The organism is Kitasatospora sp. NPDC002040, assembly GCF_040296785.1.
In the GTDB taxonomy this organism is placed as follows: Bacteria; Actinomycetota; Actinomycetes; order Streptomycetales; family Streptomycetaceae; genus Kitasatospora.
This window is the reverse complement of the sequence record NZ_JBEOXV010000012.1, coordinates 1-207,257: the sequence shown is the minus strand read 5'-3', so window position 1 is coordinate 207,257 and position 207,257 is coordinate 1. Positions and strand designations below refer to the sequence as shown.

Below are 207,257 nucleotides of genomic sequence, written 5' to 3'. Positions count from 1 at the left end.
GCCTCTCCCCCGAGGCGGTGTCCGGCACTGCCCCCGCGGCCGCCGCGCTGGTGCTGCTCTACCCGGCGGCCCTGCTGCTGCACAGCCTGGCCACCTCCCGCCGGGGCTTCGGCCTTGCTGTGACGGACCGTCAGCCGAGGAGCGCGAGCGCCTCGTTGAAGGTCGCCGACGGGCGCATCACCGCAGCGGCCTTGGCCGGGTCGGGCTGGTAGTAGCCGCCGATGTCGGCCGGGGAGCCCTGGACCGCGATCAGCTCGGCCACGATGGTCTGCTCCTGCTCGGCCAGCGTCTTGGCCAGGCCCGCGAAGGCGGCGGCCAGCTCGGCGTCGACGGTCTGCTGCGCCAGCTCCTGGGCCCAGTACAGGGCCAGGAAGAAGTGGCTGCCGCGGTTGTCGATGCCACCGAGGCGGCGGCTCGGCGACTTGTCCTCGTTGAGGAAGGTGCCGGTGGCCCGGTCCAGGGTGTCGGCGAGGACCTGGGCCCGCGCGTTGCCCGTGGTGGTGGCGAGGTGCTCGAAGCTGGCGGCCAGCGCGAAGAACTCGCCCAGGCTGTCCCAGCGCAGGTAGTTCTCCTTGACCAGCTGCTGGACGTGCTTCGGGGCGGAGCCGCCGGCGCCGGTCTCGAACAGGCCGCCGCCGTTCATCAGCGGGACGACCGAGAGCATCTTGGCGCTGGTGCCCAGCTCCAGGATCGGGAACAGGTCGGTCAGGTAGTCGCGCAGCACGTTGCCGGTCACCGAGATGGTGTCCTCGCCGCGGCGGATCCGCTCCAGCGAGAAGGCGGTGGCCTCGACCGGGGAGAGGATCTCGATCTGCAGTCCCTCGGTGTCGTGCTCCGGGAGGTACGCCTTGACCTTCTCGATCAGCACGGCGTCGTGCGAGCGCTCGGCGTCCAGCCAGAACACGGCCGGGTTGCCGGTGGCGCGGGCGCGGGTGACGGCCAGCTTGACCCAGTCCTGGATCGGCAGGTCCTTGGTCTGGCAGGCGCGGAAGATGTCGCCGGCCTGGACGATCTGCTCCAGCACGGTCTCGCCGTCGGCGGCGACCAGGCGGACGGTGCCGGCGGCGGCGATCTCGAAGGTCTTGTCGTGGCTGCCGTACTCCTCGGCGGCCTGGGCCATCAGGCCGACGTTCGGCACCGAGCCCATGGTGGCCGGGTCGAACGCGCCGTGGGCGCGGCAGTCGTCGATGACGACCTGGTACACACCGGCGTAGCTGCTGTCCGGCAGCACGGCCAGGGTGTCGGCCTCGGCGCCGTCCGGGCCCCACATGTGGCCGGAGGTGCGGATCATGGCCGGCATCGAGGCGTCGACGATCACGTCGCTCGGCACGTGCAGGTTGGTGATGCCCTTGTCCGAGTCGACCATCGCCAGGGCCGGGCCCTCGGCGAGCTCGGCGTCGAAGGACGCCTTGATCGCGTCGCCCTCGGGCAGCGCGGCCAGGCCGTTGAGGACCACGCCGAGGCCGTCGTTCGGGCTGAGGCCGGCGGCGGCCAGGGTCTCGCCGTAGGCCGCGAAGGTCTTCGGGAAGAAGGCGCGGACGACGTGGCCGAAGACGATCGGGTCGGAGACCTTCATCATGGTGGCCTTGAGGTGCACCGAGAACAGCACGCCCTCGGCCTTGGCCCGGGCCACCTGGGCGGCCAGGAACTCGCGCAGGGCGGCGACCCGCAGCACGGAGGCGTCGACGACCTCGCCGGCCTGCACCGGGACCGACTCGCGGAGCACGGTGGTGGTGCCGTCGGTGGCCTGGAACTCGATCCGCAGCGCGCCGGCCTCGGCGATCACGGCCGACTTCTCGGTGGAGCGGAAGTCGTTCACGCCCATGGTGGCGACGTTGGTCTTGGAGTCGGCCGACCAGGCACCCATGCGGTGCGGGTGGGTCTTGGCGTAGTTCTTGACCGAGGCGGGGGCGCGGCGGTCGGAGTTGCCCTCGCGCAGGACCGGGTTGACGGCGCTGCCCTTGATCTTGTCGTACCGGGCGCGGACGTCGCGGTCCTCGTCGGTCTTCGGGTCGTCCGGGTAGTCCGGCAGCGCGTAGCCCTGCGCCTGGAGCTCGGCCACGGCAGCCTTCAGCTGCGGGATCGAGGCCGAGACGTTCGGCAGCTTGATGATGTTGGCCTCGGGGGTCTTCGCCAGCTCACCGAGCTCGGCCAGCGCGTTCTCGATCCGCTGGCCCTCCGCAAGACGCTCGGGGAAGCTCGCGATGATGCGGCCGGCCAGGGAGATGTCACGGATCTCCACCTGGACGCCCGCAGTCGAGGCGTACGCCTTGACGACCGGCAGGAGCGAGTACGTCGCCAGGGCCGGGGCCTCGTCAGTGTGCGTGTAGATGATGGTCGAGTCAGTCACCGGTGCTCCGCTCCATGTTTACTAACGTCTTGATATCAAGATATCTCGTTCCCGGCAGTCCTCGACACCACCCCCCGCCCTGAACCGTCAGGTCGCCGGAAGAGCCCGCAGCGCGTCGTACGCCGTCTGGACGAAGCGCCCGCGCAGGGTCGGCCCGGTGTTGGTGAGGGCGGCCAGGGCGGTGCCCCGTCCGGGGTCGAAGCCGAGGAAGGCGGTGCAGCCCCGGGTGGCGCCGGAGTGGAAGTACAGCGAGCGGCGGTGCTGCCAGAGCAGCGGCAGCCGGACGGCGGTCAGGGCGGCGGCCAGCGGCCCGGCCGGGGCGAGGTGGGCGTCCAGGTAGCGGGCCAGGTCCAGGCCGGTGGAGCGGAGGGCGCCGGCGCCGGGCAGGCCGGGGATCCGCCAGGGCGGCAGCGGCCGGCCCCGGCGGTGGCCGACCGCCCGGCCCGGCGCCTCGACGGTGCAGCCGGTGCCGGTCAGCCCCAGCGGCCGGCACACCCGGCGGTCCAGCAGCTCGGCGTACGGCATCCCGCCGCGCTCGGCCAGCGCCCGGCCGAGCAGCGCCGCGCCGTAGTTGGAGTACCTGACCCGGCCCGGCCGTCCGGCCCTGGCGGGGGCGGCCAGCAGCCGGGCGTCGGTGAAGTCGGCGTACGGGTTGCGGTACCAGCGGGGGAGGGCGGAGCGCAGCAGCCCGGGCGGGAGCCGGGGCAGGCCGGAGGTGTGGGTGGCCAGCTGGTGCAGGGTGCAGTCGAACGGGACCGGCAGGTGGGCCGAGACCGGGTCGTCCAGCCCGACCTCGCCGGTGCCGGCCAGCTCGGCCAGCAGCAGCGCGGTGAAGGTCTTGGTGACCGAGCCGAGCTCGTAGCCGGTCGCCCCGGTCACCGCCGGGCCGCCCGCGAACTCCGTTCCCCGGCAGTGCAGTTCGGTCCGGCCGCAGGCCACCGTCACCAGCGTGAGCGCGGTCGCGCCGGGGACGGTGGCCAGCAGTGCGGTCGCGGTCGCGGCCGCGCTCACGCGAGCGCCGGTTCGGCCCCGAGCGCGCGGGCCAGCGTCACCGTCCCGGCGATCACCGCGACCACGGCCGTGTGCTCGTGGTCCCGGAACGCCTGCGCCGGGTCCGGGTCGACCGGCTCGGCGTCCCGGGGGGTGAGCCCGTCGGGGTGCTGGGCGGCGGCCAGCCGCTCCCACGGGTCGAGGCCGCAGACCGGGGCGCCGGTGCAGGAGTCGACGATCAGCAGCTCGCCGACCAGGTCCCACTGCCCGATCTCCAGCCAGATGTCGGCCCAGACCGGCAGCCAGTCGGTCAGGTACGTGCGCAGCGGCCCGGGCAGGCCCTCGGGGCGGGCGCCCCAGTCGGTGAGGTGGAAGACGGTGTGGGTGAGGGCGTAGCCGGTGGACCAGTCGATCGACCAGGGCTCGGGGGCGGCGCCGAGCCAGGTGCCGGCGGTCAGCGCGGCCCAGTCCGGCCGGTGGTCGAGGCCCACCACCCGGCGGGCGTTGGCGACCGCGAGCCGCCGGTTGGGGACCATCTCGGCGGCGTGGGTGGCGCGCAGCCGGGTGAGCGAGTCGAGCAGCTCGTCCAGCGGCCGGTGCCGGTAGCCGGCCCGGGCGAAGTGCGCGTACATCTCCAGCGGGTCGGTCAGGTTGGGGTGGCGCAACTGCCGTTCGTAGAGCAGGTTCCCGCTCTGCAGCTGGTGCCAGCAGAACTCGATCAGCTCGCCCGCCGCGGCCAGGTCGTGGGCGCCCGCGACCCCGTCCCGCAGGATCAGCGAGGCGGCCAGGGCGGCCTCGCCGAGCGGCTTGTAGGCGGTGTCGGGGTCGGAGAGGTCGACGGTGGCGTCCGGCGGCAGGGTGCCGTGGCCGTTGCGGTGGGCCCGGTGCAGCCAGTGCAGGGCCTGGGAGGAGAGCCGCTGCGCGATGCCGAGCAGGCGGGGGTCGGTGGTCATCGCTGATGCTCCGTCAGCAGGGCCTGGGTGATGGCGAGATCGAGGGCGGTGCGGTTGGAGCCGTCGCCGACCAGGTGCAACCGGTCGAGCAGCGGCGGGAGTTCGAGCGGGGTGGGGGTGCCGAGCCAGGCCAGCCAGCGGGTCAGCCGCAGCGCGGTGCGGTGGTCCCGGCGGAGCATGGCGCGGACGGTGCCCCGGGCCAGGGCGAGCGGTTCGCGGCGGGCCGCGCGGTGCACCGGGCCGTCGAGTCCGGGCAGGGCGAGCGGGGCGAGCCGGGCCATCCGGACCGACCAGCGCTGCCAGTGCGAGGAGTCCGGGACGTGCTCCGGCTGGTGGACGGCGACCCCGGCCAGGAAACCCGACACGTGGTCCAGCCAGGCGACCGCCAGTGCGTCCTGGTCGGTGCCGTCGGGGGTCGGGGTCTCCGGCGGGAAGGCCCGCAGGGCCGCGCCGAGGGCGGTCGTGGTGGCGGTCTCCAGCGGTGCGCCGGAGAGGAGTTGGGCCGCGAACAGGTCGGGGCCGAGCACCCGCAGGGCGGCGAGCTCGGGCGTGCTGGCGGGGGCGGCTGGCGCGACCGCGCCCCCGGCGCCGGTGAGGGCGTCGAGGGCGCGTCCCGCCATCCGCTCGACTGCGGCGGCGTACACGTCGCGCAGTGCGGTGTCGGTGACCGGCATGGGAGGTGGGCTCTCCTGGGGTGGAGCGTGGTCGGGGCGGGACGGGGCCCGGCACTCCGCGCGGGGGGACGGGCGGGAGTGCCGGGCGGCAGGTCAGCGGCGGTCCTTCGGGCCCTTGGGGGAGAGCAGCAGGAGCAGCAGCAGGAACCCGGCGGCCTCCGGCTGATGGACCGGCGCCGCGCTGACCGGCGCCTCGCCCTCGGTCAGCAGTGCGGTGAGGGCGAAGCGTTCGGCCACCGTGGTCAGCGGCCTTGCGGGGGCGTTGATCTGAGTGGGCATCAGATACCTCCTTGGCTCAGGCGCGGCGTCGGCGTTGACGCCGCACGGCCAAAACTACGAGCACGAATCGATCCCGTGGTCGAGGGCACGCCGTACGGGGTGTCAGATCGCCCGCGACGCGCCGGTGCACGGGTGATTACCACCGAGTACGGTCTGCACATGACCACTGCTCTCATCACCGGCGCCACCGCCGGCATCGGCGCCGCCTTCGCCCGCCGCCTCGCCGCGGACGGCCGCAGCCTCGTCCTGGTCGCCCGCGACGCCGAGCGGCTGGCGGCCACGGCGGCCGAGTTGACGAAGAAGTACGGGATCGAGGCCGAGGTGCTCCCGGCCGACCTGGCCACCGAGGCGGGCATCACCGCCCTCGAGGCGCGGCTGCGGGACGGCGACCGGCCGGTCGACATCCTGATCAACAACGCCGGCTTCGGCAACAAGGGCGCCTTCCTGACCGTCCCGCTGGAGCAGGAGCTGGACATGCTGAAGGTGCATGTCGAGGCGATCCTGCGGACCACCACGGCCGCGCTGCCCGGCATGCGGGAGCGCGGCTTCGGCGCGATCGTGAACGTCGCCTCGGTGGCGGCCTTCCTGCCGCGCGGCACGTACGGCGCCAGCAAGGCCTGGGTGGTCAGCTTCACCCAGGGGGTGGCCCGCGACCTCGGCGGCACCGGGGTGCGGCTGATGGCGCTGGCGCCCGGCTTCACCCGGACCGAGTTCCACCAGCGGGCCGGGATGGGCACCTCCAACGTGCCCGCCTGGGGCTGGCTGTCGGCGGAGCGGGTGGTGGACGAGGCGCTGCGCGACCTGGCCCGGGGCCGCTCGCTCTCGATTCCCGGCAAGCGCTACAAGGCGGCCGTCGCGATCGCCCGGCTGCTGCCTTCGGGCAAGCTGGGTGGTGTCTCCGCCAAGGCGGCGCGGACGTACGAGTAGTCCACCGAGTGGTCCACCGGTTTCGGACCTCGGCTCATTATTAGCCCGTCTAACTATGAGCTATGCTCGGTACGCGGGCGGGGGACTCCTGCCCGCGTGCCGACCGAACGGGGAGGTCGCCTGTGCGCGACGAGATCAAATGGACACCGCCGGCCCGGGCCGAGGGCGAACCCCGCCCACCGGCCCAGTGGCGCCGCATCCTGGCCCTGTTCCGGCCCTACCGGGGACGCCTCGCCGTGGTCGGCCTGCTGGTCGCGGCCTCCGCCGTGGTCGGGGTGGCCACCCCGTTCCTGCTCCGCGCCGTGCTGGACACCGCGATCCCGCAGGGCCGGACCGGCCTGCTCAGCCTGCTCGCGCTCGGCATGATCCTGGCCGCCGTGGTCAGCAGCATCTTCGGGGTCCTGCAGACCCTGATCTCCACCACGGTCGGCCAGCGGGTCATGCACGACCTGCGCACCTCGGTCTACCGCCACCTGCAGCGGATGTCGCTGGCCTTCTTCACCCGGACCCGCACCGGCGAGGTGCAGTCCAGGATCGCCAACGACATCGGCGGCATGCAGTCCACCGTCACCTCCACCGCCACCTCGCTGGTCTCCAACCTGACCGGCGTGGTCGCCACCGTGGTCGCCATGGTCGCGCTGGACTGGCGGCTGACCGTGGTCTCGCTGCTGCTGCTCCCGGTCTTCGTCTGGATCAGCCGCCGGGTCGGCAACGAGCGCAAGAAGATCACCACCGAACGGCAGAAGCAGCTCGCCGCGATGAGCTCCGCCGTCCAGGAGTCGCTGTCCGTCAGCGGCATCCTGCTCGGCCGCACGATGGGCCGCTCCGGCTCGCTCTCGCACGACTTCGACCTCCAGTCCGACCGGCTGGCCGACCTCGAGGTGCGCTCCAGCATGGCCGGGCGGTGGCGGATGGCCACCATCGGGATCGTGATGGCCGCGATGCCCGCGATCATCTACTGGGCCGCCGGGCTGGCCATGGCGGGCGGCGCGCCGATCGTCTCGATCGGCACCCTGGTCGCCTTCGTCTCGCTCCAGCAGGGCCTGTTCCGGCCCACCGTCAGCCTGCTCTCCACCGGCGTCCAGGTGCAGACCTCGCTCGCCCTGTTCCAGCGCATCTTCGAGTACCTCGACCTGCCGGTCGAGATCGCCGAACCGGCCGCGCCGGTCCGCCCGGGGACGATCCGGGGCGACGTCACGTTCGAGCAGGTCGAGTTCCGCTACACCCCCGACCAGGAGCGCCCCACCCTCACCGGGATCGACCTCAAGGTCCCGGCCGGCGGCTCGCTCGCCGTGGTCGGCGAGACCGGCTCCGGCAAGACCACGCTCAGCTACCTGGTGCCCCGGCTCTACGACGTCACCGGCGGCCGGGTCGCCATCGACGGCACCGACGTCCGCGAACTCGGCTTCGACACCCTGGCCGACGCGATCGGCGTGGTCTCGCAGGAGACCTACCTGTTCCACGCCTCGGTCGCCGACAACCTGCGCTTCGCCAAGCCCGACGCCAGTGACGCCGACCTGGTCGAGGCGGCCCGGGCGGCCCAGATCCACGAGCTGATCGCGGACCTGCCCGAGGGCTACGACACCGTGGTGGGCGAACGCGGCTACCGGTTCTCCGGCGGCGAGAAGCAGCGGCTGGCGATCGCCAGGACCATCCTGCGCAATCCGCCGGTCCTGATCCTGGACGAGGCCACCAGCGCACTCGACAACCAGACCGAACGCGCGGTCCAGCAGGCCATCGACGCGCTGTCGGCCGGCCGCACCACGATCACCATCGCGCACCGGCTCTCCACCGTGCAGCGGGCCGACCAGATCGCCGTGCTGGACGCGGGGGAGATCGCCGAGCTGGGCACCCACGAGGAGCTGCTGGCCCGGAACGGGCGGTACGCGGCGCTGCTGCGCCGTGAGCTCCCGTCAGCGGCCGGGGATCAGGCCGCCAGCGGGCGCTCGTTGTAGACCTCGGCCAGCTCCTGGCCGGAGAGCTGGTGGATCGCCGCCATCACCTGGTCGGTGACCTCGCGCCGGGCCCGGGCCGAACGGGCCTGACCGTGCAGGTGGTCGAAGTGCAGCGGCTCGCCGAACCGGACCGTCACCTTGCGCAGCCGGGGGATCCGCTTGCCGACCGGCAGGATGTCGGCCGGCCCCTCCAGCGCCACCGGCACCACGGGCACGCCCGCGGTCAGCGCCAGCCAGCCCACCCCGGTCTTGCCCCGGTACAGCCGCCCGTCCAGCGAGCGGGTGCCCTCCGGGTAGATGCCGAACGCCTTGCCGTCGCGCAGGATCTCCAGCGCCGAGTCGAGCGAGGCCTGCACGGCCTTGATCTCGCCGCGCTCCACCGGGACGGCGTTGATGGCCTGGAAGAACGCCTTGGAGAGCGCGCCCTTGAGGCCGGTGCCGGTGAAGTACTCGGCCTTGGCGAGGAAGAACACCTGGCGCGGCGCGGTCAGCGGGATCACCACGCTGTCGATGAACGACAGGTGATTGCTCGCCAGGATCACCCCGCCACCACGCGGCACGTTCTCCAGCCCCTCGATGACGGGGCGGTAGAGCGCCTTCGCCACGGGCTTGAGCACGAGCTTGGTGATGAGGTTGATCATCTACGTCTCCCTGGCCGCCACTACCCCCGCGCCGGTGACACCGGGGCGAGGCCAGACCGCAGGTTACGTCATCACCCCCGTCCGCCGTCCACCACTCCGCTCAGCGGGCGGCTGCGATTCTCGTCACGCCCGTTCGCCTGCGGTGCGTTGACGGCGAGTCGGTTGACGGCGGGTCGGCTGCCGTCCGGGCCCGGCTCAGTCGACCGGGAAGATCCGCCGTACCACCCGCTCCGCCGCCCCGCCGTCGTCCCAGGGGCAGAACCGGGCCCGGAACGCCGCCCGGGCCGCGGGAGCCGGGTCGCCGGCCAGCAGGGCCTCGGTCAGGGCGCCCGGCTCGGTGGCGACGGCGCCCGGGGGGAAGGCCATCAGGTCGAAGTAGACGCCGCGGACCCGGCGGTACTGCTCCCAGTCGGGGGCGTGGATGACGATCGGGCGGTCCAGCACGGCGTAGTCGAACATCATCGAGGAGTAGTCCGTGACCAGGACGTCCGCCGCCAGGTAGAGGTCCTCGACCACCGGGTGGGCGGAGACGTCGAGCACCTCCGCCGCGTGCGGACCCGTCGTCAGGTCGCCCGCCCCGCCGTGGTGGAGGTAGTGGGTGCGGACCAGCAGGGTGTACCCGGGGCCGAGCTTCTCGGCCAGCTCGCGCAGGTCGAGCACGGGGACGTACCCGCCCTGCCCCTCCCGGTGGGTCGGGGCGTAGAGCACGGTGCGCCGGTCGGCGGCGATCCCGAGCCGGCTGCGGACGTCGGCGGCCTCGGCGGGGGTGGCCAGGGCCAGCCGGTCGTTGCGCGGGTAGCCGGTCTCCAGCAGCTCGTAGTGGCCGGGGAAGGCGCGGGCGAAGTGCTCGCTGGTGTGCGGGTTGGGGGAGACCAGGTAGTCCCAGCGGTCGACCGCCTCCTGCAGCCGGTCGAAGTCCATGCCCTCGGCGGCGTCCGGATGGTCCCTCAGGTCCATGCCCATGGCCTTCACCGGCGTGCCGTGCTGGGTCTGCACGTGCACGGTGCCGGGCCGCTTGACCATGGTGTGCGGGAAGTTGACGTTGTTGACGAAGTACTTGGCGGTGGCCATCAGCCGCAGGTACGCCGGAGTGTTCACCAGCACGTACGGGACGCCCGGCGGCAGGGTGGCGGCCTGCGCCCGGGTCTCCACCACCCACACGCCGGTGACCGAGGGCGCCAGCTCGCGCGCCTTCTGGTAGATCGCCGCCGGGTTGCAGGCGTAGCCCCGGTGCCAGTACGCCGCGTACACCGCCAGGCGGTCGTCCAGCGGCAGCCGCCGGAAGGTGTTGTACGCGGTGAACCTGGCCCCGCTGCGCATCCCCTTGCGCAGCGCGGGGGCGACCGCCCCGGCCTGCTGCTTGAGGCTGCGCGGCAGCCGGCCGCCCCGGCGCAGTTCGCCGTACGCGATCCGGGCGCCGCGCGCGGCCAGCCGGTACTGGATGCCCTGCAGCCCGCCGGGGTAGCGGTAGCCGGCCGGTCGGTGGCGGGCGAAGTGGTCGGCGATCCGGGCGAAGAAGTCGGCCCGCAGCCCGGTCGGCACCAGGCCGGGGGTGTCGTAGACGGTGAGCGCCTGACGGACCGTCCGGTCGAAGACCAGGCGGCGCAGCGCCGGGCCCGGGTCGGTGCCCGGGCGGTCGAGCGCCGCGAAGATGGCGTCGTACTGGGCGAAGGCGTCGGCGTGCTTGGGGGAGGCCGTGGCGGTGATCGCGCCGGGGCGCCCGCGCCGGTAGTTGTAGCAGGAGCGGTCGAGGTAGCGCAGCCGGCCGGTCAGCAGGGCGGGGTAGGTGACGGAGATGTCCTCGTAGTACCCGCGTCCGAACGCGACGTCGAGGTCGAGCAGGAACCGCCGCCGGAAGACCTTGTTCCACACCGACATCACGGTCCGGAACAGCGCCGGGTGGTCGGCGGCGGTGCAGCCGGCCTCCAGCGGGGAGCCGCGCAGCAGGTGGCCCCAGGGGTTGGGCTCGGTGCTGCCGTCGGGGTAGACGTGGGTGAAGTCGGTGAGCAGGACGTCGACCGGGGTCTCGGCGGCCTGCTCCCGCCGGAGCTCGTCCAGCACCGCGGCGAGGGTGCCGTCGGGGAGCCAGTCGTCGCTGTCGACGAACCAGACGTACGTCCCGGTGGCCTCGGCCAGGCCGACCTCGCGGGCGCCGCCGAGGCCCTGGTTCTCGGTCAGGTGCAGTACCCGCAGCCGGGGGTCGCGGGTGGCGTGGTCGTCCAGGATCGCGCCGCAGCCGTCGGGGGAGAGGTCGTCGACGGCGATCAGCTCGACCGTGCCGTCCGCCGGTCCGGCGAGGGAGTCGAGGCAGCGCGGCAGGTAGCGCTCCACGCCGTGGACCGGCAGCACGATGCTGAGGAGGGGGCTCACGCTGGTTCACTCCGCTGGGGATGCCGGGGCGAGGGGCGGCCGCCCGGTTCTGGCGCCACTCTACTGGGCTGCGCCGATGGCCCGGAAAAGCCGAGGGCCCGGAAAAGGCGACCGCCGGTGCCGCGCCGTGCGAGCGCGAGCACCGGCAGTCCGGTGTGGCGGTCCGACCGACCCTCAGCGGTCGACCGCCGGTCCGTCCACCAGTAAGGAGCCGGGCCGCCGCAGCGTCGAGACGGCCGGACAGTGGCTCACCTGGTGTCGGAAGCAGTTGTCCCTTCACCTGTCGAACGTATTCGACGGCGCTGGGCCCGCCTTTCGGCGTTGATAGAGATATTGCTTGTAGGTTTCGCCCTCGTCAATCCCCCGCGTGTGTTCACTTCCTGAATTTTGCGGGCGCCCCGGCCCGCCGATGATCCCCGGGAGGGCGGTCCGGGGGAGATGCGCACTCGTGATCAAGGCCGACCGGATCTGGTGGAGCGTCAGTTCACTTGGCACGATACGGTGGCAGAACACCAGGACGGTTGCGCGAAGCCCGCCACTCACGGATAGTCTTCGCCTCACGGCCCTGGCGCCTCGTAGGGGTGGGAAAACTGATGGAACACATGCAAGTGCGGCCCCGGCCCCGAGTGCCGGCGATCCAGTGCGGCGTCGGCTCGACCGGCCGCCGGCTCGACCGCCATCTCTCGGTTCTCGGCGCGCCGGCCATCTCGGCGGTCGACACCGCCGAGGCGCTCGGCCTGATAAGGGAGCTGACGCCCCGCGGCGTGAGCACCCAGATCGCGCCGCGCCGGACGACGCGGGTGATGCTGCTGGCGCCGCTCAGGCGGCTGAAGCGGAGCCTGTTCGGCAGCCGGGGCTGACGCTCCGCCTCCGGGCGACCCGATGGACCTCGTGGTCCATCGGGTTTTCGGCGTACCCGGGGCCGGGTGCGAGGATGGGCGCATGGCGGACACCTCCTTCCACTCCCGCACCATCGACCTCACCACCGGCAGCGGGGAGGTGGCCCTGGACATCACCGACCGCTGCGCCGCCTTCCTGGACAGCGTGGCCCCCGGCCGGGACGGGCTGCTGAACGTCTTCGTCCCGCACGCCACCGCCGGGATCGCCGTGATCGAGACCGGCGCCGGCAGCGACGACGACCTGCTGGCCGTCCTGCGCGAGCTGCTCCCGGCCGACGGCCGCTGGCGGCACCGCCACGGCAGCCCGGGCCACGGGCGGGACCACGTCCTGCCCGGGCTGGTCGCCCCGCACGCCACCCTGCCCGTGATCGGGGGTCAACTCGCCCTCGGGGTCTGGCAGTCGGTGGTGCTGGTCGACACCAACGGCGACAACCCCCGGCGCACCGTCCGGCTGTCCTTCCTGGGCTGAGCAGGTGGGCGGGGATGCGTCCATATTCTGGCATGCCCTGGTCATACAGGGGGGGGAAGGTGATACTGCTGTGCTCCGACACGGACGGAGCGGTGAATGAGCGGCAGTTGGCGACTGGCCACCGGAGTGCCCGACCCACGCATAGCTGACGGAGTCCTGGGCTATCGGGGCTTCGATCTCGACCTCGGGCGCCCGCAGCGCCGGATCGAACTGCCGACCGGCGCGGTCACGCTGGTGGTCAACCTCGGCGGCACCCTGCGGATCACCCGGTGGGGCGCGGCGGGCGGCTGGCAGTCCGGCGCCTCGTTCGTCGCCGGGCAGCGCAGCGTGCCGGTGCTCGGCGAGCACGACGGGACGCTGCGGGGGATCGAGATCAACCTCGCGCCCTGGTTCTGCTACGCGGTGCTCGGTGTCCGGATGACGGAACTCCAGGACCGCCAGGTCGAGTTGGCCGATCTGCTCGGAACGGGCTGGAGCGCCTTCGAGGAGCGGCTGGCGCTGGCACCCGGCTGGCCGGACCGGTTCGCGCTGCTGGACCGCTGGCTGCTCGGCCGCCGGGCCGGCGGCCCGGCACCGGCGCCCCGGGTGCTGGGAGCCTGGCGGCGGCTCCGGGGCGCGGCCGGGGCCGTCCCGGTCACCGAGCTGGCGGCCGGGGTGGGCTGGAGCCAGCGCCACCTGGAGCTGCGGTTCGCCGAGCAGATCGGGCTGTCGCCGAAGGCGGCGGCGCGGGTGCTGCGGCTGGGCCGGGCGCTGCGGATGCTGACGGCGGGCGAGCCCGCCTGCCGGACCGCGCACTCCTGCGGCTACTACGACCAGGCCCACCTGAACCGGGACTTCCGGGCGCTGGTGGGCGGCTCGCCGGGCGAGTTCCTCGGCCACCGCCGGATGCCGGCCCGCTACCTGGACCGGCTGCCCGGCGCGGTGACCAGCGGGCTGCTGGCATAGCGGGTTCGTCCAAGACCGGACCGGGGCGGCCCACCGATGCTGGTGCCGCCCCGGTCGAGGGGCACTACCGAGAGGACCTCCATGCAGCTCCGGAAGAAGGCGGCGGCCGTGCTCGCCGCAGCCACCCTGTTCAGCGGCCTCGGCGTGCTGACGGCCTCGACGGCCAGCGCCGCCCAGCCGTGCGACCCGACGCAGTTCGTCAACAACTCTTCCGCGTACGGCAAGCTCAAGGGGACGTACAACCTGAAGTACTCGCCCGCCTCGGAGTGCGGCAATGTCGCCTCCGTCCCCTCGGGCAAGGGCTTCTACGTCTGGTGCTACGTCAAGAACTACTACGGCAACAAGTGGTTCTACGGCCGGGTCGAGGGCACCTCCACCTACGGCTGGCTCTCCGCCGACAACGTCGCCGTCGAGCGGGGCAGCCAGTACCCCTGCTGACCCTCACAGGGCCGGCCGGGCACACTCGGGGGTGCCCGGCCGGCCCCGTATGGTTGCGGGTATGAGTGACGAGACCCAGCAGTGCGAGCTGACCCCGAGCCTCGATGCGGTGGCGGCGCTCACGCCGGCGGTCGGGGACGGGCCCCGGGCGGACTGCGTGCTGTGCGGGGAGCCCACCGAGCTGCCCGCCGAGCAGGCCGGGGCGACGCTGTGCCCGGTCTGCGCCTGGCAGGAGGCGCAGCGGATCGCCTGCTCCGGCTGAGCCCCCGACGGGACGGTCAGTGGTGCTCGCGGTCGGCCAGCCGGAGGGTGGAGCCGTGGCGGCCCTTGTGCACCAGGAGTTGGGCCGGGACGCGTGAGCGCAGATCGGCGACGTGGCTGACGATGCCCACGGCGCGGTCGCGCTCCCGCAGGCCGTCCAGCACGTCGAGCACCTCCTCCAGCGCCTGCTCGTCCAGGCTGCCGAAGCCCTCGTCGATGAACAGGGTGTCCAGCGGCATGCCGCCCGACTCGTCGGTGACCACGTCGGCCAGGCCGAGGGCCAGCGCCAGTGAGGCGAAGAAGCTCTCGCCGCCGGAGAGGGTGGCGGTGTCGCGGTCCAGCCCCGTCCAGGCGTCCACCACCCGCAGGGCCAGGCCCGAGCGCCGGTTGCCGGAGGCGCGGCCGTCGCTGTGCACCAGGGTGTAGCGGCCGCCCGACATCCGGACCAGCCGGCCGCTGGCCGCGGCCGCGACCTGCTCCAGCCGGGCCGCCAGCACGTACGACTCCAGCCGCATCCGCAGCGCGTTCTCGCTGGAGCTGCCGGCGGCCAGCTCGGCCAGCCGCTTGATCCGCTCGTACTGCTCCAGCTCGGGGCCCAGCGCCACGGCCAGCTCGGCGAGTTGGCGGCCCAGCCGGGCCAGTGACCCGGCCCGCTGCCGGGCCGTGCTGTCGGCGGCGGAGGCCTCCCGGAGCCGGTCGGTGGCCCACCGGTACGCCTGCTGAACGGCCGTCAGGTCGACGGCGGGCCGCGCGGCGGCGTCGACCAGCTCGGGCGCGCCGAGGCGGCCCTCCACCGCCTCCCGCTCGGCCCGGGCGCCGTCCAGCCGGTGCTGCAGGGCCGCGCGGTCGGCGGCGGGCAGCAGCGCGGCCCCGGCCTCGGCCGGGGAGCCGAACCCGGCCGAGCGGCTGACCTCGGCCGACTCCCGCTCGGCGGCGGCCAGCCGGGCCGCGGCCTCGCCCCGGGCCCGGGTGGCGGCCACGGCGGCGGCCACCGCGTCGGCCAGCGCACCGAGTTCGGCGGCCCGGGCGGCGGCCGAGGGGGCGCCGCCGAGGACGGCCGCGATCCGGTCGGCCAGCTCCTGCTGCTGCGCGGTGAGCGCGGTGAGGCGGGTGGTCAGGACCGCGGTGCGCTGTGCGGCGTCCTGCTGGTGCGCCTGGCGGGCGGCCTGCTCGGCGGTCAACTGATCGATCTGTCGACCGAGTTGGCCGAGCGAGTCGGCGCTGCCCAGCGCCTCGCGGTGCTGCCGGTCGGCCTCGGCGAGTGCCGTCCGCAGCTCCGCCGCGGACCGGTCGCCGGCGGTGCCCGCCGCCCTGGCCTCGCCCACCCGGAGCTGGAGCAGGGCCTGCTCGGCGCCGTCCCGGCGGTGCTCGGCCCGGAGCTGGGCGGCGTGCGCCCGCTCCTCGTCCTCGGCCCGGACCAGGCCGCCGGCGGCGCGGGCGGGGGCCGGGTGCTCGGCCGATCCGCAGACCCGGCACGGGGTGCCGCGGCCGAGCTGGGCGGCCAGCTCGGCCGCCATCCCGGCCAGCCGCCGCTCGCGCAGGTCGAGGCCGAGCTCGCGGGCGTCGGCGGCGGCCGTCCGCAGCTCCGTCAACTCCCGCTCGGCGGTGGCGATCCGGCCCCGGAGGCCGTCCCGCTCCACGGCGGCGCCGAGGCGGTCGCGCAGCTCGGTGCGGCGGGCGTCGAGCTGCTCGACCCGGGTCTCGGCGGCGTGCGCCTCGGCCTGCCGCTCCTGCAGCGCCTTGAACCGGCCGTCGAAGTCGACCAGCCAGTCCGCCGCCTCGTCCGCCAACTCCTCGGCCCGGGCCAGCTCGTGGCCCACCTGCTCGCGCTCGCGGACGGCCTGGGCCAGCCGCCGCTCGTCCGCCCGCGCGGCGTCCAGCCGGCCGAGCTCGGCGCGCAGCCGGCGCTCCTGCTCGGCGAGCCGGTCGGCGTCGGTGTCGGTGTCGGCGCTGTCGGCAGGGGAGGCGTCGCCGGGCTCCGGCAGGGCCGCTCCGGCCAGGGCGGCCCGGGTGCGCCGCTCGGCCTGCTCGGCCGCCGCCAGGTCGGTGGCCGCGGCGGCGCGGTGGCGCAGCACCGGCTCGACGGTGGCGGCCTGCTGGGCGGTGGCCAGCCGGTCGCGGTCGCGGTGGTACTGCTCGGCCGTCCCGGCCAGCCGGGCGGCGTCCAGGACGGCGGCGCGGTGGCGGTCCTGCCGGTCCGCCAGCTCACCGGCCCGCTGGAGCGCCTGCTGGGCGGCGCCGTGGGCGGTCTCGGCCGCGGCCAGGGCGGCGGCCGCGACGGCGGCCCGCTCGGCCGCGTCGGTGCGCAGGATCGCCGCCCAGCCGAGGAACTCCTCGGCCCCGGCGCCCTCCGGCACCCAGTCGGCCAGCGGCTCGGCGGCCGCCCCGGCGGCCTCCTCGGCCCGGGTGGCGAGCGAGTGCAGCCGCTGCCGGCCGTCCTTGACCGCGCCCTCGTGCCGGAGCCGCTGCTCGGTCAGCCAGCGCTCCACCTGCTCGAACCGGCCGGTGTCGAAGAGCTGCCGGAGCAGCTTGGCCCGCTCGGTGGTGTCGGCCCGCAGGAAGCGCGCGAAGTCGCCCTGCGGCAGCAGCACCACCTGGCAGAACTGCTCCCGGCTCATCCCGACCAGCCGGTGGATCTGCTCGCCCGCCTCCTGGTGCGACTTGCTGAGGGCCCGCCAGCCGGGCTCGCCCGCGCCGGTGTCGTCGGCCCACTCGCTCAGCAGCGTCTCCGGCTTGGCGGTGGTGGTCCCGCTGCCGCGCAGCTTGGGCCGCTGCTGCTCGGGCCGGCGGACGATCCGCAGCCGCTGCCCGCCGAGGGTCAGCTCCAGCTCCACCTCGGTGAGCACGGCGGGCTCGGCGTGGTCGCTGCGCAGCGGGTTGCCCCTGCGGGCGCCGGGCACCTCGCCGTAGAGCGCGTAGCAGACCGCGTCCAGCACGCTGCTCTTGCCCGCGCCGGTGGCTCCCCGGAGCAGGAACAGCCCGGCCGAGGCCAGGTCGTCGAAGTCGACCCGCTCGGTCCCGGCGAACGGGCCGAAGGCGGTGACGGCCAGCTGATGGAGCCTCATCGGGGCAGCTCCGCCTTCCGGTCGGCCTGCTCGCGGACGGTCTCGAAGGCCTCCCGCAGCCAGGCCCGCTCGGCGTCGTCGGGCCCGGTGCCGGGGCGGACGTGCCGGACGAAGCCCTCGGCCACCTCCAGGTCCGTCCGGCCGCTGACCCGGGCGGCGTACGACTCGTGCCGGTCGCCGGGCACCGGATCGGGGTCGAAGAGCAGCTGCAGGGTGTGCGGGAAGCGCTTGCGGAGCCGCTCCATCGGGTCGGCCGGCCGGGCCGGGTCGGTCAGGGTGGCCTGCACCCAGGCGTCCTGGGCCTGCTCGTACCGCTCCGCGGTCAGCAGCTCGTCCAGCCGCCCGCGCAGGCAGGCCAGCGGGCGCGGGACCGGGCAGGGGATCCGCTCGGCCTCGACCGAGCCGTCGGCGGCCAGGTCGACCAGCCACATGGACTTCCGGTGCTTCTCCTCGGAGAAGGAGTAGGCCAGCGGGGAGCCGCTGTAGCGCAGGTGCGGGGCCAGGGTCTGGCTGCCGTGCAGGTGGCCGAGGGCGGCGTAGTGCACCCCGTCGAAGACGGCCGACGGCACGCTCGCCACCCCGCCGACGGTGATGTCCCGCTCGCTGTCGCTGATCTGGCCGCCGGTGACGAAGGCGTGCGCCAGCACCACCGCCCTGGTCCCCTCCGGACGGGTGGCCAGATCGGCCCTGACCCGGTCCATCGCGGCGCCGAGCACCTGCTCGTGGCCGCCCTTGGCCAGGCCGAACCGATCCCGGGTGAGGGCGGGCTCCAGGTACGGCAGCCCGTAGACCGCGACCGGCCCGTGCCGGTCGGCCAGCAGGACGGGGGCGGCGACGGCGCCCGGGTCCGTCCGCAGGTGGATGCCGGCCCGGCCGATCAGACCGGAGGCGACGCCGAGCCGGCGGGCCGAGTCGTGGTTGCCGCTGATGAAGACGGTGGGGACGCGGAGCTCGGCGAGGCGGTGCAGCACGTCGTCGAAGAGCTCGACCGCCTCCAGCCCGGGGAGCGCCCGGTCGTACACGTCACCGGCCACCAGGACGGCCTCGACGCCGTGCTCTTGGACCACGGCGACCAGGTGGTCCAGGAAGGCGCGCTGCGCCCCGATCAGGCTCTCCCGGTGGAACGACCGGCCCAGGTGCCAGTCCGAGGTGTGCAGCAGCCGCACGTACCCAACCCCCACACGCTCGTACCCACCAGGACCGCTCCCGAGTATCACAGCTCCCGCCGACAAACCCCGAAGACGGTTGCTCAGCGTGCTTGTCAGTGACGCTGTGTACGTTTCCCGGCATCGGGGGCCCGGTTCCGCCGGGCCGCCGGATTCCACCTCGGGAGGGTGCATGACCAGGAAGTACGGCAGGAAGCGTCGGGCCGGGTGCGGTGGCGGGGGCCGGGTGCGGCAGACGGTGGCGCTGGCGGTGGCCGCCGACGAGGCGGCGTACGCCCGGCTGCGCGGCTGCGGCCTGTTCGGCCCGGCGGACTACGGGGCGTACCTGCGCTGCACCGAGCGGCGGCTGCGGGCGCTGCACGGGCACGGGCTGGCGGTGCACCTGCGGGTGCTGGAGCCGGTGGACTTCGAGGACTTCTGCGCCGAGCACCTGCTCGACCCGGCCGATCCGGTCGCCGAGGTGGCCTACGCGGCCGACCCGGAGCTGGCCGGGGAGCCGTTCGCCTACACGGGGGAGCGGCTGGCGGAGGTGCTTCCGGCGCTGACGGAGGATCACCTGGCCCGGGTGCGGATCTCGATCGGCTGCGCCGCGCTGCTGGCGGCGGTGGCCCCCGAGCGGCGGCCGCAGGAGCGGGTCGCGGCGGTGCTGCAGTACGTCTCCGAGGTCTGCCTGGCGCTGGCGGCCGGGGCGGGGGACGGCGGGCACCGGCTGACGCTCCGTTCGCTCGGGCTGCTGGACGGGGAGGAGCTGGCGGCGGCGGCCGGGCTGCGGGTGGCGGCGGGCCGCCCGGTGGAGCTGGGGCGGGAGGCCGAGGCGTTCTGCGTCACCCTGGCGGCGGCCGTGGCCGGCTACGGCTCGGGGGAGCTGCTGCTGCACCGGGCGGACGGCGGGGTGCACGGCTGGGCGCTGGTCGACGGCTGGCTGCGGCCGATGTCCGGGCCGGAGACGCAGGCCGTGCTGGGTGCGGAGGCGGTGGGGCCGGCCGGCCCGGTCGGCCGGGCCGGCTTCCCGCTGCCGCCCCCGGAGGTGACGGAGCGCTGAACCCCGGGTGGCGCGCCATGCCCCGGGCGGCGGCCAGGGCTGTTCATCGACCGGATGTTCGGGGAAGATCAACACTCGGGGCGTGCTGTCGACGCCGGCACGCCCGCGCGCACCACCAGGAGCACACCACGCACCGCACGCCTACCGGCGCCCGAGACCGAAGGGGGACGCATGAGCCGGATCGAGTACAGCGCGGAGATCGCCGAGCTGCTCGGCCGGGTCCGGCGCCGTCCGACGGCGGGGTGGCCGTGGCGCCCGGGCGAGGAGGTGCCGGAGGGGCTGCCGGTCAAGCAGTCCTGGGGCTGGCTGTTCGTCCCGGACGGCCGGGTGCTGACCCTGGTCAACCCGAGGGACGGCGTGGTCAGCCTGCCCGGCGGCTCGCTGGAGCCGGAGGACGCCGGTGATCCGGGAGTCGCGCTGGCCCGGGAGGCGGCGGAGGAGGCGCAGGCCGTGATCGGCTCGGCGCACTACCTCGGCTACCTCTACGACCGGATCGGCTCGGCCAACGGCGGCCACGAGTGCGCCCGGGTCCGGATGGCCGCCCTCCTCCGCGCGGCCGGCCCGACCGCTCCCGACCCGGCCTCCGGCCGGCACTACCGCCGCCTGCTGGTGGCACCCGGCCTCGCGGTCGAGCTGCTCGGCTGGGGCGCCCCCGGGCTGCGGCAGGCCCGCGCCGCCGTGGATCTGGCGGTCCGTCGGCTCGGGGTGCCGTCCGCCGCCGAGGAGACGATCGAGGAGCTGCCGGCCGCCGGGCTGGCCTTCGGGTGACCGGCAGCTGACATCCCGTCGGGCTGACGGTGCCACACGGGCGAATCCTGGCAACAGTTTTGGCATGGCCACTATCCGCCGAAGCTACTCCCTGGTACACAAAATGTGACCCGCGTCACTCCAGTGGAGGTGCCCGTGCGCCCTGCCCGTGCCGTGTCCGTCGCCACGACGGCGATCCTGCTCACCCTGACCACCCTCTTCGTGGCCCCCGCGGCCAGTGCCGCCTCGGTCCGCTACGTCGCCCTCGGCGACTCCTACTCCGCCGGAGTGGGTGCGGGCAGCTACACCAGCGAGAGCGGCAACTGCAAGCGCAGCACCAACGCGTACCCGTACCTGTGGAAGAACGCCCACGCGCCCGCCGCGTTCGCGTTCACCGCCTGTTCGGGCGCGCGGACCGGTGACGTGCTGAACAACCAGCTCGGCCCGCTGGACGCCTCGACCACCCTGGTGAGCATCACCATCGGAGGCAATGACGCGGGCTTCGCCAGCACCATGCAGACCTGCGTGCTGAACAGCGAGAGCGCCTGCCTGACGGCGGTCAACAACGCCAAGGCGTACGCGACCGGCACGCTGCCCGGCAAGCTCGACCAGGTCTACTCGGCGATCCACGCCAAGGCCCCCAACGCCCATGTGGTGGTGCTGGGTTACCCGCGCCTCTACAAGGTCGGCGGGGACTGCGTGTTCGGGATCGGCGACACCAAGCGGGCCGCCATCAACAGCGCGGCGGACCTGCTGAACGACGTGACCGCCAAGCGGGTGGCGAACGCGGGCTTCACCTACCAGGACGTCAGAGGCCTGTTCAGCACCCACGAGATCTGCGGCACCGGCACCACCTGGCTGAACAGCACCGTGCTGCCGGTCGACGAGAGCTACCACCCCAAGGCCGCCGGCCAGTCGGGCGGCTACCTGCCCGCCTTCACCGCCGGGGTCTGACCGACCTGACGCCTGTGCCCTCTGTCCCACGCGGGCGGCAGAGGGCACAGGCATGCGGTCAGCCCACGTAGTTGCGCAGCCCGGCCACGGTCAGCCCGGCGGCGGTCGCGTCGGTCAGCGCCCGCTGGAGGTCGCCGGCCAGCGAGTCGGCGAAGTGGAAGATCACCACGTCGCCGGCCTGCAGCCCGCCCCGGTAGCTGTTGGACGCGCCCCAGCTGTAGTCCGCGGTGGCGGTCAGCACGGTGCGCAGCCCGCAGTTGGCCGCGGCCTGCAGGGTGTCGGCGTTGAAGGCGAAGTACGGCGGGCGGAACACCTTGGGCACGGTGCCGTACCGCTTGGTGACCGCGTCCCGGCCGTCGCAGATCTCGGCCTGCTGCTCGGCCGCCGACAGGGTGGTGAGGTCGCGGTGCGAGACCGTGTGCACCTCGACCGAGGAGCCGGGGACGGCGCTGACCCGCTTGAAGTAGTCCGGCTCGAAGCCCGAGGGCATCGGCAGCGGGAAGACCGTCACCGGCAGCTTGTTGGTCTCGATGAACTGAGCCGCGTCTCCCGTGCGCTGCCAGCCGTCGTCGATGGTGAAGAAGACCACCTTGTCGTTGGTGGGCATGTTCCAGGTCGCCCAGGCCGGGTCGACCGCGGGGCCGCTGAGCTCCACGTCGTCGGCGGAGAAGGCGCCCTGCTGGTACCAGCCGTGCAGGTAGAGCTTGACCGTGGAGTTGGTCGCGCCGGTGGTGAACCGGGTGGTGAGCTTCTGCCAGTTCCCCTGGGTGGACTGCACCCAGGACGGGGCCACGTCGTTGCCGGTGCCGGTGGCGCCGAGGAAGACGTAGTTGCCGCGGACCCAGGCCGAGTAGGTGTACGTGGTGTTCGGCCGGACCGCGAGGGTCTGGGTGCACTCGCCGTTGCTGCTGTCGCCGGCCGGGGTCACGGTCAGGGCCGAACCCCCGGTGCGGGCGGCGGTGTTGAGCACGGCCTCACCGGCGGCGCACTGCCAGCCGGGGATCGAGCCCCAGTCCGCCAGCGGGAGCGTGGGGATCTCGAAGCCGGGGTTGGTGGCCAGGTTGACGGCCGGGGCGGTCTCGGCGTGCGCGGCGGGTACCGCGGCGCCCAGGACCGTGAGCGCCGTGCCGGCCGCGCAGGCGGCGATACGGCGCAGAGTGGTGGACACGAGTGATCTCCTGTGGGGGAAGAACGCTGCACTCCCCTGAGGGCGGGGACGAATTCGGCGTGCTGCACAACACGCCGGGCCCCTGTTTTCCGGGCCGGGCCATACATTGGACTGGACCAGACGACCCGTCAAGGGTCTGTGTCAGTACGGTGATGGGCCGTCCACATTCCGGTTCAGCCGTAGAGCTCCTCGATGTCCTCGGCGTAGTGCTGGACGATCGCGGTGCGGCGGAGCTTCAGCGAGGGGGTCAGCAGTCCCTCATCCAGGCCGAACTCGCGCGGGAGCAGTCGGAAGGCGCGGATCGACTCGGCCCGGGAGACGGTGGTGTTGGCGGCCGCGATGCCGCGCTGGATCTCGGCGTGCAGGGCCTCGTCGGCCAGCGCGGTCCAGGGGTCGAGCTGGGCCCGGCCGTTGGCCTTCAGCCAGTGCGCCAGCGCCTGCGGGTCGAGGGTGATCAGGGCGGCGACGTAGGGGCGGTCGTCGCCGACCACCAGGCACTGGGAGACCAGCGGATGGGCCCGGACCCGCTCCTCCAGAACGCTCGGCGCCAGGTTCTTGCCGCTGCTGGTGACGATCAGTTCCTTCTTGCGGCCGGTGATGGTGAGGTAGCCGTCCCGGTCCAGCGAGCCCAGGTCGCCGGTGGCCAGCCAGCCCTCGTAGAAGAGGTTCTCCCGGTGGTTGAGGTAGCCGGCGAAGACCGAGGGGCCGCGCACCCAGACCTCGCCGTCCGCGCCGATCGCCACCTCGGCGCCGGGGACGGGCGGGCCGACCGTGCCGGCCTTGGCGCGGCCGGGCGGGTTGGCGGTGACGGCGGCCGAGGTCTCGGTCAGCCCGTAGCCCTCGTACACGGCCATGCCGACGCCGGTGAAGAAGAGGCCCAGCTCCCGGCCCAGCATCGAGCCGCCGCACATCACCGACCGGGCCCGGCCGCCCAGCACCGCCCGCAGCCGCTGGTACACCAGCCGGTCGTAGGCGGCGTGCCGCAGCCGCAGCGAGGCGCTCGGCCCGGGCCCGCGCCCGAACGCGCGCTGCTCCCGGGCGGCCGCCCACTCGATCGCCACCTCGGCGGCCTGGGCGAACAGCTCGCCCTTCCCGGCCTCCTCGGCCGCCTCCCGGGCGCGCTGGTGCACCTTCTCCAGGACGTACGGCACCAGTTGCAGGAAGGTGGGCCGGAACGAGGCCAGCGCGGGCAGCAGCGAGTCGGTGGTCAGCTCGCCGTGGTGGCCCAGCCGGATGCCGCCGCGGACCGCCGCGATCTGCACCATCCGCCCGTACACGTGCGCCAGCGGCAGCAGGACCAGGGTGGCGGGCTGGGCGCCGCCGGTGTCCCGGACGGCCTGCTCCCAGCCGGCCAGCAGGGCGTCGGCCTCGGCGGCCAGGTTGCCGTGGGTGAGCAGGCAGCCCTTGGGGCGTCCGGTGGTGCCCGAGGTGTAGATGACGGTGGCCACCGAGTCGGGGGTGACGCCGAGCCGCTGACGGTGCACCAGGGAGTCCGGGATGTGCCGGCCGTCCTCGGTCAGGGTGGTCACGCAGTCGCGGTCCAGCTGCCAGATCGAGGTCAGCCCGGTGAGCGCGTCGCAGACCGCGCCGACCGTCATGGCGTGGTCCTCGTGCTCCACCACGCAGGCCACCGCCTGGGTCTCGGCCAGGATCCAGCGCACCTGCTCGCCCGCCGAGGTCGGGTAGACCGGTACCGGGATGGCGCCGATCGACCAGAGCGCGTAGTCGAACAGGGTCCACTCGTAGCGGGTGCCCGACATCACCGCGACCCGGTCGCCGTACCGGACGCCGTGGCTCAGCAGCCCCTTGGCGAGGGCGAGCACCTGGTCCCGGAACCGACGCGCCGTCACGTCCTGCCAGCCGTCCGGCTGCCGGGTGGCCAACTGGACCAGCGAGGGGGAGCGTTCGGCGGTGTCGTAGACCGAGTCGGCGAGCCCGCCGACGGCCGGCTCGGGCGCGGCCGGGCCGCTGTACTGCCGCACCCGTGGCCTCCCCGCTCCGGTCCGGTCCCGTCTGCCCGAGCGGGTGCCTGCGAAGCTACCGGATCGTCGCTGCCCTGCCCAGGGGTGGTGCGCCGCCGGGGCGGATCGGCATGTGCCGCTCAAGAGTGCCGAATGGACAGAACTCCCTTTCCGGTGGATAGCGGGAGGATCGTGACCGCTTCCGTCTGACTGTGCATTCGACCCTTCGAACGAGTGGTCATGGAGTAGTAAGCTCACGCAATCTCGGGCAGCGACGTGTCCGAACGCACCCCTGTGTCCGTGCCCTTTCCCGCACCGAGGACTCCATGCGTCTGCGCAGCAGCTCGATCCGCGCGAAGATGATCGCGCTGCTCATGGTGCCCATCATCGCGCTCACCGGCCTCTGGGTGTACGCCACCCTGGTGACCACCGGCGACGTGTGGAACCAACTGGACGTCAGCACCGCCTACCGCGCCTTCGGCACCCCCACCGACCAGTTCGCCCGCGACCTGCAGAACGAGCGCCGGTCGGCCGCGCTGCGGCTGGCCGACCCGGACGACAAGATCCTGCTGGAGCAGTTCGTGCAGGCCAGTGCGGTGACCGACCGCTCGCTCCAACTGCTGCGCTACCAGGCGGACTCCTCGGACCTGGGCAAGCTGGACCCGATGCAGCGGCTCCGGTTCAAGGACGTGCTGACCGCCACCGACTCGCTGGTCGGGCTGCGTTCGATCGTGGACAAGCGCCTGCAGAGCTGGGAGGAGGTGATCGACGGCTACAGCCGGCTGGTGCTGCCGGTGTTCAGCTTCCGGTCCGCCTTCGTCAGCCAGCAGACCGGCCAACTCCCCCGCCAGGGCATGGTGCTGACCGAGCTGGTCCGGGCCCGCGAGTACCTCTCCCAGGAGGACGCCGCGGTCCGGTCGCTGCGGCTGACCATGGAGGTCGCCAAGCGCACCGGCGACAACAGCCTGCCGACCAGCGCGATGTTCCAGGTCGCACTGGAGGCGCTGCACAACCAGCAGGCGCTGTTCACCGTCTACGTGCCCGAGCTGGACCCGCAGGACCAGGCGGACTACCTGGCCGTGCGCGGCAGCGCCACCATGCAGAAGCTTGCCCAGTCGGAGGCGCTGATCCTCGGCGGCTTCGACGAGAACGGCCACCGCAACGCCATCCTGAACATCCAGCCGGCCGCCTGGAACGGTCCGTCCGACCAGGCGCTGACCGAGCTGAGCACGCTCAACACCCGGCTGGTCGCCGAGATCGGCGCCCGGGCCAAGTCCTACGCCGTCAACCAGCTGGTGCGCGGCGGCATCGCGGGCCTGGTCGGCCTGATCGCGGTGGTCGCCTCGGTGATGATCTCGTACCGGATCGGCCGCGGCCTGGCCCGCGAGCTGATCGGGCTGCGGAACGCGGCGCTGGACATCTCCACCACCCGGCTGCCCGCCGTGATGCTGCGGCTGCGCCGCGGCGAGGCGGTCGACATCAGGGCCGAGTCGCCCGAGCTGGAGTTCGGCCCGGCCGAGATCGGCGAGGTCGGCCGGGCCTTCAACCAGGTGCAGCGGGTGGCGGTCGAGGCGGCGGTCGAGCAGGCCGAGCTGCGCCGCGGCGTCTCCGCGGTCTTCGTCAACCTGGCCCGGCGCAGCCAGGTACTGCTGCACCGTCAGCTCACCCTGCTGGACACCATGGAGCGGCGCACCGAGGACCCGGCCGAGCTGGAGGACCTGTTCAAGCTCGACCACCTGACCACCCGCATGCGTCGGCACGCCGAGGGCCTGATCATCCTCTCCGGCGGTTCGCCGGGCCGGGCCTGGCGCAAGCCGGTCCGGATGGTCGACGTGGTCCGGGCCGCCGTCGGCGAGGTCGAGGACTACGCCCGGGTGATCGTCCGGCCGTTCCCCGGCACCGGTCTGCTCGGCAGCGCGGTCGCCGACGTCACCCACCTGATCGCCGAGCTGGTGGAGAACGCGGCGGTGTACTCGCCGCCGCAGGCCCAGGTCACGGTGCAGGGCGAGGTGGTCTCGCACGGCTTCTCGCTGGAGATCGACGACCGGGGCCTGGGGCTGAGCGAGCAGGCGCTGGCCGAGATCAACCAGCGCCTCGCGGTGGAGCAGGAGTTCGACCTGGCGGACACCGACCGGCTGGGCCTGTTCGTGGTCAGCCGGCTGGCCCGTCGGCACGGTATCCGGGTGCACCTGCGGCCCTCGCCGTACGGCGGCACGGCGGCGATCGTGCTGATCCCGCGCGAGCTGCTGGCCGAGGCCCCGGACCAGCCGGGCGACGCCCCGGCGCCCCGTCCGGCCGCCGAGCCCGCGCCCGGCCGTCCCGACCTGGTCGCCGTCCCGGCGCTGGTCGGGGACGGCGGGCACCGGCGCGGCGAGAGCGCGCCGGTGGACGGTGACCAGCCGGTCCGGGCGGGCGCGCGCCCGCCGGGCGGTCCGCGCCCCTCGGCCGCCGAACCCGCCCGTACGCCGGGCGGACTGCCCCGCCGCCGGGCCACCACCGGCGGCCCGACCCTGGTGCCCGCGGGCAGCACCGGCACCGGGCGGCACCGCCGGGAGGACAGCCCGGCGGAGGAGGGGCCGGTCCCGGCCCCGGCCATCGCCCCGGCCGGCGGCCTGTTGCCGCGCCGGGTCCGTCAGGCCAACCTGGCGCCGCAGTTGAAGAACACCGAGAGCGCGCCCGGTACGGAGCAGAGCAGCCGGGACCGCTCGCCGGAGGAGGCCAGGTCGGCCTTCTCCTCGTTCCAGCGCGGCTTCCAGCGCGGTCGCGGCGGCGACCACCGGCTCCAGCCCGCCTCGCTCACCGTGGTCCCGGAACAGCCCCCGGTGCCGCTACCGGTCCCGCCGGCCCCCCGGCGCCCGGCCGCCCTCCCGGCGGCACCCCGGCCCCAGGCCCTGGCGGCCGGACCGACCCGATCTGTGACACCTGCTCAGCCTGCACCAACGGAAGGAACCGAATCATGACCGCAACGGCACAGCCGTCAGGAGACCTCAACTGGCTGCTGGACGATCTGGTGGGACGGGTCGCGGCGCTGCGGCACGCGGTCATCCTCTCCAGTGACGGTCTGGCCACCGGTGCCTCCCGGGGTCTCGGCCGGGAGGACGCCGAGCACCTGGCGGCCGTCGCGGCGGGCTTCCACAGCCTGGCCAAGGGGGCCGGGCGGCACTTCCAGGTCGGCGGCGTCCGGCAGACCATGGTCGAGCTGGACGAGGCCTTCCTGTTCATCACCGCGGCGGGCGACGGCAGTTGCCTGGCGGTGCTGAGCGAGGCCGAGTCCGACGTCGGCCAGATCGCGTACGAGATGGCCCTGCTGGTCAAGCGGGTGGGCGAGCACCTGTCCGCCGACCCGCGCACCGAGTCCGTTCCGCCGGGGAGATGACCGACCGATGATCGTCGAGGACGCCGCACCGGAGCCGAGAGGCGCCGCCGAGCCACCGCAGTCGCCGGTTCCCGCCCGTCCGCCCGTCGAGGACCAGTGGTTCGACGACGACGCGGGGCCGATGGTGCGGCTGTTCTCGATGACCAGGGGGAGGACCAGGCCGGTCGAGGAGGGGATGTTCGACCTCATCTCGCTGGTCACCGCCGTCCACCGGGACGAGTCGGAGGAGCCCGACCTCGACCTGGAGCACCGTTCCATCCTCCGCCTCTGTCGCCACGAGCCGCTCAGCGTCGCCGAGTTGGGGTCGTTCACCGACCTTCCGGTGAGCGTGGTGCGGGTCCTGCTCGGCGACCTGCTGCATGCGGAACTGATAGCCGTCACCCGACCCGTCCCGCTCGCCCAACTACCGGACGAGCGCCTGCTGCGAGACGTGATCAATGGCCTTCGCGCACTCTGACGTCCAACCCGGCCAGGCCTCGCCCTGGAGCGCGGTGGCCCTCAAGATCCTCATCGCCGGCGGCTTCGGCGCGGGCAAGACCACCCTGGTGGGGGCGGTCAGCGAGATCCGGCCGCTGCGCACCGAGGAACAGCTCACCACGGCCGGCCAGGACGTGGACGACACCTCCGGGGTGGAGGCCAAGCGCACCACCACGGTGGCGATGGACTTCGGCCGGATCGACCTCCGCCCCGGCCTGTCGCTCTACCTCTTCGGCACCCCCGGACAGGACCGGTTCTGGTTCGCCTGGGACGAGTTGGCGCTCGGCGCGCTCGGCGCGGTGGTGCTCGCGGACACCCGGCGGCTGGCCGACTGCTTTCCCTCGGTGGACTTCTTCGAGCGCCGGGGCATCCCGTTCGTGGTCGCGGTGAACTGCTTCGAGGGCACCGAGGTGTACGCCCCCGGCGACGTCCGGGACGCGCTCGACCTGGACCCGGGGGTGCCGGTGCTGCTCTGCGACGCCCGCCGCCGGGAGGACGGCAAGGAGCTGCTGATCCGGCTGGCCGAACACGCGATGGAGCGGCGCGGTACCAGGATCTGAGACGCCATCTCACTCTGCGGACGGTTTTGGCCCCGTTGGCTTGCCGCCGGGGCCCCGGTCGTGGAACGCTCTTGCCAACAGTTCGTTCGCAGCGCCCGGGGGGAGGTACCAGAGCATGACCACGGCAGCAGTCCGTCCGACGGTCAAGTCGATGCCGGTGACACCGGATCTGACCATGCGTCGGTACATCGACCAGGCGCTCTGCTCCAGCGCCTGCTGTCGCTGACCCCGGGTCCGCATCCCACGCCTGCTCCGGTGGTGTCAGCTCCCGGTTCTTTCCGCTCGGCCACTTTCTTTCGCCGCGCAAGGAACCTCCACCCGTTCCAGCAGCCGTGCCCCGGCCCGCCCGGCGCGTCCCGGCCCACCGCCTGACCACCCCTCAGGACCGGTGCTCCGCCCAGGTCGACGCGCAGACGACACCCACCATCCGTCACGCGCGAAAGAGCGGCATCATGTCTTCCTCCTCCACCGCCACCCTGCCCGTCCCCTCCGCCACCCCGCACCTGCGGGCCGTCCGCGCCGTCGGCTCGCCCGCCGACCGCTGGCACCCCGCCACCGCGCCGCAGCACTCGGCCCAGGCGCTGTTCGGCGCCCTGCCCGAGGGCGCCACGGTGGTCGCCGCACTGCCCCAGTCCGCCATCCCGCAGGGCCTGTTGGCGCAGTACGGGGCCCAGCTCGGCGCGGCCGGCAGCCCGCTGGTCGGCTACCTGGTGCTGGTGCCCGCCGCGCAGGCACCGGCCGCCGCTCCGGTCCCGGTCCCGGCCCCGGCTGCCGTCCCGGCCCGTCCGGCCGCCCGTCCGGCCGGGCGCGGCATCAGCGTCGACACCGAGCGCCGCAGCGCCCACGTGGACGGCAGGCCGCTCGACCTCACCTACCTGGAGTTCGAGCTGCTCGCCCACCTCACCGAGCACCCGCAGCGCGTCCACACCCGGGACCACCTGGTCTCCGCCGTCTGGGGCTACGGCCACGTCGGCGACGGCCGCACGGTCGACGTCCACGTCGCCCGGCTCCGCCGCAAGCTCGGCGCGGGCTACCGCGACAGCATCGTCACGGTCCGCCGGGTCGGCTACAAGTACACCCCGGCGAACTGACCTGAGCCATGGCGCAGCCAGGGGCCCGGGGAACTGCGAGGACGTCCGGCGTGCGGGTCACCGGGCAGAGTGCCCTGCCTTGCCCGCACGTTGAACGATCCTCGGGCCGGCGCCGCCGTTCCCCGGGCCCCTGACCGCTGGTGGTTACCGGCTCAAGCGGTCGATCTCGGCGAGCTCCTCGGCCGTGAGCGGCCCCGCGGCCAGGGCGTCGAGGTTCTGGTCGAGCTGGGCCACGCTGCTCGCGCCGATGATGACCGAGACGATCCGGTCGTCCCGGAGCACCCAGCTGAGTGCCAGCTGGGCCAGGCTCTGGCCGCGCCGCTCGGCGACCTTGGCCAGCGACCGCAGCTGCTCCAGCTTGGCCCCGGTCAGCGCCTCCTCCTTGAGGAAGTGCCCGACCGACATCCGCGAGCCGACCGGGACGTCGCCGGAGAGGTAGCGGTCGGTCAGCAGGCCCTGGGCCAGCGGCGAGTACGCGATCAGGCTGGTCTGGGTCTCGCCGACCGCGTCCAGCACGGCGTCCTCGACGCCCCGGTCCAGGATCGAGTAGCGCGACTGGTTCAGCAGCACCGGCGTCCCCAGCTCGCGCAGGATCGCCACCGCCTCGCGGTGCTGCTCCGCCGGGTAGTTGGAGATCGCCGCGTACAGCGCCCGGCCCGACCGCACGGCGGTGTCGAGCGCCCCCATGGTCTCCTCCAGCGGAGTGGTGGGGTCGTAGCGGTGCGAGTAGAAGACGTCGACGTAGTCGAGGCCCATCCGGCCGAGCGACTGGTCCAGGCTGGCCAGCAGGTACTTCCGGCTGCCGCCGTCGCCGTACGGGCCCGGCCACATGTCGTAGCCGGCCTTGGAGGCGATGAACAGCTCGTCCCGGTACGGGCGGAAGTCCTGCGCGTACAGGGTGCCGAAGTTCTTCTCGGCGCTGCCGTACGGCGGGCCGTAGTTGTTGGCCAGGTCGAAGTGGGTGACGCCCCGGTCGAAGGCCCGGCGCAGCACGGCGCGCTGCACCTCCAGCGGCTGGGTGTCACCGAAGTTGTGCCACAGGCCGAGCGAGATCGCGGGCAGCAGCACTCCGCTGCGGCCGGCCCGGCGGTAGGTCATCGAGGAGTAGCGGTCATCGGCAGCGCGGTACGTCATCATGCAGGCATCCTGCCAGTTCCGCCCGCCCGACCGGGACCATCGGCCCTGCCGGGTTCCCGAGCCGCGCCGTACGCTGGCGTACGACCCAGGGAGAGGAGCCCCGATGTCCGACCTGGTCGATCTGGCCGACCGGGCCGACCTGGAACTGCTGCTGCGCCGGTTCTACGGCGCGGCGTTCGCCGATCCGGTGATCGGGCCGTACTTCGCCGGGACGGACCTGGAGCGGCACCTGCCGCACATCGCGGACTTCTGGGAGCGGGCGCTGCTGCGGAGTGCCGAGTACCGGCGCGACCTGTTCGCCCCCCATGCCGCGCTGAACGGGCAACAGCCGCTCACCGCCCTGCACTTCGGCCGCTGGCTGCAGCTCTGGAACGCCACCGTGGACGGCCTGTACAGCGGCCCGCTGGCCGACCGGGCCAAGGCGCAGGGGGAGCGGATCTCGATCGCTCTGCTCCGCCGGCTGTCGGACGGTGGGACCGGCGGCGGGACCAGCGGTGGGACCGGCGGGTTCGTGCCGCTCTCGGCGGTGCTGCTGCGCAGCCGATGACCCTTGCCGTGCTCCGGGCGCCCGGCATAGGCTCGCCGGAGATCAGTGGTACGCGGCCGAGTCGAGGGGAGCGGGTTGTGTCCGACCGTTCCGTCCTCCGCCGTTGTTGTCGCCTTCGCGGCACCGTGCGCTGACGCGCCCTCCACCTCTCTCCCGGTGCCGTCCCCCTCCGTACGGGCGACAGCTGCTGCCCGGGGACGGGTGCGGCCGCCGCCGTTCGCAAGGAGACCGCCATGCGGTTCATCGTCTCGTCCCTGGTGTCCAACGGCCCCGATCCGGTGACCGGCCGTCAGTACGCCCCGCAGCAGAAGCTCGAGAACGTGATCGACCAGGCCGTCACCGCCGAGCGGCTCGGCTTCGACGGCTACGGCGTGGGGGAGCGGCACGGCGAGCCGTTCCTCTCGCCCGCCCCGCCGGTGCTGCTGAGCGCGATCGCGGCCCGGACCTCGACCATCCGGCTGTTCACCACCGTCACGGTGCTCAGCGTCCTCGACCCGGTCCGGGTGGCCGAGGACTACGCCCTGCTGGACCAGCTCTCCGGCGGCCGGGTGGAGCTGATCATCGGCAAGGGCAACGACCCCCGGCACTTCGGCCTGTTCGGCCTGACGGAGGACCAGCAGTGGGACTACCTGGAGGAGAACTACGGTCTGCTGCACCGGCTCTGGCGTGAGGAGAAGGTCAGCTGGCACGGCCGCTTCCGGGCCCCGCTCGCCGAGGTGACCACCTACCCCCGGCCGCTCCAGCAGCCGATCCCGGTCTGGCACGGCAGCGCGACCAGCCGCCGGTCCACCGACCTGGCCGCCCGGTACGGCGACCCGCTGTTCTCCGCCAACAGCTTCCACCCGCTCCCCAAGTACGCCGCCCTGGTCGACCACTACCGCGAGCGCTGGGAGCACTACGGCCACGACCCGGCCCAGGCCAGGGTCGGCACCGGCTTCGGCGGACTGTTCATCGCCCCGCGCTCGCAGGACGCGGTCGAGGGCTTCCGGCCGTACTGGAACGCGCTGTTCGACTCGGCGGCGGGCCGGCACAACAACTCCCCCTTCACCTCGCTGGAGGACGCCCTCGACCGCGGCTCGGCCCTGGTCGGCAGCCCGCAGCAGGTGATCGACAAGATCCACCGCTACCACGAGGCCTTCGGCAATGAGGTGGCCAACATCGGCGTCGACTCCCTCACCGAGTCGCTCCAGCACGAACAGCTCGAACTCTTCGCCACCGAGGTCGCCCCGGCCGTCCGCGCCGGGCTCGGCTGAGCCGCCCGGCGGTGCCCCGGCCCCGCACCGCGATCCGTCCGCATCTTGACCGTCCGCACCGTGACCATCCCTACGGTGAACCGGCCGGGCCGCGGCCCGGCGCCGCACTTGGAGTCCCCTTGGAGCGGGGCCGGGCCGATCGCATAGGCTCGGTGACCAGGAACGTGGTCGGGGGAGGGCTGGTGCAGGGAGTGGGCACGGTCCGGATCAAGGTGCTCGGAGCGCTGGCGGCCGAGGTGGACGGAGTCCGGGTCGGGCTCGGCGGGCCGAGGCAGCGCGGGGTGCTCGGACAGCTGCTGGTGGCCGGCGGCGCCGTGGTGGCCGCGGACCGGTTGGTCGACGGCCTGTGGGGCGGCCGCCCACCGGCCAAGGCGGCGGCCTCGCTGCAGGCGTACATCTCCAACCTGCGGCGGGTGCTGGAGCCCGCGCGCGGACCCCGCGAGCCGGCCCGGGTGCTGGTGAGCGAGGCGCCCGGGTACGCGCTGCGGCTGCCGGAGCCGGGGGCGCTGGACGCCCGGGACTTCGAACGGCTGGTGGCCCGAGCCAGGGAGCTGCGCCGGCCGGGGCCGGTCCGGGAGGCGCTGGAGCTCTGGGACGGCGAGGCGTACGCGGAGTTCGCCGAGCAGCCCTGGGCGCTCCGGGAGGTGGCCAGGCTGAACGAACTGAGGCTGAGCGCACGGGAGTTGTCGATCGCGCTGACGGTCGAGCAGGGCGACTGCGGCACCGCCGTGCCGGCGGCGGTGGCGCTCACCGAGGAGCACCCGTTCCGGGAGGAGGGGTGGCGGCTGCTGGCGCTGGCGCTCTGGACCGGGAACCGGCAGGCCGAGGCGCTGGACGCGCTGCGCCGGGCCCGCACCCTGCTGGCGGCCGACCTCGGGCTCGATGTCGGCCCCGCGCTGGCTGAGTTGGAGTCGGCGATCCTCAACCAGCGGACCGAACTCATCGCCGCCGCCAGGCCGCCGGCCCCGCCGCAGGAGCTGTTCGTCGGCCGGGTGGACGAGCTGCGGACGGTGCGGGAGGCGGCGGCCGAGGCGGTCGGCGGCGCGCGCTCGGTGGTGTTGGTCAGCGGGGAGGCCGGAGCCGGGAAGAGCACGCTGCTGCAGCAGCTGCGGGCCGAACTCACCGCCGCCGGCTGGCTGGTGGCCGCAGGCCGGTGTCCGGAGAGCGAGGGCGCACCGCCCGCCTGGGCCTGGACCGAGGCGCTCCGCGAGCTGGCCGGCCAGGTCGGCCCCGGGCCCGCCGAGGCCGAGGTGCTGGCCCCGCTGCTGGAGGCGGAGGAGTACGCCGCGCGCTGGGGCAACGACGCGCTGGCGGGCCGGTTCCGGCTGCACCGCGCGGTGGCCGACTGGCTCCGCCGGGCCGCCGCCGACCGGCCGGTGGCCGTGGTGCTGGACGACCTGCACGCCGCCGACCAGGAGACCCGGGCCCTGCTCGCCGAGCTGGCCACCGGCCCGGCCGTCCCCGGGCTGCTGCTGATCGTGGCCCACCGCCCCGGCGAGGGTGAACTCACGGAGACCCTGGCCCAGTTGGCCCGGCTGTCGCCCCGGCGGCTGCCGCTGCCCGGCCTGGACGAGGCGGAGGCCGGCCGGCTGATCGCGGCCGTCTGCCCGACCGCGGTGGACCGGGCGACCGTCGCCGCCCTGGCCGAACGGACCGGCGGCAACCCGTTCTACCTCCGCGAGAGCGCCCGGCTGCTGGCCGGCGAGGGCGCCCTGGTCGCGGTCACCGAAGTCCCGCAGGGGGTCGGCGACGTGCTGCGCCGCCGCTTCGACGGGCTGCCGGCCGACACCGTGGAGGTGCTCAGGCTGGCCGCCGTGGTCGGCCGGGAGGCCGAGGTCGACCTGCTGCTGGCGGCCACCGACCGGACCGAGGACCAGCTGCTCGCCGCACTGGAGACGGCACTGGCCGGCGGGCTGCTCACCGAGCCGGGCCCCGGGGTGGTCCGGTTCACCCACGCACTGGTCCGGGACACCCTGTACGCGGACCTCAGCGGCCTGCGCCGGGCCCGGCTGCACGGCCGGGTCGGGGCCGCGCTCGCCGAGCTGAGGCCGGGTCAGCTCTCGGCCCTGGCCCACCACTTCACCCGGGCCGCGTCCGCCGCCACCGCCCGGCTCGCGGTGGAGCACTGCGTCCGGGCCGCCGAGGCGGCCGAGCGGCGCTACGCGCACGAGACCTGTGCGGCGCTGCTCCGGCAGGCCCTGGCCAATCTGGAGCTGGTGCCGCCGGGCCGGGACGACCGCCCGGCCCGCCGGATCGAGCTGCTCGGCGCCCTGCTCCGGGCCCAGGTCCGCGCCGGTGCGATCACGGCGGCGCTGGAGACCCGGCGCACCGCGGTCGAGCTGGCCCGGGAGACCGGCCGGACCGACCTGGCGATCGCGGCCTGGACCTCCTGGACCGAGCCCACCCCCTGGGTCGCGCACGCCTACGGCTCGATCGACCAGGGCGCGGTGGACACCCTGACCGGCCTGCTCGCGCTGCCGGACCTGGCGCCCGCCACCCGCTGCAACCTGCTGGACGCGCTCACCTACGAGTTCGACTGCTCCGGCCGCCCGGAGGGCTGGGACGCGGCCGCCGAGGCGGTGGCGATCGCCCGCGCGGAGGGCGATCCGGTGCTGCTCGCCCACGCGCTGGCGGCCCGGGCCCGGGTGCACGACTACGAGCTGGAGACCGAGCTGCGCGGCGAGATCGCGGTGGAGCTGGCCGCGCTGGCCACCGAGCACGACCTGCCGGCCTATCGCTGGCAGGCCGAGCACCTGTTCTGCACCGCCGCCGCCGCCCGGGGCGACCTGGTGGCGCTGCGCGAGCACATCGCCACCGGGCTGCGGATCGCCGAGGCGTACCACCTGCCGGAGCTGGTCGACGTCGGCCGCTGCCAGCTCGGCATGCTGGCCCTGATCGAGGACCGGCCGGCCGAGGCGGAGGCGCACTACCGGCAGGCGATCGACGGGCTGGTCGCCCGGGAGTCGCTGCACGCGGCCGGCTTCACCGCGCTGTACCGGATCACGGTGGCGCTCCGGAACGGCACCCTGGCCGAGCAGCTGCCCATGATCGAGCAGGCCGGCGCGGTGTACGGGGCGATCGTCGAGGACGTCCGCGCCCTGGCCCTGGTCGAGCTCGGCCGCCCGGCCGAGGCCAGGGCGGTCCGGGTCACCAGGCGGTTCGTTCCGTCGGACTACTACCGGTCGTTCTTCCTCACCGTCCGGGCGATGGTGGTGCTGGCGCTGGACGAACGGGCCGAGGCGGAGGACGTGTTCACCGAGCTGCTGCCGCTGCGGCACATGATCGCCGGGGTGGCCAGCACCTCGATCGCGCTGCGCCCGGTCGCCCTCACCCTCGGCGACCTGGCCCGCTACCTCGGCCACCCGAGCGCCGCCGGGCACTACGAGTTCGCCGCCGCGCTGGCCCGCGGGTGGAACGCGCCGCACTGGGAGGCCGAGGCGCTGGCGGCCCTCGCCCTGATCCGCTGACCCCGATCCGCTGACCCGCCGTCACCGCCACGGCTGCCACGAGGTGTTCACACGCCGTTGACACCGGGCGCCGGGCCGGGGCCGATCAGTCGAAGCTGCGCACCCGCCGCCGGTCCGGCGGGAGCAGTAGGACCTCCAGCGCCTCGGCACAGGCCCGGGCGTGGGCCAGGAACCAGGGCAGCCGGGCGTCGGTGAGCACGTCCGGGGTGGAGCGGACGGCCAGGGCGGAGTGGGCGTGGCCGGTCGCGTCCAGCACCGGGATGCCCAGGGTCCGTACACCGTAGGCGGATTCACCGTCGTTGAGGGCGTAGCCCGCGGCCCGGACCCGGTCGAGCTCGGCGGCCAGTACGGCCGGGTCGACGATGGTGCGGTCGGTCCGGGCGTCCAGCGGCGGCAGCGCGGTGAGGTCGTCCTCGCCGGGGCGGGCCCAGGCCAGCAGGACCTTGCCGAGCGCGGTGGAGTGCAGCGGCCGGCGCAGGCCCAGGCCGGTGCTGGGCTGGACGGAGCCGCCGACCAGGATCACCGCGTGGCCGCCGCTGCGGATGGCCAGGTCGGCGGTGGCGGCGGTGGTCGCCGACAGGGCCGCCAACTCGGGTGCGGCGCGGTGCAGTCCGCGCTGGTGCAGGGAGAGCTGGCCCAGCTCCGCGACCGAGGGGCCGAGGCGGTAGCGGGCGGTGCCCCGGTCCTGTTCCAGGAATCCGGCGGCGACCAGGGTGCGGGCCAGCCGGTGCGAGGTGGAGACGGACAGCTCCATCCGGCGGGCCAGGTCGGAGGCGCTGAGGTCACCCGCGTTGTCGCGGAAGCAGTGCAGCAGTCCGAGGGCCCGGGTGACTGCCTGGGCCCCGGCGGGGGCGTCCGTCGTCGTCATGTCCCCAGCATGCGAACGGTGCCACAGTCTGGCAAGTGTGACCGGAACATGAACCCGGGTTACGCCGTCCGACAGGTCCGTCAACAGGTGGGTCCCACCATGTGGAAAGCCTTGCTTCTTCCGGTCGGGCCGTGGAAACCTCCTGTCACCAGGCCACCGGGACCGGAAGGAGCAGCACGATGACGACCCCTCGACCGCTGCGCCCGTCCGCCGCCCGCTGTTGTCGCTGACCTGCCCGACCCCGTTCCGCCTCCTGCCTTGCCGCGTGGTGAAAGCCCCCGTGCGTCAGGGCGTCACCCCCCTTCCTGGGAGTCCCGCCATGGACCAACTCTGGTTCACCCGCTGCCCGGTGCCCACCGCCACCGGGATCGCCGCCGACCGAGGCCTGCTGGCCGAGGAGTTCGCCCCCGACGGCATCACCGTCCGCTCGCTGCAGGACGTGTCCGCCGCCGTGGCCGCCGACCACCACTACACCCACGCCCTGGAGGGACTGTTCCGCGAGGGCGGCAACGTGCCCGCGCTGTGGGCCCGTTCACGGGGTGAGGAGACCAGGGTGGTCGCGCTGACCTGGATCGAGGAGCGGCAGTCGATCCTGGTCCGGGCCGACAGCGGGGTGCGCGACCCGGCCGGGCTGCGCGGGCTGCGGCTGGCGGTCCCGGTGCACGCGATCGGGATCGACTTCTGGCGGGCGATGGCGCTCAGCGGGTTCGCCGGAGCCCTGGCGCAGGCCGGACTCACCCTGGCCGACGCCGAGTTGACCGAGGTGGCCGGTTCGCCGCAGGGCCAGTGGGAGGGCGAGCTGGCCGCCCTGCGGGACGGCCGGGTGGACGCGGTCTACGTCAAGGGCGCACTCGCGGTCGAGGCCGCCGCCCGCTACGGCGCGGTGGTGGCGGTCGACCTGGACGCCCTCCCGGACCGCCGGGCCCGGGTCAACAACGGCACCCCGCGTCCGATCACCGTCCACCAGCGGCTGCTCGACCGGCGTCCCGACCTGGTGGCGCGGTTCCTCGCGGTGCTGGTCGAGGCCGCCGACTGGGCCCGCGACCGGCCCGCCGAGCTGGCCCGCATCCTGAGCGCCGAGACCGGCGCCGGGGCGGACGGCGTGGCGGGCGCCTACCGGCAGGACACCGGGCACTCGCTCCAACTCGACCTCTCCGACGAACGGCTGGACCTGCTGGCGCAGCAGGAGCGCTTCCTCTCCACCCAGGGCTTCCTGCCCGAACGGGTCGACGTCCGGTCCTGGGCCGACCCCGCACCGCTGGAGCAGGCCCGCACCCTGCTCGCCTCCCGCCGCCGCACCGGCGTCTGACACCTCCGCAGAAAGCGACACACCATGAACCCCCGTTGGCTCCCGTCCGCCGCACTCCTGACCGCCGCCCTGCTGGGCCTCGCCGCCTGCGGCTCCTCGGCCGGTGACGGCGGCGCGGCCGCCGGCGACCGGGCCGGGCAGATCGAGGTCCGGATCCCCGAGGACGGCAACTCCGGCCTGCTGGCGCTGGCCAAGAAGGACGGCTCGCTCGCCAAGGCCCTGGCCAAGGTCAACGCCAAGGTGGCCTGGACCGGCACTGCAGGGCCCTTCGCCCCCGCCGCCCAGCAACTCGACGCCGACGCACTGGACTTCGCCCAGGGCTCGATCACCTCCGCCACCGCCGCGCTGGCCCAGTCGCCGGGCTTCAAGCTGTTCGCCGCGGTCGCCCCCGACCAGCTGGGCGAGGGCATCCTGGTGAAGAACGACTCCCCGATCAAGACCGTCCAGGACCTGGTCGGCAAGAAGATCGCGGTCTGGCACGGCGGCACCAGCGAGTACCTGCTGCTCAAGGCGCTCAAGCAGAACGACATCCCGGTCGACCGGGTCGAGCGGGTCTACCTCCAGCCCAACCAGATCGCCCCGGTCTTCAACTCCGGCCAGGTCGACGCCTGGTCCACCTGGGGCACCTACGCCGTCCCCCAACTCGCGGACCGCAACGCGCACTTCCTGGTCACCGGCGGCCAGGTCGGCTCGGACAACCACGCCGTCTGGACGGTGCGCACCAAGTTCGCCGACGCGCACCCCGCCGTGGTCAAGGCGCTGTACGACTACCTGCACGAGGCCGGACTCAAGCAGCAGCAGGACCCGGCGGCGTACCTGAACGTGAAGACCACGGCGGGCCCGGAGGCGGTCAGCCCCGCACAGCAGGCGATCCAGATCCCGATCGACAAGGCGAAGGGCACCGCCCAGCCGATCACCGAGGCCGATCTGACCCGGTTCCACTCGGTCGCGCAGTTCTTCGCCGACCAGGGCATCACCAAGGGCTTCTTCGACGTCAAGCCGTACCTGATCGACGTCAACACCCTCCCGGGGAGCGCCGGATGACCACCACCCACCTGGTCGCCCCGCGGCCCCGGACGGCCCGCAGGCGCAGGCCCGGGCTCGCCCTCGGCCTGCGCACCCTGGGCCCGCTCGTGGTGCTGCTGGCCTGGTACACCGCCTCCGCGACCGGCCTGCTGACCACCGACCTGCTGGCCTCGCCCGGCGCGGTGCTGCAGGCACTCGGCGAGCTGTGGAGCAGCGGCCAGCTCGCCGACGCGCTCTCGGTCTCGCTGACCAGGGCCGGTTCGGGGCTGCTGATCGGCGCGGGCATCGGGCTCGCGCTCGGCGTGCTGACCGGCTTCTCCCGGCTCGGCGAGGAACTGCTCGACTCCTCGGTGCAGTTGCTGCGCACCATCCCGTTCCTGTCGCTGGTGCCGCTGTTCATGGTGTGGTTCGGCATCGGCGAGACCGCCCGGGTGGTGCTGATCGCGGTGGCCACCAGCTTCCCGATGTACGTCTCCACCGCCGGCGGGGTGCGCAACACCGACCGCAAGCTGGTGGAGGCGATGCGCAGCTTCGGGATGGGCCGGGCCGCGCTGGTGCGCGAGGTGGTCCTGCCCGGCGCGCTGCCGTCGCTGCTCTCCGGCCTGCGGCTGTCGATGACGCTCAGCGTGATCGCGCTGATCGCCGCCGAGGAGATCAACTCCACCGCCGGGATCGGCTATCTGATGTCCACCGCGCAGGAGTACTCCCGCACCGACATCCTGACCGTCTGCATCCTGGTCTACGCCCTGATCGGGCTGCTCGCGGACGGTGTGGTCCGCCTGCTGGAACGACTGCTCATGCCATGGCGCACCCAGGGAGCCCAGCGATGACCGTCACCCCCGACACCGCCGTGCACCTGCGCGGCCTGCGCCGCACCTTCGGCGACCGCCACGTGCTGGACGGCCTGGACCTGGAGATCGCCCGGGGCGAGTTCCTGGCCCTGCTGGGTGCCAGCGGCACCGGCAAGACCACCCTGCTGCGCATCCTCGGTGCGCTCGACCACCACGACGCCGGGACGGTGCTGGTCCCCGAGGCCCGTACCGTCGTCTTCCAGGAGCCGCGCCTGGTGCCCTCCAAGAAGGTGCTGGCCAATGTGACGGTGGGTCTGCCGCGCGGCGCGGCGAGCCGGGAGACCGGTCTGCGGGCGCTGACCGAGGTGGGCCTGGAGCGGCACGCCGACGCCTGGCCCGCCACCCTGTCCGGCGGCGAGGCGCAGCGGGTCGCGCTGGCCCGGGCGCTGGTCCGGGAGCCCGAACTGCTGCTGCTGGACGAGCCGTTCGCCGCCCTGGACGCGCTGACCCGGCTGCGGATGCAGGACCTGGTCGGCGAGCTGTGCCGGGCCCACCGACCGGCCGTACTGCTGGTCACCCACGACGTCGAGGAGGCCGTCCGGCTGGCCGACCGGGTCGCGGTGCTGCGCGACGGCAAGCTGGTCACCGACCAGCGGATCCCCATCGACCACCCCCGCGACCCCGCCGACCCGGCCTTCGCCGACCTCAGGCGCCGCCTGCTCGCCGACCTCGGCGTGCACACCCCGATTCCCGCTGGAGCGAACTGAATGACTGTCAACATCGGTGTGCACAACGCCAACCCCTCGCTGTACCACCTCTCCCGGCTCGGCCTGCTGGAGGCCGCCCTGGCCCCGCTCGGCGAGACCGTGGCCTGGCACCAGGTCGGCGGCCTCGACACCGCCGGGGCCCTCGCGGACGGCACCATCGACTTCGGCGGCACCGGCTCCACCCCGCCGCTCTCGGCCCAGGCCGCCGGGCACGACCTGGTCTACGCCGCCGTCTCGGCACCGCGGCCGGGCCACGGCGCGCTGCTGGTCGCCGCCGACAGCCCGATCCGGACCGTCGCCGACCTCGGCGGCCGGACCGTCGCGCTGGCGATCGGCTCCTGGCAGACCCACTTCACCGCCAAGGCGCTGGCCGGGGCCGGGCTCTCGTACGGCACCGACATCACCGCGCTGCGCTCGGACGGGGGTTCCTACGAGCAGCTGCTCGCGGGCCGGATCGACGCCTGGGTGGCGCAGGGCGCCGAGCTGGCCGCCGCCCGCCGCTCCGGTACGGTCCGCGTCCTGGCCGAGGCCGGCGAGGTGATCACCGACCGGTCCGTCTTCTTCACCCGCCGGGACTTCGCGCTCGCCCACCCCGGGCTGGTCGAGGCCATCGTGGCCGCGCTCGGCCAGGCGGACGCCTGGGCCGCCGCGCACCTGGACGAGGCGGCCGCGATCGCCGCCGCGGACCAGGGCGGCACCGAGGCCGACTGGCGGCAGGCGCTCGAAGCCCTGCCCTGGAAGCTGGAGCCGGTCTCCGCCGCCTTCCTGGCCGAACAGCAGGAGGCCGCCGACATCCTGGCCGCGGCCGGCTTCCTGCCCACCCCGATCACCGTCGCCGACGCCGTCCTCGGAGCCCGCTGATGCCCACCCCCGAGATCCTCTGGTACGTCATCCCGCGCGAGGGCGCCTTCCCCTGGGAGCCCGAGGGCCGCCGGGGCGTCGACCTGGCCTACCTCCAGCAGCTCGGCGTCGCCGCCGACCGGCTCGGCTACGACGGCGCGCTGTTCGCCACCGACCTGTACGACGTCTGGCCGCTGGCGAGCGCGCTGGCCGCCGTCACCCGGCCGAGCTTCAAACCGCTGCTCGCCGTGCACCCCGGGCTGATCTCGCCGACCCTGCTGGCCAAGATGGCGCTCAGCTTCAGCCAGCTGTTCGGCCCGGACCGGCTGCGGTTCAACGTGGTGAACGGCTCCACCGAGCAGCTGCGCCAGTCCGGCCTGCACCTGGAGCACGACGAGCGCTACGAACTCAGCGCCGAGTACTGGTCGATCGTCAAGCGCCTGACGGCCGGTGAGGTCTTCGACCACAAGGGCCGGTTCTACGACCTGCCGGGCGCGGGCAGCTCGCTGCGCGAGCTGGCACCGGTCCAGGGCGGGGCGCACACCCCGCTGTGGTTCGGCGGCTCCTCGGCACCGGGGATCGAGATGGCGGCCGAGCACGTCGACGTCTACCTGACCTGGGGCGAGCCGCCGCACCTGCTGGAGCAGAAGCTCCGGCAGGTCCGCGAGCGGGCCGCCCACCACGGGCGGACGCTGCGGCTCGGGCTGCGGCTGCACCTGATCGTCCGCGACACCGAGGAGCAGGCCTGGGCGGCCGCCGACCGGCTGCTCGACGTCACCAGCGAGGCCACGTACACCCGGATGCTGGGGGACGGCGCCGAGGACGGGGTCGGCTGGCAGCGGCAGTTCCGCCAGCACGGCGGCCGGGTGCCGGCCCGGGCCCGGGAGCTGGAGACCCATCCCAACCTGTGGCCCGGCATGAGCCTGTTCCGCCCCGGCCCCGGCACGGCCGTGGTCGGCAGCACCCGGCAGGTGGTGCAGCGGCTCCGGGAGTACCAGGACCTGGGCGTGGACACCTTCATCCTGTCCGGCAACCCGCTGCTGGAGGAGGCCTACCGGGTGGCCGAGACGGTGCTGCCGGCCCTGCGCTGACGGCCCGCCACCAGGGAGCCGGGGCGGCCGCCGTCCGGCGGCCGCCCACCCGGGGCTGCGATTCGGGGGCCGGGGCGAAGACGAAGGCAGCTGACCCGGCTGCGCACGGGTGACGTCCGCCGAGGCAGACCCCGCAGCACCCCGACGCCCCGCCGCCGGAGGCTCTGGGCCGTTGCCGTTCGGCGGCCTTGGATCGCTGCTGCCGGGGGCGGTGGCCGGCGCCAAGTGGGTTCCAAGTGCGGGTGTGCAGGCTGGGGGAGTCTCAACGGAAACCGCCGGAAGGCTCCCGCATGTCCTCGTTCCTCGGCCGCCTGGGTGGCGCCGCCGCCGCCAGACCGTGGCGGACCCTGCTCGCCTGGCTCCTGATCCTGGTCGCCGCCTTCGGCCTGGCCGCCGCCCTCGGCGGCGAGCCGCGCGACAACTACCGGGTCCCCGGTACCCGTTCGACCGCCGGCGGGGACCTGCTGGCGGAGCGCTTCCCGGAGATGTCCGGGGCGGGCGCCCGGGTCGTCGTGCACGACCGGGAGGGCGACCGGCTGCCGGAGCCGGTGCTGGCCGAGCTGCGGCAGCGGCTGACCGCCCTGCCGAAGGTCGGCTCGGTCGGCGAGCCGGTGCTCTCCGAGCGGGGCGACACCGCCCTGCTCCAGGTCTCCTACCGGGCGCTGATCACCGAGTTCAAGGGCTCCGAGGGCCTGGACGCGCTGCGCGGGGCCGGGCGGCCGACCGAGGCGGCCGGGCTCCAGGTGGAGTTCGGCGGCCAGCTGCCGGAGAACTTCTCCGCCCCGGACGGCACCGCCGAGCTGGTCGGCGTGGTGGCCGCGCTGGTGATCCTGGTGATCGCCCTGGGCACCCTGGTCTCGGCCGGGCTGCCGCTGCTGGTGGCGCTGGCCGGGCTCGGCCTCGGCACCGCGCTGACCACCCTGCTGGCGGCCGTCACCGACATCAGCGCGACCGCCCCGACGGTGGCCACCATGGTCGGCCTGGGGGTGGGCATCGACTACGCGCTGCTGCTGGTGAGCCGTCATGTCGAGGGCCTGCGGAAGGGGCTGACGAAGGAGCAGGCCGCCGCCGAGGCGACCGCGACCGCCGGGTCCTCCGTGGTGGTCGCGGGGGCCACGGTGCTGGTCTCGCTGCTCGGGCTGCGGCTGGCCGGGCTGTCCACCTACGCCTCGTTCGGCTACGCGACCTTCGCCGTGGTCGGCGCGGTGATGCTGGCCTCGCTGACCCTGGTCCCGGCGCTCTGCTCGCTGGCCGGGCCGCGCCTGCTGCGCCGCTCCGAGCGGTCCGACCCGACCAGGAAGGCCGCCACCGGGCCGACCCGGACGGAGCGCTGGGCCGAGCTGATCGGCCGCCGTCCGCTGGCCGCCGGGCTGGCCTCGCTGGTGGTGCTGCTCGCGCTGGCCGCGCCGATGCTCGGGATGCGGACCTGGCCGCAGGACGCGGGCAGCCAGGCGGCGGACAACACCACCCGCAAGGCGTACGACCTGGTGGCCGACGCGTACGGCCCGGGGGCGAACGGTCCGCTGGTGATCGCGATCGACCTGCGCACCCTGCCGGCCGCCGAACTCCCGGCCCTGGAAGCCCGGCTGAAGGCCGACCCGGGGATCGCGGCGGTCGCGCCCGCGGTGCAGAACCGGGCCGGTGACGCGGCGGTGGTCTCGGTCCGGCCGAGCACCGGGCCGCAGGACGAGCGGACCACCGAGCTGCTGGACCGGCTGCGCGGCGGCCTGCTGCCGGCCGGCGCGGAGGCGACCGGGGTGGTCGCGGTGTTCGCGGACATCTCGGCCCGGCTGAGCGAACGGCTCTGGATCGTGGTCCCGTTCGTGGTGGCGCTCTCGCTGATCCTGCTCACCCTGCTGTTCCGGGCGCCGGTGCTGGCGGTCAAGGCGGCGGCGATGAACCTGCTCTCGGTGGCGGCCGCGTACGGGGTGACCACGGCGGTGTTCCAGACCGACACGGGCGCCCACCTGCTCGGCCTGCCGCACGCCGTCCCGGTCTCCAGCTGGGTGCCGATCCTGATGTTCACCGTGCTGTTCGGGCTGTCGATGGACTACGAGGTCTTCCTGCTGGCCCGGGTCCGGGAGGACTGGCTGGCCACCGGGGACGCCAGGGGCAGCGTGGTGCGCGGCCTGTCGGCGACCGGACGGGTGATCAGCAGCGCGGCGGCCATCATGGTCGCGGTCTTCATCGGCTTCGCACTGGACCCGGACATCACGGTGAAGATGATGGGCGTCGGGATGGCGGCCGCCGTCCTGGTGGACGCCACCGTGGTCCGGCTGCTGCTGGTCCCGGCCACCATGACGCTGCTCGGCCGGGCCAACTGGTGGCTGCCGGCCTGGCTGGACCGGCTGCTCCCGGAGCTGCGGATCGAGGCGGAGGAGAGTGTTCCGGCCAAGGAGCTGGTCCCGGCCTGACCCCCGGCGGACGGACCCGAACGGTCCATCGAAGAAGTGACCACAGCGGAGTGTCAAAAAGGACATAAGCCTATATATGCGATGTAATCGCAGGCATGATCCGCTCCTGGCGACCTGCCGATCCCACGCCTGAGCCACCGTCAGCCGGACGGTGGCTCAGGTGAGCCTGCTGCGGGAGAACGCCGTCCTGGCCCTGTTCGCCTGCCTGGCGCTCGGCTACCTGGTCGGCAAGCTCAAGGTCGGTCCGATCCAGCTCGGCGGGATCTGCGGGACGCTGATCGTCTCGATGCTGATCGGCGCCCAGCACGTCTCGGTCAACAGCGACGTGAAGAACGTGGCGTTCGCGCTCTTCATCTTCTCGCTCGGCTACATGGCCGGGCCGCAGTTCTTCGCCAACATGAACGCCAAGGGCCTGCGTTTCGGCGTGCTCTCGGTGCTGGAAGCCGCCGTGGTGATCCTGCTCGCGATCGGCTTCGCGGTCGGCTTCGACCTGGACGTCGGCACCGCCGCCGGCATCCTGGCCGGAGCCGCCACCGAGTCCGCCGTGGTCGGCACCGCACAGGAGGCGATCAGCCAGCTCGGCGGCATCACCGACGACCAGTCCCAGCAGCTCCAGGCGCACGTCGCCACCGCGTACTCGGTCTGCTACCTGTTCGGCCTGGTCAGCATCGTCATGCTGACCAGCCAGATCTTTCCGCTGCTGCTGCGGATCAAGCTCCCCGAGGCCTCCCGCGCGGTCTGGGAGAAGATGCGCGGCGGCGAGGGCGGCATCGGCGCGGACGAGCAGGCGGCGCTGCCCGCGCTGGTCGGCCGCACCTACCTGGTCTCGCAGGGCGAGGGCAGCCGGGTCGGCACGCTGGAGGCCGAGTCGCGCCGACTGGTCTCGATCGAGGGCGTCAAGCGCGGCGACCAGGTGCTCACGGTCGAGCCCGGGCTCCAACTGCGGCGCGGCGACCGGGTGCTGGTGGTCGGGCGGCGCGAGGCCGTGATGGACACCGGCCACGACCTGGGCCCGGAGACCTCCGGCGTGCCGGGGCTGGACAGCCCGCTCGCGGTCCGCGAGGTGGTGGTGACCCGCAAGGACGTCAGCGGGCGGACCGTCGCCGCGCTCCGGGCCGCCGAACCGGAGGCGGTCGGCGGGGTCTACCTGACCGACATCCAGCGGGTCGACCACCACCTGCCCGCCGTCGGCGAGACCGAGCTGCACCGGGGCGACACGCTGACCGTGGTCGGCGCCAGGGCCAAGGTGGAACGTTTCGCCGCCCGGGTCGGCGCGACGGTCCGTCAGGACACCGCCGACTACATCTACCTGAGCCTGGGCATCTGCGCGGGCGTGCTGCTGGGCATGGTCACGGTCCACGCCGGCGAGGTGAACCTCTCCCTCGGCACCGGCGGCGGCTGCCTGATCGCCGGCCTGGTGTTCGGCTGGCTGCGGGCCCAGCGCCCCACCTTCGGCGCCTACCCGCCGGTCGCGGCGCAGACCGCGAAGGACCTCGGCCTGTCCATCTTCATCGCCGTCACCGGCATGGCGGCCGGGCCGGACGCCGGGCCGCTGCTGAAGCAGTACCCGGTGCTGCTCCCGGCGGCCGGGGTCCTGATGGTGGTGATCCCCGCCTTCCTGTCGCTGTTCGTCGGCCGGAAGCTGCTGAAGATCGAGCCGCCGATCCTGATCGGTGCGATCGCCGGCCAGCAGTGCTCCACCCCCGCCATCACCGCCGTGAGCAATGTCGCCCAGAGCAGCGTGCCGATGCTCGGCTACACGATCACGTACACCATCTCCAACTTCCTGCTCCCGCTCACCGGCCCCGTGCTGGTCGGCATCATCGGCCTCTGACCCCCGCTAAGGACCACGATGGACTGGATCACTGATCACGTCTTCAAGCCGTATCCGGAACTACTGATCTTCCTGACCATCGCGATCGGCTTCCTGGTCGGGAAGATCCGCTACAAGGCCATCGGGCTGGGCGCCGTGACGGGCTGTCTGATCGCCGGGCTGTTCACCGGGTGGGTCACCGACGTGAGCGTCAACGGGACGGTGAAGTCGGTCTTCTTCATCATGTTCCTGTTCGCCCTCGGCTACAAGGTCGGCCCGCAGTTCTTCCGCGGCCTGAAGAAGGACGGCCTGCCGCAGGTCGCCGTGGCCGTGGTGGTCTGCGTCACCGGCCTGCTGGTCTGCTGGGCCTTCGCCGAGATGCTCGGCTACGGCCCGGGTCTGGGCGCCGGCCTGCTGGGCGGCGCGCTCACCCAGTCCGCCGTCATCGGTGTCGCGCAGGACGCGATCGGCAACATCCAGGGCCTGACCGCCGACCAGATCACCGCCGAGCAGAACCTGGTGCCGATCGGGTACGCGGTCACCTACCCGCTGGGCACTATCCTGTGCGCGGTGCTGCTGGCCAACATCGCGCCCCGGCTGCTGAAGAGCAACCTGGAGGCGGACTCCAAGGCGCTGGCGATCGAGCTGGACGCCCCGGAGTCCAACCCGGACCTGGCCGAGGGCTACTACGAGGTGGTGCTGCGCGCCTTCACCGTCGCGGGCAACGGCCTGGTCGGCCGGACCATCGACGACATCGAGTCGCAACAGCAGGAGCAGGGCCGCCGGATCTACATCACCCGGGTCCGCCGGGGCGGCGAGATCCTGGACCACACCCAGCAGACCGTGATCCAGCAGGACGACGTGATCGCGGTCAGCGCGCTCCGGCACGACCTGGTGGAGTTCGACCCGGCCCGGCAGATCGGCCCGGAGTCGGACGACGCGGGCCTGCTCAGCTACCAGACCGAGAACCTGCACGTGGTGGTCTCCAACAAGGAGCACCTGGGCAAGACCGTCGCCCAGATCCGCCGCGAGCCGTTCATGGTCGGCGTCTTCGTCGACAAGATCTACCGCTCCGGCGCCGAGTTCCCCTACCGGCTCTCCACCGAGCTCGAGCGCGGCGACACCCTGGTGCTGACCGGCCCCAAGCGGCTGGTCGACCCGGCCACCTCGGCGCTCGGCAAGTCGGTGCCGACCAGCTTCGCCACCGACATGATCTGGGTCGGCCTGGGCATCTTCCTCGGCGGCTGCATCGGCATCCCGGCGCTGACCGCGGGCGGGGTGCCGATCTCGCTCTCCACCTCCGGCGGCGCGCTGATCATGGGCCTGATCTTCGGCTGGATCCGCGGCCGGTACCCCACCTACGGCAACGTGCCGCCCGGCGCCCAGTGGTTCATGGACACCTTCGGCCTGTGCGCCTTCGTCGGCATCGTCGGCATCAACGCCGGTCCGAGCTTCAGCAGCGGTCTCTCCCAAGCCGGTTGGGGCCTGCTGGTGTGGGGCGCGGTGGCCACCGTGATCCCGCTGATCGTGGGTCTGCTGGTGGGGCACTTCATCTTCAAGATCCGGACGCCGATCCTGATGGGCGTGGTGGCGGGTTCGCAGACCACCACGGCCGCGATCGGTGCCATCAACGAAGAGGCCAAGAGCCAGATCCCGACGCTCGGCTACACCATCCCGTACGCGGCAGGCAACGTCCTGCTGACCATCTGGGGCGCCATCATCGTCGCCCTGCTCGGCTAGGAGAGAGACCCTCATGAGCAAGCCTTCCATCAGCCGCGACGAGATCCGCCGACTGGCCCAGCTGAGCCCGTTCGAACTCAAGGGCCGCTTCATCGAGTTGGCCGAGGCGTACCAGGCCGACCAGCCCGGGCAGAAGGGCAAGTCGAACGCGCACATGCTGAACGCCGGGCGCGGCAACCCGAACTGGATCGCCACCGGTCCGCGCGAGGCGTTCCTGGCGCTCGGCCACTTCTCGCTCTCCGAGAGCCGCCGGGTGTGGACCGCCGACAACCTGGGCGGCATGCCGGAGAAGCAGGGCATCGCCGAGCGCTACGACAAGTTCACCCGCTCGCACCCCGAGCTGCCCGGCATCGAGCTGCTGACCGCCTCGATCGAACTGGCCGTGCAGCGGTTCGGCTTCGACCGGGACGCCTGGATCCACGAGCTGGCCGACTCCACCATCGGCGACAACTACCCGGTGCCGGACCGGATGCTGACGCACGGTGAGCAGGTGGTCCGGGGCTACCTGCGCGAGGAGCTGATGGACGACCGGGCGCCGGCCGACCAGCTCGACCTGTTCGCCACCGAGGGCGGCACCGCCGCGATGTGCTACATCTTCGACTCGCTGATGAAGAACGGCATCCTGAAGAAGGGCGACAAGATCGCCCTGATGGTGCCGGTGTTCACCCCGTACATCGAGATCGCCGAGCTGGACACCTTCGACTTCGACGTGGTCAAGGTCGAGGCGTCCAACTTCGCCGAGACCGGCGTGCGCGGCTGGCGCTACCCGACCGAGGAGGTGGCCAAGCTGGAGGACCCGGCGGTCAAGCTGGTCTGCCTGGTCAACCCCTCCAACCCGCCGTCGCTGGCGCTCTCCCAGCGGGTCGCCGACCAGATCAAGCAGATCGTGGCGACCAAGAACCCGAACCTGCTGATCGTCACCGACGACGTGTACGGCACCTTCGTCAACGGCTTCCGCACCATCGCCGCCGACCTGCCGCGCAACACCCTGCTGGTGTACTCCTACTCCAAGCACTACGGCTGCACCGGCCACCGGCTGGGCGTGATCGGCCTGCACAAGGACAACGTGCTGGACGAGATGCTGGCGAAGCTGCCGGCCGAGGAGAAGGCGCGGCTGAACAAGCGGTACGGCACCCTGACCCTGGAGCCGGAGAAGATCCGCTTCATCGACCGGCTGGTGGCCGACTCCCGGCAGGTGGCGCTCAACCACACCGCCGGGCTGAGCCTGCCGCAGCAGGTGCAGATGTCGCTGTTCTCGCTGTTCGCGCTGCTGCCCGAGGGCAAGGCGTACAAGGCCAAGGTGCAGGAGATCGTGCACCAGCGGCTGGCCCTGCTGCTGGAGGGCTCCGAGATGAAGATCGCCGACGACCCGCAACGGGCCGGGTACTACATCGAGTTGGACCTGCTGGCGGAGGCCGAGCGGACCGCCGGGCCGGAGTTCGCGGCCTACCTGGAGAAGACCTACGAGGCGACCGAGCCGCTGTTCCGGCTGGCCGAGCAGACCGGTGTGGTGCTGCTGAACGGCGGCGGCTTCGACGGCCCCGAGTGGTCGGTCCGGGTCTCGCTGGCCAACCTGGACGACCTCGACTACCTGAAGATCGGCCACCACCTGCGGCAGATCTTCCTCGACTACCGCACCGAGTGGGAGCAGTCGAAGGCCTGACCGCGCACCGGGAGGGGCCCCTGCGGGGGCCCCTTTCGGCTGTCCCGAGGCGCATGCTGGAGGGAGGCGTCGACGCTTCGGAGGCGATCATGGACATTCGATCCCCCGCAGGTGTGGTGGTCGGGGTGGACGGCTCGCCCCATGCCGCGGTGGCCGCCGACTGGGCCGCCCAGGAGGCCGAACGGCGCGGGTGCGGGCTGCACCTGGTGTACGCCGTCAACACCGGGACGGTGACCCTCTCGCCCCGGGCCGGTGCCGCCGTGACCGATCTGATCCTGAAGAACGCACAGGCCGTCCTGGACGAGGCGCTGGCCCTGGTCGGGGCCGCGCACCCGGCCCTGAGCCCGACCGGTGACGTGGTGCCGCGCGACGCGGCGGCCGCCGTCCTGACCGCCGCCGAGCACGCCGAGCTGGCGGTGGTCGGCACCCGGGGGCACGGCGGTTTCGCCTCGCTGCTGCTGGGCTCGGTCAGCCTGCGGGTCTGCGCGCACGCCACCGGCCCGGTGGTGGTGGTCCGGGTCCCGCCGGAGCAGGGCAGGCACGTGCTGGTGGCGATCCGGGAGGAGCGGGACGCACCGGCGCTGCGCTTCGGCGCGCGGCAGGCGCTCCGCGCCGGGCTGCCGCTGCGGGCGCTGCACACCTGGTCACCGGTGGTCGCGGACGTGACCCGGGCCGCGCCGATGCTGGACGAGCTGGGGGAGGAGGCCAAGCTGCACGAGCAGCTGCTGAGCCGCACCGTCGCCCCGGTCCGGGAGGAGTTCCCGGAGCTTTCGATCGACGCCGTGGACTACAGCGGCCCGACCGCCGCCACCCTGGTCGACGCCTCCAAGGAGGCGGCCCTGCTGGTGATGGCCCGGCACGAACCGGCCCCGCACCTCGGGCTGCGGCTGGGCACCGCGGTGCACGCGGTGCTGCACCACGCGCACTGCCCGGTGGCGGTGGTCCCGCTCTGACGTTCCTGTGACGGCCCGGGCCTGACGGCCGCTCAGCGCCAGAGGTGCAGACCCGCCGTCAGTTCCCGGATGCACCGGGCGCCGAGGTCGGCGATCAGCTCCGGCGCGTCCTCGGTCGCGGCCCAGGTCTCCAGCGCCACCCGCATCGCGGTGTTGGCGGCGGCCGCGGCGAGCCGCAGCTCCAGCGGGTCGGCGGCCGGCCCGGCCAGGGTGCCGATCACCGGGGCGAGGGCGAGTTCGGACTCGTGGTGGACCCGGTGCCAGACCGCGAGCAGGTCGGGTTCGGCGGGGGTGAGCCGGAGCAGCCCGCGGACCCACTCGAAGGTGGCGGCCGGGTACTCGTCCGAGGGGGTCAGGGCGATCCGGGCGGAGTGCTCCAGCGCCTCGGGGACGGAGAGCTCGGGCGGGCTGAGCGCCAGCTCGGTGACCCAGTGCCTGACCCCGCCGGAGAGCAGCGGCCCGACGGCGTCCTCCTTGGTGCGGAAGTACCGGTAGAAGGTGCGCAGCGAGAGCCCGGCCGAGCGGGCGATGGCCTCGGCGGTGCAGCCGGCCGCCCCGTGTTCGGCGAACAGCCGGGCGGCGGCGAGCGCGATCTCCTGCTGGGTGGCGGCCTTGCGGCGCTCGGTGAGGGAGGGGCGTTGGTCGGGCACGGGGCGAGTCTAGTGCCGGACAGGCACGGGATGCGCGAGTGGCACAACGTGCCATCTCGGCGTACCGTGCAGGACGAACCATCGGATCGTCCAGCAGGAGAGCACCATGAACCGCTTCGAGGGCCGCCGCGTACTGATCACCGGCGCGGGCTCCGGCATCGGCCAGGCCACCGTCCGCCGCATCCTGGCCGAGGGCGGCCGGGTCGTCGGCGCCGACGTGGCCGGGACCGGGCTGGCCGCCACCCGGGAGCTGGCCGCCGCCGACGGCACCGACGGGCGGCTGACCACGCTCACCGTCGACATCGGCGACGAGGCCTCGGCGGTGGCCGGCACGGCCGCCGCGATCGAGGCCCTCGGCGGCCTCGACGCCCTGGTCAACGCGGCCGGCATCCTGCGCTCGGAGCACACCGACCGCACCGGCCTGGAGCTGTGGAACACCGTCCTGCGGGTCAACCTGACGGGCACGTTCCTGATGACCCGTGAGGCGCTGCCCGCCCTGCTCGCCACCGGGCGCGGCGTGGTGGTCAACTTCAGCTCCACCTCGGCGGCCTTCGCCCACCCGTACATGGCGGCGTACGCGGCCAGCAAGGGCGGGGTGCAGTCCTTCACCCACACCCTGGCCGCCGAGTACGCCAAGCAGGGCCTGCGCGCGGTCTCGGTCGCGCCCGGCTCGATCAGCAGCGGGATGACCGACGCCTCCGGCAGCAGCGGTCAGAACCGCGGTCCGGGCATCCCGGCCGACGCCGACATGTCGCTGTTCGCCAAGCTCAGCCCGGCCCTGCAGTCCGGCAACGGGTACGGCTTCGCCGGCCCCGAGGCGGTGGCCTCGGTGGTGGCGATGCTGGCCTCGGACGACGGTGCCTTCGTCACCGGCACCGAGATCCGGATCGACGGCGGCACCCACGCCTGACCCGACACGCCGGGCCGGAGCGGCGCAGCGCCGGGCCGCCGCTTCGCCGTCATGATGATCGCAACGGTCGGACGAGGTGAAGGCGGTGGCCCGTGCGGGACCGGGTGCTGAACGTGCTGCGACTCGGTTTCGGCCTGCTGGCCGCCGTCGCGCTGGGGGTCCAGGCGCACCGGACCGTGCTGCTGGATCTGTCGATGGCCAACTTCTTCAGCTACTTCACCAACCTGAGCAACATGGCCGCGGTGGTGGTGCTGCTGGTCGGTGGCACCCTCGGACTGCTCGGCCGGGGCCGGGTGCCGGACCTGGTGCGGGGCGGGGTGGTGCTCTACATGACCATCACCGGTCTGGTCTACGCGGTCGCGCTGTCCGGCTACGACCTCGGCCCGCTGCTGCCCTGGGTGAACACCGTGGTGCACCGGCTGCTGCCGCTGGTGCTGCTGGCCGACTGGCTGGCCGACCCGCCGCGGCGCCCGATCAGCCGTCAGCGGGCGCTGTCCTGGCTGCTGTTCCCGCTGCTCTACCTGTCGTACACGCTGATCCGGGGTGCGGTGGTGGACTGGTACCCGTACCCCTTCCTCGATCCGCGGCACCCCGACGGGTACGGCCGGGTGGGGGTGGCCTGCCTGCTGGTCACGCTGGCGTTCGCGGGGGTCGGCGCGGCCCTGGTGTGGGCGGGCAACCGGCTCGGCGCGTCCCGGGGCACGGCCGGGAGTTGACGCTCCGTCGGCCCCGTTGATCCGGACATATCGGGCAAATGGTTGATACGCTCCCGAGGTGGCCGATGAACCGGAGGACGGACCGCCGGGCCCCGTGCGCGAGCCGTCCGTGGCGGACGCCGTCCTGCCGATGGCCGTGCTGGTCCTGCTGGTCGCCGGCGCGCTCGCGCTGTTCGGCCTGGACGCGCTGGACGGACCGATCCAGGTCGCGCTGATCCTGTGCGCGATGGTCGCGGCCCTGGTCGCGCTGAAGAACGGCCACCGCTGGGAGGAGATCCAGCGGGCCGGGCAGGGCGCCCTCTCCTCGATCACCAGCGCGATGTTCATCCTGCTCGCGGTCGGCGCGCTGATCGGCGTCTGGAACCTCTCCGGCACCATCCCCACCCTGGTCTACTACGGCATCCAGATCCTCTCGCCGAGCTGGTACTACGCGGCCACCGCGCTGATCTGCGGCCTGATCGCGCTCAGCATCGGCAGCTCCTGGACCACGGCCGGCACCATCGGCGTCGGCCTGGTCGGCGTCGCCGGGATGCTCGGGGTCTCCACCAGCATCACGGCCGGCGCGGTGATCTGCGGCGCCTACCTGGGGGACAAGCTCTCGCCGCTGTCGGAGACCACGGTGCTCACCGCGCAGCTGGTCAAGGTCGACCTGCACCAGCACATCAGGCGTCAGGCCTGGACCTCGGTACCGGCGTTCGGGCTCGCCTTCCTGGTCCTGCTGGTGCTCGGCCTGGTCCAGGGCCCCGAGGTGCAGAACCCGGTCGGCGAGGCGACCGAGCTGAGCGCCCTGAACGGGATCTACCGGATCACCCCGCTGAACCTGCTGCCGCTGGTGCTGCTCGCGGTGCTCTCGGTCCGCAAGGTGCCGGCCTCGCTGGCACTGGCGTTCTCCGCGCTGTTCGCCGGCCTGCTCGGCGCCTTCCTGCAGCCCTCGGTGGTGGCCGATTTCGTGCCGGGCGAGGGGAACCCGGTGCTGGAGTCGGTCAAGGCGGTCTGGTCGGCGATGGCCAACGGCTTCTCGATCGACACCGGCATCGGCGAGATCGACCGGCTGCTCTCCCGGGGCGGCATGGACAGCATGCTGGCCACCCTCTGGCTGATCATCGGTGCGGTCACCTTCGGCGCCCTGCTGGAGGAGTTCGGCCTGATCGCCCGGCTGGTGGACCCGCTGATCCGCTCGGCCGGCAGCACCGGCCGGCTCTTCCTCACCGTCTTCCTCTGCGGCTTCGGCCTGAACGTGGTCGCGGGCGACCAGTACATCGCGCTGGTGCTGCCCTCCCGGGTGTTCCGGCTGGAGTTCGAGCGGCGCGGCCTGGCCCCGACCAACCTGTCCCGGCTGGCCGCCGACAGCGGCACCGTCACCTCGCCACTGGTGCCGTGGAACTCCTGCGGCGCCTTCATGGGCGCCGTGCTCGGCGTGCCGACCCTGTCCTACCTGCCGTACTGCGTCTTCAACTACGCCAGCCCGGCCCTGAGTGTGCTGTACGGCATCACCGGCTTCAAGGTCGAACGGACCGAGGCCGCCCCCGATTCGGAGCAGCGGTAGAGAGTGAGGCAGCGATGAGCAGCGCCGAGACCGGCAGCGCCCCGGCGGAGCCCGCCGGGGGCGGGCCCTCGACGGCCGCGAAGCTGTCCCTGCTCACCCTGACCATGATGGTGGTCGGGTCGATGGTCGGCGCCGGGGTGTTCTCGCTGCCGCGCCGGTTCGCCCAGGAGACCGGCGTCGCCGGGGCGCTGATCGCCTGGGGGATCGCCGGGACGGGCATGCTGATGCTCGCCTTCGTGTTCCAGACCCTGGCCGTCCGCAAGCCCGACCTGGACGCCGGTGTCTACGCCTACGCCAAGGCGGGCTTCGGCGAGTACCTCGGTTTCTTCTCCGCCTTCGGCTACTGGGCCAGCGCCTGCGTCGGCAACGTGACGTACTGGGTGCTGATCATGTCGACCATCGGCGCGATCGCCCCGGCGCTCGGCGACGGCGACACGGTGCTCGCGGTGGTGCTGTCCTCGTTCGGCCTGTGGGGCTTCTTCTTCCTGATCCGACGGGGCGTCAAGGAGGCGGCGGCGATCAACCGGATCGTCACCATCGCCAAGATCGTGCCGATCCTGGTCTTCGTCCTGATCGCGCTGTTCTACTTCAAGGCCTCGGTGTTCGCCGACAACTTCGCCGGCGCCGACTACGCGGGCTCGCTGTTCCAGCAGGTCAAGGGCACCATGCTGGCCACCGTCTTCGTCTTCCTCGGGGTCGAGGGGGCGAGCGTCTACTCCCGCCACGCCAAGCGGCGCGAGGACGTCGGCCGGGCCACCGTGCTCGGCTTCCTGAGCGTCTTCTCGGTCTTCGCCTCGGTCACCATCGTCTCCTACGGCCTGCTGCCGATGGGGGAGATCGCCGAGCTGCGGCAGCCCTCGATGGCCGGGGTGCTGGAGGCCGCGGTCGGCACCTGGGGCAAGGTCTTCGTCAGCGTCGGGCTGATCGTCTCGGTGCTCGGGGCGTACCTGGCCTGGTCGCTGATGGCGGCCGAGGTGCTCTTCGTGGCCGCCAAGGACCAGGACATGCCGCGCTTCCTGGGCCGGGTCAGCGCCGCCGACGTGCCGGTGCCCGCGATGGTGATGACCACCGTGCTGTCGCAGGTGGTGCTGGTGGTCACGTACTTCTCCGACGACGCGTTCAACTTCGCGCTCGACCTGACCAGTGCGCTGACGCTGATCCCGTTCCTGCTGGCGGCGGGCTACGCGCTGAAGATCTCGGTGGTTCGGGACCCGCTGACGGGGCGTCGGGAGGGCCGCGGCACCGAGCTGCTGGTCGCCTCGCTGGCCACCGTCTACACCGCGTTCCTGCTCTACGCGGCGGGGCTGAAGTTCGTGCTGGTCTCCTTCATCATCTACGCCCCGGCCACCGTGCTGTTCGTGATGGCCCGGCGGGAGCAGGGCCGCAAGCTCTTCTCGCCCGCCGAGCTCGTCATCCTCGCCGTCTCGATCGCCGGTGCGGTCCTCGGCGTGATCGCCCTGGCCGTCGGCTGGATCAGCCTCTGACGGTCCGCCACCTCGCGGCCCCACCGAAGAAAGGCACCCCATGACCAACAACGACCAGGCGGTCAGGCCCGCCAACGGCGTCCACTCCGAGGTGGGCCGGCTGCGCAAGGTGCTGGTCTGCGCGCCCGGGCTGGCGCACCGCAGGCTCACCCCGTCCAACGCCGACGACCTGCTCTTCGACGACGTGATGTGGGTGGAGAACGCCCAGCGCGACCACGCCGACTTCGTCAACAAGCTCACCCAGCGCGGGGTCGAGGTGGTCGAGCTGCACGAGCTGCTGGCCGAGACGATGGCCCGGCCCGGGGCCAGGGACTGGCTGCTCGACCGCAAGATCATCGCGAACGAGGTCGGCATCGGCCTGCTGGAGGGCACCCGCGGCTTCCTGGAGACGCTGGCCCCGCGCCAGCTGGCCGAGTTCCTGATCGGCGGACTGGCCACCTCCGACCTGCCGGAGGACTTCCGCTCCGGCTACGTCGCGCTGGCCCGCGAGTCCACCGGCGTGCGCGAGTACCTGATGCCGCCGCTGCCCAACACGCTCTACACCAGGGACACCACCTGCTGGCTGTACGGCGGCGTCACGCTCAACCCGCTGTACTGGCCGGCCCGGCACGACGAGACGCTGCTGATGAAGGCGGTCTACGAGTTCCACCCCGACTACGCCGGCTCCAAGGTCTGGTGGGGCGACCCCGAGGTGGACTGGCGGCAGGCCACCTTCGAGGGCGGCGACATCATGCCGGTCGGCAACGGCGTGGTGCTGATGGGCATGAGCGAGCGCACCTCCCGACAGGCCATCACCCAGGTCGCGGCCGAGCTGTTCCGGCACGGCGCGGCCGAGCAGGTGGTGGTGGCGGGGATGCCCAAGCTGCGCTCGGCGATGCACCTGGACACCGTCTTCACCTTCGCCGACCGGGACATCGTCACCCTGTACCCGACCATCATGGACGCGGTGCACACCTTCACCCTGCGACCCGGCGACAAGGCCCCGGGGGTGGAGATCGTCGACGAGGCGCCCCGGAGCTTCGTCGAGGTGGTGGCCCGGGCGCTCGGTCTGCCGAAGCTGCGGGTGATCGAGACCGGCGGCGACGTGTACGCCTCCGAGCGCCAGCAGTGGGACAGCGGCAACAACGCCGTCGCGCTGGAGCCGGGCGTGGTCTTCACCTACGACCGCAACACCCAGACCAACACCCTGCTGCGCAAGGCCGGGGTCGAGGTCATCACCATCGTCGGTGCCGAACTCGGCCGCGGCCGCGGCGGCGGGCACTGCATGACCTGCCCGATCATCCGTGACGCGGTCGACTTCTGACGCCGGGCCGGCGCCCGCGCGGGTGGTGCGCCGGCTGCCGTCCTGGGGCGCCCTGGCCGGCGCCGCGCTCTGCTACGTGCTGTCCTTCACCCCGTCCCTGATCCCCCGGGCCTGGTGGCTGCAGGCCGCCGCCGGTGCGATCACCGCCGCGTTCGGCTACGGGATCGGTGCGTTCCTGCAGTGGCTGCTGCGCCGGTGCGGGGTCTCGGTGACGGCCCGGGTCCGGCAGTGGGCCTGGTCGGCGCTGGCCGTGCTGGGTCCGCTGGCGATCGTCTTCGTGACCGCCTGGAGCGTGCGCTGGCAGGGCGATCTGCGCCGGGCGGTCGGGCTGGACCCGCGGATCAGCTGGTGGCAGTGGGCCCTGGTGCTGCCGGCGGCCCTGCTGCTGACCGCGCTGCTGGTGCTGGTCGCCCGGCTGGTCCGGCTGGGCACCCGGGCGATCGCCCGGCAGCTCGGCCGGGTGGTCCCGGCCCGGACGGCGGCCGTCGGAGCGGTCGTGCTGGCCGCCGTCCTGGTGGTCGGGCTGGTGCAGGGCTTCCTGCTGCGCGGTCTGCTCGACGCGGCGGAGAGCGCCGCCGCCCTGACCGACCGCTCCACCTCGCCCGGGATCGTCCGGCCCGCGCTGCCCACCCTGTCCGGCAGCCCGGCCTCGCTGGAGAGCTGGGACAGCCTCGGTGCCAAGGGCCGGGACTTCATCGGCCGGGCCACCACCGCCGGGCAGGTCGCCGCCTTCTCCGGTCGGCCCGCCAAGGACCCGGTCCGGGTCTACGTCGGCCTGCGCTCCGCCGACACACTGGCCCAGCGGGCCCAACTGGCGGTGGCCGAGCTGGACCGCACCGGCGGCTTCGCCCGCAAGGTGCTGGTGGTGATCAGCACCACCGGCAGCGGCTGGGTGAACGAGCAGGTCGCCACCCCGCCGGAGTACCTGTACGACGGCGACAGCGCCCTGGTGGCGATGCAGTACTCCTACCTGCCGAGCTGGATCTCCTTCCTGACCGAGGGCGAGGCCGCGGACGCGGGCGCCGCGCTGATCGACGCCGTGCACGCCCACTGGGCCACCCTCCCGGCCGACCGCAGGCCGAAGCTGCTGGTGGCGGGGGAGAGCCTGGGCTCGTACGCCACCGAGCGGGCCTACCCGAGCGGGGTCGGCGGGCTGGCCGGCGGCACCGACGGCGCGCTGCTGGTCGGGCCGACGCCGGACAACCCGATCCGGCACGACGTCACCGACGGCCGCGACCCGGGCAGCCCGGTCTGGCGGCCGGTCTACCAGGACGGGCGGACGGTCCGGTTCGCCCAGACCCCGGCCGACCTCGACCTGCCCGGCGGGGCCTGGACCCAGCCGCGGATCGCCTACCTGCAGAACGGCAGCGACCCGGTCACCTGGTGGGAGCCCGCGCTGCTCTGGCGTCGGCCGGAGTGGCTGGAGCAGCCCAGGGCCGCCGACGTCTCACCGACCATGCGCTGGTACCCGCTGGTCACGTTCTGGCAGGTCAGCTGCGACCTGGCGGCGGCCAACGACGTCCCGGCCGGGCACGGCCACCGGTTCGGCACCCTGCCGGTGCAGGCCTGGGCCAGGATCGCGCCGCCGCCGGGCTGGACCGACGCGGACAGCGAGCGGTTGGCCGCCCGGCTCCGGGACGGCGGATGAACTCCCTTGGCAGTGCGCCCGATTGACCGTCACTCGGACGGCGCACCCCTGGTCGCCCCGGCACCCGACCCTGCGAAACATGAGGTGCGGACGGTCCATCGGCGACGCAGGAGGCAGCAGTGACGAAAGCAGCACGCGGGTACGGGCGGAACGGGGTGCGCGGGGCCGCCGCGCTGGTGGCGGCCGGCACGGCGGCCGCGCTGCTGGGAGCCTGCGGCAGCGATTCGTCCAGCAGTACGCCCTCGGCCGGCCCCAGCCTGTCGGTGGCGCCCAACCCGTCCTCGTTCTCGGGCTCGCCGCCCTCGGCCTTCGCCTCCGCCGCCGCCTCGATCTCGGCCGCGGCCTCCTCCGCCTCGGCCGCCGCAGCCTCGTTCGAGGCCTCGGTGTCGGCCTACGCGGCGGAGCACCAGGAGCGGGCGGCAGCCGCCCTCAAGGGGGTCGAGGGCAGCGGCAACGCGGTCTCCGACGTGACCCTGACCGGCGTCCCGCTGGCCACCTCGGGCGGCATCCAGGCCGCCGTGGTCAACATCGTGAACAGCACCCGGGCGCCCGCCTCGTACGCCGTCCAGGTGGACTGGCGGGACGCCTCCGGCCAGGCCGTGGTGAGCACGGTGGTGGGCGCCGAGAACGTGGCGGCCGGGCAGCCCGCCAGCCCGGTCTCGTTCAGCCGCCGGCCCACCTCGGACCAGCTGACGCCGGTGGTGGTCAAGGCGCAGCGGTACTGAGGGCCTCCGGCCCGGGCCGCCCGGCGATCAGCACCGCGACGTCGTCGGCCGCGCCGGAGCCGTACTCGCGCAGGTCGGCGGCGAGCAGCTCCAGCAGCCGGGCCGAGCCGCTCCCGGTCCAGCCGCGCACCCGGTCGGCCAGCGGGTAGAACGAGCCGGCCCGGTCCCGGGCCTCGCTCACCCCGTCGGTGAAGATCACCAGCCGGTCGCCGGGCCCGAACGGGACGGTGTCGACCGGGTGGTGGTCGTTCAGCAGCGCCCTCAGGTTCAGCGGCAGCGCATCGGTGGAGGGCTCGACCGTGACCACCTCCCGGCCGCGCAGCAGCAGCGGTGCCGGGTGGCCGCAGTTGAGCACCCCGGCGGTCCGGCCGTCGGGCGGGATCTCCACCAGCACGGCGGTGGCGAACCGCTCGGCGGCGTCCGAACTGGGCACCTGCTCGCTGTAGCGCACCATGCCGGTCTCCAGCCGGTCGACCAGTGCCGCCAGGTCGGGTGCCTCGTACGCGGCCTCGCGGAAGGTGCCCAGCAGCACCGAGGCGACCTCGACGGCCGGCAGCCCCTTGCCCTGCACGTCGCCGACGATCAGCCGGACCCCGAACGGGGTGCGCAGCGCCTCGTAGAAGTCGCCGCCGATCCTGGCCTGGGCCGCCGCCCCGTCGTACAGCAGGTTCAGCTCCACCCCGCCCAGCGCGGGCGGCAGCGGGCGGAGCAGGACGCTCTGGGCCACGTCTGCCACCGCCCGGAGCTCGGCCAGGTCGCGCTCCCGGCTCTGCCGGACGTGGCTCGCGTAGCAGGCGGCCGCCGTGACGGTGACGATCACCAGCAGGGCGGTGCCCGTCGCCGTGACGAAATCCGCGTCCCGGTCCAAGGAGAGCACGACCTCGGTGGCCATCGTGAGCGCCCCGATCCCGGCAATTCCCCGGACGCTCCAGGTGGCGGCGGCCAGCGCGGGTGCGGCGGCGAGGAACCGGTCGTACCGCTGCTGCCCGGGCGTCAGCACGTCGAACATCGCTGCCAGCGCGATCAGCACCAGCGGCGCCCAGTGGGCGAGCGACCAGAGGTAACCGACCCGCCGCAGCTCAGGGAGTCTCCGCATGGCCCCAGGCTATCGACAGGTGACCGAAACACCCCGGTTTGTCCACGCCGGGCGCTCCATCTCGTGCGACGGTGGGCGGACGTGCCACTGCCCTGACGGAACCTCGGTCCGGTACGACCGGACCCCGGCCCGCAGCGCTCGGAGGACCAAGGAGAAGAGGACGATGGAACCCGACGACCTGACAGCCGAGGCCCTGCGCGAACTGCGGGCACCGCGCTCCTACCCCGCGGCGTCGCTCACCCTGCCCACCCACCGCAGGGAGCCCGACAACGCGCAGGACCCGGTCCGGCTGCGCAACGTGCTGGCCGAGGCCGAGCGCCGGATCGACGCCGACCCCGACATCGCCCGGCAGGCCAGGATCGACCTGAAGGCCCGGCTGGCGAAGGCCGTGTCCGAGGTCGACCTGCGGCACGCCGAGGAAGGGCTGGTGCTGTTCGCGACCACCGCCGAGCACCAGATCTGGACCCTGCCCCGCGAGGTACCCGAACGAGTGGTGCTGAGCGACACCTTCCTGACCCGCAACCTGGTCGCGGCCAAGGCCCAGTTCCGGCCCTACTGGGTGCTGGTGGTCGCCGGCGACCGGGCCACCCTGTGGAGCGGCATCGGCGAGGCCCTCACCGAGCACCGGGCCGACGGCTTCCCGGCCGAGCCCGAGGCGCTCGAGTGGGACGTCCAGCGCGAGGAGCGGGTCGGCGACCAGCCCAGCACCTTCCGGGACGAGGAGACCAGGCGCTTCCTGCGGGCGGTCGACACCTCGCTCGGCGAGCTGCTCGGCACCGACTCCCGCCCGCTCTTCCTGGTCGGCCTGCCGCAGGCCGTGGCCCTGCTGGAGGAGGTCGGCTCGGCCACCAAGGGGGCGGTCGGCAAGGCGCTCAACGGCGGGCTGGTGAACGGGCCCGACCGGGTGCTGCGGGAGGAGCTGCGCCCGGCCCGGGCCGCGTACGCCGAGCAGGAGGGCCGCCGGGTGGCGGGCCTGCTGGACGAGGCGCGCGGCCGGAAGACCTTCGCGGCCGGGCTCGACGAGGTCTGGGAGGCCGTCCGCGAGGGCCGGGTCAGCCTGGTCGCGGTCGAGGAGCACTACCAGCAGACCGTCCGGCTGACCGAGGGCCACCTGGCCGCGGTGGGCGCCGAGGCGGTGGCGGAACCGGGCAGCTGGGAGCGCGGCGTCCGCGAGGACATCGTCGACGAGCTGGTCGAGGCGGCGCTGGACCAGGGCGCCGAGGTGGTCTTCCTGCCGGACGAGGCGCTGGCCGACCACGACCGGATCGCCGCGGTGCTGCGCTACTGACCGCCGCCGGGGCCCCGGTCGCGTACGACGCGGCCGGGGCCCCGGCGTACCCCGGGACGTGCATACTGGACCACCGGCCGGTGCGGGCGTCCCGGCTGCTCCGAACCTACGGGGAGTCACGGGACATGGGGCTGACCAGCCACAAGCTACTGATCCTGGCCGCCGCCGCGGCGCTGCTGCTGCTGGTCGGCACGGTCAGGTACTGGTCCCGGTTCGCCCGGCCGACCTGGCAGGCGGTGCTCGGCCGGATCGGGGTGCTGCTCGCCACCCAGTTGGCGGTGCTCTGCACACTCGGCCTGCTGGCCAACAACTACTTCGCCTTCTACAGCAGTTGGGGCGACCTGCTGGGCACCGGGGAGAACGGCGCGGTGACCGTCACCGGGCAGCCCCCGGCCACGGGTGCGACGCCGAGCGCCAGTGCGAGCCCGGAGCCGCGGGTGGTGCCGGTGCAGCGGCTCGGCCGGGCCGAGGTGGACAGCGGCAGCCGGGGCCACGAGCCCAAGCGGGTCGGCGAGATCGAGGAGGTCCGGATCCCCGGCCCGTCCACCGGCCTGAGCACCGACGGCTACGTCTACCTGCCGCCGCAGTACTTCCAGCCCGAGCACGCGGAGCGCCGGTTCCCCGCGGTGATCGTGCTGACCGGCTTCCCCGGGGACGCCAAGAACCTGATCACCCGGCTCAACTACCCGGGTGCGGCGCTGGAGTTGATGAACAGCGGCCGGATGCAGCCGACCGTCCTGGTGCTGATGCGCCCCTCGCCCGCGCTGCCCGCCGACAGCGAGTGCGAGGACATCCCGGGCGGGGTGCGGTCCGAGACGTACTTCACCCGGGACGTCCCCCGGGTGCTCGGCGCCTCGTACCGGATCTCGACCGGTGCCCGGGCCTGGGGCATGGCGGGCAACTCGACCGGCGGGTACTGCGCCCTCAAGCTGGCGATGCGTCACCCCGAGGTCTTCCCGGCCGCGGTCTCCATCTCCGGCTACTACCGGGCGGCCGAGGACGTCTCCACCGGCGACCTGTTCCAGGGCAGCGCGCAGCGCCGGAACGAGGCCGACCTGATGTGGCGGCTGGCCTCGCTGCCCCAGCCGCCGGTCGCGGTGATGCTGGCCGGCAGCCGGGAGGGCGACGGCGACTACCAGCGCGAGACCGACGCGTTCGAGGCCGCCGTCCGGGCGCCGATGACCGTGGCCACCGCGTCGGTGCCGACCGGCGGCCACAACTTCCAGACCTGGAGCAGGCTGCTGCCGCCCGCGCTGGAGTTCCTGTCCAGGAACCTGGCGCCCTGAGGGACGGTCAGCCCTCGGCCTTGAGCGTGCCGGTGTGCAGCTCGCCGACCCGGCCGCCCTCGCCCTCGTACGTCCAGAAGGCGCGCACGGTGAGGTTCGCCAGGTCCATCACGTGGCTGACGGTGATGCCGCTGTTCTCGGTCCAGCTGACGAAGTAGATCTCCGGGGCGACCTGGGCGACGTGCAGCCCGACGTCCTCCCACTGGCCGGCCGACTCGCCGAGGCCCTCCCAGCGCAGCCGGGTGCCGTCCGCCGAGTAGGAGTTGCGGAAGGCGGCGCCGTTGTCGACCTGGAACAGGTAGGTGCGGCCGGCGAAGCCTGGCAGGGGCGCGGTCATCTCGGGCTGGTCCTCGTCTGGGTGAAGCGGCAGATGGGTACGGCCGTGTCGGCCGTACCCATCCAACCTATCGGACCGCCGGTCCGTTCACCGGCTACTTCAGGTACGGGCCGTCCGTGCCGATCTTGCCCGGGGCGGCGTTGCTGCCGCCGAGGTCGAGCACGTAGACCCGGAGGTTGCCCTTGCCGGCGGCCGGGACGGAGAGGGTGCCGTTGGCGACCACCTTCACGTCGCCGGTGACCGCGTCCTTGTAGGTGCCGTTCGGGATCCCGGTGTACGTGGCCGCGTTGGTGACCGCGACCAGGGCGAAGCTGTCCACGCCGCCCTCGGTGTAGCGGCGCTTGAAGGCCATGTCGCCGCTGACGCCCTGGGTGGAGTACTGGCCCAGCTGGAGCGCCGGGATCGCGCGGCGGATCTGGTTCAGCCGCTGGAGCTGCTTGACCAGCGGCTGCTGGAGCGTGCCGGCCACCGCGCCGGAGGCGGAGCTGACGACCGAGAAGTCACTGGCCGTCACCTCTCCCGCCACCTTGTCGCCGTAGTACGCCCGGCCGGTGGTGGCGAGCGGGCAGGTCGGGCCGCAGTCGATCTGCTTTCCGGCCTGGAACTCGATCTCCGAGCCGTAGTAGAGGGTGGGGATGCCGCGGAAGGTCCACATCAGCGCCATGTTCTCGGCCCAGGCGTCGGTGCCCCCGGCGTAGCGGGTGCTGGACTTGTTCGGGCCGAAGTCGTGGCTGTCCACGTAGACCACGTTGTAGGTCGGGTCGTTGGTGGAGTCGTCGGAGTCCTTGCCGTTGTTGAACGCGTTGGAGGCGTCGCCGAAGTTCATGTGCATGCGCATGTCGATGATGTTCATGCCGCTGAACTGGCTCTTGTCCGGGGCGTGGTAGGCGTTCCCGTTCAGGAAGGCGTTGGTGGAGACGGGCTGGTTGCCGGTGCCCATGGTGTTCTCGTAGTTGAACTGGTCCAGCGCCGCCTGGACGTCGTCCGCGACGTACTCCCGGCGCTCCTTCCAGGTGAAGAACTGGGCGGAGTGGTTGACCGACCCCCGGTTCCACCTGTCGTTGACGAAGGCGCCGACCTCACCGAAGACGAAGAAGTTCGCGGCCTTCGCGGCGCCGAACTTCCGGCTGACCTCCTCGTAGATGGCGGGCAGGAAGCGGCGGTTCCAGGTGACCCGGGGGATGTGCACGGCGGTGTCGATCCGGAAGCCGTCCACCCCCATGTCGATGTACTTGTTGTACGCGCCGATCAGGTACTGCTGGACCACCGGGCTCTCGGTGTTGAAGTCGGCCAGGTCCTCGTGCAGCCAGCACGAACGGGAGTCCTCGCCCTCCCAGTTGCCGATCCAGCACTGGTGGTAGAGCGCCTTGGGGAACATCCCGGTGGTGGCGCCGGGCCACTGGCAGTTGTAGATGGTGTAGCCCTCGGGGCTCTTCGCCCCGGTCGGCTTGCCCCAGTTGAGGCAGGTGTTGCCGCTCGGCTCGGCGGTCGACCAGAGGTCGCCGTTGTAGTACGACTTGCCGGAGACCGGGTCGACGGTGAGGCCGTCGTACTCGAAGCCCGCGTTCGGGGCGTCGTAGTACCAGCTCCACTGGGTGTCCCGGACGCCGTACACGGTGGGCGTGAACAGGCCCTTGGCGCCCCAACGGGAGCTGTGGTTGTAGACCACGTCCTGGTAGATCTTGATGCCCTTGGCGTGCGCGGCGTTGATCAGGTCCTGGTACGAGGCGCCGGCCGACTCCAGCCGCGGGTCGACCTGGTAGAAGTCGTAGCCGTGGTAGCCGTGGAAGTCGTAGTCCGAGCGGTTGAGCACCACCGGGGTGATCCAGATCGCCGAGAAGCCGAGGCCCTTGACGTAGTCGAGCTTCTGCACCAGGCCCTTGAAGTCGCCCCGGAACATCGGGTCGTTGTTGGCCGCGTTGCCGGACTTCACGTCCTGGCTGCCGCCCCGGTTGTTGCTGCTGTCACCGTCGTTGAAGCGGGCGGTGAGCACGAAGTAGATCGGGTCCTTGCGCGGGTCGGTGCCGAGCGGGGTGCCGCCGGGGGCGGTCGGCTCGGCCGCTCCGGTGGTGGCGCAGGACGCGGCCGAGGCGGGCGAGAGGTTGCCCGCCGCGTCCTTGGCCACCACCGTCCAGCAGTACGAGGTGGTGGGCTCCAGGCCGCTCTGCGAGTACACCGTCGAGCCGGTGTCGACGACCGAACTGCCCTTGGTGCCACCGGTCCTGGTGATCCGGTAGCCGGTCACGCCGATGTTGTCGGTGGCCGGGCTCCAGGTCAGCACGGTGCCGGTGCCGGTGGCGTTGGCCAGTACGGCGGTGGGGGCGGTCGGGGCGGTGGTGTCCGGGACGACGGCGGCGCACGGGTCGGTGGCGCCGGCCGTCACCGTCCTGTCCTTGACGATGCTGTTGCCGCTGCCCAGCTGGTAGTTGACGCCGTTGTTGTTGTCCCAGACGCCGTTGCCGTTGTTGAAGGTCGCCTGCCAGGTGGTGGCGCTGCCGAGCGCGACGGCCTTCTTCACCCAGCCGGTGCAGGCGGCCGCCATGCCGGTCCCGGGGCTGGTGGTCCAGCTGCCGCCGGTGGGGGCCCAGTGCAGGTTGACGGTGGACCAGCCGACGGTGGTGGTCGCGTACCAGACCGTCGCCGAGCCGGTGCCGCTCGTGGGGGAGGGCGACGGGGACGGGGACGGGGTGGGCGTCGGGGTCGGGGTCGGGTCGGGGGTGACCGTGCCGCACGGGTCGCTGTGGGCCACCACGCCGTCCTTGACGGTGATCGCGCCGGTGCCCAGCTGGTAGTTGGCGCCGCCGTTGTTGTCCCAGATGCCGTTGCCGCTGTTGAAGGTCGCCTGCCAGCCGGGCGCGGTGCCGAGCGCGACGGTGAGCTTCACCCAGCCGGTGCAGGCGGCCGCCATCGCGGTGCCCGGGGCGGTGGTCCAGCTGCCGCCGGTCGGGGCCCAGTGCAGGTAGTACCCGGGCCAGTTGCGCCCGGTGGTGGAGTAGAAGACCGTGGCCGAGGTCGGGGTGGCGGTGGCGCACGGGTCGGTGCTGGTCACCTGGCCGCCGGAGACGGCGCTGACCCCGGTGCCCAGCTGGTAGTTGGCCCCGCCCTTGTTGTCCCAGGTGCCGGCGCCGTTGTTGAAGGTGGCGGCCAGCGTGGTGGCGCTGCCGAGGTCGACGGTCTTCCTGTACCAGCCGGTGCAGGCGGCCTCCATCGCGGTGCCGGGGGAGGTGGTCCAACTCCCGCCGGTGGGGGCCCAGTGCAGGTTGACGGCGGTCCAGCCGGCGGCCGGCCGGTAGTACACGGTGGCGGTGGAGGCGGCCTGCGCGGTGATCGCGGGCAGCAGGGTGGCGACCAGTCCGGCGACGACCGCCAGGACGGCGAGCAGCGGATTCCGGTGTCTGATCAGGCGGTGGCGTGCGGCTTTGCGGTCCACGGATGGACTCCTCGGGGCCTCGTGGGTGGGGGAGAGGCACCCGGCCGACAGCACAGGGCCTGGGGAGGGCACTGCGGCGCACGCCACCGATCGGGAGCTGACGAATCGTCTTGCGCAAGTTGCCGCAAGATGTTTCAGGAGCGTACCCGGCTGTAAATCGCACGTAAAGAGTCGACGTCAGGTCGGCGGGAACGACAGGGCCGCCCGCCCCCGGGGAGAGGGGGCGGGCGGCCGGGGGCTGTCGGTCAGCAGCCGAAGTTGACCTTGTAGAAGGTCGCGTAGTGGTCCGAGGTGTAGTAGTCCTCGTGGTAGACCTTGCCGGTGACGATCCGTCGGGCGCCACGGGTGGAGGACCCCGGGGTCTTGACGGTGTACTCGTGGTAGTAGCCGGTGGACTGGCCGGGGAGCACGCCCTCCCGGTTCTGGAAGACGATGCCGTCCTGGCTGTACGGGAACGGACCGCCCTGGTCGATCAGCCTGATGGTGTCCCGGCCCTGGCTCGGCAGGGCGGTGAGGCAGATGCTGCCGCTGACCTTGGCGGAGGCATCTGCGGCGAACACGACGGTGGGGGCCAGGGCGACCAGGCCGACGACGGCGACGGAAGCGGCGCGGGTCTTCAACGCGCGTAGAGTGAGTGCCATGGCAGCCAGTGTGAGGGCATGTCAGGTCCCTGCGGAAGTGCTGCGGAAACACTTCACTCGCGCGTAACTGCCATGGAACTCAGGGGACTTGTGGCGTACCGCTACTCCGTCGAAGTGGCGGATGTGTGTTCGTCACATGGGTGGGACGTGGCTCTGTTCCTACCGTGGCTCCATCCCCCACCCATGGAGCCACCATGCGACGACTGTTCGTCCTGCTGCTCACCATCGCCGCGCTCGCCCTCGGGCTCGGCCCGGCCGCCGCCGCGCCACCCGGGTACCTGAGCCTGGAGGCCTCGTTCGGCTCGCCCGGCAACGGCTGGGCCAAGGTCGAGCGCTACTACGACACCACCCCGGGCTTCCGGACCGAGCAGTACCCGGCCGACGGCCGGGGGGACCAGGACGGCGCCCGGGTGACCTGGTTCGGCGGCGTCAAGCGCCCCTCCTCGGCCCGCTTCCTGCTCTACTCCGCCGCCGGGTGGAACACCAACCCCGGGTCCGCCGTGCTGCTGGTGCACGGTGCCAACGACAACGCGGACCGGGCCTGGGCCAACCCGGGCGAGGGCACCAACTGCGGTGCCTCCGGCTGTCCTTCGACCGGGCTGGCGCAGCAGCTGGCCGCCGCCGGGCACCGGGTCTTCGCGGTCAACTTCGCCCACAAGCACGGCGACAACCTGATGCAGTCCCAGGTGGTCGGTGACGCCCTGGCCCTGATCCGGGACCGGCTCGGCGTGGCGCAGGCCGACCTGGTCGCCTGGAGCAAGGGCGAGGTGGCGGCCCGCAGTTACGTCTCCTCCGTCCGCCCGTCCTGGGGGCGGCCGTACGTCGGTGACGTCCGCCGCCTGGTCACGCTCGGCGGCCCCAACGGCGGTATGGACTACGTCTACGCCCACGGCTGGAGCTTCTCGCTGGCCACCTGGCCCGCCTGCGGCGGCACCGCCAACGCGCCCTCGCCGCACCTCTACCTGACCTGCTACGGCAGCTACACCGCGCAGCCCTGCCTCGGCGTGCTGCCCAGCGGCGGCTACGACTGCTACCCCGGGCAGCGCCAACTGCTGGCCCGCTGGGACGGGTTGTACGGCGTCGACCAGCTCACCCAGGACTGGTGGACCACCTACTACGGCGGCCAGGGCTACTACAGCTCCGGCCAGGGCATCCAGGCTGCGATCGACGCCGGCTCACTGATCGGGCCGCTCCAGCAGGCGGGCATCCCGGCGAGCATCCCCAGCTACCTGCTGGCCGGTGGCTCCGCCGACCTGCCCGGCCTGCTGAACGAGAACCGCGGCCCCAGCGACGGCCTGGTCTTCACCGCCAGCGCCCTCGACACCACCGGCATCGGCACCGTCGCCGGCACCAGGCTGCTCACCGGCCTGAACCACCTCGAACTCGGCTGGGCCCCGGCCGCAGCGGCCCAGATCCAGACCTGGCTGTCCTGAACACCCGGACGGGGCCAGAGGGTTGGTCCCTCCGGCCCCGGGCGGTGCAGGGTCAGGCGAAGGTGCTGGTGGCCCAGAGGGCGCCGCCGATGCCCTGGCCGCCGTCCTGGCGGTAGATCACCAGGTTCCCGTCGTCCTGGAGCCTGAGGTGGGCACCGTGGTTGCCGTAGGTGCCGCTGTTCCAGAGGGCGCCGCCGGTCTCCGGTCCGCCGTTGGCCGGGTAGAGCACCAGGTTCCCGTCGGTCTGCATCACCAGCCGGGTGCCGGGGTTGCCGCTGGTGTGGCTGGCCCAGAGGGCCGCGCCGTCGCTCCTGCGGTAGAGCACCAGGTTGCCGTCCTGCTGCAGCATCAGCAGGGTGCTCCCCTGCTCGGCCCACTGCCGGGGCCAGACCGTCCGTCCGGACGGGAAGGCCGGTCCGGTCCGGAGGGTGCCGGTGGACCAGAGCGCGCCGGCCGCCGGGCCGGGAGCGGAGTCCCCGCGGTAGAGCACGAGGTTGCCGTCGTCCTGGAGGGCGAGGTAGGCGCCGCTGTTGCCCGAGGTGTTGCCGGACCAGAGGGCGCCGCCGGTGGCCGGCCCGCCGCCGCTCCGGTAGACCACCAGGTTGCCGTCGGGCTGCATGACGGCGTACGCGCCGGGGTTGCCACCGGTACCGGAGGACCAGAGCACGCCGTTGGCGACCTTCCGGTGCGTCAGCGCCAGGTCGCCGTTGGCGAGCATGGTCAGCTTCAGGTCCTGGCCGAGCAGGGACTGACCGGCCGTCAGGGTGGCGCCGGGGGCGAGCAGCGGGCGGGTGGGTGCCACGACGCCGTCGATCCAGCTGCCGAGGTTGTCGGTGCGGACCTCGTAGGCGCCGTTGTCGGTGGTGGCAGGGGCGCCGAAGCAGCCCTTCTGGTGCGAGGTGCTGGAGATCGCGACCAGCTCGGGGACACCGCCGACGGTACGGAAGGCCGGGCCGCCCGCGTCGCCCTTGCAGACGGAGACGTAGCTCGGGGAGCTGCCGCTGATACCGATGCCGCCGGCGTCGACGCTCTGCACCGTGAAATCGCCGGCGCGCAGCTTGGTCGGCGCGGCAGTGCTCAGGGTGCTGCCGAAGCCCGCCACCGTGAGGATCTCGCCGGCCGCCGGGGCGGTGCTGCCGAGCTTGATCCGGTTGGCCCCGAAGACCGGGAACTCCAGCTTGGCCAGCACCAGGTCGCGGTCGGCGTGCGGGGCGAGCGTGGTGACCTTGAGGGTCCGTCCGGACGCGGTGTCGGCCAGGTCCACCCGGTTGACCGTCGCGGTGGTGGCGAGCCTCGGCGGGCCGGCGGCGGCGGGGGTGGTGCCGTCGGCGAAGCAGCTCCTCGCGGTCAGCAGCCAGAGCGGGTCGATCAGAACGCCGGAGCAGCTCAGACCCTGGTCGCCGATGGCGAGCTTGGCGGTGAAGGAGTACTCGTCGTCCATCGGGACGTCGCCGGTCACGGCGTTGGCCGGGCCGACCGCACCTCCGGTGAGGAGGCCGAGGGTGAGAGCCGTGACGAGTACTCCGGCGGACCTGCTGAACCACGGGCGCGGTGCGCGCATATGTCTGTGCCTTTCGCTGACGGGACGGAGAAGTCGGTCGAACTTCCGTTTATCGGGGCGGAGTTGATTGGTCGGCGAAAGATGGCAGCAGGCATTCGTGAATGCCGCTGCGAAACCCCCGCTGAGCGCCGAGCGTATGATAAGAACACCGGCCCGTCGAGTTGATTGGCCTGGGATGAACGGCAGTTGACCGGCCGTCGGATGCGGTGGAATGGCCCTTGGGTCACCGTTTGCCGGATTTCGGCAATTCGTGTGAGCAGGACCGGTAATTCCTCCTGTGCGACCGGGAGTGCCGTCCTGATTCCGCCCGTTTTCCGGGGATGTGAGAGAGGTCTCATTGTCGATGGTCGGACAATCTGCCTAGCCTGCATGGAGTTGTCCGCGCCGCTGCGGACGCCGTCGCCGGGACGCCGAGTCCTGTCCGCCCGTCGACGGTTACTCGACCACACCGAGTTCGGACAGGAGCGGGGGAACCAGGTCAGTCTGCGGTCACCCCTGCCCCGGCAGGGAACCGCTCGGGGTGAAGCCGCGCGCACGCGCGGCCGGGCAGTCCTCCGGCCCGAACCCGACAGCTCACCTCGTAGGCGTCGACGAGGACCCTGCCCATGCGTATTGCCCTGACCCCTGCGCGTCTCGGCGCGGCCGCCCTGGTGGCCGTACCGCTGATCGCCGCTGCTCCGCTGGCCGGCCAGGCCCAGGCCGCCACCTCCGTCACCCAGGACCGGCTCACGCCGGGCTCGATGGCCGCGAACACCGCGACCAAGGCCGGTCTGACCGTGCACTCCGGCAGCTGCTTCACCGCGAAGACGCTCGGTGTCGGCGTCCGCGACGCGGCCGGCCGCAACCTCGACTTCCCCGGCAACGCGAGCAACGTGCAGATCTGCCCGAGCGGCGTGAACTTCACCAGCGGGGCCCGCTCGCTGCCGGCCGGCACGTACACCCAGTTCGGCTTCTGGCAGGACCTGAACGGGAGTTGGCACAACCTGCCGTCGCAGCGGCTGACGGTCGGCGGCGCGGTCACCCCGACCCCGACGCCCACCCCCACGCCCACCCCGGTGCCGACCCCGACCCCCACGCCGACCCCCACCACCCCGGCCGGGACCTCACCGATCCCCGGCAAGGCGCTGACCTGGTCGGAGGAGTTCGACAACGGGATCGCCTGGGGCTCCAAGTGGGTCGGCGACCGCAGCAGCTCGTACCGCTACGGCACCCACAACCCGGACGACAACAAGCTCGACTGGATCAGCCAGAACGGCGTCAGCGTCTCGGGCGGGGTGGCGACCTTCACCGCCAAGCCCTCCAGCCACACCCTGGAGAACGGCAAGCAGGCCTGGGACACCGGGCTGCTCACCACCGAGTACTCCTCGGAAGGCTTCCAGGTGAAGACCGGCGACTACGCCGAGACCCGGGTCAAGCTGCCGGCCGGCTCCGGTGCCTGGCCGGCGCTGTGGACCTGGAAGAACGGCAACGGGGAGATCGACTCGTTCGAGTACCACCCCGACAACGCCGGTCTGCTGGAGCTGACCAACCACGTCAAGTCCGGCCTGAAGTACCACACCGACGCGAACGCCGTCGGCCACGACAAGTGGGTCACCATCGGCACCTACTACGGCGCCAACTCCGTCGACTGGTACGTGAACGGGACCAAGGTGTTCTCCGACGGCACCGGCGTCGGCAGCAACTGGTCGGCCTACCTGATCCTCAACCTGTCGGTGGGCGCCGGGCAGTACCACCCGGGCCCGTCCGGCTCGGCCCCGATCAGCTTCGCCTCGGACTACGTCCGGGTCTACCGCTGACTCACCCGACGGTCAGCGTGAACGGCGTGCTGTTGTTCGCGGTGTGGTGATCGTCGGTGCTCACCACCCTGACGTGCCCCTCGGCCCTGGTGCCGGGGGGCACGTCGGCGTTCACCCGGACCGGGACGAGCGCGGTCGCGCTCCCGAACGGGGGCAGCCCGGGGCCGAAGGTGCAGCTCACCACCCGGGCGCCCGCCGTCCGGCAGGTGGTCGGGAAGTACGGCCCCTCGGCGGTGAACCCGGCCGGCAGGTCGATCAGCACCGTGAACGGGGCGGTCGTCCGCAGCGGTCCGCCGTTGGCGACGAACCCGTGCACGGTGGTCAGCCCGCCGGGCGCGGCCGGGTCCGGGTCCAGCCGGACCACCTGGAGGTCCGAGCCGCCCGGTACCGCGACCGCCGGGCCGATGCCCAGGACCAGGGCCGCCGACGCGGCCAGTCCGAGGGTGATGACGCGTCCACGCATTGCGCTCTCCTGCTCACCGAACGTAGTGCTGCCGGTGCAGAATCTATCGGCGCGGCGCGGGTTCGTGCGGATGCGAGGGCGGACGCGGGGACGGTGTCCGGCTCAGGGAGCCAGGACCTGACCGAGTCGGGACGCGATCTGACGCATCACCGGGACCAGCGAGGAGTTGCCCGCCTGCGCCTCCAGGGCGCGGATCCGGGCCTCGGGGCCGGAGACCGAGAGCGCGGTCGGGGTCGGCGCGCCCGGGACGGCGACCGCGATGCAGCGGACGCCGATCTCCTGCTCCTGGTCGTCCACCACGTAGCCGCGCTCCCGGGCCTGGGCCAGCTGGGCGAACAGCTCACCCGGGTCGGTGACGGTGTAGGGGGTGTGCGACTGGAGCGGCTGGGTGCCGAGCACGCCGCGCGCCTCGGCCTCGTCGAGCTGCGCCAGCAGCGCCTTGCCGACGCCGGTGCAGTGCGGCTGCACCCGGCGGCCGACCTCGGTGAACATCCGCATCGAGCGGCGCGACTGCACCTGCCCGACGTAGACCACCTCGCCGCCCTCGAGCACGGCCAGGTTGGCGGTCTCGCCAGTGGCCTCCATCAGCTCGGCCAGGTACGGCCGGGCCCAGCTGCCGAGCAGTCGGCCCGCGGTCTCGCCGAGCCGGATCAGCCGGGGGCCCAGGGTGTAGCGACGGGCGGTGTCCTGGCGGACATAGCCCTGCTGCACGAGGGTACGAATCAGGCGGTGGATGGTCGGCATCGGCAGCCCGGAGGTGGCCGAGAGTTCGCTCAGGGTGGCGATGCCGCCCGAGTCGGCCAGGGCTTCCAGCAGTTGGAAGGCGCGCTCGACGGACTGCACGCCGCCGGTGGCCCGGTCGGCCCCTGTGGGTGCTGCGGCGGAGGTGCTGGCCACCGGCGTTCCCTTCACTGTCGGAGGAGGAGTAGAGTCCCAGCGATCTACCTCAACAAAGCGTTGAAATTCTGTATCGCGGAAACTAGTCTCCACCTTACAGAACCGAACCCGCCAGCAGACGGGTCGGTATCGAGGAAGTTCCCACCGGAATTTCCCTGTTGGCTCAACAGTCCAAGGAGTGTCCTGCCCATGGCCGCAGACCAGGGATCCGCCGGCGCCTCTCCCGCCGCTCCCGTCGTCACTGTCGCCGGTCCGCGCGTCCCCCGCGCCGAGGAGGTGCTCACCCCGGACGCGGTCGCCTTCGTGGTCGGCCTCCATCGCGCCTTCGAAGGCCGCCGGCAGGAGCTCCTGGCCCGACGACGGACCCGCCGCGAGGAGACCGCGGCCGCGGGCACCCTCGACTTCCTGCCCGAGACGGCCGCGATCCGGGCCGGCGACTGGAAGGTCGCCGAGGCGCCGCGCGCCCTGCAGGACCGCCGGGTCGAGATCACCGGGCCGACCGACCGCAAGATGGTCATCAACGCCCTCAACTCGGGCGCGAAGATCTGGCTCGCCGACTTCGAGGACGCCACCGCCCCCACCTGGGAGAACGTGGTCAGCGGTCAGATCAACCTGATCGACGCCTTCGAGGGCCGGATCGACTTCGCCACCGAGGCCGGCAAGTCGTACGCGCTCAAGCCCGCCGCCGAGCTGGCCACCGTGGTGGTCCGCCCCCGCGGCTGGCACCTGGACGAGGGCCACCTGCTGGTCGACGGTACCCCGGTCTCCGGCGGCCTGTTCGACTTCGGCCTGTACTTCTTCCACAACGCCGCCCGGCTGATCGCGCGCGGCGCCGAGGACCCGAACTCCGGCCCGTACTTCTACCTGCCGAAGACCGAGAGCCACCTGGAAGCCCGGCTCTGGAACGACGTCTTCACCCACGCGCAGGCCGCGCTCGGCATCCCGCACGGCACCATCCGCGCCACGGTGCTGATCGAGACCATCACCGCCGCGTTCGAGATGGACGAGATCCTCTACGAACTCCGGGACCACGCCGCCGGGTTGAACGCGGGCCGGTGGGACTACCTGTTCTCGATCGTGAAGAACTTCCGCGACGCCGGTGAGCACTACATCCTCCCGGACCGGAACACGGTCGGGATGACCTCGCCGTTCATGGCCGCGTACGCCCGCCTGCTGGTGCAGACCTGCCACAAGCGCGGCGCCCACGCGATCGGCGGCATGGCCGCCTTCATCCCGTCCCGCCGCGACCCCGAGGTCAACGCCGCCGCGCTGGAGAAGGTCAAGGCGGACAAGGAGCGCGAGGCCGGCAACGGCTTCGACGGCTCCTGGGTCGCCCACCCGGACCTCGTCCCGGTCGCCCGCGCCTGCTTCGACGCGGTGCTCGGCGACCGGCCGAACCAGAAGGACAACCCGGGCTCCAGCGAGACCGTGACGCCCGCCCAGCTGCTCGACATCGCGGGTGCAGGCGGCAGTTGCACCCAGGCCGGCCTGCACAACGCCGTCCAGGTCGGCGTCCGCTACATCGAGGCCTGGCTGCGCGGGCTCGGTGCGGTCGGCATCTTCAACATGATGGAGGACGCGGCCACCGCCGAGATCTCGCGCTCGCAGATCTGGCAGTGGATCCGCAACGACGTGGTGCTCGCCGACACCGGTGAGAAGGCCTCCGCCGAGCTGGTCCGCCGGCTCGTGGCCGAGGAGCTCGCCGCCCTGCGCACCGAGCTGGGCGACGAGGTCTACGCCGGTGGGCGCTGGACCGAGGCCGCCAAGCTGTTCGAACAGGTCTCGCTGGCCGAGGAGTTCGTCGACTTCCTCACCCTGCCCGCGCTCCCGCTGCTCGACTGACCCCAATCTATCCAGCCCCGACCGGCCTGCCGCCTGCCGCGCTGTAGAACTGGCGGCGCCGATTGCTACGAACCGTACGGCCACCCGCCGAGTGGGTGGCCGTACGCCTTTCCCGAGGAGTACCGATGGCACGCATCTTCTTCAACGGCCAGGCCATGGTGGGCGGTCCGTTCCACGCCTCGGTGGCCGAGGCCCTGATCGGGCCGGTCACCACCGCCCCCGGCTACCGCTTCTTCTCCATCGGCGACGTCTGCCCGGGCCTGCACCCCGACCCCGCCGTCGACACCGCCATCGAGGGCGAGCTCTACGACATCTCCCTGGAGCACCTGCGGGACGTCATCCTCCCCGGCGAGCCGCGCGAGCTGGAGCTCGGCGTGATCGAACTGGCCGACGGCTCGGCCTGCCTGTCGATGCTGCTGGCCCGGGGCGAGGCCGAGCGCGGAGTCCACCACGAGATCACCGGCTTCGGCGGCTGGCGCGCCTACCTCGCCACCCTGGGCCGGACCGCCTGACCCGTCAGGGCGTGAGGCGGTAGCCGAGGCCCCGGACGGTCTCGATCGCACAGCGGGCCCGGGCGGCCTGGAGCTTCCGGCGCAGTGCGCCGACGTAGACCTCGACGATGTTGAGGTCGCCCTGGAACGCGTGGTCCCAGACGGCGCCCAGGATCTCGGCCTTCGGGACGGCCTGGTCCGGCCGCCGGGCCAGGCACTCCAGGACGCCGAACTCCTTGGCCGTGAGCCGTAGTTGCGTACTGCCGACGGTGCAGCGCCGGGCGGCCGGATCGACCGTCAGATCCCCGACCGCGAGCGCGGCCGGCCGGCCGGTCGTGCCCCGGCGGATCAGCGCGCGCAGCCGGGCGGTCAGCACGACGTAGGAGAAGGGCTTGCTGAGGAAGTCGTCCGCTCCGCTGTCGAGCGCCTCGGCCTCGTCGTACTCGCCGTTCTTGGCCGTCAGCACCAGGACCGGCACGGGGTTGCCGTCCTGGCGGAGTTGGCGGCAGACCCGGAAGCCGTTCAGCCCCGGCAGCATCAGGTCCAGCACCACGGCCGCATGGCCGCCCGCCCGGGCCAGCTCCAGGCCGGCCAGGCCGTCGCCGGTCACGTCCACGGCATAGCCCTCGGCCCGCAGGCCCCGGCTGAGCGACCGTGCCAGCCGGGCCTCGTCCTCGACCAGAAGAAGTCGCATCGTGCCAGCCTAGACCGGGTGGGGCGGGGTGCGGCCGAAGCTGAACGGATCTTCAGGTCCGGCCGGGAGGACGGGCAGGCGGAGGACCAGCTCCGCCCCGTGTCCGGCGGCGGGTTCGACGGCGGCGGCCGTACCGTCCAGGCCGCGCGCGATGCCGCGCACCAGGGCCAGGCCGAGCCCGGCACCGCCGTGCTCCCGGTCCCGGGCCTCGTCGAGCCGGACGAACCGTTCGAAGATCCGCTCGCGGTCGGCCGCCGGTATGCCCGGGCCGTCGTCGGCCACCGTCAGTTCCGCCTGACCCGCCGTCACCCGCAGCGCGACCGTGACCTCGGCGGCGGCGAAGCGGCAGGCGTTGTCCAGCAGATTGCGGACGGCCCGGGCCAGCAGCAGCTCGTCACCCGCCACCACGGCGGATTCGAGCGCGAGCACCCGGACCTTCCGGGAGCCGGTCCAGGCCCGTTCGGCCGCCTGCTCGGACAGCAGGTCGTGCAGGTCGACCGGTTCGCCCGGGGCCTGCTGTTCGTCCGTCCGCGACAGCAGGAGCAGGTCGTCGGCCAGGGCCTGGAGCCGCTCGGTGTCGGCGAGCGCCTCCGCCACCACCTCCGGCCAGGGAATGTCGTCGGGGTGGGCGAGGGCCACCTCCAGCGAGGTGCGCAGGACCGCGATCGGGGTGCGGAGCTCGTGCGAGGCGTCGGCGACCAGCCTGCGCTGTTCGGCGATCGCCTGCTCCAGCCGCTCCAGTGTCTCGTTGGTGGTCACCGCCAGCCGGGTGATCCCGTCCCGGGCGGGCGGGACCGGCACGCGTTCGTGGAACGCCCCGCCGCCGATCCGGGCCATCCGCCGCCGGATCGCCTCCACCGGCCGCAGCGCCAGCCCGATCACCACCCAGGTCACCAGCCCGACGAACAGGGCGCCGCCGGGGACGACGTAGCGGCCGAGCACGGTGGTGAGGCGCGCGGCCGAGGCCCGGGCCTCGATGTCGTTGACCACCACGTACGTGGTGACCTGTTGCGGCGGCAGACCCTGACGGCCGGTCAGCCGCTCCAGGTCGGCGGAGCTCCAGAGCTGGCCCCTCCGTCGCAGGAAGGTGAGCGTACGGTCGGTCGGATTGGGGCCGACCGGGGTCGAGATGTCGTAGCCCACGCCGTCCGGGAGCCCGATCCGTACGGTCTCGGCGTCGCCGATGGAGCGGTGGTCGGAGTAGCGGTTGGGCATCGGGGGCAGGAAGACCAGCGGCGACTCGCCGATCCGGTCGTGCCGGGCCCAGCTGCCGTCCGCCAGCACCAGGGCGTAGGCCGACTGCTGGTAGTTCCCGATGATCGCACCGGCCCAGTCGTCACTGGTGATCGCGGCGTCCAGCAGGGTCGCCTCGCGCAGCGCTTTCGCCTCCGCGTTCGGCATCCACTGCTGGTACGCCGCCTCCCCGGCCCAGACCGCGGCCGGCCCGAACACCAGCACCGAGGCCAGTGCGGCGCAGACCGCCGCCCTGGCGCGTACCGAGGTCCGCCGCCATATCCGCATGGTGGACAGCATAGGCAGGGCGGCGGTTCGGCCGACGGCCGGTCAGGTCAGGTCACGGGCCCGGCGGTTGCTCCGGCGGCGGTGGCAGGGAGCGGAGCCGGTCGGTCTCCTGCTTGAGGTGGCGGGCGAGTTCGGACTGGCGGACGTAGCCGCGGTGGTGGTGGCCGCGGATCACCGGGCGTTCGCTGCCGGGCTGGCGCAGGGCGGTGGGCGGGTCGGCGAGCCAGGTGTCGGTGACGTTCGGATCGCGCAGGGCCTCGCCGCCGAACGGATCGGTGGTGCGGTGGAAGTTGGCCCAGGTGACGGTGGTTCCGCCCACGGGGAGCGGGGCGTGCAGGTAGGTCGGGAACCAGCGGCGGTAGAGCCGGGGGACCGGATTGCCGTAGGTGACGACGGACAGGCGCGGTATCGACGCCTCGGCGTGGGCGGCCAGTTGAGCGACCGTGGCGGTGACGATCACCGCGCCCTGGCTGTGCCCGAGCAGCACCACCGTCCCGCCCCGCTCGGTCAGGTGCCGTACCCGCTCGGTGAGTTGGGGCACCGCCTGCTCGGCGTAGCTGGGTGGGGCGTAGGGGTGGAAGGAACGCGGCCAGAAGGTGGCGATGTCCCAGACGATCGCGGTCAGCTTGCGGGTGTTCGGATCGGCCAGCGCATTGCGCACCACCAGCAGCAGGGCCAGCGGACCGAGCAGCAGGATCGCCCCGGCCACGGTCGCACTGGGGGCCGGGAGGCCGGCCCAGATCAGGTTGACGTCCGGCTTGGGCCCCTTGCTCCACGCCAGCACGTACGAGCAGCTGAACGCGATCGCGGCACCGGCCAGCAGCACCGCGGCCCCGGAGAGCCCGCCCTCCAGCCAGCGCAGCAGCAGCGTGCCGATCTGCTTGCGCCGCCGCACCGCGGCCAGCCAGATCCCGGTGTCGGTGGCAGGGCCGGCATCGGGCCCGGTCAGCTCCAACTCGGCGGCCCGGTCAGCGACCACGGCCCGCTCCTGCCAGCGCGCCAGCTCGGGGGCGAGGGTGTCCTCCCAGTCCCGCCGGTGCCAGAGCCAGACCGCGCCGAACCAGAACAGCAGCACCGCCATCCCGTCGATGCTGAACCGGGCCAGCGCCGCTGAGCCGGGCAGGATCTGAACCTGCGTCAGCACCGCCGCCGTGGCGTCCTTGGCGGGCGGGCTCAGCCAGTGCGCCGCCGACAGCGCCACCCCGGACCAGATCGCGAACAGCAGCCCGCTGCCGACCGTCACGGTGGAGAACGCGGGCGGCAGCCGGGGCAGACCGCGCCGGGCGGTGGAGCGCTTGGCCCACAGGGCGACGGCCAGCATCAGCACCCCGGCCGAGTACAGCACCGCCAGCAGCAGGTTGAAGGCGTCCAGCAGGTCCGGCATGCCGATCCCGATCCGGCTCAGCCCCGCCGCACCGGTGCGCCGCCCGCTCGGCTGGACGGCGCAGAGCACCCCGGCCAGCACCAGTACCGCCCCGGTGCCGCCGCAGAGCACCCGGCGGGCGGTCTTCCCGCCGGCCAGCACGGCCCGGAGCCGGTCCACCAGGGCGGCGCAGGCGAGCACCGACAGGCCTGCCAGCAGCAGGAGTTCGATGCAGGCCACCGCGACCGAGGCCCGGCCGCCGGTGGCCGCGGTGCGCAGCAGCACCAGGGCGAGCACGGTCCAGGCCCCGGCGGTGTGCAGGGCCCGGTCCTGGGTGGCGTAGCCGGCGCCGTCCTGCCAGAACGCGGCGTCGGTCAGCCGGGCCTTGGAGAGGTCGTACGCGGCGCGCTCGCCCTGGGCGGCCACCTCCCAGCGCCGGTTCGGGCTGGTGCCCAGGTGCAGCAGCAGCACGAACAGCGCCGGGACGAGCGCGGCCGCCGCGGCGGCCAGGTACGGGCGGTCCTGCATCCGCAGCGCGTGCCAGAACGGCTGCACCCGGCAGTTGGTGACGGCCAGGCACTGCCAGGCGGCCTGGTCGACGAAGACCTGGGTGAGGAAGAGCAGGTAGGTCGCGGTGACGCAGAACGCCATCACCCGCACCATGGCCTGCTGGAACCGGACCTGGCCCCGGTTGCCGAGCGCCATCCAGCCCGCCATGTTGGTGAACGCGAACGGCAGCAGCAGGAACCAGAGCGCGGTCGCCCACGAGCGCGAGGTCAGCCCGCCCCAGAAGTACGCCTCCCGGTGCCGCTGGGACAGCGGGTCGTCCCGGCCGCGCCAGATCCCGGCCAGCTTGCTCCCGGCCACCTGTCGCACCTCGGGGTCGTCCAGCACCTCGGCCGGCCCCGAGCTGCCCCAGCCGTGCACCACCAGCTCGGTGACGCCGTCCCGGGCCACGTCGATCGGGTAGTCGTAGTCGCCCGCATGGTCCTCGTCCGCCGCCACCGCACCGCCCCCTGACGCCCGCCGGTGGTCGAACTGTGAGTCAGGGGAGGGTAGTTGTCAACGCATTTGGCCATCGGGGCGAGGGCGCGCGGGAGCCGCCCGGTAGCGCCGGAGGCGCCCGGCCGTTACACGAATCCGCTGGTACCGATGGCCGGCCGAGACGCTCCCGAGGGGGCAGCACGATGTCCCGCTCCTACCGTGAGGGCCATTGAACGCGCCTGAAGCCCACCGGATCCAGCGAAAGAACGGCCACGATGTCAGTCACGCACCGAAACCTCCCCCGCAGGCTCGCCGCCGCGGGAGCCCTGCTGCTGAGCGCCGCCACCGTGGTGGCGCTGCCGAGCCCGGCCCTCGCCACCGGGAAGGACTCCGTCAGCACCCGCGCCGGTGCCACCACCGACCAGGAGCGCAGCCGGATCGACGGCTACTGGACCCCCGACCGGATGAGGCTGGCGGGTGCCGTGGTCCCCGAGATCACCCCGCTGCCCGAGGACGACAACACGCCGGACGACCCGCGACCGCTGCCGCCGAACACGCCGGACCCCGGGGACGTCTGGACCCACGGCGGAGCGGTGAACAGGAGCGTCGGCCGGCTCTTCTTCACCTTCGCGGACGGCTACGACGGCAGTTGCACGGCCACGGTCGTCACCGGTGAGAACCGCAGCACCGTGGTCACGGCCGCGCACTGCCTGCGGGGCGTCGGAGCCGCCACGGACCCCGACACCTGGCACCGCAACGTCTACTTCGTGCCCGGCTACCGGAACGGCACCAAGCCGCTCGGCGGCTTCAGCGTCAGGAGCATGGCCACCTCCTCCCGCTGGGACGCCGATCCGGACGGGACGGGTTCGGAGGGCATGGCCGTGGCCGGCTACGACACGGCCGTCATGGTGGTGAACCGGTCGGCCGACGGGCGCCGGATCGCGGAGCTGACCGGAAGTCAGCGGATCGCCTTCACCAAGCCGGTCGAGGGCGGGTTCGTCCACACCTTCGGGTACCCGAAGGACCGGCTCAACCTGGGCAACCCCAAGTACGCCGGGTCGCGGCTGATCCACTGCGCGGGCCCGGCCCGGCCCGGCGTCGCGGCACCCCTGTTGTGGGGCGAGCAGTGCGACATGGGCCACGGGGCCAGCGGCGGACCGCACTTGGCCGGGTTCGATCCCCGGACGGGCACCGGCACCGTGGTCGGCGTCACCACCGCCACCGACGAACTCGCGGGCGGCCCGGCCGGCACGCTCTACGCGACCCGGCTCGGTGACAGCGCCCACCGCCTCTACGACTGGGCCCGGACGCACGCGGCCTGAGCAGCCGGCGGCGCCGGTGGTGCAACGGGTGACAGCCCCGGACTCTCGCCGTGAGTCCGGGGCTGCTCTCCAGCCCCGAGGGGTGGAGTCCGGTTACCGCACCGTCCCGGGTGCGGACCGGAGTTGAGGGGGTGTCAGAGGCGGGCGGCCAGCTCCTTGGCGGCGCGGGCGCAGTCCTGGGCGATCTTGTCCTCGTTGACGGTGGTCAGGTTGCCCTTCTCCACCACCGGGTTGCCGTTGACCAGCAGCAGCGCCAGCGGCGGGAGGGCGCCGAGGGTGAGCGCGGCGATCGGGTCGGCGATCGAGGAGTGCATGATGCCGTCGATCTTCCAGAGCGCCAGGTCGGCGAGCTTGCCGACCTCGATCGAGCCGATCTCGTTCTGCCGGCCGAGCACCCGGGCGCCGCCCATGGTGCCCAGGCGGAGCGCGCTGCGGCCGGTCAGGGCGGTGGGGGAGCCGTGCAGACGGTTGATCAGCAGGGCGTTGCGCAGCTCGGTGCCCAGCTCGCCGGACTCGTTGGAGGCGGTGCCGTCCACGCCGAGGCCGACCGGTACGCCGGCCTTGAGCATGTCCGGGACCCGGGCGATGCCGGCCGCCAGGCGGGCGTTGGAGGACGGGCAGTGCGCGACACCGGTGCCGGTCTCGGCGAACTTGGCGATGTCGGAGTCGTTCATGTGGACGCAGTGCGCCATCCACACGTCCTCGCCGAGCCAGCCGGTTGACTCGAAGTAGTCGGTCGGGCCCATCCCGAACAGCTCCTTGCAGAACGCCTCTTCCTCGGCGGTCTCGGAACCGTGGGTGTGCAGCCGGACGCCCTTGCGGCGGGCCAGCAGGGCGGCCTCGCGCATGAGTTCGGTGGAGACCGAGAACGGCGAGCAGGGCGCGATGGCGATCTGCAGCATCGAGTCGAAGGAGGAGTCGTGGTACTTGTCCACGGCGGCCTCGGAGGCGATCAGGATGTCCTCGGTCTTCTCGACCGCGTGGTCCGGCGGCAGGCCGCCGTCCTTCTTGCTGCGGTCCATCGAGCCGCGCAGCGCGGTGAAGCGCATGCCCAGCTCCTGGACGGCCTCGATCTCGGCGCCGAGGATGTCGCCGCCGTCCTTCGGGAACACGTAGTGGTGGTCCGAGGCGGTGGTACAGCCGGACTTGAGCAGCGCGGCGGCGGAGCCCTGGGCGGCGGCGTGCACCAGGCGGTCGTCGATCCGGGCCCAGGTCGGGTAGAGCGCGACCAGCCAGTCGAACAGGATGTTGTCCTGGGCCAGGCCGCGGGTGATCCACTGGTAGAAGTGGTGGTGGGTGTTGACCAGGCCGGGGGTCACCAGGTGGCCCTCGCCGTTGATCCGGCGCACCACGTTGTCCAGCCACTGCGGGGCGGGGCCGTTGCCGACCGACTCGATCTTGTTGCCGAGGACCACGACGTGGCCGCGGGCGTACTCGGTGTCGTTGGCGTCGACCGTGGCGATGGCGACGTTCTCGATCACGATCCGCTGGTCGGGGCGCGGGGGCTGGACTGCCATGGTGGTTCTCCTATGGGGGGAGGGTGAGGGGCGCGCGGTGAGCGTTGCGCGCCCCTCACCGGTCAGGACGGCGTCGCCGTTGACACCGTCGCACCGGTGGAACCGCCGGATGAGGCTTGGCGGTTCGCACCGACGTGGTGGAAGAGCAGGTTGAGCAGGACGGCCAGCACGCAGCCGGCCGAGATGCCGGAGTGCATGAGCGTGCGGACGGCCTCGGGAAAGGCGTCGTAGAAGGTCGGGGCCGCGATCGGGATGATGCCGACCCCGAGCGAGACCGAGACCAGGATGGTGTTGGCGCTGGAGTTCATCCCCGCCTCGGCCAGGGTCCGGATGCCGCTCGCCGCGACCGTGCCGAAGAGCACGATCCCGGCGCCGCCCAGGACGGGCGAGGGCACCAGCGAGACCAGCGAGCCGAGCACCGGGAACAGCCCGAGCAGGATCAGGATGCCGCCTCCGGCCGCGACCACGAACCGGCTGCGGATGTTGGTCAGGGCCACCAGCCCGATGTTCTGGGCGAAGGCACTGGCCGCGAATCCGTTGAAGACCGGGCTGATCGCGGTGGCGAGCCCGTCCGCCCGCAGGCCGGCCGCGAGCGTCTTCTCGTCGGCCTCGCGGTCGACGATCCGACCCAGGGCCAGCATGTCGGCGGTGGACTCGGTCATCGACACGATCATCACGATGCAGATCGAGACGATCGCGGTGATCTCGAAGACCGGGGCCCCGAAGTGGAACGGGGAGGGCAGGGCGAAGACCGAGGCCTGCGAGACCGCCCCGAAGTCGGCCAGCCCGAGCGGGAAGGCCAGCGCGGTGCCGATGGCCAGCCCGATGAGCAGGGAGAGCTGCTGCCAGAAACCCCGGAGCAGTTTGTTGCAGAGCACCACCGCGGTGAGGGTGAACGCGGCGAGGCCGATGGCCTTCATGGAGCCGTAACCGGGGGCGGCGGGTGAACCGCCGCGCGCCCAGTTGACCGCGACCGGCAGCAGGGACACCCCGATGAGGGTGATCACGGTGCCCTGGACGACCGGCGGGAAGAATCGGATCAGCTTGCAGAAGTACGGTGCCGCGAGGAAGCACAGGGCCCCCGCGACGATCACTGCGCCGAAGATCACCGGCAGGGCCTGGTCGGGCCCGTGCTCCTTGGCGATCGCCAGCATCGGTGCGACTCCGGCGAACGAGACACCGTTCACGAACGGCAGCCGGGCGCCTATTCTCCAGATCCCCAGGGTCTGGAGCAGGGTGGCCAGTCCTGCGGTGAACAGGCTGGCCGAGATGAGCAGGGCGAGCTCGGTGGGGGACAGGCCCACACCGGCACCGACGATGAGCGGGGGCGCGACCACGCCCGCGTACATCGCGGCGACGTGCTGGAGTCCGGTGGTGAAGAGTTTCACCGGCGGCAGCAACTCGTCGACCGGGTGGACCGAGCGGCCTTCCGGTGTGTCGGGGAGGGTGGTTGACACACCATCAGGCCGTCTCGGCCCGTCCGGGATTGAACCGCCGTCTGTGGTTCGGTTAGAGCTGGTTGCCATGTCGAGCTCCTCTGGTGCTCGTGGCTCCCGGCGCGCCCGTGGCGCTGGAGCTGCCCCGGAGGCGGGACGGCGGTACGAGGGTCCTCCGGGCGATTTCTCCAGCTCCCCGGGCCGGCCGCCGTGAGGCGAGCACGATCTCCGGTAGGTGGGGGTGGAGAGACTGGTGGTGCGGGTGGTGCAGGCCGTCCGGCACGGCCCGGTTTGGCGAGACCGGTGGGTGCAGCGGTGCTGGACGGGGTCCATGGGGTGGGTCAGGCGACCGGGATGACCGGGACGACGCCCTCGCGGTGCACGGTGCCCTCGATCAGGCCGTACATCCGGTCGGCGGCGTAGTAGACCTCGTTCTCGTTCTTGAGACCGAAGGGCGACAGGTCGACCAGGAAGTGGTGCTTGTTGGGGAGTTCGAGCCGGACCTCGTCGACCTCGGCCCGGTTGTTGAGGACCCGGGTGCCCATCGAGTGCAGCGTCTGCTGCAGCGAGTAGGAGTAGGTCTCGGCGAACGCCTCCAGCATGTGGCGGCGGATGTGCTGGTACGAGCGGTTCCAGTTCGGCTGGGCCTCGCCCTCGGCACCGCTGAAGCCGTACTTCCACCGGGCCGTCACCTGGGTGGCCAGGATCCGGTCGTACGCCTCCTGGAGGGTGGTGTACTTGTCCTTGATGTAGCCCCAGAACTCCGAGTTGGTGGAGTTCAGGACGGTCAGTTCCTTGAGACCGGAGATGACCTGGACGGTGGTGCCGTCATAGGTGATCTCGCTGGTCCGGATCTCGCCGCCGTTGCGGGTGAAGGAGTGGCCGACCTCTTCGGACCCGATGAAGCGCGCGGAGCTGTCCGGCGTCTTGATCCGGTCCCAGGTGTACTCCTCGATCCGGATCCGGGCCCGGTGGATCGGCTCGTTGTTGTCGACGAAGTGCTTCGCCAGCGTGATGCCGAACGCCTCCGCCGACTCGATGCCGTACTCCTTGGCGAAGGCGTACACCGTGTTCTTGGTGGTGTCGGTGGGCAGGCAGTTGGCGTTCGAGCCGGTGAGGTGGACGTCGTCGAGGTCACCGGAGAGGGCGACCGAGACGTTCAGGTCCTTGATCTCGTGGCGGGTCGAGTCGCGGTAGACCCGGACGATGCGGTTCTCCGCCTTGCCGTACTGGTTCTGACCGAGCACGTGGGCCATGACATGGCTCCTAAGGGTTCCAGCGGTCTACTAGCTTCCGCGGTAGACCGAGTATCCGAACGGGTTGAGCAGCAACGGCACGTGGTAGTGGTGCTGCGCGGGTGCGACCGTGAAGACGATCGAGACCTCGGGGAAGAACGGCGGCTCCTCGGACTTGGCCGCGTAGTACGCGGCGGTGTCGAAGAGCAGCCGGACGACCGAGCCCGCCTCCACGGCCGGCAGGTCCTTGGCCCGGCCGTCGGAGTCCGTGGCGGAGGTGCCGAGCACCTGCCAGCCACCCTCGGTGTGCAGTGCGAGCTCGACCGGGACGCCCTCGGCCGGGCGGCCGAGGCTGGTGTCGAGCACGTGCGTGGAGATGCCAGTCATGGGTTGAATGACCTTACTGATGGCAGGAATTGACGGATCGACAGCGAATCAGGCGGCGTCGAACAGTCGGTTGATACGGATGTCGTTGATCTTGCGCAGCTCGCCCCGGACGATCGCGGCCTCGGTGGCGGCGTCGTTGGGGAAGCGCTCGCGGAGCGCGGCGAGCATGGTGCCGGCCGTGCGGCCGGTGGCGCAGATCAGGAACACGTGGCCGAACTTCGCCTCGTAGGCGGCGTTGGCCTCGTGCAGCTCGTCCAGGAGTGCGGAGTCGACTCCCTGGATGCCGGCCTGCTCACGCTCGGAGGTGGCGTCGCCCGTCTTGGGCTTGCCGATCCGGGCGTGGCCGGCCATCGCGTCGCCGAGGTCCTCGACCGACAGCTCCGCCATCGCCGCCTCGTTGGCGGCGAGCAGCTCGGCCGGGTCGGACCAGGGCCGGGTCTCCGCCACGGCGGCGGCCCAGCGGGGGCTGGAGCAGATCTCCAGCAGAGTCTCCGTCAGAGCGGCGGCGGGGATCGCCGACAGCGCATCGGGAGTGGTGGGAAGGCTGGTCACGGGTGGACCTCCTGAAGAGTGGTGCCACCCGCAAAAGCTAGATCCGCCACCTTCAGCCGTCAACACTTTGTTGAACTGTTGGTGGTTACGTTTTGAGACCGGGGCTCTGACCGGCCGTTTTGGTGTGCGATTCACCAATCGTGCCCGGTGGGGCGTGTCGGACAGACTGGGGCACATCGCTCGGCCGCACCAGTCAAAGGGTACGGATTCGGTCAGGTCAGCCGGTCTTCGTGCCGTCCTGCCGGTTCAGGTAGTTGTACACCGTGAACCGGCTGACGCCGAGGGCCGAGGCCACCGTCTCCACCCCGTGCCGGACGGTGAACGCGCCGCGCTCCTCCAGGAGGGCGACCACCCGCTGCTTCTCCCAGCGGTCCAGCTCGGCCAGTGGGCGGCCGTCGAACTGACGGGCCATCTCGGCCAGCAGCCGGTCCAGGGCGCTGCTCAGGTGGGGCAGCCGGACGGCGACCGCCGCCTGGCCGTCCCACTCCAGCACCACGTCCTCGGTGCGGGCCTCGTCGATCGGGACCTGGGTCGCGCCGACGGCTTCGAGCAGCGGCTTTATCGCCGCTGCGAGCGGGTGCTCCAGGGCGTCGCTCATGGGGTACCCACTCCTTCCGGGGTCTTGTCGTTGTCGAGCAGGGTGACCTGCAGGGAGATCTGGGTCGCACCCGCGTCCAGGCTCTCGCGCAGCAGCTCGGTCACCGCGGCGAGCACGTCGTCCCGGAGGCCCTCGGCCTCGGTCCCGAACGGCCCGACCGTGACGGCCAGGCCGGCTGCGTCGACCACCTGCCGGGCGGCCACCGCGTGGGCGGGGAACGTGTCCAGCTCGAACGGCTCCGTCGTGAACTCCACCTTCAATCGCACCTGCTCACTGTAGCGATCAGGTGTCCGGGCGGAAGGGGCCGGGCTGGGCGGATGGCTTCAACAAAATGTTGCGGCGGTCTTGACGGTCCCTCGGATCGCGAGGCATGCTTCCACCAAGCAGAATCCCTCTTCCGGATCGTGGAAGTTGGATCGGAAGAGTGAAAGGTGATTGACGTGACTGCCGCTTCCAAGCACAGCTACACGGTCAACCTGTCGATCCTGTTCGGTGAGCTTCCGCTCCTGGAGCGCCCCGCCGCCGCCGCGGCCGCCGGCTTCACCGCCGCCGAGCTGTGGTGGCCCTTCGGTGAGAACCACACCCCGTCGGAGGCCGAGCAGGACGCGCTCCGCAAGGCCTTCACCGACGCGGGCGTGCAGCTCACCGGCCTCAACTTCCTGGACGACCTGACCAAGGGCGCCCGCGGCACCCTCTCCGTACCGGCCGAGAGCGAGCGCTTCCGGGAGAACATCCCGGTCACCGTCGCGCTCGCCGAGTCGCTCGGCACCAAGGCGCTCAACGCGCTCTACGGCAACCGGGTGGAGGGCGTCCCCGCCGCCGAGCAGGACGAGCTCGCGCTGGAGAACCTCACCCTCGCCGCGCAGGCCGCCCACTCGATCGGCGCGATCCTGCTGATCGAGACCCTCAACAAGGCCGAGTCCCCGGACTACGCGCTGGTCACCGCCGAGGCCGCGATCGCGGTCGTCGACAAGGTGAACGCCGCCACCGGCCTGGGCAACGCGAAGTTCCTCTGCGACCTGTACCACCTGGCCCGCAACGGCGAGGACCTGGCGGCCGTGATCGCCGCCCACGCGGACAAGATCGGCCACGTGCAGATCGCCGACACCCCGGCCCGGAACGAGCCCGGCACCGGCGAGCTGGACTTCGAGGACCTCTTCGCCCGCCTCACCGCCGCCGGGTACACCGGCCGGATCGGCCTGGAGTACCGCCCGGCGAACGGCGTCAGCGCCGACAGCTTCGAGTGGCTCCCGCGCGAGCACCGCGCCAACTGAGCCCTCTCCTCCCCACCCTCCCAGCACGAAGGAATGCGACGCACATGAGCGCCTCCCGCAAGATCGCCTTCATCGGCCTCGGCATCATGGGCAGCCCGATGGCCGCCAACCTGGTCAAGGCCGGACACACCGTCACCGGCTTCAACCTCCAGCAGCCCGCCATCGACGCCCTGGTGGCGGCCGGCGGCAAGGGTGCGAACTCCATCGCCGACGCGGTGAAGGACGCCGAGATCGTCATCACCATGGTCCCGGCCGACCCGCAGGTCGAGCAGGTCATCCTCGGTGAGGGCGGTGTGCTGGAGAACGTGGCCGAGGGCACCCTCGTCATCGACATGTCGAGCATCACCCCGCAGACCTCGATCAAGGTCGAGGCCGCCGCCAAGCCCAAGGGCATCCGCACCCTGGACGCCCCGGTCTCCGGCGGCGAGGCCGGCGCGATCGAGGCCGTGCTCTCCATCATGGTCGGCGGCGACGCGGCCGACTTCGCCGAGGCGAAGCCGATCCTGGACGCGCTCGGCACCACGGTCATCCACGTCGGCCCGGCCGGCGCCGGCCAGACCGTGAAGGCCGCCAACCAGCTCATCGTGGCCGTCAACATCCAGGTCCTGGCCGAGGCCGTGGTCTTCCTGGAGAACGCGGGCGTGGACCTCCCCGCCGCGCTCGACGTGCTCGGCGGCGGTCTGGCCGGTTCGACCGTGCTGAACCGCAAGAAGGGCAACATGATCGACCGTCAGTTCGCCCCGGGCTTCCGGATCGACCTGCACCACAAGGACATGGGCATCGTCACCGACGCCGCCCGTGCCGTCGGTGCGGCCCTGCCGGTCGGCGCCGTGGTGGCCCAGCTGGTCGCCTCCGCCCGCGCCAACGGCGACGGTTCGCTGGACCACTCGGCCCTGCTGCGGGGCGTCGAGCGCCTCTCCGGCCGCGAGGTCAAGTAACTCCATAGCTCCTCCTGGTGGCGTGTACCTGTCCGGTCGTGCCCGCGCCACCAGGAGGTCATTCTCGGTCGGCGGCTGCGCTGGGGCTCATACCGTTCAGCCGCCGACCGTCCCAAACCGGTGACATCCGCACACCCTCCCGGGGGCACTTCGGTCGTGCTCGCGGACGTCACCCGGCCCCCTCCCTCGCCGAGGGGAGCCTCTCGTACGTCGGAAGCGGGACGAGAGGAACGGCGGGGAGGGGGCGCACCCCCACTTCTGGGCAGAAGCTTTGAACACCAGCGATACGGAAAGAGGCCCACGCATGCCCGCCACCCCCACTCAGGGTCATGTCGTCGTCGCCCCCGACAAGTTCAAGGGCACGCTGGAGGGCGCCGAGGTCGCCGCCCGGATCGCGGCCGGCATCCGCCGGGTCGCCCCGGACGTGGAGATCCGTGAGCTGCCGGTCGCCGACGGCGGCGAGGGCACCCTCGCCGCGGCGCTGGCCGCGGGCTTCAAGCGGGTCGCCGTGAAGGTGGCCGGCCCGACCGGCCTGCCGGTGGACGCCGCGCTCGCCGTGCGGGGCGACACCGCCGTGGTCGAGCTGGCGCAGTCCTCCGGACTGGCCCGGCTCCCCGGCGGTCGGACCGCCCCGCTGGCCGCGGGCTCGTACGGCGTGGGCCAGCTGATCGGCCGGGCCGTGGGCCTGGGCGCCAAGCGGATCGTGCTCGGCCTGGGCGGCAGCGCCTGCACCGACGGCGGTGCGGGCATGGTTCAGGCGCTCGGCGTCGGTCTGTACGACGCCGACGGTGCCGAGCTGGCGCCCGGCGGGGCCGCCCTGCGCAAGCTGGCCAGGATCGACCCGGGCTCGCTCGCCGACGCCCTCACCGGGGTCGAGATCGTGGTCGCCTGCGACGTGGACAACCCGCTGCTCGGGGTCCGCGGCGCGACCGCCGTCTACGGCCCGCAGAAGGGTGCGGACGTCGAGGACCTGCTGATTCTCGAAGAGGGCCTGACCCGTTGGGCGGACACCGTCCGCGACACCACGGGCCGGGACCTCCGGAACGCCCCCGGCGCCGGGGCCGCAGGCGGGGTGGGCTTCGCCGCCCTCGCACTGCTCGGCGCCACCATGCGGCCCGGCATCGAGCTCCTGCTCGAACTGCTGGGCTTCGACGAGGCCGTGCGTGGGGCACGACTCGTCGTTACCGGCGAGGGATGCCTGGACGCGCAGACGCTCCACGGCAAGGCCCCCGCCGGCGTCGCTGCGGCGGCCACCCGGGCGGGGGTTCGGGTGGCCGCCGTCGCCGGACGGCTGGAGCTCTCGGAGGACCAGTGGCGGGCGGCCGGGTTCGTGGCGGCGTACGCGCTGACCGACCTGGCGGAGCAGCCCGGCGACAGCATGACCAAGGCGGGCGAGCTGGCCGAGGTGGCCGGTGCGCAGCTCGCGGCGGACCTGCTCAAGCTCTAAGGCTCATCGTACTTTCCTACATTGACGTTTTGTTGAAGGCGGGCCTAGGCTCCGGTGCACGGAGCCCCAACTGCCCCGAACGCCTTCGGTTTACCCCCACTCGTACGCTCGGTTCGGAGGTTCCAGATGCTCATCGGTGAGACGCCCGCGACCACGGCGGTGATCCGTTCCCGCCGCGTGGTCCTGCCGGACGGCGAGCGTCCCGCCGACGTGCTGATCCGGGACGGCCGGATCGAGCAGATCGCCGAGCACGGCTCGCTGCTCGCCGGCGACCTGCACCTGACCGACCTCGGCGACACCGCGCTGCTGCCCGGCCTGGTCGACACCCACGTGCACGTGAACGAGCCCGGCCGGACCGAGTGGGAGGGCTTCGCCACCGCCACCCGGGCGGCCGCCGCCGGCGGGGTCACCACGATCATCGACATGCCGCTGAACTCCATCCCGCCCACCACCACGGTGGACGGCCTGGCGGCCAAGCGGAAGATCGCCGCGGACCAGGCCTGGGTCGACCTCGGCTTCTGGGGCGGCGCCATCCCCGGCAACGTCGCGGACCTCGAACCGCTGCACCGCGAGGGCGTGTTCGGCTTCAAGAGCTTCCTCGCCCCGTCCGGGGTGGACGAGTTCCCGCACGTCGAGCAGGCCGACCTGGAGCTGGCGCTGGCCGAGCAGGCTAGGATCGGCGCGCTGGCGATCATCCACGCCGAGGACCCGGCCGTGCTGGAGGCCGCTCCGCAGCAGCCGGGCGTGCACTACCGCGACTTCCTCGCCTCCCGCCCCGACGACGCCGAGGCGGCGGCGGTGGCCCGGCTGCTGGACACCGCGCGCCGGACCGGCGCCCGGGTGCACATCCTGCACGTCTCCTCGGCCGCCGTGCTGCCGCTGCTCCGGCAGGCCCGCGCGGACGGCGTCCGGGTGACCGCCGAGACCTGCCCGCACTACCTCACCCTGTCGGCGGAGGAGGTGCCGGACGGCGACACGGCGTTCAAGTGCTGCCCGCCGATCCGGGACGAGTCCAACCGCGACCTGCTCTGGGCCGCGCTCGCCGACGGCGAGTTCATCGCGGTGGTCTCGGACCACTCGCCCTCCACCCCGGACCTGAAGCTGCTGCAGAAGTACGGCGGCAGCGGTGACTTCGCGGCCGCCTGGGGCGGCATCGCCTCGCTCCAGATCGGCCTGCCGGCCATCTGGACCGAGGCCCGCAAGCGCGGCCACAGCCTCTCCGACGTGGTGCGCTGGATGAGCAGCGGCCCGGCCTCGCTGGTCGGCCTGACCGGCACCAAGGGCGCCATCGCGGTCGGGTACGACGCGGACCTGGTGGCCTTCGACCCGGACGGCGCGTTCGCGGTCCACGCCGAGCAGCTGCACCACCGCAACCCCGTCACGCCGTACGCCGGACGGACCCTGAGCGGAAACGTCCTGACCACCTGGCTGCGCGGCCGGGTGGTGGATGTCGACGCCGAGCCGTTCGGCCGCCAACTCGCCCGATCCTAGATGGCTCGAAACTAAGGAGACTCAGTTGAGTACCAGTCAGACCCCGAGCGCTCCGTTCACCGAGCTGGTCAACCTGGCCTCCCGCCTGCTGGGCGCCGGTGTGGTCGCCACCAACGAGGACACCTTCGCCGACGCGGAGAACCTGCTGGTCGCCAAGCCCGCCGAGTTCCGCCCGCACACGTTCGGCCACAAGGGCCAGATCATGGACGGCTGGGAGTCCAAGCGCCGTCGCGGCGTCTCGGCCGAGCAGCCGCACCCGACCAACGAGGACCACGACTGGGCGATCATCCGCCTGGGCGTGGCCGGTGTGATCCGCGGCGTGGTCGTCGACACCGCGTTCTTCACCGGCAACTACCCGGAGACCGGCTCGGTGCAGGGCGCCTCGGTCGCCGGGCACCCGTCGCCGGAGGAGCTGGACGCGGCCGAGTGGGTCGACCTGGTGCCGCGGACCGCGCTCCAGGGCAACACCGCGCACGAGTTCGAGGTCACCGACGGGACCCGCTTCACCCACGTCCGGCTGAACATCTGGCCCGACGGCGGCGTGGCCCGCCTGCGGGTGCACGGCGAGGTGCTGCCCGACCCGCGCGAGCTGGACGGCCTCTCCTTCGACCTGGCCGCCCAGGAGTTCGGCGGCGTGGCCGAGGCCGCCTCGGACCGCTACTTCTCCTCCCCGCACAACCTGAACGCTCCGGGCCGCGCCTCCGTCATGGGCGATGGCTGGGAGACCCGGCGTCGGCGCGACAAGGCCAACGACTGGGTACAGATCGCCCTGGCCGGGGGCGGCGAGGTCCTGGCCGCCGAGGTGGACACGTCCTACTTCGTCGCCAACGCCCCTGGCTGGGCCGACCTGGTCGGCTACGACGCCTCCAACGGCGGCAACCCGTCCGAGGACGCGGACGGCTGGTTCGAGCTCCTGCCCCGCACCCGGCTGCAGCCGGACACCCGGCACCGGTTCCGCCTCGCGGCCGGCCGGACCGCCACCCACGTACGGATCAACGTCTACCCGGACGGCGGCCTGGCCCGCCTGCGCCTGACCGGCCGGCTGACCGAGGCCGGCCGCGCCGCCCTGGCGCTGCGCTGGTTCAACGCCGTCCCGGCCACCGAGGCCGCCGCCGCCCTGACCGAGGCCGGCCTCACCCCGGCGGAGGCCACCGCGCTGACCGCCGCCCGCCCGCTCGCGGACGCCGCCGCGACCACCGCCGCGGTGGCTGCCCTGCAGCCGGCCGACGGCCCCGACGGCGAGCAGTCCTCCCGCCGCCGCTCGGCCATCTGGCGCCTGCTCGGCGTCTGACACCCTCCGCCCCGCGTACTACTGAAGGACCGTCATGTCGAAGATTCTGACCACCGAGTCCGGCGCGCCGATCGCCGACAACCAGAACTCCGCCTCGGCCGGCGAGTACGGCCCGCTGCTGATCCAGGACCAGCAGCTGCTGGAGAAGCTGGCCCGCTTCAACCGCGAGCGCATCCCGGAGCGCGTCGTGCACGCCCGCGGCTCGGGCGCCTACGGCTACTTCGAGGTCACCGACGAGGTCTCGCAGTACACCCACGCGGACTTCCTCGCCGAGGTCGGCAAGCGCACCGAGGTCTTCCTCCGGTTCTCCACCGTGGCGGGCAACCTGGGCTCCAGCGACGCGGTCCGCGACCCGCGCGGCTTCGCGCTGAAGTTCTACACCGCGCAGGGCAACTACGACCTGGTCGGCAACAACACCCCGGTGTTCTTCATCAAGGACCCGATCAAGTTCCCCGACTTCATCCACTCGCAGAAGCGCGACCCCTTCACGGGCGTGCAGGAAGCCGACAACGTCTGGGACTTCTGGTCCCACTCGCCGGCCTCCACCCACCAGATCACCTGGCTCTTCGGCGACCGCGGCATCCCGGCCTCGTACCGTCACATGAACGGCTACGGCAGCCACACGTACCAGTGGGTCAACTCCCAGGGCGAGGCCTTCTGGGTGAAGTACCACTTCAAGACCAACCAGGGCATCCGCTCGCTGGACGGCGACCAGTCGGCCGAGGTGCTCGGCGCCGACGCCGACAGCCACCAGCGCGACCTGCACCAGGCGATCGAGCGGGGCGTGTTCCCGTCCTGGACCCTGTACGTGCAGCTGATGCCGGTCGCCGAGGCGGCCGACTACCGCTTCAACCCGTTCGACCTGACCAAGGTGTGGCCGCACGCGGACTACCCGCTGGTCAAGGTCGGCCGGCTGGTGCTGAACAAGAACCCGGAGAACGTCTTCGCGGACGTGGAGCAGTCGGCCTTCTCGCCGAACAACTTCGTCCCCGGCATCGGCCCCTCCCCGGACAAGATGCTGCAGGGCCGCCTGTTCGCCTACGCCGACGCCCAGCGCTACCGCCTCGGGGTCAACCACACCCTGCTCGCGGTGAACGCCCCGAAGGCGACCGTCGCCGCCAACTACGGCCGGGACGGCCTGTCGGCGGTCAACGCGGCCGGCCGCGGCAAGAACTACGAGCCCAACTCGTACGACGGCCCGGCCCAGACCGACGCCCCGCTGGCCGCCCCGGTCCGGCTGGAGGGCCACACCGGGACGTACACCACCCCGGCGCACACCAAGGACGACGACTTCTTCCAGGCCGGTGAGCTCTACCGCCTGATGTCGGACGGCGAGAAGTCCCGCCTGATCAACAACATCGCGGGCTTCCTGTCCCAGGTCACCCGGGACGACATCGTCGAGAAGAACCTGGCCCACTTCCACGCGGCCGACGAGGAGTACGGCGCCCGCCTGGAGGCGGCCGTCGCCAAGCTCCGCGCGGGCAACGACAACTGACCGACCCTCCGCATCGGTCACCGGGCCCGCGCCCGGTGACCGGCCGACGGGCCTCTCCCCCCAGGGCAGTGGGGGAGGGGCCCGTTTCGGCATATGCCAGTTGACCGGTTGTCGGCGCGGGCCCGTGCGGGCTGGACCGGGTGGCTACGCTGGACGGGACGGCGGGTACGGAAGGGGAGGCCATGTCGGTACGGGGGCAGGGGACGTCGGTCTCGGCGGGGCCGTTCGGGGTGATGCGGCGGGCGCTGCGGGTGCTGGAGACGGTGGACCGCCACCCGGGCGGGGTGCCCGAGGCCGCGCTGGCGCGGGAGTTGGGGCTGCCGGCGGTGGTGGTGCGGGAGCTGGCCGAGGCGCTGGAGCTGGAGGGCTACCTCGCCCGCGAGGACGGGTTCTGGGTGCTCGGCGGGGCGGTCGCGGTGCTCGGGCAGCAGAACCGGGAGCAGCTGGTCCGGGCCCGGATGGAGCGCCGGCTGGCCGAACTGCGGGACGAGCTGGGCGCGGCGGTCTACTTCAGCCGGTACCACGACGGCGAGTTGACGGTGGAGGCGGTCTCGGCCGCCGACCACGCCCCGGCCGTGACCGAGTGGGTCGACTTCCGCGCCACCGCGCACGCCAGCGCGATCGGCAAGTGCCTGCTCGGCCAGCTCGACCACGACGGCCGCCGGGACCACTTCTCCCGTCACCCGGCCGCCCGGCTCACCGCCAGGACCATCACCGACCAGCAGCAGCTGATGCACCGGCTGGAGTGCCAGCCCGCCACCGTGCCGGTGCTGGACATCCAGGAGTACGCCCTCGGCACCGTCTGCGCGGCCGTCCCGGTCTCGGCCGGGAGCACGGTCGGCTGCCTGGCCACCTCGCTGCCGGTCGGCCAGGTGCACCGCCTGCGCGCCGCGGCCGAGCTGCTGGCCGACCGGGCGGCGCCGTTGATGCTGGCGATGGCGGTCTGACCGGGCAGGTCTCTTATTAGACGCGATGTCGATAGGAATGGCCGAACCCCTTGTGGGGCGCCGTACCCGCGAGTAGGTTGCCTGGAGTCGAGCCGCCCACCCGCCGGTCAGGAGGCCCTCCCATGCCGCCCCGCCCCGTTGTGCCCCCCGCCGTCCACGACAGCCTCGTGCTGGAGCCCCGTGACGTGCACTTCGACTGGTCCGAGCTGCCGCTGCACTGGATCCCGGACGAGCCGATGGCCACCCACACGGTGAACGTGCTGCACCTGCTGCTGCCCGAGGGCGAGCGCTGGTTCGTCGAGGTGTTCAAGGACGCGCTGCCGCTGATCACCGACGAGCAGCTGCGCGAGGAGGTGCTCGGCTTCATCGGGCAGGAGGCGATCCACGCCGAGGCGCACCAGGAGGTGCTGGACCACCTGCTCGGCCAGGGCCTGGACCCCCGGCCGTACGTGCGGCAGGTCAGCTGGCTGTTCCGCCGGGTGCTCGGCGCCCGGCCCGGCCTGACGCCGGTTCAGCAGCGGGAGAACCTGATCGAGCGGGTCGCGTTCGTCGCCGCGATCGAGCACTTCACCGCCTTCCTCGGCAACTGGGCCCTCAACTCGCCCGGCCTGGACCGGGCCAAGGCCGACCCCACCATGCTCGACCTGCTGCGCTGGCACGGGGCGGAGGAGGTCGAGCACCGGAGCGTCGCCTTCGACCTGATGGTGCACCTGGACCCGGGCTACCTGCGGCGGCTGCGCGGGATGATGATCTCCGGGCCGACGCTGTTCCACCTGTGGATCCGGGGCGTCCGGTTCCTGATGGCGGCCGACCCGAGCCTGGACGGGGCGCTCAGGCCCACCTGGCGGGAGGCGCAGCGGATCGCCCGGCGCGGACTGCTGCCGGAGCCGGGGCGGATGGTGCGGTCGGCCCTGCGCTACTTCCGCCCGGGCTACCACCCGACCCAGGAGGGCTCCTCCAGCCAGGCCCTCAGCTACCTGGCCGGGTCGCCCGCCGCCCGCTCCGCCGCGAGCCGGTAGGCGGCTGCGGTCCAGGGGCTGGTTGCCCGCTCCTGCGGCCGGCATCGCAGTTCCCCGACCCCTGTTCGTGCTGTCCGGTGTGCCGAAGATGGAGCCTGTGCATGGATCTCGAAACGCCTCCGCCCGACCTGTACGGGCGCCCCGGTGCGGACCGGTTCCTGCGCCGGATGACCGCGTTCGCCGACTGGTACAACCCGTTGATGGGCCGGCCCGGGGTGCGGCGGAGTCCGCGCCGCCCCGCGGCCCGGCCGGTGCCGCCGCTCCAACTGGTGGTGACGGTGCACCGGCCGGTGGCCGAGGGCGTGGTGGAGCTGCGGCTGGCCGACCCCGGTGGGGACCCGCTGCCGGCCTGGCAGCCGGGGGCCAGGATCGAACTGACGCTGCCGTCCGGTCTGGTGCGGCACTACTCGCTCTGCGGTGACCCGGCCGACCGCGGCACGTACCGGATCGCGGTCCGCCACCTGCCGGACGGGGGCGGCGGATCGGCCGAGATCCACGACCGGCTGCACCCGGGCGTGCGCCTGTCCGCCCGGCGGCCGCGGAACGGCTTCGCGTTCTGCGCCGAGCCGGCCGTCCTGCTGCTGGCCGGCGGGATCGGGATCACCCCGCTGCTGCCGATGGCCCGGCAGGCCCAGCACCTGGGCCTGGACTGGCGGTTGGTGCACGTCGGCCGGAGTGCGGAGTCGATGCCGTTCACCGAGGAGCTGCGGGCGCTGGACCCGGACCGGGTCGAGTTCCTGACCGAACTCACCCCGGCGGCCGAGCTGTTGGCCCGGGCGCCGCGCGGTGCCGCGGTGTACTGCTGCGGCCCGGCGCCGATGCTGGCGGCCGTCCAGCGGGCCTTCGACCCGGCCGCCACCCGGGCACTGCACTTCGAACGCTTCGGTGCCGCCCCGATCCTGGACGGGCAGCCGTTCACCGTCCAACTGGGCTCGGAGGGGGCGAAGTTGGAGGTCCCCGCCGACCGCTCCGCGCTGGACGTGCTGCGCGAGGCCCGCCCCGGGCTGCCGTACTCCTGCCACCAGGGCTTCTGCGGCACCTGCAAGGTGCGGCTCACCGCCGGCACGCCCGCCCACCGCGACCGCCGCCTCACCGAGGAGGACCGGGCCGCCGGGGCGTTCCTGCCCTGCGTCTCCCGGGCCGCCGAGGGCGAGACCCTCGTACTGGAGGTCTGACCACCCATGACGTTCCCTTTCAGTGAGTACGACCTGACCCGGTTCCGGGAGACCCAGCAGCTGGCGTACCACTGCGCCGAGCAGGTGGCGGCCTGGATCGAGCCGGGCGTGACCGAGCGTCAGGCCACCGCCAAGCTGCGGAAGTGCCTGGTCGCGGCCGGGGTGCAGGACTTCTTCCACGTGCCGTTCGCCTGGTTCGGCGACCGGACGGCGTTCCGGCACTTCCACACGCCGCTGCAGTTCTTCGCGGGCAAGCGGGTGCTCCAGGAGGGCATGCCGTACGTGCTGGACTGCGCCCCGGTGGTGGACGGCTACACCGCCGACATCGGCTACGGCGGCAAGGTCGGCGAGAACCCGGTCTGGGACAAGCTGGCCGGTGACCTCAGGGTCTACCGGGAGCTGATCCTGAGCGAGGTGCGGGCCCGCAGGCCGCTGAACGAGATCTACGCCGCCGTGGACGCCCAGATCGCCGAGCACGGCTACGACAACCGGCACAAGGTCTACCCGGGCCGGGTGATCGGCCACCAGGTGACCCGGATGACCGCGCGCGGCCCCGCCGGGGTGAACGTCTTCGGCTTCGGGGTGCGTACACTCCAGACGCTCGGCCGGGAGCTGATCAGCGAGCGGCTGCACGGCCGCTCCCCGCTCTGGGCCGACGGCCGCTCCTCCCGGCACGCGCCGACGCCGGGGATCTGGGCGGTCGAGCCGCACATCGGCTTCCGCGAGGTCGGCATCAAGTTCGAGGAGCTGCTGGTCGTGACGGACGACGACGCCTACTGGCTCGACGACGACCTGCCGCACGTCCGCCGCTGGACCGCCGCCGCGACCGTCGCCACCGCGCCCGCAGCCATCACCACCGAGGGAGCAGCCCGATGATCCGCCGCCGCACCGTCGACTCCGGCGGTCTGCCGCTCGCCGTGTTCGAGCAGGGCGACCCCGCCCACCCCACCGTGATCCTGGTGCACGGCTACCCCGACACCCACGTGGTCTGGGACGACGTCGCCGCCGATCTGGCCGCCGACCACCACGTGGTCCGCTACGACGTGCGCGGCGCGGGGGAGTCCGGCGTGCCGGCGAGCCGGGCCGGGTACCGGCTGGCGCTGCTGGGGGCCGACCTGTTCGCGGTGGCCGACGCGGTCAGCCCCGACGCGCCCGTGCACGTGGTCGCGCACGACTGGGGCTCGGTGCAGTCCTGGGAGGCCGTCACCGAGCCCGGCGCCGAGCAGCGGCTGGCCTCGTACACCTCGATGTCGGGACCCTGCCTGGACCACCTGGGCTTCTGGACCCGCAAGCGGTTCCGCCGTCCGACGCCCCGTCACCTGCGCCAGCTGCTGGTGCAGGGCGCGCACTCCTGGTACATCACCGCCTTCCAGCTGCCGCTGCTGGCCCCCGCCACCTGGAAGCTCTGGCTGGCCAAGTCCTGGCCCCGGGTGCTGCGCGACCTGGAGGGGGTCACCCCCCGGCCCGGGCACCCGCAGGCCACCCTCAAGCAGGACGCGGTGCGCGGCATCGAGCTGTACCGGGCCAACATGCGGCAGACCATCGGCAACCCGCGCGAGCGCTACACCGAGGTGCCGGTCCAACTGCTCACCCTGAGCCGGGACCACTACGTCAACGAGTTCCTCTCCGAGGGCCTGGAGCACTGGGTGCCCCGGCTGACCCGGAGGACCGTCAGCGGCACCCACTGGTCGGCGCTGCTGGAGCACGGCCCGGTGGTGGCCGGACACGTCCGCTCCTTCGCCGCCGCCGTCTCGGCGGGCGACGAGCCGACGGCGACCGGCGAGCTGGTGGTGATCACCGGCGCGGGCAGCGGCATCGGCCGGGCCACCGCACTGGCCTTCGCGGCCGAGGGCGCCCGGGTGGTGGTCTGCGACCTGGACCCCGACTCGGCCGCCCGGACCGCCGAGCTGTGCACCCTGAGCGGCGGCACCGGGTACGCCTACCAGCTGGACGTCAGCGACGGCGATGCCTTCGACGTCTTCGCCCAGCGGATCGCCGCCGAGCACGGCGTCCCCGACGTGCTGGTCAACAACGCCGGCATCGGCCACTCCGGCACCTTCCTGCAGACCACCGAGAAGGAGTGGCAGCGGGTCCTGGACGTCAACCTCTGGGGCGTCATCCACGGCTGCCGCGCCTTCGGCACCCTGATGGCCGAGCGCGGCCACGGCGGACACATCGTCAACCTCGCCTCGGCCGCCGCCTACCTGCCGTCCAAGGCGCTGGCCGCGTACGCCACCAGCAAGGCCGCCGTCCGGATGCTCTCCGACTGCCTGCGGGCCGAGCTGGCCTCCTCCGGCGTCGGGGTCTCGGCGATCTGCCCCGGGCTGGTCAACACCAACATCACCCGCACCTCCACCTTCTCCGCCACCACGGCGGACGAGCAGGCCGCCAAGCAGGAGCGGGCCTCGAAGCTCTACGCCCGGCGCAACTTCCCGCCGGAGAAGGTCGCCACCGAGATCGTCCGGGCCGTCCGGCGGAACAAGGCGCTGGTCCCGGTGACGGTCGAGGCCAAGGGCGCCCACCTGCTCAGCCGGCTCGCCCCCGGCCTGCTCCGGCTGGCCGCCCGGCTCAACGTCACCTGAGGGCGTGTCAGAACGCGCGTCGGCACGGGGTGTTTGGTACTCCTGAGGAGGACCGAACACCCCGCGCCGAGGAGATCCGCAGATGGCCACCGGTACCGTGAAGACCTTCCACACCGACCACGGCTACGGGACCATCGTCCCCGCCGACGGAGGCCCCGAGCTGACCTTCTACTACGACTCCATCCTGATCGAGGGCATCGACCGGACGCTGCCCGACGGCCAGCCGGTCGAGTACGAGGTGACAGTTCAGGAGGACCGTCCGGTCGCGGAGCAGGTCCGCCCACTAGGCTGACCGGCCATGGGGATATCCACGGCACTCTGGTCCTTCGCCCTGGTGGTCGGGCTGCTCACCCTCACACCGGGTCTCGACACCGCGCTGATCCTGCGGACCGCCGCCCTCGGCGCCCGGGCCCGGGCCTGGGGCGTGGTCCTCGGCATCGGCTCCGGCACGATGGTCTGGGGCACCCTCAGCTCGCTCGGGATCACCGCCCTGCTCACCGCCTCCCGGCTGGCGTACGAGACGCTGCGCTGGGCCGGCGTGGTCTACCTGCTCTGGATGGGCTTCCAACTGCTGCGCAGCAGCAGTGCCCTGGCCGGTCCCGAGCCCGAGGAGACCGGGGGCGGCGGCTTCTGGTCCGGCTGGCGCCGGGGCGCCCTGACCAACCTGCTCAACCCCAAGGTGGGCGTCTTCTACGTCGCCGTCCTGCCGCAGTTCATCCCGGCCGGGGCGCCGCACCTGCCGATGGGCGTGCTGCTCACCTCCGTGCACGTCGCAGAGGGCCTGCTCTGGTCGGTCTTCCTGATCGCCTTCGCCCGCGCCGTCCGCAGCTGGCTCCGCCGCCCGGTGGCCCGGAAGGTGATGGACCGTCTGACCGGCGTCGTCGTGGTCGGCTTCGGCCTCCGCCTGGCCGCCTCCGACTGACCGGTCCGGCCCGAGCGCGACGGCGGGAAACCGCCAGTGCGCCGGGCCCGCCCTCGGCAGGCTTGGCCGTATGACGAAGCTGCAGATCAACGCCATCGACGCCGCCACCTGCGCCCGGCTGCGCGAGCTGGACGACGCGGGCCGCCCGCCGGTCGAGTCCGTCGACGAGACCGGCGGTGCCCCGCTGCGCTGCTGCCTCACCCGCGCCTGCCCCGGCGACCGGATCGCCCTGGTCGCGTACACCCCGCTGGCCGCCTGGGCCGCCGAGACCGGCGCCGACCCCGGCCCCTACCTCGAACGCGGCCCGGTCTTCCTGCACGCCACCCCCTGCGCCGGCCCGGCCGAAGGCTGGCCCGCCACCATGCACACCGGCCCCCGCATCCTCCGCGCCTACAGCAGCCGGGGCCACATCCTCGGCGGCCGCCTGGTCCGCCCCGACGAGGCCGAGGCCGCCGCCGCCGAGCTGCTCACCGACCCCGAGGTGGCCGTCCTGCACGTCCGGGCGGTCGAGTACGGCTGCTTCATGCACGAGGTCCGCCGGGCGTAGCCGTCGGTCAGAGATCGTGCGGGAGGATGCGGAAGGCCTGATGGACGGTCAGCGGGCTGATCGCCCGGAAGTCGCGCTGGTCGAGTGTGAGGACGCAGTCGGTGCGGAACTCGGCGGCCAGGGCGACGTTCACCGCGTCGGCGAGGTCGAGCCCGAGCGCCGCGTGCCGGAGCCGGACGGCTTGCGCGGTGTCCAAGGTGTCGGCGGTGATCTCCGGGAGCACCGCACGCCCGGCCCGGACCCAGCGCCGGATGTCGTCGACGGCGGCGTGTGCGGCCTGTGGGCCCAGAATCCTCCGGGCCAGGTGGTCCAACTCGGCGAGCAGGACCGGCGAGATGACCAGTGTCCCGGCCGTGCGCAGCACCTCCCTCGCGGAGGCGCCCAGGGGATGGGTGGCGTCGAGGGCGGCGAGCAGGCCGGAGGTGTCGGCCACCACGATGATCACTCGGCGCCGCGCCTGGTCGCCTCGTAGGCACGGGCCCGCTCCGCCCAGACCTCCTCCGCGCCGATCGAGCCGTCGCCCGGGTAGGTACTGCTGAAGAACGGCTCGTCCCAGACGCGGTTGGCCATCGCCGCGAGGTGGACGGCCTCGCGGATGATCTCCGCCTCCGAGATCCCGCGCCGGGCGGCGGCCGCCTTGATGACCGCCAAGTCCTCGGAGTCCGCGTAGACCGTGGTGCGCTTGAGTGCCATGGACGTATGGTACTGCCGACATACGTCGGTCAGGCCGCCGGCAGGTGGACGATCATCACCGGGGTCAGGGGAGCCGGGGCGGGGCGGTTGCGTCCAAGGTGTCTGCGGGTGGGCGGACCAGTTCGAGGTGGTCCGGGTCGGCCGGGTCGTGGCGGATGGTCAGTTCGTCGCCCCGGCGGGGGAGGTCGTACACGGGGAAGGAGGCCACCAGGACCGCCTGGTGGTCGCGTCCGCCGGTCCGGAAGGCGACGGTCAGCTGCAGTTCGGGGTGGCCGGAGTCGTCGGCGGCACCGCCGCCCAGGGCGAGCACGGTCGCGGGGGTGTCGACGCCGTGGTCGCGGAGCCGGGCCACCCGGGCCGCGGCGGCCCGTTCGGCGGCCACCGCCCGGCGGCGGGAGGGCCGTTCGGCGAGGGTGGCGGCGGCCGCGAGCAGGACCAGCAGCAGTGCGGTGCGGAGCGGCCAGTCGCCCGGGCGGTCGAGGGCCAGGGCCACCCCGAGCAGCGGGCCGAGCGGCAGGGCCAGCGCGAAGGCGCCCCAGGGGAGCGTCCGGGCCCGGGTCTCCCCGTGGGCGAGGACCAGCGTCAGCAGGACGGTGACCAGCGCGACGAAGATCAGGCCGATCCCGATCAGGATCGGCCACAGGTCGCCGCTGTCGCAGCTCCGTTCGTATTCGGGGCCGCAGCTCCCGCGCCGCACCGAGACCGTCAGCTGATGCGTGATCAGCCAGGCCTCGCTCGCCAGCAGTCCCGCCAGCACCAGCAGGCCGGTCACTCGCACGGGGCTCACCCGCAGGATGTACGTCTCCGTCGTCTCCGCCACGCGCCGGAGGCTAGCGGGGCGGGCGGCCGACCGGTACCGACTTCCTGCGGCCGGGAGGTGAACAGCGGGTCGCTCACCGGGGCGTCAGCACACCGCCGGGGTGTCAGCTGCCGCCGGAGAGGGCGCCGAGGCCCTTGGCCAGGTCGTCGGCGTTCATGCAGGGGGTGACGGTGACGTGCGCGTTCATCTCCCAGAACGGTTCGAGCAGCGTCACCAGCGACGACTCCTCGGCGAGGTCGGCGAACAGGTAGGCGCAGCGGTGGCCGTTGGTGGGCGCGAAGTACGCGGCTTCCGGCTTCACCGCGCCCATGAACTGCATCAGCGCCTTGGGCATGCTGCCGTCGGCGATCTGCCGGTTGGCGGTCGCGGTGTCGAACTCGACTTGGATCAGGGTGCGCATGGTCCTGGCACCTTTCGTCACCTGGGGCGGTGACGGGCGGGCGGCCCGTCCTTCCTGCACACCAGCGTCTCGCGCGCGAGCGGGGGCCGCCATTCGGGTGAAAGGGTCAGGCGGCGGCGGAGGGAGCGGCCTCCTCGGCGCGGGCCAGGTCGTGGTGGATCGGGCCGCTGCCGGCCGAGAGCGGGAGGCAGGAGCCGCCCCGGCGCTGCGCGACGATCTCGGCGGCGACCGAGACGGCGGTCTCCTCGGGGGTGCGGGCACCGAGGTCGAGGCCGATCGGGGAGCGCAGCCGGCCGATCTCGGCGTCGGTCAGGCCGACCTCGCGGAGCCGGGCGTTGCGGTCGCGGTGGGTCTTGCGGGAGCCCATCGCGCCGACGAAGGCGACCGGCAGCCGCAGGGCGCGCTCCAGCAGCGGGATGTCGAACTTGGCGTCATGGGTCAGCACGCACATGACGGTCCGTCCGTCGAGGGCGCCGAGCTGGGAGTCCAGGTAGCGGTGCGGCCAGTCGACCACGACCTCGTCGGCGTCCGGGAACCGGCGCGCGGTGGCGAAGACCGGGCGGGCGTCGCAGACGGTGACCCGGTAGCCGAGGAACTTGCCGATCCGCACCACGGCGGCGGCGAAGTCGATCGCGCCGAAGACCAGCATCCGGGGCGCGGGGACGTACGACTCGATGAAGAAGGTGACGGTGCCCTGGCCGGCCTCGTCACAGGGGCGGCCGTCGAGGCCGAGCACCAGCTGTCCGGTGCGGCCCGCGTCCAGCATCGCCCGGGCCTCGGCCACGGCGGCGCGTTCGAGCGCGACGGCGGTGGAGGGGGCGGGGGTGAGCGAGCCGTGGTGGGTGTCGGCGGTGACCGCGACGGTGGCGCCGAGCAGTCCGGCCGGGCCGTCGATCACCCGGGCCAGCGCGACCGGGGTGCCGGAGGCGATGTAGGTGATGCCCGCGTCCAGGGCGGCGTCGGCACCGGGCACGATCGGCTGGACGAAGACGTCCAGGATGCCGCCGCAGGTGAGGCCGACCGCGAAGGCGTCCTCGTCGCTGAAGCCGAAGCGCTCCAGCACGGGGGTGCCGGAGGCGATCGCCTCCCGGCAGAGCTCGTACACCGCGCCCTCGACGCAGCCGCCGGAGACCGAGCCGATCGCCTCGCCGTCGGCGTCCACCGCGAGCGCGGCGCCCGGGTCGCGCGGTGCGCTGCCGGAGACACCGACCACGGTGGCCACGGCGAAGGAGCGCCCGGAGGAGTGCCAGGCCAGCAACTGCTCGGCGATGTCCTGCATTTCGGGGGCTCCCAACAAGAAAGTGGAGGGGTGGGACAGGGCAGCCGCTGTGCGAGGGCTGACCCCCCGCACAGCGGCTCTGGTACTAGTGAACTCCCAGCCAGTCCTTGATCGGCGTCAAGGCGAAGTAGACCAGGAAGACACCGGTCAGGATCCACATCAGCGGACCCGGCTCGCGCCACTTGCCGCGCCCGGCCTTGATGACGCAGTAGGTGATGACACCGGCCGCGACACCGGCGGTGATGCTGTAGGTGAACGGCATCAGGACGCAGGTGAGGAAGGCCGGGATGGCCACCTCGCGGTCGGACCAGTCGATGTGCCGGGCCTGACTCATCATCATGGAGCCGATCACCACCAGGGCGGCCGAGGCCACCTGGACCGGCACCATGCCCGCGAGCGGGGTGAAGAAGAGCATCAGGGTGAAGACGCCGCCGGTGACCACCGAGGCGAGCCCGGTGCGGGCCCCCTCGCCGACGCCGGTCGCGGACTCGACGAAGACGGTCTGCCCGGAGGCACCCGACAGACCGCCGATGGCGCCACCGGCACCGTCGACGAAGAGCGCCTTGCTCAGGCCGGGCATCCGGCCCTGCTTGTCGGCCAGACCGGCCTCGGTGCCGACGCCGATGATGGTGGCCATGGCGTCGAAGAAGCCGGCCAGCACCAGGGTGAAGACGGCGACCGAGGCGGAGATGGCGCCCATGCCCTGGCTGCCGAACGCGCCGAACAGGTCGACGTGGCCGAACAGGCCGAAGTCGGGCGAGTCCACCGGGCTGCCGGGCCACTTGGGCACCTGCAGGCCCCAGACCTTGTCGTCCAGGCCGGCGGCGGCGTTGACCACGAAGGCGATCGCGGTGCCGAAGGCGAGGCCGATCAGGATCGCGCCGCGGGTGTTGCGGACCAGCAGCACGAAGATGGTGAGCAGGGTGATCGAGAAGATCAGCACCGGCCAGCCGGACAGCTCGCCGGTCGGGCCGAGCGAGAGCAGCGGGCCCTTGCCCTGGAAGACGAAGCCCGCCTTGTTGAGACCGATCAGAGCGATGAACAGGCCGATGCCTATGGTGATCGCGTGCTTGATCGGCAGCGGGATGCCGTTCATGATCTTCTCGCGCAGGCCGGAGACGACCAGCAGCACGATGGCCAGACCGTAGATCACACAGAGCCCGAAGGCCTGTTCCCAGGTGGTGTGCGGGACGACGATCGCGGAGATCGCGCCGGAGACCGAGAGACCGGCCGCCGCGGCGAGCGGGACGTTGCCCACCACGCCGAGCAGGATCGTGGTCACGGCGGCCGCCAGGGCGGTGGCCGTGGTCAGCTGCGCGTGGTCCAGGTGGACCCCGTTCTTGTCGGCGCCGCCGAGCAGGATCGGGTTGAGCAGCAGGATGTAGGCCATCGCCATGAAGGTGGTGAGGCCACCGCGGAGCTCGTTGCCGAAGGTCGAGCCGCGCGCCGAGATCTTGAAGTAGGCGTCCAGCGCGTTCTTCGGCGGTTTTGCCTCGGACGGCGTGAGGGAGTCGTCCGTGGCGGGTCTGTCGTCAGTGGTGCCGGGCTCCGTGGAGATCCGGGTCATGTCCACTCCCAAGGTTCAAAGGGGGTTGGGGTGGGCGAGTCGACCTGATATGCCGATAGGAGTTGGCACAGAGGGGGACTGTTCGACTCACGAGGTGCACTCAAGCGGTGCCTGCGGTGCGGGGTGGTACGCACCGCTGCAGAACCCCGGCGTGGGAGAGGCAGCAGGTGGTGGTGCTTGATGGTGCGTCACTGTCTTGTTCTCTTGTGGTGCGCCCCGGGGCGGCGGGGAAGACGGTCGCCGCCCCGGGGAGGCTTTCTAGAGCGTCCCGGTCAGGTGTTCCGGCCTGACGGGGATGCGGTTGAGGGCGATGCCCGTGGCGGCCCGGATCGCGGCGACGATCGAGGGCGTGGCGGACACGGTGGGGGCCTCGCCGACGCCGCGCAGCCCGTACGGGGCGTGCGGGTCGGGGAGTTCGAGGATCTCGACCGGGATCGGCGGGGTGTCCAGGATGGTCGGGATCAGGTAGTCGGTGAAGGACGCGTTGCGCACCTTCCCGTCCTTGACGATGATCTCCTCCATCACGGCGAGGCCGAGGGCCTGGGTGCAGCCGCCCTGGATCTGGCCGACCACCGAGAGTGGGTTGAGCGCCTTGCCGACGTCCTGGACGGCGGTCAGTTCGACCACCTTGATCAGGCCCAGCTCGACGTCCACGTCGACCACCGCGCGGTTGGCGCAGAAGGTGTACTGGACGTGGCCGAAGCCCTGTCCGGTGACCTTGTCGAACGGGACGGTCGGGCGGTGGTGGTGCTCGCGGGTGAGGTCGATGGCCTCCTCGCCGAGCAGGTCCACCATCGGCACCAGCACGCCGGCCGACTCGGAGACCACCTTGCCACCGACCAGGTCGATGTCGTCGTGGATCCAGCCGTAGCGGCGGCGGCCCTTGGTGATCAGCGCCTGCTTGACCGCCTCGGCGGCCAGCTTCACCGCACCACCGGTCATGTAGGTCTGCCGCGACGCGGAGGTCGAACCGGCCGACCCCACCTCGGTGTTGGCCGGGTGGATGGTGACCTGCTCGACCCCGAGCTCGGTCCGGGCGATCTGGGCGTGCACGGTGACGCCGCCCTGGCCGACCTCGGCCATCGCGGTGTGCACCATGGCGACCGGCTCGCCGCCGATGACCTCCAGGCGGACCCGGGCGGTGGAGTAGTCGTCGAAGCCCTCGGAGAAGCCGACGTTCTTGATGCCGACCGAGTAGCCGATGCCGCGGACGATGCCCTCGCCGTGCGAGGTGTTGGACAGCGCGCCGGGGATGGCGCGGACGTCCAGGTTCTCCAGGTCCAGCGGCGGCGGGAGCGGCATGTCCTTGACCCGCTGGAGCAGCTCGGCGACCGGGGCCGGCGAGTCGATCAGCTGGCCGGTGGGCATCCGGTCGCCCTCGGACATCGCGTTCAGCTGCCTCAACTCGACCGGGTCCATGCCCAGTTCGGCCGCCAGCTTGTCCATCTGGGTCTCGTACCCGAAGGCCGCCTGGACCGCGCCGAAGCCGCGCATCGCGCCGCAGGACGGGTTGTTGCTGTAGAGCGCGATGGCGTGCATCCGCACGTTCGGGATCACGTACGGGCCGTGGCCCAGCGAGGCGGCGTTGCCGACCACAGCGGGGGAGGCGGAGGCGTACGCGCCGCCGTCCAGCACCAGCCGGGCGTCGGCGTAGACCAGCTTGCCGTCGCGGGTGGCGCCGTGCTCGTAGTACATCTTCGCCGGGTGGCGGTGCACGTGGCCGAAGAAGGACTCGTCCCGGGCGTAGACGATCTTGACCGGCTTGCCGGTGTGCATCGCCAGCAGCGAGGCGTGGATCTGCATCGACAGGTCCTCGCGGCCGCCGAAGGCGCCGCCGACACCGGCGAGGGTGAGGCGGACCTTCTCCTCCGGCAGGCCCAGCACGGGGGCCATCTGCTGCCGGTCCACGTGCAGCCACTGGGTGGCGACGTAGAGGTCGATGCCGCCGTCCTCGGACGGGACGGCCAGACCGGACTCCGGGCCGAGGAAGGCCTGGTCCTGCATGCCGACCTCGTAGTGGCCCGAGACCACCACGTCGGCCAGCGCGCGGACCTCGTCGGTCACGCCGAGGCCGGAGACCAGCCGCTGCTCGTGGCAGATGTTGTCGTAGCCGTGCGACTTGAACTCGTGCGGCTCGTGCACGTAGCCGTAGGTGCCCGGGTTGAGGCACTGCTCCTCGGTGACGATCGGGGTGAGCACCTCGTACTCGACCTTGATCTTCTTCACCGCGCGGCGGGCCGTCTCCGGGTGGTCGGCCGCGACCAGCGCGATCGCCTCACCGTGGTAGCGGACCTTGTCGATCGCCAGGGCCGGCTGGTCCTGGATCTCCAGGCCGTAGAACTTCGTGCCCGGGATGTCCTTGTGGGTCAGCACCGCGTAGACGCCGGGCACCTTGAGCGCCTCGGAGATGTCCACGCTGACGATGTTGGCCCGGGGGTGCGGCGAGCGCAGCGCCATGCCCCAGAGCATGTCCTCGTGCCACATGTCGGACGAGTACGCGAACTCGCCCTTGACCTTGAGGTTGCCGTCGGGGCGCAGTGGCGAGCCGCCGATGCCGTCCGGGCTGGAGGTCCGGATGTCCTGCAGGTTCTTCTGACCCTGGATGGTGCGAGTGCTCATTCGGAGGCCGCCTTAGCGCACTTGCGGGCGGAAGCCAGCCGCACCGCGTCCATGATCTTCTCGTAGCCGGTGCACCGGCAGAGGTTGCCCGAGAGCGCCTCGCGGATGTCGTTGTCGCTCGGCTGCGGCTCGTTGTCGAGCAGCGCGTCGGTCTGCACCAGCAGACCGGGGGTGCAGAAGCCGCACTGCACGGCGCCGGCGTCGATGAACGCCTGCTGGACCAGGCCCAGCTCGCCGCTCTCCTCGGTCAGGCCCTCGACCGTGCGGACCTCGCGGTCCTGCACCTGCCCGGCCGCGACCAGACAGGAACAGACCGGGGTGCCGTCGAGGTACACCGTGCAGGAGCCGCACTCGCCCTGCTCGCAGGCGTTCTTGGAACCCGGCAGGCCGACCCGCTCGCGCAGCACGTAGAGCAGGCTCTCGCCCTCCCACACGTCGTCCGCCTCGACCGGCTTGCCATTCGCGGTGAATGTGACCCTCATGCCGCGCTCCTGATCTGCTTGCTGTAGTCGTTCCAGGTCCAGGTCAGGGTGCGGCGGGCCATCACGGCCAGCGAGTGCCGCCGGTAGTCGGCGGTGCCCCGGACGTCGTCGATCGGCGAGGCGGCGGCCTTCACCAGCTCGCCGAACCGCTGGATCACCTCGGCGCCCAGCAGGTCGCCGGACTCCCACAGGCCGCGCTCGGCGAGCACGCCCGCCAGGAACTCCTCGGCCTCCACGGCGCGGCGCGGCGTGGGGGCAGCCGAGCCGATCCCGGTGCCGACCGTGCCGTTCTTCGGGTGCAGCGCGAAGCCGAACGCGCAGACCGCGATGACCATCGCGTTGCGGGTGCCGATCTTCGAGAACTGCTGCGGGCCGTCGGCCACGGGGATGTGGACGGCGCGGATCAGCTCGTCCTGCTCCAGCGAGTTGCGCTTCACCCCGACGTAGAACTCGTCGATCGGGATCATCCGGGTGCCCCGCACCGAGGCGGCCTCGACGAAGACGTCACGTCCGGCGGCGAGCAGCGCGGGGTGCGCGTCACCGGCCGGCGAGGCGCCACCGAGGTTGCCGCCGACGCCGCCGCGGTTGCGGATCTGCGGCGAACCGACGGTGTGCGAGGCGAGCGCCAGACCGGGGAGGGGCCCGGACAGCTCGTTGATGATCCGGGTGTACGGGACCGAGGCGCCGAGCTTGACGACGGAGCCGTCGTTCGACCACTCGGTCAGCTCGGTGATGCGGTTCAGGTCGAGAATCGCGGATGGCCGGTGCACGTCGAAGTTCATCTCGACCATGACGTCCGTACCGCCCGAGATCGGCAGCGCGGTCGGGTACTCAGCCTTCGCCGCGAGCGCCTCGTCCCAGGTAGCGGGCCGAAGGAACTCCATGCGGGTCTCTCCTCAAGTCGTCGCCAGCCGGACATTGGGCACAGTGCCCGGATTCGGTGTATCGGACCTTGCTACCGCCTCGTTGCCTCGGCGTTGAGTCCTGGTCACCGGGGTGTGTCCGGCGGCGTGTTGCCAGTGAACCGCCGACCGTCCGGTCGGAGGCAGTCACCGATGGCATGAAGCCCTTACCGTGGTGTCACCCGGCATCCTGTACGTTCCTCTAAGGCGGACAATTGCCCTGTACAGCGAAGTGCGCGCCGCTACTTACGACCGTAATCCGGCCGTGATTCGGAAGCTACGGCCCCGTGACCCGGCGCCGGGTTGATACGTAACACCGATCACCCGGACTGGGGCACACTGTCCCCCCGAAACCCCCTGATCAGACGAAGGAGTCTGCGGATGCGCGTCCGTGACCTGCTCGCCCCCGGCGCACCCCGGCTGCGGCTGCTCGCCGCCGAGGACGAGCTCGACCGGCAGGTCAGCGGTGTGATGACGACCGACCTGCACGACCCGGGCCGCTACCTGCACGGCGGTGAGCTGGTGCTCACCGGCATGCTCTGGCGGACCGGCCCGGCGGACTCCGAGCGCTTCGTGCGCACCATCGTGGCGGGCGGCGCGGTCGCGCTGGCGGCCGGCGAGGCCGAGGTCGGCCCGGTGCCGGAGGACCTGGTCGACGCCTGTCGCCGGCACCGGATGCCGCTGCTGGCCGTACCCGACGACATCGCCTTCGGCACCGTCACCGAGTTCATCGGCCGCCAGGTCTCGGCCGACCGCGCCGCCGACCTGGCCGCGCTGGTCGACCGGCACCGCCTGCTGGTCTCCGCCGCGGGGGGCGGCGGTCTCGACGCGGTGCTGGAGCTGCTCGGCGGCGACATCGACCTGGACTGCTGGGTGCTCGCCCCCACCGGCCGGGTGATCGCCGGGCCCGCCGACCGGCTCTCGGCCGAGGACCGGGACCAGCTGGTCCGGGCCCACCTGGCCGCCCAGCGCCAGCGCCGCCGCCCGCCGCACCGGGCCCGGCTCGCCAGCGGCTCGTACTCGCTGCTGCCCGCCCCCGCCTCCACCGAGGCGGACGCCTCGCTCGCCGACTGGGTGCTCGCGGTGGCCGGCGACGTCACCGAATGGACCGTCAAGCGCCAGCAGCTGGCCGACAACCTGGCCCGGCTGGCCGCCGCCGAGCGCACCCGCCGGGACGAGGGCCGCCGGCTGCGCCGCCGGCTCGCCGACGAGGTGCTGACGCTGCTTCAGCGCGACGCCGACCCGGCCGAGATCAGCCGCTCGCTGTACGCCTCCTCCGCGATGGCGGCCCGGTACGAGGGTGCAGCCGTGGGGCCCGCGGTGGCCGAGGGGTCCTGGTTGGTGCTGAGTGCGGAAGGGACGGGTCTGCCGGACGGGGCGGTGCGGTCGATCCTGGAGGAAGCTCTCACCGACGCCTCCGACCGCGCCCTGGTGGCCGGCGCCGGCTCCGGCGCCGTGGTGGTGCTGCCCGCACCGGACACCGCCGTGCCCGCCGACGCGCTGCGCGAGCTGCTCGCCCCGCTGGAGGCCGGCCTCGGCTCCGAGGGCCGGATCACCCTCGGCGTCTCGGCCCCCGCCGCCGAGGCCGGCGGCCTGCGCGGCGCCCTGGAGGAGGCCCGGCACGCCCGCCGGATCGCCGCCGCCCGGGTCGGCCGGATCTGCGTGGCCGGCCCCGAGGAGCTCGCCTCGCACGTGCTGCTGCTGGCCGCCGTGCCGGACGAGGTCCGCCGGGCCTTCCGCAGCCGGCTGCTGGACAAGGTGATCGCGTACGACATCGAGCACCAGGCGGACCTGGTCCGCACGCTGGAGGCGTTCCTGCGCTCGGACGGCTCCTGGACCCGCTGCGCCGCCCAGCTGCACGTGCACGTCAACACCCTGCGCTACCGGATCGGCCGGATCGAGGAGCTGACGGGCCGTGACCTGTCCCGGCTGGAGGACCGGGTGGACTTCTACCTGGCGCTCGAACTGGCCTGACCGGGTACAGCCGGGCCGCCCGGATGCCGATGACCCGTCAGGGCGCCCGCCCCCGTGACCCACGGAGGAACGCTGTGTCGGACCACCTGTCCTCGACCCGCGCCCTGGCCGACCCGGCCTCGGACATCTGCGACCTGTACGCCTTCCCCGCGCCGGGGCGGCCGGGACGGCTGGTCCTGGTGCTGACGGTCCATCCGCTGGTGCAGCCCGGCACGCGGTTCTGCGACAGCCTGCGGTACCGGTTCCGGCTGCGCCCGCTGACGGTGGCCGGCGCCGCCTTCGTGCCGGGCCCGCCCGGTGCCGAGCTGGTCTTCGACTGCACCGTCGCGGCCACCGACGGCGCGGTGCAGTCGGTGCGCTGCGAGACGTACGACCACCACCGGGTGGAGACCGTGGTGGACGACCGGGCCGGCGCCGCCGGGGACGGGCTGCGGCTGTACGCGGGGCGCGCCGCCGACCCGTTCATCTTCCAGCTGGAGTCCATCGCCGAGACCCTGGCCACCGGCCGGATGATGTTCGGCCGGGTCGCCGCCAACACCATGGCCGGGGCCGACGTGCTGGGCCTGGTGCTGGAACTGGACGTCGCGCGGTGGCTGCGCGGCGGCACCCTGTTCGGGGTGGTGGCCGAGACCCTGGCGGCCGGGCCGCGTCCGGTCCGGCTGGAGCGGGTCGGCCGTCCGGAGATCAAGAACATCGGCCTGCAGTGGAACGGCAACGACACCGTCAACCGGGACATCGACCTGCGCGACCTGTACAACCAGGAGGACGCCTTCGCGGTCCGCCCGGAGTACCTGAACGCCTACCGCACCCGGCTGGACGCCAACCTGCGCTTCTACGACGGGCTGGACGGCCGGGTCTCCTGGCCGGAGACCGCGGCCGGCCGCCACCCGCTCACCGACCTGCTGCTGGCCGACCACCTGGTGGTGGACGCCTCCCGGCCGTTCGCCGAGCGCAGCTGGTTCGAGATCGAGCGCGAGCTGCTGGCCGGCCGGCCGCCCCGGACGGCCGGCGGCCGAGCGCTGAACGACGACTTCCTGGACCGGTACTACACCCTGCTGGTCAACGGGGGCGACGGCCCGGCGGTCGACGACGGGGTGGACCGGGCCGACCGCCCGGCCACCGACGCCTTTCCCTACCTGGCCGAGCCGTACGCCCTGCTCCCGGTCTGAGCGCCGGGCCGGGAACGCGAAGGGCCCGCCGGGTGAACGGCGGGCCCTTCGGTGGCGGAGCGTCAGTGCTGGACCGGGATGACGCCGGTCAGCCACTTGAAGACGTCGGGCACCATCGGCTTCCAGACGTCGCTGGAGTGCGAGCCCGTGGTCTCCACCGCGGTGACGGTGGTCGGGGCCTTGGCGGCCGCCTTGAGGGCGAGCCCGTCCTCGTAGCCCTCGCCCTTGTTGCCGCTGATGTAGAAGGCGACCTTGGGGGGCTGGGCGGCGCTCTTCAGGATGTTCAGCGGGTTGGACTTCTCACGCAGCACCGGGTCCTTCGCGGTCAGCGACTCGGACTCGCCGGCCGGGTCGCTGTAGCCGGAGAGGCTGATGCTGGCGCGGTAGCGGTTGGGGTGCTCGGTGCCGAGCTTGGTGGCGCAGTGGGCGCCGGCCGAGTACCCGGCGACCGCCCAGCGGTCGGGGGAGGGGTCGGCGCGGAAGTTGTCCAGCACCATCTGCGGGACGTCGCGGGAGAGCCAGGTGTCGGCGTTGACCTTGCCGGGGATGTCCGCGCAGCCGGTGTCCTGGCCCTTGCCGAGCAGCAGGGTGCGCGGCGAGACCAGGATGAACGGTGCCACGGTGCCGTTCTCCATCAGCGGCTTGAGCTGCTCGGAGACCCGGAGCGTGCCGTACCAGGTGGAGGAGGAGCCGGGGTAACCGGGGAGCAGCTCGACCACCGGGAACTTCTTGTCCTTGTACTCCGGCTTGTCGTACTGCGGCGGCGTCCAGACCAGGACCTCGCCGTCGACCCCGGAGAGCCGGCCCTTGAGGTCGGTGCGCTTGACGTCGCTCGGCACCTTGGGGTCGTCCACGCTCTTGAACGACTGGATCACCTTGGGCTCGGGCGACTTGCTCGACTTGCCGTCGCCGGTCGGGTCCTCGGCCGCCACGTGCGGCACCGCGCGGATGTGGTCGCCGGTGCCGAGCAGGTCGGACCAGCTGCCGTAGATCAGGTTGGCGTTGTTCACCATGACGAAGACCATCACCACGGCGGTCACCTGGCACACCAGGATCATCACGAGCCTCGCCAGCACCCGGGCGGGCCTGGGCCCGCGGACCCGGCCCCAGAGCAGCAGGGCAGCCGCGATGGACATCGGCACGAGGATGATCGTGCAGATCAGGAAAGGTGTGCCGGTCAGTTGCATCAAGTTCTCGTATCCGGTCGTCCGCTGCCCCGGACGTACTCACCCCGGAAGCTCTTCGATGGGATCAGACGATCTCGAACGGAGGATCAGTTGCTCACGAAGCTTGGCGAAAGCTGAGAGGAACATCACACATTCCATGAGAAACGTCTGAACGGCCTGAACCAGTGTGCCACCCGCTTGGGCGTACACGTCGAACGGGTCCGGTCGGTTCCCAGCGAGTCTGCGGGTTCGAACAGCCCGTTGCTGGAAACTGTCGGAGTGTCAGACCGCCGGTTCCGTCCCAGCCTCCCGCTCCTCGTCGCCGTCCTGCTGCTGACCGCACTGCTGTCCGGGCTGCTGTCGGGGTGCAGCAGCACCGGCGGCCGCCGGGCCGAACAGGCCCGCACCGGGGCGAAGGCGGGCGGCGCGGTGGACACGCCGCGCTGGACGGTCGCCATGGTGACCCACGCGGGCGCGGGCGACGCGTTCTGGGACACCGTCCGCAAGGGGGCCGAGCAGGCCGCCGCCAAGGACAACATCACCTTGCTCTACTCCAACGACGCGCAGACCCAGAACCAGGTGCAGCTGATCCAGGCCGCGATCGACCAGCGGGTCGACGGCCTGCTGGTCTCGCTGGCCAAGGGCGAGGCGCTGACCGGCGTCCTGGCCAAGGCGAAGGCGGCCGGCATCCCGCTGATCAGCATCAACTCCGGCCAGGAGTACTCGGCCCGGTTCGGCGCGCTCACCCACATCGGGCAGGACGAGGCCACGGCGGGGAAGGCGGCCGGCACCGAGCTGGGCCGGCGCGGCCGGAAGTCGGTGCTCTGCGTGATCCACGAGCAGGGCAACATCGGCCAGGAGCAGCGCTGCGGCGGCGCCCGGGGCGCCTTCGGCGGAGCGCTGCAGACCCTGTACGTGGACGGGGTGAACCTGCCCGACGCCCGGGCCGCGATCGCCGCCAAGCTGCAGGCCGACCCGGGCCTGGACACCGTGCTGACCCTGAGCGCGCCGCTCGCCGCCACCGGCCTGCAGTCGATCCAGGACGCCCGGCGCACCGTCGAGCTGGACACCTTCGACCTCGGCACCCAGGTGGTGGCCGGGCTGCAGGCGGGCACGGTCGGCTTCGCGGTCGACCAGCAGCCCTACCTCCAGGGCTACCAGGGCGTCGACCTGCTCTGGCTCTACCGCTACAACCTGGACGTGCTGGGCGGCGGCGGCCCGGTGCTGACCGGGCCGCAGATCCTCACCAAGGACGATGCCGCCGCACTGGAGCGCTACGTCGCCCGGGGGACCCGGTGAGTGCCGACCTGCTGGTCTCGGGGCGGCGGAGCAGGCACCGCAGGGCCCGGCCCGAGCTCGGCGCGGCGCTGGCGGCCGTCGCGATGTTCGCCTTCTTCTCGGTCGCGGCCGACAGCTTCCTGCGGGCCTCCTCGATCGGCACCGTGCTGTACGCGGCCTCGACCATCGGGATCATGGCGGTGCCGGTCTCGCTGCTGATGATCGGGGGCGAGTTCGACCTCTCGGCGGGGGTGCTGGTCACCACCGCCGCGCTGACCTCCTCGATGGTCTCGTACCAGCTCACCGCCGTGACCTGGGTCGGCGTGCTGGTCTCGCTGCTGGTGGTGCTGGCGGTCAGCGGCTTCAACGGCTGGATGCTCTCCCGCACCCGGCTGCCCAGCTTCATCGTCACGCTCGGCACCTTCCTGATGCTGACCGGGGCCAACCTGGGCGTCACCAAGCTGGTCTCCGGCACCGTCAGCACCAAGCCGATCGGGGACATGGAGGGCTTCGCCTCCTGCCGCTGGCTGTTCGCCTCGGAGTGGACGGTGGGCGGGCTGACCGTCAAGGCCACGGTCTGGTGGTGGCTCGGTCTGGTGGCGGTGGCCTCCTGGGTGCTGCTGCGCACCCGCTACGGGAACTGGGTCTTCGCGGTCGGCGGCGACGCGGCGGCGGCCCGCGCGGTCGGCGTCCCGGTCGGGTGGACCAAGGCCGGGCTCTACCTCGGGGTCGGCTTCGGCGCCTGGGTGCTCGGGCAGCACCTGCTGTTCTCGTTCGGCACCGTGCAGTCGGGCGAGGGCGTCGGCAACGAGCTGATCTACATCGTGGCGGCGGTGATCGGCGGGTGCCTGATCACCGGCGGGTACGGCTCGGTGCTGGGCGGGGCACTGGGCGCGCTGATCTTCGGCATGGTGAGCAAGGGCATCGTGTACGCGCAGTGGGACCCGGACTGGTTCAAGTTCTTCCTGGGCGCGATGCTGCTGCTCGCCGCCCTGCTCAACTCCTGGGTCAAGCGACGGGCGGAGCGCGGCCGGTGAACCTGCTGACACTGGAGGACGTGGGCAAGACCTACGGCAGCGTCCGGGCCCTGGAGGGGGTCTCGCTGACGGTGCGCCAGGGCCGGATCTCCTGCGTGCTGGGGGACAACGGCGCGGGCAAGTCCACCCTGATCAAGATCATCGCGGGGCTGCACCAGCACGACGCGGGACGGTACCTGATCGGGGATCAGGAGATCCGGCTGACCTCGCCCCGGCAGGCCATCGACCGGGGCATCGCGACCGTGTACCAGGACCTCGCGGTGGTCCCGCTGATGCCGGTCTGGCGGAACTTCTTCCTCGGCGCCGAACTCGGCTCCCGGCTCCGGCTGGACCGGGCCCGGATGCGCGCGGTCACCCAGGAGGCGCTGGCCCGGATGGGCATCGACCTGGCCGACGTCGACCAGCCGATCGGCACCCTCTCCGGCGGCCAGCGCCAGTGCGTGGCGATCGCCCGCGCGGTGCACTTCGGCGCCCGCGCCCTGGTGCTGGACGAGCCGACCGCCGCGCTCGGGGTGAAGCAGTCCGGCGTGGTGCTCAAGTACGTGGCCGCCGCCCGGGCCGAGGGCCTCGGCGTGGTGCTGATCACCCACAACCCGCACCACGCCTACCTGGTGGGCGACCACTTCACCCTGCTCAAGCGCGGCCGGATGGCCGGCAGCCACCCCCGGGACGGGATCACCCTGGAGCAGCTGACCACCGAGATGGCGGGCGGCTCCGAACTCGCCGAGCTCTCGCACGAGCTCGGCCGCCCGGGTCCGGAGGCGGAGGGCCGACCCGGCGCGGGAGGATGAGGTCCAGAGGTCTTCCGTCCGAGCCGAAGGAGCAGCGTTGAGCACCCCGCAGCGCCCAGCCGTCCTGCCCACCCTGCTCGGGATCGGCCCCCGGGCCGAGCGGCGGCGCCGGTCGCTGCCCGCGAGCATCCTGCGGCTGCCCACGGTGGGGGTGGACATCGGCGGCACCAAGGTGGTGGCCGGGGTGGTGGACGGTGAGGGCAACGTGCTGGAGCGGCTGCGCACCGACACCCCCGACAAGAGCAAGAGCCCCCGGGTGGTCGAGGACGTGATCGTCGACCTGGTGCTCCAGCTGGCGGACCGTCACGACGTGCACGCGGTCGGCGTCGGCGCGGCCGGCTGGGTGGACGCGGACCGCTCCCGGGTGCTGTTCGCCCCGCACCTGAACTGGCGGAACGAGCCGCTGCGGGACGCGCTGAGCGCCCGGCTGCGGTTCCCGGTGGTGGTCGAGAACGACGCCAACGCGGCGGCCTGGGCCGAGTGGCGGTTCGGCGCCGGGCGGGGCGAGGAGCACATGGTGATGCTCACCCTGGGCACCGGCATCGGCGGCGCCCAGGTCAGGGACGGGTACGTGGACCGGGGCCGGTACGGGCTGGCGGGGGAGTTCGGCCACATGCAGGTGGTGCCGGGCGGGCACCGCTGCCCGTGCGGGAACCGGGGCTGCTGGGAGCAGTACTCCTCCGGCAACGCGCTGGTCCGGGACGCCCGCGAGCTGGTGGCCGAGGAGTCGCCGGTGGTGCAGCCGCTGCTGGCGCTGGCCGGCGGCACGGCGGGCGGGCTGACCGGCCCGCTGATCACCGAGGCGGCCCGGGGCGGCGACCCGGTGGCGACCGAGCTGCTCTACGAGGTCGGCACCTGGCTGGGCGTCGGCATCGCCAACCTGGCGGCGGCGCTGGACCCCGGACGGTTCGTCATCGGCGGGGGGGTCTCGGAGTCGGGGGAGCTGCTGCTCGAACCGGCCAGGAACGCCTTCCGGCGCACCCTCACCGGGCGCGGCTTCCGCCCCGAGGCGGAGATCGTGCACGCCGCACTCGGCAACGACGCGGGACTGGTCGGCGCGGCCGACCTGGCCCGGCAGGTGGCCCGGCGGTTCCGCACCATCAAGCGGCACCGGGTGGAGCGGGCCGTCGGCTGACGACCGAAGTTCCCTAACGATTAGGTTTATAGACCTACTGTTCGAGGGAAGGCCGGGCTAGCATCCGGGCTGTGGCAGCGACAACGAGGCTCCGGCACGGCATTCCCCGGGTGAGCGCCGGGCGGTGGGCAGGTCTGCTGCTCTGTGCCGCCTGCGCACTGGCCGACGGCCTGCTGCTCGGCGACCGGTCGGTGCCCGGCACGCTCGGTCTGCTGCTGCTCCTGCTGCCCGCGGCCCTGCTGCTCGCGACCGGCACCACCGCCCGCTCCACCCTGCGGGTGGCCCCCGTCCTGTCCGGCCTGCTCGCCTGCGGCCTGCTCGGCCTGGCCCTCGCGACCGGCCGCCCGGCCGCGTACGCGGCGACGGCCGCCGCCGTCCTGCTGGTCCCGGCGGCGCTTGCCGCCGCCGGTCGCCGCCGCAGCCCGGCCGAGCCGCTCTCCGCCGCCGACCGCGAGGACCTCCTGGACGCCTACCCGGCCCTGGCCGCGGTCCCGGCCGGCGCCCGGTCGGCCCACGCGCCCGCAGCCGCCGCCGTCCCCGGCCCGCGCCGGTCGCCCCGCGACCACCAGGTGGCCTCGTAGCGCCGAGCGGTCCCCGGGTACGGCGAGCAGCACCGCGTCGACCTCTCCGGGTGGGACCGGCCGGCTACCGGAGCGGGATCGAGACCCAGGACGGGTCGGCGGCCGGTGAGGTGAAGGTCAGGGTGGACCAGGCCGGGTTGTGGGTGATGTAGAGCGGGTCGACGGTGTCGACCACCAGAGCGAGGCGGTGGCCGGCCGGGACGTCGTAGGCGGTGGCCTGGAGCGGGAAGTCGGCGGTGAACGGGGCCGGGTGGTCCAGGAAGGTGTACGGAGCGTGGGTGATCAGCCTGCCCACGCCGAGGGCGTCGACGTCGTACAGGTAGGCGACCAGGCTGCCGCGTGCGGTGGACGGGGTGACGCCGAGGTGGACCCGGACGGTGCCGCGCAGCTGCTGGCGGGTGGCGTAGGTGTCGGACTGCCAGACGGCGGCGACCGGCCGGGGGAGCAGCGGTACGGAGACCAGCGGCGGGAGCTTGAGGAACTGCTCGGCCAGGTTGCTGAGGAAGACCACGCCGCCGTCCGCGCCGGAGTCGACGCCGGTGGCCACGGTGGTGCGCCAGCCGGTGTCGGGGCCGGCCGCGAGTGAGCCGGTGTTGAGCCAGTTGCGCTCGCCCAGGCCGAGCCGCCGGGTGGAGCCGGTGACGGCGGCCCAGCTCGCGTACTCCTCGTAGCCGTCCTGGAGTTGGGGCTTGAGCCGGACCGGCTTTGCCCGGTCGATGCCGTTGTCGGCGCCCTTGAGGTAGTGGTCGAGCCAGGCGTGAGTGGTGGACCAGACGTCGTTGGGGAGCCCGGCCAGGCCGGTCGCCTCGGCGGTGGCGTGGTCCCCGGGGCGCAGTTCCAGCCGCTTGGGTCCGGTCAACTTCTCGTAGAAGCCGGTGAGTTGGTTGGGCGGGAAGATGGAGTCGCCCCAGGCGTTGGCGAGCAGGACCGCCGTGCCGTTGGCGTTGATCCGGTCCAGGTAGGTCGCGGCGGAGCGCTGTGCGGCCCAGACCCGGATCCTGTCCTCGTTCTCGAAGTCGCTGCCGAAGAAGGCGGTCAGCTGCTCCTGGAGCTCGCTGCCCGGCCGTCCGGTGAGGTAGCCGGCGATCGCCAGCACCCCGGCGGACTGCAGGTGCTGGGTCTCGTCGCTGAACAGCGAGTCGGCCAGGTCGGCCCAGCCGCTGAGGGCCGCGACCACCTTGATCCGGGGGTCGAAGGCCGAGCCGAGCAGGCTGATCCCGGCGCCGTAGGAGATGCCGGCCGCGCCGATCCTGGCCGGGTCGGCGCTGGTGCGGGCGAGCGCCCAGTCGATCACCGCGGAGAGGTCGGCGAGGTCGGGCGGCCCGGCCACCTCGATCCTCCCGCCGGAGCCCCAGAAGCCGCGCGGGGTGTAGCTGACCACCACGTAGCCGGCGTCGGCGAGCTGCTTGGCCTGGGCGAGGTACTCGAGGTCGTTGACGCCCCAGCTGGAGGGCAGCACCACCAGCGGGTGGCGGGCGGCACCGTCGGCGGGCTCGTACACGTTGCCCTTGAGGACCACGCCGGCCGAGCCGGGGATGTCGGTGAAGCGCAGTCCCGGCTGGGCGGTCTGAGCGACCGCCAGTGCCTGGGCGGTGGGGGCGAGCGCGAGCGGGGCGGTGGTGAGCAGGGCGGCGGCCAACGCGAGCGCGGCGGCGCGGTTGCGTGCGGGCATGGGGGACTCCTGGCGCTGCGTGGGTGGGGGTGCAGGACCTTGTGGCTGGACGGTAACCAATCAGACGCGGTGTCAGTAACTCGTTGGCAGGTACCGGACCGATAACGAAATTACCGGCGGGTAGCCACCGGCTCCGGTGCCGCGCCGGAGCTGTCAGCCCTTTGGCGGCGGCGAGTTGACGCCACCCGGCGCGGACCGACGGGCGGTCGGCACGCTGCCGTGCGGGCGCTCCAGGGCGGTCAGCCGGTCGGCGGCCCGCTGGAGCGCCGCCGGGGCGCCGACCCGCCGGTAGAGCTCGGTCGCGGCCCGCAGGTCGGTTACCGCGCCGTCCCGGTCGCCGAGGTCCGCGGCGCACCGGGCGGCGCCCTCCAGGGCGCGGGCCTGGTCCAGCGGGCTGTCGGTCAGCCGGGCGAGCCGCAGCGCCTGCCGGTACAGCGGCAGGGCGGCCTGCGGGCCGGTGGTGTCGGCCGTCAACGCGGCCAGGCTGGTGAGCAGTTCGGTCTCGCCCGGCCGGCTGCCCACCTCCCGGTAGATCGGCAGGGCCCGCCGGTACAGCTCGGCCGCCGCCGTCAGGTCCCCGGTCCGGTGCCGGGCCCGGCCAAGCCCGTGCAGCGCGTCCGCCTCGCCCTGACGGCTGCCGAGCTCCCGGAAGATGACCAGCGCCCGTTCGTGCAGGGCGGCGGCCGCCGGGTGGTCCCCGGTCTCGTGCCGGGCCTGGCCCAGGTTCCACAGTGCGATGGCCTCGCCCTGGCGGCTGCCGAGGTCCAGGTAGATGGCCAGGGCCTGCTCGTGCAGGGCGGCGGCGGCCGAGTGGTCGCCGGTCTCGTGCCGGACGTACCCCAGGTCGTGCAGGGCCCCGGCCTGGCCCCGGCGGTCGCCGAGCTCCTGCTGGATCGTCAGGACCCGGGTCATCAGCTCCGCCGCCCCGGCCGGATCCCCGGTGGAGTGCCGGGCCCGGCCCAGGTCGCACAGCGCGCGGGCCTCGCCGGGCCGGTCCCCGAGCTCCCGGTAGAGGAGCGCGGCCCGCTCGTGCAGTTCGGCCGCGGCCAGGTAGTCCCCGGTCAGGACCCGGACCCGGCCGAGCTGGTGCAGGCTGTCGGCCTCGCCGGGCCGGTCGCCGAGCTCCTGGTGGAGAGTCAGCGTCCGCTGGTAGAGCTCCGCCGAGCCGGGGTAGTTCCCGGTGGCGTGCTGGGTGCGGCCGAGGTCGCCGAGGGCGCCCGCCTCGCCGAGCCGGTCCCCGAGCTCCCGGGCGACGGCAGCGGCGGTCCGGTGCAGCTCGGCGGCCTCGGCCCACGGTCCGTCCAGCAGCAGGAAGGAGGCCAGCGAGGCGGTGAGTGCGATGGTGCGCGGGTACTGGGCCCGGGCGGTGGTGTGGGCGGTGGCGGCCAGCAGGTTGGCGCGCTCGGCCCGCAGCCAGGCCAGCGCGGCGGCCCGGTCGGGCAGCGGCGGGGATCCGGCGGGCGGTGTGGGGGCCGACTGCGGCCGGGTGCGGCGGGCGACCTGGTGGTCGGCGAGCCGGGCGGTGTGCTGGTAGTAGTCCAACAGCCGTTCCAGCGCGGCTCCGTGGGCGGCCGACTCGGTCGGGCTGTCGGACCGGGTGCGGGCGTGCAGGCGGATCAGGTCGTGGAAGCCGTAGCGGCCGGGGGTGTGCTGGGTGAGCAGGTTGTGGTCCAGCAGCGACTCCAGCAGGCGTTCGGCGGTGCGGTGGTCGGTGCCGGCCAGGTTGGCGACGCCGTGGGCGTCGAAGTCGGGCCCGGGGATCAGGCCGAGCCGGCGGAACAGCTGCTGTTCGGCGTCGGGCAGTGCCGCCAGCGAGCTCTCGAAGACGGCGGCCAGACTGCGGTCCTCGTCCTGGAGCCGGGTCAACCGGTCCCGGCCGTCGCGGAGTTGACCCACCAGATGCTCGATCCGGAGGGTCCGCTGGTGCCGCAGCCGGGCGGCGGCGATCCGGAGTGCCAGCGGCAGGTGCCCGCACAGTTCGGCCAGGTCGGCCACGGCCGGGTGGCCGACCGGGATCCGGTCCGGCCCGGCCGCCTGGTGCAGCAGGGCTGCCGCCTCGGGCCCGGACAGCAGGTCGAGGGCCAGCAGATGGGCGTCGTCGAGGCTCACCAGCCGCTTGCGGCTGGTGACCAGCACCAGGCAGCCGGGGGTGCCCGGCAGCAACGGCCGGACCTGGGCGGAGTCGGCGGCGTTGTCCAGCACGATCAGGGTCCGGGTGTCGGCGAGCCGGTCGCGGTAGCACGCGGCGCGCTCGCCCAGGTCCGCGGGGATCCGCTGGGGTGGTACGCCGAGGGAGCGCAGCAGCCGGCTCAGCGCTTCGTCGGAGCCGAGTGGGGGAGTACCCGGGGTGTGACCGTGCAGGTCGACGAAGAGCTGGCCGTCGGGGAACCGGGGGCGCAGGCGGTGCGCGGCGTGCAGGGCGAGTGCGGACTTGCCGATCCCGCCCATCCCGTCGATCGCGGAGATCACCACCATGCCGGCCGCGTTGCCTTCGGGGGCCTGCTCGGCCAGCGCGAGCAACTGTTCGAGCTCCTGGGTCCGTCCGGTGAACAGGCGGGTGTCGGCTGGAAGTTGGTATCGGACCCCGCCGTGCTCGGGGCGGCTCCCGGTGCGCTGCTCAGGGCCCGCGTCAGGGTCGGGAGCGGGGTCAGGAGCGGGGTCGGTCGCCGCGATCAGCCGGGCCCGCTCGGGCGGTGCCAGTGCCAGGGCCTCCGCCAGTCGGGCGACTGAGGAGAGGCGGGGCTTCCGACGGCCCGCCTCCAGCACGCTGATCGCGTGCACCGACACCCCGGACCGTCCGGCCAGGTCCTCCTGGGTCCAGCCGGTTTGCAGCCGGTACCGCCGAAGCAGTACCCCGAAATCCCCAGGCATGCACACCCCCCGACGGCAGCCACACGGTCTGCCCGGTCCACCCGGGCCCGACCCGTCCGCGACAGTAGGCGATCGAGGTGAACGAGCACCAGGCAAACGCCAACTCAACGCCATGGAGCCGGGCGTCCAGGTCGCCGAGGATGAGTGGCGTACCGCAGCGGTGGCCGGATCCGGACATCGCAAGTCCTCGCTCCAGTAAGGAAATTGAGACATGAACCGCAAGATCGGATCGATCGTCGTGGCCGGGACCGTGGCCGCCACCACCCTGGCCGGAGTGGCGCTGGCCGGCACCGCGTCCGCCGCGACCCCGGCCGGGCCCGCCGCCGTCTCGGCCGGCTCCCAGGCCGCCGCGCTGAGCGGCGACTGGACCTGGACGATCACCCGGGTGGACTCCTACGTGTGGAACGCCAACGTGCGGATCACCGCCGGCCGGCACGGCGCCTACACCCGGTGCTCCGACGGCACTCAGCTGTTCGGTCCGCAGGTCGGACCGGGCTACTGGGCGTTCGGTGGCGAGTGCTACGGCCACGGCACGCTGTCGGCTTTCAGCGTCTACTAGGCCGACCGCACCGGTGGTGCGACAGCGACGGGGGCCGGGTCGGAGGTCGGCCCGGCCCCCGGGCGGTTCGTCGGCCCGAGGCCGGCCCGTGGCGCGAAGTCGCGGTTGTGGTACGCCCACCGTCTGTGAAAGAACTGTGAATTGACGCTTCGTCAGGAGGATTCATGAGACTTTCCGGACTTGTCCCACTGACCCTGGCCGGGGCACTGATCTGTGCCCTGGCCACCCCTGCGCAGGCGCAGGGGGGCCCGCCGCCGAAGGTGCCGGAGGCGGTCGGCTGGGGCGGGGCGGTGGCCAGTGTGGACGCCGATGCCACGGCGGCCGGGCTGGAGGTGCTGCGCCGGGGCGGCAACGCGGTGGACGCCGCGGTGGCCACCGCGGCCGCGCTGGGGGTGGCCGAGCCGTACTCGGCGGGCATCGGCGGCGGCGGGTACTTCGTCTACTACGACGCCCGTAGCGGCCGGGTCTCCACGCTGGACGGCCGCGAGGTGGCGGGCCGGACGGCGGACGAGACGCTGTTCCAGGAGAACGGCAAGCCGCTCGCCTTCGCCGACGCGGTGACCAGCGGGCTCAGCGTCGGGGTGCCGGGCGCGCCGGCCACCTGGTCCCAGGCGCTGGAGCTGTGGGGCAGCCAGGACCTGGGCGACGTGCTCAAGCCCGCCGTCAAGCTGGCGGACCGCGGCTTCACCGTCGATCAGACGTTCGTGGACCAGACCGCGCTGAACGAGACCAGGTTCAGGGCGTTTCCGGACACCAGCAAGCTGTTCCTGCCCGGCGGCAAGCTGCCGGTGCTCGGCTCGACCTTCCGCAACCCGGAACTGGCAGCCACCTACCGGGAGTTGGGCCGAAAGGGGGTGCAGACGCTGTACCGGGGCGAGCTGGCCGCCGACATCGTCCGGACGCTCCAGCACCCGCCGGTCGACCCGGCCTCGGGCTGGAACGCCCGGCCGGGCAAGGTCGACCGCAAGGACCTGGCCGACTACCAGGTGATCCGCCGTCAGCCGACCCACGTGGAGTACCGGGGCTACGACGTCTACGGGATGGCGCCGTCCTCCTCCGGGGGGACCACCATCGGCGAGGCGCTCGGCATCCTGGAGCACAGCGACCTGGGCAAGGTGAGCTCCACCCAGTACCTGCACCGGTACCTGGACTCCAGCCGGATCGCGTTCGCCGACCGGGGCCGCTGGGTCGGTGACCCGGCGTTCTCGAAGGTGCCGACCCGGGAGCTGCTGAGCGACGGGTTCACCGCCGCGAGGGCCTGCCTGATCGACCCGGCCAAGGCGCTGACCAGCCCGCTCGCCCCCGGCGACCCGTACCACCCTGCTCCCTGCGCCACCACCGGCCAGGCCGTGCCGGAGACCCACGAGGGACCGAGCACCACCAACCTGACGGTGGCCGACCGCTGGGGCAACGTGGTGGTCTACACGCTGACCCTGGAGCAGACCGGCGGCAGCGGCCTGACCGTGCCCGGCCGGGGCTTCCTGCTCAACAACGAGCTGACCGACTTCTCCTTCGCGCCCGCCACCGCCGGGGTGCCCGACCCCAACCTGCCCGCCGCCGGCAAGCGGCCGCGCTCCTCGATCTCGCCGACCATCGTGCTCAAGGACGGCAAGCCGGTCGTCGCGGCCGGCACGCCCGGCGGCTCGACCATCATCACCACCGTGCTCCAGGTGCTGCTGGGCCGCCTCGACCGGGGCCTGACGCTGGAACAGGCGATCACCGCGCCCCGGGCCAGCCAGCGCAACACCGCCGCCAGCCAGGCCGAACCGGCCTTCCTGGCCAGCCCCGAGCGGGCCGGCCTGGAGGCACTCGGGCACAGCTTCGTGCTGAACCCGGAGATCGGCGCCGCGACCGGCGTCGAGCGGCTGCCCGACGGCCGCTGGGTGGCCGCCGCCGAGCCGACCCGCCGCGGCGGCGGCTCCGCCGCGGTGGTGCACCCGACGCGCTGATCGGTGTCGGTGCCGGACGGTATGTTCGGAGGTGGGCACCCGCGCGGGTGCCCACCCTCGTCCGCAGCACCCATCGGGAAGGCCGCCCGCCGTGACCGTCCGCATCGCCACCTGGAACATCAACTCCGTCACCGCGCGGCTGCCCAAGCTGCTGGAGTGGCTGGAGAGCGCCAAGCCCGACGTGCTCTGCCTCCAGGAGCTCAAGTGCGCCTCGGACGCGTTCCCGTACGAGGCGGTCAAGGAGCTCGGCTACGACACCGCCGCCTACGGCACCGGCCGGTGGAACGGCGTCGCGATCCTGTCCAAGCTCGGCCTGGAGGACGTCGTCCGCGACCTGCCCGAGCAGCCCGGCTTCCTGGCCGACGGCGCCCTGCTCCCCGACACCGAGCCCCGGGCGATCGCCGCCACCTGCGGCCCGGTCCGGGTCTGGTCGGTCTACGTGCCGAACGGGCGCGAGGTCGGCCACGCGCACTACGCGTACAAGCTGGAGTGGTTCGAGGCGCTGCGCAAGGCGGTGCTGGAGGACGCGGCCGGCGAGCGCCCGTTCGCGGTGCTCGGCGACTTCAACGTGGCGCCCACCGACGAGGACGTCTACGACCCGGCCGTCTTCGCCGGGCAGACCCACGTCACCCCCGACGAGCGGGCCGCGCTGGCCGCCCTGCGCGAGACCGGGCTGCAGGACGTGATGCCGCGCGCGCTCAAGTACGACCGCCCGTACACCTTCTGGGACTACCGGGCGCTCGGCTTCCCGAAGAACCTCGGCATCCGGATCGACCTCACCTACGCCAACAAGCCCTTCGCCGACGCGGTGACGGACAGTTACGTGGACCGCGAGGCCCGCAAGGGCAAGGGCACCTCGGACCACGCGCCGGTCGTGGTCGACCTCGATCTCTGAGTGCGCCCCCCGGATGGGCCCGAACGGTGGCCGTCCCCGGCGGTGCTGCCTAGCGTCACAGGTGACAGGGTGTAGCTGTTCGAATACGGGGACGACGGAGTCCCCGCGCTGCGCCCGGGAACCTGGAGGTACGGCATGCGCGCTTCGCGTACGGCCATCACGGTGCTGGGCGCGGCCGCCCTGCTCGGGTTCGCCGCTCCGACGGCCTCGGCCAAGAGCGTCGAGCCGGCCTGGGTGAGCCCCGCCGAGGCCGGGCCCGGTCAGAGCGTGACGGTGAGCGTCACCTGCGAGACCAGCTCGGTGAAGACCATCACCGCCAACTCGCAGGCGTTCTCCACCGGCAGCGCGACCCTGACGCTCGGCTCGGACGGCAAGTACAGCGGCAAGGCACTGCTCGCCTCCAAGGAGGAGTTCGCCTCGAAGGCGGGCCGGACCTCCGGGTGGGGCATCGACGGCAGCTGCCCGAACGGCGACACCTTCACCGGTGCGGTCGAGGTCAAGGCCGGCCCGCACGACGGCGGCGGCAAGCAGCCGAGCGGCCCGGTGAAGACCGGTCTCGGCGGCTCGACCAGGACCGGTCCGGCCGACCTGGTGGCCGGCGGCGCATTGGTCGGCGGGGGCGTCGGCGGCTTCTGGCTGCTCCGCCGCCGGACCGCCTCCTGAGCCGTCGTCAGCACGCCGCCGTGGTCAGCGCCCCGCCGTCGCCAGCGGGGCGCTGAGGGCCGGGGCCGACTCCGGCCGCGCGGCCCGGACGGTGCCGTCGGCCAGCAGGTACTGGGCGGCGATGTAGGTCGCCATCACCCAGGCGCCGTGGCCGGGCAGGGCCTTCCACTCCGCCAGCTCGGTGGCGATCAGGGTGTCCGAGAGCAGGAACAGCGCCCCGCCCAGGCCGGTCCGCCACCCCAGGCCGGCCGAGCTGACGGCGGTCGAGGAGAGCAGCAGGCTGTAGATCGCGACCGGGATCTTCAGGTCGCCGAGCCCGGGCCAGAGCTGACTGATCATCACGCCCCAGGCCGCCGCGTACGCCAGCGCCGTGAGCACCGTCCGGCGCCGGTCCTTCAGTGCGCCAAGCTTCACGAACATGGTCACGTAGCAGATGTGCGCCGCCGCGAAGGAGCCCATTCCGGCCAGGAAGGCGGCCTCCCCGCCGACCTGGAGCAGTACGTCGCCGCCGGTGCTGAACGCCAGCGCGGGCACCAGCAGCTTCGGCGCCTGTTCGGCCCGGGCGGCCACCCAGCCGGCCAGCAGCGGCATCAGGGCGGGCTTGGTGGCGTGCTGGAGCGCGGTCGCCCCGGTGGCGATCGCCCCGAGGTGGGCGGCGGAGGTGACCGCGAAGGCGGAGAGCAGACCGCGGGCGGTGCGGAGTCGGCCGGTGATGGTCATGCGGCGGTGCCCTCCGGGCGGTCGGTGGGGCCCGGCTGCCAGCCGGGGCCGTTGGTGAGGTGGCGGACCCGGTCGCGCCAGCTGGTGGCGGCGGCGACGTCGCGGGCGATCGCGGCGTACTCGTGGGTGGCCACCAGCAGCGGGTTGTGGGTGCTCAGGTTCTTCGTCAGGCCGTAGACCGGCTTGGTGGTCTCGGGGGTGAAGGAGCCGAACATCCGGTCGAACAGGATCAGGATGCCGCCGAAGTTGCGGTCCAGGTAGCCGCCCTGCGAGGCGTGGTGCACCCGGTGGTGGGAGGGCGTGTTGAGGACGAACTCCAGCGGGCGGGGCAGCCGGTCGATCCGCTCGGTGTGGATCCAGAACTGGTAGACCAGGTTGGCCGAGGAGCAGAACGCCAGCGCGGCGGGGTGCACCCCGGCCAGGATCATCGGGACGTAGAAGACCCAGGTGGTGGCGCTGGTCCAGGGCTGCCGCAGCGCGGTGGAGAGGTTGTAGTGCTTGCTGGAGTGGTGCACCACGTGGCAGGCCCAGAGGATCCGGATCACGTGGTGGCCCCGGTGCGACCAGTAGTAGAAGAAGTCCTGCGCCAGCAGGATCAGCGGCACCGTCCACCAGAGCACCGGCACCCGCAGCGGCGTCAGCTCGTACAGCCCGGAGTAGATCGCCACGATCGGGATCTTCCAGGCCGCGTCGAAGGCCAGGCTGCCCAGACCCATGGTGAGGCTGGTCGCGGTGTCCTTGACGGTGTACCCCTGCTCCTCCTCGTCCGGATGGAACCGGTAGGAGACCACCTCCAGGACGGTGAGCAGCACGAAGGCGGGTATCGACCACAGCACGACGTTGGGCAGGTTCGGCATGCCCAGGACGATAGGTGACGGGGGCGGGCTGCGGAAGGGGTTGTTACCGACGCGTAGCCCCGGGTACGGCGGGATTCGGCCGCAAGGCCGCTCGGGTGCCACGGAGCGGCGTCCCCAGCGTCTACTCTGGTGGGCGACATGAAGCGGTACGAGGACGCGGTCGGAGCCGGGGAGGCGCCGACCGGGGCAACGGGTGGACGCGGGGCGGGGGCGGGGCGGCTCACCGCCGACGCGGCCGCCGTCGTGGCCGGTACCGCCCGGGGCGCCGCCGAACTGCTCGCGGACCGGCTGGCCGCCGCCGACCGGCAGACCGCCGACGACCTGTTCACCGCCGCCTTCGGCCTCTACGGCGCCCGGCACCTGGGCGGCGCGCTCCCCGACGGGCCGCGCGCGGGCGCCGAGCTGAGCTGGTGGCACGGGCCGACGGTCCATCACCCGGCGGGCCTGCGGGCCCGGGAGGGGGCCCGGCGCGGCCGGGTGGTCGAGCCGCGGCGCGGCTCACCCGCCGTCAGCGGCCGGGGCGGGCGCCACCGCAAGCCCGAGCAGGCGCCCGGCTCCACCCCGCAGGAGATCGCGGTCGAGCGGCGCACCGCCGCCCGGCTGCTCGCGGCCCAGCCGCTGGTCACCGCCGCCGGGCCGCACGGCGCGGGCTTCCCGCTGATCCGCCGTCACGCCGACTGGCTGGCCGAACGCTTCGCCACGGTGCTCGGCTACCCCCTGACCGTCGGCGCCGGCTTCGCCCGCCTGCACAAGGCCCCGCTGCCCGGCCGCGCGCTGGCACCGGCCGACGGCGGCACCGCCTGGACGCCCGCGGCGTACTCCGCCCTGGTGCTGGCGCTGGCGGCGCTGGCCGAGGGGCGCCCGGCCGGGCTGGACGCGCCGGGGGTCCGTCAGCAGCTGGCCGACTGGCAGGTGCTGACGCCCGGTGGCACGGTCGACCGCGTCCTGGCCGGGGCGCTGGCTCCGCTGCCCGCGCCCGCGCCGGCCGGCCCCGCGCTGACGGTGCGTCGGCGGCTGGCCGAGACCCCGGTGCTGCTGCTGGACGAGCTGGCGCCGGAGGAGCGGCGCTGGCTGGAGGCCGGGCTGGACCGGGAGGCCGGGCTGTTCGCCGACTTCCTCGGGCTGGAGGCGGAGATCCGGGCCGAGGGCGTCGCCCTGCTGGACCCGGCGGACGAACTCACCGACCTCGCCCTGCCCGGCACCGGCACCCTGGCCCAGGCCGCCCTGCTGCTCGCGGCCCGGCTGGTGGAGGAGCTCCGCCCGCTGCCGGACGAGGCCGCGCCGCCGGCCGTGCTGATCCCGGACGCCTTGATAGACGGCGCCCTCGGCGACGTCACCGACGAGTACGGCCTGCGGTCCGGCTGGCGGCGGGACTACCTGGCCGACCTGACCGCCTTCCGCCGGGACGCGCTCGACCTGCTGCACCGGATGCAGCTGATCGCCCCGGCCGGCCGGGCCTGGCTGCTCCGCGCCCCGGCCGCCCGCTACGCCCCCGCGGCCGAGCCGCCGCCCCCGGGCTCGGGCCGCCACTCCCGTCCGCTGGTGGTCGGCTGACGGTCGGTCACCGGCTCCGGAGCGCCTGTTCGACCAGGGCGACGGTGCTGCGGGGGTCGGCCACCTCGATCACCAGGCGGGTGTACTTCGCGTCGGCGAGCTCGATCACCACGGCCCGTTCGGGGTTCTTGACGTCCCAGAAGACCTTCTCGCCGTCGCGGTGGAAGGTGCCGGCCACGATCACGCCGGGCAGGTGGGTGCCGGGGGCGCGGATGCCCTTCGGCTCGCGGACGATGCCGGGATCGGCGGTGGCGCCGCGGACGTTGCCGAGCGGGATCTCGATCCGGCTCTTCACGGCCCAGAGCCGGTCCAGCCCCTCGACCTCGACGGTGAGGGTGTCGTTCGCGACCGAGACGAGTGCCATCTGTCCTACTCCTTCAGCTGGTCGGTGAGGGCCCGGACGGCGTCCGCGCCGGAGCCGCCGCCCGCGCGGGCCCGCAGCCGCAGGCCGAGCACGGCGGCCACCAGGGCGGGGGCCAGGGCCGGGTCGCCGCTCCGGTGGCCGAGGGCCCGCTCCAGTGCGGACAGCCCCTCGGCCACCAGGGCGGCGACCTCGGGGTCGTGCGGGGCCCGCTCGGCGGCGGCGAGCAGCAGCAGGCCCTCGGCCGGGCCGCCGTCGAAGCCGGCCACCGCCAGGTCCAGGGCCGGTCCGTCGGCCGCCGCGAGTGCGGCGGTCATCGGCAGCACCTCGTGGTCCAGGTGCTGCCGGAGCGCGGCCAGGTAGAGGCCGCGCTTGCTGCCGAACACCTTGTAGAGGCTGCCCCGGTGCACGGCGAGCCCGGTCACCAGGTCGTCGACGGAGGTCCCCTCGAAGCCCCGGTCGGCGAACAGCCGGGCGGCGGCCCGGACGGTCGCGTCCTGGTCGAAAGCGCGTGGTCGTCCCATGCCGACCACCGTAGGGGTTCTGGAACGATCGGTCAAGAACGACCGTTCCTGAAACGTGTTCCAGTTCGAATGGCGTACGCTGTGCGGCGTGATGGACGCCAGCAGAGTGCCCGAGACCGGAGAGACGGTCAGCCCCTTCGTCGAGCTGCTCCGGATCGAGCGGCTGGATGAGAACCTGTTCCGTGGCCGCTGTCACGCCGGGGCGCCGATGCGGGCGTTCGGCGGCCAGGTGGCGGCCCAGGCGCTCACCGCCGCCGGGCGGACACTGGACGGCGGCCGGGTCTCGGGCGCGGGCCGGCACGTGCACTCGCTGCACGGGTACTTCCTCCGCCCCGGCGACCCCAGGCACCCGATCGACTACGAGGTGGACCGGGCCAGGGACGGCATCTCGTACGCCACCCGGCGGGTGACGGCGGTTCAGCACGGCGAGGTGATCTTCACGCTCTCCGCCTCGTTCAAGAACCCGGAGGCCACGCCGGGGGACCGGCAGTCCGCGATGCCGCGGGTGCCGGCCCCGGAGGAGCTGCCCGACCCGTTCCCGGCCTGGGCCGAGGCGGCGCCGGAGGACTTCCGGGCCAGCGCCTTCCGCACCCTGGACCTGCGCTTCATCCCGGCCGACACCCCCGGTCTGCCGCCCGAACTGCCCGGCACCCCGCAGCAGTTCGTCTGGCTGCGGACGGGCAGCCCGCTGCCCGAGGGCGACCCGCTGCTCCAGGTCTGCGCGCTGACCTACCTGTCCGACCTGACCCTCGCCTCCACCGCCGCGCTGAACGTGCAGCCGCACCGGATCCAGCGCACCGAGCCGTCCCGGATCATCCTGGCCTCGCTGGACCACGCGATGTGGTTCCACCGGCCGTTCCGCGCCGACGAATGGCTGCTGTTCGCCCAGCGCAGCCCGTCCGCCTCGGATGGGCGCGGGCTGGCGCACGGCGAGTTCTACGACCGCCGGGGCAATCTGGTCGCCTCCGCGGTGCAGGAGACGCTGATCCGGGAGCGACGGATCTGAGGCCGGCCGGCAAACCCGACCCAAGCCGCTGTTCAGGCACCGTTCGCCCGAGCGATCCCGGCCCGTATCATGGTGCGGGTGACCAAGGTTGACCTGTCACCAAGGCCGGTGGAGGCGATGTCGCCCCGTCAGCTCGAACGCCGCAACAGCCTGATCTCGGCCGCGCTAGCGCTGGTGAACGAGACCGGCGTGGAGAGACTCCAGATGAAACACGTCTGCGAGCGCTCCGGAGTGGCCCTCGGCACCGCCTACCGGTACTTCTCCTCCAAGGACCATCTGCTCGCCGCCGCCATCGCGGACTGGCACCGCCTGCTGCTCGCCGACCTGGTCGCCGACCAGCGCGGCCCCCGGCACGGCGGGGCCGAGACCGACCGGGTGGTGCGGTTCGTCCGCAACGGCATGCGGGCCTACCAGCGGCAGCCCCAACTGGCCCGGCTCCGGGTCGCGGTGGCCGCCTCGACCGACCCGTTCGCCAGCGAGGCGCTCCAGTCGCTGGCCCGGGCCGACCGGGCGGCGCTGGACGCGGTCGGGCCCCGGCTGCCGCCCGCCGCCGGGGAGCTGGTGCGGCACATCGTCGGCCACTCCTGGCAGGGCGAGCTGACCGCCTGGGTGACCGGCCGCACCACCCTGGACGACGCCCGCCGCCGGCTGGAGGACGTGGTCCGGCTGGTGCTGACGCCCTACGAGGCGGCCTGACCCACCGTCACCGGGTGCGCCACCACGGCGTCGAAGAGGTACCCCTCGGTGTTGAACACCGCCACGGCCGGCTGGGTGTTGCCGCGCCGGTCGGTGGCGCGGGCGCGCAGCTCGTACGGGCCGGGCCGCTCGGGGCGCCAGTCGTGGCTCCAGCGGACCCAGCCGTTCGGGCGGGGCTCGTCCAGCAGGCGGGCGTGCTGCCAGCGGGTGCCACCGTCGCTGCTCACCTCGACCTGCCGGATCGGGGCCGCCCCGGACCAGGAGCGGCCGGTCAACCGGTGGCGACGGCCCGCCGCCAGGACGGCGCCGGGTGCCAGTTCGAAGGCGCTCTTCACCACCTGACGGGTGATCGGGGCGCTGCCGCCGGCCGGGTGGTCGGGGCCGAACAGCCGGTAGTACTGGGTGTTCCAGGGTGAGTAGAGCGGCTCGGTGGAGACCTCCACCGACCCCAGCCACTTGATCGAGGCGATGCCGATCCAGCCCGGCACCACCAGCCGGACGGGCGCGCCGTGGTCCGGGGTGAGCGGCTCCCCGTTCATCTCGTACGCCACCAGCACGTCGTCCAGCGCCTTGCCGATCGGCAGCGGGCGGCGGACCCGGCCGAGGCTGGCGCCGGTCGCGGTCAGGTACTCGTCGTCCAGGCCGGTGGGCAGCACGTCGACCGCGTCCCGGCGCAGGCCCGCGCGGTGCAGCAGATCGGCCAGCCGGACGCCGCGCCAGCGGGCCGAGCCGACGCCGCCCAGCGTCCAGGCGGTGCCGGGCACGGGCTGGTGCTGCTGGTTGGTGTAGAAGCTCCGGCCGTTGCCGGCGCACTCGATCAGCGCGCTCAGCCGGGTGCTCGGCAGCCGCCGCAGGTCGTCCAGGCCGAACTCGACCCCGTCCCGGCGGAGCCCACTGCCCGTCAGGCGCAGCCGCCAGCCGGCCGGGTCGATCAGCGGGGTCCTGGTGTGGTTGCGGACGAAGAACCGCTCGGTCGGGGTGTGCAGGCCGGTCCCCGCCACGGCGTCCCAGCGCATCTCGGCGTTGGTGCCGCGCGGGAAGAACCACTCGGCGGGCAGCGGCTTCACGATCCCCGGCCCGGCCGCCACCGGGGCCGTCGGGGCCGGGGCGGCGGACGCCCGCCCCGCCGTCACGACCGGGGCCGCCAGCAGGCCGGCGGCGACCGTCATCCGGAGCAGGGTGCGACGGTCCACACCGTCGGCCCTCGCCCGGCCGGCCAGCCACTGCCGGCGGCGGATGCGGTCGTACTCGAACTCGTCCATGGGGACCGTCCATTCGGGGGAGGGGCGCCACGCACGACGGGGCACCGCAGCCCGAACGGCCCGCGTGCCCCGAGGCGGCGCGGGGCGCACGGCAACAAGGGGTCAGCAGCAGCGGATCGGACAACACCGCAGCGGCACCTGGCTCGGGAGGCACGGCTGCGCGGTCATGCACCGGATCGTAGCGCCCGGGCCCGGTCCGGGGCGGCCGCTCGGCGCGTCCTGCCCGGTCCGGGAGCATCCGCCGCACATAGTACGAGATGTACTTTTTGTCGGACCGAAGCCCTGCCGGAGTCAGTTGATGAGCAGTCAGCCCGAGGAGCCCAGCGCCACCCTGCCCACCGACCGGGTGGTGTTCGGTGTGAGCGCGGTCGCGGTGCTCGGGGTGGTCGCCTGGGGCGTCTTCGCCGCGGACTCGCTCGGCCGGACCTCCGGCACGGCGCTCGGCTGGGTGCTGCACAACTTCGGCTGGCTGTTCGTGGTCGCGGCCGACATCTTCCTGGTGCTCACGGTGCTGCTGGCGTTCAGCCGGTTCGGCCGGATCAGGCTGGGCCGGGACGACGAGGAGCCGGAGTTCAACACGCTGGCCTGGGTCGCGATGATGTTCAGCGCCGGCATGGGCATCGGCCTGATGTTCTACGGCGTCGGCGAGCCGCTCCAGCTGTACGCCTCGCCCCAGCCCGGCTCCGGGATCGAGCCGCAGACCCCGGCCGCCGCGCAGTCGGCGCTGGAGTTCTCGCTGTTCCACTGGACCCTGCACCCCTGGGCGATCTACGCGGTCGGCGGCCTGGCGCTGGCGTACACCACCTTCCGCAAGGGCCGGGGCAACCGGATCAGCGCCGCCTTCGTCCCGCTGATCGGCACCAAGGGCGCGGACGGCTGGCCGGGCCGGGCGATCGACCTGCTGGCGGTCTTCGCCACCGTGTTCGGCTCCGCCACCAGCCTCGGCCTGGGCGCGCTCCAGGTCGCGGACGGGCTCGGCTACATCACCTCGGTCAAGTCCAGCGAGAACGTCCAGCTGATCATCATCGGCTCGCTGACCGCCGCCTTCGTGCTCTCCGCCTTCTCCGGCGTGCACAAGGGCGTCAAGTGGCTCTCCACCGCCAACGTGGTGCTGGCCTGCCTGATCATGCTGTTCGTCTTCGTCTTCGGCCCCTCGGTCTACATCCTGGACGCCATCCCCTCCACCGTCGGCGGCTACCTCTCCGACCTGACCGCGATGGCCACCCAGACCGGCGCCTTCACCGACGAGGCCTGGCTCGGCTCCTGGACCATCTTCTACTGGGCCTGGTGGCTCTCCTGGGCCCCGTTCGTCGGTACCTTCATCGCCCGCATCTCGCGCGGCCGCACGATCCGTCAGTTCCTGCTCGGCGTGCTGCTGGTGCCCAGCGGTGCCACCGTGATCTGGTTCTGCGTCATGGGCGGCACCGCGATCCGGCTGGACTCCACCGGCGCCGCCGACCTGGTCGGCACCATCCCGCAGGGGGCCGAGGCCTCACTGTTCGAGATGCTCAGGTCACTGCCGCTGGGCGGCGTCACCAGCGTCATCGCGGTGCTGCTGGTGATGACCTTCTTCATCACCAGCGCCGACTCCGCCTCGCTGGTGCTCGGCTCGCTCTCCAGCCGGGGCTCGCTGCACCCCAGGACCTGGCTGGTGGTGGTCTGGGGCGTGCTGATGGGCGGCGTCGCCGCCGCCCTGCTGCTGGCCGGCGGTCTGACGGCGCTGCAGAACGCCACCATCCTGGTCGCGCTGCCGTTCGTGGTGGTGATGCTGCTGCTCTGCTTCGCCCTGGTCCGCGAGCTGCGGGACGATCCGGCGGCCGGGCCGTCCCGGCTGCACGCCGCCCACGGCCTGCGGGACGCCGTCCGGGTCGCGGTCGGCGAGGCGATGGCCGACCACCGGGCGGGCGTGCGCTCCGCCAAGCGCCCGCCGTCCGAGTGAGCCCGGCACCCCGCACCGATATCCGGACGTCCAGCCCCCGCCCACTCTTCACCCGGGCGTCGTCACCGTTTAACAACGCCCTGGAATGCTCACTGTCATGAACGCTCAGTCCGCCCCGGCTCCCGTGGCCCTGGAAGTACCGCGCTTCCCGCTCCCCAAGCGGCACCGCCGCTTCATCGCCTGCGCCGCCGTGGCCGCCTCGATCGCCCTCGGCTCCCTCGGCGTCGCCGCCACGGTGGAAGCCGTCCAGCCGGGCATCACCGCCACGGCCAGCCGGTAGGGGCCCGGTCAGACCGAGACGTCGTCGACCCGGGTGGTGGTCGGAGCGGCGAGCCCGTCCGGGACCAGGAGTTCGGCGCCCTTGGGCATGGCCGCGACCGCCCGCCACCAGAGCCTGAGCGCGGGCGGGTCGGCCGGTTCGAAGGGCTTGCCGGGCCGGGGGACGACCAGGGCGGCCCCGAGCGCCTTGGCGGCGGCGACGGTGCGTTCGGCCGGCTCCTCCCAGGGGTGGGGGGCCAGGTCGTAGGTGCACCAGTGGATCGGCAGCAGCAGCTCGCCGCCGAGGTCGAGATGGGCCCGGACGCCCTCCTCGGGGGTCATGTGCACCTCGGGCCAGAGGTCGCTGTAGGCGCCGATCTGCATCATCGTCACGTCGAACGGGCCCAGTCGGCCGCCGATCTCGGCGAAGCCGGGGAAGTAGCCGGTGTCGCCACTGTGGAAGAGGCGGTGCGAGGCGCCCGCCACCACCCAGGAGGCCCAGAGCACCAGCGGGTTGGCCAGCGGACCGCGGTTGCAGTAGTGCCGCGCGGGGGTGGCGGTCAGGGTCAGCCCGGCCACCTCGGCCGACTCCCACCAGTCCAGCTCGACGATCCGTCCGGCCGGGATGCCCCAGTGCTCCAGGTGCGCGCCGATCCCGAGCGGGACGGCGAAGACCGCCCCGGAGGCGGCCAGGGCGCGCACGGTCGGCAGGTCCAGGTGGTCGTAGTGGTCGTGCGAGATCACCACCACGTCCACCGGGCCGAGTTCGGCCAGCGGGATCGGCATCGGGTGCAGCCGCTTCGGGCCGATCCAGCCGTACGGCGAGCAGCGCTCGCCCCAGACCGGGTCGAACAGCACCCGGCGGCCGTCCAGTTCGGCCAGCACGGTGGCGTGGCCGAGCCAGGTCAGCCGCAGGCCGTCGGCGGCCGGTTCGGCCAGCTCGATCGGCAGCAGCCGGTGCAGCGGGACGGCGGCGGCGGGCGCCCGGCGGTGCCGGTCGGCGGTGAGCCGATGGCGGGTCAGCTCCAGCCGGGACCGGCCGCGGGCCAGCCGGCGGGTCGGTACGGGGTTCTGGAAGGTGCCGTCCGCGAAGTGCGGGGAGTTCAGGATCCGCGCCAGTCGGGCGCCGGTCGGCTCGGTGCCGAACTGCTCGGTCCGGACGGCGCGCCAGGCGCTGCGGGGCAGTTCGAGCAGCGGTGGGGTACCGGTGGCGAGCTGTGCGGCGAGAGCGGCGACCCGGGACGTCCAGGCAGCGGAGCTGGGCACGGCACCTCCATGAGCGGGACTTGACCGTCCCACCGGACATTACCGGCGATATGCCGCACCGACCCGGTGGGACGGAGGCGGGCACGCCGTTCGGCGTAACCGCCCCGCCGACGGACCGTCAGGCCGCGTAGAACCGGGTGATGGTCTCGGCCACGCAGTGCGGCTTGGCGCCGCCCTCGCTGGTGATGGTGTAGCGGACCACGGCCTGCACGCCGCCGGGGACCGGATCGGCGGAGACCAGCTCGGCGGTGGCCCGGATCGCGGTGCCGACCGGCACCGGGGCGGGGAAGCGGACCTTCTCGGAGCCGTAGTTGAGGGCCATCCTGACCCCCTCGACCGCGTAGCACTCCTTGGCCAGCACCGGGATCAGCGAGAGGGTCAGGTAGCCGTGCGCGATGGTGCCGCCGAAGGTGCTCTCCTTCGCCCGGGCGGGATCGACGTGGATCCACTGGTGGTCACCGGTCGCCTCGGCGAACAGGTCCACCCTGGCCTGGTCGATGGTGTGCCACTCGCTGGTGCCGAGCTCGGAGCCGACCGCTGCGGTCAGGTCGGCGAGGGAGGCGTACGTCGTCACGGCTGCTCCTGGAGGGGGGACTGACGGGGCACCGGAGAGTATGCCTACTCACGGGTCACTTGTCAGCGGGCATCCGGGCCTGGTGCGTCCGGCTCAGCGCGCGCGGTGCAGGGCCTGTCCGGCCGGCAGCAGCCGGCGGCCGCTCAGCAGCTCGGGGGCGATCCGGACGAACATCGGCTGCTGACTGCCGCCGACCCACGGCACCGGACCGCTGCGCAGCAGCCGCTGGTGCTCGGCCGGGTCCCGGACCACCTCGGCCCGCCCGTGCACCAGGACGCTCCAGCCGGTCCTGCTGACGGGGTCGAGCAGGTCGGCCTGGAAGGCCGCCACGGTGCCGTCCAAGGCGCGGCTGATGGTGCTGCCGGCGCGCAGGCCGAGCACCAGGTGCCCGTCCGCGGCCACCTCGAAGGCCACCGGGAGCACGGCGGGGAGCGCGTGTTCGGTGTACACCACGCGCCCGATGGGCACGGTGCGGAGCAGGCGCAGGCAGTCCGCCTCGCTCAGCGTCTCCACGTGGTCGTCTCGGTCCATACCTCGATGGTGCCCCGCCGGACCGGGCGTCAACAGGGTCGATGGTCCCTGGATGGTCCCTGACCTGCGTCAATTCCGGGCGAAAGGGCCCGGGGCCGCAGTCGGACCGATAGCTTGTGCGCGGGAGCGGGCGAGTGAGGGGTGGGCAGCGGTGAGCGGCGGCATCGAACTGGTGGTGATCGGCGCGGACGGCGGGCCGGAGCGGGCCCACGCGGGGTCCGCCGCGGCGGCGGCCGGGGCGAGGCTGCTGGCCGAGGGCCTGCCCGGGCGCTGCTTCGACGCGGGCACCCGGGGGAGCCGGGTCACCCTGGTCCCGCCGGAGGCGGACGCCAACGCGATGCTCACCGCACTGCGGTCCGCCGCCCAGCGGCCGGCCCGCTGGCTGGTGGTCTGCCTGCTCGGCCAGCTCGCGGTGGACCCGCGCGGCCGGCGGCTGGCCCTGGTCACGGCCGGCTCCACCCCGGACAACGCGTACCGGCGCGGGCTGGCCTGGGACTGGGTGGTGAGCACGATGGTGCACGGCGACCAGGAGGAGACCCTGCTGCTGGTGGACGCGGTGGCCGACCGGGACGCCTGGGCGGCGCTGGAGCGCGGCGAGGAGGGGGCGGGGGAACTGCTCAGCCACTCCCGGGTGCCGCTCTGGGGCCGGGTGGCCCGGTACGCGGGCCCGCGCCGGGGCAAGGAGTCGGTGCTGCCCGGCGGCGAGGGTTCGTTCAGCTGGGCGCTGGACCGGGTGCTGGAGCACGGCCTGCCCGGCGCCCCGGCGGCGGTCGCGCCGGTGGATCTCCAGCCCGCGCTGGCACACGAGCTGGCCTGGGCCGAGTCGGCCTACGGGGCGGGCCCGACCCGGTTGCTGACGCCGGGTGAGCAGGGGCGGCTGCTGCTGCGGAATCGGGCCGCGGTACGGGGCGCATTGGCCGGATTGTCGCTTTCTGAGGAACTGTTGGCAGTTCTGTGGCGCGAAAGTGCCCCAACCGATCCGCCTTCCGCGTAAGGTCAGGGGGCCCGAGGTGTTGCCGGGGCGGGGCGGGTTGGCGAAGAATCAATGCCCCGTGAGCAGTGCATCGGGATGGCGGATTTCTTCTGCGGCCCGGGCTCCGTTCGGAGTCGGCCGTGATGAGGTGGGGCGATGCGGCAGCGCGTAATTATGGTGCGCCCTGGGGCGGTTGGGGTCGGCGGGCTGACATTGCTGCTGCTCACCGCCTGCGGCGCCGCGGACAACGGAAGCGCGACCGACCGGCTGCCCGAATTCACTCCTGCCCCAACTGCCCCTGCTGCCGCACCGGGAGGCTCCGCCGCCGCCACCGGCAGCGCCCCCACCGAGGGGCCGGACGGAGCCACCGGGCGGGTGGTGCTGAGGGCGTATCAGGGCTGGTGGGACGCGCAGATCGCGGCTTTCGGCCAACCTGCGGCGGACCCGGTGGCCCTGCGCGGCTACGCCGTCGACGGGGCGCTGAGCGGCAGTCTGATCACCCGCCAGCAACTGCTGGACGCAAAACTGGTGATGACCGGCAGCCCGCGCAACTCGCCCTTGGTGAAGTCGATTCAGTCCACCGGGAATCCGCCGACCGCGATCGTCGAGGACTGTCTCGACGTCACCGACTGGCACCAGGCGGATGCCGGCACCAAGGCGGTGCGTGATCCGTCGCCGCGGCTGACCCGGTACGTCGCCACAGCCACGCTCCGGAAATCGGACTCGCGCTGGCTGATCGAGGACTTCAAACGCGAGGAGGGCCGATCGTGTTGAGAACTGCTCGACGAATCTTGGTTCGTGTCCTGTTGTTGATCGGAATGCTGGCCGCGACGATCAGTCCGGCCGGCGCCGAGGAGCCGGGCGGCTCGGTCAATCCGTGCGCCGTCCGGGATATCTGCATCATCGTGCACGAGCCGGGCAGCACCGCCAGCGGCCACCCCGGCGGCAAGACCGAGACCGCCGCCGCCAAGTGCGTCTGGGACGGGGTGGAACGGCCCTGCTGGAACGACCAGTTGGGCTGGTTCAGCAACTCCACCGGCTGCTACTACATGCTCATGCAGCCCAAGCCGCCCGCCGACCACCGGGCCTGGGGCGGCCGGGACCCGGCGACCGGCGAGATCTACAACGTCAGCTGCCTGGACAGCTCCAGCGCGGCCCGCGGCCCGCAGTTCTTCGCCCAGGCCCCGGCCGGGCCGCCGCCGACCGACAACGTGGTGGCCCTGCGCAAGGAGGCGCTGGAGATGCTGCACATCGCCCCGCCGAAGATGCACGCGGCCCCGGCCGGCAAGGCCGTGGTCGGGGCGCCGGTCTGGCTCTGGTACGACCGCAGCGCCGCCAGCGTCGGACCGCTGACCGGGACGGCCAGGGGCAACGTGATCAGCGTGACCGCCACCGCCTGGGTGGAGGACGTGGTCTGGGACACCGACGACTTCCACACGGTCGGGTGCAAGGGCGCCGGCACCCCGTACCGGGCCGACCTGGGCCGGACCGAGTCGCCGGACTGCGAGCACGTGTTCCGGAGCAGCTCGGCCCACCGCGCCGACGGGACGCTGTACCTGACCGCGACCGCGATCTGGAAGGTGAAGGCGACCCGGAGCGACACCGGCCAGTCGGTCGAGTTCGACTACCCCGTACCGTCCGCCACCTCGATGCCGCTCCAGGTGGCCGAGGTCCAGGTCCTCAACTGAGCAGCGCCGCAGACCAGTCGGAACCGCACCCGTACGAAAGGCCGAAGCCCGGTGGAGCACCGAACCTTCCCCTCGCCGAGCCCCGGCACCGCGACCGTGAGCCCCGGCCGCCCCGCCCCCGAGCCCGCCAGGGCCGCGCCGCGCACCCCGCCGCGCACCCTGCGGGCCCGGCGGCGGCGTCCGGCGGTGCTGGCCATGGCGGTGGCCATGGTGGCGGCGGGCGGCCTCGGCGGCGCGGTGCTCTACAACAGCACCGGGCAGCGGACGGCCGTGCTGGCACTGGCCCGTGACGTACCGATGGGCCAGGCGATCACGGCCGAGGACCTGGTGGTGGCCCGGATCGCCTCCGACCCCGTGCTGCACCCGCTCGGCGCCGCCGAGCGGACCAGGGCGATCGGGCTGTTCGCCACCTCCGACCTGCACCGGGGCGCCCTGCTGGTGAAGGCCGACGTCACCTCGGAGTTGCTGGTCGAACCCGGCCAGACCGTGGTCGGGGTGGCCACCAAGCGGACCCAGCTCCCGGCCACCAGGCTGCAGCCGGGCAGCCGGGTGCTGATCGTCTCCACCCCGGACTCGGGGCAGGGCAGCACCGTCCGCACCCCGGAGACCATCGCGGTGCGGGTGGTGGCGGTCGGCAAGGCCGACACCGACGGCAGCCAGGTGATCGACGTGGCGCTGGCGCCCGCCGACGGGCCCCGGCTGGCCGCCTGGGTGGCCACCGGCAGGCTGCAGATCATCCTGGCCCCGCGCGCACCCGGCGCGGCGGCCCCGGCGGCATCGTCCTCGTCCCCGCCGTCGTCCTCGCCGTCCCCGAGCGGAAGTGGGACCTGATGGCCGTGATCGCGGTGGTCGGCGGCCCCGGTGCCCCCGGCGCCACCACCGGTGCGCTCGCCCTGCTGCTGGCCTGGCCGCTGCAGCCCGGCCGCCGGGTCCTGCTGGTGGAGTGCGACCCGGACGGCGGGGCGGTGCTGGCCGGGGCCCTGGAGGGCCGGGTCGAGGCGGTCTACGGGCTGCGCAACCTGGCCGTGGCCGACCGGCGCGGCCTGCTCGCCCAGACCCTGTGGGAGCAGCTGGTCGACCTCTCCCCGGACGGCAGCGGCGACCGCCTGCTGCTGCCCGGCCTGACCGACCCGGCCCAGGCCCCCGGCCTGGCGTACACCTGGGAACCGCTGCTGGAGGCGCTGCACGCGCTCGAACCGCAGGGTTACGACGTGATTCTCGACCTGGGCCGCTCCGGCGCGCAGGGGGCCGGCGCGGTGCTGACCCGGCGGGCCGACGTGGTGGCCGTGGTGCTGCGCTCCACGCTGCGCGGGCTGAGCGCCACCAGGCCCCGGCTGGCCGCGCTGCGCGACGACCTCGAGCACGCGGGCGCCGGTGCGGACGGGCTCGGCCTGCTGCTGGTGGCCGAGGGCCCGTACCCGGCGGCCGAGGTGAGCCGGCAGTTCGGCGTGCCGGTGCTCGGCGTGCTGCCGTACGTGCCGCGGACCGCCCGGCTGCTCTCGGACGGCGGGGACACCACCGACCGGCGGTTCATCCGCTCGGAGCTGATGCGCACCGCCAGGACCACCACCGACCAGATCCAGCTGCTGGTGCGCCGTCGCCGGCTCCGGCTGGCGCCCGCCGTCGCCGCGGCCGAGCCGGTGGCCGCACCGCCGCCGGTCGAGGCCCAACCCGCCCCGGAGTCGCACCCGTTGGCCTATCCGCAGCAGCCCTACCCCCAGCACGCGTACCCGGTGCAGCAGCCGTACCCGGCGCCGCCGGTGCCGCAGCCCGCCGCGCCCGCGCCGTTCCCCGGCCAGCCGCCGACCCAGCCGCAGCCCCCGGTCTACGGGCAGGTGCTCCGTGCGCGGTAGCCCCCTGCACGACCCGCTGCACAAGCCCGGGAGCACCGATCCGGCCGGGCTGCCCTGGGCCGCCGCCGCCCCGGTGATACCGAGTGCGGGCCCGGTCGGGCAGTTCACCACCGGACCGGTCAACCCCGGCCAGGGGGCGGCCGGTTCGGCGCCCGCGATCCAGCCGGTCGCGGTCCGGCCGGTGGTCGACCAGCAGGTGGCGCGCGAGCTCAAGCGCCAGGTCGCGGCCGAACTGCACGAGCAGCTCTCCCGGTTGGCCGACATCTCGGGCGTCGAGGCGGACCGGGCCACCCGGCGCCAGCGCGGCCGGGCGCTGATCGAGGAGGCGGTGGCCCGCTGGTCCGACGCCTACGCCCAGACCCACGGCATCCCGCCCACCCGGGAGCAGGACCGGGCGCTCGCCGAGACCGTCTACGACCTGCTGTTCCGGGCCGGGCGGCTGCAGCCCTACCTGGACGACCCGGAGATCGAGAACATCCTGATCAACGGCTGCGACGACGTGTGGATCTCCAAGGTGCACCAACCGCTGCGCCAGGTACCGCCGGTGGCCGAGAGCGACGAGGAACTGATCGAGCTGCTGCAGGACCTGGCCCGCCAGCACGGCGGCGGCGAGCGCAGCCTCTCCACCGCCAGCCCGACCCTGGCGCTGCGGCTGGAGGGCGGGATGCGGCTGCAGGCGCTGACCGAGGTGACGCCCCGTCCGTACGTGGCGATCCGGCGCCACCGGGTGGCCTCGGCCACCCTGCCCGACCTGGTCCAGCTCGGCACCGTGGACCCGACCCTGGCGTCCTTTCTGGGCGCGGCGATCCGGGCCAGGAAGAACGTGATGATCACCGGCACCCAGGGGGTCGGCAAGACCAGCCTGCTGCGCGCGATGGCGGCCGAGATCCCGCCGGACGAGCGGGTGGGCACGCTGGAGTCGGAGTTCGAGCTCTGGCTGCACACCCTGGGGCACCTGCGCCAGGTGGTGCCGATGGAGGCCAGGGAGGGCAACGGCGAGCGGGTCGACGGCCGGATGGCGGGCGAGCTGACGATCGGTGAACTCATTCCGGCCGCACTGCGGATGACGCTCTCCCGGATCATCGTCGGCGAGGTCCGCTCCGGCGAGGTGGTCCCGATGCTGCGGGTGATGACCAACGGCGAGGGCGGCTCGATGTGCACCCTGCACGCCCGCGGCCCGCACATGGTGGTCGACCGGATCGCCGAGCTCTGCCTGGAGTACGGCTCGCACATGACCGACAGCCTGGCCTACCGGCTGACCGCCAACGCGGTCGACCTGATCGTGCACGTGGCGATGGTGGACGAGACCGCCGTCGGCGGCCGCCGGCACCGGTTCGTCTCGCACGTGCTGGAGGTCACCGGACTCGGCGAGAGCGGCCGCCCGGCGATGAACACCGTCTTCGGCCCGCGCCCCGACCTGGGCGAGCCCCGGGCCGTCCCGCACACCCCGCCGAACTGCCTGGACGACCTGCGCCGGGCCGGCTTCGACGCCGGGCTGCTCCAGTCCCCGTACGGGAGTTGGGCCGCCCCGCTGAACCTGCGGATCGGAGGGGTGCGCTGATGCTGCTCTTCGTCCTGTGCGGACTGCTGGTCGCCGGCGGCCTGGTCGCGCTGGTGGTGGGGGTGTACGGCCAGGAGCCGGCCGCCCCCGCCGCCGGGTCCTGGACGGATCGGATCGCCCCGACGGCCCGGCGCCGGCTGCTGGTCCAGGCGGGGCTGCTGGTGGCCGGCAGCGTCTGGCTGCTCCTGACCGGCCGTCCGCCGGTCGCGATCGGGCTGCTCGCACTGCTGGTCTTCGGCCTGCCCTGGGTCTTCGGTGCCACCCGGGCCGACATGCGCCGGATCGACCGGCTGGAGGCGCTCGCCGAGTGGACCCAACGGCTGGGCGACGTCCTGCTGTTGGGCGTCGGGCTGAACCAGGCGATCGTCACCAGCCGGAAGACCGCACCGGCCGCGCTGGAGGCGGAGGTGGCCGAGCTGAGCGCCCGGCTGCAGTCCCGCTGGCGGCCGGAGGAGGCGCTGCGCGCCTTCGCCGACACGCTGGCGGACGCCACCGCCGACAAGGTGCTGGCCGCCCTGGTGCTGCGCTCCGGGGACAGCGGCCCCGGCCTGGCCCGGACGCTGGCGGACCTGGCCACCTCGGTCCGGGAGGAGGTGCGGCAGCGCCGGGTGATCGAGGCGGACCGGGCCAAGCACCGCACCACCATCCGCTGGCTGCTGGTGATCATCATGCTGGTGCTGGTGGTCGGCTTCTTCAACCCCCGGTACTCCCAGCCGTACTCCACCCTGATGGGCCAGTTCGTGCTCGGGGTGGTGCTGCTGCTGTTCGTGCTGGTGATCGCCTGGATGCGGAAGCTGGCCACCCAGGCGCCGCTGCCGCGGCTGCTGGAACCGGACCGGCGGAGCAAGGCCGGCCGGCCGGCCCAGACCCAGGCCCAGGGCGAGCCCGAGCCGTCCGTCGGGTCCGCCCCGTACGCCAAGGAGGGCGCATGATCTCGATCTGGGCCGTCCTGGCCGGTGCCGTGCTGCTCGGCGGCCTCGCCGTGCTCGTCTCCGAACTGCGCCCGGCCCCACCGGACCTGGGGCAGGCGCTGGACCGGCTGCACCGCACCCCGGCCGACCACGCCGAGCTGAACGCCCCGGGCGTGAGCTGGGTCGACCGGCTGGGCCAGAGCTCGCTCCGGCTGCCCGGGGCGCGCATCCCCCGGGAGCAGCTGGCCCTGATCGGCCGGACCCCGGCCCGGTTCATGGCGCACAAGCTGCTGTTCGCGCTGTTCGGGCTGATGGCCCCGGCCTACCTGGTGCTGCTCTCGGTCCTGATCGACCTCGAACTGCCGTGGCTGGTACCGGTGCTGGCCGGCCCCGCGCTGGCGCTGCTCGGCTGGCTGCTGCCGGACGGCATCGTCGGCGGGGAGGCCAAGGAGGCCAGGACGGAGTACCTGCACGGGATCGCCGCCTACCTCGAACTGGTCGCGCTGGAGCGGGCCGCCGACTGCGGCCCCGCCGAGGCGCTCCGCCGGGCGGCCTCGGTCGGCCGCTCCACCGTGTTCCGCCGGATCAGGGACTCGCTGGAGCGGGCCGCCACCGACCGGCTGCCGCCCTGGGACGGGCTGGAGGCACTGGCCACCGAGCTCGGCCTGACGCCGCTGCAGGACGTGGCCGACATCATGCGGCTGTCCGGCAGCGACGGTGCGGCCGTGTACGACACCCTGCGGGCCCGCTCCAAGAGCCTGCGCGACGAACTCCTGGCCGCCGACCTGGCCAGGGCCAACACCGACAGCGAGCGGATGGTGGCGCCGGGCGCGGCGCTGACGCTGCTCATGACGGTGCTCATCGTCTTCCCCGCGCTGTACCAGATGCTCAACGTCATCTAGTTCCGACTCCGTTCACCCGCCGATCTGGAGACCACACCATGGCCGCTCTGAGAGACCTGCTCACCGCGCTGTTCCTGCCGGTGAAACTCTGCATGTTCGTGTTCCACCACCGGATGGGCCGGGTCCGCGCGGCCCGCGCCGCCGGGGACCGGGGTGCGATCAGCATCGAACTCGCGCTGGCCGTCATCGTGCTGGTGGGCATCGCGGTCGCCGTGCTCGCGGTGCTGATGAAGCTGGCGAAGGGCGTCAGCGCCAAGGTGCCCGACGCCCCGGTGATCAGCGCGGCTCCGTGAGCCGTCGCCCGCCGCCGCTGCGGCACCGCCCGGGGGACCGGGGCGCGCTGACCCTCAGCCTCGCCCTGGTCTTCCCGGTGGTGCTCGCGCTGGTCTTCCTCGTGGTCCAGGCCTCGCTGTACTGGTACGCGGGCCAGGCCGCGCAGACGGCTGCCCGCGAGGGGGCCGACGCGGGCCGGACCCGGGGCGGCACACCGGAGGCGGGCGAGGCACAGGCGCGGCAGTTCCTGGACCGGGTCGGCTCGCTGGCCGAGCCGGTCTCGGTGAATCCGCGCGGCGGGGACCAGAACACCTTCGTGATCACCGTCGCGGTCCGTCCGCTGGCGGTGCTGCCCGGTTTCGACCGGTTCACCATCACCCGTCGGGTGAGCGCCCCCCGGGAGAAGTTCGTGCCCCAGGTCGGTCAACCGTGAGGCGCCGCAGGGGGGATCGGGGCAGCGCCGCCGTCGAGGCCGCCATCATCGCGCCGGCGCTGGTCGCCTTCGTGCTGATCGCGGTCGCGGCGGGGCGTATTCAGAGCACCGGCGGGGTAGTTGATGCGGCAGCCCGTTCCGGCGCCCGCGCGGCCTCCCTGGCCCGTACGCCGGAGGGGGCGCAGCAGGCGGCGGGGGACGCGGTGCTGGAGGTGCTCCGGGGGCAGGGGGTGCAGTGCGAACAGGCCGAGCACCCACCGGTCGAGTACGGCACCCTGGACACCCCGGCGGGCCGGCTGAACACGGTGACGGTCCGGGTCAGCTGCACCGTCCGGCTGAGCGACCTGCTGATCGACGCGATGCCGGGCAGCAAGACCATGAGCGCCAGTTTCACCTCGGTCCTGGACCACTACCGGGGCACCGAACCGGGAAAGCCGAAGGGGAGTCAGCAGTGAGGGTACGGCGCACGGGTACGGCGGACCGCGGATCGATCGCGCTGTTCGTCGCCATCTGCGCGGCCGGCCTGGTGATGGTGATCGGGATCGTGCTGGAGGCCGGGGGCAGGCTGCGGGCGATCGAGACCGCCGACGCCCGGGCGCAGGAGGTGGCCCGGGTGATCGGGCAGCAGCTCGACGAGACGGCGCTGCTGCGCGGCGGGGGCTTCCTGCTCACCCAGGACGTGAACGCGGCCCGGGCCGCCGCCGACGCCTACCTGGCGCCGTACGGGCTGCACGCCGAGATCGCGTTCCGCAACGGCAACACGGTGCTGGTGGACATCCGGGCGCAGTACCGGACCACCCTGCTCGGCGCGTTCGCGGTGCAGTCGCTGGAGGTGCACGGGCGGGGCTCGGCCACGCTGGTGCACGGGGTCAAGGAAGCGGAGACTGCCTGAATGGGTGGGGGCGGGACTCTTGATGGGCGTCGGCGCGGCACGGCCGCGGCGGCGCACGGTGTCACGGAAGCGGAGAAGAACTGATGGCCGCGCGACGAGCCAAGGAACAGGATCGGGCCGGTAGGGGCACGGGCCCCGGCAGCGGCCCCGGTACGGGCACGCCGGTCGGACGTCGGCCGGTACCGCTGCGGCCGCGCCGCCGGCGCCGGACGGCCGGTTCGGTGGCCACCGCGCTCGGGGCGCTGGTGCTGCTGGCACTGCTGATGGTCGGGGTGCCCGCGCTGCTGCTCTACGGCACCGACGCTGTGGCCACGATGGGCGGTCAGAGCACCACCGGTGTGGGCGAGTTGCTGACCACCCCGGACGACGGACGGATCTTCCTCTGGGCCCTGGTCGCGATCGGCTGGGTGGCCTGGCTCTGCTTCGCGCTCTCGGTCCTGCTGGAGATCCCGGCCCAGTTGCGCGGCCGGGTGGCCCGGCGGCTGCCCGCGTTCGGCTGGAGCCAGCGGATCGCGGCCGGCCTGGTCGGCTCGGTGCTGGCGCTGCTCCCGGTGGCGGGTTCGGCCTTCGCGGCCGTCCCGGACCGGCCGGTGGCGGTGGCGCCGGCCCAGGTCATGTCGGCCCCGCAGTACGCCGCGCTGCCCGCCGCCCCGGCGGCGCCCACGCTCACCCCGGCGGCCGACCCGGCGCCGCAGTACACCGTGCAGGACTCCCGCCCCGCCGACAGCCTCTGGTCCATCGCCGAGCGCCAACTCGGCTCCGGTGAGCGGTGGCTGGAGATCGCCAAGCTGAACGACGGCCGGGTGATGGACGATTCGGGCCGCCGGTTCGACGCGGACCGGCCGATCCACCCGGGCTGGCAGCTCCTGATGCCCGGCGACGCCAAGGCCCAGCCCGCCCCGGCGCAGGCGCCCGCCCCGGCCCCCGCGCCCGCCGCCCAGACCCCCGCGCCGCAGCACGCCTCGGTGACGGTCAAGGCGGGGGACACCCTGTCGGCCATCGCGGAGCGGGAGTTGGGGGACGCGGAGGGCTGGCCGAAGCTGTTCGAGGCCAACAAGGGAGTGGCCGCACCCGACGGGGAGCGGCTCACCGACCCGGACGTGGTGGTGCCGGGAATGGTGCTCGCCATCCCGGGCGCCGCCGCCCCGGCACCCGTACCGGCCCCGGCTCCCGACCCCGCGCCGGTCACGCCCGCGCCGGAGACGCCGGTGCCGGTCACCCCCGACCCGACCCCGGCACCGTCGGCGCCCGCGTCCCAGGCCCCCGCGTCCCAGGCCCCCGCCACGTCGGCGCCCGCGACCCAGGGTCCGGTGGTCCCGTCCCACGCCGCCCCGACCGCCGCGACGCCCGCCCGGGCCGAGGCCAGTGCGCCGAGCGACGACTACTCCGTGGCGCTGGCCGCCTCGACCGTCGGCGTGGTGCTCGCCGCCGTCCTGGTCGGCACGGTGGCCCGCCGCCGCGGCGACCAGCAGCGGGCCCGCAAGCCCCGGCACCGGATCGCGCTGCCCGCCCCGGCCGCGCTGGCCTTCGAGTCCGAACTGAAGGTCCGTCAGAACGACGTCGGGCTGGCCCTGCTGGACCGGGCCCTGCGCACCATGGGCCGCAACACCGTCCGGGGCGCCAAGCGCCTGCCCACCCTGGTGGCCGCCCGGATCACCCCGGACCGCACGGTCGAACTGCACCTGGCCGCCCCCGCCGCGCCGATCGCCCCGTTCCGGGCGGCGCACGCGCCGAACGTGTGGTGGTGCCCGGACGACTCCTCCGAGCTGCTCTCCGCCTCCCAGGCGGCGAAGAACAACGCCCCGTACCCGGCCCTGGTGACCCTCGGCAGCGCCCCGGACGGCTCGGTGGTGCTGGCCGACCTGGAGACCGTCCGGCTGATGCACCTGTCCGGCCACCCGGACGACTCGCACGACGTACTGCGCACCCTGGCGGTGGAGTTGGCGCACAGCCCGCTCGCCGACCGGCTGAACCTGCACCTGGTCGGCCTGGCCGAGGACCTGCCGATCTCCGGCCCCGCACTGGAGCGGGTGCACCGGCACGAGTCGCTGGAGGCCGCGCTCACCGCGCTCGGCCCCCGCACCGCCCGGGCCCGGGCCACCCTGGTGGCCGCCGAGGCCGCCAGCCCCCGGGACGCCCGCAGCCGGGGCCAGGACGACGAGTCCTGGGTGCCCGAGATCGTGCTCTCCGCCCAGCCGCCCGGCGGCGACCTGCCCAACCAGCTCGGCCGGCTGCTCGACGGCACCCCGCGCACCTGCCTGGCCGTCATCACCCGGGCCCCGGAGCGCGGCAGCGGACCGGTCGCCCGGTGGACCCTGCCCAGCACCGGCACCGCCGCCATTCCCGGCCTGCACCTCACGGTGGAGCTGCAGCGGCTGAGCCAGGACCAGTACGCCCACCTCGGCGACCTGCTCCGCTCCTCCGCCGACACGGCCCAACTCCCGGCGCCCGACTGGACCCTGGACGGTGACGAGCTCGAACCGTCCGCCCTCCCGCTGCCGGTCCTGGCGGCGGTCGGCGCCTCGACCGGCCCCTCCGTCGCGGAGACGGCCGCGATCGACGCGGTCTCGCGGGCGATCGGCACCGGCAGCAGCCCGTTCGCGGGTGTCAGCCCGGTCGCCACGCCCCGGCACACGCTCAACTCGGTCGGCCTGCACGTCAAGGGCGCCGAACCGGTACGGCCGGTGGTGCCCGTGGTCCCCGCGCCGACGCCGACGCCGACGCCGACGCCGGCGCCCGCGCCCGTGCCGGACCCGGAGCCGGTCCCGACCCACGACCCCGCCGCCCCGGTGGCCGACGCCGCTCCGGCCCGGCCCGTTCCTTCGCCGGTCGCGCCGTCGGCTCCCGCGCCGTCGGCTCCCGCACCGTCCGTTCCGGCACCGTCGACTCCCGCACCGTCCATTCCGGCACCGTCAACTCCCGCTCCGCGCAGCGACAGTGACGACCTGCTCGCGATCCTCCGCTCGCCCGAGGCGCACTCGGTGCGCACCGCCCCCCGGATCCGGCTGCTCGGCCCGCCCGACGTGCTCGGCACCACCGGACCGGTCACCCCCGAGGGCCAGCCCCGGCTGACCGAACTGGCCGCGCTGCTCGCGCTGCGCCCCGGTGCCGACCAGTCCACCCTGGACCGCGCCCTGCACCCCGGCGCCGCGCACCTCGACCCGCACCCCACCACCACCGAGCACACCGTCACCCCGGTGCCCACCCGGCTCGCCGAACTGGCGTCCTGGCTGGGGGAGTCGACCGAGGGGCGGGCCTTCCTGCCGCTCGACAACGGCGACGGCTACACCTTCGCCCCGACCGTCACTTGCGACTGGGACGAGTTCCGCAGCCTCTACCGGCGCGGCATGCGCAGCACCAGCAGCACCGCGGACGCCGCCCTGGCCCACGCCCTCGCTCTGGTCCGGGGCGCCCCGTTCGCCGAGGCCCCCGGCTCCTCCTACGGCTGGGCCGAGCCCGAGCGCCAGGACATGCTCGCCACCATCGTCGACACCGCCCACGAACTGGCCGCCCGCCGGCTCCAGTACGGTGACCACCGAACCGCCGAGGCGGCCATCTTCCGCGGCCTCGCGGTCGCCCCCGACATCGAACTGCTGCACCGGGACCTGTTCTACGCCTACGCCTCGGCCGGCGCCCGCGACCAGCTCGTCCGCGCGGTCAACCGCCTGGACGCGCTCAGCCGCCGCACCGGCCGCGACCTCGACCCCGACACCGTGGCCCTGCTCCGCGACCTCCTCTCCGGCAGCTGACACCGGCAGCTGACACCGGCGGCTGACAGCAGCGGCTGGCACCGGCTGCCGGAGCGGAGGTCCGGGGTCGGTGTCGGTCAGGCGTGCTGTTCGGCGGCCGAGGCCTGCTCCTGCAGCAGGGCGGAGATCCGGTTGACGTCGTCGAAGATCCCGATGAAGCTCGGGATGTCGGCACTGGTGGCGCCGTTGACGCCGATGTAGAAGAGGTGCAGGCAGCCGTCGTCGGTCAGCAGGTACCCGGCCTCCTCCTGGGCGCCGACCTGGATCCGCTGGTTCAGCCGGTCCAGGCCGAGGATGGTGCCGGGCTTGGCGAAGACCTTGCCCTTCGCCGGGCAGTCGGTGGTGCAGGAGATCCCGTTGCTGCCGTCGACCCCCAGGATCGGCAGGGACAGTCGGAAGGTGTCCGCGTCGGGGGTGTGCAGCCAGTACCCGAGCAGCTGGGTGAGGCCGGTGGGGGTGGCCCGGTCGGACGCCACCCCGCCGCGCCCGTCTGCGAGCGCGAACTGGGTCGGGTCGACGTGCGCGACGTCCTGGAGGAAGGCGTGCTCGATCCCGAACGCGTCGAAGCAGTCGGTGCTGCCCCGCAGCACGGCCATGTTGCACAGCGCCAGGTTGGCGCCGAGGTTGTGACTGACCTTCAGGATCAGCTTGGCGTACTGGCTGTACGGCGGGGAGACGTACGCGGCCACCTGCGGGGCGCCGTCGTACGAGGCGGGCAGCGCGCCCTGCGGGTTGGGGCCGGTCGGCTCTGCGGTGACGTCGACGCCGGCCCGGGCCAGCGCCTCGATCAGCGCGGTGCGGCCGAAGGCGTTCGGGTCCTGGACCGGGGAGACGCGCAGCAGCGGCCGGGCGTCGGCGGCGATCGTGCCGGACAGGGTGATCCGGGTGCCGTCCGGGGAGGCGGCGACCTGGATGTCGGAGGGCCCGCCCGGCTCCACCGTCCGGACGGTGGAGGTCACCTGGTACGGCGCGACCTGGGGGCGCCAGAGCAGTTGGGCGGGCTCGCCCGGTGCGGTGGGGGTGCTGAGCAGGTCGATCAGGTTGTCGTTGATGATCATCGGGGTGGGCTGCGGGTCGAGCGCCGGCGGGGTGAACAGCCGGGGGTCGACGATCACGTCCCCGTCGACCCGGGTGATGCCCGCGTCGCGCACCTGACGGGCAATCTGGTCCAGCCCGGCCAGCGGGTCCTCGGGGGTGAGGGCGGCGCCGGGCAGGCTGGCCTCGGTGTGGTCGATGTCGGTGTAGTCCACCGTGCCGTCGGGCCTGGTGCGGCCGCCCATGGTCAGGTCGCCCTGGGCGATCAGCGCCAGGTTCCCGGTCAGGGTCGAGCCGGCGCGGGTGCCGGTGGCCAGCACGGGGGTGGTGAAGCGGTGGTCGGGGCCCAGGGTGTGCCAGGCGGAGGACATGGTGACCAGTTTGGTGGTCGAGCCGGGGACGAGGAACTGGTCCGCGAACCGGGAGTGGATCACCTTCCCGCTGGTGGCGTCGACCTCGAGCACGCCCCACTGCGCGTGCTCGTAGCCGGGCTTGTGCATGATCGCCTCGATGGCGGGCCCGAGGTCGTGGTCGTGCGCCGCCGCCGCGGGGGCGGCGACGCTCGTGCCCGCCACGGCCACGAGCGTCGCCAGGGCAGCGGTCCAGGCCCGCAGCCGGCCGGGGATCGTCGGTCTCATCTGTTCCGCCGTTCTGAAGTCGGGGAACCCCGGTCGAGGCTCCCGCCGAACAGGTCCAAGGCGGCATCGTAGGGACCCGGACGTACCGAACCCGCAGGTCAGCGGCGTGCTGACGGCGTGTGGGGCGAATGTCATCCGGTCGGGCGATCGGAACCGGCTGCGGGGAGGCCTCAGTTCACCGGGGCCTCGGCCCGGGGCGCGAGGCGCAGGGTGGCGAGCGCGGCGGCCAGCGTGCAGGCGCCGAGGACCAGGGCGGTGGCGGCGAAGGCGGCCGACGGGCCCGAGCGCTCGACCAGCAGGCCGCCGGCCGCCGCGCCGAGCGCGCCGCCCAGGTTGAAGGCGGTGTTGACCCAGGCACCGGCCTCGGTCCGGGAGCCCTCCGGGACCAGGCGGTCGACCAGTTGGTAGGCCGTGATCAGCAGGATGTCGGTGCAGGCACCGGCCAGCAGCAGCGCGACCCCGGCCGCCGGGGCGGCGTACAGCAGGGCCGGGAGCGCGTAGCAGGCGGCCCCGGCGGCGGCCGGCACCAGCGGGCGCCGGGCCAGGCTGCCGGGCCACTCCCGGCGGCCGTAGGCCAGGCCGCCGAGCACGCCGCCGACCGAGAACAGCGTGGTCAGCACCCCTGCCGTCACCGTGCCCCAGGCCGCGACGATCGCGATCTCGCACAGCGAGAGCGCGGCGGCCGCCCCCAGGACGGGCAGCAGCAGGGCGGCAAATCCCTTGATCCGCAGGGGACTCCGGGTGCCCTTCGGGCTGCCCGCGGCCGCCCGGACGTCGGTCGGCGACCGGCGCAGCGCCGCCGACAGCAGGCCGAAGCCGGTGAGGACCAGGGCCGCGCAGCCCAGCAGCACGGCCGGGCCCGAGGTGGCCGCGACCAGCAGCCCGCCGAACACCGGGCCGAGCGCGAAGACGGTCGACTCCGCCACCGTGTCCAGGCTCAACGCGGCCTGCCGCTGCGCGTCGTCCGGGGCCAGCCGCCCCCACAGGGTCCGCATCAGCGGCCCGACCGGCGGCGGACAGGCCCCCGCCAGCACGGCCAGCCCGACGGCGACCGGATCGGGCACCCGGACGGCACAGGCGACGGCGAGTGCGGTCAGCAGCAGCGCGTAGCAGCAGGCCAGCACCATCAGCAGGGGCGGCCGGCGCTCCACCCAGCGGGCCCGGAGCGGGCCGAGCAGTGCGGTGGCCAGCCCGGACAGTCCGGTCGCGGTACCGGCCACGGCGTACGAGCCGGTGCCCTGCTGCAGGGCGAGCAGCAGCGGGAGGCCGAGCAGTCCGTAGCAGAGCCGCGCCAGCATGGCGGCGGCGAACAGGTTGCGGGCGTGGGGCAGGGCGAGGACGGCGCGGTAGGACGCGCCGCCCCGAGCGGGGCGGGCCATGGGAGTTCTCCGAGGAACGGGCGTGCCGTACGCACGCACGTGGGCAGTTGACGGGTCGACATGCCGCCCCACCGCTGATCACTCGTCAGGAGTGCGCGGTGCGGGTGCGGCCAACAGGCCCGTCAGTGCGGATCGGAGAGGTACACGCACGGCACCCTAGCGGGTCACCGGCGCGGGCACCAGAGCGGCGCGGATCGGTTCAGTCCGGGAGCGCGGCCGCGATCGCGGCCTCGGCGTGCAGGCGGGTGGTGGCGAAGACCGGGACCGGGCTGTCGGCCGGGGAGATCAGCAGCTCGATCTCGGTGCAGCCGAGGATCACGCCCTGGGCACCCCGGGCGACCAGCTCCTCGATGACGGTGCGGTAGGCGGCCCGGGACTCCTCGCGGACGACGCCGAGGCAGAGCTCCTCGTAGATGACCCGGTGGACCACGGCGCGGCCGGGCGCGTCCGGGACCAGGACGTCGAGGCCGTGGGCGGCGAGGCGGTCCCGGTAGAACGACTGCTCCATGGTGAAGGCGGTGCCCAGCAGGCCGACCCGGGTCAGGCCCGCCGCGCCGACGGCGAGCGCGGTGGCGTCGGCCAGGTGCAGCAGCGGGACCGAGACGGCGGCGGCCACCCGGTCGGCGACCTTGTGCATGGTGTTGGTGCAGATCAGCAGCAGCTCGGCCCCGGCCGCCTCCAACGCCCGTGCGGCATCGGCCAGTACGGCTCCGGCCCGGTCCCACTCACCGGCCGCCTGGAGCTGCTCGATCTCGGCGAAGTCCACCGACCAGAGCACGCACCTGGCCGAGTGCAGCCCGCCGAGGCGGTCCCGGGTCAGCTCGTTCAGCAGCCGGTAGTACTCGGCGCTGGACTCCCAGCTCATGCCGCCGATCAGTCCGATGACCTTCACCGTCCGCCTCCCGTTCGCACCCGCAGCCCCACCCGCGGCCGCACCCGCTGCATCATCGCACTGCGCCGCGATCCGTAATGCGCTTGCCCCGGGCGGGTCCGTTTCGGTAGACCCGTCCCATGTTGCGCGGAGAGCGGATCGGCCTGCGGGCCCGCCTGGAGTCGGATGTACCGGTACTGCACGAGGAGCTGTTCGACGATGTCCTGACGCGCTCGCGCGCGGACAGCAGGGCCTGGCGGCCGACCGGGGTGGGCCACTCGCCGTACGCGGTGGGGGAGCCGGGGGACGACCACGCGGCCTTCACCGTGGTGGAGTTGGCCACCGGTGAGGTGGCGGGCGAGGCGATCGTCTGGGGGATCGACACCCACAATCGGATGGCGCACCTCGGGCTGGCGGTGCGGCCCGGCTTCCGGGGGCGGGGCTACGGCACCGAGTCGGTCCGGGTGATGTGCCGGTACGTCTTCGGCATCCGGGGCTTCCAGCGGGTCCAACTGGAGACGCTGGCGGACAACGAGCCGATGATCCGGGCGGCGGAGGGCGTCGGGTTCGTCCGGGAGGCGCTGCTGCGGCGGGCCGCCTGGGTGGACGGCGAGTTCCTCGACGAGGTGATCCTGGGCCTGTTGGCCGAGGACTGGACGAAGGAGTAACGGTCGTGCCGCACCCGGGAGTTGTCCGAGCAGGCGTCGAGGTGGTCCCGCTCTGCGACGCGGTCGGGCCGATGGGCGAGCAGATCGCGCTGCCGCTGCCGGAGATGTTCGGCGGGCCGGACCACCCGGTCTGGGCCCGGGCGGACGCCACCGCACCCTGGGTGCTGCACTTCCACTGCTACCTGCTCCGGTCCCCGGACGGCCGCACCGTGCTGGTCGACACCGGCCTCGGCGGGGCCGACTCGCCCGCCGCCGGCTGGGCCCCGGTGCCCGGGCGGCTGGCCGCCGAGCTGGCGGCGGCCGGGGTGCGCCCGGAGCAGGTCGACACCGTGGTGCTGACGCACCTGCACAGCGACCACGCGAGCGGCAGCCTGGCGGCGGACGGCACCACGCCGGCCTTCCCGAACGCCCGCTACCTGGTCCAGCAGACCGAGCTGGAGTGGCTGACAGCGGGCGGCTCACCGCTGCTGGACGCGGTGGTGCGGCCGCTGCGCGCGGCGGGCTGCCTGGACGCCCGGTCCGGCGAGGTGGCCCTCACCCCGGAGATCAAGGTCTTCGCCACCCCCGGCCACACCCCGGGCCACCAGAGCGTGGCCGTCGGCGAGCGGCAACTGGTGGTGGCCGGGGACGTGGTGCTGCACCCGGTCCAACTCGCCGACCCCACCGCCGAGTACGTCTACGACGACGCCGCGCCGGTCGCGACCGCGACCCGGCAGCGCCTGCTGTCCGAGCTCCGGGCGGCAGGCGGCCTGCTGGCGACGGCCCACTTCGCGGAGCCGTTCACCCGGCCGTGATATCCGTTCGACCAGGGAGCACCCGCCTCGTTAACCTCCCCGCCATGACCGCACTTCGCTATCCGCCCAAGCCCGCCCCCGGTGACCGGGTGGCCATCCTCTCGCCCGCCGCCGGGCTGGCCGGGGTCCTGCCGCTGCCGCACGACCTCGGGGTGCGGCGGCTGACCGAGGAGTACGGGCTCGAGCCGGTGGAGTACCCGACCACCCGTCAGCTCGGCTCCAGCGCTGCGGCCAGGGCCACCGACATCCACGCCGCCTTCGCCGACCCGGAGATCAAGGCGGTGATCGCCAGCATCGGCGGCGACGACCAGATCACCGTGATCCCGCACCTGGACGCCGAGCTGATCCGGGCCAACCCGAAGCCGTTCTTCGGGTTCAGCGACAACACCCACCTGCTCAACTTCCTCCGCAACCTCGGCCTGGTCGGCTACCACGGCGCGAGCGTGATGACCCAGTTCGGCCGCCCCGGCGCCGAGCACCCGCTGACCGCCGAGTCGGCCCGGGCCGCGCTGTTCGGCTCCGGCGCGTACGAGCTGCGCCCCTCGCCGGACACCAACGACGTGGAGCGTCCCTGGGAGGACCCGGCCACCTTCGACAGCGCGCCGGTGATGCAGCCCGCCGACGGCTGGACCTGGCACAACGCCGACCGGGTGGTGGAGGGCCCGAGCTGGGGCGGCTGCCTGGAGCCGCTGGCCGAGCTGGTGACGGCGGGTCGGGACCTCCGGCCGGTGGCCGACTACGCGGGCCACGTGCTGTTCCTGGAGACCTCGGAGGAACTGCCGAGCAGCACGGCGGTCTACCGCATCCTGCGGGCCTTCGGCGAGCGCGGCCTGCTGGCGCAGTTCCCCGCCCTGCTGATGGGCCGGGCCAGGGCCTGGTCCTTCGACCACCCGAACGACGCCGAGGCCCGGGCCGCGTACCGCGCCGACCAGCGCACGGCCGTGCTCCGCGCGCTGGGTGAGTACGCCCCGGACACGATGGCGGTCTTCGACGTCGACCTCGGCCACACCGATCCGCAGCTGGTGATCCCCTACGGCGGACTGGTCCGGGTCGACGGCCCGGCCCGCCGGGTCACCGTCACGTACTGAGCGGCCCCGCACCGGGTGGTGAGTGATCACCACCCGGTCTGGCTACGCCGCCTGAGCGCGTCGTAAGGTGGCGAGATCGTGGTGGCGGGCACCGCGGCGGACGTCGCTCGGCGGCGGGGTTGGGGCGGTGACCTGCGGTGGCGGACCTGACGGCGGGCGGCATCTGGCCGGGCGCGACGACGGACCCGGCCGATCCCACGGCCCGGCGCGACCTGGCGACCGGCTGGACCGGCACCATCCCGGTGGTCCAACTGCCGGGCCCCGGCGGCCAACTGCCCACGTCCGCCGGTCCGGCCGGCAAACCCGTCGCCCCGCCGACCATCGGCGGCGGAGCCCGGGGCCGGATCCTGGTGATCGAGGGCGGCTACGGCGCCTCCGGCCGCCGGCACTGGGGGCGCGGCGCGGGCTCCCAGGCCCAGGTGCTCTCCGCCATGCTGGCCGGCGTCTCGCCGGGCATCCTGCTGGCCGCCGAGTCGGTCGACGCGGTCCACCTCCCCGGCGCCACCGACCCGCAGAGCGTGCTGGCCCACCTGCGCGCCGCCGCCCTGCACCCCGGCCCGCTGCTGATCCACCTCGGCGGACACCTGGTCACCGACCGGCGCGGCGAGCACCTCTACCTGACGCTGCGTGACTCCAAGCCCGCCACCGTCCGGCAGGACGGGCTGCCCTGGCAGGCACTGGCCGCCGAACTCCAGCACCGGGGCGAGCTGCCCACGCTGGTGATCGCCGACCTGAGCGCCGACCAGGCCGCCTGGCCGCTGGTGCAGAGCGCGATCTCCCCGCTCGCCGACGGCATCCCGCTCTGGGCCGTGGTCAGCCCCGACCCGGAGCAGATCGGCACCTTCTCCCGCGCGCTGATCGAGGTGCTGCACCGGGGCCGCCCCGGCGGCCCCGCCCTGCTGCCGCCCGAGCTGCTCCGGGACCAGGTGCACTCGGTGGTGCGGAACGACTCGATCATCCTGCACTCGCACCCCGCCGACCGGCCGGTCTTCCGCAACACCTCGCGCCAGATCAGCGAGGGCCTGCCGGGCGTCGTCGCCGGGCCCAGGCCCGCTGCGGTGCTGCCGCCGCCGAAGGCGACCTCCCGGGCGGCCAGGCCACGGCCCGGGGCACCGAAGGTCCCGGCCGGACGGTCGGCCGGAGTCTCGCTGCTCAAGCCGGGGGTGCCGCCCACGCCCCGGCGGGTCGGGCCGCCGGTCTCGCTGCTGAAGGCGGGTCAGCACCCGGCGGCCCCGGTCACCCCTGTCTCCTTCGACAAGCGCCAGGCCACTGCGGTCTCCTTCGACAAGGCTCCGGCCGCTCCGGTCGCCGTGGTCACGGCGGTCTCCTTCGACAAGCCGACCCCGCCGGTGGCCGAGCCGGTGGCCGACTCAGCGGCCGAGCCGGTCGACTACCGGGAGGCGATCGGCCGGATCGTCCGCTGCGCCGAGGCGGGCGAGCACGACACCGCCGCCGAGCTGGCCCTGGCGCTGGAGGCGACCGCCGTGGCCGCGCACGGCCCGGTGGCGGCGGAGGTACTCCAGGTCCGTCAGGTCCGGGCCCACATCGCCCGGCTGGCCGGGCAGTTGGCGCTGGCTGCCGAGGTCTACCGCGAGGTCGCCTTCACCCTGCTCCGGTCCCGGGGCGCCGAGGACCCCGAGACCCAGCAGGCCGCCACCAACGCCGAGGCCTGCTGGCGCGCCGTCCCGGACCGGGTCGAGGCGATCCGGATGGCCCCCGAGATCATCGAACTCCGGGCCCATCTCCCGGGCCCCGACGGCCGCCGACTCCGGGCCGCCGAACGCCACTTGAAGCAGCTGGCAGCCGCCGGCCAGAGCTGAGGCGGCCCCCCGGGCTCACCGGCGGCACCGCCCAGCGGCCGACCACCGCAGCGAGGACCGGCGGTCGGTCAGCGGGCGCCGCCGTTGACGTACAGGGTCTGGCCGCTGACGTACGAGGCGTCGTCGCTGACCAGGAAGGCCACCACCGAGGCGATCTCCTCCGGCTGGCCGACCCGGCGGAGCGGGGTGCGCTCGGCCACCTGGGCCTGGTGGTCCTCGGCGGTGGCGCCGACGCGCTCGGCGGTGGCGGCGGTCATCGAGGTGGCGATGTAGCCGGGGGCGACCGCGTTGACGTTGATGTTGTACGGGCCGAGCTCGATCGCCAGGGTCGCGGTCAGGCCCTGGATGCCGGCCTTGGCGGCGGCGTAGTTGGCCTGGCCCCGGTTGCCGAGGGCGGAGCGCGAGCTGAGCGAGACGATCTTGCCGTACTTCTGCTTGACCAGGTACTTCTGCGCCACGTGGCTGCAGTTGTAGGCACTGGTCAGATTGACCGTCAGGACGGCGTCCCAGTCGGCCTTGGGCATCTTGAAGAACAGGTTGTCCCGGGTGATCCCGGCGTTGTTCACCAGGATGTGGATCGCCCCCAACTCCTCGACCACGGCGGCGAAGACGGCCTCCACCGCGTCGTAGTCGGCCACGTCGCAGCCGTACGCCCGCGCGCTGCCGCCCTTGGCGGTGATCGCGGCCACGGTGCCCTGGGCCCGCTCGGCGGAGAGGTCGACCACGGCGACCGTCGCGCCCTCCTCGGCCAGCCGGAGCGCGGTGGCGGCCCCGATGCCCTGCGCCGCGCCGGTGACGACGGCGACCCTGCCTGCGAAACGAGTCACAACAGCTCCCTAGAGGTTCTCGACCAGGACGGCGGTGCCCTGCCCGACGCCCACGCACATGGTGGCCAGCCCGCGCCGGGCGCCGGTGCGGCGCATCCGGTGCAGCAGGGTGGTGAGGATGCGGGCGCCCGAGCCGCCCAGCGGGTGTCCGAGCGCGATCGCGCCGCCGGACGGGTTGACCAGCTCCGGGTCGAAGCCCAACTCCCGGACGCAGGCCAGTGCCTGGGCCGCGAAGGCCTCGTTGAACTCGGCCTCCTCGATCTCCTCGACCGCCCAGCCGGTCCGGGCCAGCACCTTGCGGGTGGCGGGCACCGGGCCGATCCCCATCACGTCGGGGTGCACCCCGACCGAGGAGCCGGCCACGTACCGTCCGAGCGGCTCCAGGCCGAGGTCGTTCAACGCCTCCTCACTGACCAGCAGCAGCCCGGCGGCGCCGTCGTTCATCGGCGAGGCGTTGCCCGCCGTCACGGTGCCGCCGGCCCGGAAGACCGGCTTCAGGGCGGCCAGGCGCTCCAGCGAGCTGTCCTCCCGGATGCTCTCGTCCTGGTCGACCGTCACGCCGTCGGCGCGCAGCACCGGGAGCAGTTCGGCGTCGAAGTGGCCGTTCTTCCGTGCGGCGGCGGCCCGTTGGTGGCTGCGCAGCGCGAACGCGTCCTGCTGCTCACGGCTGACGCCGTACCGGGTGGCCACCTCCTCGGCGGTCTCGCCCATGCCGAGCACGCCGTGCAGCTCGTGCATCCGGGGGTTGGTGATCCGCCAGCCGAGCCGGGTGTCGAAGGTCTCCAGCTTGTGCGGCAGGGCCTCGTCGGGGCGGGGCAGGACGAACGGCGCGCGGCTCATCGACTCGCAGCCGCCCGCGATCACCACCTCGGCCTCGCCGGAGCCGATCGCCCGGGCGGCGCTGGTGACGGCCTCCAGGCCGGAGGCGCAGAGCCGGTTCACGGTGGCGCCGGGGACGCTGTCCGGCAGGCCGGCCAGCAGTACGGCCATCCGGGCCGCGTTGCGGTTGTCCTCCCCGGCCTGGTTGGCGGCGCCCCAGTAGACGTCGTCGATCCGGGACGGGTCCAACTGCGGTACCTGGTCGAGCAGTCCGCGCAGTACGGCGGCCGAGAGGTCGTCGGGCCGGACGGCGGACAGGGCGCCGCGCAGCCGACCGATCGGGGTGCGGCGGGCGGCGGCGAAGTAGACGGGACGCACTTCGTTGGGCTCCTCAACTACAGGGTGGTCAGAAGGCGTTGACGCCGGTCAGCGCCCGCCCGATGAGCAGCTTGTGGATCTGGCTGGTGCCTTCGTACAGGGTCATCACCCGGGCGTCGCGCAGGTACTTGCCGACCGGGTACTCGTCGATGAAGCCGTACCCGCCGAAGACCTGGAGCGCGTTGTTGGCGGCCCGGACGGCGGCCTCGCTGGCGAACAGCTTGGCCACCGAGGACTCGGTGGCGTACGGCAGCCCGCGCTCGATGTGGTCGGCCACCCGCCAGGTGAGCAGCCGGGCCGCGTCCAGGTCGACCGAGATGTCGGAGATCAGCTCCTGCACCAACTGGTAGGAGGCGATCGGCTTTCCGAACTGCTCGCGCTCCTTGGCATAGCCCACGGCGGCGTCCAGGCAGGCCTGGGCGATGCCGACGCAGCCGGCCGCGACCGACATCCGGCCCTTGGCCAGGGCGGCCATCGCGACCGAGAAGCCCTTGCCCTCGGGGCCGAGCCGGGCGCTGTCGGGGACCCGGACGGCGTCGAAGGACAGCTCGGCGGTGGCCTGGCCGCGCAGGCCCAACTTGCCGTGGATCTCCCGGCGTTCGAGGCCGGGAGTGGCGGTGGGGACCAGGAAGGCGGTGACGCCCTTGTGCCCGGCCTCGCCGGTGCGGGCGAAGACCAGCGCGACCTCGGCCCAGGTCCCGTTGGTGATGAACATCTTGGCGCCGGTGATCAGCCAGTCGTCGCCGTCCCGGACCGCCCGGGTGGTCAGGTTGGCCGCGTCCGAGCCGGTGCCGGGCTCGGTCAGGGCGAAGCAGCCGAGCGCCTCGCCGGAGGTGAGCCGGGGCAGCCAGTGCTGCTTCTGCTGCTCGGTCCCGTACGTGTTGACCGACTTGGCGACCAGGCCGAGCGAGACCGAGACGATGCCGCGCACCGAGGAGTCGCCCCGGCCGAGCTCCTCCAGCACCAGGCAGTACGCCAGGTGGTCGCCGCCGCTGCCGCCGTACTCCTCCGGGATGGTCAGCCCGAGGAAGCCGAGCTTGCCGAGCCTGCCGATGATCGCGCGGTCCACCGACTCGGCCCGGTCCCAGGCTGCGGCGTGCGGCGCGATCTCGCGGTCGGTGAACTCGGCGGCGAGCGCCCGGACGGCGGCCTGTTCCTCGGAGAGCTCCAGGTTCATGGCGGTCCTCGGTGTGTAGGCTGAGTAAAACTAGCGGTGCAAGTTTTAATCGACTGTAGCCCGCCACCGGGCGGCTGTGAAGGGCAGCCTGCGAGAATGCCCGCAACCCCACCCGACCGGAGGAAGCGACCATGGCCCGCCCGCGCACCCCGCTGCTCAGCCGCGAGCGGATCGTCACGGCCGCGCTCGCCCTGGTGGACCGGGAAGGGCTGGCCGCCCTCTCCACCCGTCGGCTGGCAGGCGAGCTCTCGGTCAGCGGCCCCTCGCTCTACAACCACTTCGCCACCAAGGACGAGCTGCTCGACGCGGTGGTGGACAGCGTGATGGGGGAGGTCGACCTGTCGATGTTCCGGCCCCCGGCGCCCTGGCGGACCGCGCTGCGCGACTGGGCCCGCTCCTACCGGTCCGCGCTCGCCGCCCACCCCAACGTGGTCCCGGTGCTGGCCCAGGGGCCGGGCCGGCGCCCGAACGCGCTGCGGCTGGCCGACGCCGTGTTCGGCTGCCTGGTCGAGGCGGGCTGGCCGCGCGGCCAGGCCACCCGGATCGGCGCCCTGATGCGGTACTTCATCACCGGCTCGGCGCTCGGCTCGTTCGCGGCCGGCTTCCCGGAGGACGCCGCGCTGTACACCGGGGAGTACCCGCACCTCGGTGAGGCCCACAAGCTCGCCGAGCACCGGCGGCGGATCGACGAGGGCGCGTTCGAGACGGGGCTGGAGGCACTGCTGGACGGCCTGGAACTACGCTACGGACGTACCGTCAGTCCAACGGGAGGGGACCCGGCATGACCGAGGACCGCGAGGCCGTGGTCGTCTACTGGCGACCGATGTGCACGTTCTGCCTGTTGCTCTTCCTGAAGCTGCTGGTCACCCGGGTCCCGCGCCGCTGGGTCAACATCTGGCGCCACCCCGAGGCGGCGGCCTTCGTCCGCTCGGTCGCGGACGGGAACGAGACCGTCCCGACCGTGACCGTGGCGGGGCACGCGATGGTCAACCCCTCGCGCGCCGAGCTGCTGCAGGCCGTCCGGACGCACGCCCCGCACCTGCTCGGCTGAGCGGCCGGCCGCCGCCGGCCTGCGGTCAGCGGCAGGCCAGCGCGGCCCGGGTCTCCGACTCCGGGTCGCCGTGGTGGTAGACCCGCTCGGTCGCCTCGATGCCGTCCAGGAACTCCTGGTAGCGGACGGCGTAGCCGAGGTGCACCAGCGGCTCGGCCAGCTCCAGCGCCCGCGCCGGGTCGGAGCCGGGGGCATGGGCGGTCCAGGCGTCGATCCAGAGCCGGCGGACCGTCTCCCAGCGCTCCCGGTCGAGGAAGTCCTGCGGCCGCAGGCCGTCGACGGCGGGATGGCCGTAGTAGCTGTCGGAGAAGTCGATGAGCACGTTGCGGGCGCCGTCGAAGCGCCAGTTGCCCGGGTGGAAGTCGCCGTGCACCAGCGTCTCGGGCAGCCCGCAGGCCGCCAACTCCTCGATCAGTACCGGGAGATCGGCGAGCAGCCGGTCGGCGTCGGCCCGCTCGGCGGCGGTCAGCACCAGCCGGGGGAGCAGCGCGGCGAACCGCTCCGGCAGGGTGCGCGGGGTGCGGTCCGGCAGGACGGCGGCGCGGCCCGCCAGGGCGGCCTGGGCGGCGACCAGGCGCGGGACGGCGTCGAGCATCCCGTCGTCCGGCAGACCCCAGCAGTCCACCCCGGGCAGGTGGCCGAGCAGCAGCCGGCCCTCGGCGGCGGCCAGCACCGGCGGCACCAACTCCGGGTCGACGGAGGCCAGCAGGCCGATCACCTCGGCCTCCGGGACGGCGAACGCGGGCGTGGTCTTCAGCCAGACCGGTCCGTCGGCGGTCGGCAGCCGGTACAGGCCGGACAGGTTCCAGCTCTTCACCTGCTCGGCCGGGCCGACCGCCCGCGCCGCGGCGGCGGCCCACTCCAGCGCGGACCGCAGCCCGGCCGGGGTGGCCCACGGCGCCCGGAGCGGGTCCTCGCCCACCGTGAGCGCTGAGCCGGTGAGTTCGGCCCCGGGGAGCCGCAGCGCCTCGGCGTGGTAGGCGACCGAGCCGCCGATCCCGGTGTCGGGGCTGTCATGGGTCAGCAGCCGGAGCACGTGCACCGGCACCCCGAGCCGGAGCTCCGACTCCCGTGCCACCTCGCCGACTTCCTGCCAGCGCGGCGCCGCCACCGGGAACGGCCCGATCTCGCCGAGCTGCTCACCCTGGTACGTCACCAACACCGTCACGCTTCGTTCTGTCACCCGCGCAGTGTCGGTCCTGCCGGACGCCGGGGCAACCGAATTCCGCTCGGCCGGCGGCCGGTCGGGTCACTCGTACTCGGTGCCGCCCTTGCGGGTCAGGTACGCCCCGCTGACCACCTTGGCGATCGCCCGGCCCCCGGTCACCGGGCTGTACCGCTCCAGCACGGGCCGGACCACCACGCCCTCGCGGAGGTGCAGCTCCCGCCCGGAGAAGGTCTCCCGGCCGTCCGCCAGTGCGAGGACGGTCTCCGGGTCGAACGGCCCGCGCCACAGCTGCGGCACCAACGGCAGCTTCCCGGCCAGCAGTTCGGCCGCGTCCAGCCAGATCGGCTCGCCGTCGATCACCGCCGAGACGTCGAAGGCCGCGTAGCCCGGCAGCTCGGTGCGGCCCGACTCCCCGTACGTCAGGTCCTGGACCCCGGCGCCGAACACCTCGCCGAACACCCCGACCCGGCTGGCGCCGAGCCGCTGCGCCAACTCGGCCGCCACCGCCGGGATCCCGTGCGCCCGGACGGCCCGCCAGTACAGGTTCCCCTCGTCCTCGCGCAGCGCCAGGCGCTGCGCGCCGATCCCCTTCGAGGAGACCTGGACGGTGCCGGAGTCGGCGTGGAACGTGACCAGGCAGCAACTGCCGTGCAGCTTCTCGGTGATGACCACCGGCTCGCCCGGCTCGAAGATGTCGGGGAAGCGCTTGAGGTTCTCGATGTCCACCCAGGGCAGCAGCTCCGGCGCCGACTCCACGTCGCCGCTCATGCCGATCGGGATCGGCGGGACCCACTTGGTGATGCCGAGCCGCTCGGCGAAGTCCGCACCGCTGTCGGCCGCTTCGGCCAGGTCGGTGCCGGCCAGCGCGGCGGGGCGGCAGACGATGCCCTGGGAGAGCTCACCGCGCAGCCGGACCGCCTTGACCCGGTCCTGCGAGCCGCCCGCGAGCCGCCCGGTCAGGCCCAGCTCCTCGATCAGCGCGGGCGGCAGCACCGCCTGCTCCGGGATGTAGACGGCCAACTCGCCGGTGCGGTAAGCGCCCTTGGCGACGACGGCCCGGTAGAGGCCGACCTGGGCCAGCTCCAGCGCGTCGGCGTTGGGGTGGGTCAGGATGGTGAGCCGCTCGGCTGTGACCCGCAGTGTCGACATGGTGATTCCTCCCCTGGCATGGCGAACGCGGTCCACTCTGTCCGCTCGGCGCACCCGGCCGCGACCGGTTTTCGGGGCGCCCGGGTCAGGCGACGGAGCGCACGAACCCACCGATGTCACGCGCGACGTCCCCCGGGCGCTCCCAGTAGAGGAGATGGCCCGCGCCCTGGTGCACCACCAGCCGCGAGCCCGGAACGGCGTCCAGGATCACCTGCTGGTCCGAGCGGGGCAGCAGCTGGTCGCGGTCTCCCCACACGACCAGGGTCGGCACCGTGATCCGGTCCAGGGTGGCCCGCAGGTCGGTGTCGAGCAGGCCGAGCATGGTGTCCCGCCAGACCCGGGCCGGTGCCTTCAGGCTCTCGGCGACCATGGCCGCCAGGAACTCCGGCTCCACCCCGCCGCCGGTGAGACCGCTGCTGAACGCCTCGGCGAACTCCCGCCCGACCGGATCGCGCAGCTCCCGCACCAGCTCCCGGACCGCGCGGGCGGCAGGCTTGTCGGCGAGCGTGGCGGGCACCCCGAGCAGGACCAGGCCGGCCACCCGGTCCGGGTGCCGGGCGGCCGCGATCCGGGCCTGCACCCCGCCGCTGGAGCCGCCGACCAGGACCGCCCGCCCGAGGCCGACCGAGTCCAGGAAGGCGATCAGATCGTCGGCCAGTGCGGCCGGGGTGTAGCCGTCGGCCGGCCGGTCGGCGTCCCCGTGGCCGCGCTGGGTGAAGGCGTACGCGTGCAGACCGGCGGGCAGCTGCCGCAGCACCGGTTCGAAGGCCCGCCAGGTGTCCCCCCAGCCGTGCACGAACACGACCGGTGCGCCTGCGCCCACCTCGGCGTACGGGAGCCTGAGGCCTTCCCGCAGGGTCGCGGTCCGCACGGTGATCCCGGCCATCGGGCACCTCCCCGACCAGCCTAGGCCGGGCGGGGTTCAGCGGGGCAGGAAGGCCGGGCGGGTGTCCGGGTCCACCGCGTCGTAGTAGCGGTGGTAGACCGGGGTCAGCCCGCCGGAGACCGGCGGCACGATCCAGCTCCAGTCGGCGGGGGTGGGGCGCCCGAGCCGTTGCTCCTGGGCGATGTGCTTGAGGAAGCGCTCGGACTCGGTGTGGTGGTCGGCCATCGTGACGCCCGCCTCCTGGAACGAGTGCAGCACGGCGACGTTCAGCTCGACCAGGGCGCGGTCCCGCCAGAGGGTGCGCTCCGAGGAGGTGTCCAGGCCCAGCCGCTCCGCCACCACCGGGAGCTGGTCGTACCGCTCGGCGTCGGCCAGGTTGCGGGCGCCGATCTCGGTGCCCATGTACCAGCCGTTGAACGGGGCGGCCGGGTAGCGGATGCCGCCGATCTCCAGCGCCATGTCGCTGATCGCGGGCACCGCGTACCAGCGCAGCCCCAGCTCGCCGAACCAGGCGTGCTCGGGGTGGGTCAGCTCCACCTCCAGCACCGCGTCCTCGGGCAGCTCGTACCACTGCGGCTCGTCCCCGGGACGACGGCGGACCAGCAGCGGCAGCACCTCGAACCGCTCCTCGCCGCCCTTCCAGCCGAGCTCCCTGGCCTGCGCGGCGAGCGCCGCCCCGGCCGGGTCCCCGGCCCCCGAGGCGTGCCCGGCGTACCGGACCAGCTGCTGGTTGGCGATCTGCGGCCCCGGCCGCCCCGGCCGGTCGGGGGCGAAGACGGTGATCACCGGGCGGATCCGGCCGCCGTTGGTGGCCACCCGCAGGTGCTCGAAGCACTGCTCGGCGACCTCGTCGGGGGAGTCCACCCGGCGCAGGTCGCGGACCACCAGGCTGCGCCAGTACAGCCGGCCGATGCAGCGGGCGGCGTTGCGCCAGGCCACCCTGGCTCCGAAGGCCAGCTCCTCGGCGGTGTGCTCGTAGCTGCCGGTGCGCTCGATCTCGGCGAGCACCTGACGGACCCTCGGCGCGGGATCGCCCGAGCCGGGCCGCTCCCGGTGGAACTGGCGGACGAACGCGACCGCCTGCCCGGCCAACGAGGTCTCGGGGAGCTCGGGTTCGACCACCGGCGGGGTGTACGGGCAGCCCCGGACGGCGACGGTGGCGACCGGGGCGGACTTGCGGGTGCGGAGCCGACTGAAGATCAAGGACACATCCCTCCTACCGACATGGGTACCGGAGGTGTCGGCCCGGGCGCGCGGAGTGGGCGAATCGCACCCGTCCCGGTGTGATCAGCCGCTAAAGTGCGCGCGCAGGCGACCGCGGACGACCGGCAGCCCCCGAGCGCCGAGGCGGTCGGGGGCTGCTCCCGGTGCGGGGCCGAGCGGTCAGAGGGTGGCGAGCGAGAGGCCGAACCGGCCCGCCTCGTCCGTCCACCACTGGGTCAACTTCAGCCCGGCCGCGCCGAGTTCCTTCTCCACCCGGTCGCGGCGGAACTTCGCCGAGATCTCGGTCCGCAGCTCCTCGCCGCGCTCGAAGTGCACCGGCAGGTCCAGCTCGCGGATCTTGACGGTCTGGGCGATCCGGGACCGCAGCCGCATCTCGATCCACTCCTGCTCGGCGTCCCAGAGCGCGACGTGGTCGAACAGCTCGGGGTCGAAGTCGCCGCCCAGCTCCCGGTTCAGCACGCTGAGCACGTTCTTGTTGAAGGCGGCGGTCACCCCGGCCGCGTCGTCGTACGCCGCGACCAGCACGTCCGGGTCCTTCACCAGGTCGGTGCCGAGCAGCAGGGCGTCGCCCGGCTCCAGCGCCTCGCGCAGCTCCCGCAGGAACACCGCCCGCTCGGCCGGGAGCAGATTGCCCAGCGTGCCGCCGAGGAAGACCACCAGGCGCGGCCCCTCGCCCGGCGGCAGGCCGAGGCCCTGGGTGAAGTCGGAGACCACCGCGTGCGTGGTCAGCTCCGGGTAGTCGGCGGTGAGCGCCTCGGCGGCGGCCGCCAGCGCGCTCTCGCTGACGTCGACGGGTACGTAGGTGTGCAGGGTGCCGAGGTCGCGCAGCGCGTCCAGCAGCAGCCGGGTCTTCTCCGAGGAGCCGGAGCCCAGCTCGACCAGGGTGCGGGCGCCGGTGGCGGCGGCGATCTCGCCGGCCCGGGCGGTCAGGATCTCCCGCTCGGCCCGGGTCGGGTAGTACTCCGGCAGCCGGGTGATCTCCTCGAACAGCTCGCTGCCCCGGGCGTCGTAGAACCACTTCGGCGGCAGCGACTTCGGATTCGCCGTCAGACCGCTGCGCACGTCGTGCCGTAGCGCGTGGCTGAAGTGGTCGGCGGCCAGCAGGCGGGTCAGCTCGTAGGTCTTCACAGCGGTGTTCCCTTGCTCGGTCGGTCGGGCGGTCAGGTGAGGGAGGAGACGGTCACGCCGTGCAGGTCGGCGAGCAGCAGTGAGCGGTCCGGCAGCCGGTGCCAGCCCGGGAGGTCGTCGGAGGGCTCCGAGGCGACCAGCACCGAACCGGGGGCGGTGCGGTAGCAGAGCGTGTCGCCCCAGGCGGTGGCGGCGATCGAACTGCCGTCGGTGAGCAGCAGGTTGAGCCGCCCCTCGGAGTGCTTGGCCACCTCGTGCACGGTGGCGGCCAGCGCCTCGTCCAGTCCGGCGCCGTCCCGCAGGTGGTGCAGGGCGAGCGCCCAGACCAGCGCGGAGTCGGTGCGGGCGGTCAGGTTCAGCAGCTCGGCGGGCGGCAGCAGGGCGGCCAGCGCACCGAGGCCGTCCGGCCAGTCCGGCAGTGCCCCGTTGTGGCTGAACAGCCACTGCTCGGCCGCGAACGGCGCCGCCGCCGCCTCGCCCGAGGCGCACCCGGCGGTGGCGGACCGGACGGCGGCCAGCACCGCACCCGAGCGCACCACCCGGGCCAGGTCGGCGAAGCCCTCGTCGGCCCAGATCGGCCCCGGGCGCCGGTACCGAGCCGGGACGGGGTCGCCCTCGGCGTACCAGCCGACCCCGAAGCCGTCCGCGTTCACGGTGCCGTACTGCTGCAGCCGCGGCGCCCAGGACTGCCGGTACAGCCCCTCCGGCGGCGCCACCACCAGCTCGTGCAGGGCCACCGAAGGCCCCAGGTAGGCGAGATGACGGCACATCAGCGCACCTCGCCGTCCCGGGCGGTGCGGAAGCCGGAGAAGATCTGCCGCCGGATCGGGTAGTCCCAGTTCCGGAAGGTCCCCCGGCTGGCGACCGGGGCGGCGGCGAAGCAGCCGCCGCGCAGCACCTTGTACTCCGGGCCGAAGAAGACCTCCGAGTACTCCTGGTACGGCCAGGCCCGGAAGCCCGGGTAGGGCAGGAAGTCGCTCGACGTCCACTCCCACACGTCGCCCATCAACTGCCGCACCCCGTAGGCGGATTCGCCCGCCGGGTAGCTGCCGACCGGCGCGGGCTGGAGGTGCCGCTGGCCCAGGTTGGCCAGCTCGTCGGTCGGCTCCTGGTCGCCCCAGGGGTAGCGGCGGGAGCGGTCCGCGGCCGGGTCGTGCCGGGCCGCCTTCTCCCACTCCGCCTCGGTCGGCAGCCGCCGGCCGGCCCAGCGGGCGTACGCGTCGGCCTCGTACCAGCTGACGTGCAGCACCGGCTCGGCGGCGGGCACCGGCTCGACCGCGCCGAAGCGGAGGCGCAGCCACTGGCCGCCGTCGCGGCTCCAGTACAGCGGGGCGGACAGGCCGGCCTGCTGCCGGTGCGCCCACCCCGCGGCGGTCCACCAGCGCGGGTCGTCGTAGCCGCCGTCGGCGATGAACTCCTGGTAGGCGCCGTTGCTCACCGGGGTGGTGTCCAGGTGGAAGGCGGGCACGTCCACCCGGTGGGTGGGGCGCTCGTTGTCCAGCGACCACGGCTCGGTGTCGGTGCCCATGGTGAACGGGCCGCCGGGGATCAGCACCTCGGCCGGCAGCGGGCCGGTGGCGGTGGCCGGCGGCGGGGGAGCGGTGAGCGCGCCCGGGCCCTTGCGGAGCTGATGGGTGATGAGCATGGTCTCGTCGTGCTGCTGCTCGTGCTGGACGATCATGCCGAAGGCGAACCCGTCGCGCAGCAGCGGGCGCTCGCCGTCCAGTGGGGTGGTGGTGAGCAGGTCGAGCACCCGGCCGCGCACTTCGTGGGCGTACGCCCGGGCCTGGTCGGGCGGCAGCAGCGGCAGCTTGGGGCGTTCGGCGCGCGGGTGCTCGAAGGCGTCGTAGAGCGGGTCGATCTCCGGGTGGATCGGGTCCCGGCCGCCGATGTCGCGCAGCAGCCAGAGCTCCTCCTGGTTGCCGATGTGCGCCAGGTCCCAGACCAGCGGGGACATCAGTGGGGAGTGCTGGGCGATCAGGTCGTGGTCGTCGAGCGCGGTCAGCCCGGCGGTGCGTTCGCGGGCGGCGAGCAGCTCGGTGGCGATCCGCTCGCGCAGGGCCTCGGAGCCGGAGCGGTCGGTGCCGGGATGGTGGCCGGCCGTCGGGGTGGTGCCGGGCTCGGTGTCGGCGTTCAGCATGCTGCGGTCTCCAGGGCGTGGGGAAGGGCGCCGGTGCGCAGGGCGTCCAACTGGTCGTCGGCGGGGCAGCGGCCGCGGGCCGGGTAGCGCTCGGCGAAGTCCGTGAGCGCAGTCCGCAGCCGGGACGTGCCGCCGAGGGCCTTCTCCCGGCGGGCCAGTGCCTGGTCGGCGGCGCCGAAGCAGGCCAGTGCGGCCCGGCGGAGCTGCGGGTCGGCCAGCGCGAGGGTGGCCGCCCGGTGCCAGAGCTCGGTGCGCGGGGGGTGGCGGTCCCGGCGGGAGGGCGTGCCCAGCGGTTCGAGCGCCTCCTCGGCGGCGTCGGCCGCCACCGGGTCGTCCAGCAGTGCGCCGACCAGGGCCAGCGGCACCTGCCAGCCCTCGCCGGGCTGCGCGTCGATCATGCGCAGCTCCAGGTACCCGTGCGGCCGGACCGGCGGGAACAGGGTGGTGCGGTGGTAGTCGAGGTCGGCCAGGGTCGGCGGCCGCTCGCCCCCGCCGCGCAGCCAGCCGCGGAAGGTCAGCCCCGCCGGGGCGGTCCACGGCAGGCCGTCCGGGCGGCGGACGCAGAGCACCTCGGCGTCCAGCACGTACTCGGCCCAGCGCTCGCGCGGGTCGCCGGCGGAGCGGGGGGCCAGGGTGCGGCTGGGGTCCATCCGGGACCAGACCAGCTGACGGGTGGACCGGTAGCCGGTGGCCTGGCCGTCCAGCAGGGGCGAGTTGGCGAAGGCGGCCACCAGGACCGGGCCGAGCCGGTGCACCAGCTGCCACCGCCGGGTGAAGGCGTGGGCGCCGTGCTCGGTGCCCGCGTCCACACTGACCTGGGCCGAGGCGGTGCCGGTCATCATCACCCGGCCCCAGGGGCCGAGCCGGTCGAAGTGCTGCTCCATCGCCAGGTAGCGGGGGTGGTCGAGCCGCATCAGGCGTTCCCGGCCGAGCGGGTCGGTGCCGCTGCCGGTGAGCCGCAACCCGTGGGCGGCGAGGGCGGTGCGGAGGGTGGCCTGGTCCCGCAGCATGCCGTCGGCGCACTGTTCGGGGCTGGCGGCGGGCGGGGAGCTGAGCTCGACCTGTCCGCCCGGTTCGTAGGTGAGACCGGCGCCCGAGGGAAGCAGCGGGGCGGGTGCACCAGGGTCCTGGTGGGTGGGGAGGGTGGCGAGGGCGTCGGCCAGGCGACGCGGGTCGATCGGTAACTCCGGACAGTCGCTGTCGTGGACGAACCACTCGGCTTCCACCCCGATCAACCGAGGGGGTCCGATCTTGAAACAGATCCCGGCCAGATGGCTCAGCGCGGCTGATTCGGTCAGCGGGATCGGTGTCTCCACCGCCTGCTGCTGAGGTGCCGACTGGGCGGGCGCCGGATTGGGGCGTAGGGGTATCACCGGACTCACCATTCCTTGGGTAGTGATTCGAGGCCCGGAGGTTCCTGCTCAGTCTGCAATGGAACAAACCTCGATGCCGAGCAGAACGCGCCAAAACAGATCAGGATCCAGTCAACAGCGACCAACCGATCGTCGGCAACGGAACGAGGGCCGAGTGGGCGGGCGTCCCTGCTCAGCCTAGGGAGCCGGGCCGCGGCGGGGCGGTGCGTGTACGGGCAGGCGGCACGACTGTGTCAGGTCGCGGAGCGTGACCAACCGCTCACGGATCACCCGTCCCGGACCGCTCCGACCTGACGGAGTCCGGGTCAGTGCGCACCGCGGCAGGCTGCTCCGAAACGGCGACAGCCCAGGTGGCCCAAGGGGTTCACGGTCAGTGGACGACCTGTCAGGGGCGCGACAGTGGTCGGCCGGGCGCCGTACGCTGCCGAGGAGTGAGGAGGGGCGGGAGATGACCCCACAGAAAGATGGCGGAGAAGTCACCCTGTACGTGGCCGAGCAGGTCGACCCGGGCTACGAGCGCCAGTTCGAGGTCTGGGCGAGATCGATCCTGGACGCCGCCACCGCCCACCCCGGCACGCTGGGCACCGGCCTGCTGCCGCCGGCGGACCCGGCCGAGCCGTGGCACCTGCTGCTGCACTTCCGGGACGGCGACGCCTACCGGGCCTGGCAGCACTCCCCGGTCCGGGCCGCCTGCCTGGCCGCCGCCCAGGGCCACCACATGGAGGTGGCCCGGCGTGAACTGCTCGGCATGGAGGGCTGGTTCGCCAGCACCGCCGCTGCCGCCCGGAGCCGTCCCGCCCCGCGCTGGAAGATGGCCGCCGCCTCCACGGTGGCCATCGCCCCGCTCACCCTGGGCGCCAACCTCTACCTCACCCCGCACCTGGATGCCCTGCCGGTGGCGGCCCGCTCGCTGCTGCTGGCGCCGGTGATCAGCGTCCTGATGACGTACGCCGCGCTGCCGCTCGCCACCCGCCTGCTGCGGCGGTGGCTGTTCCCCGCCGCCGCTGTGGCAACCGCTGCCCCGCCCCGGGAACGGACCTGGCCGGCCGTCGGAGGAACCGCCGACTGAACCGGGCCCGCCGCAGGTCGGGGCTGTGTCAGTGCACGATTCGTCCGGGCTTCTCCCCGACCGCCCGCGCCGCATAGGCTGCGGGCGGATCGGGGGTTCGCCACCATGGGCACGGACGTACGGCAGGACGGACACAGCGGGGAAGAGGCCACCCTCTTCGTGGCCCGACGGGTCGACCCCGGGTACGAGGAGCAGTTCGAGGTGTGGGCCCGGGCCATCCTGCGCGCCGCCGCCGACCACCCCGGAAACCTGGGCACCGGCCTGCTGCGCCCGGCCGGCCCCGGCGACCCCTGGCACCTGCTGCTGCACTTCCAGGACGCCGAGTCGTTCCAGGCCTGGCAGGACTCCCCGGCCCGGGCCGCCTGCTTCGCCAAGGCCGACGGCCACCACGTCGAGGTGGCCCGGCGCGAACTGCTCGGCATGGAGGGCTGGTTCGCCACCACCGCAGCCGGTGCCCGCCGCACCCCGGCTCCGCGCTGGAAGATGGCGATCGCCTCCACCCTGGCCATCGCCCCGCTCACCACCACGGCCAACTTCTACCTCACCCCGCACCTGGCCACCCTTCCGGTGCTGGCCCGCTCCCTGATCCTGGCGCCGCTGATCAGCACGCTGATGACCTACCTCGCCCTCCCGGTCGCCACCCGCCTGCTGCGGCGCTGGCTCTTCCCGAACTAGGGCCGCACCCCGGGGGCTTCCGGTGCGGCCGGAACCGGGGTCGATTTCGGACTCTTTCTATCAGGGATCCTTCCTGATAGTTTTCTTGCGCCAGGAGGGCACTTTGCGCGATCCGAGGGTCCTCCCGGCTTCCGGCAGGCATGCTCAGCAGGGGGAGGAACCGGGTCGATGGACGGCTATCAGGAGGCCAGGCGGGCCAGGATGCGGTTCAGCGCGGTGTTCGCGATCCACGGGGCGGTGACGGGCAGCTTCGTCACCCGGATCCCGTGGATCCAGCACCAGCTGGACCTGAGTGCCGGTCAGCTCGGTGCGGCGCTGCTCGCCCCCGCCGTCGGCGCCTTCCTCGGGATGCCGTTGGCCGGACACGTGGTCCACCGCTTCGGTCCGCGAGCGGCACTGCGGGCCCTGATGGCGCTCTGGTGCCTGTCTCTGGCGCTGCCCGCCCTGGCGCCGAACCTGGCGGTGCTGTGGCTGGTCCTGTTCGGGTACGGCGCCATCTCGGGCATGGCCTCGGTCCAGCTGAACGCGCAGGGCGTGGAGGTCGAGCAGCGGCTCGGCCGGTCGATCATGTCGGGCCTGCACGGCCTCTGGAGCGCGGGTGGACTGATCGCCTCGGGCTTCGGCGTCCTCGCGGCCAACCGGCAGTTCGACGCCCGGATCCAACTGGCCGTCACCTCACTGGTCCTCACCGTCCTGGCCGTACTGGTCTGCAACGGCCTGAGCATCCCGGGCGACAGCAGCGCCGCAGCGGAGTCGAAGACCGAGCAGGCCCCGCCGCGCTTCGCCCTGCCGCCGCGAGCCGCCCTGGCGATCGGTCTGGTCGGGTTCTGCTCCGTCTTCGCCGAGGGCTCCAGCATGGACTGGGCGGGCGTCTACCTGCGCGACGTCACCGGCGCCTCGCCCGCGGTCGCCGCCGCCAGCTTCACCGCCTTCGCCGCCACCATGACCGCCGCCCGCCTGGTCGGCGACCTCGCCGTCCGTCGGCTCGGCCCGGTCCGCAGCGTCCGGGTCGGCGGATCCGTCGCCACCCTCGGCGGACTGCTCGTGGTCGGTGCCGATTCGCCCCACCTCGCCATCCCCGGCTTCGGCCTGATCGGGATCGGAGTCGCCGTCGTGGTCCCGCTCGCCTTCGCCGCCGCCGGGCGGACCGCCGACCCGACCCGGGCCGTGGCAGGCGTGGCCACCATCACCTACACGGCCGGTCTGAGCGCGCCCGCCACCATCGGACTGATCGGCCAGGCCGTGTCCCTGCGCGCCTCGTTCGCCCTGGTCACCGCCCTCACCGCTGCGCTGGTGCTGATCGCCGGCGCCCTCGGCCGGAACCCCGCCGCAGTGCCGGCCCGCGCGGCGGCCCGTGGTGAGGCCCCGCCCGAGCAGCCCGCCGTGGCTGCCTGACCGGCCGTCGGCCCTCCCGCTCGAACACCCCGTGGCGACCCGGGTGCGGTGAGCCGGGCCCGGTGGTCACGGCACCCGGGCGGTGAGCACCGGCTGGAAGAAGCCGGTGCGCTCCGGCGACTCCCAGCTGATCTCGGTGAAGCCCGCGTCGGCGGCCAGACCGGCCAACTGCCGCTGGGTCAGCGCCCAGTAGGTGGAGCGCCGGACGGCGACGTCCCAGCCGGTGCCGTCCGGGGCGAGGCGGAAGTGCTCCAGATCGTAGCGTTCGCCATCCGGGTGCCAGTGCCAGAGCTGGAAGGTCACCACCCGGCCGTCCGGGCCCTCCGACTGCTGCGGCGGGGTGGAGACCGGCCGGGTGATCAGCAGCTCGTCGTAGGGACGGGTGCTCAGCACCAGCAGCCCGCCGCTGCGCAGGACCCGGCGCATGCCCGCCAGCGCGCGGTGCACGTCCTCGGCGGTGAGCAGGTGCGGGAGGGCGTTGTCCGCGCACACCACCACATCGAACCGGCAGTCATCGAACGGCAGTTGCCGCATGTCGGCCGCGACCGCCGGGAGGGCGAGACCCCGGAGCGCGGCCTCCCGGGCGGCCCGGGCGACCGCGCCCAGACTGAGGTCGGCACCCGTGACCTGGTGGCCGAGGCGGGCCAGCGGGACCGCCTGGGTGCCGATGCCGCAGGAGCAGTCCAGCACCGAGGCGGGCTCCGGGCCGAGCGCGGTGCGGATGAGCGCGTCCAGACTGGCGCCCTGCCGCTCCATGCTCGCCTTCCAGTCCCGGTAGATCAGGTGGTAGTCGTCGGCGAGCTGGTCGTAGAAGTGCGCCACCGGGTCATCAGTCATGGCGCCACGGTACCGAGTTGGCCGGGTCAGCCCGCCAGGCGGCGCTCCAGCGAGGTGCGGAAGCGCGGCGTGACCCGGGCCGGCCCGAGCCAGTGGGCGAGGCGGTCGGCCTCGGCGTCGATCGCGGTGCGGGCCTCGCGGGGCAGCGGTTCGAGGGCCTCCCAGCGCACCCGGCCGTCGGGGTGCTGGGCCCAGCCGCCGACCACCCGGCCGTTCCACCAGACGGTCGGGCCGATGTTGCCGGAGCGGTCGACCAGTTCGGCCCGGTGGGCGACAGGCAGGTACCAGTCGCGCTGCTGCCAGCCCATCGGAGTGGGGTCCAGCGAGGGGAGCAGGGCGGCCCACGGGGCGGGTTCGGGCACCGGGTCCAGGTCGTCCGGGAGGGCGTGGCCCTCGCCGCAGTCGAGGTCGACGGGCACCGCGCCGCAGGCCGCCAGCGCGGCCCTGACCTCCCGGACGCCCCAGCCCGTCCACCACTTGACGTCGTCGAAGGTGGCGGGGCCGAAGGCGGTCAGCCAGCGGCGGGTCAGCTCCGCCTGGGCCTCGGCGACCGGGAGTTCGGGCAGGGCGTCCTGGACCGCCCACCAGTACTGCCCGCTGGTCCAGCCCCCGATCGGGCGGCCCCGGACGATCTCGTTCTCCATCGCGAGCACCCGAAGCAGCCGCAGCCCGATGGTCTGGCCCGCCTCGTACGCCTTGCCCCGGGAGACCGTGATCGTCTCGCGCAACTCGGGTACCAGTTTGCCGAGTTGCGCGGCGGTGGCCGGGCCGGTCTGGGTCAGCGCGAGCAGCGTACGGCGCTCGACGCCGGCCAGCCAGGCAGCGTCGAACCCGCCCTCGGCGGCGAAGGCCAGCAGGCCGCGCCGCTCCCGCTCGGCGACCTTCCGGGTGCTGGAGGCATACACCACCGGCGCCAGCCCGGTCGGTACCACGAACAGCGTGCGCCGCATACCGTGCAGCCGCAGGAGGGCCCGGTCCTCGTACAACGCCCGCTCCAGCGCGGCCGGTTCGGGATCGGCGAGCCGGGCGGCGGCGGAGAGGAAGACGCTCGCGGGATCGGAGGCGTGCAGGGCCAGCAGGGACTCGGCGAGCTGCTCGGGCGAGCCGGCCCGGTGGGCCGGGGCGAGCAGCTGACGGGTCGCCAGGCGGGCGCGGCGCTGCTGGTCGTCGATCCTGGGGCGGACGGGCATCGGGCGGCCTCCGTAAGGGTGGGGCCCCGAGGTTCTCACGAGACACCGTCAACTCCGTTTCGGGAGCGCTCCCATGGGAAGCGCCGTGTTCACTTGCTGAAGTCGGTCAGAACGCTTGACGCCTCCGCGCCTTCATGGGTTGATATGCCGTGAACTCAGGGGCCGCCCTGAGATGCGGGGAGTTGTTCACCCGCCGAGTCGGTCCCGCGTTGCCACACCCCATCCAGTCCTCCCTGTGGCGCCGCTCGACTCGTTCTTTATGGGAGCGCTCCCACGGGTACGGATGGCTCCCGCACCGTCCGCCCCACCGGATCTCCCCCACCCGAAAGGAATCCGCACGTGTCAGGAAAGCTCCTCCGCCGCCTCCGAACGGCCGCCCTCGCGGCCGCTCTCGGCGCGGCAACCCTGCTCCCGATGGCCACCGGTGCCCACGCCGCGGCCAAGGTCGACAACCCCTATGTCGGCGCCGGCGTCTACGTGAACCCCGAGTGGGCCGCCAAGGCCGCCGCCGAGCCCGGCGGTTCGGCCGTGTCCTCCCAGCCGACCGCCGTCTGGCTGGACCGGATCGCCGCGATCAACGGCAGCACCGGCTCGATGGGCCTGCGGGCCCACCTGAACGCCGCCGTCAGCCAGGCCACGGCCGCGGGCAAGCCCTACGTCTTCCAGGTGGTCATCTACAACCTGCCCGGCCGCGACTGTGCCGCGCTGGCCTCCAACGGCGAACTCGGCCCGACCGAGATCGGCCGCTACAAGACCGACTACATCGACCCGATCGCCGCGATCCTGGCCGACCCGGCCTACGCGAGCCTGCGGATCGTCACCACGATCGAGATCGACTCGCTGCCGAACCTGATCACCAACGCCGGCGGCACCGCCACCGCCACCGCCGCCTGCGACGTGATGAAGGCGAACGGCAACTACGTGACCGGCGTCGGCTACGCCCTGGCCAAGCTGGGCGCGGTCTCCAACGTCTACAACTACATCGACGCGGGCCACCACGGCTGGCTGGGCTGGGACTCCAACTTCACCCCGACCGCCAACCTGCTGCTCCAGGCCGCCAACGCCTCCGGCTCCACCCCGGCCAACGTGCACGGCTTCATCGTCAACACCGCCAACTACTCGACGCTGAAGGAGCCGTACTTCACCATCAACGACACCGTCGGCGGCCAGTCGATCCGGGGCACCTCCAAGTGGGTGGACTGGAACCGCTACGTCGACGAGCTGTCCTACGCCCAGGCCTTCCGGGCCAAGGCGGTCGAGGTCGGCTTCCCGTCGAACATCGGCATGCTGATCGACACCTCCCGCAACGGCTGGGGCGGCCCGAACCGTCCGACCGGCCCGGGCCCGCAGACCAGTGGTGACGCGTACGTCGACGGCGGCCGCCTCGACCGCCGCTTCCAGGCCGGCAACTGGTGCAACCAGTCCGGTGCGGGTCTCGGCGAGCGGCCGACCGCCGCGCCCGAGGCGGGCATCGACGCCTACGTCTGGGTCAAGCCCCCGGGTGAGTCGGACGGCGCCAGCAAGGCGATCGCGAACGACCAGGGCAAGGGCTTCGACCGGATGTGCGACCCCACGTACACCGGCAACCCGCGCAACAACAACAACATGTCCGGCGCGCTGCCGGACGCGCCGCTGGCCGGGGCCTGGTTCTCCGCCCAGTTCCAGGAGCTGCTCCGCAACGCCTACCCGCCGGTCGGCGGCGGCACCTCCGACACCACCGCTCCGTCCGTTCCGTCCGGGCTGGTCGCGAGCAGCGTCACCGCCTCGGGTCTGACCCTGGGTTGGACCGCTTCGACTGACAACGTCGGTGTGACTGGGTACCAGGTCTTCCGCAACGGTGTGCAGGTCGGCACCTCGGCCACCACCTCGTACGCGGACAGCGGTCTGACCGCCGCGACCGCGTACAGCTACACGGTGAAGGCCCGCGACGCGGCCGGCAACGTCTCGGCGGCCTCCGCCGCGCTGAGCGTCACCACCTCGGCGGGGACCAGTGACACCACCGCTCCGTCCGTCCCGGCCGGGCTGGTCGCGAGCAATGTCACCGCCTCGGGTCTGACCCTGGGTTGGACCGCTTCGACCGACAACGTCGGTGTGACGGGCTACCAGGTCTTCCGCAACGGTGTGCAGGTCGGGACCTCGACCGGCACCTCGTACGCGGACAGCGGTCTGACCGCCGCGACGGCGTACAGCTACACGGTGAAGGCCCGCGACGCGGCCGGCAACGTCTCGGCGGCCTCCGCCGCGCTGAGCGTCACCACCTCGACCGGGGGTGGCACCGGCAACGTCGGGTGCGCCGCGACCTACAAGGTGAGCAGTGACTGGGGCGCCGGCTTCAACGCCGACGTCACGGTCACCAACACCGGTACCGCGGCCACCAAGAGCTGGAAGGTCACCTGGACCTGGCCGGGCAACCAGCAGGTCACCAACCTGTGGAACGGCACGGTCAGCCAGAGCGGCAGCTCGGTCTCGGTGGTCAACGCCGGCTACAACGGCGCGATCGGGACCGGCGGCAGCACCTCCTTCGGGTTCGGCGCGAGCTACTCCGGCAGCAACTCCGCCCCGACGCTGAGCTGCACCGCGAGCTGACCCGTCGGCATGGATCGGCGGCCGACCCCGCGGCGACGGGGTCGGCCGCTAGTCCATGTCCGAGCTGTCCGCGTCGGCCAGGGCGAAGGCGGTGTTCACCAGGGCGACATGGGTGAACGCCTGGGGGGCGTTGCCGAGTTGGTGCCGCCGGTCCGGGTCGTACTCCTCGGCCAGCAGGCCGAGGTCGTTGGTGAGCGCCAGCACCCGCTCGAACAGTTCCCTGGCCTCGGTCCGCCGCCCGGTCGCGGCCAGTGCGTCGGCCAGCCAGAACGAGCAGGCCAGGAAGGCGCCTTCGGAGCCGGGCAGCCCGTCGGTGCCCGGTGCGGTGCGGTAGCGGCGGACGAAGCCGCCGTGGTCGAGCTCGGCCCGTACCGCGTCCACCGTGCGCACCACCCGGGGGTCGTCCGGGGGCAGGAAGCCGGACTTGGCGATGAACAGCGTCGCGGCGTCCAACTCCTCGGCGCCGTACGACTGGACGAAGACCCCGCGGCCGGCGTGGTAGCCGTACTCGCAGACCTCGGCGTGCACGGTGTCGCGCAGCGCCCGCCAGCGGTCCAGCGGCGCGGGCAGGCCGGTGGCCTCGGCGAGCCGGACGGCGCGGTCGGCGGCCACCCAGACCATCACCTTGGAGTGCACGAACTGCCGTCTGACGCCCCGGACTTCCCACAGCCCCTCGTCCGGCTCGCGCCAGTGCAGCTCCAGGAACTCCATCAGGCTGCGGAGCAGGCCCCAGACCTTGCGCTCCATCGGGATGCCCGCCAGGTAGGCGAGCTGGAGGGTGTCCAACACCTCGCCGTAGACGTCGAGTTGGAGCTGCCGGACGGCGGCGTTGCCGAACCGGACCGGGGTGGAGCCGCGGTAGCCGGGCAGCCAGTCGGCCGAGGTCTCCGGCAGGGTGCGCTCGCCCGCCACCCCGTACACCGCCTGCAGGTCGCCGGGGTCGCCCGCGATCGCCCGCAGCAGCCACTCGCGCCAGGCCGCCGCCTCGTCCCGGAAGCCGCCGCGCAGCAGCGCGGCCAGCGTCATGCTGGAGTCCCGCAGCCAGCAGAACCGGTAGTCCCAGTTGCGCTCGCCGCCGAGCAGCTCGGGCAGCGAGGCGGTCGGCGCGGCCACGATGCCGCCGGTCGGGTCGTAGGTGAGCGCCTTCAGGGTGATCAGCGAGCGCAGCACCTGCTCGCGGTACGGGCCCCGGTAGCGGAAGCCGTCGGCCCAGGACTGCCAGTCGGCCAGGGTGCGGCGGAGCAGCTCGGCCGGGTCCAGCCGGGGCGTGCCGGTGCGGTGGGACGGCTGCCAGGTGAGCACGAACGGGACCTGCTCGCCCTGGTGGACGGTGAACTCCGAGGCGGTGGCCCCGTCCTCGCCCCAGGTGTGCACGCCCGGGGGCACCCGCAGCCAGGCCGAGTCGGGCCCGGCCACCGCGATCCGGTGGTGGTCGGTGCGGCGGACCCAGGGCTCGATCCGGCCGTGGTTGAACCGCAGCCGCAGCTCGCCCCGCATCTCGACGCTGCCGGAGAGGCCCTCGACGATCCGGACCAGGCGGGGGAACCGGTCCCGCTGGGGCATGAAGTCGGTGATCCGGACCGAGCCGGTGGGGGTGTCCCAGCGGGACTCCAGCACCAGGCTGGCCGGGTGGTAGCTGCGCCCGGTGCAGGAGCCGCCCGCGGCGGGGGCCAGCCGCCAGCCGCCGTGCCGGTCGGTGCCGAGCAGTCCGGCGAAGCAGCTGGGGGAGTCGAACCGGGGCAGGCAGAGCCAGTCGACCGATCCGTCCCGTCCGACCAGGGCGGCGGTCTGCAGGTCTCCGAGGAGCGCGTAGTCCTCGATGGTTCCGGCCATGACGGTCCCATTCTCGCGCCGGGCGGGCGATCCGGCGCCCCGTCGGTCACATCCGACTCACTGGTTTCACTGGTTGCAGCGCAGAGGCGATGATAGGAAGATCCTCGTGCTTCGTTGTCCACTTCATATCCGGTAGGGGTTGCCGTCATGCAGCAAGCGAATTGGGTCCCTGCCGGAACCGATCTGGAGCAGCCGAACGCCGCCCGGGTCTACGACTACTACCTCGGCGGCTCGCACAACTTCGAGGTCGACCGGGAGATGGCCCGCAAGGCGATCGCCTTCTGGCCCGAGCTGCCCGCCATCATGCGCTCCAACCGGGCCTTCCTGCGACGGGCGGTCCAGCACCTGGCCGAGCAGGGCATCACCCGCTTCCTGGACATCGGCTCCGGCATCCCGACCTTCGGTCCGGTGCACGAGGTGGCCAGGGCGGTGCATTCGGAGAGCCGGGTGGTCTACGTCGACCACGACCCGATCGCGGTCGCGCACAGCCGGCTGCTGCTCAAGGACGACCCGCAGTCCGTGGTGGTCGAGGCCGATCTGCGGCACGTCGACGACCTGCTCTCGCGGCCCGAGGTGGCCGCGCTGCTGGCGGACGGTGAGCCGGTCGCCCTGCTGCTGGTCTCGGTGCTGCACTTCATCGTCGAGGAGGACGACCCGTACGCGCTGGTACGGCAGCTCCGGGACGCGCTGCCGCCGGGCAGTGCGCTGGTGATCTGCCACGCCTCGCTGGAGGGCCGACCGGACCAGGCCGGGGCGCACCAGGACCTGTACAAGCGCACCCCGACCCCGATGACGATGCGCAACCGGGAGGCGATCAGCCGCTTCCTGGAGGGGTTCGAGCTGCTCGAACCCGGCCTGGTCTACCTGCCGGAGTGGCGCCCCGAGGACCCGGAGTCGGTCGGGCCGCACCCGGAGCGGATGACCGGTCTGGCAGCTGTCGGACTGCTGCCGTGACCCGACGGCCGGACGGGGCGGACCGGGTGGACGCGTCCACCTGGTTCCACCAGGAGTGGGAGCGGCTGCTCCGGGGCGGCCACGGCATGGCCGTGCACCCGGGCATACTGAGCCGCCTGGTGTCCCGGACGGCCGCGCTGCTGCACCGGGCCCAGCACGAGGAGCCGTTCCGGCCCGAGCTGGCCGGCCAGGTGGGCGCCCAGCTGGTGGACGCGCACTTCACCGACCCCGCCGTGCTGTCCCGCGCGGTCGAGCTGCTCCAGCTCGGCCCGGACACCGACGGCCGGGGCCCGGCCCTGAGCGGTGCCTTCGCCGCGGGCTGGGCCGAGGCGCTGCGCGAGCGGACCCTGCGCGAGCAGGAGGCGATCCGGCTGGCCGCCGACACCGCCCGGCGGGAGGTGGAGAAGGCGCTGCGGGAGTCGGAGAACAAGTTCCGCGCGCTGTTCGAGAGCGCCGCGATCGGGATCGGCATCGGGGACACCGACGGCAACATCATCTCGGTCAACCGGGCGCTCGGGGAGATCTTCGGCACCGGCTCGACCGACATGACCGGCCGCCGGGTGGACGAGCTGGTGCACCCCGAGGACACCCCCGGGGTCTGGGAGGCGTACGAGGACCTGATCGCCGGGCGCACCGAGTACTTCCAGTTCGACAAGCCGTACTACCGCCAGGACGGCGAGGTGGTCTGGACCCATCTGACCGTCTCGCTGATCCGCGACGACGAGGGCGTGCCGCTCTACCAGGTCGCCATGCTGGAGGACATCACCGACCGCTACCGCCTGCAGGAGCGGCTGCGGCACCAGGCCACCCACGACCCGCTGACCGGGCTGCCCAACCGGGTGGCCTTCTTCGAGCGGCTGGAGAAGCTCTTCGAGGAGCCCGAGCCGGGGGCCAGGTTCGGCCTCTGCTACGTGGACCTGGACGGCTTCAAGGTGGTCAACGACAGCCTCGGCCACGACACCGGCGACCAGCTGCTGGCCGCCGTCGGCCAGCGGCTGGAGACCGCACTGACCCCGCTGGGCCACCTGGTGGCCCGGCTGGGCGGCGACGAGTTCGTGGTGCTGCTGGAGGACTGCCGGGGCGAGCAGGAGGCGGTGGCGGCCGCCAAGACGGTGCTGGCCGCGCTGGCGAGACCGGTCCAGGTGGGCGACCACTCGCTGGCGGTCGGCGCCAGCGTCGGCGTGCTGGAGCGCCGGGTGGCCACCACCACCCCCGGTGCGGCGGTGCGGGCCGCCGACCTCACGCTGTACCGGGCCAAGGAGGCCGGCCGCGGCCGCTGGACCCTGTTCGACCCGAAGGAGAACGCCCGTGCAGTGAGCCGGTACGCGGTCTCGGTCCGGATGCCGGCCGCGCTGGACCGGGGCGAGTTCTTCATCGACTACCAGCCGCTCTGCTCGCTGGCCGACGGCTCGCTGGTCGCGGTCGAGGCGCTGGTGCGCTGGCGGCACCCGCAGCTGGGGGTGCTCGGCCCGGACGAGTTCATCGGGGTGGCCGAGGAGACCGGCCTGATCATGCCGCTCGGCCGCTGGGTGCTGGAGCAGGCGTGCAGTCAGGCCACCGAGTGGGTGCGGGAGTTCGGCGACCGCGCGCCGCAGATCAACGTCAACCTGGCGGTCCGTCAGGCCCGCAACGCCGGCCTGGTGACCGATGTCGAGCGGATCCTGCGCAAGACCGGCCTGCCGCCGGGCAAGCTCCAGCTGGAGATCACCGAGTCCACCGTCGTCGGCCCCGAGGACGAGGCGCTGAAGGCCCTGCACGGGGTGCGGGACCTGGGCGTCTCGCTGGCGGTGGACGACTTCGGCACCGGCTGGTCCAACCTGGCCTACCTGCGCGACCTGCCGGTCTCCTGCCTGAAGATCGCCGGCTCCTTCGTCGGCGACCTGCACGACCCGGCCAAGGACGCCCACACCGGCTGGCGGATCGTCAGCGGCCTGGTCTCGCTGGCGCACACGCTCGGGCTGACCGTCACGGCCGAGGGCGTGGAGAGCGGAGCGGACGCCGAGCGGCTGCGGCAGATGGGCTGCGACTGGGCGCAGGGCTGGTACTTCGGCCGTCCGGTCCGCCCGGACGAGATCTCCCGCCGGATCGCCGAGGAGCGCCGCCAGGCGGAGGAGCAGGCGCAGAAGCACGCGTGACCGCAGTCGAGGCATTAGCACACCAGCCGGTCAAAAAGGTCAAAAAGGGTTGACACCGGGCAGGGTGCGGGCGGACGATGAGGCCCTGGCACCAGTACATTCGCCAGTTGCCCGTGACAGTCGGCGCCCAGCCGCCCAGAGACCGATCGGTGCGTTCCGGAGGGGTTTCGGGGAGTCCGAACTGACCCGCCGCGCCGTATGTCGCTCTCGTTTTTCCACCGGGGTCCGCCCCGCGCCCAGTGCGCGGTGGCCCGCCCCGTGTCCTCCGGGTCACGCGTGAGGGAATCCGCGTGCCCGCTGTCTCCGGAGAAGGCCGTCCGCGATGAGCACCACCTTGCCCCCCAACGTCCTCCCGTACCCGACCCGGGACGCCCGGCCGCTGCGCCGCACCTCCGACCAGCTGCCCTCCGATCGGCCGCTGCGCCGGTCCGACGACGTCACCAGAACCCGGCACTCGGTCAGCTTGGTGGTGCCGGCCCGGAACGAAGCCCGCAACATCCCCTGGGTGTTCCAGCAGATCCCGAACTGCGTCGACGAGGTCATCCTGGTCGACGGATTCTCCACCGACGCCACCCGGGCGATGGCCGAGCAGATCCTGCCGGCCGTCCGCACCGTCCAGCAGAGCGGCCCCGGCAAGGGCAACGCGCTGCGCACCGGGTTCGCCGCCGCGAGCGGCGAGTACGTGGTGATGATGGACGCGGACGGCTCGATGTGGCCCGGCGAGATCCCGCACTTCCTGCACTTCCTGGACCACGGCTACGACTTCGTCAAGGGCTCGCGGTGCATCGCGGGCGGCGGCTCGCTGGACCTGACCCGGATCCGCGCGGTCGGCAACCTGGCCCTGCTGGCCGTGGTGAACCGGCTCTACCGGACCAGGCTGACCGACCTCTGCTACGGCTTCTGCGCCTTCCGCCGCAGCTTCCTGGACCAACTCGACCTGCGCTCGGCCGGGTTCGAGATCGAGGCCGAGATGATCGCGCACGCGCTGCGGTCCGGCCTGCGGATCGCCGAGGTGCCGAGCCTCGAACTTCCCCGCCGTAGTGGCCGTTCGCACCTGCACGCCGTCTCCGACGGCAGCCGGGTGCTGCGGACCCTGCTCGCCGAACGTCCGGGCGGCAGGGGAGCGGCGCTCCACGCCACGGGGGAGCGGTGATGAACGGCATCGACCGGCGTACCGCAGCGGCCTACCCCTGCCCCGTCGCCCGCGAATCGCTCTACACCCCCGTCCGCGTGGTCGAACTGGACCTGGCCGAACCCGGTGAGCTGCGCTCGCCCGGCGGCACCGGGCCGGCCATCCTCGACGGCCGCGTGTTGGCGTTGGTGCGACTGCACGGACACCCGCTCGGACTGGTCACCGCCACCGGCAGCGCCGACGATCCGGTCGGTCTCCGCCGGGCGCTGGTCGATGCCGCCTTCCGTGAAATCTCGATCACCCCGCACCAGTTGACCACCGCGACGGCCGGAGCGCCCCCTAGTCGGGTCGGCGGCGCCCGGACGCCCGCGGGACCGCCGCAGATCAGTGTCGTGATCGCCACCCACAACCGGCCGGAGCTCCTGCGCCAGTGCCTGGACTCCCTGCTGCGGACCGACAGCCCGCAGTACGAGGTACTGGTCGTGGACAACGCCCCGGACGGGGACGACGCGAGGAATCTGATCCGTGCGCGGTACGCCGACCGGGTCCGCTACCTGCGTGAGCCGGTAGCGGGCCTGGCCCGGGCACACAACCTAGGACTGGCCGCCGCCCGGGGCGAGTTGATCGCCTTCACCGACGACGACACCCTGGTCGACCGGAACTGGCTGACCGCGCTGACCGCGGCCTTCGCCGCCGACCCCAGGACCGGCTGCGTCACCGGGCTGATCCTGCCGGCCGAGCTGGAGACCGCCGCCCAGGCCGCGCTCCAGCGGCACGGCGGCTACGACAAGGGCTTCGTCCCCCGCCGGTGGTCGCTCGACGCGCCCCCCGGCGACCCGCTGTTCCCTTTCACCGCAGGGAAGTTCGGCTCCGGGGCGAACATGGCCTTCCGGACCCGGCTGCTGCGCGCCCTCGGCGGCTTCGACCCCGCCACCGGCGCCGGCACTCCCACCCACGGCGGCGACGACCTGCTGGCCTTCTTCCGGGTCGTCACCAGCGGCCACGTGCTCAGCTACCACCCCGACGCGATCGTCTGGCACCGCCACCGCCGCACCGCCGAGGCCCTGCCCGCCCAGCTCTACGGCTACGGGGCCGGCCTCGGCGCCTACCTGGCCGCCGCCGTCGCCACCGAACCCCGGCTGCTGCCCGCGCTGTTGCGGCGGGTGCCGGGTGGGCTGCGGCACGCCGCCACCCAGGCCCGCAGCCGCACCACCCCGGCCGGCCGGCGCTCCACCGGACTGGCCGCACTGGAGCTGCGCGGGATGCTCTACGGCCCGCTCGGCTATCTGCGGTCGGTCCGCCACCAGGCCCGAATGGGGTGAACGCCGTGGCCACCGTGATCAGGACCAGGACGCCCGGCTGCGGCTGCCCGCTGCCGCTGCCGTGCGAGTGCTCCTACCCGACCCTGCTCAGGGCCCGGGCCAGGGCCGCGTTCAACGGTGAGCCGCTGCTGCACAACGGCCATGTCCTGACCGCCAGTTCACTGCTCACCGCCGCACTCGGCGCGGTCTTCTGGCTGCTCGCCACCGCCTGGTACAGCCCGGAGACGGTGGGCCGCAGTTACGCCGCACTGTCCGCCGCCGCACTGCTCTCCGGGATCGGCCAGTTCAACCTCGGCGACGTGCTGATGCGGTTCGTCCCCACCGCCGGACGGCACACCCGGCGGGTGCTGCTGCGCTGTTACACCGTCAGCACCGCGGCCAGCGCGCTCGCCGCGGTGGCCTTCCTGCTGCTGGTGCCGGTGCTCGCCCCGGGGCTGGACTTCCTGCGGGACCCGGCGGTGGCGGTCGCCTTCGTCGCGGCCAGCGCCGGGTACACCCTGTTCGTGCTCCAGGACGGCGCCCTCACCGGGCTCCGCCGCCCGTCCTGGGTGCTCGGCGAGAACGCGCTGTTCGCGGTCGCCAAGGCCGTCCTGCTCGGCCTCTGCGCGGCACTGGCTCTGGACTCCGGCATCCTGCTGGCCTGGAGCGGGGCGCTGCTGGTCTCCCTGGTCGTCACCAACGGCTACCTGTTCGGCCGGGCCGTCCCCGCGCACGTCCGGGCCGACCGGGACGGCGCGCCGCCGCCGAGGCTGGTGCGCTACGCCGCCGCCGACTACACCGGCTCGCTGCTGCGGACCGCCGCGTACAGCCTGATGCCGCTGCTGGTGCTCGGCCGGCTCGGCGCGGACCAGAACGCGTACTTCTCGCTGGCCTGGGTGATCGGCTACACCTGCTACCTGGCCACCCTGAACATGGGCAGCTCGCTGATCGTCGAGGCCGCCCACGCGCCCGAACGGCTGGCGGAGCACGGGCGGCGGGTGCTGCGCCACACCGGTCTGCTGCTCGCGGCCGGGGTGCTGGCGCTGGTGGTCGCCGCGCCCTGGATCCTGGGCGCCTTCGGCCCCGACTACGCCGAGCACGGCACCACCCTGCTGCGGCTGCTCGCCCTCTCCGCCCTGCCCAACCTGGTGGTCGGCATCGCCGTCGACGCCTGCCGGGCCCGACGCGCGATGGGCTGGGTGATGGGGCTCCAGGCGGCCCTGCTGGCCATGGTGCTGGCCCTCAGCCTCTGGCTGATCCCCCTGCTCGGCATCACCGGTGTCGGCGTGGCCTGGCTGGTCGCCGAGACCGCGCTGGCGCTGCCGCTGCTGCTCGGCATCCGGCGCTGGCTGGGGCCGTTCCCGGTGAAGGGAGAGTGAGGACGATGATCGACCCGGACCGTACCGGCGAGGCGCCGTACGAGGCGCCGCCCCTGCCGCGGCTCACCCTCACCGTGGTGGTCTGCTCGTACACCATGGGCCGCTGGAGCGACCTGGTGGCCGCGGTGCGCTCGCTGCAGCAGCAGCGCCGCCCCGCCGAGGAGGTGCTGCTGGTGGTGGACCACTGCCCTGAACTGGCGGTCCGCGCCGCCGGGGTGCTGGCCGGGGTGCGGGTGGTGGCCAACCGGGAGCGGCCCGGGCTGTCCGGCGCCAGGAACACCGGCGTCGCGCTGGCGCAGGGCGAGGTGGTGGCCTTCCTGGACGACGACGCCACCGCCGACCCGGACTGGACCGAGCAGCTGATGGCCGCCTACCGGGACCCCAGGGTGCTCGGGGTCGGCGGGCTGGTCCGGCCCCGCTGGGAGATCGGGCGGCCGTCCTGGTTCCCGCCCGAGTTCGACTGGGTGGTCGGCTGCTCGTACCGGGGGATGCCCGAACAGGGCGGCCCGGTACGGAACTTCATCGGTGCCAACATGTCCTTCCGGCGGGCCGAGCTGGTCGCGGCCGGCGGCTTCCGCCCCGACCTCGGCCGGGTCGGCAACCGCCCGCTCGGCTGCGAGGAGACCGAGCTCTGCATCCGGCTGGCGGCCGGGCGGCCGGAGGCCGAGCTGCGCTACGAACCCGCCGCCGGGGTCAGCCACCGGGTGCCCGAGGGACGCACTAACTGGGCCTACTTCCGCTCCCGTTGCTACGCCGAAGGGCTCTCCAAGGCGGTGGTGGCCCGGCACACCGGCCGGGGCCCGGCGCTGGCCTGCGAGCGGCGCTACCTGCGCTCGGTGATCCCGCGCGGGATGGCCAGGTCGATCGGCCCGCGCGGGGGCGGCCCCCGGGAGCTGTTCGCCCTCACCCTGGGCGTGACGGCCACCCTGACCGGCTACGCCACCGGGAGGCTGCGCGAGGACGGCACCCTCGGTCGACTTGTCGACTCGCTGAGGCGGGCCGGCGGGCCGGGAGGCACCCCATGAGCAGCCCGGTCCCGGTGTTCCTCTACCACTCCGTCCAGGACGACCCGCCGGCCTGGATCGCCCCCTTCACCGTGACGCCGCGCACCTTCACCGAGCAGCTGGACCGGATCGCCGACAGCGGCCGCACCGTGGTGCCGCTGCACCGCCTGGTCGCGGCCCTGCGCGGCGGCCCGGCCGTGCCGGACAACGCGGCCGTGCTCACCTTCGACGACGGCTTCGCCGACTTCTACTGGACGGTGGCCCAACTGCTGACCGAGCGCGGCCTGCCCGCCACCCTCTACCTCACCACCGGCGCCGTGCACGCGCCCGGCGGGGTGGCGGCCGGCAGCCTGCTGCCGCCGGCCCGGATGCTGAGCTGGCGTCAGGTGACCACCCTGGACGCCTGCGGGGTGGAGATCGGCGCACACACCCGGACCCACCCGCAGCTGGACACCCTGCCGGGACGCTGGTTGCCGAGCGAGATCGTCGGCTGCCGCCGGGAGCTGGAGGACCTGCTGGGCCACCCGGTGGTCTCGTTCGCCTATCCGCACGGCTACTCCAGCGCGGCCGTCCGCCGGCAGGTCAGGCAGGCCGGGTACACCTCGGCGGCCGCCGTGGTGAACGCCTTCAGCTCCGACAGCGACGAAGTGCTGCGGATCGCCCGGCTGATGGTGCGGGCCGACACCCCGCCCGAGCGGTTCGTCGCCTGGACCAGGGGCGAGGGCGCCCCGGTGGCACCCCTGCCCGAGCACCTGCGCACCAAGGGCTGGCGCGCGTACCGCCGGGTCAGGGCCGCGATCGGCCGCCCGGTCGGCGGGCCGCCCGACATCTGACGTTCCGTCCGGTCCGGCCTCAGTGCTGCCAGACCCGGACCCAGTCCACCTCCAGCCGGGCGGTGTCCACCCCGTCCGGCGGCGCCGTGGGGTAGCCCACCGCCAGGTTGAGCAGCAGCTCCATCGGCTGGTCCGGGATCCGGGTCGGATCGGTCTCCCGGTGCCGGGCCACCCCGTCGATGTACCAGGTCAGCGAGGACTGCTCCCAGGCCAGCGCGAAGACGTGGAACCCGCCCGGGTAGTCGGCCGGGCCGACGTGCACCGCCTCGTGCCGGTCGCTGCCGTCGGGCCCGGCCCAGTGCACGGTGAGCTGGGCGTCGTGCGGGTCGGAGATGAACTCGACCACGTCCAGCTCGGGCGGTGTCTGCCGGGTGGCGGGCATCAGCCAGAACGCGGGGAACATCCCGGCCTGCGGCGGGACCCGGATCGCGGCGGCGAAGTAGCCCCGGGTGAAGGTGCGCCGGGGCGTCGCGTCCCAGCTGTCCCGGCCGGTGCTGACCATGCCGGAGGCCCAGGGGTAGCGCTGCCCGTCGCTGCCCGTGGTGGCCCGCCGGTCGGCGGTCAGCGCCAGTACGCCCTGACCCTGCGTCACCTGCCCGGGCAGGTACCACTCCAGCTCGCGGTTGCCCCGGTTGGTGCAGCCGCGGTCGTTCCAGTCGTAGCAGGTGGCCCACCGCGCCCCGTCCAGCCGGGCGCCGTCGAACTCGTCCTGGAACACCAGCCGCCAGTCACCCGGCGCTGCCGGGGCGTCCAGGCTCGGCGGCCCGGTCGGGGAGGCCTGGGCGCCAGGAGTGTTCCACACCTCGTGCCCGGTGCCCGTACCGCAGCCGGAGAGCAGCACCAGCGCGGCCGCCCCGGCCCCCGCCCGGCCGAACGGTCGCCGCAGCAGTACCGCGAGCGTGGTCAGGACGGCCAGCACCAGCACCGCCCGGGCGGGCGTGAACCAGCCGCCCAGGTGCAGCGCGACCGCGACCAGGGTGTCCACCGCGAGCGAGACCGTCAGTGCGAGCACCGCCGTCTCCAGCCGGGTCCGCCGCCGCGCGGTCAGCCCGGTCAGGGCCATCCCGGGGCCGGCCAGCAGGAAGGCCAGCGTGACCGGCACCCGGACCGGCGCGGGCAGCGCGACGGCGCCGAGCGCGGCCCAGCCGGCGAGGGCGGGCAGCAGGCGGGCGTACGGCATGTGGCACCTCGTCAGGTCGCTCGCGGGACGTACCGGTAGATCACCGCGTCGTCGTTCCGGAACACCACGGTGAACCGCGGTGCCTGGTCCAGCGCCGTCCCGAGCCGGGCCACCGTGTCGGCGGGCAGCGCTCCGGTCAGGAAGCACTCGTTGGCCTGCCCCCGGTTCAGGATCAGGTACGCCGGGGTGCCGGGGGCGGCGAACGCGGTGGCCCGCAACAGGCCCGCCAGCGGGTCGGTGAGCAGCAGCTGCCTGGTCTCCGGGCTGTCCTGGTTGAGCTGGATCCGCTGGTGCAGGTCGTACTCGGCGGAGCCGCCCGGGACGTTGCCGGTGACCGAGACCACCACCGAGCCCGGCGGTGCGAGCGCCACCAGCTGCCGGGCGGCGGCCACCTCGCCGGGGGTGAAGTAGTTCATCTTCTCCTTGCTGTAGTAGCCGAAGAACAGGCCGCCCAGCAGGGCCAGCAGCACCCCGGCCGAGCCGACCGCGCGCAGCCGCGGCCGGGGCCCGGGGCGGAACAGCAGCGCCGCGATCAGGAACGCGCAGCTGGGCAGTGCGAACAGGTAGACCCGGAAGATCATCTCGCCGCCGTAGCTGTTCGCGACCAGCAGCGGGACCGGGGCCAGCGCGGCCGCCGGCAGCCCGGTCCGGCGCAGCCACGGCCGGCGCCAGAGCGCGGCCAGCGCGAGCAGGATCACCGTGGCGGAGAGCGCCCGGTCCACCCAGGCCACCACCACCTGGCCGGGCGCGGCCGCCCCCAGCCCGGCCAGCCCCGAGACGATGTTGCCGTCCGGGGTGGTCAGCGCCCGGACGAAGTCGCCGAAGTTGTCGTCGATGAACCGGCGGGCCACCGTGAGGTCCCAGGCCAGCGTGAAGGCCAGCGCACCGGCCAGCGCGGGCAGCACCGCCCGCCGGTTGCGGCGCGGGAGCGCCAGCGCGGTCAGCACGCAGATCAGCATCAGCGGGGTGAGCTGGTGCGAGACCACGATCGCGGCCTCCAGCAGCAGGATCAGCGGCAGCCGTCCGCTGCGCCGCCCGATCCGGTCGGCGCCGGCGGACGGGCGGGCGCCGCCCGGGGCGAGGCCGTCCGGCAGTTGACGGACCACCAGGGCCAGCACGGTGACGAAGAGCAGGAAGGCGAACGCCTGCGGGGCGAAGTAGTCCTGGCCGACCCAGGAGGCCGAGTAGTAGATCCAGAGCGCGCCGAAGACCAGCAGGCGGTCGGTGGAGACGGCCCGGTAGAGCAGCACCAGCGGGGCCAGCAGCAGGAGGTTGGTGACCAGCGGCGCCCAGGCCGCGTAGCCGAGCGCGGAGTGCAGCCCGGTGACCCGCAGCACCAGCCCGTTCAGCACGAAGAAGCCGGGCCACTGGTTGTAGATGTCGAAGCCCTCGGCGTTCGGCACCGGGCCGTTGTTGCGGATCATCGCGTCCAGCACCGCGAGGTGCTTCCAGGCCCAGGAGTAGCGCAGGGTCGGGTAGAGCAGGCTCGGGGTGGCGTGGATCATCGCGATCAGGCCCAGCAGGTACGCTACCAGCCAGCCGGTGCGGACCCGGCGGTCGCGCAGCGCCAGCGAGAAGCCGACGGTCAGCAGCGCGACCGCGGCCCAGTAGGCTGGCGGCAGCACCTGGAGCAGCCCGAGGTCGTTCATCGCGGCCAGGTCGACCGAGCGCAGCGACAGCAGCCACAGCAGCAGCGCCACCGGCAGCACCAGGTACGGCGCCGACGCCAGGGCCCGGCGCCCGGCCGCCGGGCCGCGGTCGGGAGTGCCCGCCCCGGCGACGGCCGGGGCTACCGCGGGGCCGGCCACGGGGGCGGCCCCACCGGGCCCGGCCTCACCGGTCGGCCCCGGCGACGGCGGCGCAGATCCGCCGGGCGGCGAAACCGGTGCCGCAGACGAAGCGCAGCAGCGGGCCGAAGGTGGCGGCGGCGGCCAGCCCGGTGAAGTACAGGCCGGGCACCGAGGACTCGAAGTTCGCGTCCAGCCGCGGCGCGCCCTCGATCCGCCGCAGGCCGCGCCGCAGCTCGGGGCCGAGCAGCGGCAGCCGGTCCAGGTCCACCCGGTAGCCGGTGGCGGCCAGCAGGTGGTCGGCCTCCAGCAGCTCGGTGCCGCCGCCGGGCCGGTGCAGCGCCAGCCGGAGCCGCCCGGCGCTCTCCTCCGCCGAGCGCAGGCTGTGTCCGGTGAGCAGCCGGACCCGCCCCTCCACCCGGTCGCGCAGCCACCAGGCCCCGGACGGGCCGAGCACGGTGTGCACCAGGTGCAGCCGGGTGCGGTCCGGCAGGTGCCGGAAGGCGGCGGGGGCCCGGCTGAACGCGAACAGCGACCAGCCGGGACCGAGCGGTGAGCCCGGTTTGGCCATCCGGCCGGGGACCGGCCGGTCGGCACTGCGGTCGGTGCCGGGCGGGGAGCCGAACAGCAGCCGGCCGGCCCGGGCCACCACGACCGGATCGGCCCCGGCCTCGTGCAGCAGCGCCGCGCTCTCCAGCGCGGACTGCCCGGCGCCGAGCACCGCCACCCGCTGGCCGGCGAAGCGGCCCAGGTCGTGGTGGTCGGAGGAGTGCGAGACCAGGCCCGCCCCGGCGAGCGGGGCGAGCTGTCCGGGCAGGTGCGGGTACGCGCCGAGGCCGGTGGCCAGCACCACCTGACGACTGGTGAACTCCTCGCCGTCCGCCAGCGTGATCCGGAAGCCGGTGCGGCAGGAGTCGATCCGCTGCACGGCGGTGCGCTCCAGGTCGGGGACGCACTCCTGCTGGAACCAGCGGCCGTAGCGGATGAACTCCGCGACCGGGACCGGGTAGAGGTCACCACCGGAGACCCGGCCGTCGACCGTCCGGAAGTCGTCCAGGCCGTACACGGCGCCGGGGTCGGAGATGGAGGAGGCGGAGGGCGTCGACTTCAGGTACATCCCGGTCGGCATCCGGTCCTGCCAGCTCTCCATCGGCTCGCCGAACACCCGTGCCTGCACCCGCCGGGCGCGCAGGTGCGCGGCGGTCGCCAGGCCGTACGGCCCGGCGCCGACCACGGTGACCGGCACCGCGTCGGGGCCGCTCACGGTGTCCACCGCGACCGGGTCGGGCAGGTGGTCAACAGACGGTCGGTCAACATCCGGCGCCCTCCTCGTTCGGAGCACCCCTCAGACCAGGGTGCACCGTCGAGCGGGGCGGGAACACCCCCATTCGGGTGTCCGGGTGATGCCGCAACGTGCACTTCCCTGCTCTGCGTTGGCCCGATCGCTCATCCTGGAGCGAGAATTGATCCGACCGGCGCGGGTGGTGCCGGGGGAACCGACCACTCCGGCGCCGGACTGCACCAGCGATGAGGCCGCCATGACGCAAGCCCGGATCGAGCCGGACCGCGCCACCCCCGCCCTGCTGGTGAAGGTCGGGCACTACCCGCAGCACCACGGCGGGGTCGGGGTGATCCGCACCCTCGGCCGCCTGGGCGTCCCGGTCTACGCCGTGGTCGAGGACCGCTGGACGCCCGCCGCGCTCTCCCGCTACCTGACCGGTGCCTTCGTCCGCCGCACCAGCGGCACCGAGGACCCGGCCGAGCTGGTGGGCCTGCTGCTGGAGATCGGGGCGGCGATCGGCCGTCCGAGCGTGCCGGTGGCCACCGATGACGAGGCCGCGGTGCTGCTGGCGGAGCACGCCGAGGAGCTCTCGGCGCACTTCCTGCTGCCGAAGGTGCCGCCGGCCCTGCCGCGGCTGCTGGCCAGCAAGGCCGGGCTGTTCGAGGTCTGCCGCCGGTACGGCGTGCCGAGCCCGGCGGCCTGGGTGCCGCAGGGGTACGGGGAGCTGCTGGCGGTGGGCCGGGAGCACGGGTACCCGCTGGTGCTGAAGAACCTGGAGGCGTGGACCAGGCTGCGCGCGCCCGCCGTCCGGCACACCACGGTGGTGCGGGGCGAGACGGAGCTGCGGGCCGCCTGCCCGCCGGGGGAAGTGCCGTCGGTGCTGGTCCAGGAGTACCTGCCGCCGGAGCTGGCGCAGGACTGGATCACCCACCTGTGCTGCGGTCCGGACGGGGCCGAGCCGCTGGTCTTCACCGGCCGCAAGCTGCGCTCCTGGCCGCCGGGCGCCGGGGTCACCACCCGGGCGCAGTCGCTGCCCAACCCCGAACTGGCCGCGATGGCCCGGGAGTTCTGCCGACGTCTCGGCTACCGGGGGGCGGCCGACCTGGACTGGCGGCTGGACCTGCGGGACGGGCAGTACAAGCTGGTCGACTTCAACCCGCGCACCGGGGCGCAGTTCCGGCTGTTCCAGACCGTCACCGGGGTGGACGTGGTGCGGGCGCTGCACCTGGGGCTGACCGGCCGTCAGGTGCCGGAGGGCCCGCAACTGGTCCGCAGCTTCGGGGTCGGCCAGCTCGACCTGCCCTCGGCGGCGGTCACCTGCTGGCGGGAGGGCCGGCTGCCGCAGGACGTGCTGCCGCGCGCCTCCACCGAGCGGAGCTGGCTCTGCCGGGACGATCCGCTGCCCGCCGTCGGCGAGGCGGTCCGCTTCACGGGCGCGGTGGCGGGGCGGCTGCGGCGGGCGGTGCCGCGGTCAGGACGATGACCCGGCCGTCCGGGTCGGTGGCGGTGCGGCCGCCGGGCGGCAGCCCGTCGGCCTCCCCGGCGGGGACGGCGAGGCCCAGCCGCAGGTGGCCGGTGGGGGGTCGGCGGCCGGCCGGGTAGAGCTCCAGGACGCTCCCGTCGGCGAGGGTGGCCGCGTAGTGGCGGGGGCCGGTGCCGTGCTGCTCGGGGACCAGCCGGAGGCCGAGGCCGGCGTAGAACTCGCGGCAGGCTTCGAGCTGTTCGGTGTAGAGGACGACGAGGTCGAGGTGCGCGGCGCTCCTTGCGGGCGAAAGGGGATGAAGGGGACTAATCTCCGAGCATGGCGCTCGAATCGGTTCTGACCCTCTTCGATGTGTTGGCCCTGCCGGGAGCCGAAACACCTCCGGCCGCCGACCCGTCCGGGGCTCCGGCCACGGGTGTGACCGGCAGCGGATCGGCGGCGCCGATCTGGGGCATGTTCGCCCTGGCCGCGCTGATCTCGCTGGTGGCCCTGGGACTCCAGGTGCGTCGGAGCGCCGATCCGGTGAAGGCGGGGATCGTCCGGAGCGCGATGGCGCTGATCCTGGTGATGGCCCTGGTGGTGCTGGCGTTCGCCAGTCTGTACGACACCACCGACAAGGACATCAGGATGCTGATGTTCGGTGCGGTGGTCGCGATGACCTCGGGTGTGGTCGCGTTCTACTTCTCCTCCCGGACCGCGGACTCGGCCCGCAAGGACCTGCTCGCGGCCACCACCGGTGTGCCGGTGGTGGTGCCGGAGCTGACCGGCCTGACGGTGCTTCAGGCCAAGGCCAAGATGAGCGCCTCGCACCTCTGGCTGGCCCTGCCCGCCACCGCGGCCGACACCTCGGTGGTGGCCGGCCAGGACCCGTCGGCCGGGCGGATGGTCCCGCTGGTCTCGCAGGTGACCGTCACGCTGGCCGCGCCGGAGCCGCCGAAGCCGCCGGACGCGTAAGCGGTCAGCCGACCAGGGCGGCCAGCGGGATGGCGTGGTTGGTGTGCTCGACCTTGGCGCGGAGGTAGCGGACGTTGCTGGCCGAGACGTGGACGCCGGTGGGGACGCGCTCGGTCACCTCGATGCCGAGGGCGGCGAGCTGGCCGGCCTTGTCGGGGTTGTTGCTGAGCAGGCGGATGCCGGTGGCGCCGAGCGTGGTGAGCATCTGGGCGGCGGCGGTGTAGTCGCGGCCGTCCTCGGGGAGGCCGAGGGCGGTGTTGGCCGCGTAGGTGTCGAGGCCCTGGTCCTGGAGCATGTAGGCGTCGAGCTTGTTGTAGAGGCCGATGCCGCGCCCCTCCTGGCGGAGGTAGAGCAGGTAGCCGCCGGTCTCGGCGATCCGCTCGACCGCCTCGCGCAGCTGCGGGCCGCAGTCGCAGCGGGCGGAGCCGAACACGTCCCCGGTCAGGCACTCGGAGTGGAGCCGGACCAGTGGGGTGCGGTCGCCGAGTTCGCCGATCCGGAGCGCGAGGTGCTCGGCGCCGTCGGTGAGGCCGTGGAAGGTGAAGACCTCGGCCTCGACCCGGTAGCCGTCCGGGAAGGTCAGTGGGATGCGGACCTCGGCCCGTACCGTCGCGGGGCTGAGCTGCTCGGGCATGCCCGTCCTCCTGAGGATGATCGACCTGGTTCGAACGACCGTACACCTTTGTTCCAATTTGAACAACAGCCGTCCGTCCGGTCCCGTTCGGCGCAGCATCCCCGTCCGCCCCGGGCGGATCGCCCGCAAGCTGGTGGAGGCAGGCGGGCCCCCGAGCGAAGGAAGCAGATGTCCAAGGCATTCGGATTCGTGGCATACGGCGGGCCGGAGACCCAGGAGTTCCTGGACCGGCCGGTGCCGGTGCCCGGGCCGGGCGAGTTGCTGGTGGCCGTGCACGCGGCCGGGGTCAATCCGGCGGACTGGAAGGTCCGGCAGGGGCTGTTCGGCCGGAAGACGCCGGTGCCCCGGGTGCTCGGGCTGGAGGCGGCCGGGGTGGTGCAGGTGCTCGGCGAGGGGGTGACCGGCTTCGTGATCGGGGACCCGGTGTTCGGGCCCGCGCTCGGCGGCGCCTTCGCCGAGCACACGCTGCTGGCGGCGGCCGAGGCGGCCGAGGTCCCTGACGACGTCTCCTTCGCCCAGGCCGCCACCCTCTCGGTGGCCGGGGCGACCGCGTACGACGCGGTGGCGCAGCTGGGCCTGGAGGCCGGGCGGACGCTGCTGGTGCTCGGGGTGGCGGGCGGGGTCGGGAGCGTGGCGGCGCAGATCGCGGTGGCCCGTGGGGTCACGGTGCTGGGCACCGCGAGCGATCAGGCCCGGGAGTACGTGGCGAGTCTGGGCGCGACCCAGGTCCGGTACGGCGAAGGGGTGGCCGAACGGATCAGGGCGGCCGCCCCGGACGGGGTGGACGGCATCCTCGACCTGGTCGGCGGCGAGGACGCCCGGGCCGCCGCCACCACCCTGCGGCCCGGTGGACGGCTGGTCTCCACCGCCGACCAGGCGACCGCGGCGGGGCTGGGCGGCGAGTACGTCCGGCGCACCCGTACCTCGGCCGTGCTGGCGGAGCTGGCGGCGCTGGTCGCCGCCGGGGCGGTGGACCCGCACGTGTCCGAGACCTTCACGCTCGACCGGGCCGATGAGGCGATGCTCGCGGTCGAGTCCGGTCATGCGCGCGGCAAGGTAGTCGTCGAGATCCGCTGAGGAGTGCCAGGTGAGTGAGCGTCGGATGAGGGAGCGTCAGGGATGAGGATCACCGCGAACCGGCCCGGCCGCCCCTGCTGGGTCGAGCAGGGCAGTGCCGACCCGCAGGCGGCGCAGGCCTTCTACGGCGAGCTGTTCGGCTGGCGGGCCGCCCCCGACCCCCGGCCGGAGGCGGGCGGCTACACCGTGATGCTGCTGGGCGACGACCCGGTGGCCGGGATCACCCCGCTGGTCGCCCCCGGGCAGCCCACGGTCTGGACCGTCTCGATCGCCAGCGCGGACGCCGACGCCACCGCGGCCACCGCCACGGCCGCCGGGGCGCGGGTGCTGATGGCCCCGGCCGAGGTGCTCGAACTGGGGCGGTTCGCCGTGCTGGCCGATCCGGCGGGCGCGGTCTTCTCGGTCTGGCAGGCCCGCGCCTTCCAGGGCGCGGCGGTGTACGACCAGCCGGGCGCGGCGGGCTGGATCGAGCTCGCCACCCGGGACGTCGCCGGCGCGCTGGCGTTCTACCCGGAGCTGTTCGGATGGAGCGTCAGCCCCGGTGAGTCCTACACCCAGTGGGGTCTGGACGGCACCGACTTCGGCGGGGTGCTGGACATGGGCGAGCAGTTCCCGGCCGACCTGCCGCCGTACTGGATGCCGTACTTCGCGGCCGCCGACGTCGACCTGGCGGCCGAGCGCGCGGTGGGACTGGGCGCCGAGGCGGTGCTGCCGCCCACCGACGTGCCGGACGGGCCCCGGCTCGCGGTGCTGAAGGACCCGCTCGGCGCGGTCTTCGGGCTCTACCTGGCCGACACCGCGGGCTGAGGCCCGGCGGGCTCCGGCTGCGGGGCCCGCCGCCGGCGCAGCCCGCTGGCGGCCGCCAGCGAGACCGCCACCGCCGTGTACGGGACCCAGTCGCCGAGCCGCTGGTACCAGGTCGCGGCCCCGGGCTCGGCCAGCGGCAGGTCCACGGTCAGCGCGCCGCGGTCGCCGGTGCCCAGTGCGGCCAGCCGGCGGCCCTGGCGGTCGTACGCCACCGACTCGCCGGTCAGCGCCGCCTGCACCACCGGGCGGCCGGTCTCGGCGGCCCGCAGCGCGCCCAGCGAGGCGTGCTGCTGCGGGGCCCAGGAGGACTGGAAGGACGAGGTCGCGGACTGGAAGACGATCATCCGGGCACCCTGGTCGGCCGCCACCCTGGACATGTCCGGGAAGGTCGACTCGAAGCAGATCAGCGCGCCGAAGGGGAGCGGACGGCCGGACCGGTCGGTGGTGTGCAGCAGGTGGAAGGCGGCGCCGGGCGCCCGGTTCTCGCCCGCCGCCTTGCTGATCCCGGTCAGCCAGCCCAGCACCGGCCGGAGCGGGACGTACTCGCCGAACGGGACCAGCCGGATCTTCCGGTACCGCTCCGCCACCCCGTCCCGGGTGACCAGCACGGCGTCCTTGGAGATCCGGCCGTCGGCCTTGCGGGCGTCCTCGCCGACCAGCAGCGGGGCGCCGGTGGCGGCCGCCAGCCGCTCCAGCCGGGCCAGCACGTCCGGGGCGCGGTCCAGGTCGGTGCTGGTGCTGCTCTCGCCCCAGACCACCAGGTCCACCCCGTGCAGCCGCTCGGTGATCCGCTCGCTCGCGGCGAACCTGGCGGCCGGGTCGGCGACCTCACCGGGCTGCACCAGGGCGAGAGTTGCGCGGTCGCCGGCGGCCGGGGCGGACTGCACCGCGAACAGCAGCGGCCCGGCCAGCAGGGCGGCGGTGACCGCGGCGGCCGCGACCGCCCTGACCCCGGGGCGGCGGCCGGCCAGCAGGATCAGCACCCCGGTGTTGGCCGCCACCACGGCCGCGCTGACCAGCCAGGCACCGCCGACCGAGGCCAGGCCCAGCACCGCCGGGTGCTCCCACTGGCTCGACCCCAGCAGCGCCCACGGCCCGCCGAGCGCGTGCCAGGAGCGGACGAACTCCGTGCTCACCCAGACCGAGGGGACGACCAGCAGGGCCAGCGCGGCCCGGCGGGTGGTCAGCGGCGGGTGCAGCAGGCGCTGGACGGCGAGCCCGACCGCCCCCTGGAGCGCCCCGAACACCACGGCCAGCGCGAGCAGTCCGGGCCCGACCGACGGCACCAGCCAGTACATCGCGGTGAGGATGAAGCCGGCCCCGAACCACCACCCCCGGACCGCCCCCTCCCGGCCGGTGTCCGCCCGCCGCATCAGCTCCAGCCCGGGCACCAGCGCGACCCAGGCCAGCCACCCCAGCCCGGCCGCCGGGAAGGTCAGCACGGGCAGCGCCCCGGCGGCCAGCGAGGCGTACCGGGGAGGTCGGCGGAGCGGTGCGGGCAGCTTCATGACCCAACGCTAGCGCCCGACCGGGCACCCGGCAGTGCGGGCACGGCCTGACGGACCGTCACCCGCCGTGCTGCGCCCGGGAAGGACGGGGGCTGTCAAGGGGGCGGAAGGAGAATTTTGCAGAGTGGACACCTGGTTGACGCTTCTGGTCCAGACCAATAGCTTGCGGGCTGCAAAGCTCCATCCAGTCCTCATACAGGAACGAGCCCATGCCTCACAGATCAATCACCAAGCTGTCCGTCGCCGCCGCGGCCGCCGCCCTCGGCCTGCTGACCGCGATGGCCCCGGTGGCCAGTGCGGCGCCCGGCGCCGGCGACAGCGAGCGCGGACACTCCGGGTCGTACACCTACAAGCGGGTCGGCTACTTCACCCAGTGGGGCATCTACGGACGCAACTACCAGGTCAAGGACCTGGCGACGAGCGGCACCGCAGGCAGGCTCACCCACATCAACTACGCCTTCGGCGCGATCGGCGCGGACGGCAAGTGCCTGGTCGGCAACGTGCCCGGCGCCGACCCGTGGGCCGACTACGTCCGCCCGGTCGACGCGGCCAACTCGGTGAACGGCACCGCCGACACCGCCGAGCAGAAGCTGGCCGGCAACTTCAACCAGCTCCGTGAGCTCAAGGCCGCCAACCCCGGCCTCAAGGTGATGATCTCGCTGGGCGGTTGGAGCGGCTCGGCGCACTTCTCCGACTCGGTCCTCACCGACGCCTCGCGCAAGGCGCTCGTCTCCTCCTGCATCGACACCTACATCAAGGGCAACCTGCCCGTCGACGGCGCCCGCGGCGGTGCCGGTGCCGCGGCCGGTCTGTTCGACGGCGTCGACCTCGACTGGGAGTGGCCCGGCTCCGAGGCCAACGCCGGCAACGGCGTCCGCCCCGAGGACAAGCAGAACTTCACCAAGCTGGTGCACGAGTTCCGGGTCCAGCTGGACGCGTACGGCAAGTCGCTGTCCAAGCGGAAGCACTTCGACCTGAGCGCGTACGCGCCGACCGCCCCGGCGAAGATCGACGCGGGCTTCGAGGTCAGCAAGATCATCCGGGACTTCGACTTCGTCAACCTCCAGGGCTACGACTTCCACGTCTCCGGCGAGAAGACCACCGCCCAGCAGTCCGCGCTGTTCGCCAAGAAGGGCGACTTCAGCGTCGACCAGACCGTCAACGACTGGCTGCGGCGCGGCGCCCCGGCGAACAAGCTCGTGGTCGGCATGCCGTTCTACGGCCAGGGCTGGACCGGCGTCACCGGCGGTGGCGACGGCCTGGACCAGCCGGCCGCCGGCCCCGCCCCGGCCACCTGGGTCGCCGGTACCGAGGACTACAAGGCCCTGAAGAAGCTCGCGGCCTCCGGCACCTACAAGATCCACCGCGGCCTCGGCAGCGCCTGGCTCTTCGACGGCACCACGCTCTGGACGTACGACGACCCGACCGTGCTGCGCACCAAGGCCGCCTACGTCCAGCTGCGCGGCCTCGGCGGCGCGATGGTCTGGGCCCTCGACGGCGACACCGCCGACGGTGAGCTCTACGCCGCCATCGACCAGGGCCTCAGCCACCGCTGAACCCGGCCGTGGTGAAGCCCCGGTGGGGGCGTCCGCCGACCGGCGGACGCC

General features: G+C 73.4%; 182 protein-coding genes and 1 riboswitch. Of the genes, 109 read left to right on the top strand and 73 right to left on the bottom strand.

Annotated features, from left to right (window positions below):
* The coding region (locus tag ABT118_RS24330; RefSeq protein WP_350672590.1) for a hypothetical protein at positions 1-212 on the top strand (212 nt) is incomplete at its 5' end.
* On the opposite strand, the gene ABT118_RS24325 is transcribed toward ABT118_RS24330, so the two are convergent.
* The 5 genes from ABT118_RS24325 to ABT118_RS24305 form a co-directional block, all read right to left on the bottom strand.
* Positions 131-2,350 (bottom strand): NADP-dependent isocitrate dehydrogenase, encoded by a 2,220-nt coding sequence (locus ABT118_RS24325; protein WP_350672588.1) that lies wholly within the window; start codon positions 2,348-2,350, stop codon positions 131-133. The two genes, ABT118_RS24330 and ABT118_RS24325, sit on opposite strands and share 82 nt — an antisense overlap.
* 87 nt (positions 2,351-2,437) lie before the next feature.
* Positions 2,438-3,361, bottom strand: coding sequence for a serine hydrolase domain-containing protein (locus ABT118_RS24320; protein ID WP_350672586.1), 924 nt, complete (start codon positions 3,359-3,361; stop codon positions 2,438-2,440).
* Positions 3,358-4,293 (bottom strand): DUF6895 family protein, encoded by a 936-nt coding sequence (locus ABT118_RS24315; protein WP_350672584.1) that lies wholly within the window; start codon positions 4,291-4,293, stop codon positions 3,358-3,360. The genes ABT118_RS24320 and ABT118_RS24315 overlap by 4 nt, the downstream gene beginning before the upstream one ends.
* Positions 4,290-4,967: a hypothetical protein gene (locus ABT118_RS24310; protein ID WP_350672581.1), complete on the bottom strand. Its 678-nt coding sequence runs from the start codon at positions 4,965-4,967 to the stop codon at positions 4,290-4,292. Before ABT118_RS24310 ends, ABT118_RS24315 begins: the two co-directional genes overlap by 4 nt.
* 93 nt (positions 4,968-5,060) lie before the next feature.
* Positions 5,061-5,246, bottom strand: coding sequence for a hypothetical protein (locus ABT118_RS24305; protein ID WP_350672579.1), 186 nt, complete (start codon positions 5,244-5,246; stop codon positions 5,061-5,063).
* Positions 5,247-5,405: 159 nt separating this feature from the next.
* Between ABT118_RS24305 and ABT118_RS24300 the strand changes: the two genes are divergently transcribed.
* The gene (locus ABT118_RS24300) at positions 5,406-6,173 is read left to right on the top strand and encodes an SDR family NAD(P)-dependent oxidoreductase (protein WP_350672577.1); all 768 of its coding nucleotides are present in this window, start codon (positions 5,406-5,408) and stop codon (positions 6,171-6,173) included.
* 122 nt (positions 6,174-6,295) lie between these two features.
* Positions 6,296-8,128 carry an ABC transporter ATP-binding protein gene (locus ABT118_RS24295; RefSeq protein ID WP_350672575.1) on the top strand — a complete coding sequence of 611 codons (1,833 nt, stop codon included), beginning with the start codon at positions 6,296-6,298 and terminating at the stop codon, positions 8,126-8,128.
* Here ABT118_RS24295 and ABT118_RS24290 read toward each other — a convergent pair.
* Positions 8,101-8,769, bottom strand: a complete 669-nt coding sequence (locus tag ABT118_RS24290; RefSeq protein WP_350672572.1) for a lysophospholipid acyltransferase family protein — start codon at positions 8,767-8,769, stop codon at positions 8,101-8,103. The two genes, ABT118_RS24295 and ABT118_RS24290, sit on opposite strands and share 28 nt — an antisense overlap.
* Before the next feature lie 195 nt (positions 8,770-8,964).
* Complete coding sequence (locus tag ABT118_RS24285; protein WP_350672570.1) at positions 8,965-11,139, bottom strand: bifunctional glycosyltransferase/CDP-glycerol:glycerophosphate glycerophosphotransferase; 2,175 nt, start codon at positions 11,137-11,139, stop codon at positions 8,965-8,967.
* Positions 11,140-11,732: 593 nt separating this feature from the next.
* Here ABT118_RS24285 and ABT118_RS24280 point away from each other — a divergent pair.
* From ABT118_RS24280 to ABT118_RS24260, 5 genes are all read left to right on the top strand, one after another.
* Entirely contained in the window at positions 11,733-11,999 is a 267-nt protein-coding gene (locus tag ABT118_RS24280) for a hypothetical protein (RefSeq protein WP_350672568.1), read from the top strand.
* An 82-nt stretch (positions 12,000-12,081) separates the two neighbouring features.
* Complete coding sequence (locus ABT118_RS24275; protein ID WP_350672565.1) at positions 12,082-12,507, top strand: YjbQ family protein; 426 nt, start codon at positions 12,082-12,084, stop codon at positions 12,505-12,507.
* Positions 12,508-12,603: 96 nt separating this feature from the next.
* Complete coding sequence (locus ABT118_RS24270) at positions 12,604-13,452, top strand: helix-turn-helix domain-containing protein (RefSeq protein WP_350672563.1); 849 nt, start codon at positions 12,604-12,606, stop codon at positions 13,450-13,452.
* An 81-nt stretch (positions 13,453-13,533) separates the two neighbouring features.
* Positions 13,534-13,890: a hypothetical protein gene (locus ABT118_RS24265; RefSeq protein ID WP_350672561.1), complete on the top strand. Its 357-nt coding sequence runs from the start codon at positions 13,534-13,536 to the stop codon at positions 13,888-13,890.
* Positions 13,891-13,951: 61 nt separating this feature from the next.
* Positions 13,952-14,152 carry a hypothetical protein gene (locus ABT118_RS24260; RefSeq protein WP_350672559.1) on the top strand — a complete coding sequence of 67 codons (201 nt, stop codon included), beginning with the start codon at positions 13,952-13,954 and terminating at the stop codon, positions 14,150-14,152.
* Between the two features lie 16 nt (positions 14,153-14,168).
* Here the strand turns inward: ABT118_RS24260 and ABT118_RS24255 are convergent, their stop codons facing one another.
* The gene (locus ABT118_RS24255) at positions 14,169-17,216 is read right to left on the bottom strand and encodes an AAA family ATPase (protein ID WP_350672558.1); all 3,048 of its coding nucleotides are present in this window, start codon (positions 17,214-17,216) and stop codon (positions 14,169-14,171) included.
* A complete protein-coding gene (locus ABT118_RS24250) occupies positions 17,213-18,382 on the bottom strand; it encodes an exonuclease SbcCD subunit D (RefSeq protein WP_350672556.1) in 1,170 nt (389 codons plus the stop codon). The genes ABT118_RS24255 and ABT118_RS24250 overlap by 4 nt, the downstream gene beginning before the upstream one ends.
* A 172-nt stretch (positions 18,383-18,554) precedes the next feature.
* Here ABT118_RS24250 and ABT118_RS24245 point away from each other — a divergent pair, with 172 nt between their 5' ends.
* From ABT118_RS24245 to ABT118_RS24235, 3 genes are all read left to right on the top strand, one after another.
* A complete protein-coding gene (locus ABT118_RS24245; protein ID WP_350672554.1) occupies positions 18,555-19,424 on the top strand; it encodes a DUF8829 domain-containing protein in 870 nt (289 codons plus the stop codon).
* A gap of 171 nt (positions 19,425-19,595) precedes the next feature.
* Positions 19,596-20,192: a hypothetical protein gene (locus ABT118_RS24240; RefSeq protein WP_350672552.1), complete on the top strand. Its 597-nt coding sequence runs from the start codon at positions 19,596-19,598 to the stop codon at positions 20,190-20,192.
* Between the two features lie 135 nt (positions 20,193-20,327).
* On the top strand, positions 20,328-21,125 hold the full coding sequence (locus ABT118_RS24235; protein ID WP_502884654.1) for an SGNH/GDSL hydrolase family protein: 798 nt from the start codon (positions 20,328-20,330) through the stop codon (positions 21,123-21,125).
* A gap of 58 nt (positions 21,126-21,183) precedes the next feature.
* Here the strand turns inward: ABT118_RS24235 and ABT118_RS24230 are convergent, their stop codons facing one another.
* The gene (locus ABT118_RS24230) at positions 21,184-22,293 is read right to left on the bottom strand and encodes a polysaccharide deacetylase family protein (RefSeq protein ID WP_350672550.1); all 1,110 of its coding nucleotides are present in this window, start codon (positions 22,291-22,293) and stop codon (positions 21,184-21,186) included.
* A 173-nt stretch (positions 22,294-22,466) separates the two neighbouring features.
* On the bottom strand, positions 22,467-24,275 hold the full coding sequence (locus tag ABT118_RS24225) for an AMP-dependent synthetase/ligase (RefSeq protein ID WP_350672547.1): 1,809 nt from the start codon (positions 24,273-24,275) through the stop codon (positions 22,467-22,469).
* 305 nt (positions 24,276-24,580) lie between these two features.
* Between ABT118_RS24225 and ABT118_RS24220 the strand changes: the two genes are divergently transcribed.
* The 5 genes from ABT118_RS24220 to ABT118_RS24200 all read left to right on the top strand — a co-directional run bounded on the left by ABT118_RS24220 (position 24,581) and on the right by ABT118_RS24200 (position 29,758).
* Positions 24,581-27,214, top strand: coding sequence for a sensor histidine kinase (locus tag ABT118_RS24220; RefSeq protein WP_350672545.1), 2,634 nt, complete (start codon positions 24,581-24,583; stop codon positions 27,212-27,214).
* Positions 27,211-27,630, top strand: a complete 420-nt coding sequence (locus ABT118_RS24215; protein ID WP_350672543.1) for a roadblock/LC7 domain-containing protein — start codon at positions 27,211-27,213, stop codon at positions 27,628-27,630. Before ABT118_RS24220 ends, ABT118_RS24215 begins: the two co-directional genes overlap by 4 nt.
* Positions 27,631-27,637: 7 nt before the next feature.
* On the top strand, positions 27,638-28,087 hold the full coding sequence (locus tag ABT118_RS24210; RefSeq protein ID WP_502884653.1) for a DUF742 domain-containing protein: 450 nt from the start codon (positions 27,638-27,640) through the stop codon (positions 28,085-28,087).
* Positions 28,068-28,667: a GTP-binding protein gene (locus ABT118_RS24205; RefSeq protein WP_350672541.1), complete on the top strand. Its 600-nt coding sequence runs from the start codon at positions 28,068-28,070 to the stop codon at positions 28,665-28,667. The genes ABT118_RS24210 and ABT118_RS24205 overlap by 20 nt, the downstream gene beginning before the upstream one ends.
* Positions 28,668-29,119: 452 nt before the next feature.
* Entirely contained in the window at positions 29,120-29,758 is a 639-nt protein-coding gene (locus ABT118_RS24200; RefSeq protein WP_350672539.1) for a winged helix-turn-helix domain-containing protein, read from the top strand.
* 144 nt (positions 29,759-29,902) lie between these two features.
* Here the strand turns inward: ABT118_RS24200 and ABT118_RS24195 are convergent, their stop codons facing one another.
* Positions 29,903-30,892 (bottom strand): aldo/keto reductase, encoded by a 990-nt coding sequence (locus ABT118_RS24195; protein ID WP_350672604.1) that lies wholly within the window; start codon positions 30,890-30,892, stop codon positions 29,903-29,905.
* A 106-nt stretch (positions 30,893-30,998) separates the two neighbouring features.
* On the opposite strand from ABT118_RS24195, the gene ABT118_RS24190 reads away from it, so the two are divergent.
* The 3 genes from ABT118_RS24190 to ABT118_RS24180 all read left to right on the top strand — a co-directional run bounded on the left by ABT118_RS24190 (position 30,999) and on the right by ABT118_RS24180 (position 36,162).
* Positions 30,999-31,442 (top strand): group III truncated hemoglobin, encoded by a 444-nt coding sequence (locus ABT118_RS24190; RefSeq protein WP_350672537.1) that lies wholly within the window; start codon positions 30,999-31,001, stop codon positions 31,440-31,442.
* Positions 31,443-31,675: 233 nt separating this feature from the next.
* Positions 31,676-32,695, top strand: coding sequence for an LLM class flavin-dependent oxidoreductase (locus ABT118_RS24185; RefSeq protein WP_350672535.1), 1,020 nt, complete (start codon positions 31,676-31,678; stop codon positions 32,693-32,695).
* Positions 32,696-32,847: 152 nt separating this feature from the next.
* Positions 32,848-36,162, top strand: coding sequence for an ATP-binding protein (locus ABT118_RS24180; protein ID WP_350672534.1), 3,315 nt, complete (start codon positions 32,848-32,850; stop codon positions 36,160-36,162).
* Between the two features lie 85 nt (positions 36,163-36,247).
* Here the strand turns inward: ABT118_RS24180 and ABT118_RS24175 are convergent, their stop codons facing one another.
* Positions 36,248-37,030 carry an IclR family transcriptional regulator gene (locus ABT118_RS24175; protein ID WP_350672533.1) on the bottom strand — a complete coding sequence of 261 codons (783 nt, stop codon included), beginning with the start codon at positions 37,028-37,030 and terminating at the stop codon, positions 36,248-36,250.
* A 319-nt stretch (positions 37,031-37,349) separates the two neighbouring features.
* Between ABT118_RS24175 and ABT118_RS24170 the strand changes: the two genes are divergently transcribed.
* From ABT118_RS24170 to ABT118_RS24120, 11 genes are all read left to right on the top strand, one after another.
* A complete protein-coding gene (locus ABT118_RS24170) occupies positions 37,350-38,339 on the top strand; it encodes an ABC transporter substrate-binding protein (RefSeq protein WP_350672532.1) in 990 nt (329 codons plus the stop codon).
* Positions 38,340-38,363: 24 nt separating this feature from the next.
* Positions 38,364-39,383: an NrtA/SsuA/CpmA family ABC transporter substrate-binding protein gene (locus tag ABT118_RS24165; RefSeq protein ID WP_350672530.1), complete on the top strand. Its 1,020-nt coding sequence runs from the start codon at positions 38,364-38,366 to the stop codon at positions 39,381-39,383.
* A complete protein-coding gene (locus ABT118_RS24160; RefSeq protein ID WP_350672528.1) occupies positions 39,380-40,195 on the top strand; it encodes an ABC transporter permease in 816 nt (271 codons plus the stop codon). The genes ABT118_RS24165 and ABT118_RS24160 overlap by 4 nt, the downstream gene beginning before the upstream one ends.
* A complete protein-coding gene (locus tag ABT118_RS24155; protein WP_350672525.1) occupies positions 40,192-40,923 on the top strand; it encodes an ABC transporter ATP-binding protein in 732 nt (243 codons plus the stop codon). The genes ABT118_RS24160 and ABT118_RS24155 overlap by 4 nt, the downstream gene beginning before the upstream one ends.
* Positions 40,924-41,784 carry an ABC transporter substrate-binding protein gene (locus ABT118_RS24150; RefSeq protein WP_350672524.1) on the top strand — a complete coding sequence of 287 codons (861 nt, stop codon included), beginning with the start codon at positions 40,924-40,926 and terminating at the stop codon, positions 41,782-41,784.
* The gene (locus tag ABT118_RS24145; protein ID WP_350672522.1) at positions 41,784-42,854 is read left to right on the top strand and encodes an LLM class flavin-dependent oxidoreductase; all 1,071 of its coding nucleotides are present in this window, start codon (positions 41,784-41,786) and stop codon (positions 42,852-42,854) included. The genes ABT118_RS24150 and ABT118_RS24145 overlap by 1 nt, the downstream gene beginning before the upstream one ends.
* A 290-nt stretch (positions 42,855-43,144) precedes the next feature.
* Positions 43,145-45,268 carry an MMPL family transporter gene (locus ABT118_RS24140; RefSeq protein WP_350672520.1) on the top strand — a complete coding sequence of 708 codons (2,124 nt, stop codon included), beginning with the start codon at positions 43,145-43,147 and terminating at the stop codon, positions 45,266-45,268.
* Between the two features lie 160 nt (positions 45,269-45,428).
* Positions 45,429-47,102 carry an aspartate-alanine antiporter gene (gene aspT, locus ABT118_RS24135; RefSeq protein ID WP_350672518.1) on the top strand — a complete coding sequence of 558 codons (1,674 nt, stop codon included), beginning with the start codon at positions 45,429-45,431 and terminating at the stop codon, positions 47,100-47,102.
* Between the two features lie 18 nt (positions 47,103-47,120).
* On the top strand, positions 47,121-48,821 hold the full coding sequence (gene aspT / locus ABT118_RS24130; protein WP_350672516.1) for an aspartate-alanine antiporter: 1,701 nt from the start codon (positions 47,121-47,123) through the stop codon (positions 48,819-48,821).
* A gap of 13 nt (positions 48,822-48,834) precedes the next feature.
* Entirely contained in the window at positions 48,835-50,484 is a 1,650-nt protein-coding gene (locus ABT118_RS24125; protein ID WP_350672514.1) for a bifunctional aspartate transaminase/aspartate 4-decarboxylase, read from the top strand.
* Positions 50,485-50,573: 89 nt separating this feature from the next.
* Complete coding sequence (locus ABT118_RS24120; protein ID WP_350672512.1) at positions 50,574-51,437, top strand: universal stress protein; 864 nt, start codon at positions 50,574-50,576, stop codon at positions 51,435-51,437.
* Between the two features lie 32 nt (positions 51,438-51,469).
* On the opposite strand, the gene ABT118_RS24115 is transcribed toward ABT118_RS24120, so the two are convergent.
* Complete coding sequence (locus tag ABT118_RS24115) at positions 51,470-52,087, bottom strand: TetR family transcriptional regulator (RefSeq protein WP_350672510.1); 618 nt, start codon at positions 52,085-52,087, stop codon at positions 51,470-51,472.
* Positions 52,088-52,193: 106 nt separating this feature from the next.
* Here ABT118_RS24115 and ABT118_RS24110 point away from each other — a divergent pair, with 106 nt between their 5' ends.
* The 7 genes from ABT118_RS24110 to ABT118_RS24080 all read left to right on the top strand — a co-directional run bounded on the left by ABT118_RS24110 (position 52,194) and on the right by ABT118_RS24080 (position 60,419).
* Positions 52,194-52,997 carry an SDR family NAD(P)-dependent oxidoreductase gene (locus tag ABT118_RS24110; protein WP_350672509.1) on the top strand — a complete coding sequence of 268 codons (804 nt, stop codon included), beginning with the start codon at positions 52,194-52,196 and terminating at the stop codon, positions 52,995-52,997.
* 92 nt (positions 52,998-53,089) lie between these two features.
* A complete protein-coding gene (locus ABT118_RS24105) occupies positions 53,090-53,713 on the top strand; it encodes a Pr6Pr family membrane protein (RefSeq protein WP_350672507.1) in 624 nt (207 codons plus the stop codon).
* 58 nt (positions 53,714-53,771) lie between these two features.
* Complete coding sequence (nhaC, locus tag ABT118_RS24100; protein ID WP_350672505.1) at positions 53,772-55,259, top strand: Na+/H+ antiporter NhaC; 1,488 nt, start codon at positions 53,772-53,774, stop codon at positions 55,257-55,259.
* A 14-nt stretch (positions 55,260-55,273) separates the two neighbouring features.
* On the top strand, positions 55,274-56,743 hold the full coding sequence (locus ABT118_RS24095; protein ID WP_350672503.1) for a basic amino acid/polyamine antiporter: 1,470 nt from the start codon (positions 55,274-55,276) through the stop codon (positions 56,741-56,743).
* A 40-nt stretch (positions 56,744-56,783) separates the two neighbouring features.
* Positions 56,784-58,046 carry an arginine deiminase gene (locus tag ABT118_RS24090; protein ID WP_350672500.1) on the top strand — a complete coding sequence of 421 codons (1,263 nt, stop codon included), beginning with the start codon at positions 56,784-56,786 and terminating at the stop codon, positions 58,044-58,046.
* 22 nt (positions 58,047-58,068) lie between these two features.
* Positions 58,069-59,694, top strand: coding sequence for an alpha/beta hydrolase (locus ABT118_RS24085; protein WP_350672498.1), 1,626 nt, complete (start codon positions 58,069-58,071; stop codon positions 59,692-59,694).
* Positions 59,695-59,813: 119 nt separating this feature from the next.
* Positions 59,814-60,419 (top strand): hypothetical protein, encoded by a 606-nt coding sequence (locus ABT118_RS24080; protein WP_350672496.1) that lies wholly within the window; start codon positions 59,814-59,816, stop codon positions 60,417-60,419.
* On the opposite strand, the gene ABT118_RS24075 is transcribed toward ABT118_RS24080, so the two are convergent.
* Positions 60,400-61,515: a PP2C family protein-serine/threonine phosphatase gene (locus ABT118_RS24075; RefSeq protein WP_350672494.1), complete on the bottom strand. Its 1,116-nt coding sequence runs from the start codon at positions 61,513-61,515 to the stop codon at positions 60,400-60,402. The two genes, ABT118_RS24080 and ABT118_RS24075, sit on opposite strands and share 20 nt — an antisense overlap.
* A gap of 163 nt (positions 61,516-61,678) precedes the next feature.
* On the opposite strand from ABT118_RS24075, the gene ABT118_RS24070 reads away from it, so the two are divergent.
* Both ABT118_RS24070 and ABT118_RS24065 read left to right on the top strand, forming a co-directional pair.
* On the top strand, positions 61,679-62,803 hold the full coding sequence (locus ABT118_RS24070; RefSeq protein ID WP_350672492.1) for a baeRF3 domain-containing protein: 1,125 nt from the start codon (positions 61,679-61,681) through the stop codon (positions 62,801-62,803).
* A 125-nt stretch (positions 62,804-62,928) separates the two neighbouring features.
* The gene (locus tag ABT118_RS24065; protein WP_350672490.1) at positions 62,929-64,089 is read left to right on the top strand and encodes an alpha/beta hydrolase; all 1,161 of its coding nucleotides are present in this window, start codon (positions 62,929-62,931) and stop codon (positions 64,087-64,089) included.
* Positions 64,090-64,096: 7 nt separating this feature from the next.
* On the opposite strand, the gene ABT118_RS24060 is transcribed toward ABT118_RS24065, so the two are convergent.
* The 3 genes from ABT118_RS24060 to ABT118_RS24050 all read right to left on the bottom strand — a co-directional run bounded on the left by ABT118_RS24060 (position 64,097) and on the right by ABT118_RS24050 (position 68,497).
* Positions 64,097-64,426: a MoaF-related domain-containing protein gene (locus ABT118_RS24060; protein WP_350672488.1), complete on the bottom strand. Its 330-nt coding sequence runs from the start codon at positions 64,424-64,426 to the stop codon at positions 64,097-64,099.
* A gap of 94 nt (positions 64,427-64,520) precedes the next feature.
* Positions 64,521-67,856: a carbohydrate binding domain-containing protein gene (locus ABT118_RS24055; RefSeq protein WP_350672484.1), complete on the bottom strand. Its 3,336-nt coding sequence runs from the start codon at positions 67,854-67,856 to the stop codon at positions 64,521-64,523.
* Between the two features lie 245 nt (positions 67,857-68,101).
* Complete coding sequence (locus tag ABT118_RS24050; protein WP_350672481.1) at positions 68,102-68,497, bottom strand: guanyl-specific ribonuclease; 396 nt, start codon at positions 68,495-68,497, stop codon at positions 68,102-68,104.
* 194 nt (positions 68,498-68,691) lie between these two features.
* Here ABT118_RS24050 and ABT118_RS24045 point away from each other — a divergent pair, with 194 nt between their 5' ends.
* On the top strand, positions 68,692-69,930 hold the full coding sequence (locus ABT118_RS24045; protein WP_350672479.1) for an esterase/lipase family protein: 1,239 nt from the start codon (positions 68,692-68,694) through the stop codon (positions 69,928-69,930).
* Positions 69,931-69,982: 52 nt separating this feature from the next.
* Here the strand turns inward: ABT118_RS24045 and ABT118_RS24040 are convergent, their stop codons facing one another.
* Complete coding sequence (locus ABT118_RS24040) at positions 69,983-71,491, bottom strand: trypsin-like serine protease (RefSeq protein ID WP_350672477.1); 1,509 nt, start codon at positions 71,489-71,491, stop codon at positions 69,983-69,985.
* A 436-nt stretch (positions 71,492-71,927) separates the two neighbouring features.
* Positions 71,928-72,093: riboswitch (cyclic di-AMP (ydaO/yuaA leader) on the top strand.
* A gap of 3 nt (positions 72,094-72,096) precedes the next feature.
* Between ABT118_RS24040 and ABT118_RS24035 the strand changes: the two genes are divergently transcribed.
* On the top strand, positions 72,097-73,287 hold the full coding sequence (locus ABT118_RS24035; RefSeq protein ID WP_350672476.1) for a glycoside hydrolase family 16 protein: 1,191 nt from the start codon (positions 72,097-72,099) through the stop codon (positions 73,285-73,287).
* A gap of 1 nt (position 73,288) precedes the next feature.
* On the opposite strand, the gene ABT118_RS24030 is transcribed toward ABT118_RS24035, so the two are convergent.
* Together ABT118_RS24030 and ABT118_RS24025 are read right to left on the bottom strand one after the other, a co-directional pair.
* Positions 73,289-73,750, bottom strand: a complete 462-nt coding sequence (locus ABT118_RS24030) for a COG1361 family protein (RefSeq protein ID WP_350672474.1) — start codon at positions 73,748-73,750, stop codon at positions 73,289-73,291.
* A 102-nt stretch (positions 73,751-73,852) separates the two neighbouring features.
* Positions 73,853-74,647 carry an IclR family transcriptional regulator gene (locus ABT118_RS24025; RefSeq protein ID WP_350672472.1) on the bottom strand — a complete coding sequence of 265 codons (795 nt, stop codon included), beginning with the start codon at positions 74,645-74,647 and terminating at the stop codon, positions 73,853-73,855.
* A gap of 189 nt (positions 74,648-74,836) precedes the next feature.
* Here ABT118_RS24025 and aceB point away from each other — a divergent pair, with 189 nt between their 5' ends.
* Both aceB and ABT118_RS24015 read left to right on the top strand, forming a co-directional pair.
* Positions 74,837-76,489 carry a malate synthase A gene (gene aceB, locus ABT118_RS24020; protein ID WP_350672471.1) on the top strand — a complete coding sequence of 551 codons (1,653 nt, stop codon included), beginning with the start codon at positions 74,837-74,839 and terminating at the stop codon, positions 76,487-76,489.
* A gap of 125 nt (positions 76,490-76,614) precedes the next feature.
* Entirely contained in the window at positions 76,615-77,001 is a 387-nt protein-coding gene (locus ABT118_RS24015; RefSeq protein WP_350672469.1) for an allophanate hydrolase-related protein, read from the top strand.
* A gap of 4 nt (positions 77,002-77,005) precedes the next feature.
* Here the strand turns inward: ABT118_RS24015 and ABT118_RS24010 are convergent, their stop codons facing one another.
* Genes ABT118_RS24010 through ABT118_RS24000 form a run of 3 tightly spaced genes read right to left on the bottom strand, consistent with a single transcriptional unit; the run spans position 77,006 to position 81,563 of the window.
* The gene (locus tag ABT118_RS24010) at positions 77,006-77,674 is read right to left on the bottom strand and encodes a response regulator transcription factor (RefSeq protein WP_350672467.1); all 669 of its coding nucleotides are present in this window, start codon (positions 77,672-77,674) and stop codon (positions 77,006-77,008) included.
* 9 nt (positions 77,675-77,683) lie between these two features.
* A complete protein-coding gene (locus ABT118_RS24005) occupies positions 77,684-79,195 on the bottom strand; it encodes a sensor histidine kinase (RefSeq protein ID WP_350672463.1) in 1,512 nt (503 codons plus the stop codon).
* 52 nt (positions 79,196-79,247) lie between these two features.
* Positions 79,248-81,563: a PE-PPE domain-containing protein gene (locus ABT118_RS24000; protein WP_350672461.1), complete on the bottom strand. Its 2,316-nt coding sequence runs from the start codon at positions 81,561-81,563 to the stop codon at positions 79,248-79,250.
* Between the two features lie 254 nt (positions 81,564-81,817).
* On the opposite strand from ABT118_RS24000, the gene ABT118_RS23995 reads away from it, so the two are divergent.
* A complete protein-coding gene (locus tag ABT118_RS23995) occupies positions 81,818-82,864 on the top strand; it encodes a trypsin-like serine peptidase (RefSeq protein WP_350672459.1) in 1,047 nt (348 codons plus the stop codon).
* A gap of 134 nt (positions 82,865-82,998) precedes the next feature.
* Here the strand turns inward: ABT118_RS23995 and ABT118_RS23990 are convergent, their stop codons facing one another.
* From ABT118_RS23990 to ABT118_RS23960, 7 genes are all read right to left on the bottom strand, one after another.
* Complete coding sequence (locus ABT118_RS23990; RefSeq protein ID WP_350672457.1) at positions 82,999-84,381, bottom strand: 8-oxoguanine deaminase; 1,383 nt, start codon at positions 84,379-84,381, stop codon at positions 82,999-83,001.
* A gap of 62 nt (positions 84,382-84,443) precedes the next feature.
* Positions 84,444-85,907 (bottom strand): nucleobase:cation symporter-2 family protein, encoded by a 1,464-nt coding sequence (locus ABT118_RS23985; protein ID WP_350672455.1) that lies wholly within the window; start codon positions 85,905-85,907, stop codon positions 84,444-84,446.
* 251 nt (positions 85,908-86,158) lie between these two features.
* A complete protein-coding gene (gene pucL, locus ABT118_RS23980; RefSeq protein WP_350672454.1) occupies positions 86,159-87,073 on the bottom strand; it encodes a factor-independent urate hydroxylase in 915 nt (304 codons plus the stop codon).
* A gap of 30 nt (positions 87,074-87,103) precedes the next feature.
* Entirely contained in the window at positions 87,104-87,439 is a 336-nt protein-coding gene (gene uraH, locus ABT118_RS23975) for a hydroxyisourate hydrolase (protein ID WP_184912256.1), read from the bottom strand.
* Positions 87,440-87,487: 48 nt separating this feature from the next.
* The gene (gene uraD / locus ABT118_RS23970; RefSeq protein ID WP_350672450.1) at positions 87,488-87,991 is read right to left on the bottom strand and encodes a 2-oxo-4-hydroxy-4-carboxy-5-ureidoimidazoline decarboxylase; all 504 of its coding nucleotides are present in this window, start codon (positions 87,989-87,991) and stop codon (positions 87,488-87,490) included.
* Positions 87,992-88,208: 217 nt separating this feature from the next.
* Positions 88,209-88,589 carry a helix-turn-helix domain-containing protein gene (locus tag ABT118_RS23965; RefSeq protein WP_350672448.1) on the bottom strand — a complete coding sequence of 127 codons (381 nt, stop codon included), beginning with the start codon at positions 88,587-88,589 and terminating at the stop codon, positions 88,209-88,211.
* Positions 88,586-88,855 carry a thiamine-binding protein gene (locus ABT118_RS23960; protein ID WP_350672446.1) on the bottom strand — a complete coding sequence of 90 codons (270 nt, stop codon included), beginning with the start codon at positions 88,853-88,855 and terminating at the stop codon, positions 88,586-88,588. Before ABT118_RS23960 ends, ABT118_RS23965 begins: the two co-directional genes overlap by 4 nt.
* A 165-nt stretch (positions 88,856-89,020) precedes the next feature.
* Between ABT118_RS23960 and ABT118_RS23955 the strand changes: the two genes are divergently transcribed.
* From ABT118_RS23955 to ABT118_RS23890, 14 genes are all read left to right on the top strand, one after another.
* Positions 89,021-89,863, top strand: coding sequence for a TIM barrel protein (locus tag ABT118_RS23955; RefSeq protein WP_350672444.1), 843 nt, complete (start codon positions 89,021-89,023; stop codon positions 89,861-89,863).
* A 44-nt stretch (positions 89,864-89,907) separates the two neighbouring features.
* A complete protein-coding gene (locus tag ABT118_RS23950) occupies positions 89,908-90,801 on the top strand; it encodes a 2-hydroxy-3-oxopropionate reductase (protein ID WP_350672442.1) in 894 nt (297 codons plus the stop codon).
* 304 nt (positions 90,802-91,105) lie between these two features.
* The gene (locus ABT118_RS23945) at positions 91,106-92,248 is read left to right on the top strand and encodes a glycerate kinase (RefSeq protein WP_350672440.1); all 1,143 of its coding nucleotides are present in this window, start codon (positions 91,106-91,108) and stop codon (positions 92,246-92,248) included.
* 126 nt (positions 92,249-92,374) lie between these two features.
* Positions 92,375-93,739 (top strand): allantoinase AllB, encoded by a 1,365-nt coding sequence (gene allB / locus ABT118_RS23940; protein ID WP_350672438.1) that lies wholly within the window; start codon positions 92,375-92,377, stop codon positions 93,737-93,739.
* A gap of 25 nt (positions 93,740-93,764) precedes the next feature.
* Positions 93,765-95,030, top strand: coding sequence for an allantoicase (alc, locus tag ABT118_RS23935; RefSeq protein WP_350672437.1), 1,266 nt, complete (start codon positions 93,765-93,767; stop codon positions 95,028-95,030).
* Between the two features lie 34 nt (positions 95,031-95,064).
* Complete coding sequence (locus tag ABT118_RS23930; RefSeq protein ID WP_350672434.1) at positions 95,065-96,525, top strand: catalase; 1,461 nt, start codon at positions 95,065-95,067, stop codon at positions 96,523-96,525.
* Between the two features lie 182 nt (positions 96,526-96,707).
* Positions 96,708-97,472, top strand: a complete 765-nt coding sequence (locus ABT118_RS23925; RefSeq protein ID WP_350672432.1) for an IclR family transcriptional regulator — start codon at positions 96,708-96,710, stop codon at positions 97,470-97,472.
* A 122-nt stretch (positions 97,473-97,594) separates the two neighbouring features.
* Entirely contained in the window at positions 97,595-98,491 is an 897-nt protein-coding gene (locus ABT118_RS23920; protein WP_350672430.1) for a metal-dependent hydrolase, read from the top strand.
* 101 nt (positions 98,492-98,592) lie between these two features.
* Positions 98,593-99,666, top strand: coding sequence for a PDR/VanB family oxidoreductase (locus ABT118_RS23915; RefSeq protein ID WP_350672427.1), 1,074 nt, complete (start codon positions 98,593-98,595; stop codon positions 99,664-99,666).
* Between the two features lie 6 nt (positions 99,667-99,672).
* Positions 99,673-100,542 carry a M24 family metallopeptidase gene (locus tag ABT118_RS23910; protein WP_350672425.1) on the top strand — a complete coding sequence of 290 codons (870 nt, stop codon included), beginning with the start codon at positions 99,673-99,675 and terminating at the stop codon, positions 100,540-100,542.
* A complete protein-coding gene (locus ABT118_RS23905; protein ID WP_350672423.1) occupies positions 100,539-102,248 on the top strand; it encodes an SDR family oxidoreductase in 1,710 nt (569 codons plus the stop codon). Before ABT118_RS23910 ends, ABT118_RS23905 begins: the two co-directional genes overlap by 4 nt.
* Before the next feature lie 82 nt (positions 102,249-102,330).
* The gene (locus ABT118_RS23900) at positions 102,331-102,540 is read left to right on the top strand and encodes a cold-shock protein (protein ID WP_350672422.1); all 210 of its coding nucleotides are present in this window, start codon (positions 102,331-102,333) and stop codon (positions 102,538-102,540) included.
* A gap of 6 nt (positions 102,541-102,546) precedes the next feature.
* Positions 102,547-103,170 carry a LysE family translocator gene (locus ABT118_RS23895; protein WP_350672420.1) on the top strand — a complete coding sequence of 208 codons (624 nt, stop codon included), beginning with the start codon at positions 102,547-102,549 and terminating at the stop codon, positions 103,168-103,170.
* A gap of 70 nt (positions 103,171-103,240) precedes the next feature.
* A complete protein-coding gene (locus ABT118_RS23890; RefSeq protein ID WP_350672418.1) occupies positions 103,241-103,717 on the top strand; it encodes a DUF1203 domain-containing protein in 477 nt (158 codons plus the stop codon).
* Between the two features lie 7 nt (positions 103,718-103,724).
* Here the strand turns inward: ABT118_RS23890 and ABT118_RS23885 are convergent, their stop codons facing one another.
* From ABT118_RS23885 to ABT118_RS23845, 9 genes are all read right to left on the bottom strand, one after another.
* Positions 103,725-104,162 (bottom strand): type II toxin-antitoxin system VapC family toxin, encoded by a 438-nt coding sequence (locus tag ABT118_RS23885; protein ID WP_350672416.1) that lies wholly within the window; start codon positions 104,160-104,162, stop codon positions 103,725-103,727.
* Complete coding sequence (locus tag ABT118_RS23880) at positions 104,159-104,410, bottom strand: ribbon-helix-helix domain-containing protein (RefSeq protein WP_350672414.1); 252 nt, start codon at positions 104,408-104,410, stop codon at positions 104,159-104,161. The genes ABT118_RS23885 and ABT118_RS23880 overlap by 4 nt, the downstream gene beginning before the upstream one ends.
* Before the next feature lie 64 nt (positions 104,411-104,474).
* Positions 104,475-105,230: a DUF3592 domain-containing protein gene (locus ABT118_RS23875; RefSeq protein ID WP_350672412.1), complete on the bottom strand. Its 756-nt coding sequence runs from the start codon at positions 105,228-105,230 to the stop codon at positions 104,475-104,477.
* Positions 105,231-105,333: 103 nt separating this feature from the next.
* Complete coding sequence (locus ABT118_RS23870) at positions 105,334-105,630, bottom strand: hypothetical protein (RefSeq protein ID WP_350672409.1); 297 nt, start codon at positions 105,628-105,630, stop codon at positions 105,334-105,336.
* Between the two features lie 106 nt (positions 105,631-105,736).
* Entirely contained in the window at positions 105,737-106,909 is a 1,173-nt protein-coding gene (locus ABT118_RS23865; RefSeq protein WP_350672407.1) for an XdhC family protein, read from the bottom strand.
* A gap of 85 nt (positions 106,910-106,994) precedes the next feature.
* Positions 106,995-108,476: an NCS2 family permease gene (locus ABT118_RS23860; protein ID WP_350672404.1), complete on the bottom strand. Its 1,482-nt coding sequence runs from the start codon at positions 108,474-108,476 to the stop codon at positions 106,995-106,997.
* Positions 108,477-108,734: 258 nt separating this feature from the next.
* Positions 108,735-111,095 (bottom strand): xanthine dehydrogenase subunit D, encoded by a 2,361-nt coding sequence (gene pucD / locus ABT118_RS23855; RefSeq protein ID WP_350672403.1) that lies wholly within the window; start codon positions 111,093-111,095, stop codon positions 108,735-108,737.
* Positions 111,092-111,577 carry a (2Fe-2S)-binding protein gene (locus tag ABT118_RS23850; RefSeq protein ID WP_350672400.1) on the bottom strand — a complete coding sequence of 162 codons (486 nt, stop codon included), beginning with the start codon at positions 111,575-111,577 and terminating at the stop codon, positions 111,092-111,094. Before ABT118_RS23850 ends, pucD begins: the two co-directional genes overlap by 4 nt.
* Positions 111,574-112,461 carry an FAD binding domain-containing protein gene (locus tag ABT118_RS23845; protein ID WP_350672398.1) on the bottom strand — a complete coding sequence of 296 codons (888 nt, stop codon included), beginning with the start codon at positions 112,459-112,461 and terminating at the stop codon, positions 111,574-111,576. Before ABT118_RS23845 ends, ABT118_RS23850 begins: the two co-directional genes overlap by 4 nt.
* A gap of 399 nt (positions 112,462-112,860) precedes the next feature.
* Between ABT118_RS23845 and ABT118_RS23840 the strand changes: the two genes are divergently transcribed.
* The gene (locus tag ABT118_RS23840) at positions 112,861-114,453 is read left to right on the top strand and encodes a PucR family transcriptional regulator (RefSeq protein WP_350672395.1); all 1,593 of its coding nucleotides are present in this window, start codon (positions 112,861-112,863) and stop codon (positions 114,451-114,453) included.
* 74 nt (positions 114,454-114,527) lie between these two features.
* Positions 114,528-115,622 carry a DUF4331 family protein gene (locus ABT118_RS23835; protein WP_350672393.1) on the top strand — a complete coding sequence of 365 codons (1,095 nt, stop codon included), beginning with the start codon at positions 114,528-114,530 and terminating at the stop codon, positions 115,620-115,622.
* Positions 115,623-115,684: 62 nt separating this feature from the next.
* Here ABT118_RS23835 and ABT118_RS23830 read toward each other — a convergent pair whose 3' ends face one another.
* A complete protein-coding gene (locus ABT118_RS23830) occupies positions 115,685-116,758 on the bottom strand; it encodes an alpha/beta hydrolase (protein WP_350672391.1) in 1,074 nt (357 codons plus the stop codon).
* A gap of 309 nt (positions 116,759-117,067) precedes the next feature.
* Here ABT118_RS23830 and ABT118_RS23825 point away from each other — a divergent pair, with 309 nt between their 5' ends.
* The 5 genes from ABT118_RS23825 to ABT118_RS23805 all read left to right on the top strand — a co-directional run bounded on the left by ABT118_RS23825 (position 117,068) and on the right by ABT118_RS23805 (position 121,610).
* Positions 117,068-118,087, top strand: a complete 1,020-nt coding sequence (locus ABT118_RS23825) for a substrate-binding domain-containing protein (RefSeq protein ID WP_502884650.1) — start codon at positions 117,068-117,070, stop codon at positions 118,085-118,087.
* Complete coding sequence (locus ABT118_RS23820) at positions 118,084-119,103, top strand: ABC transporter permease (RefSeq protein ID WP_350672389.1); 1,020 nt, start codon at positions 118,084-118,086, stop codon at positions 119,101-119,103. The genes ABT118_RS23825 and ABT118_RS23820 overlap by 4 nt, the downstream gene beginning before the upstream one ends.
* Positions 119,070-119,894: an ATP-binding cassette domain-containing protein gene (locus ABT118_RS23815; RefSeq protein ID WP_502884656.1), complete on the top strand. Its 825-nt coding sequence runs from the start codon at positions 119,070-119,072 to the stop codon at positions 119,892-119,894. Before ABT118_RS23820 ends, ABT118_RS23815 begins: the two co-directional genes overlap by 34 nt.
* 73 nt (positions 119,895-119,967) lie before the next feature.
* Positions 119,968-121,029, top strand: a complete 1,062-nt coding sequence (locus tag ABT118_RS23810) for an ROK family glucokinase (protein ID WP_350672599.1) — start codon at positions 119,968-119,970, stop codon at positions 121,027-121,029.
* 71 nt (positions 121,030-121,100) lie between these two features.
* Positions 121,101-121,610 carry a hypothetical protein gene (locus ABT118_RS23805; protein ID WP_350672385.1) on the top strand — a complete coding sequence of 170 codons (510 nt, stop codon included), beginning with the start codon at positions 121,101-121,103 and terminating at the stop codon, positions 121,608-121,610.
* A gap of 64 nt (positions 121,611-121,674) precedes the next feature.
* Here the strand turns inward: ABT118_RS23805 and ABT118_RS23800 are convergent, their stop codons facing one another.
* The gene (locus tag ABT118_RS23800) at positions 121,675-123,282 is read right to left on the bottom strand and encodes a CocE/NonD family hydrolase (RefSeq protein ID WP_350672382.1); all 1,608 of its coding nucleotides are present in this window, start codon (positions 123,280-123,282) and stop codon (positions 121,675-121,677) included.
* A 153-nt stretch (positions 123,283-123,435) separates the two neighbouring features.
* Positions 123,436-126,153, bottom strand: a complete 2,718-nt coding sequence (locus ABT118_RS23795; RefSeq protein ID WP_350672379.1) for an ATP-binding protein — start codon at positions 126,151-126,153, stop codon at positions 123,436-123,438.
* Between the two features lie 211 nt (positions 126,154-126,364).
* On the opposite strand from ABT118_RS23795, the gene ABT118_RS23790 reads away from it, so the two are divergent.
* From ABT118_RS23790 to ABT118_RS23775, 4 genes are all read left to right on the top strand, one after another.
* The gene (locus ABT118_RS23790; protein ID WP_350672377.1) at positions 126,365-126,712 is read left to right on the top strand and encodes a hypothetical protein; all 348 of its coding nucleotides are present in this window, start codon (positions 126,365-126,367) and stop codon (positions 126,710-126,712) included.
* Positions 126,713-126,876: 164 nt separating this feature from the next.
* The gene (gene ggt, locus ABT118_RS23785) at positions 126,877-128,661 is read left to right on the top strand and encodes a gamma-glutamyltransferase (RefSeq protein WP_350672375.1); all 1,785 of its coding nucleotides are present in this window, start codon (positions 126,877-126,879) and stop codon (positions 128,659-128,661) included.
* 91 nt (positions 128,662-128,752) lie between these two features.
* Entirely contained in the window at positions 128,753-129,556 is an 804-nt protein-coding gene (locus ABT118_RS23780; RefSeq protein WP_350672372.1) for an exodeoxyribonuclease III, read from the top strand.
* Between the two features lie 135 nt (positions 129,557-129,691).
* Positions 129,692-130,219, top strand: coding sequence for a hypothetical protein (locus ABT118_RS23775; protein WP_350672371.1), 528 nt, complete (start codon positions 129,692-129,694; stop codon positions 130,217-130,219).
* Positions 130,220-130,243: 24 nt separating this feature from the next.
* Here ABT118_RS23775 and ABT118_RS23770 read toward each other — a convergent pair whose 3' ends face one another.
* Both ABT118_RS23770 and ABT118_RS23765 read right to left on the bottom strand, forming a co-directional pair.
* A complete protein-coding gene (locus ABT118_RS23770; protein WP_350672370.1) occupies positions 130,244-130,939 on the bottom strand; it encodes a lysoplasmalogenase in 696 nt (231 codons plus the stop codon).
* The gene (locus tag ABT118_RS23765) at positions 130,936-131,796 is read right to left on the bottom strand and encodes a sterol desaturase family protein (protein ID WP_350672369.1); all 861 of its coding nucleotides are present in this window, start codon (positions 131,794-131,796) and stop codon (positions 130,936-130,938) included. The genes ABT118_RS23770 and ABT118_RS23765 overlap by 4 nt, the downstream gene beginning before the upstream one ends.
* Before the next feature lie 138 nt (positions 131,797-131,934).
* On the opposite strand from ABT118_RS23765, the gene ABT118_RS23760 reads away from it, so the two are divergent.
* Positions 131,935-133,350: a DUF2398 family protein gene (locus ABT118_RS23760; RefSeq protein WP_350672367.1), complete on the top strand. Its 1,416-nt coding sequence runs from the start codon at positions 131,935-131,937 to the stop codon at positions 133,348-133,350.
* A gap of 7 nt (positions 133,351-133,357) precedes the next feature.
* Here ABT118_RS23760 and ABT118_RS23755 read toward each other — a convergent pair whose 3' ends face one another.
* Positions 133,358-133,714 carry a hypothetical protein gene (locus tag ABT118_RS23755; protein WP_350672365.1) on the bottom strand — a complete coding sequence of 119 codons (357 nt, stop codon included), beginning with the start codon at positions 133,712-133,714 and terminating at the stop codon, positions 133,358-133,360.
* A 5-nt stretch (positions 133,715-133,719) separates the two neighbouring features.
* Entirely contained in the window at positions 133,720-134,235 is a 516-nt protein-coding gene (locus tag ABT118_RS23750; RefSeq protein ID WP_350672363.1) for a TetR/AcrR family transcriptional regulator, read from the bottom strand.
* A 91-nt stretch (positions 134,236-134,326) separates the two neighbouring features.
* Here ABT118_RS23750 and ABT118_RS23745 point away from each other — a divergent pair, with 91 nt between their 5' ends.
* Together ABT118_RS23745 and ABT118_RS23740 are read left to right on the top strand one after the other, a co-directional pair.
* Complete coding sequence (locus tag ABT118_RS23745; RefSeq protein WP_350672361.1) at positions 134,327-135,241, top strand: acyl-CoA thioesterase; 915 nt, start codon at positions 134,327-134,329, stop codon at positions 135,239-135,241.
* A 78-nt stretch (positions 135,242-135,319) separates the two neighbouring features.
* Complete coding sequence (locus ABT118_RS23740; RefSeq protein WP_350672358.1) at positions 135,320-135,937, top strand: TetR/AcrR family transcriptional regulator; 618 nt, start codon at positions 135,320-135,322, stop codon at positions 135,935-135,937.
* Here ABT118_RS23740 and ABT118_RS23735 read toward each other — a convergent pair.
* Entirely contained in the window at positions 135,922-137,199 is a 1,278-nt protein-coding gene (locus tag ABT118_RS23735; RefSeq protein WP_350672356.1) for a sulfite oxidase, read from the bottom strand. The genes ABT118_RS23740 and ABT118_RS23735 overlap by 16 nt on opposite strands.
* A gap of 298 nt (positions 137,200-137,497) precedes the next feature.
* Between ABT118_RS23735 and ABT118_RS23730 the strand changes: the two genes are divergently transcribed.
* Positions 137,498-139,138 carry a BCCT family transporter gene (locus ABT118_RS23730; protein WP_350672353.1) on the top strand — a complete coding sequence of 547 codons (1,641 nt, stop codon included), beginning with the start codon at positions 137,498-137,500 and terminating at the stop codon, positions 139,136-139,138.
* Between the two features lie 97 nt (positions 139,139-139,235).
* Positions 139,236-139,418 carry a hypothetical protein gene (locus ABT118_RS23725; protein ID WP_350672351.1) on the top strand — a complete coding sequence of 61 codons (183 nt, stop codon included), beginning with the start codon at positions 139,236-139,238 and terminating at the stop codon, positions 139,416-139,418.
* An 8-nt stretch (positions 139,419-139,426) separates the two neighbouring features.
* On the opposite strand, the gene ABT118_RS23720 is transcribed toward ABT118_RS23725, so the two are convergent.
* The 3 genes from ABT118_RS23720 to ABT118_RS23710 form a co-directional block, all read right to left on the bottom strand.
* On the bottom strand, positions 139,427-140,590 hold the full coding sequence (locus ABT118_RS23720) for an MBL fold metallo-hydrolase (RefSeq protein ID WP_350672595.1): 1,164 nt from the start codon (positions 140,588-140,590) through the stop codon (positions 139,427-139,429).
* 190 nt (positions 140,591-140,780) lie between these two features.
* On the bottom strand, positions 140,781-141,236 hold the full coding sequence (locus ABT118_RS23715; protein ID WP_350672349.1) for a MaoC family dehydratase: 456 nt from the start codon (positions 141,234-141,236) through the stop codon (positions 140,781-140,783).
* A 93-nt stretch (positions 141,237-141,329) separates the two neighbouring features.
* Positions 141,330-141,767, bottom strand: coding sequence for a pyridoxamine 5'-phosphate oxidase family protein (locus tag ABT118_RS23710; RefSeq protein ID WP_350672348.1), 438 nt, complete (start codon positions 141,765-141,767; stop codon positions 141,330-141,332).
* Between the two features lie 151 nt (positions 141,768-141,918).
* Between ABT118_RS23710 and ABT118_RS23705 the strand changes: the two genes are divergently transcribed.
* From ABT118_RS23705 to ABT118_RS23645, 13 genes are all read left to right on the top strand, one after another.
* Positions 141,919-142,761 (top strand): hypothetical protein, encoded by an 843-nt coding sequence (locus ABT118_RS23705; protein ID WP_350672346.1) that lies wholly within the window; start codon positions 141,919-141,921, stop codon positions 142,759-142,761.
* Between the two features lie 135 nt (positions 142,762-142,896).
* Positions 142,897-143,514: a hypothetical protein gene (locus ABT118_RS23700; RefSeq protein WP_350672343.1), complete on the top strand. Its 618-nt coding sequence runs from the start codon at positions 142,897-142,899 to the stop codon at positions 143,512-143,514.
* Positions 143,515-143,549: 35 nt separating this feature from the next.
* Positions 143,550-144,428, top strand: a complete 879-nt coding sequence (locus ABT118_RS23695; protein ID WP_350672341.1) for a hypothetical protein — start codon at positions 143,550-143,552, stop codon at positions 144,426-144,428.
* Between the two features lie 51 nt (positions 144,429-144,479).
* Positions 144,480-145,259, top strand: coding sequence for an SAF domain-containing protein (locus ABT118_RS23690; RefSeq protein WP_350672340.1), 780 nt, complete (start codon positions 144,480-144,482; stop codon positions 145,257-145,259).
* Positions 145,259-146,281, top strand: coding sequence for a CpaE-like family protein (locus ABT118_RS23685; protein ID WP_350672338.1), 1,023 nt, complete (start codon positions 145,259-145,261; stop codon positions 146,279-146,281). The genes ABT118_RS23690 and ABT118_RS23685 overlap by 1 nt, the downstream gene beginning before the upstream one ends.
* Complete coding sequence (locus ABT118_RS23680) at positions 146,271-147,842, top strand: TadA family conjugal transfer-associated ATPase (protein WP_350672336.1); 1,572 nt, start codon at positions 146,271-146,273, stop codon at positions 147,840-147,842. Before ABT118_RS23685 ends, ABT118_RS23680 begins: the two co-directional genes overlap by 11 nt.
* Entirely contained in the window at positions 147,842-148,774 is a 933-nt protein-coding gene (locus ABT118_RS23675; RefSeq protein WP_350672333.1) for a type II secretion system F family protein, read from the top strand. The genes ABT118_RS23680 and ABT118_RS23675 overlap by 1 nt, the downstream gene beginning before the upstream one ends.
* On the top strand, positions 148,771-149,655 hold the full coding sequence (locus ABT118_RS23670) for a type II secretion system F family protein (protein WP_350672331.1): 885 nt from the start codon (positions 148,771-148,773) through the stop codon (positions 149,653-149,655). Before ABT118_RS23675 ends, ABT118_RS23670 begins: the two co-directional genes overlap by 4 nt.
* A gap of 38 nt (positions 149,656-149,693) precedes the next feature.
* On the top strand, positions 149,694-149,948 hold the full coding sequence (locus ABT118_RS23665) for a hypothetical protein (RefSeq protein ID WP_350672330.1): 255 nt from the start codon (positions 149,694-149,696) through the stop codon (positions 149,946-149,948).
* Entirely contained in the window at positions 149,945-150,361 is a 417-nt protein-coding gene (locus ABT118_RS23660; RefSeq protein WP_350672327.1) for a TadE/TadG family type IV pilus assembly protein, read from the top strand. Before ABT118_RS23665 ends, ABT118_RS23660 begins: the two co-directional genes overlap by 4 nt.
* Complete coding sequence (locus tag ABT118_RS23655) at positions 150,358-150,816, top strand: TadE/TadG family type IV pilus assembly protein (RefSeq protein ID WP_350672325.1); 459 nt, start codon at positions 150,358-150,360, stop codon at positions 150,814-150,816. The genes ABT118_RS23660 and ABT118_RS23655 overlap by 4 nt, the downstream gene beginning before the upstream one ends.
* A complete protein-coding gene (locus tag ABT118_RS23650; protein WP_350672323.1) occupies positions 150,813-151,253 on the top strand; it encodes a hypothetical protein in 441 nt (146 codons plus the stop codon). The genes ABT118_RS23655 and ABT118_RS23650 overlap by 4 nt, the downstream gene beginning before the upstream one ends.
* Positions 151,254-151,336: 83 nt before the next feature.
* A complete protein-coding gene (locus ABT118_RS23645; RefSeq protein WP_350672321.1) occupies positions 151,337-155,002 on the top strand; it encodes a LysM peptidoglycan-binding domain-containing protein in 3,666 nt (1,221 codons plus the stop codon).
* Positions 155,003-155,079: 77 nt separating this feature from the next.
* Here ABT118_RS23645 and dacB read toward each other — a convergent pair whose 3' ends face one another.
* The 3 genes from dacB to ABT118_RS23630 all read right to left on the bottom strand — a co-directional run bounded on the left by dacB (position 155,080) and on the right by ABT118_RS23630 (position 158,946).
* Positions 155,080-156,675, bottom strand: coding sequence for a D-alanyl-D-alanine carboxypeptidase/D-alanyl-D-alanine endopeptidase (gene dacB / locus ABT118_RS23640; protein ID WP_350672318.1), 1,596 nt, complete (start codon positions 156,673-156,675; stop codon positions 155,080-155,082).
* 170 nt (positions 156,676-156,845) lie between these two features.
* Complete coding sequence (locus tag ABT118_RS23635) at positions 156,846-158,054, bottom strand: MFS transporter (protein WP_350672313.1); 1,209 nt, start codon at positions 158,052-158,054, stop codon at positions 156,846-156,848.
* Positions 158,055-158,253: 199 nt separating this feature from the next.
* Positions 158,254-158,946, bottom strand: coding sequence for an aspartate/glutamate racemase family protein (locus tag ABT118_RS23630; protein ID WP_350672310.1), 693 nt, complete (start codon positions 158,944-158,946; stop codon positions 158,254-158,256).
* Positions 158,947-159,065: 119 nt separating this feature from the next.
* Here ABT118_RS23630 and ABT118_RS23625 point away from each other — a divergent pair, with 119 nt between their 5' ends.
* The 4 genes from ABT118_RS23625 (at position 159,066) to ABT118_RS23610 (ending at position 163,295) form a co-directional block, all read left to right on the top strand.
* Positions 159,066-159,593 (top strand): GNAT family N-acetyltransferase, encoded by a 528-nt coding sequence (locus ABT118_RS23625; RefSeq protein ID WP_350672308.1) that lies wholly within the window; start codon positions 159,066-159,068, stop codon positions 159,591-159,593.
* Positions 159,594-159,598: 5 nt separating this feature from the next.
* A complete protein-coding gene (locus ABT118_RS23620; RefSeq protein ID WP_350672306.1) occupies positions 159,599-160,387 on the top strand; it encodes an MBL fold metallo-hydrolase in 789 nt (262 codons plus the stop codon).
* A 44-nt stretch (positions 160,388-160,431) separates the two neighbouring features.
* The gene (locus tag ABT118_RS23615) at positions 160,432-161,475 is read left to right on the top strand and encodes a S66 family peptidase (protein ID WP_350672304.1); all 1,044 of its coding nucleotides are present in this window, start codon (positions 160,432-160,434) and stop codon (positions 161,473-161,475) included.
* 137 nt (positions 161,476-161,612) lie between these two features.
* Positions 161,613-163,295, top strand: a complete 1,683-nt coding sequence (locus ABT118_RS23610; protein ID WP_350672303.1) for a hypothetical protein — start codon at positions 161,613-161,615, stop codon at positions 163,293-163,295.
* Positions 163,296-163,363: 68 nt separating this feature from the next.
* Here ABT118_RS23610 and fabG read toward each other — a convergent pair whose 3' ends face one another.
* Genes fabG through ABT118_RS23595 form a run of 3 tightly spaced genes read right to left on the bottom strand, consistent with a single transcriptional unit; the run spans position 163,364 to position 166,496 of the window.
* The gene (gene fabG / locus ABT118_RS23605) at positions 163,364-164,122 is read right to left on the bottom strand and encodes a 3-oxoacyl-ACP reductase FabG (RefSeq protein WP_350672302.1); all 759 of its coding nucleotides are present in this window, start codon (positions 164,120-164,122) and stop codon (positions 163,364-163,366) included.
* A gap of 9 nt (positions 164,123-164,131) precedes the next feature.
* Complete coding sequence (locus tag ABT118_RS23600; RefSeq protein ID WP_350672301.1) at positions 164,132-165,319, bottom strand: thiolase family protein; 1,188 nt, start codon at positions 165,317-165,319, stop codon at positions 164,132-164,134.
* A gap of 28 nt (positions 165,320-165,347) precedes the next feature.
* Positions 165,348-166,496 carry an acyl-CoA dehydrogenase family protein gene (locus ABT118_RS23595; RefSeq protein ID WP_350672299.1) on the bottom strand — a complete coding sequence of 383 codons (1,149 nt, stop codon included), beginning with the start codon at positions 166,494-166,496 and terminating at the stop codon, positions 165,348-165,350.
* Positions 166,497-166,627: 131 nt separating this feature from the next.
* On the opposite strand from ABT118_RS23595, the gene ABT118_RS23590 reads away from it, so the two are divergent.
* Together ABT118_RS23590 and ABT118_RS23585 are read left to right on the top strand one after the other, a co-directional pair.
* Complete coding sequence (locus ABT118_RS23590) at positions 166,628-167,281, top strand: TetR/AcrR family transcriptional regulator (protein ID WP_350672296.1); 654 nt, start codon at positions 166,628-166,630, stop codon at positions 167,279-167,281.
* The gene (locus ABT118_RS23585) at positions 167,278-167,547 is read left to right on the top strand and encodes a glutaredoxin domain-containing protein (RefSeq protein ID WP_350672294.1); all 270 of its coding nucleotides are present in this window, start codon (positions 167,278-167,280) and stop codon (positions 167,545-167,547) included. Before ABT118_RS23590 ends, ABT118_RS23585 begins: the two co-directional genes overlap by 4 nt.
* Positions 167,548-167,572: 25 nt before the next feature.
* Here ABT118_RS23585 and ABT118_RS23580 read toward each other — a convergent pair whose 3' ends face one another.
* The 8 genes from ABT118_RS23580 to egtA all read right to left on the bottom strand — a co-directional run bounded on the left by ABT118_RS23580 (position 167,573) and on the right by egtA (position 176,477).
* The gene (locus ABT118_RS23580) at positions 167,573-168,730 is read right to left on the bottom strand and encodes an aminoglycoside phosphotransferase family protein (protein WP_350672291.1); all 1,158 of its coding nucleotides are present in this window, start codon (positions 168,728-168,730) and stop codon (positions 167,573-167,575) included.
* A 66-nt stretch (positions 168,731-168,796) separates the two neighbouring features.
* Positions 168,797-169,864, bottom strand: a complete 1,068-nt coding sequence (locus tag ABT118_RS23575; protein ID WP_350672290.1) for an RNA ligase (ATP) — start codon at positions 169,862-169,864, stop codon at positions 168,797-168,799.
* Between the two features lie 85 nt (positions 169,865-169,949).
* Positions 169,950-170,750, bottom strand: coding sequence for an alpha/beta fold hydrolase (locus ABT118_RS23570; RefSeq protein WP_350672288.1), 801 nt, complete (start codon positions 170,748-170,750; stop codon positions 169,950-169,952).
* A 36-nt stretch (positions 170,751-170,786) separates the two neighbouring features.
* Positions 170,787-171,872, bottom strand: coding sequence for a nitric oxide synthase oxygenase (locus ABT118_RS23565; protein WP_502884655.1), 1,086 nt, complete (start codon positions 171,870-171,872; stop codon positions 170,787-170,789).
* A gap of 261 nt (positions 171,873-172,133) precedes the next feature.
* On the bottom strand, positions 172,134-173,102 hold the full coding sequence (egtD, locus tag ABT118_RS23560) for an L-histidine N(alpha)-methyltransferase (protein ID WP_350672284.1): 969 nt from the start codon (positions 173,100-173,102) through the stop codon (positions 172,134-172,136).
* A 32-nt stretch (positions 173,103-173,134) separates the two neighbouring features.
* On the bottom strand, positions 173,135-173,872 hold the full coding sequence (egtC, locus tag ABT118_RS23555) for an ergothioneine biosynthesis protein EgtC (RefSeq protein WP_350672282.1): 738 nt from the start codon (positions 173,870-173,872) through the stop codon (positions 173,135-173,137).
* Positions 173,872-175,242, bottom strand: a complete 1,371-nt coding sequence (gene egtB, locus ABT118_RS23550; protein ID WP_350672278.1) for an ergothioneine biosynthesis protein EgtB — start codon at positions 175,240-175,242, stop codon at positions 173,872-173,874. The genes egtC and egtB overlap by 1 nt, the downstream gene beginning before the upstream one ends.
* Complete coding sequence (gene egtA / locus ABT118_RS23545; protein WP_502884647.1) at positions 175,236-176,477, bottom strand: ergothioneine biosynthesis glutamate--cysteine ligase EgtA; 1,242 nt, start codon at positions 176,475-176,477, stop codon at positions 175,236-175,238. Before egtA ends, egtB begins: the two co-directional genes overlap by 7 nt.
* 586 nt (positions 176,478-177,063) lie before the next feature.
* Between egtA and ABT118_RS23540 the strand changes: the two genes are divergently transcribed.
* The 3 genes from ABT118_RS23540 to ABT118_RS23530 all read left to right on the top strand — a co-directional run bounded on the left by ABT118_RS23540 (position 177,064) and on the right by ABT118_RS23530 (position 179,754).
* A complete protein-coding gene (locus ABT118_RS23540; protein ID WP_350672273.1) occupies positions 177,064-177,684 on the top strand; it encodes an antibiotic biosynthesis monooxygenase in 621 nt (206 codons plus the stop codon).
* A 105-nt stretch (positions 177,685-177,789) separates the two neighbouring features.
* Complete coding sequence (locus ABT118_RS23535; protein ID WP_350672272.1) at positions 177,790-178,359, top strand: antibiotic biosynthesis monooxygenase; 570 nt, start codon at positions 177,790-177,792, stop codon at positions 178,357-178,359.
* A 168-nt stretch (positions 178,360-178,527) separates the two neighbouring features.
* The gene (locus ABT118_RS23530) at positions 178,528-179,754 is read left to right on the top strand and encodes an MFS transporter (protein WP_350672269.1); all 1,227 of its coding nucleotides are present in this window, start codon (positions 178,528-178,530) and stop codon (positions 179,752-179,754) included.
* Between the two features lie 66 nt (positions 179,755-179,820).
* On the opposite strand, the gene ABT118_RS23525 is transcribed toward ABT118_RS23530, so the two are convergent.
* A complete protein-coding gene (locus ABT118_RS23525; RefSeq protein WP_350672266.1) occupies positions 179,821-180,591 on the bottom strand; it encodes a class I SAM-dependent methyltransferase in 771 nt (256 codons plus the stop codon).
* Between the two features lie 26 nt (positions 180,592-180,617).
* Entirely contained in the window at positions 180,618-181,781 is a 1,164-nt protein-coding gene (locus ABT118_RS23520) for a winged helix DNA-binding domain-containing protein (RefSeq protein ID WP_350672265.1), read from the bottom strand.
* A 414-nt stretch (positions 181,782-182,195) separates the two neighbouring features.
* Here ABT118_RS23520 and ABT118_RS23515 point away from each other — a divergent pair, with 414 nt between their 5' ends.
* Complete coding sequence (locus tag ABT118_RS23515; protein ID WP_350672592.1) at positions 182,196-184,367, top strand: glycoside hydrolase family 6 protein; 2,172 nt, start codon at positions 182,196-182,198, stop codon at positions 184,365-184,367.
* A gap of 48 nt (positions 184,368-184,415) precedes the next feature.
* Here ABT118_RS23515 and ABT118_RS23510 read toward each other — a convergent pair whose 3' ends face one another.
* A complete protein-coding gene (locus tag ABT118_RS23510; RefSeq protein WP_350672263.1) occupies positions 184,416-186,200 on the bottom strand; it encodes a glycoside hydrolase family 15 protein in 1,785 nt (594 codons plus the stop codon).
* Positions 186,201-186,347: 147 nt separating this feature from the next.
* Here ABT118_RS23510 and ABT118_RS23505 point away from each other — a divergent pair, with 147 nt between their 5' ends.
* From ABT118_RS23505 to ABT118_RS23475, 7 genes are all read left to right on the top strand, one after another.
* Positions 186,348-187,154 (top strand): SAM-dependent methyltransferase, encoded by an 807-nt coding sequence (locus tag ABT118_RS23505; protein WP_350672261.1) that lies wholly within the window; start codon positions 186,348-186,350, stop codon positions 187,152-187,154.
* A complete protein-coding gene (locus tag ABT118_RS23500) occupies positions 187,151-189,289 on the top strand; it encodes a putative bifunctional diguanylate cyclase/phosphodiesterase (RefSeq protein ID WP_350672260.1) in 2,139 nt (712 codons plus the stop codon). Before ABT118_RS23505 ends, ABT118_RS23500 begins: the two co-directional genes overlap by 4 nt.
* Positions 189,290-189,611: 322 nt before the next feature.
* Positions 189,612-190,442, top strand: a complete 831-nt coding sequence (locus ABT118_RS23495) for a glycosyltransferase family 2 protein (protein WP_350672258.1) — start codon at positions 189,612-189,614, stop codon at positions 190,440-190,442.
* Positions 190,442-191,743 carry a glycosyltransferase family 2 protein gene (locus ABT118_RS23490; protein ID WP_350672256.1) on the top strand — a complete coding sequence of 434 codons (1,302 nt, stop codon included), beginning with the start codon at positions 190,442-190,444 and terminating at the stop codon, positions 191,741-191,743. Before ABT118_RS23495 ends, ABT118_RS23490 begins: the two co-directional genes overlap by 1 nt.
* 5 nt (positions 191,744-191,748) lie before the next feature.
* Positions 191,749-193,101 carry a lipopolysaccharide biosynthesis protein gene (locus tag ABT118_RS23485; protein ID WP_350672254.1) on the top strand — a complete coding sequence of 451 codons (1,353 nt, stop codon included), beginning with the start codon at positions 191,749-191,751 and terminating at the stop codon, positions 193,099-193,101.
* Positions 193,102-193,106: 5 nt separating this feature from the next.
* On the top strand, positions 193,107-194,126 hold the full coding sequence (locus tag ABT118_RS23480) for a glycosyltransferase family 2 protein (protein ID WP_350672251.1): 1,020 nt from the start codon (positions 193,107-193,109) through the stop codon (positions 194,124-194,126).
* Positions 194,123-194,938 (top strand): polysaccharide deacetylase family protein, encoded by an 816-nt coding sequence (locus ABT118_RS23475; RefSeq protein ID WP_350672250.1) that lies wholly within the window; start codon positions 194,123-194,125, stop codon positions 194,936-194,938. Before ABT118_RS23480 ends, ABT118_RS23475 begins: the two co-directional genes overlap by 4 nt.
* A 19-nt stretch (positions 194,939-194,957) precedes the next feature.
* On the opposite strand, the gene ABT118_RS23470 is transcribed toward ABT118_RS23475, so the two are convergent.
* Genes ABT118_RS23470 through ABT118_RS23460 form a run of 3 tightly spaced genes read right to left on the bottom strand, consistent with a single transcriptional unit; the run spans position 194,958 to position 199,169 of the window.
* Positions 194,958-196,118 carry a family 16 glycosylhydrolase gene (locus ABT118_RS23470; RefSeq protein WP_350672248.1) on the bottom strand — a complete coding sequence of 387 codons (1,161 nt, stop codon included), beginning with the start codon at positions 196,116-196,118 and terminating at the stop codon, positions 194,958-194,960.
* An 11-nt stretch (positions 196,119-196,129) separates the two neighbouring features.
* Entirely contained in the window at positions 196,130-197,926 is a 1,797-nt protein-coding gene (locus tag ABT118_RS23465) for a glycosyltransferase (RefSeq protein ID WP_350672246.1), read from the bottom strand.
* A gap of 25 nt (positions 197,927-197,951) precedes the next feature.
* Positions 197,952-199,169, bottom strand: coding sequence for an FAD-dependent oxidoreductase (locus ABT118_RS23460; RefSeq protein WP_350672244.1), 1,218 nt, complete (start codon positions 199,167-199,169; stop codon positions 197,952-197,954).
* A gap of 274 nt (positions 199,170-199,443) precedes the next feature.
* Here ABT118_RS23460 and ABT118_RS23455 point away from each other — a divergent pair, with 274 nt between their 5' ends.
* On the top strand, positions 199,444-200,670 hold the full coding sequence (locus ABT118_RS23455) for a carboxylate--amine ligase (RefSeq protein WP_350672242.1): 1,227 nt from the start codon (positions 199,444-199,446) through the stop codon (positions 200,668-200,670).
* A gap of 318 nt (positions 200,671-200,988) precedes the next feature.
* The gene (locus ABT118_RS23450) at positions 200,989-201,624 is read left to right on the top strand and encodes a PASTA domain-containing protein (protein WP_350672241.1); all 636 of its coding nucleotides are present in this window, start codon (positions 200,989-200,991) and stop codon (positions 201,622-201,624) included.
* 4 nt (positions 201,625-201,628) lie between these two features.
* Here ABT118_RS23450 and ABT118_RS23445 read toward each other — a convergent pair whose 3' ends face one another.
* Positions 201,629-202,258, bottom strand: coding sequence for a GTP cyclohydrolase II (locus ABT118_RS23445; RefSeq protein ID WP_350672239.1), 630 nt, complete (start codon positions 202,256-202,258; stop codon positions 201,629-201,631).
* 168 nt (positions 202,259-202,426) lie between these two features.
* Between ABT118_RS23445 and ABT118_RS23440 the strand changes: the two genes are divergently transcribed.
* Together ABT118_RS23440 and ABT118_RS23435 are read left to right on the top strand one after the other, a co-directional pair.
* Positions 202,427-203,335, top strand: a complete 909-nt coding sequence (locus tag ABT118_RS23440; protein ID WP_350672236.1) for an NADP-dependent oxidoreductase — start codon at positions 202,427-202,429, stop codon at positions 203,333-203,335.
* Positions 203,336-203,377: 42 nt separating this feature from the next.
* A complete protein-coding gene (locus ABT118_RS23435) occupies positions 203,378-204,142 on the top strand; it encodes a VOC family protein (protein ID WP_350672234.1) in 765 nt (254 codons plus the stop codon).
* Here ABT118_RS23435 and lnt read toward each other — a convergent pair.
* A complete protein-coding gene (gene lnt, locus ABT118_RS23430) occupies positions 204,118-205,650 on the bottom strand; it encodes an apolipoprotein N-acyltransferase (RefSeq protein ID WP_350672232.1) in 1,533 nt (510 codons plus the stop codon). The two genes, ABT118_RS23435 and lnt, sit on opposite strands and share 25 nt — an antisense overlap.
* 209 nt (positions 205,651-205,859) lie before the next feature.
* Between lnt and ABT118_RS23425 the strand changes: the two genes are divergently transcribed.
* Positions 205,860-207,206, top strand: coding sequence for a glycoside hydrolase family 18 protein (locus ABT118_RS23425; protein WP_350672230.1), 1,347 nt, complete (start codon positions 205,860-205,862; stop codon positions 207,204-207,206).
* Positions 207,207-207,257: the final 51 nt, after the last annotated feature.

What these genes read in the sequence shown, in the direction of transcription:
- ABT118_RS23880 (WP_350672414.1), bottom strand. Translation starts at nt 104,410, where the DNA reads ATGGCACTCAAGCGCACCACGGTCTACGCGGACTCCGAGGACTTGGCG.
- ABT118_RS24310 (WP_350672581.1), bottom strand. Translation starts at nt 4,967, where the DNA reads ATGCCGGTCACCGACACCGCACTGCGCGACGTGTACGCCGCCGCAGTC.
- ABT118_RS24260 (WP_350672559.1), top strand. Translation starts at nt 13,952, where the DNA reads ATGAGTGACGAGACCCAGCAGTGCGAGCTGACCCCGAGCCTCGATGCG.
- ABT118_RS23830 (WP_350672391.1), bottom strand. Translation starts at nt 116,758, where the DNA reads ATGTCCATCGCGGCTGCCCTGCTGCTCTGGGGCCGGGTCCGCGGGCCC.
- uraH (WP_184912256.1), bottom strand. Translation starts at nt 87,439, where the DNA reads ATGACTGGCATCTCCACGCACGTGCTCGACACCAGCCTCGGCCGCCCG.
- ABT118_RS24255 (WP_350672558.1), bottom strand. Translation starts at nt 17,216, where the DNA reads ATGAGGCTCCATCAGCTGGCCGTCACCGCCTTCGGCCCGTTCGCCGGG.
- ABT118_RS24040 (WP_350672477.1), bottom strand. Translation starts at nt 71,491, where the DNA reads ATGCGCGCACCGCGCCCGTGGTTCAGCAGGTCCGCCGGAGTACTCGTC.
- ABT118_RS23890 (WP_350672418.1), top strand. Translation starts at nt 103,241, where the DNA reads ATGACGAAGCTGCAGATCAACGCCATCGACGCCGCCACCTGCGCCCGG.
- ABT118_RS24195 (WP_350672604.1), bottom strand. Translation starts at nt 30,892, where the DNA reads ATGACGTACCGCGCTGCCGATGACCGCTACTCCTCGATGACCTACCGC.
- ABT118_RS23895 (WP_350672420.1), top strand. Translation starts at nt 102,547, where the DNA reads ATGGGGATATCCACGGCACTCTGGTCCTTCGCCCTGGTGGTCGGGCTG.
- ABT118_RS23530 (WP_350672269.1), top strand. Translation starts at nt 178,528, where the DNA reads ATGGACGGCTATCAGGAGGCCAGGCGGGCCAGGATGCGGTTCAGCGCG.
- ABT118_RS23595 (WP_350672299.1), bottom strand. Translation starts at nt 166,496, where the DNA reads ATGAACCTGGAGCTCTCCGAGGAACAGGCCGCCGTCCGGGCGCTCGCC.
- ABT118_RS23510 (WP_350672263.1), bottom strand. Translation starts at nt 186,200, where the DNA reads ATGGCCGGAACCATCGAGGACTACGCGCTCCTCGGAGACCTGCAGACC.
- ABT118_RS24035 (WP_350672476.1), top strand. Translation starts at nt 72,097, where the DNA reads ATGCGTATTGCCCTGACCCCTGCGCGTCTCGGCGCGGCCGCCCTGGTG.
- ABT118_RS23770 (WP_350672370.1), bottom strand. Translation starts at nt 130,939, where the DNA reads ATGACCATCACCGGCCGACTCCGCACCGCCCGCGGTCTGCTCTCCGCC.
- ABT118_RS24200 (WP_350672539.1), top strand. Translation starts at nt 29,120, where the DNA reads ATGTCTTCCTCCTCCACCGCCACCCTGCCCGTCCCCTCCGCCACCCCG.
- ABT118_RS23965 (WP_350672448.1), bottom strand. Translation starts at nt 88,589, where the DNA reads ATGAGCGACGCCCTGGAGCACCCGCTCGCAGCGGCGATAAAGCCGCTG.
- ABT118_RS24095 (WP_350672503.1), top strand. Translation starts at nt 55,274, where the DNA reads ATGAGCAGCGCCGAGACCGGCAGCGCCCCGGCGGAGCCCGCCGGGGGC.
- ABT118_RS23515 (WP_350672592.1), top strand. Translation starts at nt 182,196, where the DNA reads ATGGCCACCGGTGCCCACGCCGCGGCCAAGGTCGACAACCCCTATGTC.
- pucL (WP_350672454.1), bottom strand. Translation starts at nt 87,073, where the DNA reads ATGGCCCACGTGCTCGGTCAGAACCAGTACGGCAAGGCGGAGAACCGC.
- ABT118_RS23625 (WP_350672308.1), top strand. Translation starts at nt 159,066, where the DNA reads ATGTTGCGCGGAGAGCGGATCGGCCTGCGGGCCCGCCTGGAGTCGGAT.
- ABT118_RS24165 (WP_350672530.1), top strand. Translation starts at nt 38,364, where the DNA reads ATGAACCCCCGTTGGCTCCCGTCCGCCGCACTCCTGACCGCCGCCCTG.
- ABT118_RS24275 (WP_350672565.1), top strand. Translation starts at nt 12,082, where the DNA reads ATGGCGGACACCTCCTTCCACTCCCGCACCATCGACCTCACCACCGGC.
- ABT118_RS23675 (WP_350672333.1), top strand. Translation starts at nt 147,842, where the DNA reads ATGCTGCTCTTCGTCCTGTGCGGACTGCTGGTCGCCGGCGGCCTGGTC.
- ABT118_RS24170 (WP_350672532.1), top strand. Translation starts at nt 37,350, where the DNA reads ATGGACCAACTCTGGTTCACCCGCTGCCCGGTGCCCACCGCCACCGGG.
- ABT118_RS23865 (WP_350672407.1), bottom strand. Translation starts at nt 106,909, where the DNA reads ATGCAGGACATCGCCGAGCAGTTGCTGGCCTGGCACTCCTCCGGGCGC.
- ABT118_RS23745 (WP_350672361.1), top strand. Translation starts at nt 134,327, where the DNA reads ATGGACGCCAGCAGAGTGCCCGAGACCGGAGAGACGGTCAGCCCCTTC.
- ABT118_RS23950 (WP_350672442.1), top strand. Translation starts at nt 89,908, where the DNA reads ATGAGCGCCTCCCGCAAGATCGCCTTCATCGGCCTCGGCATCATGGGC.
- ABT118_RS24120 (WP_350672512.1), top strand. Translation starts at nt 50,574, where the DNA reads ATGGACATTCGATCCCCCGCAGGTGTGGTGGTCGGGGTGGACGGCTCG.
- ABT118_RS24290 (WP_350672572.1), bottom strand. Translation starts at nt 8,769, where the DNA reads ATGATCAACCTCATCACCAAGCTCGTGCTCAAGCCCGTGGCGAAGGCG.
- ABT118_RS23915 (WP_350672427.1), top strand. Translation starts at nt 98,593, where the DNA reads ATGGATCTCGAAACGCCTCCGCCCGACCTGTACGGGCGCCCCGGTGCG.
- ABT118_RS23480 (WP_350672251.1), top strand. Translation starts at nt 193,107, where the DNA reads ATGATCGACCCGGACCGTACCGGCGAGGCGCCGTACGAGGCGCCGCCC.
- ABT118_RS24050 (WP_350672481.1), bottom strand. Translation starts at nt 68,497, where the DNA reads ATGGCACTCACTCTACGCGCGTTGAAGACCCGCGCCGCTTCCGTCGCC.
- ABT118_RS24030 (WP_350672474.1), bottom strand. Translation starts at nt 73,750, where the DNA reads ATGCGTGGACGCGTCATCACCCTCGGACTGGCCGCGTCGGCGGCCCTG.
- ABT118_RS23925 (WP_350672432.1), top strand. Translation starts at nt 96,708, where the DNA reads ATGTCGGTACGGGGGCAGGGGACGTCGGTCTCGGCGGGGCCGTTCGGG.
- pucD (WP_350672403.1), bottom strand. Translation starts at nt 111,095, where the DNA reads ATGAGCACTCGCACCATCCAGGGTCAGAAGAACCTGCAGGACATCCGG.
- ABT118_RS24005 (WP_350672463.1), bottom strand. Translation starts at nt 79,195, where the DNA reads ATGCGGATATGGCGGCGGACCTCGGTACGCGCCAGGGCGGCGGTCTGC.
- ABT118_RS23590 (WP_350672296.1), top strand. Translation starts at nt 166,628, where the DNA reads ATGGCCCGCCCGCGCACCCCGCTGCTCAGCCGCGAGCGGATCGTCACG.
- ABT118_RS24015 (WP_350672469.1), top strand. Translation starts at nt 76,615, where the DNA reads ATGGCACGCATCTTCTTCAACGGCCAGGCCATGGTGGGCGGTCCGTTC.
- ABT118_RS23920 (WP_350672430.1), top strand. Translation starts at nt 97,595, where the DNA reads ATGCCGCCCCGCCCCGTTGTGCCCCCCGCCGTCCACGACAGCCTCGTG.
- ABT118_RS24155 (WP_350672525.1), top strand. Translation starts at nt 40,192, where the DNA reads ATGACCGTCACCCCCGACACCGCCGTGCACCTGCGCGGCCTGCGCCGC.
- allB (WP_350672438.1), top strand. Translation starts at nt 92,375, where the DNA reads ATGCTCATCGGTGAGACGCCCGCGACCACGGCGGTGATCCGTTCCCGC.
- ABT118_RS23995 (WP_350672459.1), top strand. Translation starts at nt 81,818, where the DNA reads ATGTCAGTCACGCACCGAAACCTCCCCCGCAGGCTCGCCGCCGCGGGA.
- ABT118_RS23520 (WP_350672265.1), bottom strand. Translation starts at nt 181,781, where the DNA reads ATGCCCGTCCGCCCCAGGATCGACGACCAGCAGCGCCGCGCCCGCCTG.
- ABT118_RS23450 (WP_350672241.1), top strand. Translation starts at nt 200,989, where the DNA reads ATGGCGCTCGAATCGGTTCTGACCCTCTTCGATGTGTTGGCCCTGCCG.
- ABT118_RS23665 (WP_350672330.1), top strand. Translation starts at nt 149,694, where the DNA reads ATGGCCGCTCTGAGAGACCTGCTCACCGCGCTGTTCCTGCCGGTGAAA.
- aspT (WP_350672516.1), top strand. Translation starts at nt 47,121, where the DNA reads ATGGACTGGATCACTGATCACGTCTTCAAGCCGTATCCGGAACTACTG.
- ABT118_RS23845 (WP_350672398.1), bottom strand. Translation starts at nt 112,461, where the DNA reads ATGGAGTTCCTTCGGCCCGCTACCTGGGACGAGGCGCTCGCGGCGAAG.
- ABT118_RS24300 (WP_350672577.1), top strand. Translation starts at nt 5,406, where the DNA reads ATGACCACTGCTCTCATCACCGGCGCCACCGCCGGCATCGGCGCCGCC.
- ABT118_RS23850 (WP_350672400.1), bottom strand. Translation starts at nt 111,577, where the DNA reads ATGAGGGTCACATTCACCGCGAATGGCAAGCCGGTCGAGGCGGACGAC.
- ABT118_RS24160 (WP_350672528.1), top strand. Translation starts at nt 39,380, where the DNA reads ATGACCACCACCCACCTGGTCGCCCCGCGGCCCCGGACGGCCCGCAGG.
- ABT118_RS23425 (WP_350672230.1), top strand. Translation starts at nt 205,860, where the DNA reads ATGCCTCACAGATCAATCACCAAGCTGTCCGTCGCCGCCGCGGCCGCC.
- ABT118_RS23840 (WP_350672395.1), top strand. Translation starts at nt 112,861, where the DNA reads ATGCGCGTCCGTGACCTGCTCGCCCCCGGCGCACCCCGGCTGCGGCTG.
- ABT118_RS24240 (WP_350672552.1), top strand. Translation starts at nt 19,596, where the DNA reads ATGAGCCGGATCGAGTACAGCGCGGAGATCGCCGAGCTGCTCGGCCGG.
- ABT118_RS23930 (WP_350672434.1), top strand. Translation starts at nt 95,065, where the DNA reads ATGTCGAAGATTCTGACCACCGAGTCCGGCGCGCCGATCGCCGACAAC.
- ABT118_RS23470 (WP_350672248.1), bottom strand. Translation starts at nt 196,118, where the DNA reads ATGCCGTACGCCCGCCTGCTGCCCGCCCTCGCCGGCTGGGCCGCGCTC.
- ABT118_RS23700 (WP_350672343.1), top strand. Translation starts at nt 142,897, where the DNA reads ATGCGGCAGCGCGTAATTATGGTGCGCCCTGGGGCGGTTGGGGTCGGC.
- ABT118_RS23725 (WP_350672351.1), top strand. Translation starts at nt 139,236, where the DNA reads ATGAACGCTCAGTCCGCCCCGGCTCCCGTGGCCCTGGAAGTACCGCGC.
- ABT118_RS23795 (WP_350672379.1), bottom strand. Translation starts at nt 126,153, where the DNA reads ATGCCTGGGGATTTCGGGGTACTGCTTCGGCGGTACCGGCTGCAAACC.
- ABT118_RS24140 (WP_350672520.1), top strand. Translation starts at nt 43,145, where the DNA reads ATGTCCTCGTTCCTCGGCCGCCTGGGTGGCGCCGCCGCCGCCAGACCG.
- egtB (WP_350672278.1), bottom strand. Translation starts at nt 175,242, where the DNA reads ATGCTGAACGCCGACACCGAGCCCGGCACCACCCCGACGGCCGGCCAC.
- ABT118_RS23570 (WP_350672288.1), bottom strand. Translation starts at nt 170,750, where the DNA reads ATGGCCGGGATCACCGTGCGGACCGCGACCCTGCGGGAAGGCCTCAGG.
- ABT118_RS24210 (WP_502884653.1), top strand. Translation starts at nt 27,638, where the DNA reads ATGATCGTCGAGGACGCCGCACCGGAGCCGAGAGGCGCCGCCGAGCCA.
- ABT118_RS24065 (WP_350672490.1), top strand. Translation starts at nt 62,929, where the DNA reads ATGGGGCTGACCAGCCACAAGCTACTGATCCTGGCCGCCGCCGCGGCG.
- ABT118_RS24220 (WP_350672545.1), top strand. Translation starts at nt 24,581, where the DNA reads ATGCGTCTGCGCAGCAGCTCGATCCGCGCGAAGATGATCGCGCTGCTC.
- ABT118_RS23760 (WP_350672367.1), top strand. Translation starts at nt 131,935, where the DNA reads ATGAAGCGGTACGAGGACGCGGTCGGAGCCGGGGAGGCGCCGACCGGG.
- ABT118_RS24265 (WP_350672561.1), top strand. Translation starts at nt 13,534, where the DNA reads ATGCAGCTCCGGAAGAAGGCGGCGGCCGTGCTCGCCGCAGCCACCCTG.
- ABT118_RS24045 (WP_350672479.1), top strand. Translation starts at nt 68,692, where the DNA reads ATGCGACGACTGTTCGTCCTGCTGCTCACCATCGCCGCGCTCGCCCTC.
- ABT118_RS23440 (WP_350672236.1), top strand. Translation starts at nt 202,427, where the DNA reads ATGTCCAAGGCATTCGGATTCGTGGCATACGGCGGGCCGGAGACCCAG.
- ABT118_RS23775 (WP_350672371.1), top strand. Translation starts at nt 129,692, where the DNA reads ATGCGCGCTTCGCGTACGGCCATCACGGTGCTGGGCGCGGCCGCCCTG.
- ABT118_RS24125 (WP_350672514.1), top strand. Translation starts at nt 48,835, where the DNA reads ATGAGCAAGCCTTCCATCAGCCGCGACGAGATCCGCCGACTGGCCCAG.
- ABT118_RS23495 (WP_350672258.1), top strand. Translation starts at nt 189,612, where the DNA reads ATGAGCACCACCTTGCCCCCCAACGTCCTCCCGTACCCGACCCGGGAC.
- ABT118_RS23505 (WP_350672261.1), top strand. Translation starts at nt 186,348, where the DNA reads ATGCAGCAAGCGAATTGGGTCCCTGCCGGAACCGATCTGGAGCAGCCG.
- ABT118_RS24280 (WP_350672568.1), top strand. Translation starts at nt 11,733, where the DNA reads ATGGAACACATGCAAGTGCGGCCCCGGCCCCGAGTGCCGGCGATCCAG.
- ABT118_RS23870 (WP_350672409.1), bottom strand. Translation starts at nt 105,630, where the DNA reads ATGCGCACCCTGATCCAAGTCGAGTTCGACACCGCGACCGCCAACCGG.
- ABT118_RS23540 (WP_350672273.1), top strand. Translation starts at nt 177,064, where the DNA reads ATGACCCCACAGAAAGATGGCGGAGAAGTCACCCTGTACGTGGCCGAG.
- ABT118_RS23945 (WP_350672440.1), top strand. Translation starts at nt 91,106, where the DNA reads ATGCCCGCCACCCCCACTCAGGGTCATGTCGTCGTCGCCCCCGACAAG.
- ABT118_RS24270 (WP_350672563.1), top strand. Translation starts at nt 12,604, where the DNA reads ATGAGCGGCAGTTGGCGACTGGCCACCGGAGTGCCCGACCCACGCATA.
- ABT118_RS23455 (WP_350672242.1), top strand. Translation starts at nt 199,444, where the DNA reads ATGACGCAAGCCCGGATCGAGCCGGACCGCGCCACCCCCGCCCTGCTG.
- ABT118_RS23985 (WP_350672455.1), bottom strand. Translation starts at nt 85,907, where the DNA reads ATGGCAACCAGCTCTAACCGAACCACAGACGGCGGTTCAATCCCGGAC.
- ABT118_RS24075 (WP_350672494.1), bottom strand. Translation starts at nt 61,515, where the DNA reads ATGCGGAGACTCCCTGAGCTGCGGCGGGTCGGTTACCTCTGGTCGCTC.
- dacB (WP_350672318.1), bottom strand. Translation starts at nt 156,675, where the DNA reads ATGAGACCGACGATCCCCGGCCGGCTGCGGGCCTGGACCGCTGCCCTG.
- lnt (WP_350672232.1), bottom strand. Translation starts at nt 205,650, where the DNA reads ATGAAGCTGCCCGCACCGCTCCGCCGACCTCCCCGGTACGCCTCGCTG.
- ABT118_RS24205 (WP_350672541.1), top strand. Translation starts at nt 28,068, where the DNA reads ATGGCCTTCGCGCACTCTGACGTCCAACCCGGCCAGGCCTCGCCCTGG.
- ABT118_RS23905 (WP_350672423.1), top strand. Translation starts at nt 100,539, where the DNA reads ATGATCCGCCGCCGCACCGTCGACTCCGGCGGTCTGCCGCTCGCCGTG.
- ABT118_RS23575 (WP_350672290.1), bottom strand. Translation starts at nt 169,864, where the DNA reads ATGTCGACACTGCGGGTCACAGCCGAGCGGCTCACCATCCTGACCCAC.
- ABT118_RS23750 (WP_350672363.1), bottom strand. Translation starts at nt 134,235, where the DNA reads ATGGGACGACCACGCGCTTTCGACCAGGACGCGACCGTCCGGGCCGCC.
- ABT118_RS23445 (WP_350672239.1), bottom strand. Translation starts at nt 202,258, where the DNA reads ATGCCCGAGCAGCTCAGCCCCGCGACGGTACGGGCCGAGGTCCGCATC.
- ABT118_RS24150 (WP_350672524.1), top strand. Translation starts at nt 40,924, where the DNA reads ATGACTGTCAACATCGGTGTGCACAACGCCAACCCCTCGCTGTACCAC.
- ABT118_RS23800 (WP_350672382.1), bottom strand. Translation starts at nt 123,282, where the DNA reads ATGCCCGCACGCAACCGCGCCGCCGCGCTCGCGTTGGCCGCCGCCCTG.
- ABT118_RS24010 (WP_350672467.1), bottom strand. Translation starts at nt 77,674, where the DNA reads ATGCGACTTCTTCTGGTCGAGGACGAGGCCCGGCTGGCACGGTCGCTC.
- ABT118_RS23735 (WP_350672356.1), bottom strand. Translation starts at nt 137,199, where the DNA reads ATGGACGAGTTCGAGTACGACCGCATCCGCCGCCGGCAGTGGCTGGCC.
- ABT118_RS23790 (WP_350672377.1), top strand. Translation starts at nt 126,365, where the DNA reads ATGAACCGCAAGATCGGATCGATCGTCGTGGCCGGGACCGTGGCCGCC.
- ABT118_RS23670 (WP_350672331.1), top strand. Translation starts at nt 148,771, where the DNA reads ATGATCTCGATCTGGGCCGTCCTGGCCGGTGCCGTGCTGCTCGGCGGC.
- ABT118_RS23755 (WP_350672365.1), bottom strand. Translation starts at nt 133,714, where the DNA reads ATGGCACTCGTCTCGGTCGCGAACGACACCCTCACCGTCGAGGTCGAG.
- ABT118_RS24215 (WP_350672543.1), top strand. Translation starts at nt 27,211, where the DNA reads ATGACCGCAACGGCACAGCCGTCAGGAGACCTCAACTGGCTGCTGGAC.
- ABT118_RS23635 (WP_350672313.1), bottom strand. Translation starts at nt 158,054, where the DNA reads ATGGCCCGCCCCGCTCGGGGCGGCGCGTCCTACCGCGCCGTCCTCGCC.
- ABT118_RS23910 (WP_350672425.1), top strand. Translation starts at nt 99,673, where the DNA reads ATGACGTTCCCTTTCAGTGAGTACGACCTGACCCGGTTCCGGGAGACC.
- ABT118_RS23710 (WP_350672348.1), bottom strand. Translation starts at nt 141,767, where the DNA reads ATGGACCGAGACGACCACGTGGAGACGCTGAGCGAGGCGGACTGCCTG.
- ABT118_RS24175 (WP_350672533.1), bottom strand. Translation starts at nt 37,030, where the DNA reads ATGACGACGACGGACGCCCCCGCCGGGGCCCAGGCAGTCACCCGGGCC.
- ABT118_RS23615 (WP_350672304.1), top strand. Translation starts at nt 160,432, where the DNA reads ATGACCGCACTTCGCTATCCGCCCAAGCCCGCCCCCGGTGACCGGGTG.
- ABT118_RS24110 (WP_350672509.1), top strand. Translation starts at nt 52,194, where the DNA reads ATGAACCGCTTCGAGGGCCGCCGCGTACTGATCACCGGCGCGGGCTCC.
- ABT118_RS24245 (WP_350672554.1), top strand. Translation starts at nt 18,555, where the DNA reads ATGACCAGGAAGTACGGCAGGAAGCGTCGGGCCGGGTGCGGTGGCGGG.
- ABT118_RS24185 (WP_350672535.1), top strand. Translation starts at nt 31,676, where the DNA reads ATGCGGTTCATCGTCTCGTCCCTGGTGTCCAACGGCCCCGATCCGGTG.
- ABT118_RS23535 (WP_350672272.1), top strand. Translation starts at nt 177,790, where the DNA reads ATGGGCACGGACGTACGGCAGGACGGACACAGCGGGGAAGAGGCCACC.
- ABT118_RS23860 (WP_350672404.1), bottom strand. Translation starts at nt 108,476, where the DNA reads ATGACCCGGATCTCCACGGAGCCCGGCACCACTGACGACAGACCCGCC.
- ABT118_RS23490 (WP_350672256.1), top strand. Translation starts at nt 190,442, where the DNA reads ATGAACGGCATCGACCGGCGTACCGCAGCGGCCTACCCCTGCCCCGTC.
- ABT118_RS24190 (WP_350672537.1), top strand. Translation starts at nt 30,999, where the DNA reads ATGTCCGACCTGGTCGATCTGGCCGACCGGGCCGACCTGGAACTGCTG.
- ABT118_RS23900 (WP_350672422.1), top strand. Translation starts at nt 102,331, where the DNA reads ATGGCCACCGGTACCGTGAAGACCTTCCACACCGACCACGGCTACGGG.
- ABT118_RS23435 (WP_350672234.1), top strand. Translation starts at nt 203,378, where the DNA reads ATGAGGATCACCGCGAACCGGCCCGGCCGCCCCTGCTGGGTCGAGCAG.
- ABT118_RS23685 (WP_350672338.1), top strand. Translation starts at nt 145,259, where the DNA reads ATGGCCGTGATCGCGGTGGTCGGCGGCCCCGGTGCCCCCGGCGCCACC.
- ABT118_RS24305 (WP_350672579.1), bottom strand. Translation starts at nt 5,246, where the DNA reads ATGCCCACTCAGATCAACGCCCCCGCAAGGCCGCTGACCACGGTGGCC.
- ggt (WP_350672375.1), top strand. Translation starts at nt 126,877, where the DNA reads ATGAGACTTTCCGGACTTGTCCCACTGACCCTGGCCGGGGCACTGATC.
- ABT118_RS23730 (WP_350672353.1), top strand. Translation starts at nt 137,498, where the DNA reads ATGAGCAGTCAGCCCGAGGAGCCCAGCGCCACCCTGCCCACCGACCGG.
- ABT118_RS23475 (WP_350672250.1), top strand. Translation starts at nt 194,123, where the DNA reads ATGAGCAGCCCGGTCCCGGTGTTCCTCTACCACTCCGTCCAGGACGAC.
- egtC (WP_350672282.1), bottom strand. Translation starts at nt 173,872, where the DNA reads ATGTGCCGTCATCTCGCCTACCTGGGGCCTTCGGTGGCCCTGCACGAG.
- ABT118_RS24315 (WP_350672584.1), bottom strand. Translation starts at nt 4,293, where the DNA reads ATGACCACCGACCCCCGCCTGCTCGGCATCGCGCAGCGGCTCTCCTCC.
- ABT118_RS24090 (WP_350672500.1), top strand. Translation starts at nt 56,784, where the DNA reads ATGACCAACAACGACCAGGCGGTCAGGCCCGCCAACGGCGTCCACTCC.
- aceB (WP_350672471.1), top strand. Translation starts at nt 74,837, where the DNA reads ATGGCCGCAGACCAGGGATCCGCCGGCGCCTCTCCCGCCGCTCCCGTC.
- ABT118_RS23645 (WP_350672321.1), top strand. Translation starts at nt 151,337, where the DNA reads ATGGCCGCGCGACGAGCCAAGGAACAGGATCGGGCCGGTAGGGGCACG.
- ABT118_RS24145 (WP_350672522.1), top strand. Translation starts at nt 41,784, where the DNA reads ATGCCCACCCCCGAGATCCTCTGGTACGTCATCCCGCGCGAGGGCGCC.
- ABT118_RS23525 (WP_350672266.1), bottom strand. Translation starts at nt 180,591, where the DNA reads ATGACTGATGACCCGGTGGCGCACTTCTACGACCAGCTCGCCGACGAC.
- ABT118_RS23765 (WP_350672369.1), bottom strand. Translation starts at nt 131,796, where the DNA reads ATGCCGAACCTGCCCAACGTCGTGCTGTGGTCGATACCCGCCTTCGTG.
- ABT118_RS24060 (WP_350672488.1), bottom strand. Translation starts at nt 64,426, where the DNA reads ATGACCGCGCCCCTGCCAGGCTTCGCCGGCCGCACCTACCTGTTCCAG.
- ABT118_RS24070 (WP_350672492.1), top strand. Translation starts at nt 61,679, where the DNA reads ATGGAACCCGACGACCTGACAGCCGAGGCCCTGCGCGAACTGCGGGCA.
- ABT118_RS23585 (WP_350672294.1), top strand. Translation starts at nt 167,278, where the DNA reads ATGACCGAGGACCGCGAGGCCGTGGTCGTCTACTGGCGACCGATGTGC.
- ABT118_RS23990 (WP_350672457.1), bottom strand. Translation starts at nt 84,381, where the DNA reads ATGGCAGTCCAGCCCCCGCGCCCCGACCAGCGGATCGTGATCGAGAAC.